Genomic DNA, 228541 nt, shown 5'->3' on the forward strand with positions numbered 1-228541 from the left:
ATCAATTCCGCTTTCAATCAATACTTTCGAATCGAATGAGAGCGCTTCTTCCATTGCAGAAGTAAATGCGCCAATCTCTTTGACCTTTACAGTCCCGCGACTTGAGCCACCTCGAGAAGCTTTTACAAAGAGTGGCATACCGAGATTTGAAATTGATTTCGTAACCGCGCTTGGGTCGCGCTTCCACTCTGCTTCAGCGACGGTAACGCCAAGTGCGATAGCAATTCCTGCCTTTTCAAAGAGCAGCTTTGCATCGGACTTATCCATCGCAAGTTCAGAGGCAACCGCACCGCTTCCGACATATGGAATTCCTAGCTGATCGAGATCGCTTTGAAGTTGTCCATCTTCTCCATATGTACCGTGCAGAACGGAAAAAATCACATCAATTGCAAGATCTTCGCCATCTACAGATAGTCCGTTGGTTCCACGAAGTACTTCAGGAAAATTGCCGCTAACTGCTGGAAGATTCTTATTATTGATTGCTAACGGATAATCAATAGGCAGAGCAATCCATTTACCTTCGCGCGTAATGCCGATAAGGATGGGTTCATATGCAGAGCGATCAATTGCTGAGAGCACGCCACCGGCAGAGAGACATGAAATCTCGTGTTCGCTACCTGGTCCCCCGCATAAAATTGCAACGCGCATCATCGAATGAAGTTTTCTGCCTTAGTGGTGATCTCCATCAATTTCTGAAGTGCGGCCTCAGGCGACAACTGCTCACTCACTATTTCGCCCACTGCCTCAATGACAGGAACTTCAACCCCTACGCGGTGTGCAATTTCAACAACTGCTCCAGCTGAAGCAACACCTTCGACAGTCTTTGCTACTTCCTCACGGGCTTTAGCCATCGAACCAGTGCGCCCCACAACTTCACCAAAGGTACGGTTGCGAGATAGCGGAGAGCCGCAACTTGCGACGAGATCTCCCATGCCAGCAAGACCTGCTGCTGAAAGTGGATCAGAACCGTGGGCTGCGCAGAGTCGAGCAACTTCATTAAGTCCTCGAGTAATCAACATCGCTTGAGTGTTCTCGCCATAACCCATTCCAATCGAGATTCCTACAGCGAGAGCGATAACGCTCTTGATTGCCCCGGATAGCTCGCAACCCATGACATCAACGGATGTGTAGACGCGGTAATACGGAGTACGGAATAAATCGCGAATGGTTTCAGCAAGTTCGGTTGTAGGTGCCGCAGCTACAGCGCCTGCTGGTTGGCGAAGAACGAGTTCGTCAGCAAGGTTCGGACCTGTAATGATGGCAATCTTGTGGCTGCCGAGTACATCTTCAATGACTTCAGTCATGCGCATCTGGGTGCTGATCTCAATACCTTTGAGCGTGCTCACGATTGTTGACGTTGGCTTGAAGAATGGCTTCCACTCTTGCAACGTTGTACGTAGTTGCTGGGCAGGAATAGCTAATACATAAGTCTCAGAAAAGTCGAAAGCCTGCTGAAGATCAGTGGTTGCAGTGAGTGCATGAGGAAGGGTATGAGCCCCGAGGTATTTGGTATTTGTATGCGAGGTATTGATTTCGGCGATGACATCTTCGCTTCTGCCCCACAAGAGAACTTCATTTCCAGCATCACTTAAGACCTGCGCCATAGTTGAACCCCAGGCGCCTGCTCCGAATACCGTTACTTTGCTCATGCTCGCTTCTTCTTGAAGTTTCCCGTACGTGGTAAATCTGATGTGTGTGGGTCAAAGATTACTTCAGGGCGCTTCTCGCCACGAATCTCTTCGAGTAAATCAGTAATTGCGCGCATGATTGCAGCAGTTGCTTCGATAAGCGCCTGAGGGTCATCACCTTTACCTTTCCACTTGGAAAGATCTACTGGCTTGCCTGCGCGGATAATGATGGTCTTGCGAGGGAAGAGGTTGAGTTTCGTTGTGTAGTTGGGAACGACAAGTTGAGAACCCCACTGCGCAATGGGAATAACGGGAGTATCAGTTTGAAGTGCGAGACGAGCACAACCCGTCTTTGCGATCATGGGCCACATATCGGGATCACGAGTAAGTGTTCCTTCAGGATAAACACCCAACATATGGCCTTGTTCGAGAATAATTTTGGCGTGGTCTACAGCTTTCTTCGCATCTGCTGATTCGCGTTCGACCGGAACTTGGCCTGCAGCCAGGATGATTTTGCCAATGATTGGAACTTTAAAGACACCTGCTTTGCCTAAGTATCTCGGTGCACGACCATTGCGGAAGAGAAAGTGCGTAAAGACGAGTACGTCGAGATAAGACATGTGATTGCTTGCCACGATGACGCGACCCTTGGACGGAATATTTTCAGCGCCCTTCCAATCGCGACTCATGAAGAGATTGAAGATCGGAATGATGAGATTTGCGCAGATTTTGAAGGTGAGGTTTGTGCCGAGTGGATACCCGCTAGGCGGCTCGTAGCGAACCTTGAACTGCGACATAGTTGAAATCCTAACCATAAAAAAACTGAGGCCGCACATTGTGCGACCTCAGTTTTATAGAAGTTTGAGAAAGAAGAATTAACGCTTCTTTGCAGCCTTCTTAACTACCTTCTTAGCTGCTGGCTTCTTCTTTGCTGGAGCCTTCTTAGCAACCTTCTTTGCAGCTGTCTTCTTCTTTGCTGGAGCCTTCTTAGCAACCTTCTTAGCAGCTGGCTTTACAGCAGCCTTTGGAGCTGGCTTTACTTCTGGCTTTGGTGCTGGGCCGAGCTTGCGATCGCCAGCGATAACTTCCTTGAGTGCCTTTGCAGGGAGGAAGCGAGCCTTCTTTGAAGCCTTGATCTTGATTGTCTCGCCAGTGAATGGGTTACGTCCCATACGTGCCTTGCGGTCAACCTTCTTGAACTTACCGAAGTCGTTGATCATGACATCGTTTCCAGCTGACATGTTACGAACGATTGTGTCAAAAACGATATCTACAGCGTGAGCTGCTTCTTTCTTGCTGCCGTTGAAGTGTGGGGCCAACGCAGCGATGAACTGGGCCTTATTCATGGATTTCCCCTAAGTTTTACGCGTAAATAATTAAGCTTTTGCTTAACTGCGTAAAACTTAAACCTATTTGTAGGGTGAGAGCGTTATTGACGCGTGCGTGTCGCAAGTAAATATTTTGCGAAAATTCAACTTTTTATGCGTAAAAAACCCTCATTCTGAAGTTGAGACTTTTACACAATCTACTCACCCTAGATAAAAAACCAGCGAATTACGCTCGTTTTCAGTGGCTAGATGCGAATCGGAAGTGTCGTTGGCTTATATGAAGCGCGCTTTGCCTCGAATGCATCGATGGAATCAGTGTGTTTCAACGTTAATCCGATGTCATCAAGACCTTCCATCAAACGCCAACGGGTGTAATCGTCGAGTTCGAATGGGACGGTGACATCGTTATAGGAAACGGTACGTGTATCGAGATCCACAGTGATTTCAGTGCTTGGGGTGGCTTCGATTGCCTGCCAGATAGCTTCGACAGATTCCTGAGGCAAGATCACAGTAAGCAGCCCACCCTTGAGTGAGTTGCCGCGGAAAATGTCTGCAAAGCGGCTTGAGATAACTACCTTGAAGCCGTAGTTCTGCAGCGCCCACACTGCGTGCTCGCGTGATGAACCAGTTCCGAATTCGGGTCCTGCAACAAGAACTGTTCCGTTCTTGTACTCATCCTTATTGAGGACGAATTCAGGATCGTTGCGCCAAGCCGAGAAGAGGCCATCTTCAAAGCCGCTACGAGTAACGCGCTTGAGATAAACGGCAGGAATGATCTGGTCGGTATCAACATTGCTGCGACGAAGAGGGACTCCGGTTCCAGTGTGCTTAATGAATTTTTCCATTGTCATATACCTCTCTTACAAATCTGCCGGTGATGAAAGTGTTCCGCGGATTGCTGTTGCTGCTGCAACGAGCGGGCTGACGAGGTGTGTACGTCCACCCTTTCCTTGGCGACCTTCGAAGTTACGGTTTGAAGTAGATGCAGAACGTTCGCCAACTGCTAGTTGGTCTGGGTTCATTCCAAGACACATAGAGCAGCCAGCATTACGCCATTCTGCGCCGAAATCGATAAAGACCTTATCGAGGCCTTCCTTCATCGCTTGCTGACGAACGCGCTCTGAACCAGGCACTACAAGCATGCGAAGTTTTGGTGCAATCTTCTTGCCTTCAATAACCGAAGCTGCTGCACGAAGATCTTCGATGCGACCGTTGGTGCAGGAGCCCAAGAAAACAGTGTCAATAGCTATCTTCTTCAGCGGTGTTCCAGCAGTTAGTCCCATGTACTCAAGTGCGCGCTCTGCTGCACCACGCTCTTCTGAATCCTTAATATCTGCAGGATTTGGAACAGATGCGTTCAGTGGCAAACCTTGTCCTGGGTTCGTTCCCCATGTAACAAATGGCTCGAGCGTGTTGGCATCAAGGTTGATTTCAACGTCGAACTTGGCATCAGCATCTGTAAAGAGCGTCTCCCAATAGCCTTGCGCTGCTGCGAAATCTTCAGGTGCGTGTGGCTTGCCCTTGATGTAATCAAATGTCTTCTGATCAGGTGCGATAAGTCCTGCACGTGCGCCTGCTTCGATAGACATGTTGCAGACGGTCATGCGACCTTCCATCGAAAGTTCGCGAATTGCTGAACCGCGATATTCAATGATGTAACCCTGCCCCCCGCCTGTACCGATTTGAGCGATGATGGCAAGGATGATGTCCTTTGCGGTAACGCCTGGCTTCAATGAACCTTCGACATTAATTGCCATTGTCTTTGGACGGCGTGAAGGAAGAGTCTGAGTAGCAAGAACATGTTCAACTTCGGATGTTCCGATACCAAATGCGATTGCGCCAAATGCTCCGTGTGTTGATGTATGTGAATCGCCGCAGACGATTGTCATACCTGGCTGCGTAATTCCAAGCTGTGGTCCAACAACGTGTACAACGCCTTGGTCAGCGTCTCCTAATGAGTGGATGCGAACGCCGAACTCCTTTGCATTGTTGCGAAGTGTGTCGATCTGAAGCTTTGAAACAGGATCTGCAATCGGCTTCAAGATATCAAGCGTTGGTGTGTTGTGGTCTTCTGTTGCAATAGTTAAATCAGGGCGACGAACTTTGCGACCTGCAAGACGCAATCCATCGAATGCCTGTGCACTTGTTACTTCGTGTACAAGTTGTAGATCGATGTAAAGAAGATCTGGCTCTCCCTCGGCCTGTCGAACGATGTGGTCATCCCAAATCTTCTCGGCTAGCGTCTTACCCATCAGCTGTTGTGCTCCTTTAGAACTCGTATATTTTGCATCTCAGTAAGTGGGATGCTAATATCAATCCGTGGATAAGAAGAATAGCGGAGTCGGCGTTCTAGACAAAGCCGTAGGTATCTTGGCAACGCTCGAATCAGGGCCTCATTCACTCGCAGAGCTCGTTGCAGCCACTGGTATCGCCCGCCCAACCGCTCACCGCCTAGCGGTAGCGCTCGAATTCCACCGTCTCGTTGCCCGTGATCTCAATGGTCGCTTCATCTTAGGTCCACGTTCTGCCGAACTTGCTGCCGCGGCTGGTGAAGATCGCCTTATTGCAGCTGCTGCCCCAGCGTTAGCAGCGTTACGCGATGCCACTGGTGAATCTGCGCAGTTATATCGCCGCCAAGGAGATATCCGTATCTGTGTAGCTGTTGCTGAACGTCTTTCAGGTCTGCGCGACTCTGTTCCGGTTGGTGCATCGCTCACGATGCAGGCAGGTTCTGCTGCACAAATTTTGATGGCATGGGAAGACTCAGAGAAGATTCATCGCGGCCTTAAGAATGCGCGTTACACCGCAGCTCACTTGGCTGCAGATCGCCGTCGTGGCTGGGCGCAATCAGTTGGCGAACGCGAAGCCGGCGTTGCTTCCGTTTCAGCGCCCGTGCGCGGCCCTAATGGAAAAGTTATCGCCGCAGTTTCAATTAGCGGACCTATCGAGCGTTTAGGACGTCAACCAGGACGTTTACATGCAGCTGCTGTTGTGGCAACTGCAGAGCGCCTCACAGAGCACCTAAAGCAAGGTAAGTAAGAAGCAGGGTAGGTAGTTAGTTACCTGCAAGATCGAGTTCACGAAGAACTCGAGTGATGATTGTGAAGTTAAATCCCTTACGCGCCAATAAAGATTGAATACGGCGAATCTGCACATCCGGTTCAAGGCGTGACATGGTGTTGTACTTCTTGAAACCTAAATCGAATGCAACGCGGTATTCGGATTCATCATCAATCCCATCGAGGGCTTCATCGATCTGCTCTTGAGTAACACCCTTCTGACGAAGTTCGCCGGCGATGATTCGCTTCGATAACTTCTTATGTGAGTGGCGTGATGTTGCCCAAGCGGATGCGAATTCGCGATCATTGACGAGGCCGGTCTCTTGGAGACGGAAGACGACTGCTTGCGCCACATCATCTTCTACGCCACGGGTCTTAAGGTGAGCGAGAAGCTCGCCCTTACTTTTCGCCCTGGCCACAAGTGCATTGAGTGCAATTGTGTGAGCTACTTCGTAAGGGTCGGAGCCCTCACCACGTTCAACCTTTGCAAATTGCAGTGAAATTAGAAATCAACCTCTGCTGCTGCTTCATCGATCTCTGCGATTAACGCTGCATCTACCTCGACAGGTACGAAGCTTGCGCGGATCTTAGATTCGATCTCATTGGCGAGATCGGGATTGTCGATGAGGAATGCGCGTGAATTTTCCTTACCTTGGCCGAGTTGATCAGCTTCGTAGGTGTACCAAGCGCCAGATTTCTTAACGATACCGAGCTCGACGCCCATATCGAGAAGTGAACCTTCGCGAGAGATTCCAACACCGTAGATGATGTCGAACTCTGCCTGCTTAAATGGTGGAGCCATCTTATTTTTGACGACCTTAACGCGGGTGCGGTTACCGACAGATTCGGTGCCATCCTTAAGAGTTTCGATGCGACGGATATCGAGGCGAACAGATGCATAGAACTTGAGCGCCTTTCCACCTGTTGTTGTTTCAGGGGATCCGAAGAAGACGCCAATCTTTTCGCGGAGCTGGTTGATAAAGATTGCTGTTGTCTTTGATTGGTGAAGTGCGCCAGTGATCTTACGAAGTGCTTGAGACATAAGGCGTGCCTGTAGACCCATATGTGAGTCGCCCATCTCGCCTTCAATTTCTGCGCGAGGAACAAGAGCTGCAACTGAGTCAACGACAACGAGATCGAGAGCGCCAGAGCGAATCAACATATCCATGATCTCGAGAGCTTGTTCGCCGGTATCTGGCTGTGAAACAAGGAGCGCATCGATATCGACGCCGAGCTTCTTTGCATACTCTGCATCGAATGCGTGTTCAGCATCGATAAATGCGCAGATACCGCCAGCCTTCTGCGCATTAGCAATTGCGTGAAGTGTAAGAGTTGTCTTACCTGAAGATTCAGGTCCATAAATTTCAATGATGCGGCCACGTGGTAGGCCACCAATTCCGAGAGCGACATCGAGTGCGACAGAACCGGTTGGGATAACCTCGATTACCTGTGCTTGTCGATCAGACATCTTCATTACTGAGCCCTTACCAAACTGTCGTTCGATTTGAGCAAGCGCGGTATCTAACGCCTTTTGGCGATCAGATGTAACTTTTTCTTCAGGCTTTGATTTTTCAGCAGCCATTGTTATCTCCATTTCATCTCGAACGTCTGCGAGCGCAGCCGTTGGTATTCGGCCCAGAAGGTACGGAAGTTCTCTGCTACGGCCCTCGCGTTATAGAGACGCTGTGGGCGGATGCTGAGCACCGCTCTGGTTGATCGGGCCACTTTTGATGGCCTTATTACTTTCGTAATGGCTAAAGGGTATCCGAACATCTGTTCGAAAGGTAGCAGGCGCCACTGACAAGTAGGGTGTGTCGCGTGTTGATCCTCCTGCCGCCCTCCGAGAAGAAGAGCCAGACGGATAAACCCACCCCGGCCATGAGCGTCTATGCGGGGGTTCTCTACCAAGCCCTCGATTGGAGCTCGCTCTCCCCTGCTGCCAAGAAGCGTGGCGAGACCGCCCTTGCGATTATCTCGGCCAAGTACGGCGTAGTTCGCCCAACGCAGCGAATTGAAAGTTATAAAGAGAAGATTGATAACAAGGCCATGCGCGAACCCGTGGCTGCGATCTTAGATCCCATTAAGACGGGGCTGATTGTCGATTGCCGGTCATCGACTTATAAGACTGTGTGGCACTCCCCTGTCGATATCACTGTTGAAGTCCGAGTCTCGACTGTGGTCGATGGTGTGCGCACTGTGGTGACGCATATGTCGAAGAAGACCCGCGGGGAAATTGCCCGTTGGTTGCTGCAGAGCCGTTCGATGCCAAAGACTCCTGAAGATCTCTATGCGATTGTCTCTGAGAAATACCCGTGTGCTCTTACGCCATCTGATGGCGTTGAGCCGTGGATTCTGGAAGTTATTGCAGTTTAGCTAGGCGCGTGAAAAGGCAGTTCGCTTAATAAAGTCAACTGTAAGAGCTGGGTAGTTCCACATAATCACATGCGCGCAATTATCGACGACAATCCATTTTGAATGACGCGGTGCAACTTCACGCTCTTGGGCGCGCGGGTGCGGCAAGGTTAAGTCGTAATCTCCAAAGACGATCGATACTGGAATTTCTTCAGAAATCGTTGAATCAAATTTCTTAAACCGAATTGCTTTCCACATCGGCATATAGCCAATAGAACGTGCCATTGCAATCACGGAATCTTTACAGGATTCAAATGAAAGCTCTCGCCATAAGTGAGTGATCTTCTTATAACCCAACGCTTTCAGTGGCGGTAAGTGATAGGCCAAGCGAAGAAAGTACTGAGAAATCTTTGCAAGGATTCGCGCCAATAAGCTTGGTGGAAGTTTCTGCGTTGGTCCTTCATGCCATAAACCAGCTGGGGCAAGGGCTGTAACGCTCTTTACTCGGTCTGGAAATTGCGCAGCAAGTTCGAGTGCAATCCATCCGCCTAACGAATTGCCCGCCACATGGAATTCACGGACTCCGTGATCTTTCTCCATCGCTGTAACAATTGAGTGCGCAAGTGAGCGCGGATCAAGGGGTTCGTCGTGCAAAGGTGCGCTGCCGTGTCCTGGAAGATCGACTGGATAGATAGTGAATGAATCTTCTAGACCTGCGTGCAGCGTCTTCCAGATATTTCCAGCTGAACCCAATCCATGCACCAATACCAGGGCTGGCAAATCTGGTTTACGTGAAAATACTTCAGAAGTTACAGGCATTATTAATAACGGTATTTCTCGGTCTCGGTGGGACATTGCTTGCACACCGCCCGCCATATTTCATCCGCTTCGCGACCTGCAGTGAGAGCCTCATTGACCGTCATAGAACCCAATTCGCTAATAGCTATATCTTGAGAGAAGGAGGTTGCCCATGCATCACCAAATGAGAGCACGATTCTTTCGCGCAGATCCGAAATACGCATCAGTTTAAAAGAGAGTGCGCTCTACAAGAAGCTCAGCTTGTTCGCGAGACTGCTTTGGGGTGATGGGTTGCATTACTTGCCCCAGCAACCAACGCATTGCAAGTCCTGTGCCAGCTTCTGATTTCGTTGCCTCATAAATACATGTTGCTAGAACTAAGTAGAGCGGGTTTTCTGCATGAGACATAATCGCAATGAGCAGCTGCGCATCATGTTGACGCATGGCTGAAAGTGCAGGGTCTGCTGAGATGACCTTGGAAAGTGTTTCGAGTGCATCTGCCGGTGTTCCTGCACGTTGTGCCAGATCAACTAGCTTTTCAACTTCGAGAGTTATGAGCGCTTCAAGTACAGCGTTCTTATCGCGGTAATGGTTATATAAAGTCGCACGAGAGACTTCGGATGCATCTGCAATATCAATCATCGAAATATTTGAGACTCCGTGAAGAGCAATAAGAGATTTTGTTCCTTCGAGAATTGCGCTCTCGGTGCGACGATGGATTCCGCCTTGCAAGGCGTACTTAGGCTGCGTCGACAACGGAGAGCTTTGCGCTTTCACGAGATTTGATTTCGTGTGCAACGCCTGTCATTACAGATGACAATGTAAGTCCGAGCGCATCGCAGATTGCATTGAGAAGTTCAGAGGATGCTTCTTTTTGACCACGTTCTACTTCAGAGAGATAACCCAAAGAGACGCGGGCTTCGCGAGCAACATCGCGGAGTGTGCGAGATTGTGAGGTGCGAGCATCACGAAGTGTGTGGCCAACTGCTTCACGCAATAACGTCATCGCCCATCCCCTCTTCTCGTGGTGTATTAGCTAAGGATACGGGCAAAGGTGCCCATCGCGCTGGATATAGCGCCTTGTCGCACGCCATCGCGACCGCTATCGAGGGTCAAGTGCAGGGTTTGGCAGATTGGTCCACAGATTGCAATCCAGACCGTGCCTTCTCGAATTCCCATGTAATCGCCTGGGCCAGCAATGCCTGTCGTTGCAATAGCCCATGTGCTTCCCAATTTCTCTATTGCACCTTGCGCCATTTCGATCGCTACTTCTTCGCTGACGACAGTATGTTGATCAATCGTGGACTGCTTGACTCCAAGAACATTTACTTTTACATCAGATGTGTATGCGACTACTCCCCCGATAAAAACGGAGGACGCTCCGGGAACTTGGGTAAGTGCGTGACCAAGACCGCCACCAGTAAGTGATTCGGCAACCGAAACAGTTTCGCCACGAGATTTCAAAATCTCGATGATGGACTTAGCGTGAGCTTTGGAAGGCATACGGTAAATCTACCGCTTGGAATACCACGAGCGTAAGTAGTCGTAGGCAGAAGTTATTGTCAGAATGATTGCCACGCTGATAAATCCATATTTAAACCAATCAAGCCAAGCTGGCAGCGGCAGGATGAAGAACCCCACTCCAAAGTTCTGCATCAGCGTCTTAATCTTTCCGCCTTTGCTTGCAGGTATTACGCCATTCTTAATGACAAGCAGCCTGAAGAGTGTGATTCCGATTTCGCGGGTAAGGATGAGAATCGTGATCCACCAAGGGAAACGATCAAGAATCGAAAGCGAGATCATTGCCGCGCCAATAAGCGCTTTATCTGCCACAGGATCTAGGAATGTTCCGAGTGGCGTAATTTTATTTGAGTGGCGTGCCCAGCGACCATCGACGATATCGGTCATGCCAAGGGTAAAGAAAATGGCATATGAAATTAATTGATAGGTCGAATTACTGCCACCATCGTAAAAAAGGGTATAGACACCAAACGGAATCAGAAGGATTCGAGTAACAGTCAAAGTATTTGGCGTGATGAATCCAGGGACTTTCATTGAACTTCAGCCACCAAATCTGCGCCCATGGAATCAACCACCACGGCATCAATATATTGCCCGACTTCGAAATTTGTACCTATGAAGGTGGTTGTTCCATCTACTTCTGGCCCTTGGTGCGCAGCGCGCCCTTCTTGTAATTCTGCATCTTCGATCAGAACTCGCACGGCTTCACCGATACGTCCTTGGGCTCGCAAGGAAACCATTTCATCAGCCAAAGAAGAAAGCGCCTCAACGCGTTCGCGAATGACTTCATCGGCAACCTTGTCGCTGAGATCAAGAGCCTCGGTGTTATCTTCATCGGAGTACCCGAAAATTCCAACTGCATCTAGCTTTGCAGCAGTAATGAAGTCGGCAAGCTCGTTGTAATCTGCTTCAGTTTCACCGGGGAAGCCAACGATAAAGTTAGAGCGGATTCCTGCTTCAGGTGAGAGTGCGCGGATTTGGGTGATCAGATGCAAGAATTTTTCGGAATCACCAAAGCGGCGCATGCGACGCAAGACGGTCGGGCTGGTGTGCTGGAATGAAAGATCAAAGTAAGGCGCGACCTTATCAGTCTCAATCATTGATTGAAGCAAAGAAGGGCGCATCTCAGCTGGCTGCAAGTATGAAAGTCGCACACGTTCGACGCCAGGGATTTCAGCGAATTCATGGAGGATCTTCTCCATCAACTTAAGATCGCCTAGGTCTTTTCCATACGAAGTCGTATTTTCGCTGACCAAGAAGAGTTCGCTGACGCCATTCTGGGCAAGCCATGTGGCTTCCTGCAGAATTTCAGTAGGACGGCGTGAAATGAATGAGCCACGGAAATATGGGATGGCGCAGAAAGAGCAACGGCGGTCGCAGCCAGATGCAATCTTGAGCGGAGCCCAAGGTGCGCTACCTAAGCGCTTACGAAAGAGTGAACCACCTGCACCAAGTGAAGAGGCATAGCTTTCATCGCGTGCTGCGGCACGTTCGACGGGAGCAATTGGCAGAAGAGCACGACGATCGCGAGGAACATGAGGAGTATGTGATTTTCCGCTGACAATTGATTGCAAACGTTCAGAAATATCTTGGTAATCATCAAAACCTAGAATTGCGTCTGCTTCAGGCAGCGCTTCAGCTAACTCTTTGCCATATCGCTCAGCCATGCATCCAACGGCTACTACAGCTCGTGTAGTTCCGTGGCCCTTGAGCGAGTTTGCTTCGAGAAGTGCGTCAACTGAATCTTTCTTGGCTGATTCAATAAAACCACAAGTATTTACAACGGCGACTTCAGCAGATTCAACATCATCTACAAGTGTCCATCCATCGGCTGCTAATCGGCCGGCAAGTTCTTCAGAATCGACTTCATTGCGTGCGCAGCCCATAGTGACGATGGCAACGGTACGAGACATAGGGGTGATGCTATCGGAAGGTGCGACGAACCTCTTCATTTTGGCCGCCCAATGGTGCAAGTTGCTTACCATTGAGAGTTACATCGAGCCCTGCTGGATTACTGAAGTAGATACTAATTACTTTTTCGCCCTTAAATGATTTGGTTTCGCCTTGGAAGATTGATCCCTTCGCGAGAGTCTCACCATCGGCAATGATGTGAATGTAAGAATTTCCACGAGCGGCCGTAATGCTCAGTTCAACTGGACCTGAGTTGGTTTCTGTAGAAGCCGTAGGCGCAGCGGCCGGAGTCGGAGATGCCGTAGTAGTTTTTGGCTTAGCTGGTGCAACATCTGCACTCTGATTAGAAATAACAATTTGAACAAGTCCCAAAAGGAGCAGAACGGCTACTGATGCAATTGCAGGAACTTTCCATGAGATTTTCTTAGCTTCGGATGGAACTTGCATCACATTATTTTCAACCAATAGATCTTGAATCGCACGATGTTCAGTTGAATGCTCTTCGTTATATAAATTAATGAGAGTCTGTGCATCGAGCCCAATTTTTGGCGCAATATTTCTTAAGTGGCCACGGGCGTAGGTATCTCCCCCACAATGAATGAAATTATTGTTTTCCATCTCGGTAAGAAGACCGATGCGAATACTTGTCGCTTCAGATAATGACGTAATGCTCAGGCGTGCAGCTTCGCGAGCATCGCGAATCGTGCTTCCGAGAGTCATTTTTTGCCGCCTTGCTGTGGGGAACCTAAGTGGTTAATTGTAACTTTAGAGGTATGGGTGATAAATAGATAGTTTCTCTATTTCGTCAAAATCACCCCTAAAACGCACCCAATGTTTGGCGCGAATTAATAATCGCGGAGCGTAGCAAGCACAGAATCGATTTCATCAGGCTTGACCATCACCGTGCGCGCCTTAGAACCTTCTGACGGTCCAACAATTCCACGAGATTCCATCAGATCCATGAGACGACCTGCTTTTGCAAAACCAACCCGAAGTTTGCGTTGCAACATAGAAGTTGAACCAAATTGCGTGCTGACAACAAGTTCGACTGCCTGAATAAGAATTTCGAGATCATCGCCAATCTCTTTATCAATATTCTTATTTGCCTGGGCAACCTGCGTAACATCATCACGATAACGTGGCGCTAATTGCTTCTTTACGTGGCCTACTACGGCTTCGATTTCGCGCTCTGAAACATAGGCGCCTTGGATACGGATTGCGCGGCTGGCTCCCATTGGAATAAAGAGGCCATCGCCCTGACCGATGAGTTTTTCGGCACCTGGGCTATCGAGAATAACTCGTGAGTCAGCAAGAGAAGATGTAGCAAAAGAAAGACGAGAGGGAACGTTTGCCTTGATAAGTCCTGTAACGACGTCAACAGATGGGCGCTGTGTTGCAAGTACCAGGTGAATACCTGCAGAACGTGCCAACTGAGTAATTCGAACAACTGACTCTTCTACTTCTCGCGCTGCAACCATCATGAGATCTGCAAGCTCGTCGATGATGACAAGTAGATATGGATAAGGCTCAACGACGCGATCAGATCCCGGAGGCGCAACAACCTTGCCAGCACGTACAGCCTTATTGAAATCATCGATATGTCTAAATCCAAATGTCGCTAGATCTTCGTAACGCAGATCCATTTCACGAACAACCCAGGTGAGTGCATCGGCTGCCTTCTTTGGGTTGGTGATAATCGGAGTAATCAAATGCGGAATACCTTCATAAGCAGTGAGCTCTACGCGCTTAGGGTCAATCAAGATAAGTCGTACATCATCAGGTGTTGCGCGCATCAAAACTGATGTAATCATCGCGTTAATCATCGAAGATTTACCTGCACCCGTTGCACCAGCAACTAATAAGTGCGGCATCTTGGCAAGGTTTGCACAGACAAAGTTGCCTTCTACATCTTTACCGAGGGCGACCAACATTGGGTGGTGATCTTGTCCCGCCACACTTGAGCGCATGACATCGCCCAAAGCCACGATTTCACGGTCAGCGTTGGGAATCTCGATACCTACAGCGGACTTACCTGGAATTGGAGAGAGAATTCGTACTTCGCTACTTGCAACAGCATACGAAATATTCTTTGAAAGCGCCGTGATGCGTTCGACCTTTACTGCATTTCCAAGTTCAACTTCATAACGAGTAACAGTTGGTCCGCGCATGAAGCCAGTTACTTGGGCATCGATATCAAATTGCTTGAAGACTTCGGTAAGCGATGCCACAACAGTTTCATTTGCCTTGCTCTTAGCTTTCGCTGCTGGGCCAAGCTTGAGAAGATCTTGCGAGGGAAGTTCGTACTTCGTATCGCTGGTGAGCAAGAGTTGCTCTGGGCGCTTCTCTGACTTAGGTGCGCTCACTAATTGCGCATCAAGAGGAGCCTTTGGAATTTCAACAGTAAATTCTTGGTCGAACTCTTCTTCATCAATCTCATCAGGCTCTTGATTCCAGGCGACAACCGGTGACTCAAAAGGAGGCGTATCGGTAATTTCAAAGTCATCTTCTTTACGTGCAGGCTTCTTTGACCATAGCCAGATAGCAATTACCTTGATGCGGATTCCGACTTTAGATATTGGCGTTGCAGTGATGATAAGTACGCCGAAGAAGAAAGTTGCGAAGAGAACTGGGTAAGCAAGAAGTGAAGTCATGAGCGCAACCAACGGTTTGGCGACCCAGTAGCCCAGCTGGCCTCCGCCATCACGAATTGCTGTAGCGCCAGTTGGATTTACCGCGCCAAGAGATCCGTTAAGAAGGTGCGCAATACCCGTTGCGCTGACTAGAAGTGTCAGAGTTCCAACAGTGATGCGACCCGTTGTGTGCTTATCTTCAGGTTTTCTAAAGAGACGAACGGCAAAGTAGAGAAGAACGAGTGGAGCCAAAATTCCGATACGACCAAAGGCGCCATAGAAGAGTGAGTAAAGATTGCGCCCTACAAAATTATCGGCCTTAAACCATGTTCCTGCGAATGCCGATAGCGAGAGCAGAAGGACGAGCAGAGCTGCTCCGTCACGGTGATGTTCGGGATCAAGATCGCGAGCACCGCGCGCTACAAATCGAATTGATGAGCCGAGAGATTTAGCCAGAAGGCGCCAGAGAGAGGACAGCGCAGATCCAACAATCTTTAGGAAAGACTTGTTAGTTGTGCGTTTCTTCTTCTTAGCCACACCTTCAATCTTAGGTGGAGGGTATTTTTCAAGCCCGTAGGCGCGCCGACCTAAACCTCGACGACAACGGGAACGATCATCGGACGTCGGCGGTGTTTCTGGCCGACCCATCCCCCGATAGTTCTGCGCACTACTTGTGAAAGTTGATGTGTTCCGTTAACTCCCTCTGCAACAGCTGCTGTGAGAGCTTTCTCAATCTGTCCACGCACTTCATCAAAGAGCGCTTCATCCTCATTAAATCCACGTGCATGAATATCTGGTCCCGCAACAATCTTTCCTGTTTGGGATTCAATGACGACAATGACAGAGATAAATCCTTCTTCGCCAAGGATTCGACGATCCTTCAATGAGGATTCAGTGATATCTCCAATGCTTTGGCCATCGACATAAACGAACCCGCAAGGAACGGCGCCCACAACTTCTGCCTCGTGGTTAACGAGATCTACAACGATTCCGTTTTCAATAATGAAAGCGTTTTCACGTGGCACACCGGACTGAATTGCAATCTCAGCATTTGCTTTGAGATGGCGCCATTCGCCATGAACAGGTAAGACATACTTCGGCTTCACGATGTTGTAGCAATAGAGAAGTTCGCCGGCAGCAGCGTGACCAGATACGTGCACCATGGCGTTAGCTTTATGTACAACTTTTGCACCAAACCGTGTGAGTTCGTTGATGACTCGGAAAACAGAATTTTCATTACCTGGGATAAGTGATGAAGCCAATATGACAGTGTCGCCATCGCCCACGCGAATCTGGTGGTCTCCATTTGCCATACGTGACAAGGCGGCCATTGGTTCGCCTTGCGAGCCTGTACAGATAAGTACAACACGATCATCGTAGTTATCGAGTTCGCGCGCATCGAAGAGAATTCCGCTTGGAACGTTGAGGTAACCCATATCTTCAGCGATCTTCATATTGCGAATCATGGAGCGGCCAATAAAAGCTACGCGACGATTGTGAAGTGCTGCGGTATCGATTACTTGTTGCACGCGGTGAACATGTGATGAGAACGATGCGACGATGACACGTCGTTTAGTGGATGCAATAACGCGATTGAGCGCAGGCATGATTTCGCGCTCTGAAGGAGTAAAGCCCGGAACATCGGCATTGGTTGAATCAACGAGGAAGAGGTCAACTCCTTCTTCGCCCAAACGAGCGAAGGTGCGCAAATCTGTAATGCGGCCATCAAGTGGAAGTTGATCCATCTTGAAATCGCCTGTGTGTAGAACAGTTCCAGCCTTAGTGTGGATTGCAACGGCAAGCGCATCTGGGATTGAGTGGTTGACTGCAACAAATTCGAGTTCGAATGGGCCGACATCTTCGCGATTGCCTTCGGTGACTTCACGAGTTAAAGGTGAGATGCGATGTTCTTTACATTTTGCTGAAATTAGAGCGATGGTTAGTGGCGATCCATAGACAGGAATATCTCCGCGTTCGCGCAAGAGATAAGGAACTGCACCGATATGGTCTTCGTGGCCGTGGGTAAGGAAGAGACCGACAACATCGTTGAGGCGATCGCGGATATAACTAAAGTCGGGAAGAATCAGATCGATTCCTGGTTGATTATCTTCAGGGAAGAGAACTCCGCAGTCCACAATCAGTAATTTCCCGTTGGTCTCATAGACCGTCATATTGCGACCGATTTCAGAGATTCCACCGAGTGCAACTATGCGCAAGCCGCCATCAACTAGCTTGCTAGGCGTACCGAGATTTGGATGGGGATGTTGTGTCATAAATTAATTCTTCAGCGTGACGCCGCCAGCAATCAGATCTTTACGTAGCTGTTCGATCTGTGCTTCGGTTGCATCAACGAGTGGCAGACGTGTTGTTCCTCCGGGAAGACCCATGAGTGACATCGCTGCCTTGGTCAAAATTGCACCTTGTGTGCGGAATGTGCCGGTAAATACTGGTAAGAGTTGTTGGTGAATCTCAAGAGCCTTTACAGAGTTGCCGGCGAACCAAGCATCAAGCATCGCTTTGAGCTGAAGCCCAACAGTGTGGCCACAGACAGATACGAAACCAACTGCGCCCACTGAAAGGAATGGCAGGTTGAGAATGTCGTCACCTGAGTAAACAGGAATTCCGCAACGCTTGATTACCCAAGAAGTTGCAGCGATATTTCCCTTTGCATCTTTAAGAGCCACGATGTTATCGACAGTTTCAAAGAGTTTAACGATGGTGTCAGATTCAATTTCAACGCCGGTGCGACCTGGAATGTCATACATCATGATTGGTAAATCGGTAGCTGCTGCAACTGCGCGGAAATGTGCTTCGATGCCTGCTTGAGGAGGCTTGTTGTAATACGGAGTTACGACGAGAAGTCCGTCAGCTCCTGCATCCTGTGAACGCTTTGCTTGTTCGACTGTGTAAGAAGTTTCGTTATCGCCTGCGCCTGAGAGAACTTGAATCTTTGAGCCAACAACCTTCTTTACAACTTTGATGATCTCAAGTTTTTCAGATGACTTAGTTGTTGGAGCTTCACCGGTTGTTCCGTTGACAGCGATGCCATCGTGGCCGGTATCAACGAGATGTTGTGCAAGCTTTTCTACGCCAGCCCAGTCGATGGATCCATCTTTATCAAATGGGGTCACCATTGCGGTGAGGAGTCGACCGAAAGGCGCTTGCGTACTCATTTGGGCATCTTATCGCTTAAGGCGCGATACGACCAGATTTTTCAAATGCCCCGTATGTAAGAGGCATTAATTTCGCGAATTCGGCTTCCATTTTTTCGGCAACCATCTCGATTTCGCGTTGTGGGTAGCTTGGGAAGTGTGAACCTTCACGAGCTGTACGAAGTGAAAGGAAGTTCATGAGTGCACGTGCATTCATGGTTACGTACATTGATGAATAGGTAGCAACAGGAAGTACTACGCGCGCAACTTCACGGGCAACGCCAGCTTCGAGCATCTTCTGATATGAATCGTAAGCAATGAGATATGCATCTTTCATCGCCTTGACGCTGATATCAAATTGTTCAGCTGTTCCATCTTCAAATGTATATGCGCCGGTCTTGCCGACTTGAACCAACTTACGTTCCTGAGATGGAATGTAGAAAACTGGCTTGAGTTCGCGGTAGCGACCTGACTCTTCGTTATATGAAGCGATGCGGTGGCGCATGAATTCGCGGAATACAAAGATCGGAGCTGAGACAAAGAAGGTCATAGAGGTATGTTCAAATGGTGAACCATGGCGTTCGCGAGCAAGGTAATTGATCAGTCCCGCAGAACGAGCTGGGTCTTCGCCAATCTCATCCATTGATTGTTCGCCAGCTGTCGATACACGCGCTGCCCAAATAACGTCGGCATCGCTCGCGCTTGCCTTGATGAGTTCAACGGATACATCGTCTCTAAAAATTACGGTCTCAGACATGTCCGCACCTTATCTTTCAACCCCCCTCCACCCTCTGGATATCTAGGGCACAATTGCCGCGTGTCCAGAGTGAACCGCGCCACCGCTACCCAAAGTCTGAGCGTCTCCTTCACTGTTGGCCTATATGGAACCGCTTTTGGGGCGGCCTCAATCGCAGCAGGATTTTCGATTCTACAAACCTGCCTTCTCTCACTTTTGACCTTCTCTGGAGCATCGCAGTTTGCTGTCGTTGGAGTAATGGGTGCAGGAGGAAGTGCAATCTCTGGAATTGCTACTGCTTCACTTCTCGGAATTCGCAATGGTCTCTATGGCTTGCGAATGGCGCCTGTATTAAAGGTTCGCGGGCTGAAGAGAGTGATTGCAGCGCAAGTAACGATTGATGAATCAACCGGTGTATCAATCGGTCAAGAAGATCTTGGTCTCGATGCAATGAAACATGGTTTCTGGCTCACCGGTTTTGGCGTCTACATCTTCTGGAATTTCTTCACGCTTCTTGGCGCACTCGGCGCACAAGCAATGGGAAATCCATCAGCATGGGGTCTTGATGCCGCAGTCCCTGCCGCATTTCTTGGCCTTGTCTGGCCGAGACTTCTAGGAAAATTCGAACGCGTACTTGCTGCATCTGCAGTTGTTCTGGCCATTACGCTCAGTCCAGTAATTTCAGCGGGCTTACCGATTATTGCTACAGCGCTACTTGCCGTTGCATTTGGATGGAAGGTGCGCGCATGAGTGCACTGTGGATAGGAGTTCTCGGAACCAGCGCGATTGCATTTGCCCTTAAATACACAGGTCATTCGATTCCAGAGAAGTACTTAACAAATCCGCGCATGCTGCGAATCAATACTTTGATTCCAATTGCCCTACTGAGCGCGCTCGTTGGCGTTCAGACTCTTACCGAGAAAGGTAAGTGGGTTATTGATCAGCGTTTAGCAGGAGTTGCCGTAGCACTTATTGCCCTCAGCCTGAAAGCTCCATACTTCGTCGTCGTGATTTCAGCTGCCGTTACATCTGCAGTGTTATACAGACTGTAAAGTTAAATAATGCCGAGCGAAGTGAGCTTGGCCTTGAGATCGTTATCTGATGGTTCTGTCAGATGAGTTCCATCTGAGAAAACGATGACAGGAATCGACTTCGCTCCCCCATTGATCTCTTGCACCTTTGCTGCAGCTGATTCATCTACTTCTACATCGATGTGATTGACCTGAACATCTAGCTCTTCAAAGAGGCGCTTTGAGCGACGGCAATCTCCGCACCAATCGGCGCCGTACATTGTGATATCTGCCTGTGCCATCTCTTAACCCTCCATAAAGTTTTCAAGGCCGAATGTCAGCCCTGGATGAGTAACAACCTGACGAACACCAAGAAGAACTCCTGGCATAAAACCAACTCGGTCAATTGAGTCGTGACGAATGGTGAGTGTTTCACCGATTCCGCCGAGCAGAACTTCTTGGTGTGCAACTAATCCACGAAGTCGGACAGAGTGAACTGGAATATCCCCCACAGTTGCACCGCGTGCGCCGTCGAGCGATGTTGATGTTGCATCTGGCATTGGAGCAAGACCTGCCTCTTTACGAGACTTCGCCATGAGTTCTGCTGTACGAGCCGCGGTTCCAGATGGAGCATCGACCTTATTTGGGTGGTGAAGTTCAATAATTTCTGCAGATTCAAAGTACTTAGCTGCCTTAGTCGCGAACTCCATCATCAGAACTGCGCCAATTGCGAAATTAGGGGCAATAAGAACGCCTGACTTAGAAGATGCAAGCAAACTCTTGATCTTTGCGATGCGAGCATCGTCGAAACCAGTTGTTCCAATAACCGCGTTGATGTTGTTGGCAATGAGAAATTCGAGGTTGGCCATTACTGAATCTGGAGTCGTGAAATCTACGACTACCTGCGCGCCATTGGCAACAAGTGCGTCTAATGAATCACCAAGATCAAGGGCGGCAACGAGTTCGAGATCAGTCGCATCAGTAACTGCCTTAACAACTTCTGAACCCATGCGGCCACGTGCACCGAGTACGCCTACTTTGATCATTTCTCGAGCACCTTTTCAAATTTTGATTCGTTCTTAAATGGACCGACGAGAGCAAGGGTAGGCGTTTTCACCAAGAACTCGCTGGCAATTTCGCGGATGTCTTCAGCGCTTACGCGAGAAATCGCTTTGAGAATGTCATCAAAATCCATGACTTGGCCATAAACGATTTCATTCTTGCCGATACGGCTCATGCGTGAGCCGGTATCTTCCTGGCTCAAGACGAGTGAGCCACGGACTGCGCCCTTAGCGCGTTCAATTTCTTCATGAGTCATTCCATTATCTGCAACGTCTGATAAAACGCTGCGGATGATTTCGACAACTTCGATTGCCTTTGTCGGATTGCAACCGGCATAGAAACCAAGAACTCCAGAACCTGCGAACTGCTGTGCATAGGCGTAGACAGAATAGGCAAGGCCACGCTTTTCACGGATTTCCTGGAATAAGCGCGATGACATTCCGCCACCGAGAGCTGCAGAGAGAACGCCCATAGAGAAACGACGATCATCGGCTCGAGCAACGCCTTCCATGCCATAGAACATGTGGGCTTGTTCGCTCTTCTTGTACATCAGCCCAACTGACTGCTGCTTTGAATTCTTCACAGGAATATTGGGGCGAACTACAGGAGCTGCAAGAACATCGAGGAAGTTATCGCGAGAAAGAGCTTCTTCAACCATGGCGACGACGCGCTTATGTTTGATATTTCCTGCAACAGCAACAACGAGATCTTGAGGCAGGTACTTCTTCTTGTAGTAGTTAAACACTGTATTGCGTGACATTCCGTTGATTGAGTCAATCGTGCCCAGAATAGGGCGACCGATTGGGGTGTCTCCGTAATAAGTGTCGCTAAAGAGATCGTGCACGAGATCACTTGGATCGTCATCGCGCATCGCAATTTCTTCTAGGACTACCTTGCGTTCGGCATCGACATCCAGGGCTGTAACGATAGATGAAGTGATGAGATCACTAACAACTTCGATAGCCATCGGAAGATCGGTATCAATAACACGTGCGTAGAAGCAGGTGTACTCCTTCGATGTGAAGGCATTCATCTCGCCGCCAACAGATTCGATAGAAGATGAAATCTCTAGCGCTGTTCGACTTGTCGTTCCTTTAAAGAGAAGGTGCTCTAGAAAGTGAGAAGCACCAGCTGTTGCCGGTGCTTCATCGCGTGAACCTACATTGACCCAGATTCCCACAGCAGCGCTGCGCACTGACGGAACTTCTTCCGTAACAATGCGCAGGCCACTTGAGTGAACTGAGCGTTTGACTGACATCTACTTATTCAGCAGCTGGAGTCGTTCCATCTTCGAGAACTGGAACCAAAGAGAGCTTGCCCTTTGGATCAATCTCGCCGATTTCTACCTGAATCTTGTCGCCAACCTTCATGACATCTTCAAGGTTTTCAATGCGCTTTCCACCATGCATCTTGCGAATCTGAGATACGTGGAGCAAGCCATCTTTGCCTGGCATCAATGACACGAACGCACCGAATGTTGCGAGCTTTACGACTGTACCGAGGTAGCGCTCTCCGACTTCTGGCATCTGTGGGTTAGCAATTGCGTTGATCTGTGCGCGAGCTGCTTCAGCTGAAGGTCCATCGGTTGCACCGATGTAGATGGTTCCATCATCTTCAATTGAGATATCTGCGCCAGTTTCATCTTGAATCTGGTTGATGATCTTGCCCTTAGGCCCGATTACTGCACCGATCTGATCGACAGGAATCTTTACAGAGATGATGCGTGGAGCGTATTGGCTCATCTCATCAGGAGTATCGATTGCTTCGTTCATGACATCGAGAATCGCAAGACGCGCTTCCTTTGCCTGATGAAGTGCGCCAGCAAGAACTGATGCAGGGATTCCATCGAGCTTTGTATCGAGTTGAAGAGCTGTAACGAAGTCCTTTGTTCCTGCGACCTTAAAGTCCATATCTCCGAATGCATCTTCTGCACCGAGAATATCTGTGAGCGCAACGTATTCAACCTTGCCATCGACATCATCAGAGATGAGACCCATTGCAATACCTGCAACAGGGGCCTTGAGAGGCACGCCTGCTTGAAGCATTGAAAGTGTTGATGCACAGACAGATCCCATTGAAGTTGATCCATTTGAACCAAGTGCTTCAGAGACCTGACGGATTGCGTAAGGGAACTCTTCGCGAGTTGGAAGTACTGGGATAAGTGCGCGCTCAGCAAGTGCACCGTGACCGATTTCGCGGCGCTTAGGTGTACCAACACGACCTGTTTCACCAGTTGAATATGGTGGGAAGTTGTAGTTGTGCATGTAGCGCTTTGATGTGTCAGGGCTCATTGTGTCGAGCTGCTGTTCCATCTTGAGCATATTAAGAGTTGTGATTCCGAGAATCTGTGTCTCTCCGCGTTCGAAGATTGCAGAACCGTGAACGCGTGGAATTACTTCTACTTCAGCTGACAAGGCACGGATGTCGCGGAGTCCACGGCCATCGATACGGATCTTGTCACGAAGTACGCGCTGACGTACAAGCTTCTTTGTGAGTGAGCGGAACGCTGCAGGAACTTCCTTTTCACGGCCTTCGAAGGCAGCTGAAACTGATTCCTTTGTTGAAGCTGAGATCTCATCGATCTTAGTTTCGCGCTCTTGCTTACCTGAAATTGTGAGTGCCTTTGCAAGATCATCCTTTGCAGCCTTTTCAACTGCTGCAAATACATCATCCTGGTAATCAAGGAACACTGGGAAGTCAGCTGTTGGCTTTGCAGCAACTGCTGCAAGCTTTGACTGTGCTTCGCAGAGAATGCGAATAAATGGCTTTGCAGCATCAAGACCCTGCGCAACGATCTCTTCTGTAGGAGCCTTAGCGCCTTCAGCAATGAGTCCGATTGTGCGAGTTGTTGCTTCAGCTTCAACCATCATGATTGCAACATCGTCAGCTGTTACGCGACCTGCTACGACCATATCGAATACAGCGTTCTCGACCTGTGAGTGGTTAGGGAATGCAACCCACTGGCCGTCGATTAGTGCAACACGTACACCACCGATTGGACCAGAGAATGGAAGACCTGCGAGCTGTGTAGACATTGAAGCTGCGTTGATCGCAATCACGTCGTACATGTGATCTGGATCGAGCGCCATTACTGTCACAACGATCTGAACTTCGTTACGAAGTCCCTTAATAAATGATGGGCGCAATGGGCGGTCGATCAAACGGCAAGTAAGAATTGCCTCTTCTGATGGACGACCTTCGCGACGGAAGAATGAACCAGGAATCTTGCCGATGGCATACATCTTCTCTTCAACATCCACTGTGAGTGGGAAGAAGTCGAATTGATCCTTAGGTGTCTTTGATGCTGTTGTTGCCGAGAAGATCATTGTCTGATCATCGAGATAAACAGCTGCAGCTCCTGCTGCTTGCTTAGCGAGGCGTCCTGTTTCGAACTTGATCTCGCGCTTTCCGAACTTTCCGTTATCGATAACGGCTACTGCTGATTTTACGTCTTGACCCTCCATAGGGCGCTCCTTTAATTAAGTCAGCGCACCACATAAGGCAAATGAATCTTCGATCGAAGTCCACGAAATTATTTTCTGAATCAGCATTTCGTGAGCCACTACCGAGGACCATTTATCCTCGTGGGCGCTGATGCTCCAGTCAGGCCTCCGTATGAGGCCCAACTTTCCTACCAAGTACTACTTATTAACTTTTAAAAATTAACGGCGAATTCCGAGCTTCTCGATAATTGCGCGATAACGATTGATATCTGTCTTTGCGAGGTACTGAAGAATGCGGCGACGCTGACCTACGAGCAACAAGAGGCCACGACGGTTGTGGTGGTCATGCGGGTTGGTCTTAAGGTGAGTTGTGATGTCTTCGATTCGACGTGACAAAAGTGCGACCTGAGCTTCAGGGCTTCCTGTATCAGTAGCTGATGATCCGTACTTTGCAATGATTTCTTTCTTTACTTCTGGTGTTAACGCCATTTTTATTTCCTTTTCATTCAGTCATTCTGACCAGGAGGCCATCCGGTTGTACTCTCGGATGATCGACAATCTCGTTGGACAAGCTGAAGTTTACCTGCGGGCTGTGGATAAGTGAAATTGAGGCTGGATTACGCCTATTTCTCGGTCAATTCGCGAGCTTTATCGCAATCTTTCTTCATCTGCACCAAGAGCTCATCGAGACCATCGAATTTGAGAGTTGGACGTAAATACCAGCCAAATTCAATCGATGCGTTCTTGTCATAAAGGTCGAGACCTTGTTGATCGAGTGCATATGCCTCTACTTGTCGACCGCGCGCACCTTCAAACGTTGGATTGGTGCCGATTGAAATCGCAGCAGGCCAGAAGTTGATTCCGACAGTGAGCCACCCTGCATAGATTCCATCTGCAGGAATTGTTTGCCCGTCAATATTTCCTAGATTAGCTGTTGGGTATCCAATTTCACGCCCGCGCTTTTCTCCATGAACCACAACCCCATCGAGGCGATGTGGACGGGATAGAAGCTCGCGAGCTTCTTCAACTTTGCCTTCGATGACTAGCTTGCGAATACGTGAAGACGATATAACTTCGGTATCTGCTTTGAGTTCTTGAACATCAACAGTGAAGTTGTGTGTGATCCCAGACTGAATCAGTGAATCTACATTTCCCGCAGCTTTATGGCCGTAGGTGAAGTTCTTGCCCACAATGACCGTGCTGGCATGAAGCTGATTGACCAGAACTGTCTGTACGAAATCTTCGGGTGACATCGCTGCGAATTTCTCGTTGAACTTCATGACGGCAACTTGATCTGCGTTATGGATCTTCAGGAGTTCTACGCGATCAGCCAAGGTTGTGAGCATTGTTGGAGCGCGATCTGGTGCAAAGACTGTGGTGGGGTGCGGGTCAAATGTCAGGGCGATAATTGAGCGACCATCTGCGCTCTCTTTGGCGCGATTGAGCAAAAGTTGGTGGCCCTTGTGGACGCCATCAAAGACGCCAATTACTACGACGCTGGTCTCGCTCATGTTCGAATCTTGCCTTACCTAGTTCGCCGCCGCAAAAACCGCAATGGGTTTCGCCTTGCCGCCTTCATCTTTCAAAAGCGCGATAAGTCGATTATCTGGTGAAAGTGCGGCGTTGATTACAGTATTTCCATTTTCTGCAAGTGGGCGACCGAATGAAAGTTCCTGAACTTCTTCCAAGCTCAATTCGCGTGGGGTAAATGTTGTGCGCGCTACGTCGGCGAGGTTGAGAGCTGTGAACTTCTGCGCCTTGAGGTCTTCGAAGCTGCAGGCATCTTTTTCAGTAAAACCTGCAACGCGGGTACGGCGCAGAGCGCTGAGGTGTCCCCCGACGCCGAGAGATTCGCCGAGGTCGCGAGCAATCGCGCGTATAAATGTGCCTGCAGAGCAGGTGACTTCAATATCAACTTCTGTGGTGACTTCGAGGTGACGTACCGCAAGAATGTCGAGCTGAGTAATGGTGACGTTACGTGCTTCAAGTTCGAATTTTTCACCCGCGCGCACGCGATCGTAGGCACGCTCTCCCCCGACCTTTACGGCAGAGACAGATGAAGGACGTTGTGCGATTGTTCCGATCATTGCCTTAAGAATCTTTTCAATATCTGAATCTAAAACCTTCGATGCATCAGCAGAGGCGATTACTTCGCCTTCTTTATCATCGGTGATTGTTGATGCGCCAAGAACAACAGTTGCGACATAAGACTTATCGCCATCAGTGATGTACTGCAATAACCGAGTTCCATTGCCGAAGCCAAGTACAAGGATTCCGGTGGCCATCGGATCAAGAGTGCCCGCATGTCCTACTTTGCGTGTGCCAAGTGCTTTGCGACCAACGGCCACAACGTCGTGGCTAGTCATTCCGCCAGCTTTATCGACGACTAAGAATCCGTCACTCATTCTTCATCATTATTATTGCGATGACCTTGGTCATGCGCATCAGATGGAATGCGTGGGACTTTATAAGGATCTTCAACAACTGGCTTTGCATTTTCGCGAGCCTTTGCGACCTCTGCATCGAGAAGATGAACTCGTTCAAGGAGTGAATCAAGCGCCTTTGCAGATTCTGGAAGACCATCGAGGATAAATTCGAGTGACGGGGTAATGCGTGTTCCCAAATCCTTGCCTACAGCGCTACGAATAACGCCCTTTGCAGATTCGAGAGCCGCAGCAGTTGCAGCGCGCTCATCTTCATCACCAAGAACGGTGTAGAAGATAGAGGCGTTCTGGAGATCTCCAGTAACGCGCGCATCGGTAACAGTGACAAAGCCAAGACGCGGATCCTTGATTTTTGTCTCGAGCAGCTGTGCCACTACTACCTTGATGCGGTCTGCAACCTTATGGCTGCGGTGTGAAGTTCCCATGGTTATGCGCGCTTCTTCTCGCGCATCTCGAATACCTGAATGATGTCTCCAACTTGAAGATCAGCACCCTTGCCTACGCCGATACCGCACTCAAAGCCTTCCTTGACTTCAGTTGCATCATCCTTAAAGCGCTTGAGGGATTCGATAGTGACATCTTCTGCAAGTACTGCTCCGTGACGCAATACGCGTCCCTTTGCATTACGGCGGATGATTCCGTCCGTAACGATAGATCCAGCAATTGTCCCGACCTTTGAAGATTTGAAGAGATCGCGAACTTCTGCGTTACCGAGAATAACCTCTTCGTACTCAGGCTTAAGGAGACCCTTAAGTGAGAGCTCGATTTCTTCGATTGCGTTATAGATAACAGAGTAGAAGCGAACTTCAACGCCTTCTTGATCGGCGAAGATTGCTGTCTGTGGTTCAGGCTTAACGTTGAAGCCGATCACAACAGCAGTCGATGCTGATGCAAGAGTGATATCGCTCTTGGTAATTGCGCCTACGCCGCGGTGAATAACACGGAGGTCAACTTCTGCTCCGACATCGAGCTGCATAAGTGCGTCTTCGAGGGCTTCAACAGAACCTGAAACGTCACCCTTGAGGATGAGGTTAAGTGTTGAAATCTTGGACTGCTCCATGAAGTCTTCGAGAGAAACCTTCTTGCGAGCCTTAGCCAATTGCGCATTACGTTCTGCAGCCTGACGCTTCTCGGCGATCTGGCGTGCGGTGCGGTCATCTTCTGCGACGAGGAATGTATCTCCAGCGTTTGGAACAGATGTGAAACCGAGAACCTGTACAGGACGTGATGGACCAGCTTCTTCAACATTTGCACCGTGCTCATCGAGCATTGCACGTACGCGACCGAATGAACCACCGGCGACGATTGCATCACCAATCTTCAAAGTTCCGCGTTGTACTAGAACAGTTGCAACTGGACCGCGACCACGATCGAGGTGCGCTTCAATAGCAACACCACGAGCATCATCGGCAGCGATTGCACGAAGATCGATAGCAGCATCTGCGGTCAAGAGAATTGAGTCGATAAGTGCATCGACGCCTTCGCCCTTCTTTGCAGAAACGTTTACGAAGATTGTGTCTCCGCCGTACTCTTCAGCGATCAAGTTGTACTCGGTCAATTGCTGGCGGACCTTATCTGGGTTCGCGCCTTCCTTATCAACCTTGTTGACCGCAACGACGATTGGAACATCAGCAGCTTGAGCGTGGTTAAGCGCTTCAATTGTCTGAGGCATTATGCCGTCGTCGGCAGCAACTACGAGCACTGCAATATCTGTGACCTTTGCACCACGGGCACGCATCGCTGTAAACGCTTCGTGGCCCGGTGTATCGATAAAGGTGATTGCGCGGTTAACGCCATCGTGGTCGTGGTGGATTTGGTAAGCACCGATGTGCTGAGTAATTCCACCCGCTTCGCCCTTAATGACTTCGGTCTTACGGATTGCATCGAGAAGAGATGTCTTACCGTGATCGACGTGACCCATGACAGTAACAACTGGTGGGCGTGCAACGAGATCATCAGGGTTCATATCTTCGAGCTCTTGAGCTAGATCGATATCGAAGTCCTGGAGAAGTTCACGATCTTCATCTTCAGGTGAAACGATTTCAATCTGGTACTTAAGCTGCGCACCGAGAATTTCGAAGGTATCGGCATCCACTGATTGCGTTGCAGTAACCATTTCACCAAGGTGGAATAGCGCTGATACGAGCGCTGCTGGATCTGCACCAATCTTTTCAGCGAAATCTGCAAGGGATGCACCGCGGCGCATACGAATCTTTGTCTTTCCATCACCGTGAGGAATAACTGCTCCACCCAGTTGTGGTGCTTGCATATTGTCGAATTCTTCGCGCAGCGCCTTACGTGACTTCTGCTTACGCTTTGAAGATTTACTTGCATTCTTTCCGAACGCACCCGCAGTACCGCCACGACCTGGGCCACGATTAGGACCGCCACCACCTGGACGTTGTGGACCACCGGCTGTTCCACCTGCACCAGGTGCACCTTGTGAACGGTATGGACCTGATGATGGTGCGCCACCTGTACGTGGTGGGTAATTGCCTGTTCCTGTTCCAGCACCTGCTGGTCGAGGTGCACCAGGACGTGCTGCAAAACCTGGACGCACAGAACCTGGACGCGCTCCTGCCATTCCTGGACGAGGTGCACCTGGGCGTTGTGCTGGTGGGCGTGGAACTGCGCCACCTGCTGAGAAAGGATTATTTCCTGGACGAGGTGGGCGTGGAACTGCGCCACCTGTTGAGAATGGATTGTTACCAGGACGTGGTGCAGCTGGAGTTGCTGGCGTTGCACCTGGCGCTGGAGTTGATTCAGCAGATGTTGCTTCACTTGCTGCAGCCTTTGCTTCTTCTTGCGCAATCTTTTCAGCATCGCGTGATGCCTTAAGAGCTGCAAGATCAACGCCGAGTTCTGCTGCGAGTTCTGCTGCTAATTCTGGATTTACTTCGGCAGTCTTCTTTGAGGCAGCGGTCTTCTTTGCTGCTGCTTTCTTGACTGGCTTCTTATCTTCAGCAGGTTTTGCATCAGGATAGAGCGCAACTAACTTGCGGACTACGGGTGCTTCAACTGTTGATGATGCTGATCGGACGAATTCGCCCATTTCTTGGAGCTTTGCAAGGACTTCCTTGCTCTCCATACCGAGTTGTTTTGCCAACTCATGTACGCGGACCTTTGACACATTTCTCCTGTCTTGGCCCGCATAAATTCTTGTGGGATGCGAGCCCTAGTTGTTCGACCTCATGATGTAAACGAGCTCATTTGAGTTTCATATCTTTCGCATCCATTTCGTTAATTACGCCGCACTTACGTGCCAGCGTGATGGGGTAAGTCTATCGAAAGAGCGGGAAATTCCCTATTTCGTGCGGGGCTTTACGCTGTTGGCGCCGGGGTATCTGGATGAATATCGATGCGCCAGCCAGTAAGGCGTGCAGCAAGACGGGCATTCTGTCCATCTTTTCCGATAGCAAGAGAGAGTTGGTAATCAGGAACAACGACCTTAGCTGAACGAGAAAGTTCATCAACCACGGTCACGCTTGTTACCTTTGCAGGAGCCAGAGCATGCGCAACGTATTTCGCTGGATCTTCATCGTAATCAACGATGTCAATCTTCTCGCCGTTGAGTTCATCCATCACTGCGCGTGAACGTGCACCGAGTGGTCCAATCAATGAACCCTTTGGTGAAACTCCTGCACGCAGTGAACGCACTGCAATCTTGGTGCGATGGCCCGCTTCACGAGATACACCCATAATTTCAACGATTCCATCTTTGATTTCAGGAACTTCGAGTGCAAAGAGTTGCTTCACAAGTCCTGGGTGGCTTCTCGACAACATGATTTCCGGACCTTTAAGCCCCTGCTTTACCTCAACAACAAAACACTTGATGCGTTCGCCGTGGGTATAGACCTCGCCGGGAACTTGTTCCTGTGGCGGAATCTTTCCTTCGATGCGGCCAAGGTTGACGTGAATCATCTTGGGATCGCGACCCTGTTGAATAATTCCCGAAATAACATCGCCCACAGAAGTTGTGAACTCGCCAACAATTTCAGCATCGTTAGTTGCGCGCATCTGCTGCTTGATTGTCTGGCGAGCAGTTGATGTTGCCATGCGATCAAAACCTTCGACCTCGAGTACATCTTCGCTGACGCGTTCGCCGAGTTCATTAAATGTTGGAACGAAGATATGGATATCGCCGGTTTCGCGATCAAGTTGAACGCGGGCATAGCGATTTGGTTCTGGAGTTTCGGTGTAAGCGGTAAGCACTGCAGCCTCGATCATTTGAATCAATTGCTCGAGTGGCATGCCCTTAGCTTCAGTGAGCTGAACGAGCGCTGAAATGTCGACGCCCATTACTTATCTCCATCCTTGCGATTAAATTCAATTTCTACTTGTGCGCGCTTGATATCTGCAAGAGAGATAGTGACTTCCTTGGTCTCTTTCTTCTCTACAACTGTGAGCGTCACATCGGTATCGGTATTAGAAAGAATTCGGCCTGTAACAACAACGCCGTCGGTCTGTGTGACCTTTAGAAGGCGGTCATTGTTCTTTGCAAAGTGACGAGGAAGCGTAAGCGGACGATCAATTCCGGGTGAGGTAACTTCGAGAGTGAATGGGGTCTCTCCCATAAAGGTAGCTTCATCAAGAAGTTCAGACACCAGCTTTGAGGCGACAGTGACTTGATCAAGATTGAGGGCGCTCTCGCCATCGACAATTACAGTGACGATGCGGTGCTGGCCAGGTGAAACGATATTTACATCTTCGAGGAAATATCCAGCTTGCTGTAGCGCTGGCGTAATGTGTTCAGAAACTTGGTCTTTCAAAGCCATGATTATGTCCTATTCGATTGTTATTCAGTTGTTGAGCAGGCGAAATTTTACTCGAAGTAGAGCGAGTATCCAAGTCGCAAGATGAGTAGCGCAGTCACGATGAGATAGAAGATTCGGACGAAACCTGAACCCTTCTTAAGCGCCATATGAGAACCTGCATATCCCCCAGCCAAGTTAGCAATACCCATAACCAAGCCAAGCTTCCACATGACTCCGATGGTTAAACCCACCACAATGATTGAAGCCAAGTTTGTGGTCGCATTTACTACCTTGGCGATTGCAGAAGCTCCGACAAAGGCAAAACCCATGATGGCAACGAGTGCGATCATCAACATTGTGCCCGTACCTGGACCAATCAATCCGTCGTAGAAACCAATAATGAATGCGGCGATTGCACCGATGGACATCAACTTTCGTGGCGCATACTTTTCGACGTGGTTCTTGCCGAGTTCAGGTTTGACCAATGTATAGATAAAGATCGCAATCATGATGAAGAAGATTGAGCTCTTATAACTTTCAGATGAGATTCGTGATGCTAAGTGCGCGCCAATAGCCGCCCCAATGAATGCTGGAAAGACCATTGCAAGAAGTAATCGAGGATCAGTCTTGATGGATTTACGATACTTAATTGCGGCAGTCGTTGTCCCAAAGAACGCTGCAGTCTTTGATGTTGCAACGACCTCAACAGGGTTGCGATCAGGAAATGAGAGCAACATTGCAGGAGTCTGGATAAGCCCTCCCCCGCCTGCGATGGCATCGACAAAGCCGGCGGTAAACATGGCAAGGCCAAGGAGAGCGAGATTAATCGCGGTGAGATTTTCGAGCATTAGCTCAACGTTGGAAGGAGAGCTGCAATCGAATCGACGGCAGAAGCCACAGCAACCTCTGACTTTTCACCGCTCTTGCGAACTCGAACTTCAACATTTCCTTGTTCAAGTGCCTTACCGACAACAACGATTACTGGAATACCGATGAGTTCGGCATCCTTGAATTTTACTCCTGGGCTCGTTCCGCGACGGTCATCAATCATGACGCTGATTCCGCGTGATTCAAGATCGGCTGAAATCTTCTCGGCAGTTTCAAAGACAGCATCGTCTTTTCCGGTTGCGACAACATGAACCTTTGCAGGTGCAACTTCCACTGGCCATGAAAGACCGATTTCGTCATAGCTCTGTTCTGCAATGGCTGCGACAGCGCGTGAAACACCGATGCCATAAGAGCCCATAGTGACAACCTGAGACTTACCGTTCTGATCAAGAACTGTGAGGCCAAGTGCATCTGCATATTTGCGACCAAGTTGGAAGATGTGGCCGATTTCTATTGCGCGATCAATGATGACTGGGGTTGCACACTTTGGACATGCATCGCCTTGTTTGATCTGCGCTGCTTCGATGTAGTGATCGACTTCGAAGTCACGGCCATTAACAACATTGCGAGCATGCTTATCTTTAGCGTTTGCACCTGTTACCCATGAAGTACCTGGTGCAATACGTGGATCTGCATAAACGGTAATGCCATTCTTCTTTGCATCCTGTGGTCCGATGTAACCCTTAGCGAGTCCTGGGAACCTGGCGAAATCTGGTTCTTCAAATACGCGGATGTCATTGACGCCAGCAAGGTTTGCTTGCAGACGCTTGAGATCTACTTCGCGATCGCCGGGCACAAGAACAGAGATTGGAGTTTCATCAGCCATCAACATGACGTTTTTAAGAGTCATTCCACCGTCGTATCCCCCACCGAACTTTGCATTAAGGAGTTCTACGAGAGTGTCGATAGTTGGAGTATTTGGTGAATCAAAGACTTCAAGAGCTGCAACACCTGATGCATCACTTGGTGCAACGACTGTTGTCATGGCTTCAACGTTTGCTGCATAGCCACACTTTTCGCAGAGAACGTAGGTATCTTCTCCTGTTTCACAAGGAGCCAAGAACTCTTCGGAAGCAGATCCACCCATTGCACCTGATACAGCGCTGACGATGTTGTACTTCATGCGAAGGCGATCAAAAGTTTTGATGTATGCAGCGCGGTGGCGCATATAGGACTCAACGAGACCTTCATCGGTAAGGTCGAATGAGTAAGAATCCTTCATGACGAACTCGCGGCCACGGATGATTCCTGAACGTGGGCGCGCTTCATCGCGATACTTTGTCTGGATTTGATAGAGAGCAAGTGGCAGATCTTTATAAGACGAGTACTCGCCCTTCACCATAAGGGTAAACATCTCTTCGTGAGTTGGTCCTAGAAGATAGTCAGCGCCCTTGCGATCTTGGAGGCGGAAAAGGTCTGGGCCGTAATCGTTCCAACGACCGGTTGTTTCGTAAGCATCTTTTGGAAGAAGTGCTGGGAAGTGAACTTCTTGGAATCCTGCCTTATCCATTTCATCGCGAACAATGTTCTCAATATTGCGAAGAGTGATGACACCAAGTGGCAGCCATGAGTACACACCTGCAGCGATACGGCGAATGTATCCAGCGCGAACTAAGAGGCGATGGCTAGGAACTTCAGCATCTGCTGGGTCATCGCGGAGCGTGCGTAAGAAAAGTGTGGACATTCGCAACATATCGCGAACCCTACCTGACTATTACGAAGTTGTGACGGAAGGTTCTCCTGATGGAACGCCTGCGGCTTCCATCTCTTCAGCAAGACGCATAGCTTCTTCGATAAGTGTTTCAACAATCTGCGCTTCAGGCACTGTCTTGATGACTTCACCCTTAACAAAGATCTGACCTTTACCGTTTCCGGATGCAACACCGAGATCAGCCTCGCGCGCTTCTCCAGGACCATTTACAACGCAACCCATTACGGCAACGCGAAGTGGAACTGTCATTCCTTGAAGTCCTGCCTGAACCTTTTCAGCAAGTGTGTAGACATCTACTTGCGCGCGTCCACATGAAGGGCAAGAAACGATTTCGAGTTTACGTTGACGCAAGTTTAGGGATTCAAGAATTGAGATTCCGACCTTCACCTCTTCAACAGGTGGTGCTGAAAGTGAGACGCGGATTGTGTCGCCGATACCTTCTGCAAGAAGAATTCCAAATGCTGTCGCAGATTTGATCGTTCCTTGGAAGATTGGACCAGCTTCAGTGACGCCAAGATGCAATGGGTAATCGCACTTTGCCGCAAGGATGCGGTAGGCGTTCACCATTGTTACTGGGTCGTGATGCTTTACGGAAATCTTGATATTGCTAAAACCGTGCTCTTCAAAGAGGGAAGCTTCCCAGAGAGCAGATTCAGCGAGTGCTTCAGGAGTTGCCTTGCCGTACTTCTTAAGAAGTCGTGGATCGAGTGATCCTGCGTTTACTCCGATACGGATTGGAATTCCCGCATCTCCTGCTGCCTTAGCAACTTCTTTAACCTTGTCATCGAATTGCTTGATGTTGCCTGGGTTTACGCGAACAGCGGCGCATCCGGCATCGATTGCAGCGAAGATGTACTTAGGCTGGAAGTGAATATCTGCAATAACTGGAATCTGTGACTTCTTAGCGATCTGCGCAAGTGCATCAGCATCATCTTGTGAAGGAACAGCCACACGAACGATCTGGCAACCAGAGGCTGTGAGTTCTGCGATCTGTTGCAGAGTTGAGTTCACATCAGATGTGAGTGTTGTACACATTGATTGAACGCTGACCTGTGAATCAGAACCTACGCCGACTCCGCCCACATTGAGCTGCCGTGTCTTGCGACGCGGGTGCAGCGTAGGAGGTGGAGCACTTGGAATTCCGAGATCAACCATGAGCCGTATTCTGCCTTATCTCTACAAATTGAGCGAGACGGGATTGAAAATGTCGGCAATGAGCAGAATTACAGTGAGAACTGCAAGAACTGCGAAGACGCCGATCGTTAGTGGTGTGAGCGCATTGACATCAATTGCAGCTGGTCGTGGGCGACCACGAAGACGGGCAAAGAGCGCGCGAATTTCATCGGCGATTGCAACCGCCATATGACCACCATCCAGAGGTAACAAAGGCAAGAGGTTGAAGAGGCCAACAAAGATATTGAGGCTTGCAACTAGAAGTAAGAATGTTCCAAAACGTTCAGTGCTATCGAGTTTCTGACTTCCGACTGCCTCACCTGATACGCGAGCTGCACCCACAACGCCAACTAATCCATTTGGATCGCGCTCTTCATCACCAAAAGTCTGTCGAATCAGTTGTGGGACTTTGGTAGGAAGAGCGACAAGCGCCTTCGCGGATTCACGGGTTAGTACCCCCGTTGCTCGAACAGAGTCCTTCACCGAAGTGACGAAACCTTCGCGCTTGGTTCCAACCTTTGTAACCACGCCAAGCAAGTAACGCTTTTCAGATTCTAGATATGTAGGAGATGCTTTGAGGGAAATAATCTGGCCATCGCGTTCGACCTTAAATGAGAGTTCGCGACCACCGGATGTAGCAATCACTTTTGCATCTTGATACCAGTCGGTGACTTTCTTGCCTTCTACTTCAACGATCTTGTCCCCTGGTTGAAATCCTGCTGCAGCTGCTGCTGAATTTGGAGAAACCTGAGTGATATCAGAGAGAAGTGCGTTAACGCCCACGCCAAAGAGAATTGAGAAGATCAGTAAGAATCCAATGATGAAGTGAGCAAAGGAACCTGCGCCAAGAACAATAAGTTTTTGAAGAGTTGATGCCCCGTAGAAGGCGCGAGATTCTTCTCCTGCAGGCATCTCATCGCGTGGAGTCATTCCTTCGATGCGGCAGTAGCCACCAGCGGGAATTGCTTTGATACCGAATTCAGTTTCACCGCGAGTGAAAGACCAAATGCGCTTACCGAAGCCCAAGAAGAATTCGGTGACCTTCATTCCGAATCTCTTTGCAGTCAGATAATGGCCGAATTCGTGGACCATAACGGATAAGAGAAGTGCGATAACAAATGCCAGGGTTCCGAGAAGTTTCATTAACCGACCTTCTTCAATAGTTCATGAGCAGTACGTCGCGCATCATTCTCGATGGCGCTGACATCAGCTAGATCCCGAATCTTTCCAGTGTGAGAGCTACGAAGGGCTTCGACTACCAGGCTCACAGTCTTAACAATCTCTGTGAACTTAATCTGTCCATCGACAAATGCCTGAACGGCTACTTCATTCGATGCATTGAAGATTGCGGGCAGCGATCCCCCAGTAGTTCCGCATTCGCGTGCAAGTGCCACAGATGGGAAGCGAGATTCATCAATTGGTGAGAAATTCCAAGTATGTGATGTGGTCCAATCAATCGGAGTCGTCGCACCTGGTACTCGATGTGGATATGAGAGCGCCAAAGAGATTGGCCCCTTCATATTGGGAGGTGAACCTTGAGCAATGGTTGAACCATCTACGAATTCGACCATTGAATGCACAACCGATTGCGGGTGAATAACAGCTTCGATGCGTGAGTAAGGAATACCAAAGAGATAGTGCGCCTCGATTATTTCAAGACCTTTATTCATCAGCGTTGCAGAGTTAATTGTGACCACTGGCCCCATTACCCATGTTGGATGAGCGAGAGCTTCTTGCACTGTTACACCAGATAAATCCGCGCGATCTCTAAATGGTCCACCACTTGCAGTAAGAATCAGCTTCGAGATTTCAGACTTCTTCTCACCAATTAGTGCCTGCCAAATAGCTGAATGTTCAGAGTCAACGGGAAGAAGTTGATCTTCCTTTGCGCGAGCAATAACGAGATCGCCACCAGCGACAAGCGATTCCTTATTTGCTAGCGCAACGCGGTTATTGGCATCGAGCGCGGCAAGGGTTGGAGCTAATCCGATAGAGCCAGTAATTCCATTAAGAACTACATCGCAAGAAATAGCAGCAATTTCTGTTGAAGCATCAGGGCCATCGATAACTTCAACACCAGGCAGAGCTTGTCGAATGACATCTGCGTTCTTGGTAACACCAACTACTTTGACCTTGAACTTCTTTGCTTGCTCAATCAGAAGATCTGGGTTGCTACCTGCTGCAGTAATAGCGACAACAGTAAAGAGTGATGGATTTGCTTCAACTATCTCTAGAGCCTGAACTCCGATGGAACCTGTGGAACCCAGAATGACGAGTTCGCGCGTCATGAAACTTTGCGCTTGCGTCCTACAAATTGTCCGATGATGACAATGGCAAGAGCTAAGAAGAACATCGCAGAACCAATGACGTTGGCCTGTGCGGGAATTCCGCGAGCTGCAGATGTGTAAACAAACTTAGGGAAGGTTGTCATCGTGCCTGAGTTGAAGTTGGTAATAATGAAGTCATCGAATGACAAGCTAAAAGCCAAGAGCGCAGCTGCTGCAATTCCAGGAGCAACGAGAGGCAAAGTCACTCGGCGGAAAGTTTCGCGCTCGTTGGCATAGAGATCCATCGCTGCTTGTTCAAGGCGTGGATCAAGGCTGGCAATACGCGCCTTAACAGTTACAACAACAAATGAGATACAGAAGAGAACGTGTGCAATCACTGTTGGCCAGAAGCCTGGGTTAATCTTGAAGACCAAGAAAAGTGAGAGAAGAGAAGCGCCCAGAACGATTTCAGGTGTTGCCATCGGCAAGAAGATAAGGATGTTAGTTGTTGAACGTCCCTTAAATTTATGGCGACCAAGTGCAAAAGCAATCATGGTGCCGAGAATTGTTGAGAAGAGCGTTGCAAGGAAGCCGATCTTGATTGAATTTCCAAGTGCACTACAGACTTCAGGTGCACCGCATGGGTTCTGCCAATTTGAAAGGGTGAAACCCTTCCAGACTAAGTTGCTCTTACCCGAATCATTAAATGAGAAGGCGAATGTGTATGCAACTGGAATGAAGAGGTACGTGAATGCAACCACTGCATAAACACGGATGAGGTTGCGGCCGAACCAGCGAGAGATTTGCTTCATACGAGCTCCTCGGTTCCGGCCTTACGGACATAGACAGTAACAAGGATAAGAATTGCTGCCATAAGCGTGAATGAGAGCGCTGCAGCTGTTGGGTAATCAACAATCTTGAAGTAACGAGATTCGATGACGTTTCCGAGCATCTTTGTCTGCGGGCTACCCAAGATTGCAGCGTTAACGTAATCGCCCGCTGCAGGGATAAAGGTAAGAAGAGTTCCCGCAACAACACCTGGCATTGAAAGCGGCAGAGTTACTTTGCGGAAAGTAGTGAAACCGTTGGCGTAGAGATCACCCGATGCTTCAAGGGTACGTGGATCAATACGGTCGATAGATGCGTAAAGCGGAAGAGTCATAAATGGAAGGAAGTTGTAAGTCATACCCGCAACAACTGCGAAGGCGCTAGAAGTAAGAGTTGTGCTTTCCGAGATGATTCCGAAGGTTCGCAGTGTTGGGACAACAAACCCTTCTTCGCCAAGAATCTGCTTCCATGCAATGGTGCGGAGCAAGAATGAAGTAAAGAACGGTGCAACGACTAGAACCAACATGAGGTTCTTAAGCTTGCCGCCCTTAAATGCAATCGCGTAGGCAAGTGGGTAAGCAATCGCTAGAGCTAGAACTGTTGCAATCGTTGCATAGAGAAATGAGCGACCGAACTGCTCTTTATTTTCAATAAAGGCATCGAGGTAATTCTGGAAACGAAAAGTCTGTTCGTACTGCCCTGTATCTCCCCCACCGACCGGAGTCTGCGTGGAAGTTTGTGCCAGGTTAAAGAGTGGAAGGAGGAAGAAGGTGAAGAGAAATCCCATACCTGGGATAAGTAAGAGATAAGGAGTGCTTATCTTCTTCATCAGGCCGATGTCATTCTTCGTCGAGATCCTCATCAGGGTTTACTTCAGTACCTGCTTCAGCATCTTCATCTCCGCGAAGACCGAAGGTAAAGATTGGTTCCCAAGAAATGTTGACGGATTCGCCGACGCTAAATGGTGCAACGCCATCATCATTTTGTTCGAAGACCATGAGCTCTTGTCCCCACGGCATCATTACTTGGTACTGAGTTGAAACGCCGATGTAGGAAACATCTTCAACTTTGCCACCTGTAAGAACGTTGCCTGATGTCGCTGTTTCAAGACGCGAAATACGGAACTTTTCAGGGCGGATGCCTGCATATATTGAGTTATCTACTGCATGTGAACGATTCTTCTGCAATGAAATCTTCTGTCCGAAGAGATCAACAATCTGATTTGCGCCATCGTTTCCGGTGACAGTTCCCTTAATGAGGTTTGACTGACCCAAGAAGTTAGCAACGAATGCTGTTTCGGGATTGTCATACAGATCAGCAGGTGAACCCATCTGCTCGATCTCGCCCTCGTTCATAACCGCGATGGTGTCAGCCATAGTCATGGCTTCTTCCTGATCGTGAGTTACGTGAACGAATGTGAGACCAACTTCTTTCTGGATCCACTTGAGTTCAATCTGCATCTGACGACGAAGCTTGAGATCGAGTGCGCCGAGTGGCTCATCGAGAAGCAAGAGCGCTGGACGGTTAACGATTGCGCGAGCAAGTGCGATGCGCTGCTGCTGCCCACCTGAAAGTTGTGTTGGTTTGCGTTGTGCAAGGTGAGGAAGCTCTACAAGATCAAGCGCCTTACTCACTGCACTATCTACATCTTTTATTCCGCGACGGCGAAGGCCGAATGCGATATTTTCAAAGATTGTCAGGTGCGGAAAGAGCGCGTAATTCTGAAAGACAGTATTGATTGGACGCTGATACGGCTTTGTATCCGTAATATCAGTTGCGCCTAATGAGATGCTGCCTTTAGTTGGTTCTTCAAGCCCTGCAATCATTCGTAGCGTTGTTGTCTTGCCGCATCCTGAAGGTCCAAGCAATGCAAAGAATGAACCTTCAGGAATGACAAGCGACAAATCATTTACTGCTGTGAAATCACCGTATGACTTGGTGATATTGCTGAGCTTGAGATCCCCGCGTGCAGAGATAGCCTTTTCTGACACTTAGTTGCCGGCAGCCTTCTGGAAGGCTTCAGTCCAAGTTGTCTCTTCTGTTGGTGTAAGTGAGCGGAAGACAGAGAGGTTTGCCATTGTCTTCGCACTTGGGAAGATGAATTCGCTAGATGCTAGATCTGGATCGATTTTCTCCATCTCAGCCTGTGCACCCTTAACTGGGCAGACGTAGTTAACGTACGCAGCTACTTCAGCAGCAACAGCTGGCTCGTAGTAGTAGTTAATAAGCTTTTCAGCGTTGACCTTAGCTTCAGCAGTAACTGTTGAAGGAATCATCATGTTATCGCCTGAGATTGTTCCGCCTGATTCTGGGATTGCGAAGTCGAACTTACCTTCGTTTTCAGACTTCAAGATGAACATATCGCCTGACCAGCCGATTACAGCAGTCGCGTCTCCTGATGTGAGATCTTCTGCGTATTCGTTGCCCTTAACTCCGCGGATCCATCCGTCAGAGATCTTCTTCGCAAGGAAGTCGACAGCGTTCATGAACTGATCTTCAGTAACAGTTGAAAGGTTTACGCCCTGTGAGCGAAGAATGATTCCGACGGTGTCGCGCATTTCAGAGAGAACAACAATCTTTCCCTTATTTGCTGGAGAGAAGAGATCTTCGAGTGTGCGGATTCCCTTTGGATTCTTTTCAGTGTTCCAACCAAATCCACCCATGATGCCCTGCCATGTAAGTGTGCTTTCGCGCTTTGCATCAAATGATGGGCTAGCAAGTGTGTCGAGAATGTTTACAGCGTTAGGAACATTTGCTGCATCAAACTTCTGTGCGTATCCAAGACGGATCCACCGGGAAGCCATCCAGTCTGTTGGGCAGACTAGGTCGTAACCAATATCTTTTCCAAGCTTGAGTTGCGCCTGAACTTTTCCGAAGAACTCATCGTTATCGTTGTAATCTTCGAAGTACTTAACATCAATGCCTGTCTCTTTTGTAAATGCTTCAAGAGTTGGGTACTTCTTACCTGAGTCATCAACATCGAGGTATAGAGGCCAGTTGCCCCAACGAACTGCATTAGAAGAGTCAGAGCCTCCTCCGATTCCACATGATGCGAGCGCACCAACGCCTGCAACTGCGCCTGCGCCTGCAAGAACTGCACGACGTGAAACGTGTGAATTTAGAATTGAACGTGCTTCTGGAGATAGTGGGTTCTTAGCCATGACGAGGGCTCCTTTTATGTGCCGGAATAAGGGACGGTTGTGCAGGGCTCATTATGTAGCCCTTTTGAGCGTGAGCCAAACCTAAATCGAGGTTAATTTCTTAGATTTAGGTCTAGCCCCTGATGTCAGTTACCCGTTGAGGTTGGTCATGACGTGCTTGATACGGGTGTAATCCTCAAAGCCGTAATTGGAGAGATCCTTGCCGTATCCGCTTCGCTTAAATCCACCGTGTGGCATCTCGGCGACGATTGGGATGTGGGTGTTAATCCAGACGCAGCCGAAGTCAAAGGCCTTAGACATCCGCATCGCGCGGCCATGGTCCTTGGTCCAGACTGAAGATGCCAAGCCGTAGTCGACCCCGTTAGCCATCGCAACTGCCTCGGCTTCATCCTTGAACTTCTGGATGGTGATAACTGGTCCGAAGATTTCAGATTGAATCAATTCATCTGTCTGCTTCAAATCTGCAATCACAGTAGGTGCCACAAAGTAGCCAGGGCGATTAGTTGGCGCTCCCCCAGAGACGATGCGCGCATGTGATGGGGTGCGAGAGATGAATCCTGAAACTCGCTCAAATTGAGAAGCATTGTTGACTGGTCCAACGATGACATCTTCATCTGGCATACCCATTCCGATGTGGTTGGTAGCTTGATCGGCAAGTAACTTCACCATCTCTTCGTAGACACCTTCTTGAACAAGAACGCGAGTAGCTGCTGTGCAATCTTGACCAGAGTTGAAGAATCCAGCGACTGCAATTCCTTCAGCGGCTGCCTGAAGGTCAGCATCATTAAAGACAACCACAGGTGCCTTGCCACCGAGTTCAAGGTGTACGCGCTTGAGTGATTTCGATGCAGCAGATGCAACTTCCATACCTGCGCGCACTGAACCTGTTACTGAAACCATCGCAGGTGTTGCATGATCAACGAGAGCTGCACCAGTTTCACGTTCTCCGGCGATGACGTTGATTACGCCATCAGGAAGAAATTCGCCCATGATCTGTGCCATAAAAAGTGTTGATACAGGTGTTGTATCTGAAGGCTTGAGAACAACTGTGTTTCCTGCAGCGATTGCTGGAGCCCACTTCCATACAGCCATCATCATTGGATAGTTCCACGGTGTTACCTGCGCGCAAACACCAATTGGTTCGCGGCGGATATATGAAGTCATTCCGTGCATATATTCACCAGCTGAGCGACCTTCAAGGTTTCGAGCAGCGCCTGCAAAGAAGCGAATCTGATCAACCATCGGAGGCATTTCTTCAGATGCAGTAAGGCTCTTTGGCTTTCCGCAGTTCTCGGACTCCAAGTTAACGAATTCATCTGCACGAGCTTCGATGGCATCGGCAATCTTCAACAGCGCACGCTGACGTTCGGAAGGAGTTGAGTCGCGCCATCCTGGAAACGCATCACTGGCAGCCTTCATCGCCTTATCAATATCTGCAGCGCTCGACTTAGGAGCAGTGGCAAAAGCTTCGCCCGTTGAAGGGTTAATCAGGGTTGTTGTTTCACCTGATGCTCCATCGACTGATTTACCGTTGATGAAATTCTGTAGCTTCTTCACCTTTTATGCCTGACCCTTCGTAGCGCGAACCATCTGATCACCGTGATCGTATGGGTGTTTTGTATAAGTCTCGAGCCAGCGAGCGATTGTGTACTTGCCCGCCTCTGTATGCATGCCGAACTTTTCAAGATCGCTTTCAGTCAATCGCTTCACTAAATCCAAAGACGCTGCACGGACTGCCGCGTAGACCGCAATCGAATTCGCAACATCGCCATCTGCGTATGCGAGTTTTGGCTCATTTGCCCAAGAGGCCTCGTCATACCCCTGAATGACAGAACCTTCAGGTTCTGCAACCAATCGACGTAAGCGTGCATATGACTGCGCCTCAGAATCTGCCATGTGATGAATACATTGACGCGCAGACCATTCGTTCTCGGCATGTACATCCAATAAATCTGGAGTTACAGCGCGAGCTAAGTTAAGAAAATACTGTGAGGCTGCTTCATATGCTGCAGCTGCTTCCTTCAAATCCACGGATGTCATGGAAGTGATACTAGTTAAATCTTTTCCTTTTCACTAGCAGCCAACTGCCCGCATGCTCCGTCGATTTCACGGCCTCGGGTATCGCGCACAGTTACTGGCACTCCGTAGCCTTCGAGAATTCGAACGAATTCAGCTTCATCTTCTCGACGTGATGCTGTCCACTTAGATCCGGGAGTTGGATTGAGCGGAATCAAGTTGACGTGGGCATTGCGATTTTTGAGCAATCGCCCCAGCAAATCTGAGCGCCAGGATTGATCGTTAATATCGCGAATAAGTGCATACTCGATTGAATATCGACGACCAGTCTTCTTTTCATAGGCATCTGCGGCAGCCAAGACTTCACGGACTTTAAAACGATTATTGATTGGAACTAGGCTGTCGCGGAGTTCGTCATCTGGAGTGTGGAGTGAAACGGCGAGTGTGCAGTTAATGCCTTCATCCATCAATTTCTCAATTCCATTGACGAGTCCAACAGTTGAAACTACAACTGAGCGAGCCGAGATACCAAGACCATCTGGATTTGGATCGGTGATGTTATGAAGTGTTCGAACAACCGCGTTGTAGTTAGCAAGCGGTTCGCCCATTCCCATAAAGACGATGTTAGAAAGTCGTGTAGGTCCGCCAGGCATTTCACCTTCTGCGCAGGCACGAGCTGCCGCAACGATCTGATCGGTGATTTCTGCAGCTGAAAGGTTGCGAGTAAGGCCAGCTTGACCCGTTGCACAGAACGGGCAGTTCATTCCGCAACCTGCTTGAGATGAGATACAAACTGTTGTGCGATCTGAGTAGCGCATAAGGACGGATTCAACGAGAACTCCATCGTGTAACTTCCATAAATCTTTACGTGTCATTCCGCCATCAGTAGTGCGCGTGGTGACTAGCTCAATCATCTTTGGAGTAAGTGCATCAGCGATTGCTTGACGTTCCGCCGCAGGAATATCGGTCCAGTCATCTGGGTTATTTGAAAGATGAGAGAAGTAGTGAGTTGCTACTTGGGCTGCGCGAAAAGGTTGAAAGCCGAGTTCTTTCGCAAATGCCTTACGTTCTGCAGGACCGAAGTCAGCAAGGTGTTTAGGAGCTTTCTTGCGCTGAACAGGTTCATCAAAAACTAATTTGAGTTCGGTTGGACGTTCTGTTGTCATAACAAACCTGAATCCTGTGCGCGACGCACGATTTCGAGAGCGAGCCACAGGGCTGGAGCTGCGAAGAGAACTGAATCAAGGCGATCCATGATGCCGCCGTGGCCAGGAAGTAAGTTGCCCATATCTTTAATTGCCATATCGCGTTTGAGCGCAGATTCGATGAGATCGCCTGCGGTCGCAGTAAAGACAGTGACGAGTCCTGCAATCGCACCCAACCACCAATCAGAATCCATGATGAAGTGGAAGGCAAGGGATCCACCGATGACGGTGAAAACAAGTGAGCCGACTAAGCCTTCGATAGTTTTCTTTGGGCTGATCTTTGGAGCAAGCGGGTGCTTACCGAAGAGAACTCCGGTCAAATACGCAAACGTGTCATTGCATCCAACGAGAACAACAAGTGTCATGACCCGAGCCAAGCCATTAGATGGACGGGCAAGAAGAATCAGGAAGCCTGCAAGAAATGGAAGATAGATAAGAGCAAGGGCAGAAGCGGATGCGGTTCCAACGAAACCTTCGGTTCCGCGAGGAAGAAGAAGGACAAGTAAACAAGGGAAAGCGATTGCTGTTGCAACAGAAAGCCCAGAGACTCCCCCGAACCATGCAGCAGCAGAAAGTGCCACAGCTGCTGTGGTTAAGGACCACTGCGGGATATCGATCTTTGTTGTTGTCAGCGCGTGATGGAGTTCGCGGATTCCTAGAATGACAGCAATTGTTACAAGGCCAGCAAAGATAACTCTGTAGCTTGCCAACGAGAACCAGACCAACGAAATCAGAAAGAGACTGACGCCAATTGAAGGCAGAAGCTTGCGACCTGCGCGCTTATTAATCGCCTCGTTGATCGAATGTAGGTCTGACACAGTGGGTGGAACTTAAAGAAGTCTTTAGACCTCGAGAAGTTCGGCCTCCTTGTGCTTTAAGAGTTCATCAATCTTTGCAACGTGATCTGCGGTGATTTTCTCGAGTTCTTTTTCACCGCGACTGAGATCATCTTTTCCGATCTCGCCATCTTTCTCGAGCTTCTCCATCAATTCCTTAGCGGTACGACGGATATTGCGCATTGAGATCTTGGAATCTTCTGCCTTGGTCTTTGCAACCTTGATGTAATCCTTACGGCGCTCTTCTGTGAGCTGTGGGAAATTAACGCGTATAACTGCGCCATCAGTTGCTGGGTTTACGCCCAAATCTGATTCGCGTATTGCCTTTTCGATGGATGTCATTGCGCCCTTGTCGAAAGGAGAAACAATTGCCATGCGAGATTCAGGAACCTGAATTGATGCAAGCTGTGAAAGCGCGGTCCATGAGCCGTAGTAATCGACCATGATCTTGTTAAACATCGCTGGGTGAGCACGACCTGTGCGGATGGCACCGAAATCATCTTTAGCAACTTCGACAGCCTTATTCATCTTGTCGGTCGCATCTGCGAGTGTGCTTGTTACATCTGCCATGGTCTTTTACTCCTCTAGTAGCTCTCGTTTAAGAAACGAGAGTTCCAATCTTTTCACCGCGAACTGCGCGGCCGATATTTCCGTTGGTCATCAAGTCGAAGACCACGATAGGTAGGTGGTTCTCGCGGCAGAGGCTAAAGGCTGCTGCATCTGCAACGGCGAGTGACTTCTGAAGAACTTCGTTATAAGAAATTGTGTCGAACTTAGTTGCGTTTGGATCCTTGCGCGGATCTGCGTTGTAGACACCATCGACACCGGACTTTGCGAGTAACAATGCGCCTGCTCCGATTTCGAGTGCTCTCTGAGCTGCAACGGTATCTGTTGTGAAGAATGGCATTCCTGCGCCTGCACCAAAAATAACTACTCGACCCTTTTCGAGGTGGCGGATGGCACGGCGTGGGACATATGGCTCGGCAACTTGGCCCATGGTGATTGCAGTTTGGACGCGAGTATCGACGCCTTCTTTTTCAAGAAAATCTTGGAGAGCTAAACAGTTCATCACTGTTCCGAGCATTCCCATGTAGTCAGCGCGTGAACGTTCCATGCCGCGCTCTGAGAGTTCGGCGCCGCGGAAGAAGTTGCCGCCGCCAACAACGATTGCTACTTGAGTGCCGGCGCGAACAACATCGGCGATCTGTTTTGCTACATCTGCTAAAACATCGGGATCAACACCGATGCCTTTATTGCCACCGAAAACTTCTCCGGAAAGCTTAAGGAGCACCCGCTGATACGTTCCTCTTGTACCTGGCATTGGTGCTCCTCTCGCTCTACGAATTCTTACTTTTCTTGAGTCTATTACCCTCTATAGAAAAGCTTATTGACCCACGCGGAAGCGATGGAATGCCTTAACAGCGGTTCCTGCCTCATCGAGAATCTGCTTAACAGTCTTCTTTGCATCCTTAGCGAAAGCCTGCTCGATTAGTGAAACTTCCTTCACAAAACCGGTGACGCGACCTTCGATGATCTTTGAAAGAGATGCTTCTGGCTTACCTTCGGCAATAGCTGTCTCTTCTGCAAGACGACGCTCTGTCTCGATGAGGTCTGCTGGAACATCTTCGCGGTTAACGAAACGTGGTGCGAATGCTGCGATGTGCTGTGCAACATCACGACCGACTTCAGCTGCTTCCTTAGCAAGTGAAACCAAGACGCCAACCTGAGGAGGCAAATCTGGGCTTGTCTTGTGAAGGTAGAGACCGACTGGACCTTCGATAACTGCAACGTTACGAATTTCAATCTTCTCGCCCAATGTTGCGTTTCCTTCATCGATTACAGCCTGAACGGTCTTGCCGTTAGCCATTGTTGATGAAAGGAATGCAGCAACATCTGCTGACTTAGATGAAACGAGGTGCTCTACGAGTTCATCGCCAAGTGCGATAAAACGCTCGCCCTTTGCAACGAAGTCTGTCTCGCAGTTGAGTTCGAGCATGACACCAACTTCGCCCTGAACCTTTGCAACAACCAAACCATTTGAAGTAAGGCGACCTTCGCGCTTTGTAACGCCCTTAAGTCCCTTTACGCGAATGATTTCGACAGCCTTGTCGTAATCACCTTCTGCTTCATCAAGTGCCTTCTTGCAATCGAGCATTCCTGCTGCAGTTGCTTCGCGAAGACGCTTTACATCATCTGCTGAATAGTTAGCCATTTTTACCTCTTCCTACTTCGCTTCAGACACATCGCCAGTAGTCACAGCTTCAGCTGGAACCGCGGACAACATCTCGTTTGCTAATTGTTCGGACACTGCTTCTGCAGTTGCTACAGGTGCTGGAGCTGCTGCAGAACGTGCCTTAAGGCCTTCTGCAATTGCATCTGTGATGACGCGTGTTAGCAATTCGATTGAACGGATTGCATCGTCGTTACCAGGAATCTTGAAATCAACTTCGTCTGGATCGCAGTTTGTATCGAGGATAGCGATAACTGGAATGCCAAGCTTTTTAGCTTCCTGTACTGCGAGGTGCTCCTTCTTGGTATCGACAACCCAGATTGCTGAAGGCAACTTGGTCATGTGACGGATACCGTCGAGGTTCTTGAAAAGCTTTTCGCGCTCACGGCGAAGAACAAGAAGTTCCTTCTTTGTAAGCAAAAGGTCGTTAGCTGTCTCGAGAGCTTCGAGCTCCTTGAGGCGCTGAATACGCTTATAGACAGTTGGGAAGTTTGTAAGCATTCCACCCAACCAGCGCTCTGTAACTGTTGGCATTCCAACGCGAGCTGCTTGATCGATGATTGGCTTGTGAGCCTGCTTCTTTGTTCCTACGAATAGGACGTGGCCACCCTTAGCAACTGTCTCCTTAACGAATGCGTATGCAGAATCGATAAGTGCAAGTGACTGCTGGATGTCGATGATGTAAATGCCATTGCGTTCTGTGAAAATAAAACGCTTCATCTTTGGATTCCAACGACGAGTCTGGTGTCCGAAGTGGACTCCGCTGTCGAGGAGTTCGCGCATTGTTACTACTGCCATGACGGCACGCTCCTTCTTAGGTTTTTGCGCAGAGCGCAATAAACCTGCTCGGTTAATGTCTAAGCAATTTACCTAGACCGTCGCACCTACAACGCCGACCGTTCAATGAAGAGCGGACCGAAGTGGCTTGTAATCATCGCTAGCGAGTCATACATAGGTGCTGAGATGTCACCAATCTTTCGATCGGTGCGAGGCAAATCTTACCTGCCTGAATGGGGTGCAAAATCCACCCGCTTCCTCAAGATTAGGCCCTTGGATGAGCCTGTTTGAAAGCCTTTTGCAATCTTTCGGTCGAAACGTGGGTGTAGATCTGGGTTGTTGCAAGGGATGCGTGGCCCAAGATTTCTTGGACGGTTCGAAGGTCAGCTCCCCCTTCAAGTAAATGTGTTGCCGCCGAATGTCGTAGTGCATGTGGCCCCATTCGTTCAACTCCTTCTAAAGCAGAGAGCGCTTCATACACAATTGTTCGAACAGTGCGCTGATCAATGCGCCCACCACGTGAACCAAGAAAAACGGCGCGGGCAGATTTATTGGTGGCAACAGATGGTCGACCATTCTTCAGCCAGTCGTTGAGTGCCTTGATTGCAGGTGCACCTAAAGGAATTGTGCGCTCTTTATTTCCTTTACCCAATACGCGAATTGTGTTGCGGTTGTAATCGACATCATCGAGGTCAAGGCCACACAGTTCAGAGACGCGAGCACCTGACGCATAGAGAACTTCGAGAATTGCACAGTCGCGCTTTGATAGTGGAGTTTCTTCCTCAGCGACGCGAGTGGCAAGTGAATCCATCGCTATAGAAGCATCAGAAATAGTCAGCACTTCGGGCAGAGTTCTATGACCTTTGGGTGTAGCAAGGGTTGCCCCCACATCTTTGGTGAGGTAACCATTCTTCGTCGCCCACTTAGTAAAGAGGCGTATAGAGACAGCCCTACGCGAAAGCGTTGTGCGCGCTCCCCCTTTTACCTGCTGATTAGCTAACCAAGAGCGAATATGCGCAATGGTGAGTTCTGAGATTTGATTAACTTTCTGCATCTCGAGGTGGCTGAGAAAACTTTCAAGATCTCCCAGATAGGCACGCACTGTATGGGTTGAAAGATTGCGTTCTTTCTCGAGGTAGCGGGTATATCCCTGGCGTATCCCCTCGAAGTCAGACATGAATAAAGAATATATCCACAGGCTGCGAAAACACCTGCGCAAGTGTGATGCGGATACGCATCAGAGACGATACGGTAAAGATATGCGCATTCGAGTCTCTGAATCCACAGTGATTCCTTCACTGACTCGTGAAGCGGGCATGGTTATTCTTAATATCAATACAGATCTCTCATTCGAGAATATTGAAGAATTTATTGGGGATCAATTCTTACCCGGCGAAAGAGATGCAGCATTTTCACTGTGGGCTGATGATGAGAGCAAGCGGACATTTACTCCGATTGCGGGCACCACAGACTTCTATATCGACGCTCGCTAGCTCTTTCTATCAATCGCGCCAAGCGCAATCAGAAGAGTCTCAGGCGATACTTCTAAAACTTCGCACAGTGGTGCGATCACATCAATTGAAGGTCTGCGCTCTTGACGAAAGTAACGAGAAAGAGTTCCGCGATCAATATCCACGAGTGCAGCAAATTCTTCGTACGATGAAATATTGAGTTTAAGCAATCTCTCTGACAGCCACTGCGAAGATTCAGCTTGCGAGAATCTTTTACCTGCAAGTCTCGCTGTCATTTAGACAAGATATAGCAGTTGAGAGCAAAAAGTGAGCCGAACTTATTCGGGTTTGCGACCCTGTCTTAATAGGCCAAATGTCAGCGCATCTTCGAGAGCCATGGCTGAGGCTGCGATGACGTTTTCGTGAACTCCGACGGTATTCCACTCGCCTTTGCCATCAGAGGTTTCAACAAGCACACGGGTTACTGCGCCAGTGCCCAGACGACCTTCGAGGATGCGAACCTTGTAATCGGTGAGTTCGAGTGAAGCCAATTCTGGGTAAAGCTGATTGAGTCCATCACGAAGTGCATTATCGAATGCGTTGACAGGGCCGTTTCCTGCACCTGAGCATGTGATTTCTTTGCCTTGAGCAGTAACTGTTACTTCTGCTTTAGTGATGATTGAGTTCTTTTCATCGCGTTCGGTTGTGGTGAGCCAGTGATCAATAGTGAAGAACGATGGACGCTTTCCAGTTGCTTCTTCGCGAAGAAGAAGTTCGAAGGAAGCATCGGCTGCTTCAAAGGTAAAGCCGCGTGATTCCATCTCTTTTACGCGATCGACAACTCGACCAATGAGTTCGCGGTCTCCACCAAGATCAACGCCGAGTTCCATTGACTTAAGTTCGATAGAAGCACGCCCAGCCATATCTGAAACGAGCATGCGCATATCGTTTCCGACAGATGCTGGATCTTCATGCTGATAAAGCGATGGATCTACCTTGATTGCAGATGCGTGAAGACCTGCCTTGTGAGCAAATGCCGATACACCTGTATATGGCTGACGTGGTGATGGAGAAATATTGGTGACTTCAGCAACGGCGTGTGAGATGCGGAAGGATTCACGGAGTGCGTTCTGAGGAAGTACTTCCTTCTTCTTCTTAAGTTCAAGATTTGCAATGATCGTAACTAAATCGGCGTTGCCTGTACGTTCGCCATAACCATTGAGAGTTCCTTGGATGTGTGTTGCCCCTGCAGCTACTGCAGCCATTGAGTTTGCGACTGCGCAACCGGTGTCGTTGTGGCAGTGAATTCCAAGACGGGCTGAAGTTGCGCCCAGTACATCGTGAACAACATCTGCGATTTCATCAGGAAGCATTCCACCGTTGGTATCGCATAAAGCTGCAACATCGGCTCCTGCTTCCATCGCTACGCGGATAACTTCAAGAGCGTATGCGCGATTAGCGCGGTAGCCATCGAAGAAGTGTTCAGCATCAAGAAATACGCGTTGTCCTTCATCGCGAAGGTGCTTTACTGAGTCGCGGATCATTGCCAGGTTCTCATCGAGAGTTGTCTTGAGAGCTAGATCAACGTGGCGGTCATATGACTTTGCAACGAGAGTTACTGCAGGTGCTCCTGAATCACGGAGTGCGCCAAGAAGAACATCGTCGGCCGCCTTTACGTTTGGGCGACGGGTCGCACCGAAAGCTACGAATGTTGCATTCTTAAGTTTGAGCTCTTTCTTTGCGAGTGCAAAGAATTCTGTGTCCTTTGGATTAGCACCAGGCCATCCGCCTTCGATAAAGCCAACACCTAGATCATCAAGGTGGCGCGCAATCGTGAGCTTGTCATGGACAGAGAGATTTAGACCTTCTTGCTGTGCACCATCGCGAAGAGTGGTGTCATAGATATGGATTGCCTCTTTATCAAATGACATTAGAGCGCGACCTTCTGAACCCAGCCGTGCTTATCTTCTGTTGTTCCATGTTGAATAGCGAGCAGGTGGTTACGAATCTGCATTGTGATTGGACCAGGTTGTCCATCTCCTGTTACCCAAGTACCCATTGCAGATTTTGCTTGTCCTACTGGAGAGACAACTGCGGCAGTACCGCATGCAAAGATTTCAGAGATATCTCCAGATGTAACGCCTTCGCGCCAATCATCGATAGAGAGCATGACTTCTTCGGTCTTGTAGCCAAGATCTTTAGCCACAGACAGGATTGAGTCGCGAGTAATTCCGGGAAGAAGAGTTCCGGTTAGCTTTGGAGTGATGACAGTTGCATCAGCGCCCTTGCCCTTTACGAAGTAAAGGTTCATGCCGCCCATCTCTTCAATCCACTTACGTTCTTTTGCATCAATCCAAACAACTTGATCGCAGCCTTCTTTAGCTGCAGCCTTCTGTGCAACGAGTGAAGCTGCGTAGTTTCCACCGCACTTTGCTTCACCTGTTCCGCCTTGTGCTGCACGGACATACTCAGTAGAAATCCAGACAGAGACAGCCTTTGATGGATCAAAGTAAGCGCCAGCTGGAGTTGCGATTAGAAGGTAGGTCGCCTTATTTGTAGGGCGAACTCCAAGACCAACTTCGGTAGCAATCATGAAGGGGCGAATGTAGAGCGCTTCGCCAACTTTTCCTGGAGTCCAACCTGCATCTTGCTTAACAAGTGCATGAACAGTTTCGAGGAATAACTCTTCTGGCATTTCAGGAAGTGCCAAGCGCTGCGCAGAACGTGCAAAGCGTCGAGCATTTGCTTCGGGACGGAAGAGTGCAATACCGCCATCAGGTTGGCGGTATGCCTTCATTCCTTCGAAGATTTCTTGCCCATAATGAAAAACAGCAGTTGCAGGATCCAAAGTGATTGGGCCGTAAGGCTTTAACTCTGGCTCTTCCCAACCACCAGCTTCAGTCCACTCGCAGACGACCATATGATCGGTGTAATACTTTCCAAAACCACAGTTAGCGACCTTTTCTTCGCGCTCTGCTGTTGGAACTGCATGTGGATTGAGAGTGATCTTCATTTACTTCACCAATTCTGCTAACGCTGAACCGATTTCGGTTGTGCCACGCTTTGAATCACCGCGTGAGAGTAGGTCAGTAGCAACTGCCTTTTCTACATCGCGTGCTGCATCAGCTAGCCCAAGGTGATCCAACATCATCGCAACAGACATTACAGTCGCAGTTGGGTCAGCCAAGTTCTTTCCAGCGATATCTGGAGCTGAGCCGTGTACAGGTTCGAACATAGATGGGAATTTACCTGTTGGATTGATATTGCCTGAAGCTGCAAGTCCGATACCACCACAGATAGCTGCTGCAATATCAGTCAAGATATCTCCGAAAAGGTTATCTGTGACAACGACATCAAAACGCTCTGGGTTAGTTACGAAGAACATTGAAGCTGCATCGACGTGCAAGTAATCAGTAGTGATGCCTGGGTACTCCTTAGCGACTTCGTTAAAGGTACGAGTCCATAGTCCACCTGCACGAGTAAGAACGTTGTTCTTATGTACGAGTGTGAGCTTCTTGCGATCGCGAGCTGATGCGCGAACAAATGCATCACGGATTACGCGCTCAGCACCACGACGAGTGTTGAGTGATTCTTCCGTTGCAATTTCAGCGTCGGTGCCTTCGGCAAGAACTCCGCCTGCGCCAACGTATGGGCCTTCAGTTCCTTCGCGAACTACGACGAAATCGATAGGCGCCTTTGTAGCAAGTGGCCCTGTCACACCAGGCATCAACTTCGCTGGGCGAAGATTGATGTAGTGATCAAAGGCGAAGCGCAGCTTAAGAAGTAACCCACGCTCGAGAACACCGCTAGGAACTGTTGGGTCCCCCACTGCGCCGAGCAAGATGACATCTGACTTGGCGAGCTCTGCAAGAACTGAATCAGGAAGAACTTCACCTGTGCGGTGCCAGTAGCCAGCACCTAGGTCGTAGTGAGTCTTATTGAATGTCACGCCGTACTTAGCGGCAACAACATCAAGAACCTTAAGACCTTCGCCTACAACTTCGGTACCAATACCGTCGCCAGGAATAACTGCAAGATTGATTGTTCGTGACATTAGTTCACCAAAGTCACTGAACGAACGAGATCTGCACCGATTTCCTTCTTAAGCGCTTCAGTCACTGCATCAGTGACAGCTGAATCAACGGTAAGTGCCATGAGAGCGCTTCCGCCTGCTGATTCACGAGCAACCTGCATTCCTGCAATGTTGATCTTTGCGGTTCCTAATGCGTTTCCGACTGCACCTACAACACCTGGCTTATCTGCATAACGCAAGAACAAGAGGTTATCTGTTGGTGGAAGATCGAGATCAAAGTTATCGATCGCAATAATCTTTTCAACCTTACGGATGCCCATTAAAGTTCCATCAACCTTGACTGACTTTCCATTTGAAAGCGCTGCATGCAATGAAATCATGCTGCGGTATTCAGGGCTATCAGGTGTTGTTGTAACTGTTGATGTAAGTCCGCGCTCTGATGCAAGACCAGGTGCGTTGACGTAACTAACAGATTCGATTCCTGCAGCGACGAGTGCGCCCTTAAGCGCGCTGATTGCTAGAACTGATGAATCATGTCCAGAGATATCGCCCTTGACTGTGATCTCCATTGAGACAGGAGTCTCGCCAGCGATTGCAGCGGCAATCTGTGCCATCTTCTCAACAAGTGGAAGTGATGGACGGATCTCATCGTGGATTGCTCCACCCTTAACGTTGACCGCATCTGGTACCAATTCGCCTGCAAGTGCCTTGCGAACTGAAACAGCAACTGCAATACCTGCGCGCTCCTGTGCTTCATCAGTTGAAGCGCCAAGGTGAGGCGTAGCAACAACTTGATCAAGCTGGAACAAAGGTGAATCCGTGCATGGTTCGGTGACATAAACATCAAGTCCAGCGCCTGCAACGCGACCTTCGACGATTGCATCGTAGAGAGCTGCTTCATCAAGTACTCCACCGCGTGCGGCATTGATGATGCGAACTTCCTTCTTAACCTTCTTGAGCGCCTCGACGCCAATGAGGTTTGCAGTCTCTTTAGTCTTTGGAAGGTGAATGGTGATGAAGTCAGAGCGCTTCAAGAGTTCATCGAGCTCAACGAGTTCGACGCCAAGTTGCGCAGCCTTCGCTGGCTGTAGGTAGGGATCGTATGCAACGACGTTCATTCCGAATGCCTGCATGCGATGAGCAACCAACTGACCAATACGACCAAAACCAACTACACCAAGAGTCTTCTCAAAGAGTTCAGCGCCTGTGTACTTAGAGCGCGCCCACTTTCCGTTCTTAAGTGCAGCGTGTGCTGGTGAGATAAAACGTGCTGAAGCAAGAAGCAAAGAGATTGCTAGTTCTGCAGCAGAAACGATATTTGATGTTGGTGCGTTAACAACCATGACGCCTGCTGCAGTTGCAGCTGGAATATCAACGTTGTCGAGACCAACACCTGCGCGAGCAATGACCTTAAGGCCCTTTGCTGCAGCAATCGCTTCCGCATCCATCTTGGTTGCAGAACGAATCAGAACAGCGTCAACGCCTGCACCGAGGGCAGCTAGAAGTTCTGGACGGTTTGCACCATCGCAGTTACGAACTTCAAAGTCAGGACCTAGAGCATCGAGCGTTGCAGCGCTGAGTTCTTCAGCAATCAGAACGACGGGTTTAGCCACGCGCTGCACTTCCTTCTTTGTAATCATCCTTGTTGGTGTTCTTCATCCAGCTAAACATCTTGCGGAGTTCGCGACCAACGGTCTCGATTGGGTGTGATTCACCCTTTGCGCGAAGTGCTGAGAATTCCTTTGCACCGCTCTCGAGATCGTCGACGAAGCGCTTTGCAAATGCACCAGATTGAATATCGGCGAGAACTGCCTTCATATTCTCCTTCACGTGTGGGTCGATAACACGTGGACCTGATACGTAGTCACCGAATTCAGCAGTGTCAGATACTGACCAGCGCTGCTTTGCGATTCCACCTTCGTACATGAGGTCAACGATTAACTTAAGTTCGTGCAAGCACTCGAAGTAAGCAACTTCTGGCTGGTAACCAGCTTCAACCAAAGTTTCGAAGCCGTACATAACCAACTGTGATGCTCCACCACAGAGAACTGACTGCTCACCGAACAAGTCTGTTTCTGTCTCTTCTGTAAATGTTGTGAGGATTCCGCCTGCGCGAAGTCCGCCGATTGCCTTTGCATATGAAAGAGTCAATGGCCACGCGTTATTTGTTGCATCTTGTTCTACTGCAACGATTACTGGAACTCCACGACCTGCTGCGTACTCGCGACGAACCAAGTGTCCTGGACCCTTTGGCGCGACCATACATACATCGACATCAGCAGATGGCTTGATGTAACCGAAACGGATATTGAAACCGTGACCGAAGAAGAGAGCATCGCCCTTTTCAAGGTTAGGCAAGATTGATTCTGTGTAGATGTGGCGCTGCAAGTGATCTGGAGCCAAGATCATGATGACGTTAGCTTCCTTGACTGCATCCGCTACTGAAGTAACGCGGAGACCTTCTGCCTCTGCCTTTGCACGTGAAGGTGAACCTTCCTTAAGACCAACGCGAACATCAACACCTGAGTCGCGGAGGTTCAGTGCATGTGCATGGCCTTGTGAGCCGTAACCGATGATCGCGACCTTGCGACCCTGGATGATTGATAGATCTGCATCCTCTTCGTGATACATCGTTGCCACGGTATTTCTCCTTTTGTAGTTTCTTACTTAGTTTTGATAGTCAGGTTGTGTGTCGTGAACTTCTTTTGCCTTAGCAGTTACATCCTTAATAGAGATAACGCTGACGAGCTTGTCGAGCTGAGCAATTACTTGCTCGAGAGAGTGGCCTTCTACAGCTACTCCAATAATCATCTTTGAGATTGATGAATCTTCAGTGGGTCCAACATTGAGAGTTTCGATGTTGAATGCGCGGCGCGAAAAGAGGCCTGCAACGCGGGCTAGAACGCCTGGTTCGTTTTCAACGAGAACTTCAAGAGTGTGTTGACGGCGATTAGTAGTCATTAGAGCTCCTGTGAATCCCAGTCAGGCGCTGTAGCGCGGGCGATCATGATCTCGTCATTTGATGTTCCGGCAGCGACCATTGGCCACACCATGGCATCGCGATGAACGCGGAAATCAACAACAACTGGTTGGTCGTTGATAGACATCGCTTTTTCGATTGTCTTATCCAAATCTTCTGGGCGATCGCATGAAAGACCAACGCAGCCCATAGATTCTGCAAGCATTGGGAAGTTTGGAACGCGCTTTGATTCGAGTGAAGTATTTGAGTAACGACCTTCGTAGAAGAGTGTCTGCCATTGGCGAACCATTCCGAGTGATTCGTTATTGATGATTGCAACCTTGATAGGAATATTGTTGAGCGCACAAGTAACTAGCTCTTGGTTAGTCATCTGGAAGCAACCATCGCCATCGATAGCCCACACAGTTGTGTCAGGTGCGCCAACTTTTGCACCCATCGCTGCAGGTACGCCGTAACCCATAGTTCCGGCTCCACCTGAGTTGAGCCATGTACGTGGGTGTTCGTATGAAATAAATTGTGAAGCCCACATCTGGTGTTGACCAACGCCTGAAGTAAAGATGGTGTCAGTTCCGGAAATCTTTCCGATGCGCTCGATAACGTGCTGCGGTGAGAGAGAGCCATCATCAGGTAGGTCATAACCCAATGGGTATGTAGATTTCAATGAATTCATCTGACGCAACCATGTTGTGAGATCAGGTTGGTTCTTTGCAAGAGCTGCCTTGAGTGCAGGAATAAGTGCAGAGATCGTTTCCTTTACATCGCCGACAACAGCAACATCTGCAAAGCGGTTCTTACCGATTTCAGCAGGGTCGATATCAGCGTGGAGAACCTTTGCATTAGGTGCAAATGTTGAAAGCTTTCCAGTTACGCGATCGTCGAAACGAGCACCCAAAGTGATTAATAAATCAGCCTTTTGTAGCGCAGTTACAGCAGCAACTGTTCCGTGCATTCCTGGCATGCCCATATGCAATGGATGTGAATCAGGGAAAGCGCCACGTGCCATAAGAGTTGTAACAACTGGCGCGCCGAGAAGTTCGACGAGCTGGCGAAGTTCTGCAGAGGCATTGGCCTTAATGACTCCCCCACCAACATAGAAGACAGGCTTTGATGATTGTGCGATAAGAGCTGCAGCATCAGAGATTGCCTGAGTATCAGGAGTTGTCTTTGGGTTATATCCAGCAAGCTTGATAGAAGTTGGCCAGTTGTATTTGGTCATCCTCTGTAGTGCATCTTTTGCAACGTCAACAAGAACTGGGCCAGGTCGGCCAGTTGTTGCAATGTGGAAAGCTTCAGCGATAACGCCAGGGATTTCAGCCGGATCAGTTACCAAGTAATTGTGCTTAGTAAATGGCATTGTGATTCCTCGAATATCTGCTTCTTGGAATGCATCCGTTCCGATTGCAGCAGATGGAACCTGACCTGTGATTGCAACGAGTGGAACCGAGTCCATCGCTGCATCCATAAGAGGTGTAACAAGGTTGGTGGCACCTGGGCCTGAAGTTGCAATACAAACTCCTGCGCGACCAGTTACTTGCGCATAGCCAGTTGCAGCGTGCCCTGCGCCTTGTTCGTGGCGAACCAAGATGTGGCGGATTGTTGAATCAAAGATTGGATCGTAAGCAGGAAGAATTGCGCCACCTGGAAGTCCAAACATCACATCTACGCCGGCTGCTTCAAGGCTTTTCACCAATGAAGTAGCTCCTGTCATTTCTGTGCCGTTCGCTGTTGGAACGTGTTTCGCCATCTTCTTGCTCCTTTCTATCTCGTATCTGCCGACCTTGCTGTTAATACTTTCTTAAATGAAAAAACCCTCAGATATCTGAGGGCGCGCGTGACTTGGAGGCACGCGCTATCGAATCACCACCACTGAAACTACTGAAGCGCGTGTTGAAGTCATGCCCTTATTCTCCAACGGGGCAGGGCTATGCGTCAAGAGATGAGATGAACGTCTCAATAAGTGAAACTACTAGTCGCAGACAGCGCCCTTAGATGCTGAGCCGACGAGCTTTGAATACTTATTGAGAACGCCACGGGAGTACTTGTGAGGCAGCGGCTTCCAGCCAACCTTGCGGGCTTCGAGTTCTGCTGGGTCTACCAAGAGATCCAATGTGCGATTTGGGATATCGATGCGTACGCGATCGCCATCCTTGACGAATGCAATCGGTCCTCCATCAACAGCTTCAGGTGCAACGTGACCAACACAGAGACCTGTTGAACCACCAGAGAAGCGACCATCGGTAAGAAGAAGAGTTGTCTTTCCAAGACCTGCGCCCTTGATTGCGCCAGTGATCATCAACATCTCGCGCATACCTGGTCCACCCTTCGGACCTTCGTAGCGAATAACAACAACATCTCCAGCTTGGATGGTTCCGTTCTCGAGGGCTTCCATCGCTGCTTGTTCGCGTTCGAAGACTCGTGCTGGACCTTCAAATGATTCGATTCCGATTCCGGCTGTCTTACAGACCGCACCTTCTGTAGCAAGTGTTCCACCAAGAATTGTGATTCCAATATCTGTCGACATCGGTTTATCAACTGGGAAGAGAACGCTTCCATCAGCAAGTGGAGGATTAATGTCAGCCAAGTTTTCAGCCATTGTCTTGCCGGTAACTGTGAGGCAATCGCCATGTAGGTAACCAGCATCGAGAAGAATGCGAAGAACTACAGGAATTCCACCGACGCGATCGACATCTGTCATGACATATTTTCCAAAAGGCTTGAGGTCGCCCAGTAGTGGGACCTTTGAGCCAATGCGATGGAAATCTTCGAGAGTCAGATCTACCTCTGCTTCATGTGCAATTGCAAGCAAGTGCAGAACTGCGTTGGTTGAACCACCGAGTGCCATCAAGATTGTGATGGCATTTTCAAATGCCTTCTTGGTCAAGATATCGCGGGTAGTAATTCCCTTAGCAATGAGATTAACAACAGCCGCTCCTGCTTGTTCAGCATAAGCATCGCGACGACGATCAACAGCAGGAGGGGCGGCAGATCCTGGAAGAGAAAGTCCGATTGCTTCAGCGATACTTGCCATGGTGTTAGCGGTGTACATACCGCCACATGCGCCCTCGCCTGGGCAGATAGCTTTTTCAATCTGATCAACGCGATCTTTTGTAATCAATCCGCGAGCACATGCACCGACTGCTTCAAATGCATCGATGATGGTGACATCTTTGCCATCAACTTGGCCAGGAAGAGTTGAACCTGCATAGACAAATACTGAGGCAACATCGATACGAGCTGCAGCCATCATCATTCCTGGAAGTGATTTATCGCAACCAGCAAATGTGACCATGCCATCGAGGCGTTCTGCCTGCATTACGGTTTCGACAGAGTCTGCAATTACTTCGCGTGAAACGAGCGAGAAGTGCATACCCTCGTGGCCCATTGAAATTCCATCAGAGACAGAGATGGTTCCGAATTGCATTGGAAAACCACCAGCGTCGAGTACGCCCTTCTTTGATGCCTTAGCGAGACGATCAAGAGAGAGGTTGCATGGTGTGATTTCATTCCATGAAGATGCAATACCGATCTGTGGTTTAACCCAATCTTCATCGCCCATACCTACTGCGCGAAGCATTCCGCGTGCTGGTGCGCGCTCTAATCCATCGGTTACGAGTCCAGAACGTGGTTTCATCTTCGACATGAGAGAATTCTATCCTTACATAAGCAATTTATGAGAAGCCCAAAAAACAACCATTTAGGAGATACACCTGTGTCAAAGACAGTCCAAGACCAGACGCTCGACCCAACTCGTTGGCGCACACTTTTTGTTGTGGCCATTTCGCAGTTGATGATTGTGCTCGATAGCTCGATCATGAATATCGCGATTCCAAGCGCCAAGATTGACCTCGGAATCTCAGATGCGAATCAGCAGTGGGTCATTACCGCCTACACCTTGGCATTTGGTTCACTCCTTCTTCTCGGTGGCCGTATCGGCGATTACATGGGCCGCAAGAAGATTTTCCTAGTTGGCCTTATTGGTTTTGCTGCAGCTTCGGCTCTTGGCGGAATCGCTTCGACTCAAGGTCTTCTCTTCGCATCCCGTGCATTACAAGGTGTCTTTGCTGCACTACTTGCACCAGCAGCTCTTGCAATCATCTCAGTGACATTTAGCGTTCCTTCAGAGCGCGCTAAGGCATTTGGCGTTATCGGAGCAATCTCAGGTGGTGGAGCTGCAATTGGTCTCATCCTCGGTGGAACTTTGACTCAGTACGCATCATGGCGCTGGTGCCTCGGAGTAAATACTCCAATCGCAATCCTGGCTGCAATCCTTGCAATTAAGTTTGTTCACGAATCAAAGGCATCTGGAGATAACACCTATGACATCCCTGGTGTAATCACAGCAACAGCTGGTCTCTTCTCGCTCACATACGGATTCAATGAAGCGGCAACAAAGGGTTGGTCATCAACACCAACCATCGCATTCCTTGCTATCGCTGTAGTTCTTCTCATTGTCTTTGTGGCAATTGAGAAGAAGGTTACAAACCCACTCATGCCTCTTCGCGTCATCACAGAGCGCAACCGTGGCGGTTCATACCTTGGCTCACTCGTTGTGGGTGCAGGCCTCTTCTCTATGTTCCTCTTCCTCGGTCTCTACCTTCAGGTCATCCTTGGATTTAGCCCGTTGAAATCTGGCTTTGCATTCTTGCCATTCACAGCAGGAATCATCGTCTTCGCTGGAATTGCATCGCAGTTGCTACCAAAGGTTGGACCTAAGCCGCTGATGGTTCCTGGTCTTATCTTCGCTGGCATCGGTCTCTTGCTTCTTACTCGCATCACGCCAGAAACTGCGTACTTCACACATGTTGTCCCATCACTCTTGATCATGTCGAGCGGTATGGCACTTGTCTTTATTCCATTGACTTCAACTTCACTGCACGGCGTCTCTAATCACGACACTGGTGTGGCAAGTGCGATGCTCAATACATCACAGCAGATCGGTGGATCACTCGGAACTGCGCTCCTTAATACTGTGGCTGCAACAGCAACTACTACTTACGCAGCAGCGAATACCGAGCTCGGAAAGGCAGTAATGCCATTTGCGATGACTCACGGATTCACAGTGGCATTTAAGTTCAGCGCAGCGCTTCTCTTTGCAGGCGCTGTAGTGCTCTTCTTCTTTATCAACATTGGTAAAGAATCACTCGTTGAGACAGAAGGCGCTGGCTTGCACTAATAATTAATACGAAAAAGCCCGCCGAAGATTACTTCGGCGGGCTTTTTCATTTAAGTGTTTATTGACCGAGGAACTTTAAGAGAAGCTCGCGTACCTTGGCAGCATCTGCTTGACCCTTGGTCTCCTTCATTACTGCGCCGATCAACGCGCCAGCTGCAGGAAGGTGTCCCCCACGTACTTTCTCGGCCGTATCTGCTTGTTCAGTACAGACCTTTTCAATGGCAGCCATGAGCGCGCCATCGTCATTAACAACTTTGATTCCGCGCTTTGCGACAACTTCTGAAGGCTTTCCTTCGCCAGCAATTACACCTTCGACAACTTGGCGAGCAAGTTTGTCAGTGAGGTCACCGTTAGCAACGAGAGCTACAAGTTCTGCAACATCAGCAGGCGTGATTGCAAGGTCTGCGATTGCAACGTTCTGATCATTAGCAATACGTGAAATTTCACCAAGCCACCAGGTGCGCGCCTTGGTTGGATCTGCGCCCAAGAGAACAGTTGCTTCAACAATATCGAGAACGTCAGCGTTAATCATCGCTTCCATCTCCTTATCAGGAACGTTCCACTCTTCCTTGATGCGTTTACGACGAAGTGATGGACGCTCGGGAAGCGTTGCACGAAGCTCTTCAATCCAAATTGCCGCAGGTGTTACTGGAACCAAATCTGGATCTGGGAAGTAGCGGTAATCCTCAGCCTGCTCCTTTGAGCGACCTGAACGAGTGAGCCCAGTATCTTCTTGGAAGTGACGAGTCTCTTGCTTAACTTTCTTGCCTTCATTGAGAAGCTCTGCATGGCGAATCATTTCACCGCGGATTGCGCGCTCAACAGATCGAAGAGAGTTAACGTTCTTTGTTTCAGAACGTGTACCCAATACATCAGAGCCGATCGGCTTCAAAGACACGTTGGCATCGCAGCGAAGTGAGCCTTGTTCCATCTTCACATCGGATACCTTGAGGCCGCGCAAAATGTCGCGCAGTTCTGCAACATATGCCTTTGCAACTTCTGGGGCGTACTTGCCTGTGCCAGGAACAATTTTGGTAACGATTTCAACCAGAGGAATACCCGCGCGGTTGTAATCGAGCAGTGAGTAATCGGCGCCATGGATTCGACCAGTTGCTCCACCAACGTGAAGTGACTTTCCGGTGTCTTCTTCCATGTGTACGCGTTCGATTTCAATACGGAACTGCTTTGGACCTTCTTCTGTATCGATCTCAACATCGACATAACCATCAAAGCAGATTGGTTCGTCGTACTGTGAGATCTGGAAGTTCTTTGGCATATCTGGATAGAAGTAATTCTTGCGAGCAAAGCGGCTGTAAGGAGCAATCTTGCAGTTAAGCGCAAGGCCGATGAGGATCGTGGATTCAATCGCCTTCTCGTTAACGACAGGAAGTGCACCAGGAAGAGCCAAGCAGACAGGACATGTCTGAGTGTTAGGAGCTCCACCGAATTCCGTGGCGCAAGAACAGAACATCTTGCTGTTGGTATTGAGTTCGACGTGTACTTCAAGACCTAATACGGGATCCCACTTAGCAATTACCTCGTCATATGTTGGAAGAGCCATTACTTCGCTCCCTTCAACTCTGGTGCCTTGGAAAGAATTGGTGCGCCCCACTTTGAAAGAAGCGCTGCTTCAAGTGCTGCGCCTGCTTGGTACAAACGCTGATCTTGCATGGCTGGAGCCATAATCTGGAAACCAACTGGCAAGTTATCTTCATCGGCAAGACCTGCAGGAAGTGACATTCCGCAGATACCGGCAAGGTTTACAGGAATTGTTGCAACATCGCCTAAGTACATAGCCATTGGGTCATCGACCTTTTCGCCGATCCTGTATGCGGTAGTTGGCGCAGTTGGTGAGACCAGAACATCTGCCTGAGCAAAAGCCTTTGCGTAATCTTGAATAATCAAGGTACGAATCTTCTGCGCGCTTCCGTAGTAAGCATCGTAATAACCTGAAGAGAGAGCGTATGTACCAAGGATGATGCGGCGCTTTACTTCGCGGCCGAAACCAGCATCGCGAGTAGCGCTCATAACTGCTTCAGCAGAAGCGCCATCGACATCGCCGGTACGAAGGCCGTAACGCATCGCATCAAAGCGTGCGAGGTTAGAAGAACATTCTGATGGTGCGATTAAGTAATAAGCAGCAAGTGCATATTCAAAGCTTGGGCAATCTACTTCGACGATTTCTGCGCCAAGGGATGCAAGAACCTGCAGTGATTCATCAAAGCGTGTCTGCACGCCCTTTTGATATCCCTCGCCTTGCAACTGCTTGATAACGCCAATCTTCATTCCCTTTACATCACCGCTCTTTGCAGCGTTTACAACTGCAGGAACAGGAGCGTTGATGCTTGTTGCATCCTTTGCATCATGTCCAGCCATAACTTCGTGAAGAAGTGCTGTATCCAAAACTGTGCGGCCGAAAGGACCTGCTTGATCAAGGCTTGATGAGTATGCAATCAAACCAAAACGTGAAACAGCGCCATACGTCGGACGAACTCCAACAATTCCTGTCAGCGCTGCAGGTTGGCGGATAGATCCACCAGTATCTGAACCAACTGCGAGAGGTGCTTCAAATGCAGAAACAGCTGCAGCTGATCCACCTGATGATCCACCTGGTGTGCGGCTTAGATCCCACGGGTTAAATGTTGGGCCGTACCCTGAATTCTCAGTCGATGAACCCATGGCGAATTCATCCATATTTGTCTTACCCATGATGACAACGCCAGCATCTTTAAGTTTGCTGACAACTGTTGAGTCATACGGTGGACGCCATCCCTGCAGAATCTTTGAACCTGCAGTTGTTGGAACGCCCTTCTGTGCAAGCACATCTTTAAGAGCAAGTGGAACGCCTGCGATTGGAGAAAGTTTTTCTCCCTTGGCGCGACGCGCATCGACATCTTTTGCTTGAGCAAGTGCTCCTTCAGAGTCGACATGCAAGAAAGCTTTTACTTGGCCATCAACTGCGGCAATGCGATCAAGGTGTGCTTGTGTGAGTTCAACCGAAGTTGTCTCGCCCTTCGCAAGGGCGCCAGCCATTTGAGCAGCAGTCTGATTGATCATTCTGCTTCACCCAAAATCTGTGGAACGCGGAAACGTGATTCTTCCTGCGCCGGTGCACCAGAGAGTGCATCTTCAGGAGAAAGACTTGGAAGAACTACGTCGGGACGTGCAATGTTTTCGAGAGGCTGTGGGTGCGAAGTCGCCTTCACGCCAGATAGATCCATCTCTTGAACGCGAGCTACAGCGTCGAGAATCATTCCAAATTGTGAAGAGAGTTCGACTAGTTCTGATTCGGTCATCTCGATGCGGGCTAGGCCTGCAAGCTTTGCGACATCATCGCGGGAGAGGCTGCTCATGGTCGCAGTCTATAAAAAGAGCTCTTTAAGAGCGAATCTGCCCGTCGCCTGTAACAATCCATGTGGTTGTTGTCATCGCCTCAAGGCCCATAGGTCCTCGTGCATGCAACTTCTGATTAGAAATTCCGATCTCAGCGCCAAAGCCCATCTGCTCTCCATCGGTGAAACGAGTAGATGTATTGACCATTACAGCGGCGCAATCTGAGAGCGCGATGAAACGTGCAGCGTTGTCCTTATTTTCGGTAACAATCGCTTCGGTGTGGTTGGTGCCGTATTGGGCGATGTGATCTGCAGCAGCATCAACGGAATCGACAACAGCCACATTCATCTCGAGGACTCCGTATTCGGTAGACCAGTTCTCTTCAGTGGCAATCGTTGATGCAATCTTGAATGTATCCGCGACTTTCTGCGCTGTGGCATCTGAGTGCAAGATAACGCCCGCATCGCTGAGTGCCTTGAGTGCCATAGGCAAAAAAGTTGGCGCAATTGCTTTGTGAACCAACAAAGTTTCAGCTGCATTACAGACGCTTGGACGATGCGTTTTGGAATTAATAAGAATAGGTAACGCCTTTTCAATATCGGCAAATTCGTCTACATAGACATGGCAGACACCAGCGCCAGTTTCGATTGTTGGCACAGTTGCTTCATCAACCACCATCCGAATGAGCGCTGCGCTTCCTCGTGGGATGACAAGGTCTACCTTGCCACGGGCTGTGAGCAAAGCCTTTGTAGTTGCGCGATCTTCGGATGGAATCAATTGCAATACATCAGGTGAAATCTTGGTCTGTGAAAGCGCATCACGCATGACGTTTACAAGAATCTCATTGCTATTTCGTGCCGTTGACGAGCCACGCAACAGGGCAGCATTTCCAGACATCAGGAGAATGACAGCAGCATCTACGGTCACATTTGGACGTGCTTCATAGACCATTCCGATAACTCCGAATGGGACTGAGATTTGTTCAAGCTCTAGGCCATTAGGAAGAGTTGATTTACGAAGTGTTTGACCAAGTGGATCGGCAAGAGCCGCTACTTGGCGCGCTCCCCCAGCAATTCCTTTAATGCGATCGGCAGTAAGTAGTAAGCGATCTTGCATCTGTGGGTGCATTTCTTCTGCGCGAGCGTTATTCATATCAATTTCATTGGCAGCAAGAATTTCAGCGCTGCGAGATTCAATTGCCTGCGCAATAGCCTCGAGTGCTGCCTTGCGTTCAGCACCCGTTGCAGTAGAAAGTGAGCGCGAAGCTTTGCGAGCGTTGAGCGCTAACTCTCCGACAATCTGCACTGCGTCCATGGGAATAAGCCTATCGGGAGTTACGATTTTGCTGTGCTGAAATTAATCCGCAGGGTAATCATCGCTCTACTCGTTATCTATCTCGCCCTCTTTGGTCTGACCAAGGCGATTCGATATCCCGAACCGATTGCGGCTATCAAACTTGGCTTGGCTCCAGCTTCGAAGACCCCAGATTTAATGCCTTTCCACTACATCGTTGCAGCTCCCTCAACATTCGCTCCATGGAAGTCGGGCAACTCTGAAACTGTTCAGAACGTTAAGTATGACGGCAAGAGAATTACCTTTGATGAATTTCTAGCCAAGACAAGCACGAATGCTTTCCTAATTATTCGCGATGGCAAGATCACTTACGAGTCATATCTCAATGGAAAGAAGCAGGAAACAATCTTGCCTTCATATTCTGTGGCAAAGACCATGACTTCGCTTCTTGTTGGCCAATTAATTGATGAAGGCAAAATCCGCGAAAGCGATACCTTTGTCAGTATTCTTCCCGAGTTTAAAGCTGGAACCTCTTTCGACAAAGTCACAATCAAAGACTTGCTCGATATGAATTCAGGAGTTGGGGTTTCCGATAATTATCCATCCGGGCCTTCGGGCTGGGGTGTGGCCATTGCACAGATGTATGCATCAACAGATCTCAATTGGTGGTTGATGCAGAATCGAAAGATGCGTGAGGAGCCAGGAACTTTCCCTGAATACCGAAGTGTGAATACCCAAATGCTCGGTCTTGTAATTCAGAAGGTAACCGGACGCTTGCTTGCAGATGAAATGACAAGTCGCGTCTGGCAGAAGATGGGCGCTGATTACGATGCAACCTGGAATGTGGATGTCTTCAAGGGCCACGAAAAAGCATTCTGTTGTTTCAACGCCACCGCACGAGATTATGCGCGAGTAGGACAGGCGCTTATGTCGGGAGACCCACAGATTGCGAGTGCTGCGTGGAAGAAGCGACTCTCAACATCGGTAGTGACATTGGATTACGGCTGGGGCTACAGCGCACAAATGTGGCATCCATATCCAGGAATCAATTTAATGATGGGACTTCACGGCCAATATATCTACCAAGATAAGGCGAATAAGACTGTCATCGTAAAGCTGAGCGATCTTCCAACTTCGGCGGATGGAATTGCTCCCAAGATTGTTTCTGTCTTAAAACAGATTGCGGAGAAGAACTACTAAAGAAGAACGAGGTCGTCGCGGTGCACGAGTTCGCGCTCGTATTCAGCGCCAAGTGATGCAGCGAGTTCTTTGGTGGAACGTCCGAGCATCTGAGGGATTTCTTCGGAGTCGAATGCAACAAGGCCTCGCGCAATCACTTTGCCAGCCTTAGACGCTAATTCGACAGTATCGCCTGAAATGAAATCACCTTCGACTGCAGTAACGCCTGCAGGAAGTAGTGAGACTCCGCGTTCAAGAATTGCTGTGACTGCGCCATCGTCGAGAATCAAACGCCCACGCGGAGTTGATGCGTGAGCCAGCCATAGAAGTCGTGAATTCGCTTTTGAAGTATGCGCTTCGAAGAAAGTACCGACTTCCTCGCCATCAACAGCGTGGCCAGATTCATGAAGTGAAGTAAGAAGCATTGGAATTCCCGCACTTGTTGCGATGCGTGCAGCTTCAACTTTGGTAACCATTCCCCCGCTGCCGACGCCTGCTGAACCTGCACCGCCAAGAGTGATTGATTCGATATCTGACATATTTGCCACATAGCGAATTGGTTGCGCACCTGCTTGGCTTGGAGGTGCGTCGTAGAGCGCATCAATATCTGAGACCAGAACTAATAAATCAGCATGAATGAGAAGTGCGACAAGAGCAGCAAGGCGATCGTTATCGCCAAAGCGGATCTCTTGAGTTCCGACAGTGTCGTTTTCGTTAATAACTGGAACTACGCCGAGTGAGAGAAGTTTTGTGAGAGTCTGCTGAGCATTGGCGTAATGTGAACGACGCACGACATCTTCAGTTGTGAGCAAGACCTGTGAAGAGATGACGCCATGGGCTTTGAACTTCTCGCTGTATTGCGCGATGAGTAAACCTTGGCCGACAGATGCTGCAGCTTGTTGTGTCGCTAAATCTTTGGGACGAACTTTGAGTCCAAGTGGTGAAAGACCTGCAGCGATGGCACCTGAGGAAACAACGACTACTTCGGCGCCGCGCTTCTTGAGTGAAAAGGCAAGATCAACAATCTTTTGAACTGCATGTGGATCGAGTTCAGAGCCAGCTGAACCTGTGAGCGATGAGGAGCCAATCTTGATAACAACGCGCTTAGCGTTAGTTATGGCCTCGCGGTTCACTTGTCATTGCTTTCTGTTTCGCTCTCTTCAATCTCATCGAGAGTCAGCTTGATCTCAGGGTTATGTGGTTCGGCAACGTTGTATTCCCATTGGCGAGCAACTTCTTCATCTGAAAGACGATCGCGTTCAGTCTCAACGGTGTTCCATGCGCCTTCAAGACGTGAATCTTCTCCGCGACGGTGCAAGAAGCCGGCAAGTTGTTCGGCGCCTGCTTCGATTGTTGGTTCCCACTCGAAGACAACTTCATTATCGCCAGAACCGATACGAACTTCAGAGCCAGCAACTGCGCCCTTCTTAAACAGTTCCTTTTCAACGCCGAGCTGTGCCAGACGATCTGCCAGGTAACCAATTGCTTCAGCGTTCTTAAAGTTTGTCTGACGAACCCAGCGAACAACCTTCTGTCCACGAACGCTAAATGATCCGTCGCCATTCTTCTGAACAGTAAAACCTGAATCATCGACTGCAACCGGGCGCAAGATAATGCGAGTGCGCTCTTCCTTTGCAGCTTCTGCGCGTTCGCGCTGAACAAGGCGAGCCATTGAGTAGAGCAGTTCTTGCAGACCTTCGCGGCTTGCAGCTGAAACCTTGTAGACCTCGTAGCCCTTTTCCTTTAGCTGTTCTTCAACCATATCGGCCATTGCTGAACCGTCAGGTAAATCGATTTTGTTGAGCGCAACAATACGAACGCGATCTTCGAGTCCACCGTAGAGTGCAAGCTCGTTTTCAATTGCTTCAAGATCATCGATTGGGTTGCGATCTGTTTCAAGAGTTCCGCAGTCAAGGACGTGAACGAGCGCAACGCAACGTTCGACGTGGCGAAGGAATTGAAGTCCAAGGCCCTTGCCTTGTGATGCTCCTGGAATAAGTCCTGGAACATCGGCCACAGTAAAGCGAGTATCTCCTGCTTGAACTACGCCAAGGTTTGGAACTAGCGTTGTAAATGGATAATCAGCAATCTTTGGACGTGCTGCAGAAATTGCTGCAATGAGCGAAGACTTTCCGGCACTTGGGAATCCAACGAGAGCAATATCAGCTACTGATTTGAGTTGAAGAGTAAGTCTGCGTTCTTCTCCTGGTTCGCCAAGGAGGGCGAATCCTGGTGCGCGACGCTTTGATGATGAGAGTGCAAGGTTGCCGAGGCCACCATGTCCACCACGTGCTGCAAGAAAAGTTGTTCCGATACCGATGAGATCTGCAATTTGCTCGCCATCTTCATCATAAATAACTGTTCCATTTGGAACAGGAAGGATGAGATCTTCACCTGAAACGCCATCTTTGCGATCGCCATAACCCTGGTGACCAGAAGTTGCTTTGCGATGTGGTGAGTGGTGGAAATCAAGAAGAGTAGTAACTGAAGAATCTACGACAAGAATGACATCGCCACCGCGACCGCCATTTCCACCATCGGGTCCACCAAGTGGCTTAAATTTTTCGCGCTTTACAGAGACGCAACCATCTCCACCTTTTCCAGCAGTTGCAAAGAGAGTGACGCTATCGATAAACGATGTCATTGTTACTCACTCCCCTTCTTCGTTGCTATTTCTGATAGTTGCTTGCTGAAATAAAAAAGCGGACCGCGATAAATGCGGCCCGCTCCTTTAAGAGAAACCTAAATTAAACTGCAGGAACTACGTTCACTACGCGGCGACCGCGAGCGCGACCGAATTCAACTGCTCCTGCTGCGAGAGCGAAGAGAGTGTCATCCTTACCGCGTCCAACGTTCTTGCCTGGGTGGAAGTGTGTTCCACGCTGACGTACGAGAATTTCACCTGCGTTAACTTCTTGGCCACCGAAACGCTTAATACCGAGGTACTGTGGGTTTGAATCGCGACCGTTACGTGTTGAGGAAACACCCTTCTTACTTGCCATTTATTTGCTCCCTTAACCGGTTCGCTTACTTAGCACCGCTGATTGCGGTGATCTTTACTCGTGTGTGCTGTGCACGGAAACCTTGACGACGGCGATGGCCTGTCTTGTTCTTGTAACGAAGGATGTCGATCTTTGGACCCTTGACTGCGTCGATAACTTCGCCAGTTACCTTCACTGCTGAGAGTGCAGCAACATCAGTTGTGACGTTTGCGCCATCAACTACGAGGAGAGCGGGGAATGAAACTGATGCGCCTGCAGCAGCGTCGATGCGATCGACGGTGATGATCTCGCCAACAGTTACCTTCTCCTGGCGTCCGCCAGCTTTAACGATTGCGTACATGCTCATTGCCTCAGTTCTTCGTATTAGTCATCAAGCTCAATTCACGCGTGAGGCGTGCTCGAGCAGACGCTAAGAGTACGGATTTCGTACCCTCAGGGTCAAATTGGCCCTGGTCTTAGGCGGTAATGACCCCTGAGCTAGCGGCCCTGCGGCGGCGCTTTCCCTTGGGTGTTGTGACCGCTTCGGCCTCTTCTGGGGCCTCTTCGTTCAAGGTTTCATGGAATTCGTGGTCAGTTGCTGTCTCTTCATCAACATCTGGGTGATGTGCGCTCTGTGAATTTACCTGAGGCATTGGTGCCTTCATCTTCACTGGATCCATATGGATATGAATTCCGCGCCCATTACATGAATCACATGTTGTTGAGAATGCTTCGATGAGGCCCTGTCCGACGCGCTTACGTGTCATCTGAACAAGTCCGAGTGATGTTACTTCAGCAACCTGGTGCTTGGTGCGATCGCGACCAAGGCATTCAACCAAGCGACGAAGAACGGCATCACGGTTTGATTCAAGGACCATATCGATGAAGTCGATAACAACGATTCCACCTAAGTCGCGAAGGCGAAGTTGGCGTGCAATTTCTTCTGCCGCTTCAAGGTTGTTCTTGGTAACAGTCTCTTCGAGGTTTCCACCCTTACCGATGAACTTACCGGTGTTAACGTCGATAACAACCATTGCTTCGGTGCGGTCGATAACAAGTGAACCACCTGAAGGTAGATAAACCTTGCGATCAAATGCCTTAGCGAGTTGTTCTTCAACGCGGTAATCAGCGAACAAGTCACCGCTACCTGAATACTTTTCAATCTTGGAAACAAGTTCAGGTGCAATCGAACCAAGGTATGAACTGATTTCATCCCATGCTTCGTTACCTTGAATGATGAGCTTGCGGAAATCTTCATTGAAAATATCGCGGATAACGCGCACAGCAAGATCTGGCTCTGAGAGCAGAAGAGCTGGTGCATGGAAGTTTGGATTAACTGACTTCTGATAGATATCTTCCCATTGCGCTTTCAGGCGCTCGACATCGGCAGTCAACTCAGCTTCAGATACACCTTCAGCTGCAGTACGAACAATGACGCCCGCATCTTCTGGAATAAGTGTCTTCAAGATTGCCTTAAGGCGTGAGCGCTCTGATTCAGGAAGTCGCTTAGAGATACCGCTCATTCCGCCACCAGGAACATAAACAACGTAACGTCCTGGAAGTGAAATCTGGCTTGTCAGGCGTGCACCCTTTTGGCCAATTGGATCCTTAGTAACTTGAACGAGAACAGGCTGACCAGTCTTTAAAACCATTTCAATCTTGCGTGGTTCAGATTCTGAAATACCTGCTGCATCCCAGTTAACTTCACCAGCGTACAAAACAGCGTTACGGCCCTTGCCGATATCAACGAATGCAGCTTCCATCGAAGGAAGAACGTTCTGAACGCGACCTAGATAAACGTTTCCAACGTATGAAACGTTGGCGTTACGGTTTACATAGTGCTCAACCATCACGTTATCTTCGATAACTGCAATCTGAATACGGTCTCCAACTTGGCGGACGACCATTTCGCGATCAACGTTTTCGCGACGAGCTAAGAATTCTCCATCAGTAATGATGGTTCCACGACGGCGGTATGGCTCGCGGTATTCGCGAGAATCGCTACGGCCACGATCGCGGTCGCGATCACGGCGGTTACGAGTTCCACGTTCTGAGCGATCACGTGATGGGCGCTCAGTCTTTTCACGGACTTCGCGGACCTTAACAACTGTGACAACGCCATCTTCATCGATGGTTTCACCTGGTGTAACGCCTTCGCCAGTTGCGCGACGGCGACGGCGACGGCGGTGTGTGGTGCCGTCAGCGCTCTCAGTTGAATCTTCAGAAGAATCTTCTGATTCGTTATCGGAATCTTCTTGGGTATCTACACCCTCGCCATTTGGCTTACGGCGACCGCGTCCACCACGACGGCGACGGCGGTTACGGTTTCCACGGCTTTCAGAATCTTCTGTATCCCCCGCTGGTGCTGAAACTTCTTCCTTCTCTTCAGCTTTTGCTGGCTTCTCGGCCTTTGCTGCTTTCTTTGCACGCTTAGGCGCAGCCTCAGTAGGTGCTGCTTGGAAAATTGGAACTGGAATTGCAGCGGCTTTCTTGACTCGCTTTGGAGCGGCCTCGGTAACTTCTGCAGTCGCTTCTGTTGGCTCAGGTGTAGTTCCTGCGCTCAGTGATTTCTTACTTGATTTCTTAACCGCGCGCTTACGCGGTGATTTTGGCTCAATAGCCATGGCACCAAATCCTTTAGCGCGTATTTCCAGATTGTTCTGGAGCTACGCATTCTCGTGGTCCGCAGATGAAATTCATTTACGAACAAAACCTTTGTTGTAGTCCGCCGCAGGCGCGATAAGGATCGCTGGCCGCGCTGAACTGTTGGGGTAATTATGGCAGATAAGGCTGAGGAAAACCTATTTTGAGCGTGATTTAGCTGCGCTGGCTTGCGTGGACGTTCTGCAAAAGGCCAAAGCCAATGAGGTTGGCAAACATGCTCGATCCGCCGTAAGAAAGGAATGGAAGCGGAACGCCCGTCATCGGCATCAGCCCCAGAGTCATTCCAATATTTTCAAAGATCTGAAAAGCAAACCATGCAATTACACCCGTACATACCAAGGTCCCGTAGGGGTCCGTCGCTCTTCGGGCAATTCCAAATGCGCGCATCAAGACAAGGAAAAGAAGGAAGATGATGAATCCGCTTCCGATAAATCCAAGTTCTTCGCCAGCCACAGTAAAAATAAAGTCAGTCTGTTGTTCAGGAACGAAACGACCATTTGTTTGCGGACCGTTAAAAAGTCCCGTTCCAATAAGTCCGCCAGATCCGACAGTGATACGTGCTTGGCGCAGTTGATATCCGGCACCTTGTGAATCTGCATTAGGATCAACGAAAGATTGCAGACGCTTCACCTGATAATCGCTGATGATTCCAGCTTTCGTTGCAACGAAGCCGCCAATGAGTGCAAGGAGAACTAAGCCGACTACCCATCGAGTAGGTGCACCAGAAACAGCGAGAATGGTGACAACGGATGCGCTGATGATAAATACAGTTCCCATATCGGGCTGGGCAAGAATCAGAAGAATTGGGATCGCCGCAACGCCAAGTGCCTTGAGTACATCTTGATTGGTTGGTTCATCGCTGTTGTGCGTGCGTTCAGATAACAACATAGAAATACCGATGATGATGGAGATCTTTGCAATTTCAGCAGGCTGAATCTGGAAACCACCAGGAAGTGGGATCCACGCCTTAGCACCATTGATTTCACTACCAACGCCAGGAATCAGAACCAAGATCAGTCCAAAGACGCCAGCAACCCAGATGAATGGGGTGTACGCACGTAGAAGTCTGTAATCAATAATCGTTGTCCCCCACGCAAGGGCAAGGCCAATCACAATATTGATGACATGGCGCTTGAGGTAATACTGAGGATCAAGGCCGTTTGCCGAATACCACTCGCGAGTTGCTGCATACACCAGCAATGTTCCGATGACCAGAAGGAGAGCAACTGCGCCTGTTAGAACTGGGTCAAACCCTGCTGTTACTGATGCGCGACGAGATCTGCGGTAAGGATTGCGATTAAGGAATGTACTCATCGCTTCGCCTTCACCTTCACCTTAGCAGCGGGAGTTGCAGATGCAACAGCCTTTGGTTTTCCTGGATTGAGAATAGATGGCTTTGGTTTAGTCGCAGGTGAAATTCGCGGAAGTTTTGTCGGTGGCTTTCCTGCGGGAAAGAGTGCCAATTCAGGTTTCACTGTTGAACCTTGTGCGCCAAAGATTGTTTCATAAATCTGACGCACACCGACACCAGATGTTCCTGATCCGTATCCGCCCTGGCTCACCATCATGACAACGGCGTAACGTGGATTCTTCGCGGGCGCGAATGATGCATACCAAGAGGTGTCTGCCTTTGCGCTGCCATTTGCATTTCGACCGAAGACTTGTGCAGTTCCAGTCTTTCCCGCAGTTGCCACAGGGAATCCTGAAAATGCTCCGGCTGCTGTTCCAGAAATCGTTACTTCACGAAGTGCATCTCGAAGGAATACAAGAGTCTCTTGGTCAACACCAAGGTCGCCAAGTTTTTCAGGCTTAAATGTTCGAAGAACAGTTCCATCTGTCTTCACAATTGCCTTCGCAATAGTTGGCTTCCAGATAGTTCCACCATTTGCAATCGCTGCATACATCTGTGCCAATTTAATCGGAGTAACGACAGTATCTCCCTGCCCGATTGAGAAGTTAACAGCGTCACCGGCACGGATCTTGTCGCCATCAATGCAGTTCTCACGAGCTAGCTGTAACAAGAATGGCGTCTGTTGCGCTTTGGTAGCTCGGGTTTTGTAGTTGCAATAGAAATCTTTATTCTGGCTATACCAATCCTTGCGCCACTCGCGATCTGCAAGGCGACCAGCAGATTCTGATGGCAGGTCCACTCCAGTTTTCTCGCCTACCTTGAACTTTGCCGCTGCCTTAAAGAAGTAGTCATTGGGGTTTGATTTTGGCTTCAATCCACCATCACGAAGCCACTCGTCGTAGGCAATGCGATACCAAATCGTGTCGCAAGAAACAGCCAGCGCCTTCTTCATAGAGAGCGTTCCTTGCGCCTTGCTTTCAAAGTTCTGGAATGCGCGAGTACCGACCTGTACTTCAGATGGGCAGGCATAGGAAGCGTTGAGGTCATATCCCGCATCTTTGGCAGCAATAATTGAAACAGATTTAAACGTTGATGCTGGTGCATACAAACCTTGAAGAGCGCGATTAAGTGCTGGCACCCCGTTTGATTCGCTATAAAGATCATTCGCCTCTTGAACGCTCAATCCTTTTTCAAATGCGTTGGGATCAAAGGTTGGATATGAAGCAAGTGCCAACACCTGGCCATTGCGAACATCGAGAACAACGGCAGCTCCACCATCGGCGCGGAATCCAGATCCTCGTGCACGTTTTACTGCACCTGCAAGTGCCGCTTCAGCTGCTGCCTGAAGACGTATATCAAGGCTAGTAACAAGATGGTTTCCAGCAGTTGGCTTAGTGTTCTTACTAGTCGTAGTTACTGCTTCTTTGCGATCAACGATAAAAGTTTTGATGCCCGGAACACCACGCAGATATTCGTCATAGACAGTTTCAAGTCCAGCCTTACCAATTGATTCAGATCTAAAGTAAGAACGTCCATTTGCGCCCGCTAGGTCTGCTTCAGTTAATGGACCGACATACCCAAGAACGTGTCCCCCATTAAGGCCGAGCGTTGTTGGGTAACTCCTGATGGCAAGAGGTGTCGCAGAAATTCCTGGGTAGCGATCAGATCGCTCAACAATGCGCAGAGCAAGTTGCGGATCTGCAGTCTTTGTAATTGGAATCGGTTGGAAGCGTGAACCTGTCCAACATCCCGCTTTCTTGCCTTTAGGAAGTTCACCGCATAGACGCGTACGTTGCCAGACATCATCGAAATTTAAGCCGAGCAAATTAACAAGATCTTGAACTACCGCAACGCCCTTATCTGGCAACTTATCAATTTTGGTACGGTCTACTGTGACGGCGAGCCCCACTTTATTGAGGGCCATCGGGACACCTGAAGAATCAACGATAAATCCACGGTTTGCCGGCGTCACAACATCGCGGCTTTGAATGCTGAGCGCTGCATCGCGATATTTAGGACCTGCGGCTACTTGAAGATAGAAGAGACGGCCGAAGAGAGCGAACATCAGAGATGCGATAAAGATTTGGATAACGAGAAGGTTGAGTCGAGAACGTTGATTCATAGCTGCGAACGCAATCCGAAGATTAAGGCGTGAATGTAAGAAATCACTTTAAGAATTAGAGGAGAAATAATTGCTGTCCAAAAGGCTGATCCGGCAAGAAGATATAAGACATGCTGGATACTTCCGATTTCTTGGCCAAGCATCAGTCCCAAAAGCAAGAAGACTGCTTGCGCTGCAACAACACCAATTGTCGTCAAGAGAACGATATTGATGGGGTTGCCACGAATATTGTCGTCACCGTAACCAAGGAATGCGATTGCATAGCAAGCGATAATCAAAACAAGTGTCCAATGCCCAAGCGGCCCTGGTGCGCTTTGAGATAAATCCATCATGATGCCCGCACCAAATCCGGTGAGCGCTCCAATTTCAGGGGTGCTCAGCGCTGCCCAGATGAGAGCGACGATAAGGAGTAAGTTGAATCCACCTGCAGGAAGTCTTAGCTGTGTAACGAACGCTTCTTGGGCCAAATAGATAAATAGGAAAACGGGAGCTGAGATAAAGAATCTACGTAGCGACATGGTTAGCTCGTTGGAGTTGGCTGAGGTTCGCCCGGAGTCGCGTAGACAGTGACGGTCGGAATCGGTGTTGGTCGCGGCTTAGGTGGAACCAAGGAATCACGAGGATCAACAGACATTCCTGAAACAACAACGGCTACGACTCCGAGAGTTGAAAAGTTTGCATAGAACTTCACATCGGCAGTTTGTGTGACAGCACCTGGTGAGTTATCAACGGAAGTAACTTCGCCGATAGGTGCACCTGGTACGAATGGTCTTCCATTCTGACTTCCACGAGCAAGAAGCACATCACCTTTACGAACCTGGGTGGTGTTATCAAGAAGTTGTAGAACGCCTTTTCGGGTTCCCTGGCCGCTCAAAATCCCAATCTGCTGGCTTCCGGCGATGCGCGCACCAATTCGGAATGCTGGGTCAGATGCCAACTGCACAAGAGCGCTATCTGTATATGCATACTTCACTACGCCAACGAGACCATAACCAGAGAGCACGGTCATGTTGGTATGAATGCCTGAAGAAGTTCCTGCATCGATGGTGATTGTCTGAGTAAATGAAGTACTTGAACCTTGAGAAATTACTCGAGCGTTAACGACTTTGTAACCTGCAGTTCCGGCCAGATTCAGAACGCCCTTGAGCTGCTTGAGTTGAGCATCAGCAATCTTGCGATTAAGTAGTGCTAAGCGAAGCTTGTCGTTCTCACTCTTCAACTTCTCAATCTGATTGCGTGTGCGACCCAAGTGGGTGACGTCAGAGAAGAAGTTTCGAAATGGCGTGACGGCCCATGAACCAACTTTTTGAACTGGTGTGAGGGCTGTCTGAGTTCCTGTGCGCAATCCATCGATGACTTGTACACCGCGCAGATCAAGAGTAATCATGAAGAGCGAAGTAACAATTAAAACGATGATGAGTAAGCGACCGCGGTTGTCGCCGCCGTAGCGCACTTGGGGTTACCTATCGACGAGGCTCGGAGATCAAAACCTTTTCAAGGGCTTCGAACTCTTCAATGCACTTACCTGAACCTTCGACAACTGCATCGAGTGGGCGGTCTGCAATGTGGATTGGCATACCTGTCTCTTTACGAAGACGCTCATCAAGACCCTTAAGAAGTGCGCCTCCACCTGTAAGAACGATTCCACGATCCATAAGATCTGATGAAAGTTCGGGTGGGCACTTATCGAGAGTTGCCTTTACTGCGTTAACAATCTGGTTTACAGGTTCTTCAAGAGCCTTACGGATTTCAGCAGCTGTCACAACGATTGTCTTTGGAAGACCTGTTGCTAGATCGCGACCGCGAATTTCTGCATCGTTCTCGCCCTGTAGTGGGTAAGCAGAACCAATAGCCATCTTGATTTCTTCAGCTGTGCGCTCACCCAAAAGAAGTGAGTATTCGCGCTTAGTCCAGTTAATAATCGACTGATCGAGCTCATCTCCACCAATACGGATTGAGAGCGCAGTAACGATTCCACCGAGTGAAATAACTGCAACTTCTGTAGTTCCGCCACCAATATCAACAACCATGTTTCCTGTTGGTTCGTGGATTGGAAGACCTGCACCGATAGCAGCTGCCATCGGTTCTTCAATGATGTAAACCTTACGTGCGCCAGCTGCGTAACCAGCATCTTTTACAGCACGCTGTTCGACGCCAGTGATACCTGAAGGGACACAAACGACAATACGTGGCTTAGCCAAGTAGCTACGACGGTGAACTTTCTGAATGAAGTAACGGAGCATGCGCTCAGTTGTATCGAAGTCTGCGATAACGCCATCCTTAAGTGGACGGATTGCAACAATGTTGCCAGGGGTGCGGCCGATCATCTTCTTCGCTTCAAGACCAACAGCAAGGATGCCGCCGGTATCTTGGTTAACAGCAACTACTGATGGCTCGTTAAGAACAATGCCACGACCGCGCACATAGACAAGAGTGTTAGCGGTACCTAGGTCAACCGCCATATCGCGGCCGATGAATGACATTCTGTTAGACATTTATTTCCCCTCGAAGAAGATAGCAATTTCACGAGCTGCAGATTCTGGTGAATCTGAACCGTGAACAATATTTTGTACAACTTTTGTTCCTTGATCGCGAGCAAGGTCTCCGCGGATAGTTCCGGGAGCAGCAACAGTTGGATCTGTTACTCCTGCGAGTGAACGGAAGCCTTCGATGACGCGATTGCCTTCAGCGACGAGAGCAACGATTGGACCTGACATCATGAACTCAACAAGTGGTTCGAAGAATGGCTTGCCCTGGTGTTCTGCGTAATGCTTTTCTAGTAACGCGCGATCTGCTTGCAACATACGAAGCGAAACGATCTTGTAACCCTTAGCTTCGATACGAGCGATGACTTCGCCGACCAAACCACGTGCAACGCCATCTGGCTTAACTAGGACGAGTGTCTTTTCTATGCTCACGGGAGCAGTCTATTAGGGGTTGGGAGTGCGCGAAGCCATGAGTTCGGCGCGGATGGCCTCACCCCTGCGCCCGACCACGATGGCTGCAATCCAGAGTCCCCCGAAAAGCAGCCCCACAATGGCCATAGAAGGCACGACAACGGCATAGCCAATCATCAGAAATTGCAAGATAGAACCGAGAATCCAACCTGTGCGCTTCTTGAGAAGTCCTGGGGTGAGAAGCATCAAGATTGCGATAATCGCCCCAGCGATAATTGTTGAAGGTTCGTGGTTATCTTTTGCAAGCAACATCGCAAAACCCATGACAAAGAATTCCATTACGAGAACTGCAGACCCAAGAATGCGCATTACTTCTCTTCCTTTGCGAATTTCTTACGAAGAATAGTGCGAGCCTCGCCAGCTGTCACTACAGAACCAGTTATCAGAATTCCAATAGTGTCTTCGCTCAATGGGCGGATTGAATCCTTGATTGCCTTATCGATTGCCTCGGTAAGTGAATCAGCAGAGAAGACTCGGTCGATTCCAAAAATTTCAGCGGCAATGAGTTCGAGCTCGTTGACCTTCATGGCGCGTGGTGAAGAGTTAGCCGTGACGATAATCGAATCCATGACCTGTTCAAGTTCAAGCAAAATTCCGCGGACATCCTTATCCCCCATGGGAGCAAAGATTCCAATCACATCATCGAAGGTGAATTCGCTTTGAATCGTATCAGCGAGTGCTGATGCGCCATGTGGGTTATGGGCTGCATCCAGAATTATTGTTGGGTCGCGATGCACAACTTCGCAGCGACCGGGTGACGTGACATTTGCAAAGCCGGCACGAACTGCTTCGATATCAAGTTCTTGATCACCGAAGAACGCTTCAACTGCCACTAAAGCTGCGGCTGCATTAGATGCCTGGTGCTTTCCGTGAAGTGGAATGAAAATATCTGTGTACACATCTTTAGCGCCTTGAATTGTGAGTAGCTGACCGCCTACTGCTATCGAACGTGAGATAACTGAGTATTCAATACCTTCGCGCGCAACATCGGCGCCAACAAGTGCTGCTTGCTTGAGAAGTTCGACAGCGCACTCAGGCTCTTGCTGTGCAAGAATTACAAAGCCGCCTTCTTTGATGATTCCAGCCTTGGTCTGGGCAATTTCAGTAAGAGTTTCGCCAAGATATTCAGTGTGATCTAGGCCGATAGGCATGATCACTGAAACATCAGCATCAACAACGTTTGTGGCATCCCACAGCCCGCCCATACCAACTTCGATTACGCCAACATCGATTGGGTGTTCAGCAAAGGCGGCAAATGCAAGTGCGGTGATTGTTTCGAAGAACGAGATTGGATGTTCAAACTTGGTATCCATCAAATCGAGGTATGCCGAAATATCGTTGAAAGAGAAGATAAGCGCTTTGGCATCAATTGGTTGAGTATTAATTGCAATTCGTTCGAGATAGCTTTCAAGATGGGGGCTAGTAAAGCGACCAGTTCGAAGACCCATCTCAAAGAGCAATGAATCAATCATGCGTGATGTCGTGGTCTTACCGTTTGTTCCACCGATATGAATTGTTGGGTAAGTAAGTTGTGGTGAACCCAAAATATCAACGAGAGCTGCAATGCGCTCGAGAGTTGGTTCGATACGCGTTTCTGGCCAGCGCGCGAGTAGCGCCTCTTCGATGGCATCAATGCGTGCCTGATCTTCAGGTGAAATATGTGTCATTTACTTTAACGCTGCAAGTTGTGCGGTGATGCGCTCGATATCTGCAGATGTTGCAGCCATGCGCTCTTTGATTTCTGCAACAACGTTTGCAGGAGCCTTTGCCATAAAGCCTTCGTTGCTCAATTTCACTTCAGCAGTCTTCATATCCTTCTGCGCTGTAGCAAGATCTTTTTCAAGACGAGCACGTTCTGCAACAACATCGACAGTGCCTGATAGATCGAGTTCAACCTTCATGGATCCGATTTCAACAGATGCACTTGGTGTGAATTCTGTAAGTTCGAGCTTGAGCAAGAATGCCATCGCACCTGAATATGCAGTTACATCAGCAGGGGCGATGATGCGGCCAGGAATCTTCTGTGATGGCTTTACGCCTTGATCGTTACGGAAGCGACGAACTTCGGTAATGATCTTCTGGAGTTCACCAACAAGTGCTTCTGACTTCTTATTGATGTGAGATGGATCAGCGACTGGCCAGGCAGCGGTGACAAGGGTTTCTCCCCCAGTCAACGTGGTCCACATAGTTTCAGTAATAAATGGCATCACTGGGTGGAGCAAGCGGAAGAGGGTGTCGAGAACATGGCCCAAGACGCGCTGTGATGCTGCTGCATTTCCTGAAGCAAATGCTTCCTTAGAAAGTTCGAGGTACCAGTCGCAGAGATCGTCCCAAGCAAAGTGGTAGATAGATTCGCAAGCGCGAGCAAATTCATAATTCTCAATCAGCGATGTGTATTCCGCCGTTGTTTCAGCAAGGCGAGAAAGTACCCACTTATCAATATCTGAAAGTGATTCAGTTGCAGGCAGCGGTCCATCGATTGTTGCACCGTTCATCATTGCAAAACGAGTTGCGTTCCAGAGCTTGGTTGCAAAGTTACGAGAACCGGCAATCCAATCTTCAGCCAGCGCCTGATCCTTGCCTGGGTTTGAACCGCGAGCCAAAGTAAAGCGAAGCGCATCAGCGCCGTACTTATCGATAAATTCAAGTGGGTCTACAACGTTGCCGCGAGACTTCGACATCTTCTTACCGAATTGATCGCGTACAAGTCCGTGCAGAACGATGGTGTGGAATGGTGGAACGCCATCCATTGCAAAGAGACCGAAGAGCATCATGCGCGCTACCCAGAAGAACAAGATGTCATAACCGGTTACAAGAACGCTTGTTGGATAGAACTTCTTTACATCTGCTGTGTTGTTAGGCCAACCCAGTGTTGAGAACGGCCAGAGAGCGGATGAGAACCAGGTATCGAGAACATCGGGATCTTGTGTGTATCCAGCTGGTGCAGTTTCTCTAGGGCCAACCACGATGACTTCATCGTTAGGTCCATACCAAACAGGAATGCGGTGACCCCACCACAACTGACGTGAAATACACCAGTCATGCATGTTGTCGACCCACTCGAAGTAACGTGGTGAAAGTTCCGCTGGTTCAATCTTTACGCGACCATCGCGGACAGCATCTCCTGCTGCCTTTGCAAGTGGTGCAACTTTGACGAACCACTGCTTTGAAAGTCGTGGTTCGACAGTTGTATCGCAACGCGAGCAATGCCCAACAGCGTGAATGTATGGACGCTTTTCAGCAACTACGCGACCCATCTCTTTTAGTTTTGCAACCACTGCGGTGCGAGCCTCGAAGCGATCCATGCCATCGAATTCTGTGCCTGTGCCATCCATGATGCCGTGCTCGTTCATGATGACAACAAAAGGAACGTTATGGCGCATAGCCATTTCAAAGTCATTAGGGTCGTGAGCTGCTGTGACCTTTACGGCGCCAGTTCCGAAATCTGGGTCAACAAGTTCATCGGCGATGATTGGAATCATGCGGTTAACAAGAGGCAAGAGAACTTCGGTGCCGATCATGTGCTTGTAGCGAGGATCATCTGGGTGAACAGCAACTGCGCCATCGCCCATCATTGTTTCGGCACGAGTTGTAGCAACCACGATGCTCTGTTCGCCTTCGCCGTAACGGACTGAAACGAATTCGCCGGCATCATCTTGGTGCTCTACTTCAATATCAGAGAGTGCTGTAAGGCAACGTGGGCACCAGTTGATGATGCGCTCTGCGCGATAGATAAGACCCTGATCAAAGAGTTTCTTAAAGATAGTAAGGACTGCTTGCGAAAGATTTTCATCCATCGTGAATGCTTCACGAGACCAGTCGACAGAATCTCCAAGACGCTTCATCTGTCCCAGGATTTGTCCGCCAGATTCCGCTTTCCATTCCCAGACTTTCTTCACGAAATCTTCGCGACCTAAGTCGTGACGTGAAAGACCTTTTGCCGCTAATTGTTTTTCAACAACATTCTGAGTTGCGATACCTGCGTGGTCCATTCCGGGAAGCCAGAGAGCTTCGAAACCTTGCATGCGCTTCATGCGAGTTAGGCAATCTTGCAAAGTCTGATCGAGGGCGTGACCGATGTGAAGGTTTCCGGTTACGTTGGGAGGCGGAATAACAATCGTGAATGGTTCTTTAGATGAATTTGCATCTGCGGTGAAGTAACCAGCATCTAGCCATTTGGAGTACAGAGGGCCTTCGATATCGCCAGGAACAAATGACGACGCGAGTTCGCGCTTTTCGGAGGACATGGTGCGGAGTCTAACTGAACAAGAAGGCGCGAACTAACTAGGCGCTTTTCTCCTCAGAAGACTTGTCGCGACGTGATGCGCGCTTTGGAATATCACCTGTGCGAGGCACCAAAGTTGGAGCTGCATTGGATTCGATGCACTCCTTTTCGATGACGACCTTTGCAATATCGGTACGGCTTGGGACGTCATACATAACGCCAAGAAGTGCTGACTCCATGATGGCACGTAGACCACGTGCACCGGTTCCGCGATTGAGCGCAAGATCTGCAATTGCATCGAGTGCATCTGCTGTGAATTCAAGCTGTACATCATCGAGATCAAAGAGCTTCTGATACTGCTTTACGAGAGCGTTCTTTGGTTCGGTAAGGATCTGCATGAGTGCAGGCTTATCAAGATTTTCAACGCTTGTTAATACTGGAAGACGACCAATGAATTCTGGAATCATTCCAAACTTCAATAGATCTTCTGGCATCACGTCAGCGAAGATATCGCGACGGTTCTTATCTTCTGCAGTCTGAAGTTCTGCACCAAAACCTACGCCTTGTGAACCACTGCGAGCTTCAATGATTTTATCGAGACCAGCGAATGCGCCACCGACAATAAAGAGAACATTGGTTGTATCAATCTGAATAAATTCTTGATGTGGGTGCTTACGTCCGCCCTGTGGTGGAACGGATGCAACTGTTCCTTCAAGAATCTTAAGAAGGGCTTGCTGAACGCCTTCACCTGAAACATCGCGAGTAATTGATGGGTTCTCAGATTTGCGTGCAACCTTATCGATTTCATCGATGTAGATGATTCCTGTTTCAGCTTTCTTAACATCGTAATCTGCTGCCTGTAAAAGCTTGAGAAGAATGTTTTCAACATCTTCTCCGACGTAACCAGCTTCGGTGAGCGCTGTTGCGTCTGCAATAGCAAAAGGAACGTTGAGCATACGGGCAAGAGTTTGAGCCATCAGTGTCTTACCGCAACCAGTTGGACCCAAGAGAAGAATGTTTGACTTTGCTAATTCGATTCCGTCTTCGTTACGTGAGTCGCCAGATTGAACGCGCTTGTAGTGGTTGTAGACGGCGACAGAAAGTGACTTCTTTGCACGGTCTTGACCGATGACGTATTGATCGAGGAATTCGAAGATTGCTTGTGGCTTTGGAAGTTCGCTTAATCCGAGTGAAGTTGCTTCAGAGAGTTCTTCAACGATGATCTCGTTACAGAGTTCGATGCATTCGTCGCAGATATAGACGCCAGGTCCGGCAATCAGTTTCTTAACCTGCTTCTGAGTCTTTCCGCAGAAAGAACATTTGAGGAGGTCGTTTGCTTCGCCGATACGTGTGGACATAGGTAAAGAATAGTTTTCGAGCCTGCTTTATGAGGCCTGAATCAGGCTCAACTTTGTTCGCCCTAAGAAGAAATTGGATTGCGTGGAGAGTACGGCGGACGCGTTGACTTCATCTCTTTAACTCCGGGTACCAAGAGAACTACTGCGCAGATAAATAAGTGGAAGACCGCGACGCCGATAAGGAGTTCGCTCTCACCGAAGAGATTGACCATCGGACCGGCAAGTGCCATTCCAAGAGGCATCAGCCCAAGTGAACCCATGTAATCAATTGCAAAAACGCGCCCTTGATATTCAGGAGGCACTTCGCGTTGAACTTGTGTTGCCCAGAATGCTTCCCAAGGACCGACAGAGAATCCGGCGATGAAATATGCAATAAAGATGATCGTTCTGGAATTTGGAAATGCCAGGACAAGTGGTGCCAGAACGAAAAGCCCCCAGACGACAACAGAGACAAGACCGGGATTCTTCACCTTAGATTTAATACAAATGACAGCAGAGATTGCACCGCCTGCGCTAAATAACGCCGCCGATGTTGCATAAACAGATGCGGTTCCAAAATCTCGCTTTGTAATGACAGGAAGGAGAACATTCTCAACACCGATAACCATCATCAATTGAATCGAAGCCATAAGGATCATGGCAGCAATCCACTTGTAGTACCAGACAACGCTTAGGCCCTCGCGAATCTCTTCAACAAAAGTCGTCTGTGGATTCTCTGAAGCTACTTTCGCGCCTTCATTGATACGAAATAGAAGAGCTGCGCCAACCAAGAAGAAGATTGAGGTCGCGACATATGTTGCATGCGTTCCGAGAGAAACAACGATGATTCCTGCAACGCCAGGACCCGCAATAGTTGAACCTTTAAATGCAATTCCCTTAACAACATTTCCTGCTGGCAATAAATGATCGGGCAAGATGCTTGGCATAATCGCACCAGATGCAGGACCACCGAATGCATCACTTATTCCCATTAAGACAACGATGGCACCGAGGATCCACATTGAAATGTTCTCTGGATCAATAAAGACGACGATGCTTCCAATGACTGCTCGAAAGCCATCGGAGACAATCAGGATTGTCTTTCGAGGCAAGCGATCAACCCAGACTCCCCCAATAGGAGACATCAGTACTCCTGAGAGAACGCGCACCGCGAGGATTAAGCCAAGAGTTGTTGCACTTCCACCTGCATCAAGGACGGTAACTGCCAGTGCCACAGGAAATGCTGACATCGCAATAACTGTAAGAATTCCGGAGATGAGTAGCGCCCGATATGCCGGGAAAGATAAAAGAGCGCCGGGCTCGAAATATTTCTTCAACATTTCTAGACCGACGCTCCTTTAGTAATTATTTACGCGACAGGCTTGGCCTTTCGTGAAGCCATTACCTTATCGATAATTCCGTACTCGACTGCTTCAGCAGCGGTAAGAATCTTGTCGCGCTCGATATCTTTTTCAATCTCTTGAACAGATTTATTAGAGTGCTTTGCAAGCATCGTTTCGAGCAATCCACGCATACGCATGATCTCGCGCGCCTGGATTTCGATATCAGATGCCTGTCCGCCGCCTTCAGAAGATGGCTGGTGGATAAGGATTCTTGAATGTTCGAGTCCGTAACGCTTGCCCTTTGTGCCACCCGCAAGGATGATCGCAGCGGCTGATGCTGCCTGTCCGAGACAGATTGTGGTGATGTCTGGGCGAACAAACTGCATGGTGTCATAAATAGCAGTGAGCGCTGTAAATGATCCACCAGGTGAGTTGATGTAGATCGAGATATCGCGATCTGGATCCATTGATTCGAGAGTCAAGAGCTGTGCCATGACATCGTTTGCAACGGTGTCATCGATTGGTTGACCCAAGAAGATGATGCGCTCTTCAAATAGCTTTGTATAAGGATCGAGGCGCTTGTAGCCGTATGCGGTCTTCTCTTCGATTGTTGGAAGAACGTAGCGGTTTGTAATTTCCTGAATGTGCTTCATTACTTCTTACCTCCCGCAATGCTTGCCTCGTTTGTTGCAATGTGATCGATGAATCCGTAATCGAGAGCATCCTTGGCGTTGAACCAGTTGTCGCGATCAGAATCTGCAATGATTTTTTCAAGTGGCTGACCAGTGTGCTTGGCATTGAGTTCAGACATTGTTTGCTTTGTGATTGCCATCTGTTCTGCCTGGATACGAATATCAGTTGCTGTACCGCCGATGCCACCAAGAGGTTGGTGCATCAAGATGCGTGCATGTGGAGTTGCGTAACGCTTTCCTGGAGCACCAGCTGTGAGCAAGAACTGACCCATTGATGCAGCCATTCCCATTGCAACAGTTGCAACATCGTTCTTGATGTAATGCATGGTGTCGTAGATCGCCATACCTGCAGTGACTGAGCCACCAGGTGAGTTGATGTAAAGGTAGATATCTTTTTCAGGATCTTCGGCAGCTAGAAGAAGCATCTGCGCACAAATAGCGTTTGCCATTTCATCGCGTACTTCGCCTGCAAGAAAGATGATGCGTTCGCGGAGCAAACGGCTATAAATCTGATCACCTAGTCCCATGAGTTCTGAACCAGCTGAGCGGGCAACGGTTGTGTTGTCCTGTGGGTTATTGAAATCCACGTGTCATCCTTCCGATCGTTTTGCTAGTATTGACCTTAACAATGGCGGCAGCAAAATGCTTCCCAAATTGGTCAGATTGCCTCGAAAAGGCCGGATGTTCGCTTACGGCTAAAGATTATTCAGCGTCTGAAGCAACTGCTTCGTCTGCAGCCTTGACCTCTGCAGGTTCGGCTGGGCGAAGAGCTTCGAGTTCGACCTTGTTGCCTGATTTATCGACAACAGAGATGCGAGCAAGAACTGATGCAAGAGCCTTAGCGCGAGTTACTTCAGCAACTACCTGGCTGATCTGTCCTGCCTTCTGAAGTTCTTGTGCAAACTGCTCTGGACCCATTCCGTAGCGCTGTGACATGCGGATGAGGTATTCAGTTAATTCGATTTCGTTTACCTGAACATCTTCAGCCTTCACGATTGAGTCGAAGAGGAAATCAGATTTGATTGATGCACGAACCTGGCCATCTACTTCAGCGCGGTGTTCTGCATCTTCCATTCGTCCTTCACCTTCAAGGTGCTCGTTAACTTCGTCGAGGACGATGTCATCAGGGACTGGAATATCGAGATCTGCAAGAAGCTTTTCAACGAGAAGGTCGCGAGCTTGTGCGCCTTGCTCCATCTTCTTAACGCGGCTTAGACGCTCTGTGAAATCAGCACGGAGTTCTGCAACAGTGTCGAACTCAGATGCAAGCTTTGCAAATGAATCATCGAGTGCTGGGAGTTCGCGCTCCTTAACAACCTTTAGCTTGATTTCTACATCGCCCTTTTCGTCATCCTTCTGGCCGACGAGCTGAGTTGTAAATACCTTTGTATCTCCTGCGCTCATATCGACAAGTGCCTCATCGAGGTTATCGATCATCTTATTTGAGCCAACTTCGTATGAAATGTCATTTGCCTTGCCGCCATCTACTTCAGCGCCATCAATACGTGCTGTGAGATCGACAGTAACAAAGTCGCCTGTCTTAGCTGCGCGCTCGACTGTGTGAAGCGTTCCGAAGCGAGCGCGGAGTTCGTCAATCTGCTCATCGATATCGGCATCAGATACTTCAACGTTATCTACAGTGATTGTGATCTTTGAGAAATCAGGAAGTGTGACATCTGGGCGAACATTTACTTCGACAGAGAAATCAAGCTTCTCGTTATCTACGAAATCAATTGCATCAACAGTTGGGCGACCCACAACAAGAACATCGTTCTCGCGAGCTGCAGCTACATAGAAATCTTGAATCGCAGAGCTGATTGCTTCATCGATTACAGCTTGGCGACCGACGCGCTGATCGATCATTGAGTTAGGAACTTTGCCCTTACGGAATCCTGGAATGTTTACTGTTGCAGCTACACGCTTATATGCAGCATCAACATATTGACCCATCTCTGCATAAGGAACATTCACATCTAAACGAACGCGAGTTGGGGAAAGTGTCTCGAGAGTGCTCTTCACGAAGTGCTCCTTGTTATGTGCATTGAGATAGCTCCAAAATTTTGGCTTTAGAGCTTTGAAGAAATTCTGGTCGGGGCGGGGAGATTCGAACTCCCGATCTCCTGCTCCCAAAGCAGGCGCGCTAGCCACTACGCTACGCCCCGAGGCGCATGCGGAAGTCTAGACGAATTTTTTACTCTCGCTTACACACCCTGTACGCTCAGCCTCCGCACCACTCGCGGGTGTAGCTCAATGGTAGAGCCCCAGCCTTCCAAGCTGGCCATGCCGGTTCGATCCCGGTCACCCGCTCCATATCTTTAATTAATACTGCCGACCTTGGCTATATATGCGGTTCCGCTGAAGACCATAGGACTTCCGCCCGTATCCCCTGTTCTGTCGATAATCCTTATTGAAAAAGTCTGAGCATTTGATGCCGTCTGCAGAGTCCCAATAATTAAGAAACCATAGTTATTGGTCCAACTTGAGTCACCAATTTTCTTGAAATTATTACCAAGAACTTTGAAGCTTGGAGTGACTCCGGTAGTAAGTAAATTTGCTCCAAATTCAAACGCAGAAGCACTTGTTGCAGAAACATAAATTTCAAACCAGTACGAAGAATTTGCGGCAAGTGTTCCGAAATCTGCAGAGATTGCTGATCCATAAAGTGTGCCTGTGGAAACTGTGAAGTTTGCAATTGAGACAACACTTACTTCAGAGACTCCCGCAGGGCCTGCGGAACCAGTTGCACCTGTCGCACCAGCAGATCCTGTTGCGCCCGTTGCTCCTGCACTTCCCGTTGCACCGGTAGAGCCAGTTGGACCAGCAGGTCCTGTTGCACCCGTTGCTCCTTGTGCACCTGTTGCACCTTGCGGTCCAGGTGTTCCTGTACCTGATCCCGATGCACCCGCTGGTCCTTGTGGGCCGGTTGCACCTGCAGCTCCTGAAGGTCCCGCGGGACCGGTTGCACCAGTCGCGCCCTTTTCTCCTTGTGGTCCTGCAGGTCCTGATGTTGCAGTTGTTGTTGATGCATTAGTAATTGTCTTTCCATCAGAACCATTCTTGCCATCACTTCCATTTTTTCCATCGCTTCCGCTGACGCCTGCAGCTCCTGTTGGCCCTTGCAGATTAGAAGGAAGTGGCCACTTACCACTGACTTTAGGTCCGTAAAGCAACAGACTGCGAGTATCAATATAGAAATCGCCATTGATGCCAACCTTGCTAGTTGGCGCACCCTTGCCATTCAAAATTGTGTTTGGAATTGAAGATGCACTTCGCCCTGCAGCAGTTGCGGGTAGCGAATGTAATGATGTGGCAAAAAACGCAAGAACAAATATGGCTGCGAATCGATTTAACTTCACTGGTGACCTCCGGGTCCTTGGTGTGTAACCAGTGTGAAGTTGGGTCTTAAGTCAGGAAATCGGAAAATCCCCCAGTTTTCTCTCAGGAATCTGTAGTGCTCACGCGTAAGCACCCCACAGATTGGGGGTTAAAACTCGCAAGGCTCTCACAGGTAAACGGGATATCTTTTTGAGCATTGAGGGGTTAATTACTCACAAGTCGATACGAGGGTGTCGACACAAAGTACGGGACAGGAGACATGCAGATGTCAACAAAGAAGAAGATAGCAACGATCGTTATTACGACCTTTGCACTAACAGCAGGAACTGTTGGAATCTCATCAGCAGCCTCAAAGTCAACGACAACTCGAGTGTCATCGACTACTGCAGTGAAGGGACCTCGTGGAGTTGATCTCGCAGCAACTCTTACAGCACTCGTTGCAAAGGGAACAATCACTCAGGCACAAGCTGATGCAATTACGGCAGCAGCAAATGCAGCGAAGGCAGCAGCCGAAGCTGCTCGACCTGCAAAGCCAACAAGTGCAGATCATGCAGCACGTCTTGCACTCATTGCGACAACAATCGGAATTGATTCAGCAACAATTCAGACACGTCTCAAGGCTGGAGAAACTCTTGCAGCAATCGCAGGAGCAAAGAAAGATGCACTTATCGCAGCACTTGTTGCTGATGAAACAAAGCGCATCGATGCAGCAGTAACTGCTGGAAAGCTCACAGCAGCGCAGGCAACAGCAATGAAGTCAACGCTGACTGCACATGTCACCGAAGAGGTTAACTCAACACGTCCTATGGGTGGCGGTAAAGGTGGCAAGGGTGGACGTGGACACGGCGGACCAATGGGTGGCGCACTGGGAACAGCACCACTCATACTTCCAGCAACCCCAACTGCGTAATCAACAGCAATAAATAGATTCGACATGTAGTAACTCCGAGGGTAGAAAAGCCCGTCACGTGAAAGCGTGGCGGGTTTTTCCTTGCCCGCAGATAGCGTGCTTAAATTGCGCATGCGCATTCATATCGGCAGCGATCACGCCGGCCTTGATTTCAAGAATGAACTCATCACCCACCTAGTTATGAATGGCCACGACGTCACAGACCACGGCCCTTACGAATACGACGCTCTCGATGATTACCCAGATTTCTGTATTCCTTGCGCCGAATCTGTTGCAAAAGATCCAACGTCAATGGGCATCGTCCTTGGCGGTTCTGGCAATGGCGAACAGATGGCGGCAAATAAGGTCAAGGGAATTCGCGCAGCACTTGTCTGGAGCATCGAAACCGCAAAGCTAGCCCGCGAACATAACAATGCAAATGTCATCGCAGTTGGTGGGCGCATGCACGAGGCAGATCTTGTAAAGCAATTGATTGATACCTTTATCGCAACACCTTTTCCTGGCGATGAGCGCCATGTGCGCCGCATTGAAAAGGTTGGAAATTACGAAGTAACGGGCGATCTCTAAGCCCAACTAATTTAAGACTTGAAGTAACGCAGGTCGTTAACTTGATGATCTTTAGTAATTCCTTGTCCTTCAAATCTCGTAACTGGGCGCCACTCAGGGCGTTCGACCAATCCCCCAGTAAATAGTGGGCTAGCTGCAAATACCTCTTGGATGTATTCGGCATAGGGAACCCAGTCGGTTGCAATATGGAAGAAGCCACCATCTTTAATCTTTGGGTGAATGAGCTTGAGGAACTCTGCATTAATAATGCGACGCTTGTTATGTTTCTTCTTTGGCCAAGGATCTGGAAAGAAAAGATGCACTCCGTGTACCGATTGATCCGGAATCATCGTCTGCAAAATCGGATGCGCATCGCCTTCAATAATTCGAATATTTGAAAGACCGAGTTCTTCAATGCGGGCCATTAATTTGCCGATGCCTGGTTTATGTACTTCCACTGCAAGGAAACCCGTGTCAGGGAAATCGCGACCAATGAGTGCGGTCGCTTCTCCCATTCCAAATCCGATTTCAAGAATTATTTGGTCTGAGTTAGGAAAGAACCCGGCTGGGTCGATAGGGGTGATGGAGTAGTCGATTCCATATATCCCCCAGTACTTATCGAGGGCGCTCTGCTGGGGGCCGGTGATGCGCGTACCGCGTATGCGATAGCTGCGAATCGATGGTTGCTCCATTTCATAATCGTAACGTGTGACGGGAGCGCGAGTTGGTGGTTGGATAAGGCGATCGGAACACCCCAGTCTTCATAAGACCATCAATAAGGAGTCATCGTGCCAGGCACAAATATCAAGCAGGTTGAAGCAGCAGAACGTTCAGCACTCATCAAGGTTTCTCGCTACTCAATCGATCTCGACCTCACAACTGGCGCAGAGAACTTCCGCGTCAAGACAGTCGTTCACTTTGCTGGATTGAAACCTGGTGCAACTACCTATATCGACTGCGTTGGCAGCAAGGTGATTAGCGCAAAGCTCAATGGCGTTGACTTCGATCCTAAATTTGATGGCGAGACAATCTTCCTTCCTGCAATTGCTGCTGAGAACGTTCTTGAAATCGAACACGATGGCGTTTACTCAAACTCAGGTGAAGGTCTTCACCGCTTCGTAGACCCAGCTGATGATGAGGTCTACCTCTATACGCAGTTCGAAACTGGCGATGCTCGCCGTATGTATGCCTGCTTCGATCAACCAGATCAGAAGGCAACATTCAAGATCAGCACAATCACACCAAAGCATTGGGAAGTTATCTCTAACTACGGCATCGAATCTACAAAAGATCTCGATGGAGATCGCAAGTTCACACAATTTGCCGAGTCACAGGTCATCGCAACATATGTCACAGCAATCGTTGCTGGTGCATATAAGTCAGTTCATGATGAATATAAAGGCGAGAAGACAATTCCTCTTGGAATCTATGCTCGTAAATCATTCTTCCAATATGTTGATGCTGAAAATATCTTTGAAGTCACCAAGCAAGGTTTTGCATACTTCGAGAAGACCTTCGGTCTTGCCTATCCATTTGGAAAGTATGACCAGATTGCAGTTGCTGAATACAACTGGGGTGCAATGGAGAACGTCGGCTGCGTGACATTCCACGAAGACGTTTTGATCTTCCGCTCGAAGGTAACTGAGCGCAACTACGTCAGCCGCGCGACAACCATTCACCACGAGATGGCGCATATGTGGTTCGGTGACTTGGTCACTATGAAGTGGTGGGAAGACCTATGGCTCAACGAATCATTCGCTGAATGGGCTTCATATCAATCAGTCTCTGAATCAACTAAGTACACACACGCTTGGACTGAGTTCAACTCACTCCGTAAGAACTGGGCTTACCGCGTTGATCAACTCACAACTACGCACCCAATTGCCACCGAGATGGAAGATCTCGATGCAGTTCGTACCAACTTCGATGGAATTTCTTACGCAAAGGGCGCATCAGTTCTTCAGCAGCTCGTTGCTCACGTCGGTCGCGATAACTTCATCAAGGGACTTCGCCTCTATTTTGCAAAACACCAATATGGAAATACAACTCTTAAAGACCTCATCGATCAGCTAGAAGCTGCATCAGGTCGCGATCTCACTCCATGGGTATCAACTTGGCTTCGCACAGCTGGCGTAAATACTCTTCGCCCAGTTATCGAAATCGATGGCGATTCATACAAGTCAATCTCAATTAAGCAAGAAGCACCTTCCATGCCAGTTGGCTCAAAGGAACTTCGCCCACACCGCTTGCACGTTGGACTCTTCGATATCAAGGGCGACAAGCTCTCACGTCGTACCAGCGTTGAACTTGATGTTGCTGGTGCACTTACTGAAGTAGCAGAACTTGCTGACCAGAAGTTGGCTGACCTCGTTCTCATTAACGATAAGGACCAGACCTACGCAAAGCTTCGCTTTGATGATCGCTCAATCGCCACAATGAAGAGTCACCTCGGTACTTTGGATGATTCCTTGGCTCGCGGTCTTATCTGGGCATCGCTCTGGGATTCATGTCGCGATGGCGAACTATCAACATCTGATTACGTCACAATCGCTTTGAACGCGCTGAAGACAGAGAGCGACATTTCAATTGTTGCTGCTACTTATCTTCAATTCGAAACAGCTATCTGGGCATATGCAAACCCAGCAAAGCGTGACGCGCTCCGTGCACAAGTTGCTGATGCAACAGCAGCAATGCTTGCAACTGCAGCTCCAGCAAGTGACCACCAGATGCAATTTGCTAAGGCATTTGCCAACAATGCAATCACTCCAGCGCATATGGAGAAGCTCAAGGCAATCCTTAATGGATCCGAAAACGGCCTCGTTATCGATGCTGAAATTCGTTGGTACATCTTTATCTGTGGCGTAAAGCGCGGAGTATTTACTGTCGCTGATATCGAAGCCGAGTCAGCAAAGGACAACACAGCTCACGGTAAGCAGTACACCGCTTATGCCCACGCTGCGCTTCCAACAAAGGAGGCAAAAGTTGCTGCCTTTAAGTCAATTACGACAGATAACCTCTCAAACACAATCCACTCATATATGTGCCGTGGGTTTAACGAGAATATCCACCACGAACTTCTTGCTGGATTTGTCGATCAGTACTTCGATGCAATCTTGAAGGTCTGGGAGACCAAGGGCTTTGAGATTGCTGAAACAACTGCAACGTTGTTATTCCCATCATGGGTTATTGGCGAAGAGACTGTGAAGAAGGCTCAGCATTGGCTCGATGTCACGGGCAAGGATGCATCACATGCACTTCGCCGCTCAGTGACCGAAGGTCGCGATGCGATGTCTCGCGCGATTAAAGCTCGCGCTGCAGATAAGTAATTACTCGATAGAGGTGATGACAGAAGAAGAGCCTGTGCTCTTCTTCTTCTCGCCTGTCAGTGCCCAAGCGATAACAGAGATGACAACAAAGAGCGCGATTGGTGCTGCAACAAAGTAGGTAAATGTCTGCAGAGCTGTAAGACCTTCGCCTGGCATAGCACCTGGCTCTTGGTTAATTCCTGGAGAGAGTAAAGCGACCTGTGAAAGTGACTTAATCATGTGCGCAGTCTATGCAGTTGCTGCAGAGACGCCAAATGGTTCTAGGTATGGCAACCAACGAGATTCGGTGCGACCGGTTCCAAGAATTCTCCAAGCAGCTCCAACGGGTTCGCGAGGTAATGAACGTAAACGCCAGCCAAGTTCCTTCAGTGGCTTATCCGCCTTCACATGGTTGCACTTATGGCATGCGCTAACGACATTCTCCCAGTTGTGACCGCCACCACGAGAACGTGGAATGACGTGATCGATAGAAGTTGCTGGTGCATGGCAGTAAACGCAACGACCGCCATCGCGAGCAAAGATTGCACGACGTGAAAGCGGAACTGCATGGCGATAAGGAATCTTGACGAATTTATTGAGGCGAATAACTAGCGGAAGTTCGAGTTGGCCAGTTGCAAAATGTAGAACAGTTCCGGATGACTCAATCATTGTTGCCCGGTTATTGAGAACCAGAATAAGCGCGCGTCGATCAGTCACAACACCTAGTGGTTCATAGGTGGCGTTGAGTACCAATGTGCGGTTCATCATTACCCCGGTTCCAACGCGTGGCTCGCGTTGATTGGGTTATATTGCCTCAAAACCGAGCCTCTTAGGGGTATTTCATGGTGAAATTTAGATAAAGATTTCACTACCCTTAACACCTATGAGCGAACGTACGCAGGCAATTTGGGATTGGTTCAACGGAGCCCCACTTCGAGTACTCGTCATCTTCCTTGTGGCCTTCATAAGCCATCTGGCCGGCCACCGCGCCATCGATCGCGCTATCGCCCGTCTTTCTCAAGCAGATTTGAAACCAGGCCCAGGAACTGCAAAGCGTCAAAGTGAACGTGCCCGCACAATCGGAACAGTCTTTAGTTCAACATTTAATGCAGCTGTCTGGATCATTGCGATTGGAATGATTCTTGGAGAATTCGGATTTAACTTAGGACCTGTCATCGCATCTGCTGGTGTTATCGGTGTTGCACTAGGTCTTGGTGCGCAGACGCTAGTTCGCGATGTGCTCTCTGGAATCTTTATGCTGATTGAAGATCAATATGGCGTTGGCGATGATGTAAAAGTTCAAGATATTGAAGGAAAAGTTGAACGCGTAGGTCTTCGCATTACACAGGTTCGCGATTCAAATAATGTGCTCTGGTATGTCCGCAATGGTGAGATTCTCATTGTCGGCAATAAATCTCAGAAGCGTTAGTCCAGACGATTAACGAGGTGCTCAGCTGCACCTTCCAGATAACGCCATAACTTTGCTTTAGCTTCTGCTTCCATATTCATTCCATCAACTGCAGCCTTCATACATGACATCCATGCATCACGAGCAGCCGGATTGATATGAAAACCTGCATGGCGCATACGTAGGCGAGGGTGGCCACGTTCTTCTTGATAGGTGGTTGGTCCGCCCCAGTATTGCTCGAGGAACATCTGCAATCTGCGCGCAGCGCCCTTCATATCTGATTCTGGATACATGGGACGCAAGATTTCGTTTGTTGCAACATGGGCATAGAACTGCGAAGTCAGATCAGAGAAGAATGCTTCTCCCCCGAATAGTTCGTAGTAATTCGTTGTATCGCGCTCCACATTAACCTCGTAGCTCTGCTGCTGTCTTTCCCTTAGCAATGTGTAGCACCGCAAAGGCAGCGACAAGACACATAGCAGCTGAGATATAGAACGCAAGAGCGTAATCCCCGAGCTTTACGCGAAGAACAGCTGCACCAATTGCAGCGATTGATGCACCGATCTGGTGCCCCACAAATACCCAGCCATAGACGACTGCAGAGCGCTGATTGCCCATCACGATACGACAGAGAACGAGAGTTGGAGGAACTGTCGCTACCCAATCAAGGCCGTAGAAAATAATGAAGACAAGTGTTGAAGGATGCATAGTGCTAAAGAGAATTGATGGAAGCAAGAAGAGTGAAAGTCCACGAAGTCCGTAATAGAAGAAGAGGAGTCTGCGTGGATCCATTCGGTCAGTGAGCCACCCTGAGAAGAGAGTTCCGATGACATCGAAAACTCCAACGAGCGCTAGCAAACCTGCTGCAACAGTTTCGGCCATTCCATGGTCATGCGCGGCAGGAATAAAGTGAGTTCCAATCAGCCCGTTGGTGGAAAGACCACACACCAAGAAAGTTCCAAAGAGGATCCAGAAATCTTTTGACTTCGATGAAACCTTTAATGTGTCGATCGCCATTCGCCCTGCTGATAATTCACTGGGTGCTGGTGGTTGCCAATCAGCAGGTGCACCGTATGGCGTCATTCCAATCGATTCAGGTTTCTCTTTCAGGAAGAAGTAGATAAATGGGATAACGAGCGCTGCCGCTGTACCAACCGTGAGTGAGACGCTCTTCCAGCCATAGGTAACTGCAAATTGCGAAAGCATCGGTAAGAAGATCAATTGGCCGCTTGCAGTAGCTGCAGTTAGTGCACCAATAACGATTCCCTTACGGGCCACAAACCATCTGTTAGCAATTGTTGCGGCGAAAACTAAAGCCATTGAACCTGCACCAACTCCAACTCCAACGCCCCATAACGCCCAGAGATGCCATGGTTGATTCATAAAGATTGTTGAAGTTGCACTGATTGAAACAAGTGCGAGTGCAGACATGACAACTTTTCGAACCGTAAAACGCTCCATGAGAGCAGCTGCAAATGGCGCCACTAACCCAAAGAGAAGTACGTTGATCGATACTGCCGCTGCAACCTGAGAACGCGACCAACCGAAAGCCTCCTCTAGAGGAACGATGAGAACAGAAGGCGCTGATCGATATCCGGCAGAAGCCATCAAGGTAAAGAAGGTAACTGTTGCCGCGATCCAACCTGGGTGGATTTTCTGCCTCTTCATAAATTAAGCCTTGAGGTAAGAGTTAAGAAATTCCCGCTCTGGTTCTGTAAGTGGGCGCGATTTCTTGGTCTCCATTGAAACTGCTACTTGAACAGATTTAACGCGCGCATGCACGACTCCGTTATCACCAACTACTTCATAGCCCATTGAGAAAGATGAATTGCCAATCGATTCAACCCAGAGGTTTACATCGTAGAAACGGCCACCTTCATAGATTGGTACGAGGTAATCAACTTCTGCTCGCGCCACAACCATTTCGACAAGAGTTGGCTTCTCGTTCTTAGCAGCATATTGATAGAAGGACCATTGAAAGCGAGCTTCCTGAATATAGGTCAGGTACTTCGCATTGTTGACGTGCCCGAATGCATCGATGTCATCCCACCGAATAAATTGCTTATCGGTGTAAATCATTAGCGAGTGAGCTTTCGGTATGTGGCGCGATGTGGACGAGCCGCATCAGCACCCAAACGTGCAATCTTATTCTCTTCATAGGATTCAAAGTTTCCTTCAAACCAAAACCACTTTGAGTCACCTTCGTAAGCCAAGATGTGTGTTGCTACACGGTCTAGGAACCAACGATCGTGAGAGATCACAACGGCGCAGCCAGGGAATTCAAGCAACGCATTTTCAAGTGAGCCAAGTGTTTCCACATCGAGGTCGTTTGTAGGTTCGTCGAGAAGCAACAAGTTGCCGCCCTGCTTCAAAGTAAGTGCCAAGTTGAGGCGGTTACGTTCTCCACCTGAAAGGACTCCGGCTGGCTTCTGCTGATCAGGACCCTTGAAACCAAATGCTGCAACGTATGCACGCGATGGCATTTCAACTTGTCCGACCTTCATGAAATCAAGTCCGTCAGAAACAACTTCGAAGAGTGACTTCTTTGGATCAATTCCGCCACGTGACTGATCGACGTAAGAAATCTTTACGGTTTCACCAATCTTGACGTTACCTGAATCAGCTGGTTCTAGCCCAAGAATGGTCTTAAAGAGCGTGGTCTTACCAGCACCGTTAGGTCCGATTACTCCAACGATTCCGTTGCGAGGAAGCGTGAATGACAAATCATCAATCAATACGCGATCGCCAAACCCCTTAACTAAGTTTTCAACTTCAACGACAACGTTTCCAAGACGTGGCCCAGGTGGAATCTGAATTTCATCAAAGTCCAACTTACGCATCTTGTCTGCTTCGGCAGCCATCTCTTCGTAGCGTGCAAGACGAGCCTTCGACTTTGTCTGACGGCCCTTTGCATTCTGGCGCACCCAGTCGAGTTCTTCTGCCAAACGCTTCGCGCGCTTTGCATCTTTCTGGCCCTCGACCTTAAGACGCGCACCCTTTGTTTCAAGATATGTTGAGTAGTTGCCTTCATATGGATATGCACGACCGCGGTCGAGTTCAAGAATCCATTGCGCAACATTGTCCAAGAAGTATCTATCGTGCGTAATCGCTACAACAGTGCCTGGGTACTTGCTCAAGTGTTGTTCAAGCCATAGAACGGATTCAGCATCCAAGTGGTTAGTGGGTTCGTCGAGAAGTAATAGATCTGGTGCCTCAAGGAGCAACTTACATAAAGCAACGCGGCGCTTTTCTCCACCAGAGAGCACGCTTACATCAGCATCAGCTGGTGGGCAACGAAGTGCATCCATTGCTTGTTCGAGTTGTGAATCGAGTTCCCACGCATTGCGGTGATCGAGTTGTTCTTGGAGCTCTCCCATTTCAGCCAACAACTTGTCGTAGTCAGCATCAGGGTTTGCCATCTCTTCAGAAATTTCATTGAAGCGGCGAACCATCTCCATGGTTTCTGCCACACCTTCTTGCACATTTTCAAGAACAGTTTTCTCTTCATTCAGCTTCGGTTCCTGCATCAGGATTCCGACTGTGTATCCAGGAGATAGGTATGCCTCGCCATTAGATGGCTGTTGAAGACCAGCCATGATCTGGAGAACTGTTGATTTACCTGCACCGTTCGGGCCAACAACACCGATCTTTGCGCCAGGCAAGAACATCAAAGTTACGTCGTCGAGAATTACCTTCTCACCATGCGCTTTACGCGCCTTCTTCATCGTGTAAATGAACTCAGCCATAAGGCGAGACTCTACCCGTCAATGCTTCGGTAGACTTAATCCGCAATCACCGATGTTCCTCACACGCGCCCGTAGCTCAGTCGGATAGAGCAACCGCCTTCTAAGCGGTAGGTCGCTGGTTCGATTCCAGCCGGGCGCACACCTCACAAATTTGCCAATAAAAAAACTCGGTAGCCCACCGAAGTGGACTACCGAGTTCTTTACTTTAAAGGGTTACTTATTTGCCTTAGCGATTAGCGCCTTAGCCTTGTCTAGGTATGCTCCTGAAAGAACAACGTATCCAAGCTTTGGATCTACCGCTGAACACGCTGGTGACAAGATGTACTCAGCGAGCTGCTTTACAGCTGCTCCACGAGCCTTGTCCTTGTATTCAGTTTCGAGCAACATGTACGAAACGATACCGAGTGTGTAAGCACCAGCAAGCTTTGTACCGTAATTGTATGAAACGATTCCGTTAGCATCCTGTGTTGCTTCACCAAGGAATGCTGATACAGCGCCTGATTCAGGGTAGATGAAGTTACCTGAAGCGTTACCGATTGAAGCTGCACGGAGACCGTATGCATCTCCCCAGTTCTTCTCAGCGTATGTGATTGAGTACTTTGTCTTCGCTGCGAGTGTTGCTACACCCTGTGAAGCGTTAGCACCGACGATACGGCCGATATTTCCTGTTGAGTTGATGTTTCCTGGGAATGCTGTTGTGAATGCATCGTTAGCTGGCTTTGTCCATACTGATGGAGCTACACCGTTAAGCCACTTTGTGAAGTTATTTGAAGTACCTGATCCGTCTGCACGGTAGATAACCTTGATTGGCTGGTTAGGAAGTGTGTAGATAACTGACTTTGATGTTGAGCGAAGTACAACTGGGTTTCCGCTCTTATCCTTGACAGCGTTTCCTTGTGCATCCTTCTTGTAAACAGTGACTGAAACTGAGCGGTTGTTATCAGCAACAATTGCTGGGTCATTCCACTTTGTGATTTCACCTGAGAAGATCTTTGCAACTGTTGTTGCTGAAAGGTAAACATCCTTCTTAGCTGGAAGGTTTACGAGTACTGCAACTGGTGCAGCGATGATTGGTGCATGGTAAACAGTTGAGCGCTTTGTAGCTGCTGTATGAGCTGAATCTGAGAACCAGAAATCTCCGATATTTGAATCAGAGTTCTTCTTACCTGTACCTGAACCTGTTGATGTGTAAACATATGAGTGGCTAGTTGCCTTAGCGAAGCCTGCCTTGCAAGCCTGGAGAAGTGGATCAACGAATGAAGCTCCAGAACCCTGGAGGTCAGCTGCGTGAGCTGGTGTTGCTGATGAAACTGCAATAAGGCCCGCGATTACGAGCGCCTTTGCCTTCTTTGAAAACGACATGTTTTCCCCTTCGAGATGTTTAAGTAAGTAACCCTTACATCAAGAAAAGTAACGAGAACTGTTTACCAATTAGCCACTTTTAGGTTAACAACCGGGTGTGCCAAAGTGAACAAAAGGTGCTTAGCCGAAGCGGCCGGTTACGTAATCTTCGGTGCGCTTATCCTGTGGTGAAGAGAAGATTCGGCTTGTAGGAGCAGCTTCAATCATCTCGCCTGGGCCACCATCAGATAGGAAGAAGGCTGTGTAGTCAGAGACACGGGCCGCCTGCTGCATATTGTGGGTAACGATGACGATTGTCATGGTCTTTGCGAGCTCGCCGATTGTCTCTTCGATTCTAAATGTTGATCCTGGGTCGAGCGCTGAACATGGTTCGTCCATCAAGAGAACCTGTGGTTCAACTGCAAGTGAGCGAGCGATACAGAGACGTTGCTGCTGGCCACCTGAGAGCGCGCCACCGTGCTCGCCTAGACGGTCCTTTACTTCATTCCATAGACCTGCGCGGGTAAGGCAGGACTCAAGAAGATCATCTGTGTTCTCTTTCTTAAGCTGTGCGAGCTTGAGACCAGAGAGAACGTTTTCCCCGATGGTCATTGATGGGAATGGGTTCGGCTTCTGGAAGACCATACCTACTCGAAGACGAATCTTGGTGACATCTGTTCCTGGTGAGTAAATGTCTTTTCCATCGAGAAGAACTTCTCCAGCCATTGCAGCTGTTGGAATAAATTCGTGCATTCTGTTCAGTGTGCGAAGGAATGTTGACTTACCGCAGCCTGAAGGGCCGATAAGGGCTGTGACAGTTCCTGCAGCAAAATCCAAAGTTACATCTGAGAGAACATGCTTCTTACCGAACCAGGCGTGAACGCTACGAGTCTCAAGACCTGTGCCGAGAAGCGCTGTACCTGGCTGTGACAAGGTGCGCGCTGATGCAACGTTTGCAAGTGATGCTGGCTGTGCGTGGGCTGTTGTCATCTTGTTCTCATCCTTATCTTCGTTATTAACATTTCTTGAATCGGTCATCGTGCTACCCAACCTTTCGTCCGCTTAAGTAGCGTGCTAATCCAAAGAGAATAAAGATGAAGCTAAGGAGCACCAACATACCGCCCCAAGCGCGAGCAAATGCTTCTTCAGTTCCGCCAGTAAGGAATGCCTTCCAGATGTAATAAGGAAGAGATCCCATCGCACCCTGTGTTGGGTTGAGGTTCACAGCATCTCCACCGCCTGAAACTAAGAGAAGGGGTGCTGTTTCACCAATGATGCGGGCGATACCAAGAATGATTGCAGTTACAAGGCCGCTCTTTGCTGCTGGCAGAACTACTCCTGCAACAGTGCGCCATTGGGTTCCGCCCAGTGCAACGCCAGCTTCACGTAATTCATTTGGAATCAGGTGGAGCATTTCTTCTGCGGTACGAGCGATTGTTGGAATCATCAAAATCGTAAGTGCGAGCGATCCCATCAAACCTGATAGCTGCTTTGTTACTGGGTAGATAAGACTTGAAAGAATGAAGAGGCCAGCGACGATTGATGGCACACCAGACATTGCTTGAACTAAGAATTTAATTGGTCGGGCAAGAGGTCCACGAATTTCAGTGAGATAAAGAGCGGTGAGGACTCCGATTGGGAAGCTGATAATTAGCGCGCCACCAACCATGATGATTGTTCCGGCTAGCGCGTGTAGCAATCCACCATTTGCGATTGGGTCGTTAACGGATGCAAGCGCCATATCTTTTGTGAGAATTCCCCAGTGAAGACCTTTATAGCCCTTGCTAAAGACTGTTGCGACGATGCTGACGATTGGAATCAAGGTGATCACAATGGCCATCACAGCAAGAACTTGAAGAAGTGAATCTTTAGCTGCAGCAGTTCCGCGCTTTAAGTAATGGAATCCGAAGTTAAGAATAAGTAGTGAAAAGAAGAGTGAGAAGAAAAATCCGAGCTTGCCATTGAGTCCAGTGAATTTAACTGAAGCACCAGCAAGGCCAAATGCAGCGATGACAATAAGTAAGTCTTCCAACTTATCGAGCGCAGTTGGCTGCCAAGGCTTCCGTGGCGCAGGAATCGCTTTTTTCATCGTCCCTTACCTCCGAAGCGTGTAATGAGTAAATCTGCTGTTGCGTTGACCAAGAGGGTGAGCAGAAAGAGAATCAATCCCGCAGCCATTAGTGCGTCTACTTCGTAAGGACCAGCTTCACCGAACTTAAGAAGAATAAGTGATGCAACGTTTCCACCTGCACCAAATAGCAGTTGCCAGTTCACCTGGTAAACAACGTTTAGAACTGTGTAAACCGCAACGGTTTCTCCCATTGCGCGGCCAAGACCGAGCATTGCTCCGCCGATGATTCCACCGCGACCGTAAGGGATAACTACCGCTTTGATCATTGCAAGTTTTGTTGCACCAAGTGCGTATGCCGCTTGCACACGATCAAGCGGAGTCTGGTCGAAGATTTCACGGGAGATCGAGGTAACGATTGGGATGATCATGATTGCAAGGACAAGTCCTGCAATAAATGGTGAACGTTCAAAGATTGGAGTTGGAACATCAAAAATAGGAATAAATCCAAGGTACTTGTTTATTAATTTTGCCCAGTATTCAGCTGAAGACATAAATACGAAGAAGCCCCAGAAACCGAAGAGCAGCGATGGGAATGCAGCCATCAAATCGATAACAGAGATAAGGAACTTCTTAACTTTTCCGTTTGCGTAGAAAGTTAAATAGAGCGCACTGAGTACAGAGATAGGAACACCTACAGAGATTGCAATAACCGCAGAAAGCATGGTTCCGATGAGCATCGCACCAATTCCGAAGTTGGATTGTGTAACCGCTCCACTTTCGTCGGTGATTACTTCCCATGCAGAGCCGGTGATAAATCCAAACTTCTCTTCAACAAGAATGTGTACGCCTTTAATTGAGAGAAAGAGCGCAATCAATCCGAGAATGACAAGTGATGCCATTCCACCCGCAGTAACAACCATGCGGAAAACTTGATCTGAACGTCGAGGCTTTGTAGTGATCTCGCGGGGTGACGGGGGCGCGGGACGTTCCTTGAGCTCAATTGCCATGGGCAGATAATGGCTGTAATTCGGAGATGAAAATCGGACTTTGGGTGAACTCAAGGTGAACGAATGGTGAAATCAGCCTCGGATTCGTTACGCCCAGATGATAGGTACCCTTCCCCCATGACTGCTGTCTTGCCACACCTGATCTGGATAGATTGCGAAATGACTGGGCTCGATCTCACGACCGATGCCCTCGTTGAAATTGCAGTCCTCGTTACCGACTCTGATTTAAATGTGATTGGTGATGGCGTTGATGTCGTTATTCATGCAACGCAAGGTGAACTCGATTCCATGAATGACTTTGTTCGCGAGATGCATACTTCTTCGGGTCTCATAACTGAAATCCCTAATGGAATTTCGATGTCAGCGGCTGAAGAACAGATACTTACTTATCTGCAATCAGCTGGTACCGAGCCAGGTAAATCTCCCTTGGCAGGAAACTCTGTCTCAGTCGATCGCAACTTCATCGCCCGGGATATGTTGAAGTTAAATGAATACCTTCATTACCGAACCATCGATGTCTCATCGATTAAAGAGCTTGCTCGTCGCTGGTACCCAAAGACCTATTTCGCAGCCCCAGCCAAGACGGGCAATCACCGCGCGTTGGGCGATATTCGTGACTCAATCGCTGAACTGGCCTACTACCGCCAAGCGCTATTTATCGATTCAGGGCGCGAGCAGGTAAAGTAGCCCCTGCACAGCACATGGTGGGCGTAGCTCAGCTGGTAGAGCACTCGGTTGTGGTCCGAGATGTCGCGGGTTCGAGCCCCGTCGTTCACCCCAAGTTTTTCTTCTCAACATTTATGTAAAGAGAGTCGGTTCATATGATCTTCGACGTCGTTGTTGAAATTCCTGCAGGTTCACGCAATAAGTACGAGATCAATCACGATACTCACGAAGTCCGCCTCGACCGCATGCTCTTTACTGCGACTCGTTTCCCTCATGATTACGGTTTCGTAAAGAACACTCTCTCAAATGATGGCGACCCACTTGATGCTTTGATCATGTTGGATGAACCAACATTTCCTGGCTGCGTAGTTTCATGCCGCGTCATCGGAATGTTTCGCATGACCGACGAAAAGGGTGGCGACGACAAGCTTCTCTGTGTAGCTGCCGGAGATATCCGTAAGAACAACCTTAAAGACCTTTCAGATGTTCCTTCATACGAACTCGATGAAATCAAGCACTTCTTCGAGGTGTACAAGACTCTTGAACCAGGTAAAGAGGTACACGGCGGAGACTGGGTTGGCCACGACGCTGCTGAACTAGAAATTAATGCTTCATACGCTCGTTACAAGGAGACTCATTAAGAATGCAGGCGATCAATAGCGGCGATACAGCTTGGGTTTTAGCAAGCGCAGCACTCGTTCTCTTTATGACGCCAGGTTTGGCAATCTTCTACGGCGGTATGGTCCGCGCAAAGTCAGCGCTCAACATGATGATGATGTCATTCGCTGCAATGGGCGTTACAACAATTATCTGGGTTCTCTACGGTTACTCACTCGCCTTCGGTAAGTCACAAGGCGGCTTCATTGGAAACCTCGATCACATCGGGCTTTCATCAACTCTTGATCAAGTAACAGGCGCTGAAGGACATCAAATTCCTGTCCTTGCCTTTGCAATGTTCCAATTAACTTTTGCAATCATCACAGTTGCACTTCTTTCGGGTGCAATCGCTGACCGCGCTAAGTACGGTTCATGGGTCATCTTCGTTGGCGTATGGATCACCCTCGTTTATCTTCCTGTTGCCCACTGGGCATTTGCTGCTCAAAATGGCGAAGGTGGATGGATCATCGACAAGCTCAAGGCGCTCGACTTTGCAGGCGGAACCGTTGTTGAAATTAACTCAGGCGCTGCAGCACTTGCACTCGCTCTTGTTCTTGGAAAGCGCGATGGTTTTAAGCGCGATCCAATGCGCCCACACAATATGCCGCTCGTGCTTCTTGGCGCAGGAATGCTCTGGTTCGGATGGTTTGGATTTAACGCAGGTTCAGCACTCTCTGCAGGTTCCCTTGCTGCAACAGCGATGATTAATACTCAGATTGCAACAGCGGCAGCTGCGATGACATGGGTTGCATACGAGAAGAAGCGCGACGGAAAGGCAACAACGCTTGGTGTTGCATCCGGCGCTGTTGCAGGTGCTGTAGCAATTACACCTGCTTGCGGATACCTCAACCCAATGGGCGCTCTTGCACTCGGGCTCATCGCAGGTGTTGTCTCTGCTTGGGCAGTTACTCGTAAATACAAATTTGGGTACGACGATTCACTCGATGTTGTTGGCGTACACGGAGTCGGCGGAATCCTCGGAATGATCGCTATCGGACTCCTTGCAACTGTGACAGCAAATGAAGCTGGCGCTGATGGACTTTTCTTCAGCGGCGGAACAACTCAGCTCAATCGTCAGCTGATTGCAGTTGTCGCTGTTGCTGCCTTCTCATTTATTGCAACATGGCTTATCGCCACAGTCATTCAAAAGACCATCGGTTTCCGCGTTTACCGCGATGACGAGCTCACTGGTTTGGATACAACTTTCCACGCTGAATCTGCTTACGACATCACTGGAAACTCAAACCGTTACTAGTATTGAATTAACGAAAAGAAAAGAGACAAAATGAAACTCATCACCGCGATCGTAAAGCCAGCGAAGGTTGATGACATCAAGGTTGCGCTACAAGCAGCTGGTGTTGCAGGTATGACCGTCTCTGAAACTCGCGGCTTTGGTCGCCAGAAGGGCCACACCGAGATCTACCGTGGCGCTGAATACACAGTTGATTTCATCCCGAAGGTTCGCATCGAGGTTCTTGTCGAAGATGCTGAAGCTCAATCAATTATCGACACCATCGTCACCACAGCGAATACAGGTTCAATTGGCGACGGAAAGCTATGGGTAACCCCTGTGGAGCAGGTCATACGAATTCGCACTGGTGAACGCGGAGGCGATGCACTTTAATAAAGTGCATGACACAGTCTCTTAAGACCCAAAGTTGGGCAACGCCCGCTTCGCAAGAAATCATCACTCGTATCGCTTCTCAAGTCGATACCAAGTCAGGTGCTGATGTTCAGAAGTGGATCGAAGAGCTAGCGCAAGAGAACCATCGCCTTCACGATATTGAAGGAATCAATCTCAATCCAGCAACAAATATTCTCAACCCTCGCGCCGAAAAGTTGCTTGCATCCGGAATGGGTTCACGTGCATCCCTTGGCCATCCAGGAGATAAGTACGAAACAGGACTTGGCGCAATCGAGCAAATTGAAATCATCACTCAGGAACTTGCCTGCGAAGTATTTGGATCAACGTATGCAGAATTCCGCGTTCCATCAGGTGCTATTGCAAACCTGTATGCATTCATGGCAACAACCGAACCGGGCGACACCATCATCGCTCCCCCAGCAACTATCGGCGGCCACGTCACTCACCACAAGGGTGGATCAGCTGGTCTCTATCGCCTCAACACAATCTCTGCACCTGTCGATGAAACCGGATACACAATCGATATCGACGCGCTTCGCAAACTTGCTCACGAAGTAAAGCCCAAGCTCATCACAGTTGGTGGTTCTCTCAACCTCTTCCACCACCCCATCGCCAAGGTTCGCGAGATTGCTGATGAAGTCGGCGCAAAGGTTTTATTCGATGCAGCGCACTTGTGCGGAATGATTGCTGGAAAAGTTTGGCCACAACCACTCGTTGAAGGCGCTCACCTGATGACTTTTTCAACCTATAAGTCCTTGGGTGGTCCTGCAGGTGGATTAATTGTTACCAACGATGATGCAATCGCACAGAAACTCGATGGCATCGCATATCCAGGACTTACAGCGAATTTCGATGCAGCCAAGACAGCCGCTCTTGGCGTCACTCTTCAGGATTGGAAAGCAGTCGGCTCTGATTACGCGCAGATGATGGTGAAGACTTCACAAGCTCTTGCGCAAAACTTGCAAAACCGCGGCGTCAATATTTATGCAGCCGATAGGGGCTTCACCACGTCGCATCAATTCGCAATCCTTGCAGCACCTTACGGAGGCGGACAGACTGCAGCAAAGCGCATGGGAGAAGCAGGTTTGCTCGCATGCGGAATCGGATTGCCAATCGCTGCAGTTGAAGGCGATCTCAATGGACTTCGTATCGGCACTCCAGAAATCGTGCGCCTTGGCATGAAAGTTGAGCATATGGATCAGCTCGCTGATTTCATAGCGCGTTCACTCGATACTGCAGCTGATTCGAAATCTATTCAGCGCGAAGTTACTGAGTGGCGTAAGCAATTTAGCGGTGTGCATTACACCGTAGATCTTCCTAACTAACAGGAACTTTCTGTGTTGGGCACTTTGCCAAGATTGCAGACATCGCCGCTTTCTCTGGAGCCACAACCCACAGCGAGTACTTTGCCTTCACTGCAATTTGTTGGGCAACATAAGTACATCTAAAACTCTTCAACGGTGGCAGCCATGTTGCAGCATCCCCATCGCCTTTCTGCGAATTCAATCTTCCCTTAACGGCAAATAAATTCATTGGATCATTGGCGAGCGCCTTGCGTTGTTCAGCACTTAACTTGAATGCTCCTGTCTGCCACGCATTCGACAGAGCAACCACATGATCAATCTGGACTTCCATGCTTGTTACATTTCCGCGAACGAAATTGATGGTCTCCCCCGAATATCGGTCGACCAAAGTTCCAGATAGAACGACGCAATTTCGAGTACCCGCCTTGTAGGTAATCGCAGTGAGATCTCGCTTCAACATGTCGTTACGGGTATCGCATCCATTGCGGTCAACATCGGCCCAGGCCTGTCCGAATTGGGCTCGCGTGTAACCGGTCTTTGGTGCGCGACCCTTCACTGCAAGAGTCTCAAGTACGGCTGTAGCCAGCCCTGGTTGCTGCTCTGCCGCGGTAGTAGCTGACGGGGTAAACCCAACAACTATCGCCCCAATAAGTGTGGCTATCCGTATTTCCCAGCGAGACATCTCACTATCTTCGCGCCAGAAAGGTGGTTAGACAAGGGTCGCCGCGCTGGTAAGGTCTGCTCTGCATTTAAGCGTTCCCGCGTTTAAATGGGTTGTTAGCTCAGTTGGTAGAGCAGGTGACTCTTAATCACCGGGTCGGGGGTTCGAGTCCCTCACAACCCACTTAGGAAGTCTTACTGAATTTTGGTAAGTGCAGGTCGAATTGGATCGAAATGATGCGGGTAAGAATTACGACCGCACCACCAGCGATAGCGCAGATGTTATCTCCGAAGCTAAATTGATGAAGTGCAACAAAGGTAATCGCACCCATGAGAGACGATGTGCCAATTGTTTCTCGGTGAAGCAATACCGGCTCTACTTGGCAAAGGACATCTCGAAGTAAGCCGCCCGTTACTGCGGTAATTACGCCTAAAAGAATCGCTGCAAACCAAGTGACATCCATTTCAAAAGCCAACTGAGTTCCAGACATGGTTGCAACCGCTAGCCCGAAAGTATCCATAATTAGCAAAGTCTTACCCACATGGGTCACGCGCCTGAAGACAAGAGTGATTACAACAGCTGCAATCACGCTTGCAACAATCCATGGATCAATAATCCAGATTGGTCGCATTCCTAGAAATACGTTACGAAGTGTTCCCCCAGATACAGATGCAATGCCGGCGATAAAGGCGATGCCACCGTAATCAAGACCCTTATCTGCAGCAACGCGCGCCCCAACGAGTGCGAAGACGAAAGTAGAAAGTAGATCAAGGACGTGGAGCAAAGTCATGGGTACAGGGTACGGAGGTCTGACCCTTTGAGCCTGCACAAAACTGCAAAATAGTTTCATTTCCGTCACATTTTGCGTGTTTGGCTACCGGTATGACGGTGGCTTCCGTAGAGTTCCGCGCATGTCGAAAACAACAAAGAAGACTTCAGGGCTCTCTCAAGATAAGAACTGGTGGCGCCAAGCTGCCATCTACCAGATCTACCCACGCAGCTTCGCTGATTCAAATGGCGACGGCATCGGCGATATCAAGGGAATCACTTCACGCATTCCTTACTTGAAGTCGCTCGCTATCGATGCTGTGTGGTTGAGCCCTTTCTATCCATCAGCACTCGCTGACGGCGGTTACGACGTTGATGATTATCGCGATGTAGATCCAAAGCTTGGAACGCTTGCCGATTTTGATGAAATGCTCGCAGGACTTCATAAAGAGGGAATTCGCGTATTCGTAGATATCGTTCCAAACCACTCTTCAAATTTGCACGAATGGTTTAAAGAAGCACTCGCTGCCAAGCCGGGATCAAAGGCGCGCGAGCGTTACATCTTCCGCGATGGCAAGGGTGCAAATGGCGAACTCCCACCATCAGACTGGGTTTCACACTTCGCCCCATCTTCATGGACACACGAATCAACATTTGGTGGAAAGAACAATCAGTGGTTCCTTCACTGGTTCGCACCCGAACAACCAGACTTCAACTGGGAAAATCGTGAAGTTCAGAAAGATTTCCTTAAGACTCTTAAGTTCTGGTCAGATCGCGGCGTCGACGGATTCCGTATCGACGTTGCACACGGATTGGCGAAAGATCTTTCAGAGCCTTTCCGCAGCATGCCTGTCCACGAAGGACTCGAACAGCGCGGAAATAAGGGCAAGGGCATCTGGGGCGATCGCAATGAAGTCTTTGCAATCTATAAGGAGTGGCGCAAACTCTTCAATCAATACGACCCACCACGCGTTGCAGTAGCTGAAGCATTTGTGCACCCAGAGCGTCTTCCGCTCTACGCAAGCACAAAGACCTTGGGCCAGTGCTTTGATTTCCGCTTTATTGAAACTCCATTTGAAGCTCACGCATATAAAGTTGCGACGAAAGAAGCGATTGAACTTGCGCAGAAGAATAAATCTTCGTGCACCTGGACACTTTCAAACCATGACCAGATTCGCCATGCGACCAAGATGGGCCTCAACCCTGCAGTAAATCGTCGTAGCTGGATGCTTTCAAATGGAACTTCACACCCGCTCGATAAGGAATCCGGTACAGCCAATGCTCTTGCAGCATCTATTTATATCTTGGGTCTTCCAGGCTCTACCTATATGTATCAGGGCGAAGAACTTGGCCTTCATGAAGTAACTGATATTCCTGAAAGTGAAATCCAGGATCCTCAGTACCTTCGTAACCTCAAGGTTGATAAGGGTCGCGATGGATGTCGCGTCCCACTGCCTTGGACTGCATCAGGTTCATCATTTGGTTTCGGTTCTGGTGGAGCTCATTTGCCACAGCCAAAGTGGTTTGCGGATTACGCGGTTGAGGTTGAGGAGAAGGATGAAAGCTCACCGCTAGCGATTTATCGCAAAGCTCTTTCGCTACGCAAGGAACTTCAGACGAAAGAAGAGATTAAGTGGCATAAGACCACGGATATCTCGGTTCTTCACTACTCGCGACCAAATGGTTGGAATGTGATTATCAACTTCCGCGCAGAAAATTACCAAATGCCAAAGGGCGAGCTACTGCTTTCAACTCGCCCCGTGGTTAATGGAAAAATCCCTGCAGGTACAACTGTTTGGTTTAAGAAGAAGTAACTTCTTTATGCAACGCCAATGATGTCGACTGAGAAAATCAAAGTCTCATTCGGTCCAATTGGCCCTGAACCAGATGCGCCGTAACCCATTGATGGAGGCAAGATAAGTAGGCGACGTCCGCCTGCCTTTGCTCCTGGCAAACCTTTCTGCCATCCCTCAACAACTTGTGCCAATGGGAATGTTGCAGGCTGTCCGCTCCAAGAAGATTCAATGATCTGTCCTGTTGACCATGCCATAAGTGTGTAATGAACAGTCAGCGTTGAAGTAGGAAGAACTTCTGCGCCAGTTCCGACGATGACATCTGAGAAGGTGAGCTCTGCTGGAGGAGTTCCTTCAGGCTTTGAAATAGTTGGTGCCTGGCCAGCAACTGCTGAAACTACTGGAAGCACTGTTGAATCTGATCCTGACATTTGTATTCCTCCGAGAATTGTTACTGCGACGAGAGTGATAGCAAAGATTGCTGCAAGAATTTTGCGGGTCATGTTATTAATTTTCTAGCTCCTTGATGAGGTTGAAGTCTCCGCCACCTAGCTGGCCTTGATCGCGGTACATCTCGAGCTTGGCGCGAGTATCTGCGATATCAAGGTTGCGCATCGTCAGCTGTCCGATGCGATCTGTTGGGCCAAATGCAGCGTCTTCTGTGCGCTCCATCGACAATTTATCTGGGTGATAGCTAAGTGCCGGTCCAGTTGTATTGATGATTGAGAAATCATCTCCGCGGCGCAGACGAATGGTGACTTCACCCGTAATTGCAGATGCAACCCAGCGAGTCAATGATTCGCGGAGCATGAGGCTCTGCGGATCTAACCAGCGACCTTCGTAGAGCAAGCGACCAAGGCGACGACCTTCTGCGTGGTAATTCGCGATGGTGTCTTCGTTGTGAATTGCAGAAACTAAACGCTCGTAAGCAATGAAGAGAAGCGCCATTCCTGGTGCTTCATAAATTCCGCGAGACTTTGCTTCGATGATGCGGTTCTCGATCTGATCGGCCATTCCAAGTCCATGGCGACCACCAATCTTGTTGGCTTCATCCATGAGCGCCACAACATCGGTGAAATCTTTACCGTTAATTGCAACAGGGCGACCTTGAACAAACTGAATCTTTACATCTTCTGATGGAATCGAAACGCTGGGATCCCAGAACTTAACGCCCATGATCGGTGTAACAATTTCGATGGAAGCATCGAGGTTTTCAAGGTCCTTAGCTTCGTGTGTTGCGCCCAAGATGTTGGCATCTGTTGAATAAGCCTTCTCGGTGCTATCGCGATACGGAAGCTTGTTAGCAACTAACCACTCAGACATCTCTTTACGTCCACCTAATTCGCGAACGAAATCAGCATCTAGCCATGGCTTGTAAATACGAAGATTTGGGTTGGCAAGAAGTCCGTAGCGATAGAAACGCTCGATGTCATTGCCCTTGTATGTGGAACCGTCGCCCCAGATTTCAACTTTGTCATGCAACATCGCGCGAACAAGAAGAGTTCCGGTGACTGCGCGGCCAAGAGGTGTTGTATTGAAGTACTGCTTACCGCCTGAACGGATATGGAAAGCTCCGCATGCAATTGCTGCGAGGCCTTCTTCAACAAGTGGAGTCTTGCAATCTACAAGTCGAGAAATTTCTGCGCCATATTCTTTTGCGCGGCCTGGAACTGAATCGATATCTGGCTCGTCGTATTGGCCAAGGTCTGCGGTATAGGTGCAAGGAACAGCGCCCTTTGAGCGCATCCAAGCGACTGCAACAGATGTATCGAGACCACCAGAAAAGGCGATACCGACCTTTTCGCCAACAGGAAGGGAAGCTAGAACCTTAGACATGACCTCAGTCTAACGGCTTCAGAAGTGAGGCGAGAACAGGTTTTACTTTCCAGAGACCAATCAACTCTTCGTACTTACGAGTTTCAGCCTGATCGGCGATAGCCCCTGTCTTCACCGCTCGAATCATGAGATTTCGCGGCGTATGTTCTCCCCCAATAAATTCAATTGCTTCAACGCGATATCCGCGCAATTTCATAATCTGCATACGTAGAGCATCTGTGAGCAGATCGCCCAGACGTTCTTTCATAATTCCATTACGTGTGATGAGCGACCAGGGTTCAGGAATCTCATTCATCTGGGCCTGAATATCGTGATGGCAGCATGGAGCAATCAGCGCAAGCTTTGCATCGGAGTTTATCGTCCATGCGATTGCATCATCCGTTGCTGTGTCACAAGCATGCAGGGCGATAGAAATATCAGCGTTTCTAATAGTTGTATCGGCGATCTCCTCTGCGCGGAATTCAATTGTCTTATCAATGCCTAGTTGACGAGCAATCTCGTTATTTCGATCGCGAGCAGCCGTACGGACGTCGATACCGATTACCTTTACCGCCATGCCTTGCGAACGTAGATATTGATGTGCCGCGAAAGTCAGATAAGCATGCCCACAGCCAAGATCGACGATGGTGAGCGGATTATTTTCAGATGGCTGGTGAATCTGTCCTGCAGAAATTGCTGCGGTTAATGTAGGCATCAAAAGGCGCAGGAACTCTTCCACCTGCTTGTACTTATCCATCTTGCTTGGCTTTACATGGCCTTTGGCATCTGAAATTCCAATGGCAACTAAATATGGATCGGATGCATCTAGTAAGCGAGATTTAGTTCGATCGTGCGAAAGATCTTGTTCGCGCTTTGCGCTCTCGCGATGAACGAGTGGCTCGCCCTTCTTAGTAATTCGCAGAGCTAACGAACCTTCGGTGTGCTCAAGCAATATGTTGGCAAAACCAGCGCGAATCAGTTGAGCAAATGGAGCATCGGCGGGCGCATAATTCTTTGAAGTCATTTGTCTGCCATCGCTATGGCTGACTTGAAGAGCAATACCGTCTTTAAGAGCAACAGGGCGGATATCAATGCGCTCATTGGGGGTCTGCATATTGCGGCGACGACCGGAAAGCACAACGCGCACTAATGAATCGGTATGGGAAAAGAGCGCTTCGAATTCAGAGAAGGTCGCTTCTAAATTCTGATCGCTCACATATGTGAGTTTAGTCTTTAACGACAGGTAATTCGACCACGATTGCAAGGCCACCTAAAGAACTCTTGCGTAGGGAGAATCTTCCGCCGAGCTTTTGAATGACTGCAGACATGATGCTCATTCCCAGCCCAGAGCCACCGTTTTCACGAGAGCGAGATTTATCAAATCGATTGAGTGAACGAATATCTTCACGGTAAGCGCTTGCGGGTAGCCCCTTGCCGGCATCTTCGATTATTAGCTCTGCTGTTTTTCCATGTGTGGTGAGTGAAATGTTTACAGCAACATCGTTATCTGTATGACGAACAATATTTGTAAGAGCGTTTTGAATAAACCTCGCCATGTAATCGCGTGAAGCTTCAATGGTAATTCTCTGCGAAATTGCCAGCGTCACTTTACGCTCAGGATTTAAAGTGATGAAATCAGTGCCATGGGAGTTCAGGATCTCGCTCAGGTCAATCTTTTCAATATCTCGAGCCCCGCTCTCCCCCAGTTCTGCAAGGAGCAGTAGATCTTGAACCAGAGTCTCCATACGCTGAATCTCGTTACCTACGCGATTAAATGCACGTTCCTTATCTGAATCTTCCTTTAGCTGATTCTTGCTGAGCATTTCAACATATCCCTTAATCACCGTCAAAGGAGTTCGAAGCTCGTGGGATGCATCTCCTAAGAACTCTTGCATGCGCGCAAGGGAGGCTGTCTCATCGCGACGATTGATTCGCCTGAAATAAAAGAAGAGGAGGAGCGCGGCCAATGTGTCGATGACAAAGGTGAAGGCTGCAAGTGATTGAAGATTTGAGCGGAAGTTCGAATCTAAATCATCAGTTGAGCGCGCAATGATGATGAAATCGCCACCTTCAACGAGAACAGATCTAAATCGATAGGGAGCACTTCCAGGAATTCGAACTGGCACCATCGATGCACGCTCTACAGTTGGAAAATCGGGAGCACCTAAGTAATTAAGAGATGACTCATGAATGAGCGTCTCATCCCCTTCGTGAGTTAAAAAGCTGAGGGTGATATCTAATCCAGATTGCTCAATAGCAAAGAGGGCAGCACCAACAGGTTGTGTGGGATTCTCGAATGCGGATTGAGCAACAAAATTAAGAGTGCGATCGACCTTATCAATCTCAGCTCCTTGCGAATGCAGGACTGAGAAGCCTCCGACTCCGACAGTAATTAAAGTAAGCAGTAGAACGGTGACGATACTGATGCGCGAAGATGAGGAAAATTTCACTTCTTCTCCGCTTGAAGCTGAAAGCCAACTCCTCTGACAGTTCGGATGCCTTCAAAGCCATCTCTATGCAACTTCTTGCGAAGGTAAGAAATATAGGTATCAACCACGGTGCTCTCGGACTCGAAGGTAATTCCCCAGACTTCGTCTAGCAGATAGGTCTTGCTCAATACGCGACCTTTACTTTCGAGAAGAACATGGAGCAATCTAAATTCAGTGGGTGAAAGATCGACAACTTCATCATTGAAAGTGACCTGATGCGAATCGCTATCCAGAGATATTGGACCGCAAGAAAGACTTGCAGAAGTAGCCACAGTGAATTGCGATCGGCGCAGAATCGCTTTGATGCGAAGAACGAGCTCTTCGAGGCCAAATGGTTTGGTCACGTAATCGTCGGCACCTAGCGTCAGCCCGCGAGTGATATCTGCGCGATCGCCACGTGCGCTCAACATCAGCGCTGGAGTGTTATCGCCATTGCTGCGGATTCGCTCAACAAATTCAAATCCATCCATCATCGGCATATTGATATCGACAATGAGCAGATCGGGCTTTGTCGTCCGAAGAAGGGTCTGCGCGACCATTGCATCAGGTGCGGTCACGGTCTCAAAACCAGCCAACTTGAGAGCATCGCCCAATAAATCACGGACTCCTGCTTCATCATCGATCACCATAATTAATTGGCTCATGCCCCAACCTTGCCATGTACAACGCTCAATTGCCACCGTCTTTCAACTTCGCACACGGAGCCACGAGGAGTTTCACAGAATATTCACACGTCATAAGAATTACTATTGGCACATGAGAAGAAGCCACCGACAGGCAACTATTGCCCTTTCAGTCGCGCTCTTTTCTCTCGCTCTCACTCCATCACACGCTGATGTAACTCCTGCTCCGACTCCTTCTCCAACTGCAACTTCTTTTAAGGCACTTCAGGAGCAATACAAGAAAGATCGCGAAGCTTTTATTCAAGCAGTCAAAAACCGCGAACAACGTATTCGTGAAATTAACTCTGCATTTAAAGCGTCAGTAGATAAGGCAACGTACGAGGCAAAGACTTTGATGGCGACTGCAACGACTCCAGATCAGAAGAACGCTATTTCTGCACAACGTCGAAGCGCTGTTGCTGCAGCAATTGTTGCTCGTGAAAGTGCAGTCGCCGCTCTTGGTTCACTGCCAACGCCGCCTACCGAACCTGTTCGACCAACAAAGATGGCTGCACCTGGCATGAGTGATCAGAAGGCAAAGCCAAAGCGTTAATTAGTCGCTTAAATCCACTTTCATAGTTCGCAGAGTCTGTCGATCATGGCTCTTATCTTTCTCATGAATTCGACGAATTTGAAGTTCAATACTCTTTATCGCATCATCGAATGCAGCAACATCATTGAAACCCAATGACTCGGCTCGAAGCAAAGGCCCTGAACCATGCGATGTAATAACGACTTTGTGGGAATTCTTACCTTGTCGAGGATTCGCCTCGTGGGTAACTTCTACTTCAATGCGATCAATAACGACGCTAAAGCGTTCCATTGAATGAAGTTTCTCTTCTGCTATCTCTTTGAAGTCTGATGCGAGTTCTGCATGTCGAGTATGGATTATGATTTTCACATCTCCAACAATGTCACTCGGCAAGTGAAAATGTAAGGGGGAAGAAAAAATTAATTAAGTGGCAAGAGATAAACAATGAGTGTCAGTACTGCGGCCAGAGCCAGCGACTGAACGAGGATGGTGAAAGCGGTTTTGCGGTCAGCTGCCAGAGCGGCCTTATCGGCTACGCGAGAGATTTTTCCTAGGCGCCCAAAGTTAAATGTGCCCATAAAGCCATACGCCAGACAGAAGCGCTTACGTGATTGAACGAAGCCGATGGAGAAGACGGTGAGCGGAAGGAAAATTCCTAAACGAATTGCGGGCGCTGCATCTGTTGTAATAAACCCAGCGAGAGCACTCACGCTGAGAAAGAGTCCGATCAGTGCAACGACTTGGCGTTGGCGAACTTCAGCCTTACCAATATTGCAAGAACCTGCAACGTATTGATCGCTCATTTATGCATCTTCGAATTCATCTTCATCAACCCAAGCATCGGTAGATGTGTCATCTTGCTTCTCAACCCATGAGAGAAAAGAGCCGACAGCACGAAATGCCAGAATCGCAACGGTTACCGCTGCGATGAGTCGTCGAAGTGCCTTCATGAGGATAAAAATACTCCTCTTTAAGGATAAGCGCCTCTTTTACGCCTTAGAAAGAGCGGTGTCGATATCTCGCCACAAATCTTCAACATGTTCGCATCCAACAGAGAGGCGGATGAGATTTTCAGGAACGCTGTCGCTTTCAAGTGCCCAACGGCGACGACGTTCCCATGTGGTCTCAACTCCCCCAAGGCTTGTCGCATTGGTGATGATGGATGCACCATCGCATACGCGTTCAGCTGCAGCAGCATCTCCAGTGATCTCGAAGGAGACGATTGCGCCGAAGCCTGGATAACGAACATTGGTAACAGAGTTATGTCCTGCCAATTTCTTGGCTAATTCTGCGGCGCTCTTCTGTGCCTGTTCAAAGCGAAGTGGGAATGTGCGAATGCCTCGGAGGCCGAGCCATGATTCAAATGGACCAGGGATAGCGCCGTATGAGACTCGTGCATCTTGCAGACGAGCATGCAGCGCTGAGTCCTTCACTGAAAGTGAGCCAAGGATGACATCGCTATGGCCAGCTAAATACTTTGTTACTGAATGCATCACGATATCTGCACCGAAGGTAAGTGGTTTCTGATTAAGCGGGGTAGCGAAAGTGTTATCGAATCCAACGCCCATATTGCGCTTCTTTGCTTCGCCAATAATGACTGAAACTTCAGCGATACCAAGGCCAGGGTTTGTTGGAGATTCAACCCATAAGAAAGCTGCGCCTTGCAATTGCGCAATAACTTCCTTTGTATCGGTGATATCTACGAAGCGAACTTCAAGTCGTCCTTCTGCGTGATAACGCTTGAGCAGAGCCATCGTTCCGCTGTAACCCTCGTGGGATGCAACAACGGGCGCACCGTGAGGCAGAAGTGAGAATGCAGCAGTGATTGCAGCCATTCCAGAAGAGAAGAGCAGGGTTGATGTGGCTTCTTCGAGGGCGCTGATCGCTTCTTCAAGAGGCTGCCAGGTTTCATTGCCTGTACGTCCGTAATTGATTGGGCCACCAGCAACAAATGTTGAATTGAGCGAAATCGGAACATTGATACCTTCACCGGCTTCATGGCCTGGGCGACCCGATGAAATAGCAAGGGTCTCGGGATGAAGGTTCTCGTTGCTCATTGGATAAGAGTAATCGTTAGCGTAGAACTGTGGCGAGGCGATTGAAGGCCTCTTCAAGAATTTCAGGGCTTGTTGCAAAGTTGAGGCGCACAAATTGCGTTGCTTGTGAGCCGAAACGATGGCCAGGAACAAAGGCGACCTTCGCTTTTTCAAGCAAAACACTTGATGGATCTTCTCCTAAATTGAATGAGGTGAGATCAAGCCACGCCAAATATGAGCAATGCGGGATCAGATAACCAACTCCGGGAGTCTTCTCTGCGATCAGTTGGGAAACCAAATTTCTGTTGTGATCTAGTTGAACCATGAGTTCGTTGAGCCACGGCTCGCCTTTTTCGAAGGCGGTCACTGTGGCAAATGCTCCAAGTAGGGAGGCTCTGTAATGGGTTGCCGGCGCGATCCCATTAAGAAGCTCATGCAGCTTCTCATTATCGGTAACGATGATTGCGCACTTAAGGCCGGCAATATTCCAACCCTTGCTCGCTGCGGTGATCGTGATTCCGACTTCGCGCGCATTGTCAGATACAGCCAGGAACGGTGTGAATGTCTGTTCAGCGAATGTCAGTGGTGCATGAATTTCATCGCTCAGGACGAAGACGTTGTGTTTCTTAGCTAAGTCTGCGAGTCGAGATAGTTCTTCCTTCGTATATACGCGGCCGAGAGGATTGTGGGGGTTACTGATCAGGTGCACCTTGATCCCAGATGCGTATGCCTTTTCGATTCCATCCCAGTCAAGAATCCAATGGCTTCCATTAACTTCTGCATCAGATTGAGTCAAAGGCACATCAACTTCTACTAGATGCGTCTCTTGAGACCATGTCCAAAAATTTGGATAGACGGGTTGATTAATTAAAATCTTATCGCCAGGTTTTGTAATTACTCGAAGTGCTTCAACAACACCAACGCCGACATCGGCAGCAATGCGAACTTGAAGCGGATCAACTGTCCAACCCCAGCGACGCTTCGCAAATCCTGCAAATGCTAGGCCCATTTCCGGAATCGATCCAAGATAACCTAAATCAGAATGATCGATCATCTCGCGAAGAGTTTGGCGAATTGGATCCGCTACGGGGAAATCCATTTCAGCAACAGGAAGCGGAAGGATTTCCTTGGGAAAGGCCCGCCATTTCTCGCTGCGATGTGTCTGTAATTCAGCGAGATCAAGGGCCTTGAGGTGATGCATGGACTTAGTATGTCACTGCGAATAAAGTTAATCCATGATCTCCGAGTCGCAAATGAAGAAGATTGTGCGCGACTTAGCAGCACGTGATGCACGACTCGCCAAAGTGATTGAGGCACATCCTTTATGCACGTTAGGCAGAAACCCCAAGCCAGTCACCCACTTTGAATCTCTTGTTGAGTCAGTTATTTCACAACAATTAGCAGTAAAGGCTGCCGACACTATCTATGGCCGAGTAAAGGGTTTAGCTAAAGGTCGCATGGTTCCTGGTCGTATAGCCGAAATATCAGAGATAGATATGCGAGCAGCAGGGGTATCGGGTGCAAAGTTTAAAACTATCCAAGGTCTTGCCGATGCTGCACTTTCAAAGAGAATTAATATCAATAAGTTGCACGAAATTGAAGATGATCAATTCGTCTTTGATCAACTGACTTCGCTTTGGGGTATCGGACCATGGACTGTCGATATGTTTATGATGCATCAACTCAGCCGATTAGATATTTGGCCAACCGGCGACTTAGGCGTGCGTCGCGGCTGGGAGAGGATGTATTCGCTGAAGGAAGAGATTGAACCCAAAGCACTTGAAAAGAAGGGCGAGAAATTCCGCCCCTATCGAAGCGTTGTGGCGTGGTACTGCTGGAGAGCGATTAGTTAGCAAGCGCTGGAAATGCCACACCGGTCGATGAGTGGCAGTCATATCCGTTGGGATTCTTCTGCAGATACTTCTGGTGGTATTCCTCAGCAAGGTAATACGGAACTCCTTCAGCGCTCAAGATTTCGGTGACAATCTGATCAATGCCTTCGCGAGTGAGAGCTGCTTGATAGACATCGCGAGTTACCTCGGCTTGAAGCTTTTGTGATTCAGAGGTCGTGAAGATGGCGCTGCGATATTGAGTTCCGATATCTCCACCTTGGCGATTAAGCGATGTCGGATCGTGCATCACCCAGAACTCTTCAAGCAATCTGCGGTAGCTCACACGAGTTGGATCAAAGGTGACTTCAACCATTTCTGCATGGCCAGTGACGCCGGTGCAGACTTGTTCATATGAAGGATTTGGTCGAACTCCACCCATATAACCAACACTTGTCTCGATTACGCCATCGATATTCCAGAATCGACGTTCTGCGCCCCAGAAGCAACCGGTTGCAAAATATGCTTTCTCTGAACTGTTCATAGTCGGATAACCTACCCTTGTACCTGCGCCCCCGTAGCTCAGGGGATAGAGCACTGCCCTCCGGAGGCAGGTGCACAGGTTCGATTCCTGTCGGGGGCACGCGATATAAATCACCCGTATTTAGAAAATCTCTTTCGCTACCTTCTTGTTTAAATATCTCGATATAGAGAGAATTGTCCCTTGCGCAGAGCACGCGCCGCATAATCAAGAATTACGAAGAGGAGGTAGAGCCATGGACTGGAGACATCAATCTGCATGTCGTGAAGAAGATCCAGAGCTCTTCTTCCCTGTCGGAAATACTGGACCTGCCATTACTCAGATCGAAGAGGCGAAGAAGGTCTGCAATCGCTGCATCGTGAAGGATCCATGTCTTGCATGGGCGCTTGAATCTGGACAAGATGCTGGCGTCTGGGGCGGTCTCTCTGAAGATGAACGTCGCGCATTGAAGCGTCGTGCTGCACGAAATCGTGCACGACTAGCTGAGAGTGGTCAGTAAGAACTTTTTAATTACTTGGGAAGGTAAGTACAGCCCGAGTCTCTTGCTCATCTGTAACCAAAGATAACGTTCCACGTAATTCATTCTCTGTCAGTGTGCGAACAATCTGTAGCCCTAAGTTGGGTGATGTTGAGATATCAAAGCCTTCAGGGAATCCCACGCCATCATCTGAAATAGTTACAGACAACTCTGAACCATTACTTGAGACATGGATGCCAAGTGCGAGGCCTTCCTCTGCCAGTCCGTGCTCAAGTGCATTATGAATTAACTCGGTGATGACAAGAGCAAGCGGTGTGGCAATTCGTGGTTCAAGTGAACCCAATTTTCCAGTTCGCTCAATGTGTAGTTCATTCATTCGTGGGCTGAGTTCGAGTGCGTGTGAAACCAAGCTATCGAGAACTTCATCAAATGCAACGGAAGAATCTCGGCTACTGGAAAGAGTTTCGTGAACAAGTGCAATTGATGCAATGCGACGTACAGCTTCATTGAGTGCAGCACTTGCGCCTGGATCTTCGATGCGACGAGCCTGCAGGCGAAGTAGCGCTGAAACCGTTTGTAAGTTGTTCTTCACACGGTGATGAATTTCGCGAATAGTTGCATCTTTTGTGACCAATTCACGTTCGCGGCGACGAAGTTCGGTGACGTTATTGAGCATCACGATTGCGCCAATTCTGTCACCACTCTTAATCAGTGGAAGTACAGTGAAATCAATCGTTCCACCCGCATTTTCAATCTCAACTCGCTTTAGAGATTTACCTGTAAGTCCAAGTGCGATTGTCTCTTCATGTGCATCAGGGCGGACTCGCGCAAGAGATTGCGCAACTTCACCAAGTAAATGTCCTTCTACTTCACTCATCCAGCCAAGTCGGCTAAATGCAGAACGCGCATTTGGACTTGCATAGGAAACAACGCCATTTACATCAAGGCGGATAAGGCCATCACCTACGCGGGGTGCTGGATCAAAGAGAGAACCTGCATCTGGGTACGGGAAAGTTCCTTCAGAAATCATTCGATAGAGGTTATGCGCAATCTCTCGGTAGTTAAGTTCGAGGCGGCTGGGTTGTCGCATCAGCTCTGAATTTCGGTGACGGGAAATCACTCCGATGACATGTTCATCAAAGATGACTGGAATCGTTTCTTCCTTGACCATGAAATCGCCCATGGGTTCAGGCTGTGTATCGCGGATAATTTCTGCACTAGAAAGTGCTTGATCAATATGAGGGCGGGCGCCGTACGTAATTTCTTCACCAATGACATCGTGAGGAAAAAGCGTGGCTGCAGTTGTTGGGCGAATATGCGCAACTGCCACATAACCTGTTGGCCAGCTCTTCATATCTTTACGCAGCGGCACCCAGAGAATTAAGTCTGCAAAGGAGAGATCAGAAAGTAATTGCCAATCGGCTACAAGCTCGCGAAGACGATGGACTTGATCGGCAGAGAGCGGGCTTCTGCCCTGAACATAATCTTCGATGGATGCCATAGGAAACTACTTCAGCCAGCTATCGAGATTGTTTGCAATCTCTTGTGTTGCAAACCATGTCAGCTCTTCGCCATCATCAGAGACTTCAAAGAGACATTCGAGGTGTTCCCAGAGCAGTGGGGTTAAGAGCGAGATAGACATATCGTGGCTCTCTTTAATGAGCTCCGGCGGTACTTCAAATGCGAGAACACAAGCTTTACCCGATGTTGCTGACTTCATCTCAAGGGCATCTTCGGCTGCAACCATAGATAGCGTGAACTCGATTTCCTCATCATCGAGGTCTTGGTTGTCGACAATAAATTGTGATGTCGGCGCGTAGAGATCTGAAACATCGAATTCGCGGGATTGAGCGAACTCGGCAACCTCTTGAGCTGTCATAGCTAGATATCCGCGCATGAGCCAAGCCTATAAGAAGTTATGAGGTTAATTCACCGGCAATATCTGCGATTACTTTACGCAAGAGCCCTCGTTCATTGGACTCGATAAGAGGAGAAAGGTTCTCTTCAGCAGCGTTGACACTCCGCGGGTCCCACGGGAGTCGAAGTAGACGAGTTGGGCGAAGAGGAGTGACTAGTTGCAGAAATTGCTCGTCGCGCGAAGAGCCTCTCTTCACATGTGCACTTTGCGCATTGATAAATGATGGTGATGGTTTCATGGGATTGCGTTTAAATTCATTGATAAGAGTCTTGAGGCGTTCTAATCCCAAGTGGTTGGTTCGAGTAAGAATCCATATTTCATCTGCGTGCGTGGTCGACCAAATTATTGCCTCGCTCCCCCAACGCCGCCCAGTGAGCGATTTTTCAAAATCACGTAGTACTCCACAATCAACGAGAATGAAGTCGAACTCAGAGAGAGCTCGATCGAGAAGTAACAGGTCTTGAGCAACACTTTCTTGGGTAATTTCTAAAATGTGCAGCCCTGCAGAAAATGCACGGATTTCACCTGAGGTATTAAGTCCTCTCTCTCCTAACAGAGATGCGAATGAAGCTGACTCTGCATGAGCATCAACGATCAGAACTTTTCTGCCCAGCTCGCTTAGCTCTGCTCCGAGATTGATAGTTAACGTTGAAGTCCCAAGTGCTCCCGATGCGGCGCCCAGAGCAATCGTGCGGGCGCGCACCTTTGCGCTATAGCTACTGCGTATGAGTGGGTTGCGCAGCGATCCTCGCAAGAGAGCGACGAGTTCAAGAGTTGTTGCAGGCCGCGCTACTGCCTCAGGGTATTTATCTTGCAGATCGTTTTCTGCGCGAAAGAGCATGTACTTGGCTCCTTGCTTACGCAGAAGATCTAGCCCAGCAGAAGTCAGCCCTTCGCAATCCGTAGAGAGAAGGAGCAAAGGCTTATCGGTTGAACTTGTATCCAAATATGTATTCAGGGATTGAAAATCCAGCGCACGAAAAAGAACGTTCCACCCTTGTTCATAGAGTGCACTAGCTACGAAACCTTCGAACTCTGCATCCCGAATACCTGTGACGGCAATCTGTTGAACGAAATCACCCATGTGATCTCACGATGACAAGTCTTCCGCTTGTGGTTGCCGCTAAGAGATCTGGGACCGCATCTCGATTTACAGAAATCGTGAGCGCTGCTTCTCCGCCAAAATTACTTCCCTTGCGATCTAAACCAACGATAAATACCCCACTAAGAATGTGATCCGGTTCGAGCGCTGCCTCACCATTTGAGGCATCGTGTAATTGAAAGATTGTGACAACCTCGCCTATCTGCAAGGTTGAAGGAATATCAACGCTGCGAAGACTGATTGAGAGCTGTTGGTTGACCAAAGCTGCCGAATTATTAGTCAGGGCGCTGATTTCAAGTAGGTCACCTGGGGCAAATGGACGTTTGGTAATCGAACCTACTGGATTGCTCTGTTCTCCTAAGTAATTGCTGCCTGAATTTCCTAAGGCAACCATCTGATAACCAACGTCGGATTGTTCTAGCTGCGTTCCTACAGCAATAGGTTTGAGCACTACCCAATACTTTTCTCTCTGATTGGCAGCCTTCGACATAGCAAATGAGGCCAGGAGCGCTGCAGCACAGAGTGAGCTGGCAACAATGAGGCGAGTTTGGGAGTTCTTCTTCTGATTCATGGGCGCAAGATACGAGCGGGTTCACGCTATTTTCGATGAGTTCTCCACAGTAGATCTTTAGTGCGATTGAGAATCATTCTTTGGGTCGATTCATTCAGCTCTTTGGTAGCCAAGTATCGGCAGATGACTACTTTTGAAAATCTCACAGCGACATATCGATCTCAAACTCCCATGATGCAGTTGATATCAAGCACCGAAGATCCTGCACTCTGGAGCCATCCTGTTCTCGATCTCTTTGCTCCCCCGGTCATTGAAAGGGTGGAACAGAAAGCAAAGTTGTATCTAGTTCCTTCAACTTTTGGTGAAGAGCTCGAACTGGATGAGATGCCCATTCCAACTTCAGCTTCTGATTTACCTGAACTTCATGCATGGACAATGAAATTTATTGTGAGCGTCGTTGAGGTCTGGGCAGGACGTCGCCAACCGGCACAATTGATCAGATGGTGTCATCGCGTGATTTATATGGAGCTACTGAAGAAATCAGGTAGTCAGAAAGAGATTGGCAAGATCAAAAGCATTCACCAGACCGAACCTCTAGATGGAATCTGCGAATCAACTGTCATCATCAGGTACAACGACCGCTTTCGGGCAGTAGTAATCCGTTTTGAAGGCGTTGATGGACGCTGGTTATGTACGGCGCTACGGATGCTTTAGAGCGTTAGAGATTTAGGAAGCAGCTCCGTGGCAACGCTTGTACTTCTTTCCAGAGCCACAAGGGCAAGGTGCGTTGCGAGTTACATCTCCTGATGAAGTAACTCCATTTTCATCGGCAGCGGTGTACTTCAGTGGCTGTGTTTGCACTGGTTTTTCAGTAACGCCACGCGCCTTTACCTGAGATCCGTCGCCTTCAATGGTTACTTCGACGTTAAATACAAGACTTGCAAGCTCTTCCTTGATGGCATCCATCATCGCCGCGAAGAGTTCGTAACCTTCACGCTGGTATTCAACGAGTGGATCGCGCTGTGCCATCGCACGAAGGCCGATACCTTCTTGTAGATAATCCATCTCGTAAAGGTGTTCACGCCACTTGCGATCAAGGACTGACAACAGAACTTTTCGCTCAAGTTCGCGAAGAACTTCAGTTCCAAGCTCTTCTTCACGCTTCTTATATGCAGCAGCTGCATCATCAAGGATTCTTGCCTCAAGGAAATCAACATCGAGCGCTGATGCAGATCCAACTTCAGCGATGATCTGTTCAGGTGTGAACGAGATTGGATAGATCAACTTGAGCGCAGTCCATAGCTGATCGAGATCCCAATCTTCGCCGAAGCCCTGTTGCGCGGCAGCGCGAACGTAAGCTGAGATTGTTTCTCCCATAAAGTCTGACACTTGCTCGCCGATATCTTTACCTTCAAGAACAAGGCGACGCTCACCGTAGATAACTTCGCGTTGGCGGTTCATGACATCGTCATACTTCAAAACATTCTTACGGATTTCAAAGTTCTGCGCCTCAACTTGAGTCTGGGCAGAGCGAATTGCATTTGAGACCATCTTAGATTCAATTGGTTCATCTTCAGGCAAACCAGCAGCGGCAAGTACGCGCTCGACAATTCCTGAGTTAAAGCGACGCATCAAATCATCTTGAAGTGAGAGATAGAAGCGAGATTCACCAGGATCGCCCTGACGTCCTGAACGTCCGCGGAGCTGGTTATCAATACGACGTGATTCGTGGCGCTCTGTGCCTAGAACATAAAGTCCACCGAGAGCGATTACTTCTTCATGCTCTTTAGCGATGGCAGCTTTCTGCTTTGCAATCTCTTCAGGCCAGGCAGCTTCATACTCTGCTGCGTTATCTACTGGTGAAAGTCCGCGGCGCTGTAATTCAAAATCGGCCATGAATTCTGGGTTTCCACCGAGCATGATGTCTGTTCCGCGGCCTGCCATATTTGTTGCAACGGTTACGGCTCCCTTAACACCAGCGCGGGCAACAATCGCTGCTTCGCGCTCGTGGTGCTTTGCGTTGAGAACTTCGTGGGCAACGCCAGCCTTCTTGAGGAATCCTGAAAGTTCTTCAGACTTTTCAACGCTGACAGTTCCGACAAGAACAGGCTGCCCCTTGCGATGGCGTTCGACGATATCGCGAGTAACTGCTGCAAACTTTCCCACCTCGGATTTGTAGACCAAATCTGGTTGATCGATACGTTGCATATCGCGGTTGGTAGGAATTGGAACTACGCCCAACTTATAAATCTGGTGGAATTCAGATGCTTCTGTCATTGCAGTACCAGTCATACCTGAGATGGTCTGGTAGAGACGGAAGTAATTCTGCAAAGTGATTGTCGCAAGGGTCTGGTTTTCATCCTTGATATCGATGCGCTCTTTCGCTTCAAGAGCCTGGTGCAAACCTTCGCTATAACGACGGCCTGCAAGCATGCGGCCAGTGTGCTCATCGACAATGAGAAGTTCGCCATTCATGACAACGTAATCCTTGTCGCGCTTGAAGAGTTCCTTGGCACGAACTGAGTTGTTGAGATAGCCAATCAAAGTTGTATTTGCAGCTTCGTAAAGGTTTTCAATCTTGAGAAGTTCTTCAACCTTGGTGACACCTTCTTCAAGGATGCCGATGGTCTTCTTCTTCTCATCTACCTCATAGTGGGTATCGCGCTGTAATTTCGTCGCGATATTGGCGAATTCGACATACCACTTGGTTGCCTTATCAGCAGGTCCGCTAATAATCAGAGGCGTACGAGCCTCATCAATCAAAATCGAGTCAACTTCGTCAACGACTGCGAAGAAGTGATCGCGTTGCACGCAATCTTCGAGAGACCAAGCCATGTTGTCGCGAAGATAATCGAAACCAAATTCGTTATTTGTTCCGTAAGTAATATCTGAAAGATATGCAGCGCGACGCTCAGAGGGAGTCATGCTGTTAACAATGACGCCAACACTTAATCCTAAGAAGCGGTGAATACGGCCCATCCACTCGCTATCGCGTTCTGCGAGATAGTCGTTCACGGTGACGACGTGGACGCCGCGTCCTGCCAAAGCATTGAGATAGGAAGGAAGAGTTGCTACGAGAGTCTTTCCTTCACCTGTGCGCATTTCTGCGATGTTTCCTTTGTGAAGCGCTGCGCCACCCATGAGCTGAACGTCGTAGTGACGCTGGCCCAATGTGCGCTTTGCGGCTTCGCGAACAACAGCGAAAGCTTCTGGCATTAGGTCATCAAGAGTTTCGCCTTTTGTAAGGCGAGATTTGAATTCATCAGTCTTCGCACGCAACTGATCATCAGAGAGTGGAGAAATGGATGCTTCAAAGGCGTTGACCTTATCGACGATCTTGCTTAAGTCGCGAAGAATCTTTCCTTCGCCGGCTCGCATAAGTCGATCGAGAATTGAAGCCATCGGCCTACCTTCCACTTGCTTGTTAACCCCCTTATCTTAGGGGTTCGGCTATGCAGGCTGTTACGGCGGCTATGACCTCAATCCCATTTTCACGCAGGGCCCGGGCGCCTTCATAAATAGTTGCCCCCGTTGTGACGAGATCATCAACCAAAATCACCTTTTCACTGAGATATCTCAGGGATTTCATTGAACCCTCAATATTTACCAACCTCTGCTTTGCATCAAGAGAAGATTGATCTCGCACCTTGCGAATATGCGAAAGGCTTTCAACCGTTTCCATTCCGGTGCTTTTGCTTAACTGCAGAGAAAGTTCGGTGATGAATTGGCGACCACGAGAACGTGCCACTGCATGACGTGACGGAATCGGAACGAATAAACCTACTCCCCTCTCCTTTGCGCAGAAGTGGAAAGATTTCTGAAGTGCCTGAACCAATAAATCATCAGCTAACTTGATGTTGTTCTCTTTCGCAGCCAATAAAACTTTGCTTGCAACCGTTGAATATTGGATTGAAGAGAATATTGGGAAGTATGGCGCAGTTCTAGACCAGCTTCGATAGATATGAGGATTCCATTTGCCTCTGCATTCTGAGCAGATCTCTAGGCCTAACGCAGAACAGCCTAAGCATCGAATGGGAAAGATTATTTCTTGTAGCGACTTCAAGCTCTTCATCTCTGCATTCTCTCTGCAGATTAGTTATGAGTTAGAGGTAAAAAGTTTCCTCGTGGAAATCTTTTGGTGCAGCCTTTATTGGACGCCCTTCAATCTCATCCCCTGCTCTACGTGGCAAGGTGAGTACAAAGTGAGCGCCAAGCCCCGGTCTTCCCCACGCATCAAGTTCGCCATTGTGGAGGCGCGCATCTTCAAGTGCGATTGATAGACCAAGCCCTGTGCCACCTCGAACGCGTGCACGTGAAGGATCTGCACGCCAGAATCGGTCGAAAACTCGAATGAGTGCTGACTCATCAAGTCCCGATCCCAAATCACGAACGCCGATGCCAACTTCACTCTCTGTCGCAACGATTGTCACTACAACTTCTTTGCCATCGCAGTGATCGAGCGCATTAGATAAGAGGTTTCGCATAATGCGCTCAACGCGTCTTATATCAGCTTGAATCTGCACGACAGGAAGCTCGGATTCAATGCGGATTCCCGAATCTGTATCAAGTTCTCCCACTTGGAAGTCTTTAACGCAACGGTTAATCAGTGCAACAACATCAAAGTCCACAGGTTCGAGAACAGCTACCTCAGCATCAAATCTACTTACCTCGAGCAGGTCTTCCAGTAGACGTTCAAATCGATCAATCTGCGCAGCCAAGAGCTCTGAGCTACGTGCAACAAGTGGATCAAAGGAGGCTCGCTGGTTGTAGATAACTTCGGATGCCATACGAAGAGTGGTGAGCGGAGTACGGAGTTCATGGGAAACATCAGATACAAATCGCTGCTGGACGCGAGAAAGGTTTTCAAGACGTGAAATCTGCTGCTCAATAGATTGCGCCATCTCGTTGTACGAGTTGGCCAGAGTCGCCATCTCATCTTGAGATTCAATGCGCATGCGCTGACTGAAATCACCTTGGGTAAATTGCGTTGCAATTCGGGCAGCGTCTCGTACCGGGCGTACAACCTGGCGAACTACCAGCCAGGTAATCATTCCGATGAGGAAGATAAGTGCAACGCCTGTAAAGAGAAGTGAGTTTCGAATGAGGTCAAGAGTTTCAGTCTGGCTTGTCAGAATAAAGGCGATATACATTTCATATCGTCCCGCAGTTGGAATGTTGATTCTCTCTCCAACGAAGAGGGTATTGCCTTGGCTCACTTGCGCCGAGCGTAGGTCTCCGTATTCGTACTGGAGATCAGTGCCTTTTTGAATTCGTTCACGCAGCGCTTGTGGGACAGATTCGGCCTTAATCAAACTCGAAGACATCTCGTAAGAAACTTTTGTCTTTCGCTCACCTGGAACTTTAATGAAGATAACTTCACGGCGGCTCTGTTCTGAGCTCTGCGTTGTCGAACTAATGATCAAATCAGCGAGAGCTTTCTTGCGCTCTTCCACTGAATCGCCTTGGGAAAGAAGCATCTGATATTGCGCGTTAAAGAAAGTGAATCGTGCTTCAGCAAGTGCCGAATCAAGGCTTACTTGGCGAATTCCGTCAGAAAGACGTGAGTAGAGCGCAGATCCCGTTAGCGAAATTACGCCAAGAGAAAGCATGACCGTCGAGAGAATAACTTTGGTCGCAAGAGATTGCGAAAGCTTTCTACGAGCACCCATGTTATGTGAGCCCTTTACGCTGGGCCGCCCGCCTTATAACCAACGCCGCGTACCGTCATCACAATCTCTGGATGTTCAGGGTCATGTTCAATCTTTGAACGAAGACGTTGTACGTGAACATTTACAAGTCGTGTATCTGTGCTGTGGCGATATCCCCACACTTCGCTCAAGAGAGAATCGCGAGTAAATACACGACCTGGGTCTTTTGCTAATGCGACCAAGAGATCGAATTCAAGTCGAGTGAGCGCAATCTTCTGTGAACCACGGAGAACTTCGTGGGCTGTGACATCGATAGATAAATCTCCGATAGTCAGTAGCCCAGTGACATCCGCATTTGTGCGACGAAGTCGGGTGCGAATTCGCGCTATGAGTTCGGCTTTGTCGCGGAATGGCTTCTGCATATAGTCATCAGCGCCGGCTTCAAGACCACGAACTATGTCTTGGGTTTCGCCTTTAGCGCTCAGCATCACGATTGGAACCATTGATTCTTGTCGAATCAATCTGCAGACCTCAATGCCATCAATTCCTGGCAACATCACATCGAGCAAGACGAGGTCTGGAGGATTATTTCTAAATACCTCCAGCGCCTCATCTCCTCGACTGACAAGATCTACATCGAAGCCTGAACTTGTGAGAACAATTCCAAGCATTTCTGCAAGGTCTTGATCGTCATCGACGACCATAACCAGAGTCATTTATGAACCGTGCTCCCAAGAGTTGAGGTACATATCTTGTGCAGGTGTAAGTGTGTCGATGTGACCACCCATTGACTTGAGCTTCAGTGAAGCAACTTCCTTATCAATGTAGGTAGGAACTTCGTGAACGCCTGCAGGAAGATTCTTTGCTTCCTTAACGAGGTATTCCGCGGTAAGTGCCTGATCAGAGAATGACATATCCATTACTGATGCTGGGTGACCTTCTGCAGCACCTAGGTTTACCAGGCGACCTTCTGCAAGAAGAAGTAGGCGACGGCCATCCTTCATGACGTATTCGTCAGTCTGGTGACGCATCTTCTCGTTCTTTGTCACTGCATTCTGCTCGAGCCATGCAACATCGATTTCAATATCGAAGTGGCCTGAGTTAGCCATGATTGCGCCATCCTTCATAACAGAGAAGTGTTCGTCGCGAAGTACATCGCGGTTACCTGTAACAGTGATGAATACATCGCCGACCTTTGCAGCATCAACCATTGGCATGACGCGGAATCCCTGCATCATGGCATCGAGTGCCTTAGTTGGGTCAATTTCTGTAACGATGACATCTGCGCCCATGCCCTTGGCACGTTCGGCAACACCCTTACCGCAGTAACCGAATCCTGCGACGACGACGATGCGTCCTGCAAGAAGGAAGTTAGTTGCACGGAAGACAGCATCAAGAGTTGATTGACCTGTTCCGTAACGGTTATCGAACATGTGCTTTGTATCAGTGTCATTGACAGCGATCATTGGGAATGTCAGAGCGCCATCTTTAGCCATCTGGTTAAGACGGATAACGCCTGTAGTTGTCTCTTCGCATCCACCAGCAATATTTGGAAGGAGTTCCTTGCGAGTTGTATGAAGAGTGTTAACGAGGTCGCAACCATCGTCGAATACTTGGTGTGGGTTGATATCGAGCGCTGCGTTGATATGTGAGTAGTAACCATCACGGTCAACTGCATTGCGAGCAAATACTGAAATACCGTATTCGTGCACGAGAGCTGCAGCGGTGTCATCTTGTGTTGAAAGTGGGTTTGAAGCACAGAGAGCAATCTCAGCTCCGCCAGCTTTAAGAACGCGCATCAAGTTTGCTGTCTCAGTTGTGACGTGCATACATGCTGCGATACGTACTCCAGCGAATGGCTGTGACTTTTCGAAACGCTCACGGATTTGAGCGAGAACTGGCATGTTGCGTTCTGCCCATTCAATCTTCTTGCGGCCCTGAGCTGCAAGTGATGCATCCTTAATATCGTGCTTTGGAATAGTTGTAACAGGTGTCATTTAAATATTTCTCCCTAGTGTAAAAACGGCTGTTTTTTTCGCTTGACCTTCGGCGTAGGGCTCTACTGTGCTAGTCGGCTATGGGAATAGCCTACTAGTTAAGGGATTAATAGGAGGAGGTCGAGGCCATCGAGGTCGCCTCGGATCGTGTTAAGTACATCATCTCGAACCTTCTTCATACGGGCTTCCGTTGAAGCCTCAACGTTGAGTCGAAGGAGCGGTTCGGTATTGGAAGCGCGAAGGTTGAACCACCAATTATCTCCGTTAATGGTGAGGCCATCGAGATGGTCGACTTCGACGCCGCTCTTCTTTCCATAAATCTTTTCAATCTTGTTCATCGCAGCTGGTGCATCAGAAACTGTTGAGTTGATTTCGCCACTTGAGTGATAGCGATTAAAGGGGGAAAGTAGTTTTGAAAGTGGGACTTCTATTTCACCGAGCGCTGCAATCGCATGGAGCGCTGCGAGCATTCCTGAATCTGCTTTCCAGAAATCACGGAAGTAGAAGTGGCCCGAGTGTTCGCCACCAAAAACGGCGCTAGTTTCAGCCATGAGCTTCTTAATGTAAGAGTGACCAACGCGAGAACGAACCGCAGTCCCGCCATTCTCTTCTACAACTTCTTTCACCGCGCGCGAAGAAATTAAGTTATAAATAATGTTTGAAGCGGGGTAGCGTTTGAGTTCGCGGGTGGCGATGAGTGCCGTCAATGCTGATGGATTAACCAAATCACCTTTCTCATCTACAAGGAAGCAGCGATCAGCATCTCCATCAAATGCGAGCCCTATGTCTGCTTTATGTTTCTTAACGGCCTTTTGAAGATCTTTGAGGTTTGAAGGTTCGATGGGGTTCGCTTCGTGATTTGGGAAAGTTCCATCTAGTTCGAAGTACATCTCAATAACTTCAGCGTTGAGTCGCTTGAAGACGGCGGGAGCGGTATATCCGCCCATTCCATTTCCAGCATCGATAACAATCTTGAGCGGACGAATCGAGGAGACATCGACGAGAGTAAGTAAATGATCTACATATTCCTCGAGCATCTCTTGGCGCTTTTCAACACCTACATTGCGCATCGCCATAGGAGTTCCCTCTTTGACGAAGTTCTCGATGGTGACTAGACCTGATTCTTTTCCAATAGGGCGTGCACCGCTGAGGCAGAGTTTGATTCCGTTGTACGCGGCTGGATTATGACTTGCAGTAAACATTGCTCCTGGAAGATTGAGCTTTCCGGAAGCGAAATACAACATATCTGTTGAAGCTAAACCGATTCGAATGACATCAAGTCCTTGCGAGGTCACGCCTGCAGCGAACGCGGTAGCCAAGGTGGGTGAGGATGGGCGCATATCTTCACCGATTACGACGGTTCCGGGCTCTCGCTCTTGTTCTAGGAAACGTGCGACTGCAACACCTGTTGCAAATGCGAAATCAGCTGTCAGTTCCTTATCGACTAAACCACGGATGTCGTACGCCTTAAAGATAGAAGAGCTCATGTGGTAATCGTAAAGAGAAAGGAGGGGTTAAGAGAAATTAGGAGGGAACGGCGCGTAAATGTCCGCGTCGGCCGACGTTGGCATGAGATGCCGAGATTTCAGGAGCGCTCTCTTGGCTGCGTGGAGCCTGAGCCACTTCTCTGACCGCATCCGCGATCGCCATCAAATCATCTTCGCTCGGACCTGTTGCATTCGCATCAATTGATTGGCGAATAACTTCCCAGCCATTTGGCACAGTAAGTCGCGCAGAGTGTTTTTCACAGAGGTCGTAAGAATGAGGTTCAGAGAAAGTTGCTAGCGGTCCAAGAACAGCAGTGGAATCTGCATAGATATATGTAAGAGTCATCGATGCAACTGATCGGCAACTGACGCGCGAACAGGCGCGACCAGTGCGAAGTTGTGAACTCATAGCGCTAAGGCTAGTGGGGGCGCTCTGAAAAGTTATGGATTGAGTACCCGAATATTTGATGCCGGGATTGAAGATTTCGTTAAGACGCTACCTGGGTTGAGAGGGATATACCCATATCCACTCTTGGATGTAATGAGGGCAGCACCTGAAGTACCAGTTGAGATTTGAGAGAAGGAAACTGAGCGCACCGAACTAGAGACAACAAAGGTTGCAATATCTTCAGCATCGATTTTTACGGACTTGCTCTTGCCGTTGGTATATGTGAGATCTAGTGTGACCTTGACTCGCTTGCCCGTAAAGACCAATGTAGGTGCAAGCCCAGTAGTTGCCAAAGTGAATTCACTGAGCTGGCTAGCTCCAGTACTCCAGACAAAGTCGCGTTTGCCGCCAGATAGCGTGCGAGAGAAAACGGACCCCAGGATTGGCTGATCGGAAGTAATGTGTAGAGCAAATTTGCCTGACGCCATTGTTATATCCATCGGGATCTCAACAACCTTTTTATGCGCGATCGTGCGCCCATTGATTCCTACAGGTGAAAAAGTGCCATCGGTAGATCGAATCTCTGCAGATATACGTGCATCTACATCACCCGGTACGAGCAATCGCAAAGTATGAGGCGTAGAACTATTTCGGCCAGTCTGCTGTGGGATTGCCGGAATCTGAAGCGTCTTGGTTGCATCCCCAGTTGAATTCACGAGATCTCCACCGAGAGCCTGAAGGCCCTTGCCGCGTTCGTCAATGAGGAAACCATTAACGCGACCCGAACGACTCAGAAGATGAATTGCAATCTCTTTAGATCCGGGTGCAAGTGTCGCCAAGGAAAGTGATGCATATGAATTTGGCTTGAGCGAAATGCTCCGTGGCGCAAGCTCTCCATTTTCATTAAAGAGTGTGATCTCGACAAGTGCGCGACCTAATCCGCTGTTGACGATATTGAGCGAACCCTTCGAAGTGATATCGGCGATTGCACCGACAAACCATTGAGATGCAATAGGTGCGCTACATGGAACAGCGCCAGCCCACACACCCTTACGCACTTGCCACACAACAGGTGTGACAGGTCCTGCTTCAATCACAGCAGATTGCGCAGCAACTGCATATCTTCTAAAACCAACTTCAGCTGTCTTCATCGAAGATGTACCAGTCTTGCGAACCAACGTCTTCGGAGATGTCAGCGATATTGCAGTGGTGAGCCCGGAGATATTTGGAGGGCAGACAACAGCTGGGTAGCTCTCGTTGAATCTGCTAGTTGATGCGGTGAAATTAAGGATATTGCTGAGAAATACTGTGGCGGCAGTAGCTACGGCAAGAATAAGAACTCTTCTATTTTTCATGAGAGCTCCGATTCCGAAATCTCACGACGGCGACGGCCTGCTGGCAAAGCCAGAACAACTGTGGTGACAAGTACGATGAGGAAGAAGGAGATCCAAGCTCGTCGAGCAGTGCCATCATGAATTACTGAAATATCTCCACCTGTTGTTACCTCAAATGTTGGTAAACCATTGGCGTTTTCAATCTTTGCCAATCGATAACCATCTTGGAATACCTGCCAACGCTTGCTGTAGGTCTCAGTTAACGTGATTGTGCCTGGCGTTGGAGCATTGGCACTCACGCCCTTCGATTCAAGTACAAATTCTTTTCCAGAGTAATCAACAAACTTGATTCGGCCAGTACTTTCCAATACTCGCCAGACGATTCCGTCTCGGGTCGCTGAAGTTCTGTTAAAACCGCCCAACCCATCGATCGTCTGAACTACTTCTGGGATGACTGGGTTCTTGAGGAATACGTACTTAATTCCGTAATCTGCAAAGACCTTACTTGATGTCACGCCTGTGTTATCGACGAGACCTTCAATGGCCTTTGAAATGACATCTGTATCGGCAGGTGCCACATCAACTTCACCTAAAGTCGCTGAACTTCCACGCGAAATGTAATAAGAAAGTGTTGGTTCTCCCTTGCTTCGATAAGGTCTTAGCACGACGGTCTTTGCATCATTTTCAATGGCTAAGAATGCTGGCAAGACTTCTTTTGAAGATGTGCGCACAGGTGAATCTGCACCTGCAGTGATGAGCCAGAAAATAGATGTTGTTGAGTAGAAGAGAGTCAGTAATAGCACTGCTGCGACAGAGATATGTCTGTAGTTAATATGTGATTGTTGAAGGCGGGCTCGAATCTTGTCGAACATAACTACTGCTGAAGTGATTGAGAGCAGCGTTGCAATCGAGAGAAGTGTGCCGGCAAATACTCGAGATGATGTTGCAGCACCATAGCCATGAAGAGTAAGTGCGCTCATGAGGGTTGCAGAGAGCAAGAAGACGATGCCAAGGGAAGCAAACTTACGGGCTGCAGTTGTAGAGAAATATGTAACAAAGAGAACGAAGGCAATCGGGCTGATTGCCCACCATGGAAGTGAACCTGGGCCTCCTGGATTTGCCAGGAGCGCGAGGTTGGGTCCCCCACCAGAAACTGTTAATCCGATTTCACCAAGTAAGCGAGATGGGTGAACAAAGTATGCAAATGAACCAGGGGCAGATAAGAGGAAAGGAATAAAGAGCAAAGTCAGACGGCGAATTACTCGCTGGATAAATTGAGAATCACGATAATTCTTTTCGGCAGCTAAGTAATCCCGGTAAATTCTAAAAAGTACAGCTGCAAGAACAATGAGGATTGCAGATGGATTGAAGGCAAAAATCAACCAGATGAAGAGGGAATATGCGTAGATGCTGCGCCACGAGCTCTGATCAATGTCATTCCAATTCTTGAGCTCACCGATAAATATAGGAAGCAGGGCGAGGAAGATGATGACGCCGAGGCGCCCTGCATTGATGGATGCGATTGCTACTGGTGAGAATGCATAGAGAAGAGCGGCGCCGGATGAGAGCCATTCATTATCTGTAAATCGCTTGAGGTAACGATATGAAGTAAGCAGGAGCAGAAATGGTGCTGCAAAGAAGAAGATAGTGATGAGGAGCGGAACATTTCCTAATGTAAATATCGATGCAGTTGAAACGAGTAATACCCAAGCAGGAGTCGATTCACCGCTACCCATTCCGATTCCATGCCAGCTAGCAAGGTAGAGCTTGAAGAGATCAGATAACCCATCTGGTGATGGCGCTAGCGCCCCACCTGAGATTGGACCGATGCGATGTCGAGCCCAGAAAAGTGAGACCACAAATATCAAAGTTGTTACGGCAACAATTGGCTGCGTAAAGAAGAGCTTCCAAGGGCGGTGGGCAACTGGAACCAATAGATCTTCTTCTTCATTAATTGTTAAATCACTCAGCGCAGCAGTTGTATCGCCTGAGTTGTCCGGCAAGAGCTTGCCTCTGATTACTTCAAATCCACGTGAGAATGAACTGCGCAGTTGCGTCCAACGAGATGGAACAAAAGCCTTTACTACTCGACTTGAAACAAAGCGGCTCTTCTTTCTCGCCTTGCGAGCTTCAAAGAGTTCATTGGGATGGATGATGAGAGAGCCGATTGCCAGAATTTCATCACTTGCATATCCAGGTAACTTTGCAAAGAGGTAACCAACTGCACGGAAAAGTGCGCCGGCAAATAATTGAATTGTGAGCCATGGCAGCGACCAGAAACTTGAATTAGCTAAGAGCACGTACGCGGCGTTACGGCGATCGAGCAAGAGTGGACGATGAAGGAATGCGCCCTTTACATCGACATCTCTGCGCTCTGTTGCCGAAGCTTGTGCGTGATAGCCAACGGCATCTGTTACTACAACGACAGAATGGCCAGCTGTACGAACTCTCCAACCGAAATCGACATCGTCGCGGAATAGTTCGAGGTTCTGGTCGAAACCGCCAATCTCTTCAAAGATATCTCGTCTGATGAGTGCACCTGCAGTACTGACTGAAAGTACTTCGTGGATTCCATCTCGTTGACCTTGGTCATATTCAGATGGTTCAAGACCAGTCCATCGCGCACCATTGGAGGCCAAACTAATTCCGACTTCGAGTAAGTGGGTGCGATCATGCCAACCAAGAAGTTTGGGTCCTGCCATGACAACACTTGGTCGTTCGATGAGAACTGCGAGAAGTGATTCAAGAGATGAAGCAGTAAGAGCGCAGTCATCGTGGAGAATCCAAAGCCACTCATCAACGCCTTCGACGGGAGTTGCAAGTTGATCCACGCCATATGCAACTGCTGCACCGAAACCAGTTGTGCGATCCAATGTGGCAACCGGAATGCGAGCGCCTTTAAGAAGTTTCGCTGATGAATCTATTGAGCCAGTATCGACTGCAAGAATTTGATCAACCTGACGAGTTTGTGAAGCGATTGATGCAACAACTTCAGGCAACCACGTTGATCCATCATGGACAACGAGAATTGCTGAAACGCGTTGCGTACTCATAAGGGAAACTTATCGTTTGAAACTGTGAAGTAAATGAAGTGCCCGTGCTTACGCAGGACGACGCTTCAGGCGGCGGCGCTCACGTTCAGAGAGGCCACCCCAAATTCCGAAACGCTCATCATGCGCGAGCGCATATTCGAGACATTCCTGACGGACTTCGCATGAAAGGCAGACACGCTTTGCTTCACGTGTTGATCCGCCCTTCTCAGGGAAAAAAGCTTCTGGGTCGGTCTGGGCGCAGAGTGAGCGCTCCTGCCAGGAGAGTTCAATATTCTCTCCGCTAGCGAGTTGGATAGTTGGTCCAGCAGTGGGGGCTGATGGCTTGCCAGTCGATGTTCCTTCTGGGCGGATCGGCATGCGCGAGTCTCCTCAAGTCATTAGGGCGCACTTCGGTGTGAAGAACGCGCTCTAGGAATGAATTACACCCGTGTAATCCCTCTGAGTCAACCCCGAGGTAGAGACTTTTTTCCATATTTCTCGAGAAATATTCGAAAATCTGGGGTGATTGTCGATTTTTTCTAGAGATTGATGGGTAGATCGAGCTTTTTAGAGAGGTAATGGGCGCTTTTATTCGTCCCAGCTGCAACTTCTGTCCCATGAGCAATGAAAGAGTGAGCGAGTACCGCCCCATCGCCGATAGTGACATCGTCGCCAATAATGCAATCGTCAATCTCAACACCTGAGCCAATTGAACAGCGAGCCCCAATTGAAGTTCCACCTGTAATCCGCGCATCTGAAGCGATAGTTGTATCAGCCATCGCCTGGAAATCTCCATCGACTAAATCGCGAGAGCCCTTAAAGAGCGCAGCAGGAGTTCCCACATCAAGCCAGTATGACTGCTCTTTGTAGCCGAATACAGGTCGGCCACTTGAAACGAGCGCTGGAAAGGTTTCTCGTTCAACACTGACAACTTTGCCCAATGGAATCTGATCTATAACGGATGGGCTAAATACATAACAACCAGCGTTAATTGAATTAGTGACCGGGTTATCCATTTTTTCTAGGAACGCGGTTACGCGACCATCTGAATCTGTAGGAACGCAACCAAAGGCGCGAGCATCTGCAACATCGATCAGATGCAGCGTTACATCTGCCTTATTCTCTAGATGGAAAGCAATCTGATCAGCGATGGAGTGGCGGCTCAGTACATCGCCATTAAAGATAACAACCGGTTCATCGCGTCCAAGTAGTTCTGCCGCATTGCGAATGGCGCCACCGGTGCCCAGAGGCTCTTTCTCAACTGCATAAAGAATCTTCATCCCCCACTGAGCTCCATCGCCAAAGTACGGAGTAAAGACGTCTGCAAGATATGAAGTTGCAAGCACTAACGTGTGAATGCCAGCTTTCTTTGCAGCAAGTATCTGATGTTCAGTAACAGGAAGTCCTGCAACAGGAAGCATTGGCTTCGGTGACTCATCTGTCAGCGGCTTGAGGCGAGTACCAAAGCCACCCACCAGGAGAATGCCTACAGCCATTACTGCGCACTCACTTCACTTGTAATGCGCATTGCTGCTTCAGAAATTTGTTGATCCGTTGCAGTCATCGCGATTCGGATATGGGTTGCATCTCCATAGAAAATTCCGGGGGTTGCCAGGATTCCAAGGGATGCAAGCCAGGCAACGGATTGCCAGCAATCTTCATTACGGGTAGCCCAGAGATAAAGGCCGGCATCGGAGAAATCAATGGAAAACCCTGCAGCTTCAAGAGCGGGGATTAAGAGATCTTTTCGAGAGTTATAGCGTGCTCGTTGTTGAGCGACATGTTCTGAATCTGAAAGCGCAGCAATCATGGCTTTCTGAACCGGAAGTGGAACCATCATTCCTGCATGTTTGCGCACCTCAAGAATCTGCGCGATAAGTTGAGGATCACCGACAACAAATGCTGCGCGATAGCCAGCTAGATTCGAGCGCTTAGAAAGTGAGTGCACGGCAAGGATGTTTTTATTATCTCCGCCAGTGTGAGCGAGAATTGATGTGGGAGTTACTGTCTTTCCAAATTCGAGGTAACACTCATCAGAAACGACTACTCCCCCGGTTCTGCGCGCCCAATCAATTGCAGATTGATATTCAGATGCGGAATGCACACGTCCAGTTGGGTTTGATGGTGAATTAACCCACGCTAAATCAGCTTGCGGCCAGTGCGATGCATCAATTCCTACTGGCGTTGCTCCAGATTTAGCAATCATTGCCCCGACTAAATAGGTTGGGTAAGCAACTTCAGGATAAAGAACGCTCTGCGATGTCAGAAAAGTTGGTAGCCACGCAACAAACTCTTTTGAACCGATGAGTGGAAGAACTCCGAACTCACCAGTGGCTCCAAGGTTTAACCTTGCCCATTCTGTAATTGCAGTACGAAGCTCAGGTGTTCCCATCGTGACGGGATAACTTGGTGAATTTGCAGAGTCTTTTAGCGCTTGTTGAATAAAGTCCGGGGTTGCATCAACAGGGGTGCCAACAGAGAGATCAATAATTCCTGCTGGATGTTCTTTCGCAGTTGCGCCATATGGAGCGAGCGCATCCCACGGGAAATCAGGAAGTTTGTGGCCCAAGAGCAGTTACATCTGCATGGTCGGTATTTGTCTCGCCGACCTTTGATGCTCCCCCAGGTGAACCGAGTTCGATAAAGAATTCTGTATTGATCTTCTTGTAGTTCTGCCACTGTCCTGGAACGTCATCTTCGTAATAGATAGCTTCGACTGGGCATACTGGTTCGCAAGCACCGCAGTCGACACATTCGTCAGGCTGGATGTAGAGCATGCGGGTACCGTCATAGATGCAGTCGACTGGGCACTCTTCACGGCAAGACTTATCTTTAACATCCACGCATGGTTCTGCAATTACATATGTCACGAAAAGTCCTCCGGGAGCTATTAACGGTAGGCGGTAATTCTAACCCTGCGAGAGCGCTCGTGCACGATTAGGGTTGGGCCATGTCCAGCAAAGTCTTGGGTCAGCGATGAATTTGCCCACCCAGATTGCCCAAGCGCTCGGCAAGCGAGTCACCATTCGGCTTCGCGAAAGCGATGGAACTTTCCGTGATGTGGTTGGCGTTCTACAGAGTGAGACAACTCTGATTAATCGACGCGGCGAAAGCGTCTCCTTTGATCCTGAAACGGCAGTCGCTTTTCGAGTAATTCCAGTCTTCAATCGTCGCGATACTTCTGCAGGTTCGCTATCCATGTACGACACGATGTCGCGAGCCCTGAAGACGATTTCTAGTAGCGACGGTGCAGTACGAATTTACTGCTGCGGACCAACTGTCTATCGCGATGCCCACGTCGGAAATCTTCGCACTTTTTTGCTATCTGATCTCATCTCTCGAACGTTGCAGATGACTGGTCTTGAAGTAACTCTCGTTCAGAACATCACCGATGTCGGTCATATGGCAGATGACTTCTCCGAAGAAGACAAGATGCTGGCTGAATCTGAGAAGACGAAGGTTGACCCTTTTGAAATCGCTCGGACATTTGAAGCGCGCTTTCATTTAGATTTACAACGCCTCAATATTCAGGGTGCTGATTCTTATCCGCGAGCATCAGAGAAGATGCCTCAGATGATTGCTGCAATTGAGAAACTCATCGATCTTAACTACGCATATGTTGGCAGCGATGGTTCGGTCTACTTTGATGCAACATCATTTCCAACATATGGCGCTTTAAGTGGCAACAAGCTAGAGGCGCTCAAGCCAGGACATCGTTACGAATTTACCGATGAAGGCGGAAAGAGATTTCACGCTGATTGGGCGCTCTGGAAATTAGCAGGTGCGCGCACACAAATGATTTGGGATTCACCTTGGGGCGCAGGTTTTCCTGGCTGGCATATCGAGTGCAGTGCAATGTCCATCGAGCTTCTTGACGGTCATGTAGATCTTCATATCGGCGGTATTGATCTGCGCTTTCCTCACCACGAAAATGAGCGTGCCCAATCAGATTCACTCACTGGTGATGAAACTGTAGATACCTGGGTGCATGGCGAGCACTTGCTCTTTGAAGGTCGCAAGATGTCAAAAAGTGCTGGCAATGTCGTATTGCTACAGGATGTGATTGATCGAGGACTAGATCCTCTTTCGCTTCGCTTTGCACTCCTCGAGAACCGTTATCGATCTCAAATGGATTTAAGTTGGGCGTCCCTTGAAGCAGCGCATTCAACTCTTAAGCGTTGGCGGCAATTGCTTGCAGATTCAGGCAGTGGCGTTGAATTAAAGTTTGATCAAGAGATTAGCGATGCGTTTACAACTGACCTCGATACTCCCCGCGCCATGCAGCGAATTCGTGCCATTGAAAAAGACTCGACAATTGGCGCACTCGATAAACGCGCTCTCTTCTTATTTGCCGATCAAGTACTTGGCTTAGAGCTCGACCGTGGTGTCGAAAGCAAAGAGCCGAGTGACGAGATCAAAGCCTTGCTTGCTGCTCGAATCACAGCACGAGCTGAAAAGAATTGGTCTTTAAGTGATTCGCTCCGAGATCAGCTTTCTGAAGCAGGACTTGAGATTAAAGATGGAGCAAACGGTCAAGAGTGGAGCTGGCGTTAGCTAAGGACGCCTAGCTACGGCAAAGATTCCTGCAATAAATCCAAGAGCTAAGAGCGCACTACCTGAGTTATCTCCCTGAATAAGTAGCTCGTTTCCTACTCCAAAAGATCCAGCTTTAGCGATGACTGCAAGCCAAGAGATGAGCGCAAAGAATTTATAAAGTCTCTTGCCTGTATAACGACCTACCCACCAAATTGCTAGGTGGCTTGCAAGGATGGCAACAATCGCACCTATTGGTGGAAGCGTTTGATGAATAAGCGTTGCGGAAAGCGCGGTTGCTACGCCGATGAAAATCGCATAAACGAAATTCATCGAGTGATATCTACGCCCGCAAAGAGATCTTGCTCGTAGCCCTTGCTATCAAAAGGTTCGGTTTTCTCGCCCTTCACCAAGGTGTAATACTCATTGCCCCACACCTGTAAACCCAAATTGTTCGAGAGCGCAAAAAATGGGCCATCGACTTCGATCTGTGTTGCATGTGCGCGCATTGCATCCATCTTCTGCTCGACATATGCGTTTCCATCAACCATGGCATGAACGAATGAATCATCTTTAGCAAATGGAAGGTCTTCTGCCTTTTCGGCACCAAAGAAATCAGAACCGACTTCCTTCATCGCATCAATGCCCTCTTGAATAACGGACCTTGGCATGACGTTCCAATAAATCTTCTCAATATCCCAATGTGACTTCTCTGATGCTCGCATGGCAACGCGATGGGCTTGAATGTGATCTGGGTGGCCATATCCGCCAATTTCGTCATACGTGATCATCACATGAGGCTTAACCTCGTCAATGATTGCAACTAAATCATCTGAGGCTCTCTCAAGATCTGCCTGCCAGAAAACATCGGGGCGATTATTTGGTTCTGTACCCATCATTCCGCTGTCTCGATACTTTTTTGTATCGCCGCCAAGGAAACGGTGATCCGAAATTCCGAGCGCTTTCATAGCAACAGCTAGCTCTTGAACGCGATGATCGCCAAGTGAATCAGTTGCATGTGCAGCTAAATGTGCAAGATCGGGAACTAGGACTTCACCTTCTTCACCACGTGTACATGTAACCAGCGTGACTTCAGCGCCAAGAGCTGCATACAACGCCATAGTGCTTCCATTGTTAATAGTTTCGTCGTCGGGATGAGCATGCACGAGCAGCATGCGATAACCCTTGTAACTATTGAGCATTAGTAGACCGGAAGAGATGTATCGATCTGCTTTGCCCATGCGATGACGCCACCAGAAACATGTGAAGCATCAGCAAAACCAGCGCTCTTAAGAATTGCAAGACACTCAGCTGAGCGAACGCCGCTCTTGCAGTGAAGAACGATTGGCTTATCTTGCGGAAGAGATGCGAGCACGCTTCCGTCGATAAATCCTTGCTTAGGAATTAAGTGCGCGGTTGGAATATTGACGATTTCGTACTCACTAGGTTCACGAACATCGATGAGATAGAAATCTTCTTTGCTATCAATCTTTGTCTTGAGCTCTTGAACGGTAATCGTTGAACCCGTGCTTGCTTCCTGTGCTGCATCTGAAAGTGTTCCGCAGAATGCTTCATAGTCAGGAAGAAGTGCGGTTTGAGTCGCATTTTCGCTGCAGAGTGGGCAGTTAGGATCTTTACGAACTTTGATCTTTCGGAATGTCATTTCAAGTGCGTCATAGACCATCAGTGAACCGATAAGTGGTTCGCCAACTCCGGTGAGAACCTTGATCGCTTCTGTTGTTTGGATTGATCCAATAGTTGCGCAGAGAACTCCAAGCACGCCACCTTCGGCGCAGCTTGGAACCATTCCTGGAGGTGGTGGTTCTGGATAGAGGCAGCGGTAGCAAGGACCGTACTCAGCCCAGAAAACGCTCGCCTGTCCATCGAAGCGATAAATCGAACCCCAGACATAAGGCTTCTTCAACAGCACGCATGCATCGTTGACGAGGTAGCGAGTTGCAAAATTATCTGTTCCGTCGACGATGATGTCGTATTGAGAAAAGATCTCCATGACATTTGAATTATCGAGACGAGTTTCGTGCAAGACGACATTTACATATGGGTTAATCTCGGCAATTTTCTCTTTTGCGCTAAGCGCCTTGCTCTTTCCAATATCTGATTGGCCGTGAATGATTTGGCGCTGCAAATTAGATTCATCGACGGTATCGAATTCAACGATTCCGAGAGTTCCGACTCCGGCTGCAGCAAGATACATAAGTGCTGGAGAGCCCAATCCACCTGCTCCAACGCAGAGCACCTTTGCATTCATCAATCGCTGCTGGCCAGCCATTGCGACATCAGGAATGATCAAGTGGCGGCTATAGCGGCGCACTTCATCAACGGTGAGCACTGGGCCTGGCGCGACTAGTGGAGGCGTCTTCATGCTGGCAATTCTGCCTTACTGTGCCTTTCGTGGCGAATTCAGTACGATGCGCGTAATGAGTACTGAAACTGCTTCTGCAAACAATTCGCGTTCAGATAAATCGCGCCTTCCACGCGATGAACGTCGCGCAATTCTGCTCTCTGCCGCTCTCGAAGTTTTCACTGCTGCTGGCTATCACTCTGCTGCAATGGATGAAATCGCAGATCGAGCAAATGTCAGCAAGCCCGTTCTGTATCAGCACTTCCCTTCCAAGCTAGATCTCTATCTCGCTGTTCTCGATCTTCATATCGATTCACTTGTCTATGAAATTCAAAAGGCGATCTCTTCAACTCCTGATAACGAGCAGCGAGTACATGTCACCATCGAGGCATACTTCAACTTTATTGAGAATGAAGGCGAAGCTTTCCGCCTTCTCTTTGAAAGCGATATGAGCGTCGAGCCACAAGTTCGCGAGAGACTCAACCGAATGACGTATGACTGTGCAGCCGCCGTTTCTGGAGTTATCTCAAATGACACAGGTCTTCCTAAGGAAGCGGCAATGATGCTCGGAGTCGGATTGATTGGTTATGTACAAGTAACTGCTCGCCACTGGCTCGAGCGTGATAGCAAACTCACTCGTCAGCAGGCCATGGAGCTCGTTGAGAACCTCATGTGGCGTGGAATTTCTGGATTTCCCCGCACTGACTCTTAGCGAATAAGATAGGCGCATGAGTTCAAAGAAATCAGAAAAAGCATCAAAGGTTCGTATCTCCATCACCAACGTTGGAAGTGAACTCTCTTTTGATTGTCCTTCGACTCCGGCTGAGATCAAGAGCGCAGTAACTGCAGCTCTCACAGCGCAGACCCCACTCTCTCTTCAAGATATTCAGGGACACGAGATCATCGTCCCTGCGGACAAGATCGGTTACGTCGAAATCGGCGAGCCAGCTGAGCGCCGCGTCGGTTTCGGCGTTGTGTAAGTGAGCCTGACTTTCGCAGACCTTCCTCTTCGTAAGGAAACAATTGCAGCTCTCGCAGAGCACGGATTTACTTCACCATTTCCAATTCAAGAGATGGTTATGCCTATCGCACTCGCTGATGGCGATGTCATTGGTCAAGCCAAGACCGGAACCGGCAAGACACTTGCTTTCGGTATTCCTGTTATTGAACGCGTTATCGCACCTAATGATTCTGATTGGGCCGGGCTTCCTAATCAAGGTAAGCCACAAGTATTAATCGTTGTTCCAACTCGCGAACTCTGCGTGCAGGTTACAAAAGATATTGAAGAGCTCTCATTTAATCGCGGTATTCGTACATTGGCTGTCTATGGTGGGCGCGCATTTGAACCTCAGATTGAAGCACTTAATAACGGAGTTGAAATTGTTGTTGGAACTCCAGGTCGCCTCCTAGATCTCTATCGCCAAGGACAGCTCACACTGAAATTTGTATCCCGCGTTGTACTTGATGAAGCAGATGAAATGCTCGATCTCGGCTTCTTGCCAGATGTAGAGAAGATCTTTACAAGCACTCCTGCACGTCAACAGACAATGCTTTTCTCAGCAACCATGCCTGGCGACATAATCGCTCTCGCACGTCGCTTTATGAATCAGCCAGTACATATCCGCACTCAAGATAATGAAGATGAGGGCGCAGTTGTTTCACGCATCGAACAACATGTAGTCCGCGCTCACGCAATGGATAAGATTGAAATGCTTGCTCGTATCTTGCAGGCTAATGGTCGCGGACCAACAATTGTTTTCTGCCGCACAAAGCGCACAGCGCAAAAGACTTCAGATGACCTCATTGAGCGCGGTTTCCGTGCAGCGACAATTCACGGTGATCTCGGTCAATCTGCTCGCGAAAAAGCGCTCAATGACTTTAAGGCAGGAAAATCAGATGTTCTGATTGCAACCGATGTTGCAGCTCGCGGTATCGATATCGATGGAATTACTCACGTTATTAACTACCAATGCCCTGAAGATGAGAAGACTTACGTGCACCGCATCGGTCGTACTGCTCGCGCTGGCGCGCACGGAATTGCAGTCACTTTCGTCGACTGGGATGAACTTGCACGTTGGAAGATGATTGATACAGCGCTCGTTCTCGGACTCCCAGAACCGGTTGAAACGTATTCATCTTCAGAGCACCTCTACGAAATGCTCAACATTCCAGCGGGCTCTAATGGTCGTATGGTCAAAGCGCGCGCTCCTCAGGCAGAGAAGCCCAAGTCTGATAGAACACAGTCTGACCGTTCTGCATCTGATCGCCCAAAGCGCGAGAAGAGTCCAGAAGTTAAGAAGCCTGCAGCAGAACGTGTGAAGCGCGAACGCACTCGCACAAAACGTATCTCTGAATAATTAACTCTACAGATTGAGTTTAGTTAAGCAGCCGCAAAAGCTTTAATTGCATTTGCGAGCATCTGTACAGCAATTGCTGCCAGCAAGAGTCCGGCAATACTTGCAAGAAGCGTGACGCCTGAATCCTTAATTAAACCAACAATCTTTGTTGATGCCATCAATACGGTGCCGATAATCAAGTGAACAGCCAAGATGGCGATTACGAGTCCGATAATCTGAGTTGTTGTATCTGCCTTCTGCACATAAATCATTGTGGCAACAATGGCACCAGGGCCTGCAAGGAGCGGTGTGCCCAGCGGAACCATTCCGATGTTATCGCTCGAATTTTCTGTGCCGGTGTTCTTATTTCCGGTAAGCAGTTGAAGAGCCACATAGAGCAGCAAAAGCCCGCCAGCTGCCTGTAAGGCTTCGATTGATACATTCATATACTCCAAGATCAATTGCCCAAAGAGTGCGAATGTGGCGATAACGAAGAGTGAAACACCTGCTGCCTGCCATGCAAGGCGTACTCGCTCGCGCGGAGTTTTATCTCCGACTAGCCCTAAGAAGATTGGTGTTGCGCCCGGTGGATCCATAATGACAAAAAGGGTGACAAAAGCTTGAGTAGCAAAGGTAACTGCTCCTAGTGAATTCATTTCTTAACAACCCTTCGTGCATTAGCAAGTGACTCTAACTGTTCCCATTGTGCCTGATGTGTGGTGTTTTCCGCTAAACCATTTAATTTTCCAGTGCCGTGATAATCACTTGAGCCAGTAGTAACTAAGGAAAGTTCGCGTGCGATGGCAATCAGGGTTTCTTGCTCTTGCGCGTTCTGATCTCTGTGGTGAACTTCAATTCCATTAAGTCCTGCAGCAACTAAATCTGCAAATGTGGATGCGGTGATGGTTTGGCCACGGCGAGAAGCAAATGGATGAGCGATGACTGCTACTCCCCCAGCTTTACGGATGGTTCGGATCGCATCCTCTGGTGTAGGCGCAGCGTGCGTTACATAGTATTTAGAATCATTGTTGAGTAAATCTAAGAAAGCTTCATCGCGGCTAGCGACAACTCCGTTAGCAACTAAGGCATCGGCTAAATGAGGACGTCCAACTGTGGCGCCCTCAGGTGTTGCGCGATAAACGTCATCGAGTGAGATATTGATTCCGTCTGCGCTCAAGAGCTCTACCATTTTGCGCATGCGAGGCAGGCGGGTATCTCGTGAATCTGCGAGCATCTGTTGCATTTCGCGATCTTCACCATCAAAGAGCAGGCCAAGCATATGAACGCTGATTCCATCTGTTGTGAGGCAGGAAACCTCTGCGCCTAAGACAAGTTCAATCTGAGGTTGAATCGCAGTAACTGCTTCCGCCCACCCTGCAGTCGAATCGTGATCTGTAATAGCTAGCGTTGTAATGCCTGCAGCTAGAGCCTTCTTCACCAGAGAAAAAGGTGAATCTGTTCCATCGCTACAGGTGGTGTGGGTATGGAGATCAATCATTCGTCCACCACCACACTTTCAGGACGAGTGCGCAGGACTACCAAAATACATCCTCCAAGAATGAGAATAACTCCCGGAATAATCATGAGCGTTGGTTGCTTTCCAATATCAAATGCCATGGCAAGAATTGCAGCCACTGGAACTTCAAAGAAGACAATCATTGATACAACTGCGGGTGAGACGCGCTTCAAGGTGATATTAAACATCGTATGTCCAAGAATCTGCGCACCCAGAATGAGCCCAATAAGAACCCACCACTCTTTTGCAACAAAGCCGAATATTGGATATCCAGAAAGTAGTGCCATAGGGAGTGCCGTCATTGCGCAAACAAAGTAGCAAATAGTTGTGTAAGAAGTTGTCGCAAGTGTTTGCTGTGCGCGTGAACCAATCAACATGTACGCAGCGGCAAGAGCACCGGAGATGAGCGCAGCGAGATCTCCCATAAATGAACGACGATCGAGTTGTAGATCAATACCTGTAACGAGAAGTACGCCGCTAAAACTGATCAACATTCCAAACCAAGCTTTAGTCGGAATATGTCCACCCGTGAGCTTTACAAAGAATGCAGCAAAGATTGGTTGAGTAGCAACGATGGCAGTTCCGGCAGTAACGCTTGTCATGCGCATCGAGAGGAAGAACCCAACAAAGTGCACAGCAAGGACGACGCCAGCCAAAACCGCCCACTTCGCGCCAGTGCGATCGAGTTTATGTCGAAGCGCAAAGGGCAGAGTCATTAGCGATCCGCCGAGATTGCGCCAGAAAATTAAGGTCGGGACAGGCATGGTGCTTAGTGCAATGAGCGGTCCTGAAGATCCAATGCCAAATATTCCGATAATGAGGCGGATGAGGTCAGGTCGTGCGGGCAGTTCAGTGTGATTATGAACCGTTGCTCTCTGGACCTCAGACATAAGGCAAACCTAGTCGATACCCCAGCCGTTACTCTTATCCCATGAGCGGAAATAACATCAATCGAATATTTCTCGCCCGTCTTGCCGGAACTGCTGTTTTCGACCCTAATGGGGATCCTGTTGGCAAGGTGCGCGATGCTGTCGCGACCCTTCGTTCCAATAATCAATCTCCACGCATCCTGGGACTTGTCGTTGAAGTACCTCTACGTCGACGTGTTTTTGTTCCCATCACTCGTGTAACTTCGATTGAATCAGGTGGCGTAGTAATTACCGGGCTTCTTAATATGCGCCGATTTGAAACTCGCGCTGGAGAAATGCTGGTTCTTGGCGATCTGCTTGACCGCACAATTACTCTCCTTGAAAACAATGAAGATGTTCTTGTTGAAGATATGGGCATGGAGCAAAATCGCACTGGAGATTGGCTCATCACTCGCGTTCACATCATGCGCAAGGGACGCGGTCTTCGTCGCAAGGGTGCAACTTCAACAGTTGCATGGGAAGAAGTCACTGGGTTTGCTCAACACGAATCTAACCAAGGCGTCTCTAACTTACTTTCAACTCTCTCTAATCTTCGTGCAGCCGACCTTGCAGCGGTAATTCAAGATCTCGCCCCTAAGCGTCGCGTTGAAGTTGCTCGCGCACTCGATGACGAGCGTCTTGCCGATGTTCTTGAAGAGATGGATGAATCAGAACGCGTTGCTCTCCTTGCAGAACTCGAAGGCGAACGCGCAGCTGACGTTCTCGAAGAGATGGATCCTGATGATGCTGCCGACTTGCTCCGCGAAATTGGAGAAGAGCGCGCTCAAGAACTTATTGGTTTGATGGATCCGGAAGATGCTGAAGATGTATTGCGCCTGATGACATATGAGGATTACTCAGCCGGTGGAATGATGACGACCGAACCAATCGTGATGTCCGCTGATTACACAGTTGCTGATGCTCTCGCTGCTGTGCGCCAGAGTGAAATTTCACCAGCGCTAGCTTCGCAGGTATTTATCGCGCGCCAACCGCTCGAAACTCCAACTGGTCGATTTATCGGAATGGTTCATTACCAGCGCTTATTACGCGAACCGCCTTCAACTCTGCTGGGCTCGATTGTTGATACCAATACGCAAGGCGTAAATCCCGACGCATCCCTGCATGCAGTTTCGTCATACTTAGCTAGCTACAACTTACTTTCACTGCCAGTTATCGACGCCAATGACCGCCTCTTGGGCGCAGTTACTGTCGATGACGTGCTCGATCACTTGTTGCCCGAAAACTGGCGTCATGACCACCGAGATTCTGCAGCAACAACTGCAGCCCTTGAAAGTATCGATACAAACTTCGCAGAGAATTTCACCGAGGAGGTGTAACGATGGCACGCAACTTTGGTTTGGATACTCCGCGCGAGACTCGTCGTTCGCTCCGAGGAAATATCGACCCAGAAACTTTTGGCCGTCTCTCTGAGCGCTTCGCACGTTTCTTAGGTACAGCGCGGTTCTTGGTTTATATGACAGCCTTTGTCTTCAGTTGGGTCTTGTGGAATACCTTGGCGCCAAAAGATATTCGCTTCGATACTTATCCATTTATCTTTCTGACTTTGATTCTTTCACTTCAAGCTTCCTATGCAGCGCCGCTCATCTTGCTTGCGCAGAATCGCCAAGCAGACCGTGATCGCATTGCGCTCAATGAAGATCGCGCTCAGAATGCTCGCAGCATTGCAGATACTGAATATCTCACTCGTGAGTTAGCAAGTCTTCGTATTGCTTTGGGTGATGTTGCTACTCGCGATTACATGCGTAATGAATTAGGCGATCTTGCAAAAGAGATTGTTGAAGAGTTACGCAAGCCCGAGTCTGACGCCAAGTAAAGACTTCTCGCGCACAATCAACTGAGAAACAATTGCTTCAATTGCCTTGGCACTTGGGCTTTCAGGAGCTGACACAACTACTGGAGCACCAGCATCTCCACCTTCGCGAAGATCTGGGCTAAATGGAATCTTTCCAAGCAGTGGAACATCTGCGCCAACCAACTGTGAAAGGCGACGAGAAGTTTCTTCTCCGCCGCCTTCGCCGAAGAGCGATGTGAGTTCTCCGCACTTTGCACATGGGTAGGCAGACATATTTTCGATTACGCCAATAACGCGTTGATGAATTTGGTGAGCAATGCGACCGGCACGTTCTGCAACTTCAGCTGCTGCAATTTGCGGGGTTGTTACTACAACGATTTCAGAGGAAGGAACGAGCTGTCCCAATGAGATTGCAAGATCTCCGGTACCTGGTGGAAGGTCGATGTAGAGAAGGTCGAGATCTCCCCAGTAAGCATCGGAGAGCAACTGCTCGAGAACGCGGTGCAGAAGTGGTCCGCGGTATGCGATTGCATCAGAGCGTTCAGGCTTAAACATCTCCATAGAGACTGTCTTCACGCCGAAAGATTCGAGAGGGATAAACATTTGATCGATAGCTGTGGGTCTCTGTCCAATAAGCCCCATCAATCGAGGGATTGAGTGGCCGTAGACATCTGCATCAAGAATGCCGACACGTAAACCCTTTTGCGCAGATGCAACTGCCAAATTGGCAGTCAGTGAAGACTTTCCAACGCCACCTTTACCGGATGCAACACCAATAACGCGAGTAAGTGAATCCTTTTGAGCGAATGAGATAAAGCTTTCGCGTCCATTGCGAAGAAGCTTTTTAATGTTGGCACGTTGCTCTTCATCCATCACGCCAAAGTTGATTTCAACGGCAGTGATTCCATCAACTGCTTTTACTGCAGCATCGATATCTTTCTGAAGTCGATCCTTCATAGGACAGCCTGAGATCGTTAAGAGGATTTCTAGCTTTGCAGTAGTACCTGAAATTTCAACTGCCTTGACCATGCCAAGTTCAGGAAGGGCGCGATGGAGTTCAGGATCTTGGACGGTGGCAAGTGCTGCGTGAACTAATTCAAGAGTTGTCATAGAAGATCGGGATCAATTTTGGAAGATTTTTTTGAGGTCGATGACGTTGGCTCATCATCCATAACGCCAGCGAGTTGCTTCTGGATAAATTTCTTTGGACTTAAATCTGTTGGCTTGAGATCTTCAAAACCAGGGCCAAGGTTGCCTTTGAGTTCATCGGTAGCGTTAGTCGCCATCTGACGTGCACGCTTAATAAATTTAGCGGCATCAACAGCAAAGTTAGGAAGACGTTCTGGTCCCACCAAGATCATTGCGAGAATCGCAAGGCCTATAATTTCGCCGGCTCCGAAGTCAAAGAACATAGTGGCTAAACCCTACTCTGCTACTTCGATGCCGTCAGAACGAGGGTGACCGTCTTAGAAATAGCTCCACGCTTATATGTGACTTTGATGCTATCTCCGACATTTTGCGCCCTGATAGCGACAATCAGCTCTTCCGGCGAAGTGATTGATCTGCCTTCTATTTCAGTAATTATGTCTCCGGATTTCATGCCAGCTTTGGCTGCAGGGCCACCGCGCAAAACAGCGTTTGCAGTCTTTGCAATGAGAGCACCTTCTCCTGAGTAATTCATATCTACGGAGATGCCCATCACCGGATATGTTGCCTTGCCATTCTTAATCAATTGATCTGCAGTCTTTCGCGCTTGATTGATTGGAATTGCAAAGCCAAGTCCGATGGAGCCAGCCTGAGATGAGAAATTTGAACCCAATGAAGCAATCGCTGAGTTCACACCAATTACTGCACCGGTTGCATCAACGAGAGGTCCACCTGAGTTACCTGGATTAATTGCAGCATCAGTTTGTAGGGCATTGATAAATGAATTCTCTTCACTAGATTCTCCTGCAGTCACAGCGCGATCTTTGGCGCTAATGATGCCGAGTGTGACGGTTCCAGAAAGCCCCAATGGTGATCCGATTGCTATCACAGAATCTCCGACAGCAACCTTTTCGCTATCTCCAAATTGAAGAGCTTTGAGAGATGCACCAATAATTTTGAGTACTGCAAGATCATAAGAGCTATCTCGGCCGACAACTTTGGCATCGTAGGCAGAACCGTCGTTGAGGCGAACGGTGATATCTCCGCCACTGGTCACGGAGGAAGCAATCACGTGGTTATTTGTAAGTATGTAACCGCTGCTATCGATGACAAATCCCGAACCTGTAGAGCCGCCATCTGAGGAGCGCGCTTCAATAGATACAACCGATGGAAGTACGCGTTGTGCAATTTCTGCAACAGATCCCACGGGGCGCTCAATCGTTGAAGTAGATTTAACAAGATTAACTGAGTGACCGAAGAGTGAACCAGAAGATGCGGCACCAAATGTTCCGCCGATTACTCCTGTTACAAGTGAAAGAACTACCGCTGATCGCAAGGTGATATTTCTGCCGAGTCCGCTCTTGCTTGGAGCTACCCACCAAGGTCCGCCGTTATTGATGCTCATTCTCTTTACTCTTCTATAACTTTGTGGCGAGGAGTAAGCCATCGCCTGTTGGAATCAGTGTTGTAACCCAAGCTTCGGTATCTAATTTGATTGATTTACCCGCTTCGCGAAGTGCAATCGTCTTTGGGTCGCGTTGTGCAGGATCTTGCACCTTTGAACCACCGAAGAAATTGTCGATGACGAAAACACCACCGCTTCGTAGAATTCGATGCGCTTCTGAGATTGCAAAGCTGAGATCTTCAGGGTTGTGGCGAAATACCACTAAGTCATATGCGCGATCAGTGAGCTTAGTCATGACATCCATAACTGAATTAGTGATAAGTCGAAAACGTGGCTGCGCAATATCAGCCTCCGCTAGAGCCATCTTTGCAATATTTGTATGTTCCATCTCATCATCAATCGAAGTAAGAGTTCCACTTGCCATCATTCCTTCGAGCAACCAAAGCGCACCGACACCTGAACCGGTACCGATTTCTACGACTGATTGTGCGCTGAGTTGATGAGCAAGGTGGCGAAGATAGGCGCCAGTACCTTGAGTGACATCAAGTGCGCCTAGTTCGAGGCCACGTGCTCGAGCTACTGCCTTTATCGCATCTTCTGCAATAAAGGACTCTGCATAAGAATGCGGTGTGATGTTCATGAGAGGGACAATATCCAATCGATGAAGAAACGCACGCCGAAACCGGTGCCGCCCTTAGCGTTTTCTCCTGAATCAGTTTCGCTGCGGCCTGTGCCTGCAATATCAAGGTGCACCCATCGCGCATCGCCAACGAAATGTTCGAGATAGAGAGCGGCGGTTACTGATCCTGCTGAGTAATTTCCTTTATCTGCTGCATGGTTAAGGTCAGCCACATCACTTTCCAGCGAATCTGCATAATCATCAATCAGTGGCATCTGCCAGACGCGTTCACCAGAAGATTCTCCATTGGCAACGAGCTCTTGAGCCAACTTATTGTCGCGCGAATAAAGCGCTGCATATTGGCGGCCAAGTCCAAGTGTTGCTGACCCTGTCAAAGTTGCAATATCAAAGAGGTAATCAGGATCGAGATTAGCGACTGCATATGCCAAGCCATCTGCAAGAACGAGGCGACCTTCTGCATCGGTATTGATGATTTCTACAGTTGTACCGCCGTATTGGGTAATGACATCAGATGGTCGCTGCGCTGTACCTGAAAGTGCATTCTCTGCACACATCATGAGCACAGTGACTTTGACTTGTGGTTGTAAATCAGGGAGTGCGCTAATTGTTGCAAGAGCTGCGGCTGCACCAGCCATATCGCTCTTCATCGCAGTCATAAATTCATAAGGACGCTTGAGTGAGACTCCGCCAGTATCGAAGGTGATTCCTTTTCCGACAATGACAACATGAGGAAGTGCTGCTGCGCTTCGTGCTTTTCCTTTTGGAATATAGGTCAACTCAATGAATCGTGGCCCTGGTTTTGGTGAAGAATTTCCAACTGCGCGTAGCCCACCAAATGGAGCGAGCTCTTTTCCTGAGAGCACTGAAATGGCTAAACCTTTTTCGTCGGCAATCTTCTTAGCCTCTTCAGCCATCCAGAGTGGATTCTTGATATTTGAAGGAGTGTGGATCAAGTCGCGTGCTGTGTAGAGCGCGCGAGCAATGACACCCGCTTCTGTAACGGAGGCTGAATCTTTGGTTGCGATTGCGATGGTTGCAAGCTCTGTTGGTTTACCTGTCTTGAGGTTCCATGAATATGCACCGAGAAGAATCGAGACGCCATGCGCGCGAATTTCGGCTCGGGATTCAGCAAGGAGTGAGATGAGTTCAATTGCTTTTCCGCGAACTTTCTTTCCTAGCGCAGCTCCCGCAGTACGAAGAGCTGGAAGTGAACCATCACCAGCGCCAACTAAATACAATCGATCTACCTGCGCGCCGTCGTGAAGTACGGGGATTTCAAAGAGTTCACCGGCCTTACCTGAAGGCTGGAAGAAGGTGACCTCATCAATGAGGCTAATTTCAAAATACTTTTCAAGCGCTGCGATTAAACGTGAGTTGCCGATGAACTCGACAGGATTATCTCCGCTCTTTGTAAACCCAAGAGCGAGAACATCTGCACTGATTAGTGAGTCTAAATCAGGTGCGACTGTGTGAAGAATTTTCTGTAATCCGCTCTACTTCTTAATGAGAGCAACAGCGGCTTCAAGAGCGGCGCTGAGGTTATTTGCTTCCTGTGGGTTGAGTTCAACCACGAGGCGTCCGCCGCCTTCGAGAGGGATTCGCATCACGAGCGAGCGAGCTTCCTTGGTGACTTCCATTGGCCCATCGCCTGTACGAGGTTTCATAGCTGCCATGGTGGGGACTCCTTGTTTGCTCTTACTTCGGGTGGGGAAACCTTCTTAAGGAAAGTTACAGGGAGAAGTATCTCGCAGATTGAGCCATGGGTGAAATCGGTGAAAGTGGGGGCTAGAGACCTAAAGCCCCTGTGAGGCGGGCCTTTCCAGACTCAATTACAGCGATTACTGAGCGCTCAGGGACAGATAAGAGGGCGGCAATTTCAGAACTGCTTTGTGAACGCAGATAGTGAAGGGTCAAGATAAAACGTTCTTCATCGGGCAGAGCAGCGAGGAGTTCAGCCAAAGATTGTGGATTGCTGGCGCCGCTCATAGGTATAGAGGTTACTCGCTTGATTCTTAAAGAATGCGAGGAAAAGGGTGACTTAGGTAAAAGATCGCGCAAAACGCGCTAGAGATATGCGAACACCTACGTAGAGAAAGGGTGCGATGAGGGCAAATACCACTTTGGGCGCTTGGATGGTTTCAGACCAGTCAAAACGTGTTGCGCTCGAATTCATTTGCGTTAATTGGAAAGTTCCGGATCCTTTCAAAATCTTTCCCACATGTTCGACATCGCAACGATGTGGAGGTTGCCACGTCGTAACAACCATGAGATCTAATAACCCTAAGAATCCGAAGCGTGGATAGATTCGATGCAATGGTCCGGTGAACGCTGCAATGGATGTTCCGACGCCTTCGGTTTCTTGCGAAGTTACCCAGACTTTTGTCTGCAACATCCATTCACCTTGTGATTGCCAATCCGCAATCTTCTTCCAGACTGAATCAACTGGAGCAGGAATTGTGAGACTGATTGAAAGAGTGTTACTTGCCATGAGCAACCGCTACAGCTTCTTCAACAGAAGTTGCCCAGTGCAAGAGATCGCGCATTCCGGGCTTAACAAAATTCTCATTTTCAAGATGTTCTACAAGTGCGTGTAGTGGCTGATAGATGCCATATGGATCAAGGATGATTACCGGCTTATCGTGGAATTTAAGGTAGCGGCCAACCCAAATTTCAAAGAGTTCTTCGAGAGTTCCGAGCCCACCCGGCAAAGTAATAAAGGCGTCAGAGAGATCTTCAATCTTTGCCTTTCGTGTACGCATTGAATCGACCACAATAAGTTCATCGCTCTCGTGGTCAGCAAATTCAATATCAACCAACTTCTGAGGAATGATTCCGATTGTCCGGCCGCCCACACTTCTTGCGCCGCGGGAGATTGCACCCATGGCAGAAATATGGCCTCCGCCAGAAACTAATTCAGCTCCACTGCGTGCAATTCCTGAGCCAAGTTCGAATGCGAGGTCGATAAATTTAGAGTCGATAGTCGGAGAGGAAGAACAGAACACTGCAATGCGCATGAGGCACAGGATAGGGGTTAGGCTTAGAACATGTCTTCTTTAGCTCACGGTCACGGAATAGCAACAATTGCAGGATCAACTGTTCTCGATGTCTGGTTTCCAGCACCTGCTTTAGGTGCTCTCACTGGAACTCCTGATGTATCACTTACTGCAATGGTTGGAAGCGATGATGCTCGAGGTGTAACTCGTGAATTGGTCTCACTCGAAATTGATCTCGCACAAGCTCCAAAGGATGCACGCGATGCATACCTTCGCCTTCATCTTCTTTCGCATCGACTTGTAAAACCTCACGGCCAATCACTCGATGGAATTTTTGGACTTCTTGCAAACGTAGTCTGGACTTCTGCCGGTCCTTGCGCAGTCGAAGGCTTTGAACTCACTCGTGCGCGACTTAAGGCGAAGTTCGGCCATCTCACAGTATTTGCAGTCGATAAATTCCCGCGCATGGTCGATTACGTCATTCCTTCAGGTGTACGAATCGCAGATGCTGATCGCGTTCGATTAGGCGCTCACCTCGCATCAGGAACAACTGTGATGCATGAAGGATTTATCAACTTTAACGCGGGTACTTTGGGCGCTTCTATGGTTGAAGGTCGTATCTCTGCAGGCGTTGTTGTCGGAGATGGCACCGATATCGGTGGTGGAGCTTCCATCATGGGAACGCTCAGCGGCGGCGGAAAAGAAGTTATTTCAATTGGTGAAAAGTGCCTCCTTGGTGCCAACTCAGGTCTTGGTATCTCGCTTGGCGATAACTGCGTCATTGAAGCTGGTACTTACATCACCGCAGCAGCAAAGGTGAAGTTGCCTGATGGTGAAATCGTGAAGGCTGGATCTCTAACAGGCGCAAACAATCTTCTCTTCCGTAGAAATTCACTTACTGGTGGGCTTGAAGCTGTTATGCGCACGGGCACTTGGGGCGGATTAAATTCTGTACTGCACGCTAACTAAGTACTACGGCAAAGCAAGCTGAAAATACGGAGAAGGAATCTTTACTCGACTTCTAAAGGTATCGCCTCGTAATAATTTCGTTGAACCTGAAGATGAAGTTCCCTTGATGTAAGTAACTGCTCCTGCAGAATTTCGAGAGACAATTTCTAGAGTGACTACATCTGGAAGCAGAAATGCTTTCTTCACCAGCTCTTGCGTTGCAGATGCCTTCCACTGTGCAAATCTCGGATTGAGCTTGGGATCTAAACCAGCTGGATCTGGAACCGATTGTGTGTAGGAAGTTGCTTGACCCCACGCATCTAACGTTGTCTGAGTCGCTCCCCCTGAAGATGATGAGTAATAAGCCTGAATAGGCTTTCCTGCAGCGAGGATGGCAAGGCTTGTAGCTGTGTCGATATGTGTGCGGTTAACGGCAGCTTTCCAGAGTTGGCCAATCTTTGGCTCAATCTCTTTCGAATACCCGACAAAGTTCTGATCCGCGATATGTGAATACACATGGCAATCGCATGAAGGCTTAATTGTAGAAATCTTGGAGAGTGCGTACGAACGAGCTGCAATCACTTGAGCTTCAAGAGCTGCAGCTGGCCATGCCGAAGAAATTTCACTGATTCCCCAGAGATACTCATCGTGAAGACTGAGCGAATTCGTTACTTCGATTGCGCCTTTAACTACTTTCATCTGCATCTGCCCATAGCGATACTTCGCAGAACTTCCGGGTTGTGAAAAAGTCATTACTGCATTGGGTCCGGTCCAGCGAATAGTGAAGGCTTTTCCAGTTACTGGGCCAACTATGTTCTGCGCCGCATCTAATCTAAACGATGCTTTCTGTCGTGTTCCGAGTACTGCGATAGGTGCAATATCAGTGAAGCCAGTGACTTCTCCAGCATAAATCTGAATAGCTGATTCGGGAGTTGCGGTAACAAAAGAAACTGAGCGAAGTAAGTGCCCGATATTTACTCGTATCGTGTGGCTATCTACATATGGAGCAACCACAACATCCTTGTAATAGTAATTAAGAATTCCGGTTGCAGATTCGCCAGCGAGAGCAAGTGCGCGAGCTCCCATCTGGCTCATGCCTACTCCATGGCCATAGCCGGATCCAGTAAAGGAAAATGTTTCAGGATTTTCCGCGCGAGAAACAGGTATGACTATAAAAGTTGCAGCAAGGAGTAAAACCCCGGCTCTAAACATCCTCATCTGATGATGCGCTCTTTCTTGCATTCACGAATTCACGATAAGAAGCGATAACTTCTGTTGGATTACCTCGCGCCATTAACTTACCTTTATCAAGCCAGATGACTTCGTTGCAGATATCTTCGATGGTCGCTAACGCGTGGCTTACCAGGATGAGAGCGCGGTCTGCGGTGCGAAGTTCCTTAATGCGATTAAGGCTCTTCTCTTTAAATTTCGCATCTCCAGTGCTGAGAGCTTCATCAATAATCAAAATATCTGGTTCGACAACAGCTGCCACCGAGAAGGCAAGGCGTGCATACATTCCTGATGAATAAGTGCGCATAGGGGCATCGATTGCCTCACCAAGTTCTGAGAATGCAGCGATGGCATCAAAGTTCTTATCAATATCTTCGCGCGACATTCCAGCGGCAAGCCCACCTAGATAGACGTTATCTCGACCCGTCATCGATGGATTAAAGCCAACGCCCAAGGCTAAGAGGGTGCTGACGCTTCCATAGACTTCAACGCGTCCTTGAGTAGGAGGAACAATGCCTGAAATCACGCGCATAAGAGAAGATTTACCAGCCCCATTTGAACCGATGATGCCAAGAACTGTTCCGTAATGAACATCTACTGAGACGTCGTTAAGCGCTTTCACAATACGTGTGTGTTTCTTTCCGCGCCCAAGAGATTTAATGCGCGCCTTAAGAGTTGGCTTCTTATCAATCGATGTTGTGTACGTAAGCCCTAGATCTTTAACAGATACAGCAAGGCTTTGAGGAGTATGTGTGTGGCTAAAGTCGGACAGCGAAATCACGCTCCCTCGATAGGAAGAAGTATGTGCCAACGGTAAAGAGGCTAAGTGCCCACACAGATGCGTGAACCATTCCGAAGACAGTTGGAGCCTGGGCGTGTACCAAGACGCGTGACCATGAATCGAGAAGATAGAAGATTGGGTTGGCAATCTCAAATGTCTTAATTCGGTCAGAGATGCTTGATGCAACGTAGAGAATTGGCGATAAGTAGAGAAGGCTTCGAGTCAGATATGGAAGCATGCTTGAGATATCTCGAAAGTACACATTAATGCAAGAGATAAGAATCGCCATTCCCAAAGCCATCACAAGTGCGATGGCCATGATTGGAATTGCCCACAACATCTGCCATGAATACGGAAGTCCGATTAATACGTGAATGACTCCGAAAACAATGAGAGTGGGAATAAATTTAAAGAGGGCAATGACCGTTGCAGAAATCGGCAACATCACTCTGGGAAATGAAGTATTCATAATCAAACGCTGACCAGAGGTAATTGCTTTGACTCCACCTGTGAGGCTATTTGCAACCAAATAGAAGAGGAAGAGGCTTGCTGTGAGGTGGCCAAAACGAGTGGCATCGCTACTTCCGCCAATGACATAAATCAGAAGGAAGTAAACGGCAGAGAGAAGAAGCGGGTTTAGAACTAGCCACAATTGGCCGAAGACAGATCCGTAATTCTGCTCGCGCAGTTCTGACCGTGAGAACTCGGAGATGAAGGTTCGGCGAGACCAGAGTGAGCGCATGTACTCGCGCATAGGCGGCAAGCCTGCGCGAAATGGCTCGTATACAACTACTGGCTTCTCCACGTGCGAAAGGCTACCGCAGCGAGGCTCACCTTATTCAGATACGGGGACGAGAGTCTTTGGTGAGGAGATAAAACCGGCGCCCCACGCGAAGTGCATGGTCGGAATAACAGCCAAGAGCAAGAAATATTCACGGATGTTTGATGCGATTTTGATTGAAGCAAGTAGAACAAAGAGTGTGTAAATCGCGGCTGGGGTGAAGAGTATTGGTGCGATAAATCCAGCCAATAGCGAAACGGTGAAACCGATGAGAGCAAATGGTGGAGCGAGGTAGCGATAATTAATTGTTCCGCTATGTTTTCTTGAAACTACTCGGCGCCAGCGACCATATTCAAAATATTGTTTCGCAAGAGCTTTTACAGTCGATCGCGGACGATATGTGACATGAAGCCTTGGATCGAAGTAAACAACTCCGCCATTTTCGCGTAAGCGGAAATTAAGTTCCCAATCTTGGGCGCGAGTAAAGCGTTCATCGAAGCCACCAATTGCAATGAGTGCTTCTCGTCTAAAGGCGCCTAGGTACACAGTGTCAACTAAACCGGCTTCTCCCCCAGTGTGGAAACGTGATGCACCAACTCCGAGCGGACTGCGCATTGCGCCTGCAACTGCATTTTCAAAGGCGGTTGTACCAACGGCTGCCATTACGCCACCGACATTTACTGCACCGGTCTTGTTGAGAATTTCAACGACAAGTGAAAGGTAATTACTTGGAATTTGGGCATGCCCATCAACGCGAACTATGACTGGGCTCTGTGATTTTTTCAGCGCAAGATTTAATCCAGCTGCTGTTCGTCCTGTTGGATTTTCGACGATTACTACACGGGAATCTTGCTGAGATATTTGCTGAGCGATTTCAAGGGTGCGATCATGCGAAGGACCGATGGCAAGAATTACTTCTGTCTTTCCTAGATAATCCTGAGAAAGGATTGAGTCGATAGCACCTTTGAGATGTGCTTCTTCATTGAGAATTGGAAGTATGACGCTGATAGATGGATGCGGTGAGCCAATTAACTCGTGAGTTGGTGTCGCCATAACCCCTCCACGCTATCGTCCAAGTACCCTACGGATGTGAAATCTTCTCGTGCAATTCGGATAATTACATCACTCTCTCTGGGTGTTGTCCTTGTTGCATCGCTATCGTGGCTCGGATTAGGCCAGGTGAGCGGACAAATTTCTCGAATAGATGTCTTTGGCTCTATTAAAGATCGTCCTGAAAAGACTTCCTCGGCCCTGAACTATCTTGTTGTTGGTTCTGACACTCGTGAAGGTCTAACGAAAGAGCAGATTAAAGCGCTCCGTGTTGGAAGCACTGCAGTAGCGGCAGGTGGTCGCTCAGACACAATGTTGCTCGTCCATATTTCAAAGGCCCGTGATGCGGCTTATATCGTCTCAATTCCACGAGATACCTTGGTGACTATTCCTGCGCACCGAAGCCAAGATGGCACACGAGATATTCCAGCTCGTCCTGGAAAGATCAATGCCTCCTTTGCATTTGGTGGAGCACCGCTTCTTATTCAAACTCTTGAAGAGAAGACAAATTTAAAGATTGATCATTACGTCGAAGTCAGCTTTGCTGGCTTTACTGGTGTGGTTGATGCTCTTGGTGGCATTGAGGTTTGTTCTAAAGTTGCTATCAATGATCCAAAGAGCCACTTGGTGATGAGCGCAGGCACACACGTGCTTGATGGAATTGAAGCGCTCAAGTATGTACGTACTCGTGACTTTGATGGCCGTGGGGATATTGGACGAATGGAACGTCAACAGCAATTCGTGAGCGCTGTTCTGCGCAAAGCAACAAGCAGCGGAGTGCTTCTCAATCCAATCAAACTAACAAAGTTCTACAACGCAACTATTTCTACTGTGAAGATGGATTCTGGAGTGGATAAGAATGACCTTCTCACTCTTGCCAAGCAGATGCGCAATCTCTCTTCAGGAAATATTCGCACATTGACTGTTCCGCTTTCAGATCCAAATGGTCGCCATCCAACCGTTGGCTCTGTTGTGATTTGGGATGATGTATTGGCAACAGATCTCTGGACCAAGATTCGCAACGATGAAGCCTTGCTTGAGACTGTGAAGCCAACTGCGAAAGCATCTGCAAAGGCGACTGCTGAAGCTGTGACAATCGACAAATTTAAGACGAAAACAGCTGCAGATAATCCTTGCGCGCCCGCAAAATAGCCCTGAATTTTCCAGTTTTTAATTGAGCCTGCAATAGACTCCCGCGTATGACTCTGAAGCTTTCAGTAATTGGTTGCGGCTACCTAGGCGCTACCCACGCAGCATGTATGTCCTCACTCGGTTTTGAAGTAGTCGGTATCGATACCGACCAGGGCAAGGTTGATCTCCTTTCTAAAGGCGAACTCCCTTTCTACGAACCTGGTCTCGATACTCTCCTAGCTGCTGAGATGAAGACTGGGCGTCTCTCATTTACAACCGACTTCTCGGCAGTTGCTGATGCTGATGTTCACTTCATCTGTGTCGGTACACCTCAGAGCAAAGATGGACTTGCTGCAGATCTGACATATGTAAAGTCATCTGTTGCAGCAATTGCTCCACATCTCAAAGAAGGTTCACTCGTTGTCGGAAAGTCGACGGTTCCAGTAGGAACAGCTCAGTTACTTCGCGATCAACTTGCAACGTCTGCTCCACAGGCAGACCTCGCTTGGAACCCTGAGTTCCTTCGCGAAGGTTTCGCAGTCGAAGATACTTTGACTCCAAACCGTCTTGTGGTTGGCGTTGCAAATGATCGCGCAGAAGAAATCCTTAAAGAGGTCTACAAGCCTGTAATTGATCTTGGAACTCCATGGATTCGCGCAGATCTACCAACTGCGGAGCTCGTAAAGGTTGCAGCAAACTCATTCCTTGCAACAAAGATTTCATTTATCAACGCGATGGCTGAAGTCTGCGAAGCAGCAGGTGGAGATGTCACTGTTCTTGCCAAGGCAATCGGTTACGACCCACGAATCGGAAGCCGCTTCCTGCAGGCGGGTATTGGATTCGGCGGAGGCTGTCTTCCCAAAGATATTCGCGCATTTATGGCACGCGCACAAGAACTTGGCGCAGACCAAGCTCTTGAATTCCTTCGCGAGATTGATGCAATCAACCTTCGTGCTCGTCAACGCGTTATTGATGTTGTGCGCGCAGATCTTTCTGAAGATCTCACTCAGTACAAAATCGCAGTTCTCGGTGCAACATTTAAGCCCGACAGCGACGACGTGCGTGACTCCCCAGCACTTGATATCGCCGCTCAACTTCAAGCAGCTGGTGCACAAGTTGTTGTTCACGACCCTAAGGGCATTGAACCTGCACGTAAGCGATTCCCAAATCTTGATTACCAAGAGAAGGTTGTCGATGCAGTTAAAGGCGCAGATGCGATCTTGCACTTAACTGAGTGGAAGGAATATCGCGAACTCGATCCATCAGTGATTGGTCAGCTCGTGAAGTCAAAGTTCCTTATTGACGGTCGTAATATGTTAGATCGCAATATGTGGCGCGCAGCTGGATGGCGCGTTCATGCCTTAGGACGAACTGACTAAAAACCAGTCTTTGCATTGCGACGGGCGCTCAATTGGGCGCCCTTTGCTTTTGCCTCATCCGATAGATCTGAAAGCTGAGATTCGATCTTCTTAGCCACCGCTGCATCGGCCGAACCAATGATGCGCGCAGCAAGGATTCCTGCATTCTTAGCGTTATCAATTCCAACAGTTGCAACAGGAATTCCGCCAGGCATCTGAACGATAGATAGCAATGAATCCATTCCATCTAGGTTCTTCAAAGACACTGGAACGCCGATAACCGGCAGCGTTGTAAGGGATGCAACCATTCCTGGGAGGTGCGCCGCTCCCCCTGCACCAGCAATGATTACCTTGTAACCCTTTGATGCAGCTGTCTTTGCAAAGTCGACCATCTCTTCAGGCATGCGGTGTGCTGAGACAACATCTGCGCTGTAGCTAATTCCAAATGAATCAAGTGCCTTCGCAGCTTCTTCCATGACTGGCCAATCAGAATCTGAGCCCATGATGATTGCTACATCTTTACGATCACTCATCGATAGCTCCACTCATATAGTCACGTGCATGCTGAACATCTGTGGTTAATTGTAGAAGGTCAGAGCCAACTGCTGTGACATGGCCAATCTTGCGCCCCACGCGGACTTCCTTCTTATATTGATGGAACTTAAGCTCTGGATTGCGCGCCATCAGGTGAAGATATGGGCGATACATATCTGTCTTCTCGCCGCCCAAGATATTTCCCATTACAGCGATATCGGCAGTCATTGAAGGATCTCCAAGTGGTAGATCGAGAATCGCGCGCAAGTGTTGTTCGAACTGACTTGTGACAGCTCCATCGATGGTCCAGTGCCCTGAATTATGTGGGCGCATTGCGAGTTCGTTGATGAAGAGCTGATCTGCCTTCACAAACATTTCAACTGCCATAACACCGACCACGCCAACTTCTTGTGCGATATCGAGTGCGAGCTTCTGTGCCTTTTCAGCAATCTCTGAAGAAATATTTTGAGCAGGTGAAATCGTTAAAGTACAGATTCCATCTTCTTGCACCGTTTCAGTTGGTGTCCAAGAAGTTGCTTGTCCATGTGGAGAGCGAGCGACCATCACTGCAATTTCAGTGTCGAAAGAGATGAGTTCTTCAATGAGGAGCTGCGGGGTTGTTTTCAATACTTCGGCAAGCTCATCTTGCGAATTAATCTTCCACACACCACGACCGTCGTAACCACCCGAGATAGCTTTTGCTATCAATGGGTATCGCTCGATATCGGCAGTTGATGTTGCAATCTTCCACTTCGGCGCAGGGAAGGCGCTCAGCTTCTTACGCATCTCAGCTTTATCTTGAGAATAGATAAATGCAGATGATGGCGGATAAACCTTTACGCCTGTGGCTTCCAGCCCCTTAATAACCGAGAGCGGCACGAGCTCGTGTTCAAATGTGATGACATCGCAGTCCGCTGCAAATACTTTGAGAGCTTCAAGGTCTTCGTAATCGCCAACGATGTGATGTGTGATTTGGGCACCTGAATCATCAGGGCTTTGTGCGAAGAGAAGTAGATCGATTCCGAGAGCTGTTGCTGGCGCAACCATCATGCGCGCTAATTGCCCTGCGCCTATAACGCCTACGCGAGGGAATCGTTCATTCACAGCCCTATCGTAGATGAACGATGTCTCCGACTGTTACTCGAGAACCGTCTTCGAGAATGAGTTCGCCTGCAGGCGTCACATCTACAGCTTTTCCATTCTTATGGCTGCCATCTGGATGTTCAATTCGTATGTCGTGGCCAATCGTTGCAGACCTCTCTTTATACAGATGGCGTAGATCTTCACCGTTCTGCCATCTTTGAAAGAGCTCTTCAAAGGTTGCTAGGAATGTCGAGAGAATGAGATTGCGGTCCAGTGTTGAGAAGTTGTGGAGGGCTAGTGAAGTAGCAGTAACAACAGGAAGTTCCTCTTGAGACATTCCAACGTTGATGCCAACACCGATTACAACTCCGTCACCACTTGTTTGCGCGATGATTCCGCCGACTTTTCCATCTCCTATAAGAATGTCATTGGGCCATTTAAGAGTAGGTGAAAGCTCGGGATCCAATGTGGTGAGCGAAAAGATTGCAGAGAGCCCAGTAAGAAGTGGCAGAAATGACCAATCAGATTTATCTCGAATTGGTTCAACATAGAATGAAAACATCAGAGCAGAAGATGCAGGTGCATCAAATTTTCTATCGAGCCGACCTCGTCCTGCACTTTGATATTCCGTAGTGATGACTTCACCGCTTTTTGCTTTTTTATCTGCAACTAATTGCGTTAAGTCATCTTGCGTCGATCCCGTGACTTCAACCACGCTTACTCGCCAGTACTGCGAGATTTTTTCTGAGATGACCGAACTATCTAGCGGTGGTCTTGGCGCAACGGTGCTCACGACTAGTACCTTATGTTCATGAGCCCAGATCTGCACACTACAGCGGGAAAAATCGAAGACCTCCGCGAAAGAATTGATGAAGCTGTCCACGCTGGTTCTGCACGCGCAGAAGAGAGGCAGCATGCCAAGGGCAAGGGCACCGCTCGCGAACGTATTGAGATGCTCGTCGATGCAGATTCATTTACCGAAATTGATGAGTTCGCTCGTCACCGCGCCCAGAACTTCGGCATGGAGAAGAACCGACCTTACGGTGACGGTGTCATTATCGGAACCGCGACAGTAGATGGGCGACCAATCGCACTTTACTCACAGGACTTCACTGTTTTTGGTGGATCGCTTGGCGAGGTACATGCAGAGAAGATTGTAAAGATTGCCGAGTTTGCTCTGAAGTCAGGAATTCCACTGATTGGAATCAATGATTCAGGTGGAGCGCGTATTCAAGAAGGCGTGGCTTCACTCAACGGTTACGGACGAATCTTCCGCCTTAACACGCGTTCATCAGGTGTGATTCCCCAGATTTCTTTGATCCTCGGGCCATGTGCCGGCGGCTCTGCATATTCACCTGCACTAACCGACTTCACCGTCATGGTGAAGGAAACATCCAACATGTTTATTACAGGTCCAGATGTGATCAAGACTGTTACTGGCGAAGATGTTGGTATGGAAGAACTTGGTGGTGCATTCACACATAACACCAAATCTGGAAACGCTCATTACATGGCAGATTCAGAGGCAGATGCGATTGATTATGTGAAGGCGCTGCTGTCATACCTTCCATCTAACAATATGGATGGATCTCCTGTCCTTCCTCCAACAGAGACCCTTGATAAGAGCGCATCTGATACAGCGCTCAACACTTTGATTCCAGATAGCCCTAACCAGCCATACGATATGAAGAACTTGATTCAAGCTCTCGTAGATGAAGGCGAATTCCTTGAAGTTCATGCTCTCTATGCACCGAATATTGTTGTGGGATTTGCGCGCATCGAAGGTCAATCAGTTGGAATTATTGCCAACCAACCTTCACAGCTTGCAGGCACGCTCGATATCAATTCATCTGAGAAAGCAGCGCGATTCTTACGCTTCTGCGATGCATTTAATATTCCAATCCTGACACTCGTTGACGTACCAGGATTTATGCCTGGTACAGAGCAAGAGTGGAACGGAATCATTCGTCGCGGAGCAAAGCTTCTTTACGCATATGCTGAAGCATCAGTTCCACTAGTCACCCTTATTACCCGTAAGGCTTACGGTGGAGCATTTATCGTGATGGGCTCTAAGTACCTTGGCAGCGATATCAACTTTGCTTGGCCTAGCGCTGAAATCGCGGTGATGGGCGCACAGGGTGCAGTCAATATTCTTTATCGTAAGGATTTAGCTGAGGCTAAAGATCAAGATGCGAAGCGCGCAGAATTGATTACTGAGTACACCGAAAAGTTCTCCAATCCTTACCTCGCTGCAGAGCGCGGAACAATCGATAGCGTGATTGAACCTGAAGATTCACGCCAATACATCACGAAGGCATTCCGAACACTCAAGACAAAGCGCGATACCTTGCCAGCACGTAAACATGGAAATATTCCTCTATAACGATGAAATTCTCTGTTACAGCAGGCCATCCAACTCCTGAAGAGCTCGTTGCACTTCAAGCTGTTTTGGCCAACCACAAAGCCGTTGACATCAAGCCGGTAATTAAGCGAAGCGTCTTTGCGCTGCCACAACTGCGCCAACCACTTCCTCACCAAATTACCTTCGGCGCTCGAAAGCATCAGTAAATGCCACGTATCGTCTTAGCATCGCAATCAACTTCTCGTCGTCGCTTACTGACCGATGCTGGCCTGAAGCCAACAATCATCGTAAGCAATGTGGATGAAGAGACAGATTTCTTCAACGCAATGACTCCCGAAGATATGGTGATTGCTCTGGCGATTTCAAAGGCACACACAGTTCGCGAAATGATTGATTACCCAGCAATCATCATCGGCTGCGATTCAACATTTGATGTCGATGGAGTCTCATTCGGTAAACCAGGTACGCCAGAAGTCGCCGTTAAGCGCGCTAAGAAAATTAGTGGCCGTACGGGTTTACTTCATACCGGACATTGCATTATCGATACTGAGCGCGGAATTGAGATTGCAGATCGCGTCACCACGAAAGTCACCTTTACAGATATGACCGATGAAGAGATTACAGATTACGTAGCATCTGAAGAGCCACTTCACGTAGCTGGCGGTTTCACTCTCGATGGCTTTGGAAGCCCTTTTATTCCAGTAATCGAGGGCGATTACACCAATGTTGTGGGAATTTCGATGCCATTTCTTCGTAACGCAATGAAGCAACTTGGATATTCTTGGCCTCAAGTGAAGGAGATGTCATGAAGCGCGTTCTGATTGCTAACCGAGGAGAGATTGCTCTTCGCGTTATTCGCGCATGTAAAGACCATGGCCTCGAATCTATTGCGATGTATTCAGAAGAAGATCGCGATGCACTTCATGCAAAGAGTGCAGACTTTTCTTACTCACTCAACGGAACTGTTGCCAAAGATACCTATCTCAATATTCCAAAGATCATCGCACTCGCTAAAGAATCTGGCGCGGATGCAGTTCACCCTGGTTATGGATTCCTCTCCGAGAACGCAGATTTTGCTCAAGCAGTAGTCGATGCCGGGCTCATCTGGATCGGTCCCCCACCCGCTGCCATTAGCGCGCTCGGCGATAAAGTTTCAGCTCGTCGTATTGCATCGGCTGCAGGCGCACCTCTTGTCGCAGGAACTAAAGACCCTGTTACAGGACATGAAGAAGTTCTCGCCTTTGCCAAAGAACATGGACTACCCGTTGCAATCAAAGCTGCATTCGGCGGTGGAGGTCGCGGCCTCAAGGTTGCCCGCACCATGGAAGAAATTCCAGAACTTTATGCATCGGCTGTCCGTGAAGCGATTGCAGGTTTTGGGCGCGGTGAATGTTTCGTCGAACGTTATCTCGATAAGCCACGCCACGTAGAGACCCAAGTATTGGTCGACAAGCACGGACATGCAGTTGTTGTTTCAACTCGTGACTGCTCATTGCAGCGTCGCCACCAGAAGCTTGTTGAGGAAGCGCCAGCGCCATTCTTAACTGATGCCCAGAACGAAGAGCTCTATCGCTCAAGTAAGGCGATCATGAAAGAAGCTGGCTATGTTGGCGCCGGCACTTGCGAATTTCTTGTCGGCCTCGACGGAACAATTTCGTTCCTTGAAGTAAATACCCGTCTTCAGGTAGAACACCCTGTCTCTGAAGAGGTAACAGGCATTGACCTTGTGCGCGAACAATTCCGCATCGCAATGGGTGAAAGCCTCGGTTTTGATGATCCTGTTGTGCGTGGCCACTCGATTGAATTCCGTATCAACGGTGAAGATCCTGGTCGCTCATTCTTACCTGCACCAGGTCGCATTACTTCGTGGAATATTCCAACCGGTCCGGGAGTCCGCGTAGATGCAGGTTTCCGTAACGGAGATGTCATCGGTGGAAACTTCGATTCACTTCTTGCAAAGCTCATCGTTACAGGTGCAACTCGCGAACAAGCTATCCAACGCGCACGTCGCGCTCTCGCTGAATTTGAAGTAGGTGGACTCGCTACTGCACTCCCCTTCCACCGCGCCATCCTGGAAGATCCTGCTTACACAGATGTGTTCAAGGTCTATACAAGTTATATCGAGAATGAATTTAAGAACGATATTCCTGCCTTTGAATCTGCGGCCGCTGAGATTCAGACTCGCGTCGCTGCTGAAAAGCTTGTCGCTGAAGTCAATGGAAAGCGCTTTGAAATTCTCGTCCATGCACCAGAACCTGTTGTAAAGCGCCATCGCGCAAAGCAATCATCCGGTGGTGGCTCATCTGGAACTGGCCTTGCCAGCCCGATGCAAGGAACTGTTGTAAAGATTGCTGTCGAAGAAGGACAGAGCGTTGAAGCAGGAGATCTCATCATCGTTCTTGAAGCGATGAAGATGGAACAACCTCTCAACGCCCATAAGTCAGGTGTGATTAAGAACCTAAAAGCTGTAATTGGTGAGACCGTGGCCAGCGGAACAGTTCTCTGTGACATTATTGAGGCATGACCTCAACTGAACTTCTCTACTCAGATCCATTAGCTGCCGCTACTAAGGCAGCTGCAGAAATCGCAGAACGCACAGGCGTCGCATCTCACGATGTCGCACTTGTTATGGGTTCAGGGTGGGTAACAGCTGCAGATGCGCTCGGTGCACCTGCCTATGAGTGCGATGCACATGAGATCACCGGCTTCTTTGCACCAGCAGTTGAAGGTCACTCAGGAAAAGTTCGCTCTTACGAAATCGTCGAAAATGGCAAGACAATTCGCGCACTTGTCTTCTTAGGTCGCACCCACCTATATGAAGGTAAGGGCATGGAACCTGTAGTGCACGGAGTCCGTACAGCAGTGAAGGCAGGCTGCAAGGTAGTCATCCTCACCAATGCATGTGGTGGCATCAATACTTCATACAAGGTTGGTCAGCCCGTCATTATTCGTGATCACATCTCACTTACAGCAGCATCACCACTATCAGGTGCAACATTTATCGATCTGACAGATCTTTATAGCAAGCGCATCCGCGAGATTGTGAAGAAGGAAGATTCTTCTCTTGCCGAAGGCGTTTATGTCCACTGGCGCGGGCCAACTTATGAAACTCCAGCTGAAATTCTGATGATGCGCACTATGGGCGCTGATCTGGTTGGCATGTCAACGGTTCCTGAAGCAATTGCAGCGCATGCTCTTGGCGCTGAAGTTCTCGGCATCTCACTTGTTACTAATGCTGCGGCAGGCGTTACAGGAGAAAAGTTAAACCACGAAGAAGTAATTGCTGCCGGCAAGGCTGCTGCTGATCGCATGGGCACTTTGCTCAAGAACACTATTCCTAAACTCGTCTAACGAGATTAGCCTTAAGCCATGAACAGCACTCTGCGCGCCGAAGTTGAAGCTTGGATTGCTGACGACCCAGATCCAAAGACTGCAGCCGAGCTACAAACCCTGCTCGATGCAGGCGATGAAGTAACACTTAAGAAATACTTCAATGGCTTTCTCCAATTTGGAACTGCTGGTCTTCGTGGTCCGATAGGTCCTGGACCTTCTTGTATGAATCGCGCTGTTGTGGGCCGTGCAGCAGCTGGTATCGCTTCTTATATGCAAAAGCGCGGAATGACCAAGGTCGTCATTGGCAGAGATGCTCGTTATGGCTCTGAGGATTACACATTTGAAACGGCTGAAATTATGAGTGGTGCCGGAATGGATGTGTACATACTTCCCCGCCCGCTACCCACTCCGGTACTCGCCTTTGCAACTTCTTATCTTGCTTGCGATATCGGAATTATGGTGACGGCAAGCCATAATCCACCGCAAGATAATGGTTACAAGGTTTATGTAGGACCTGAAGCTGATGGAGTTAAGTACGCATCATCACAGATTATTAATCCAACAGATGGCTTTATTGCAGCTGATATAGATGCAGTGACATCGCTGAGGTCACTCCCCCGTGGCAGCAAGTGGACTATCTTGGATGAAGAAGTATTAAATGAATATGTAAAGCGCACCAGCGCACTTGCTCCACGTCCTGGCGATCTCAAAGTTGTTTATACAGCGATGCACGGAGTTGGCACAGAGACAGCGCAACTTGTCTTTAACAAAGCCGGCTTCTCATCTCTGATAACTGTCGATGAACAGTGCACTCCAGATCCTGATTTTCCTACCGTTGCATTTCCTAACCCCGAAGAACCTGGCGCCATTGACCTTGCTCTCAAAAAGGCTCGCGACTTCAACGCCGAAATAGTAATTGCCAATGACCCTGACGCCGATCGATGCGCAGCTGCCATTAATGACCCTGTAGTCGGCTGGCGCATGCTGCGCGGAGATGAACTTGGCGTTGTGCTGGGTGAATGGATTGCTCGCTCAAAACCTTCTGGAACATTTGGAAACTCAATCGTTTCCTCATCTGCTCTTCGCAAAATCAGCGGCCATTATGGAATCGATTTCCAGGAAGTACTCACCGGCTTTAAATGGTTGGCCAAGATTGAAGAGCTCGCCTTCGGATATGAAGAAGCGATTGGATACGCCGTTGATTCAGATACCGTCAACGATAAAGATGGAATCTCCGCGGCAATATTCTTAGCGCAAGTTGCCATGGACCTGAAGCGAGATGGCTTAACAATTAGCGACTTACTCAATCAAGTGTGGGAACGCCATGGTTTCCACGGCACCGAGCAGATCTCTATTCGAGTCTCAGATATGTCTGCCATTACTCGATTGCTAGCAGGTCTTCGTCAGACTCCGCCTAAAGAAATTGCAGGGCGTGCGGTGGAATCAATCGATGACTTAGCTGCACCGAAGGATGGTTTACCACCCACAGATGGGTTGCGTATCTGGCTCGCTGGCGGCATTCGCATCATTGTTCGCCCATCAGGGACCGAAGCAAAGATGAAGTGCTACATCGAAGTGATTACTAAGACTTCAGGCGATTCCGAAGCGCTATTAAATGAACTGCGCGAACCTTTAAAGAAGTTCTTGGCAGGTTAAGCGCCGAAGCGCTCAACAAATTCATCGAGCATTGCAGCTGTTCCGCTAGCGCCACTGCGCTTTACGCCGGCATCCATAAATGAAAGCAACATATCGAGTGACTTCACGCCGCCCGCACTCTTTACTTCAACCTTTGAAGAAACCGAAGCGCGCATCAGTTGTACATCTTCAAGGATGGCACCTGTTGGAGCAAAACCTGTAGATGTCTTTACGTAATCAGCACCGGCAGCTTCGCAGAGCTGGCAGGCTTTAACAATCTCTTCTTTGGTCAGGTATGCATTCTCGAGGATTACCTTTACTTGGTTGCCACTTGCCGCAGCAACGACCGCAGCAATTTCTTCACGGACTTCGTCATACATCCCTGACTTCATCCAACCAATATTGATTACGACATCGATTTCAGTGGCTCCATCGGCAACTACCTGCTTGGTTTCAAATACCTTGGTAGCAGTTGCCGAATTGCCGTGCGGGAAGCCGACGACAGTTCCGACGTGAACATCGCTTCCGCGCAAAATATCGGCGCAGAAAGCAACATCAGCTGGCTTACAGCAGACAGATGCAACGTCGTACTTCATAGCGACTTCACATCCTGCCTTTACTTCATCGCGTGACATATCTGGACGCAAGAGTGCGTGATCAATTGTCTTAGCGACTTGGTGAAGGGTGTACTTAGGATGTGCCATTACTTACTCCTCTGAAATCTTTGCATAGGCAGGTTTAACAACGCTTTCAATGATTGCTAAGCGCTCTTCAAATGGAATGAAGGCGCTCTTAAGAGCATTAATCGTTACGCGCTGAAGGTCTTGGAAAGTCCAATCGCATTGGTTAACCATCTCGGTCATTTCGCGTGACATTGATGTTGCTGACATTAAGCGGTTATCGGTATTGATGGTGACACGGAAACGAAGCTTGGCCAGGCGAGCAAGAGGGTGGTGGGCAAATGAATCTGCCACTCCTGTCTGAATATTTGATGATGGGCACATCTCAAGTGGAACGCGGCGATCGCGGACATAGGAAGCAAGACGTCCTAAACGCGGTGGCGTGTGGTTGAAATCAATATCGTCAGTGATGCGCACGCCGTGTCCCAAGCGTTCTGCGCCGCAGAGTTGAATTGCTTCCCAGATTGATGGCAGGCCATACGCCTCACCAGCGTGGATCGTGAAATGAGCATTTTCGCGGCGCAGATATTCAAAGGTATCGAGCTGATCGCTTGGTGGGAAACCATCTTCAGGGCCTGCGATATCGAAGCCGACAACGCCTTGGTCGCGATACTTCACCGCAAGCTCTGCTACCTCTTGCGAAAGATTGTTCTGGCGCATTCCACAGAGAAGTGACATCACACGAATTGTGTTGCCCTCTGCCTTTGCTTCAGCTTCACCTGCACGGAAACCTTCGAGGATGGCTTCGATTGCCTGAGAAAGTGACATTCCTTTTTCAGTGATGAGTTCTGGTGCCATACGCACTTCGGCATAGACCACGCCATCGCGAGCAAGATCTACAGCACATTCACGCGCCACACGTACTACATCTTCTTTACGTTGCATGACCGCAACTGTGTGCGCAAATGTTTCGAGATAGAGAACGAGTGAACCTGAATCACATGAACTGCGGAACCATTCAGCGAGTTCAGCTGCGTCAGAGGTTGGAAGTTCGTGGCCAATCTCTTTGGCGATATCGATAATTGTTTGCGGGCGAAGTCCTCCATCAAGGTGATCATGTAAAAGTGCTTTTGGAAGTCGCTTTACTTGATCCGCTGTTGGCTTCTTTGTTAAGTCGCTCATCCTTCAATTCTCTCTAACACTAGAGGTAGACGATTGACCGTTCCACCTTCAACTATTGTGACAGCGCCTTCAAGAATTTCGAGAGCGCGTTCAAATCGTGGGGCTTCATCTGTATGTAAGGTCATCAATGGTGACCCTGCAGTGATGTAATCGCCTGGCTTTGCGTGGAGTTCGATGCCGGCACCTGCTTGAACCTTTTCACCCTGCTTAGAACGTCCTGCACCTAAACGCCATGCGCTGACGCCGACCTTCATCGCATCCATCGTTGTAATGATTCCGCTATTTGCAGCCTTCACAACATGTTGTTCGCGCGCTACAGGAAGTGCAGCATCGGGATCTCCGCCCTGAGCACTGATCATGCGGCGCCAATGGTCCATTGCGCTGCCATCTTTGAGCGCATCTGCTGGATCTTTTCCGACAATGCCGGCTGCATCAATCATTTCGCGAGCAAGAAGAATGGTTAACTCAACAACATCAGAAGGTCCGCCACCTGCAAGGACTTCAACGGATTCACGCACTTCTAGAGCATTACCTGCTGTGAGTCCGAGAGGAACATCCATTGCGGTAACGAGAGCGCGAGTCTTCACGCCTGCATCTCTACCAAGTTGCACCATAGTGCGAGCAAGTTCTGATGCCTTTGCAGGATCTGACATAAATGCACCAGAGCCTGTCTTCACATCAAGAACGAGCGCTGAAGTTCCTTCGGCAATCTTCTTGCTCATGATCGAAGATGCAATCAGTGGAATCGCTTCAACGGTTGCAGTGACATCGCGAAGCGCGTAGAGCTTCTTATCTGCTGGCGCTAGCCCTGCACCCGCTGCGCAAATTACAGCGCCGGTGTCTTGCAAGACTTTGAGCATCTCATCGTTTGTCAGCGATGCGCGCCAACCGGGAATGGATTCAAGTTTGTCGAGAGTTCCACCGGTATGTCCAAGCCCACGGCCAGAAAGTTGAGGAACTGCTCCGCCGCATGCTGCAACAAGTGGAGCAAGTGGAAGAGTGATCTTGTCACCGACACCGCCCGTTGAATGCTTATCTGCTGTTTTGCGATCGAGCTTCGACCAATCCATACGTTCGCCGCTATTGATCATGGCGTTGGTCCAGCGAGAAATTTCTCGTGAATTCATTCCATTAAGAAGAATTGCCATGAGAAGTGCTGACATCTGTTCGTCGGCAACGACGCCACGTGTATAGGCGTCGATAATCCAATCAATTTGCGGATCTGTTAACTCATTGCGATCGCGCTTTGCTGCAATGATTTCTACGGCTGCAAATGGTTCAATCATGAAAGGCGTTCGTTCATCTCTTCGGGACCAAATGCCCATGGAAGAAGGTCGCCCAGAGTTTTAATCCCTTCATTGGTATCCATTTGAAGCTTTGATCCACCGTGTTCTTGCAAGAGCTGGCGACAACGTCCACATGGCATCAAGGGATTTCCAGCAATATCTACGCAAGCAAAGGCGACCAAACGCCCGCCACCTGTAGCGATGAGATTGGAAACTAATCCGCATTCGGCGCAGAGTGTAAGTCCGTAGCTAGCGTTTTCAACATTGCACCCTGTGATGATGCGACCATCATCAACGAGCGCTGCAACACCAACAGGGAACTTTGAATATGGCGCATACGCCTTCTTCATTGCACCGAGCGCTTCACTGCGCAGCAAATCCCAGTTGATCTCCATTAGTGCGAACCGCCTCCGCGTTTATAGGCGATGCCATCGGCTGCGGGTGCTCGTACTTTTCCTACGAAGCCCGATACGGCGATGATGGTTGCAATGTATGGAGCCATCAACATAAATTCTGATGGAATTGGTGTTCCGGTAATTGTGAGAAGTCCTTGCAAGTTATCTGCAAAACCAAAGATAAGAGCAGCAGCTACAGCACCTAGTGGGCTCCAGCGACCGAAGATAAGGGCAGCAAGTGCGATGAAGCCCTTGCCTGCAGTCATCTCCTTGCTAAATGAACCAACTGCGCCCAATGTAAAGAATGCTCCACCAAGCCCAGCAACTGCACCTGCAATAAGAACATTGCGGAATCGAATCTTATTGACGTCGATTCCGACAGATTCAGCAGCCGTTGGGTGCTCGCCCACAGCGCGGGTACGTAGACCCCACTTAGATTTAAAGAGTGCAATATGAATAAGAATGACAGCCGCGTACATCAGATACACAATGATGTTCTGGCTAAAAAAGATTGGTCCTATGACCGGAATCTTGGCGAGGATCGGAATCTCGATAGGTGCAAAGGTTCCGCCAGAGTTCCATGTTGATTGATATGGAATCAGCAGCTTCTTATAGAGGAAGCCGGTGAGACCAATAACAAGAACGTTGAGTACGAAACCAAGAACCACTTGATCGATTCCATACTTGATAGCAAAGACAGCCAGAAGCCAAGCGATTGCAGCGCCTGCGAATGGCGCAACCAATAGCCCTGCAATCTTGTTCTGAGTCAGTGATGCGATAACGCCTGACATGAAAGCACCCGCAAGGAGCTGGCCTTCAATTGCAATATTGATAACGCCCGAGCGTTCGGAGAGGACGCCGGCCATCGCACCAAAAATCAGAGGCACGGAAAGGAAGAGTGCGCCTTGAAGAAGCCCGGTAAATGGAATGAATTTGCCGGCTGCTGCCCAGCATAGGAATGACATCAGGAATGATGCACCGAAGAGACCGCTTGCAAAGCGAATGGTCTTACGCGCTCTAAATTGAAGAACAGAGAGAAGCACTGCAAGGAGTGCAATCACTGCAAATACAAGAGCACCTGACTTTGAATCGACGATGCGTTCGCGTGTAAGTACCCACTCGTTGCCTAAGACAAAGTTAAATGTCACAGGAGCGCTGGTCTTAGGAAGAAGGCCGAAGAGAATCAGTGCAAAGCCTCCGAGTGAGCCCATGGTGATGATTCCGCGCTTGCGGCGACGTTCTGGAGCAGAGAGAGCTCGTACTTCTGTAGTGCTCATTAGCCGTTCCATCCCTTCGAAGCGACTGTTTCTCCAGCGTCAACGTTCTTCAAGCGGAAGAGAGATTTAATCAGCGCTGGCGCTGCAATAAAGAGAACGACAAGTGCTTGAATCACAAGAACGAGATCAAGTGGAGTCTCAGTACTTGCCTGCATGGTGAGGCCACCAGCGCGGAGTGCTCCAAAGAGCAATGCAGCAAAGACTGTTCCGATTGGAGTTGCGCGACCAAGGAGAGCAACGGTGATGGCATCGAAGCCAAAGCTTCCGCCAACGCCAGCAGTCATTGCAGGTTCTGAACCAAGAATCTGAACAGCGCCACCGAGTCCAGCAAGTGCTCCTGCAATAAACATGACAGATGTTGTTACGCGAGCAACTGAAATTCCTGCAGTGCGGGATGCCGCTGCATTTGCACCGACTGCTCGGAATCGGAAGCCCCATGTGCTTCGATTGAGAAGCCACCAGATAGCAGCTGCTGCAATGAGTGCGACGATAAATCCAAAGTTTGCACGTAGATCTGAGCCGAAGAGAAGTGGCAAACGTGCGTTGGGGCCGACTTCAGGAGCAAGTGGGTCTTGACGTCCAGGACGTAAGAAAGCTGTAGTGCTGAGCAACCAGAGCAAGAAATAACCTGCGACGTAGTTGAGCATGATTGTCACGATTACTTCATGTGCCCCGGTGCGTGCTTTAAGGAGCCCCACAAAGCCTCCATAGAGACCAGAGAAGAGCATTGCTGCAGCGATTGCTGCAACTACGTGAATTCCAACTGGAAGATCGAATGTGAAACCAACCCAGCTAGCACCGATTGCACCGGCTATGAATTGACCTTGCGCACCGATATTAAATAGCCCGGCACGAAATGCCAGAGCTACAGAGAGTCCAGTAAGAATAAGAGGAGAAGCAGCTACAAGCGTTTCGGAGAATGGGTAGAAACCTTGAATGAAACTATCTTGCGCAAGTTGTGGATCAAAGATTGAACCGCGAAAGAGCGCCCAGTATGCAGCGCCAGCTGTTGCGAATGCCTTTGAAATCATTTCCAGCGGTTGACCCTTAAGGGCTAGGACGTTGGAATCTGAGAATGCAACCAACAAGCCGCTGACAAAGAGCGCCATGGCAAATGAGAGCGCAGGAAGAATTAATTTCTTTAGATTCATGGTTTTACACCTGCCATCAATAGACCTAGATCCTCACGTGAAGTTGTGGCGGGAACGATGGCGATAAATTCACCGCGATACATCACAGCAATTCGATCTGCCAGTGCTGAAACTTCATCGAGTTCAGTACTGAAAAGAAGTACGGCGCGGCCAGAATCACGTTCAGCGATGATGCGCTCATGTACAAACTCAATGGAACCTACATCGAGGCCGCGAGTAGGTTGTGAAGCAACGACAAGTTTGACGGGACGAGATAGCTCGCGCGCAAGTACTACCTTCTGCTTATTTCCACCTGATAATGAAGATGCAGGATCTTTTGCAGATTGAGCGCGGATATCGAACTCAGCAACGCGCTTCTGCGCTTCCTGAGAGACAATGCTCGGAGAGATAACCGGACCTTTTGCATATGGTGGCAGGTCATGGAGATCGAGAATTAAATTCTCTTCGATGCTAAACGAGGCGATTAGTCCATCTTCTTCGCGAGATTCAGGTACAAATGCGATTCCAGAGTGAAGGGCATCGCGCACAGAAGATTTGGTGATATCTACGCCATCAAGCGAAATTGTTCCGTGAACATGTTCTTGCAGACCAACAATTGCTTCTGCAAGTTCTGATTGGCCATTGCCTTGCACACCTGCAACAGCGAGGACTTCGCCGGTACGTAGTTCGAAGGAGACATTCTTTACAAGATTGCGACCTGTGTGATCGGAGATATTGAGGTTCTTCACATCGAGCATCACCTTGCCGAGCTCGGGTGCTTTCTTATCAACATCGAGTGAGACTGGGCGCCCCACCATGAGAGAGGCCAACTCTTCTTGAGAGGCTGAAGGGGATGCGGTTCCCACAACCTTGCCACGACGAATAATCGTAATCTTGTCCGCGGCCTCTCTTACTTCACGTAATTTATGGGTGATAAAGACGATTGATGTCCCGCCTTCTTTAAGCTTCTTCATATTGCGCAGAAGTTCATCGGTCTCTTGAGGAGTAAGCACTGCAGTTGGTTCGTCGAGGATAAGTACCTTTGCGTCATAAATGAGCGCACGAATGATTTCTACGCGCTGTTGAAGTCCGACCGGCAGGTCTTCGACAAGAGCATCGGGATCAATATCAAAGTTAAATTCAGCTGATACTCGAAGAATTTCTTCACGCGCTGTCGCGAGATCAAGAAGTCCTGGGCCTTTGGTCTTCTCATGGCCCAAGACAATATTTTCTGCAACAGTAAAGACGGGAATCAGCATGAAGTGCTGATGAACCATTCCGATACCTGCAGCAAGTGCATCAAGTGGTGATTGGATATCGACAATTTTTCCGTCAACACTGATAGTTCCTTCATCAGGTGAGAGAAGTCCGTAGACGATATTCATCAGCGTTGATTTTCCAGCACCGTTCTCGCCGAGAATTGCATGGATCTCGCCATCAGCTACTGCAAGGTCGATGGATTCATTTGCAACGAGGGCACCAAAGCGCTTTGTTATTCCGCGCAATTCCAGTGACATGTGCGTAAATCTACTAGTTTTATTGCACTTTAGAAAGTTAAAAGAAAAGAAAGATGGGCTAGCACCGCAGTGCTAGCCCATCTTTGTAAAACTAGTTTTAGCTAATTACTTAGCTGAAACCTTTCCGCTGCGAATATCGTTACCAAGCTTTGTAACTTCAGTACGAAGCTTTGTTGGAACCATACGGATCAAGTCATGGTAAGGAGCAAGGAATGTTCCTGCATTCTTGAGGTTACCGTTGTAGCCAGTTGCTGAGAACTTTCCAGCAGCCTGGTCCTTGATTACAGCCTGTACAGAAGTTCCGACACCCTTAACTACAGATGTAAGAAGAACCTTTTTGTACTGTGGAGCTGCAACATATCCATCAGTATCAACCCAGATAACAACTGACTTCTTTGAAGTAAGTGAGTTACCTGCTGTTGCTCCACCAAGTCCACCAGCAACTGGGAAGATTACATCTGCACCCTGCTGCTCGAAGTTCTTAGAGATCTGAAGTGCCTTAGCTGAATCTGAGAAGCCGCCGACGAATGTTCCGTCCTTCTTAGCTGTATCCCAACCAAGAACTGTTACTGACTTGCCCTTGACCTTGTTGTAGTGAGCTACACCCTTAGCAAAGCCATCCATGAAGATTGTGACTGGTGGAATGTTAAGTCCGCCGTATGTTGCAACCTTTGCTGTCTTTGAAACTCCAGCAGCAACGTAACCAGCCTGGAATGCTGATTCATTTGTTGAGAATTCGATTGGCTTAAGGTTTGCAAACTTTGTACCTGGGTAGACAGAACCGTCTGCACCGTGGTCTTCGCCATCCTGATCAACAATTGCGAAGTTAACTGTTGGGTTTGCCTTAGCTCCTGCAACGATTGCGCTGTTGATAAGGAAGCCAACGCCAATGATGAGGTTGCACTTCTCGTCTACAAGCTTCTTAATGTTTGGTGCGTAATCTGCATCAGTTGTTGCTGAGAGATACTTAACTGTTACGTTCTTATCTGCCTTTGCTGCAGCCTGTGCGCCTGCCCAAGCAGATGCGTTAAATGACTTGTCGTCAACGCCACCTGTATCGAGTGCAAGACATGCCTTTGTTGCGTTAGCTGCTGTTGCTGCTGGTGCTGCACCGAAAGCAAGTGCCGCAGCAGCGAACACTGCTACAAACTTAATTGTCTTCTTCAAGGTTTTCCTCCAAGGAATATTGGTTGTTCTGTATGCGTGAGCCTAGTCTTCCGCGCTGAGATTCAACAAAATGCGAGGCCCTAAAACGCGGTGTGGCTTGTAACAGTTGTGAAAACTCTCAACTAGAACTTTACGTTTTAGGCGGGGATCTTCTCCGCGGTGGCCGCTGCCACATTGATTAAATCGCTGACATTGGCCAATTCTTTAGAACGGACCGTGAATTCAATTCCGCCGCCCGTTATCCCATAGCTGCGTCCATAAATGCCCGCATCGGCATCGAGAATATCTAGGTACTGCTTCTTCGCCACAGAGAGTGCGATGACATCGTAAATGGCTTTATCTACGCGCTTCACAACTGAAGCGATAAGGAATTTCTTAGTTGCGCTGGTGACGGTTATGTATTGATCTGGTTCGATATTGATAAGCCCAAGAACTGAACCTTTTTTCTTGGCATTGCGAGCAACTATTGATTTAAATATTTCAGCATCAGAACCAAAAGTTGTGGCAAAGACAACGTCTGCTCCTGCATCAAGTACTTGAGTCGTTGCAACTGAGTAAGAACCCGAAACATACTTAACGATTGGAACTACCTTCTTCTTAGAAGCAAATACGCCTGCAGAGAATCCATCTTTAAAGAGGTCTGCTTGGTTCGGATTGGCAATCATCGCAACTTTGCCAGTCTTTGAAATTAAGGCTGCGCTATAGCCCGCAAGGTATGCGCCTTGTACATTGGCAAAAACAACAGAGGTCACATTAAGCGCAGCCACGCTGGCATCGTTGATGATGGCAAATTGCGTATTGGGGAATTCAACTGCCAACGCCTGCAGAGTCGGTGCATACCCGCTGCCAATAACGATGATGGGGTTGCAGTTCTTTGAAATCAGCGAGCGAATTCGCTTTTCGCGATCAGCGCTACTGCCATCAGTGACAACTGCATCAAGCTTGAAATCAAATTGACGTTGCGCTTTTTCCAACCCAGCGGCTGCGGCGTCGTTAAAGGACTTATCTCCACGTCCGCCAATGTCATAGGCAACGCCCACGCCGAGATTAGTTGCCGCCTGTGCTGGCGCAGAAAGCAATGACGCGCCAACCAAAAGCGCAATAAAGGCGGCGCGAATTTTCATTAGAGAACCACACCTAGATTCTTGTAGGTCGCATCGATTGTTTGCTGAGCAACAGATCGAGCTTTTTCAGAACCCTGATGCAAAATATCGAGAAGGTGCTCTTCATCCTCAAGAAGTTCGACAGCCTTTGCGCGAATTGGGCGAAGGTATTCGACTACGACTTCAGCAACTGCTGATTTAAAGTCTCCGTATCCCTTGCCCTCAAATTCATTCTCGAGGTCGGCGATGCTCTTGCCTGAAAGCGCTGAGTGAATAGTAAGAAGGTTGCTAATGCCTGGCTTTTCAGCGACGTCATATTTAACTTCGCGGCCCGCATCAGTCATTGCGCTCTTGATCTTCTTAAGGTTTGCCTCTGGAGTATCCATAATTTCAATAACACCAGCGACCGCACCCGATGATTTACTCATCTTCGCAGTTGGCTCTTGAATATCGTTGATCTTCGCCGCAGTCTTAAGGATGTATGCCTCAGGAAGTTGGAAGGTATTTCCGTAGCGTGAATTAAAGCGCCCAGCTAAGTCGCGAGTGAGTTCGATATGTTGGCGCTGATCTTCACCGACAGGCACGTAATGCGCTTGGTAAAGCAAGATATCTGCAGCCTGCAACATCGGATATGTAAAGAGTCCTACGCGAGCAGAATCAGCGCCAGCCTTTGATGATTTATCTTTAAATTGCGTCATGCGGCTTGCTTCGCCGAATCCGGTCATGCACTCCATGATCCAACCCAATTGGTTGTGCTGTGGAACTTGTGATTGAACGAAGAGAGTTGATTTCTCTGGAGAAATACCCAGCGCCAAAAGCTGCGCCGCAGATGCAAGTGTGCGTTTACGCAATAGTGCTGGATCGGTCTCAACTGTTAACGCGTGGAGATCAACGATGCAGTAAAAAGCATCATGGCCATCTTGGAGTTCAACCCACTGCTTTACCGCGCCTAGATAATTGCCCAGGTGGAAAGAGTCACTAGTTGGCTGAATGCCAGAGAGAACGCGCTTCATGGTTGTAATTCTCGCACGCTCTAGTAGTTACGCGAGATCAATAATCGTCCAGCGCGCTTACCTTCCATAGAGAGCACTGTGATTCGGACGCCGTTAACGCCAACAATGTCGCTGGCGACTGGGATTCGCCCTAAATAATGCATCACAAAACCACTTGCAGTCTCGTATGGGCCATCCGGTAATTCAATGCCGGTTTCTTCGAGTAAATCCTCGAGAGAGATGAGTCCATCAACCTCAAAATCACCTGTGCGAGATTCGAGAGAAACTTCAGTCTCATCGCCATCGTATTCATCGCGAATATCGCCAATGAGAGTTTCGACGAGATCTTCAAGGGTGACAATGCCATCGGTGCCACCGTATTCATCGAGGACGATGGCAAGATGCTGGCGCTGACTTCTCATCTCGGTGAGAGCAGGCAAAATTCCCTTAGTACCAGGTAAATACATAATGTTGCGTGAGAGCTCTTGAATCTTTGCATTTGAATTTGCAAGTGATGTATCAAGTAGGTCGCGAACATGGATAAATCCAATTACTTCATCAGATGAACCCCGCACAACGGGATATCGTGAGTGCGCCTTCTCGATGGCGAGCGCAATTGCTTTGCCTACAGTCAGGGACGCGTCCATGAAATCAACTTCGGTGCGTGGCACCATAACCTCATGCACTTGGCGTTCTGATGCGTTAAAGACTTCTTCAACAATGTCGCGCTCTTCATCTGTGAGAGCCGCATGCCCTGCAACTAAGTCCAGCAGCTCTTCTTCGGAGATCTGACTGCGCTGCTCTTTAGGGTCGATACCAAAGAGGCGCACGACAATATTTGTTGAGTGCGAAAGGATCCAGATGATGGGGCGGAAGAGATGCGCCACGAGATCGATAAACCCTGCAGATGCGAGCGCAATCTGTTCAGTGCGAAATAGGGCAAGACGCTTTGGCACTAGCTCGCCGAAGACCAATGAGAAGTAGGCAATGATGAGAGTGACGCCGATAAGGGATGTGGTGTTGGCAGTCCGTGTAGAGATTCCTAAATCTTCAAGCCACGGAATGACATAGACGCCTAACTTTTCAGCACCCAGGGCAGCTGAAAGAAATCCTGTAACAGTGACGCCAACTTGTAGGGCAGCTAAGAGTCTGTTGGGATTACTTGCAACGTGAGCAACTTTGGCGCCTCGCTTGCCTCGGGTTGCCATCTGTTTGATCTGGCTTTCGCGCAGAGAAATCAGCGCAATTTCAGCAGCAACGAAGAGGGCTCCAAGAAGGATGAGCCCAAGGACAAGTCCAATCGAAGGCAGGATTGATCCCGCGGGGTGGCTTTCCATGATGTGAGAAGTCTAGCGACTGCCCTTCCTAAACGCTCCCCCGTGCCATAGCCTTTCCCACGCTGGTCAACCGGCCAGCACCTTCATCCTCGGACCGTCGGGCACGTACCTGCCCGGATAAGGAAATGTAAAAAATGGCATCAGTTGTATTCGAAAATGCATCACGCATCTACCCAGGCACAACAGCTCCTGCAGTAGACAAGCTCAACCTCACCGTCGCAGATGGCGAGTTCCTTGTTCTTGTTGGACCATCAGGTTGCGGTAAGTCAACTTCACTTCGTATGTTGGCAGGCCTTGAAGAGATCGACGGTGGTCGAGTTCTTATCGGTGATCGTGACGTCACAAACGTTGCACCAAAAGATCGCGATATCGCGATGGTCTTCCAGTCATATGCGCTTTACCCACACATGACTGTTGCAGAGAACATGGGCTTCGCTCTTAAGATCGCAGGCGTTGATAAAGCAGAACGCGAGAAGCGTGTCCGCGAAGCAGCAAAGTTGCTCGACCTCGAGCCATACCTAGAGCGCAAGCCAAAGGCTCTTTCAGGTGGTCAGCGTCAGCGCGTTGCAATGGGTCGTGCGATTGTTCGCGAACCACAGGTGTTCTTGATGGACGAACCTCTTTCAAACCTTGATGCGAAGTTGCGCGTTGCAACTCGTACACAGATTGCTGCGTTGCAGCGTCGCCTCGGAATTACAACTGTCTACGTAACACACGACCAGGTTGAAGCTATGACCATGGGTGATCGCGTTGCAGTTCTTAAGGATGGCTTGCTTCAGCAAGTTGATACACCTCGTAATCTTTACGATAAGCCAGCAAATGCATTCGTTGCAGGCTTTATCGGATCTCCTGCAATGAACCTCCTTACCGCTCCTGTTTCAGGCGGAAAGGCTCAGCTCGGAGACCTCAATATCGATGTTCCAGCATCAGCTGGCTCATCTGTAACAGTTGGTATCCGTCCAGAAGGTTGGACAGCTGCTTCAACTGGTTTCCATGTGCTTGTAGAAGTTGTTGAAGAACTCGGTTCTGATGCATTCGTATACGGAAAGCCTGCAGATAACAATGTGAAGTTCGCTAACTCTGTCGATGAAGGCGCTCAAGTAATTGTTCGCTGGGATCCAAAGAATCCACCAAAGCCAGGCGAGACAATCACAGTTGCTAACGTTGCAGGTGCAGTACACCTATTCGATGCAACAACAGGTGCTCGTATTAACTAAGTAATTAACTAAAAACCCCGTCGATTATTCGGCGGGGTTTTTTATTGGGCAATATCTAGCGTGCCGCGGAGAACATGCACATTACCGCGACCGAACTTTCTCCAAGCATCGGTATGAACGAGTGCGGTATTTTCATCAATTCCCAGCAGAGTTGCATCAGAAAAAGTGTGAGCGATAAATGCTGTGACGCGATCTGGTAGCCAGCCCAACATCTTGTCGTAATGGGGAATTACTTCGATGCCGGTAAGTAGACCGAGACCTTCTGAGTGATGAGACTTACGAATTCCCATAATGGTGCCACCAAATGCCATGGCTCCAGCCGAACATCCAGCTAACGAAGTTCCTGTCTTCCACTGGGCAACAATTTCATTCCAAAGCGGTGAACCATTGAAGATCTCAGCAACGCGATGAGGGTCTCCCCCAGAAAAGTAAATGAGTCCAGCACCTTCAATTGCATCAACAAAGTCTGGATTGAAAGCATCTTCGCGTTCGTGAATGGGCAAGTAAATGCATTCGCTGCCGATGCGATCTGATTGCTCTTGCCCTAAACGCTTCCACTTTTCACGGCTTCCATCTCCTTCATGAGAAGAGGCAGTTGGAATCTGTACAAAGGTATTTCGTTTACCTCTAGAAATAGCACGATGCAGGAGCTCGGTTTCAAGCTCCTGCATCTGTACTGAATACTCACCAGAACCAACGAGTGCGATCGCACCTGCGTTCTGGTCCATAGCTGTATTTAAGCCATTGCCTTCTTGAGGTTTTCATCGATTGATGCCAAGAACTGCTGCGTAGTTTGGTATGGCGCATCAGGAGCGATAAGAAGTGCAAGATCCTTAGTCATCTTTCCTTCTTCAACTGTCTGAATACATACCTGCTCGAGAGTCTTTGTGAACTTAGCGAGCTCTGCATTGTTATCAAGTTTTGCGCGGTGAGCAAGACCCTGTGTCCACGCGAAGATAGATGCGATTGGGTTTGTTGAAGTCTCTTTACCTGCCTGGTGATCGCGGTAGTGACGAGTCACTGTTCCGTGAGCAGCCTCTGATTCGCAGACCTTTCCATCTGGTGTCATCAAGACAGATGTCATCAGACCAAGTGAGCCGTAACCCTGTGCGACGGTATCTGACTGAACGTCTCCGTCGTAGTTCTTACATGCCCAGACGTAGCCACCTTCCATACGAAGTGACATTGCAACCATGTCATCGATGAGGCGGTGCTCGTACCAGATGCCTGCAGCTTCGAACTGTGGCTTGAATTCTGCCTGGTAGATCTCTTCGAAAATATCTTTAAAGCGTCCGTCATATGCCTTAAGGATTGTGTTCTTAGTTGAGAGATAGACAGGGAACTTGCGTAGAAGTCCGTAGTTCAAAGATGCGCGTGCAAAGTCGCGGATTGATTCATCGACGTTGTACATAGCCATCGCTACACCTGAAGATTTAAAGTCAAAGACTTCAAATTCCTGTGGCGCTGAACCGTCTTCAGGAACATATGAAAGTGTGAGCTTTCCTGGACCTGGGACCTTGAAATCTGTTGCGCGGTACTGATCACCGAATGCGTGACGACCAATAACGATTGGCTTTGTCCAGTGTGGAACAAGGCGTGGCACGTTACTGATGATGATTGGTTCGCGGAAGATTACGCCGCCAAGGATGTTGCGGATTGTTCCGTTAGGAGACTTCCACATCTTTTTGAGGCCAAATTCTTCAACGCGAGCTTCATCAGGAGTAATAGTTGCGCACTTGATACCGACGCCATGCTTCTGGATTGCCTTAGCTGAGTCGATAGTGACCTGATCATCAGTTGCATCGCGGTGTTCCATACCGAGGTCGTAGTACTCAAGATTGACGTCAAGGTAAGGCAGGATCAACTTATCCTTGATGAACTGCCACATGATGCGGGTCATTTCATCGCCGTCGAGCTCTACAACTGTTCCTTCTACTTTGATCTTTGCCATTATCTTCTCCGGTTTTTGTTGTGATTAATTAAAGAGTCTGTACATCTGCTTGCTTAGCGCGGACTGCTTCGGCAGCTTCTTTGAGTGATGCAACTTCTGAATCGGTCAGCTTGCTTTCGACAACCTTGCGAATACCGGTCTTGCCGATTTCTGCTTCAACACCAAGGTAAACGCCAGAGATTCCGTATTCGCCATCGACCCATGCGCACACTGGCATGACTTCGCCTGAATCTTCGATAACTGCCTTAGCCATACGAGCAGCTGCTGCAGATGGTGCGTAGTAAGCAGAACCTGTCTTAAGGAGGGCGACAACTTCTGCGCCACCATTACGTGTGCGGTCAACGAGTTCGTCGATTTCAGCTTGTGACAACTTATCTGAAAGTGGAACGCCGCCAACTGTGCAACGACTTGGGACTGGAACCATGGTGTCGCCGTGGGAACCAAGGGTTAGAGTCTTTACCGATCCAACTTCAACGCCAAGCTTTTCAGCAACGAAGTTGGTAAAGCGTGCTGTATCGAGCATTCCTGCCTGACCCATGACGCGGTTCTTAGGAAAGTTAGTTGCAATCTGTGCAAGTGCTGTCATTTCATCAAGTGGGTTTGAGACCACGATGATGACCGCATTCGGTGAGTGCTTTGCAATGTTTTCAGCAACGCCACGGACGATGCCAGCATTGACGCCGATCAAATCCATGCGGCTCATGCCAGGCTTACGTGGAAGTCCTGCAGTAATGACAACGACATCAGAGTTAGCTGTCTTTTCGTAGCCAGCACCTTCAGGAGTTGTTGTTGCGCCAGTGATCTTTGTTTCGAATCCTTCGATAGAACGAGATTGGTTCATATCGAGAGCAAGGCCTTCAGGCTTTCCTTCGAGAATATCTGTGAGTACAACCTCATCGAAGATGTTGTATTCAGCTAAACGAAGAGCTGTAGTTGAACCATAGAAACCTGCACCTACAACGGTGACTTTCTTTGCCATGAACGTATCCTTTTTAAGTAGCTATATAAGTATCTTGACGTCGAGAGAACTCTACAACCCCTTCGGAAGGGCGATAGCCAGACCAAAGAGCACAATCGCTATTGCGAGCGGGAGGTAGCGCTCAATTCTGCGCTTATTCCATTGCGAAAGCGAGATCACGCCGGTGCCTGCTGAAATCAGAAGGGCGCCGGTGCGGACAAATCCTGCGATACCGAGAATAACGCCGAGTGAAATCGCGATGTATGCAGCGCGAAGTTGAAGGGCTGTTATCGCTCGCATGCATCAACCACATTCATCAAAAGCATCGCGCGAGTCATTGGTCCAACCCCGCCAGGCATCGGCGCCACGAAAGATGCAACGTTCATAACACCAGGATCAACATCGCCCAATAAACCAGCTTCGGTACGAGAGATTCCAACATCGAGAACTGCAGCCCCTGGCTTAATCATTTCGGCTTTAAGGAAATGCGCCTGACCGATCGCAGCAACGACAATATCTGCGCGCTGTGTGTGAGCAACTAAATCTTTTGTGCCTGTATGCGTCAGTGTCACGGTTGCATTCTCTTGTTTGCGAGTTAACAACAAACCAAGTGGGCGACCAACAGTGAGGCCGCGACCGATAACAACTACTTCTGCTCCGGCCAAAGGAATCTTGTAGTGGTTAATCAATTCAACGATTCCGCGAGGAGTGCAAGGAAGTGGTGCTTCATATCCTGCAACCAGGCGACCTAGATTCATGGGATGCAATCCATCTGCATCTTTATCTGGATCGATTGCTTCAAGAATAACTTGGGTATCAATGCCCTTTGGAAGTGGAAGCTGCACGATATATCCGGTGCACTCTTTTGCTGCATTGAGATCTTTAATTGCAGCAAGAACATCAGCTTGGGTAGCCGATGCCGGAAGATCAATACGGATTGAATTGATTCCGACTTCTTGGCAATCACGATGCTTTCCGCCAACGTAGGAATGCGAACCAGGATCATCGCCAACTAATACGGTGCCAAGACCTGGAGTAATTCCCTTTGCCTTTAGAGCGGCAGTGCGAACAGCAAGATCTTTTTTGATTGAGGCAGCCAGTGCCTTTCCATCAAGTATCTGTGCGCTCATGTGGCAATCCTATTCTCTGGCTTAAGCGTGTGAGAAATGTCGAGTGCCAGTAAAGAACATCGCTACGCCTGCTTTGGTGGCCGCGTCAATAACTTCTTCATCGCGGACGCTTCCACCAGGCTGAACAATCGCTGTAACACCCGCTGCTGTAAGGATTTCAAGGCCATCGGCAAATGGGAAGAAGGCATCAGATGCTGCAACGCTTCCAGCGACGCGATTGCCTGCGCGATCAACTGCCAGCTTTGCTGAATCAACACGATTGACCTGGCCCATACCAATTCCAACTGCAGCGCCATCTTTGGCGAGCAGAATCGCATTGCTCTTTACTGCGCGCACTGAGCGCCATGCAAAAGCCAGATCCTTAAGAACATCGGAAGAAACAGGAGCACCAGTTACTTGCTTCCAATTCTTTGGATCATCACCCTCGGCATTAATTAAATCTGTCTGCTGAACTAGAACTCCACCAGATACAGGGCGAAGTTCAAGCGGTGAAATAGAAGTCGTTGTGCAAGTGAGAATTCGAATGGATGGCTTCTTCATCAGAATTTCAAGCGCTGCTGGTTCATACTCTGGAGCGATGATGACTTCTGTAAAGATTTGCGAAAGAGGTTCAGCCATTGCAACGGTGACTTTGCGGTTTGCTGCGACAACGCCACCGAATGCAGAAACCGGATCGCATGCATGCGCCTTTGCATAGGCATCGGCAATATCTACACCCACTGCTACGCCACATGGATTAGCGTGCTTGATGATGGCAACGCATGGTTCGGAGTGATCGAGCGCGGTACGCCATGCAGCATCGGCATCGGTGTAATTGTTAAATGACATCTCTTTACCGTGCGACTGAACAGCGTTGACGATTCCTGACGGTCCTCCGCGATAGATGGCCGCCTGCTGATGAGGGTTCTCGCCGTAGCGTAATGAGTTTTCGCGCTTCCAGATAAGACCGAGCCAATCTAAATCTTCCATCTTCATACTTACTGTGGAGCCAAGCCAACTTGCGATGGTGAGGTCGAATTCAGCAGTAGTGCGGAAAACTTCAAGAGCTAAGTGCTTGCGTTCTTCATCGGTAAATCCACCAGCCTTAATGGAAGCGACGACATGGTCGTATTGATCTTCATTGCAGACAACTGCAACAGAGCCATGGTTCTTTGCAGCACCACGAAGCATTGAAGGACCGCCGATATCAATTTGTTCGATGCACTCTTCAAATGAAGCGCCAGACATAAGGGTTTTGTAGAAGGGATAAAGGTTGATGACAACGAGGTCAAAAGGTGCGATATCGAGATCTGCGATTGCCTTCAGGTGTTCAGGGTTGTTTTGATCAGCCAAGATTCCTGAATGAATCTTTGGGTGCAGAGTCTTAACGCGACCGTCCATAATTTCTGGGAAACCTGTGTAGCTACTCACTTCTGTGACAGCAAAGCCAGCATCCTGAAGGGTTTTTGCAGTTGAGCCAGTGGAAAGGATTTCTACGCCTGCATCAGCAAGACATTTACCAAGTTCGAGGAGGCGATCTTTATCGTAGACGCTTACTAGTGCACGTCGAATGGGTTTGCGATTAGCCATTGATTTTCTCCAGGGTTGGTAAGAGTTCTGCAATGGTCGCAACTATGAGACCTCGTTCGACAATCTTAATGCGTTCATGAAGTGACTCTTCGGTATCTCCGGGCAAGATCTCTACGCGTTCTTGCGCAATGACTTTCCCGGTATCAACGCCTGCATCGACCCAGTGAATCGTGGCGCCAGTCTCGGTTGCGCCTGCTGCCAGAGCGTCGCGAACTGCATGTGCCCCTGGAAATAGAGGAAGAAGCGCAGGATGGCTATTGATGATTTTGAATTTACTTGTGATGCGCTCAGAGAGAATTCGCATAAAACCTGCGCTGACAACGAGATCTGGCTTAAGCGCAGCGATAAGTGTTTCTAGTTCTCGGTCCCATTCGGTGCGATCAGGCAACATGGGAATTGTAAAAGTTTCAATGCGCGCCTTATGTGCGCGATCAAGAACAGCGGCATCTCTTTGATCTGAAATTACCGCGACGATATCTGCATCCAGTTGGGCATCGAAGATGGCTTGAGCCAAAGTTCCGCTTCCTGATGCCAGGATGACGATGCGCTTCATCGATTACTGCGATTCATGACAACAGTTGTTGCCGCAGCACCTATCCCGATTTCAAGCGCAGTTGATAACGCAAACTTCCAAATAGAGACTCCCATTGCCCCCATTTCAACTGTGATCAGTGAGCCGCTGGCGAGATAACCAAGCCCAATAAGGCAAACGACTGTGAATGCATAGCTTTGAATCAGAGTCGTTATTCCAAGCACTAAAGACCAGCGTGCTAGAAGTACACCAAGAGCTATAAAGAGAAGTACTCCGAGCAGTGCCCATGGATGTTTCTGTGTAGGAAGCACGCCAAGAAGTGGAAGGGCTGGGATTTGTCCAAGGTCATAAGACAGTGGAGAAACGATTGTTCCTGCACCCACTGCTAAACCGGTTCCAGAGAAATAGGCAGCAAGAGCAACTGCTGCATTAGGTAGGTAGAGAATATTGAGGAAGAGAAGAAGAACTCCGCCAAAAAATCCTGGTTCGAGAGAGATTGAAATAGCCTTCACTAACGAGAAGTTGGCAAAAATCAGAATTGAAAGTGCAATAAGTGATGCGCCAAGAATGAGTGCGGTAATTCGAGCTGCAATGCGCAACGGTCGTGATGGGTTTACGCGATAGCCAGCTGTGAGAGTTGCAATCAGCGCGATCAGAAAGGTAATGACAGGAGCCAAATACCACTGCGGCGTTACCGCAGTTGATTTACTTAAGAAAGCTAAGGCAGTAGCAAGTGCCATATAAAAGCTAGAGAAAATAATGCGCACTGCGTTGATGTCATGAAAGTCGCCCTGAAGACGATCAACAGCGCGATTAAATGCTGAGCGGATTGCAATAAATGGAAGTACTACTCCCCCGATAGGTAAGTAGGTGAGATAACCAGCTAGCCCTGTTGGTGGAAGTGAGAGCTGGAATGGAATGTGGTGTGCACCAAGCCAAATCCAGACTGCGCCACGAATGGGATCAGTTGTGCTGCCACTTGCACTTCCTGCTGTCGCCCAAGCAATGAGTGCAATAAATGAAAATGGGAGCAGGAGAAAAGCGACGCTACGAAGTACATGAGACAACGAGACCGAGAGGACGCGTTGCATCGGAGAATTAACGACCTAGGATGTCGCGCATCAACTGCGCTGTTTCACTTGGTGTCTGCCCGACCTTTACTCCAGCTGCTTCAAGCGCATCTTTCTTAGCCTGCGCTGTTCCTGATGAGCCAGAAACGATTGCGCCAGCGTGGCCCATCGTCTTGCCTTCAGGTGCTGTAAATCCTGCAACGTAACCAACAACTGGCTTGGTGACATATTCAGAGATAAATGCAGCTGCACGTTCTTCTGCATCTCCGCCGATTTCACCGATCATGACGATTGCAGTTGTCTCAGGATCATCCTGGAATGCGCGAAGGCAATCGATATGAGTTGTTCCAATAACTGGGTCTCCACCGATACCTACAGCAGTTGAGAATCCAATATCGCGGAGCTCGTACATCATTTGGTAGGTAAGAGTTCCTGACTTTGAAACAAGTCCGATCGGTCCACGCTTAGTGATATCTGCAGGAATGATTCCAACATTTGATTGCTCAGGGCTGATAAGTCCTGGGCAGTTAGGTCCGATGATCTGTGTTGTTCCCTTTTGTAGTGAGTATGCATAGAAGTATGCAGAGTCATGTACAGGAATACCTTCAGTGATCACAACGACGAGTGGCATCTTGGCATCGATTGCATCGATAACAGCTGCCTTTGCAAACTTAGGTGGAACGAATACAACAGAGACATTGGCACCTGTTGCAGCCATTGCTTCAGCAACTGTGTTGAAGACAGGAAGTGTTGTGCCATCGATATCAACGCTCTGGCCACCCTTGCCTGGTGTAACTCCACCAACAACCTTGGTGCCTGATGCCAACATACGACGGGTGTGCTTAGTTCCTTCAGAACCAGTCATTCCCTGAACGATTACCTTGCTTGATTCATTGATAAAGATAGACATTACTTTGCCGCCAATTCTGCAGCGCGTGATGCTGCTCCATCCATAGTTTCAGCTTGCTCAACCAATGGGTGGTTTGCAGCGTTAAGAATTGCGCGTCCTTCCAGGACATTGTTTCCATCGAGACGAACCACAATTGGCTTAGTTGCCTTTGGTCCAAGTAGCTCGAGGGCTTGAACGATTCCATTTGCAACAGCGTCGCATGCGGTGATTCCACCGAATACGTTTACAAATACGCTCTTTACATCAGGATCGCCGAGAATAATTGAAAGCCCATCTGCCATTACCTGAGCCGATGCACCGCCTCCGATATCGAGGAAGTTAGCTGGACGCATTCCGCCGAACTTTTCTCCAGCGTATGCAACAACATCGAGTGTCGACATAACAAGTCCTGCACCGTTTCCGATGATTCCGACCTGACCGTTATCGAGCTTGACGTAGTTAAGGCCCTTTTCCTTTGCAGCTGCTTCGAGAGCATTTGCAGTGTCATGATCAACAAGTGCTTCGTGATCTGGCTGACGGAAATCAGCGTTCTCATCAAGGGTGACCTTGCCATCGAGTGCGACGACGCGACCATCTTCTGTCTTAACGAGTGGGTTTACTTCTACGAGAGTTGCATCTTCTGATTGGAAAGTTTCCCAAAGCTTGACCAATACATCAGCAACTTGATCTGCAACATCTGCAGGGAACTGAGCTTGAGCAACAATCTCTTTCGCCTTAGCAAGTGAAATTCCATCCACAGCACTTACTGGAACCTTCGCAAGTTTTTCTGGAGCTGTATGCGCAACTTCTTCGATATCCATTCCGCCGGCAACAGATGCCATGACGAGGAATGTGCGGTTTGAACGATCAAGAAGAATTGAAACGTAATATTCATCGACGATTGGTGCTGCTTGAGCAATCATCACTTTGTGAACTGTGTGGCCCTTAATATCCATTCCGAGAATGGCGCTTGCCTTTTCAAATGTATCTGCTGGATCTACTGCAAGCTTTACTCCGCCTGCTTTTCCACGTCCACCAACTTTTACCTGCGCCTTAACAACAACTTTGCTACCCATCTTCGCAGCAGCATCACGTGCCTGCTCGGGTGTAGTTGCAACTGCGCCCTGAAGAACAGGGACGGCGTGCTTTTCAAAAAGATCGCGGGCTTGGTATTCGTAGAGATCCACGTAGGCTCCTTAAGAGAGGGGGCGAATAGAGCCCAATCCTAAGTGTTTATTTACAGGGCTGTGACAGGGGCATAGCGCAGCAAGAGGCGCTTATCGCCGTACTGGCCGAAGTTGATGGTCGCCTCAGACTTATCGCCTTCGCCACCAAGGGCTACGACGGTACCTAATCCGAATGTGTCATGTGACACACGCTGTCCGACCTCGAGAACCATCGCAGTTGATTTCTTGCCGGTGGCGCGAGGTGGTGGACCTGATGGAAGTCGAGATTTACGAACTGCAGATGATGTTGTGAAAGTGCTGCGTCCTTCATTCTTCCATTCGATGAGATCGGTTGGGATTTCATCGAGGAAGCGAGAACCTGGGTTGTACTTCGGTGTTCCGAAAGTTAAACGATATTCAGCGCGCGAAATGTAGAGACGCTTTTCTGCGCGAGTTAAACCGACATAAGCCAAGCGACGTTCTTCTTCGATCTCTTTTGGATCATCAAGGGTTCGTGCATGCGGAAAGATTCCGTCTTCCATGCCGGTGAGAAATACCGTTGGAAATTCGAGTCCCTTTGCGGTGTGCAGAGTCATCAAAGTGACGACTCCCCCGTGGTCCTCGCCATCCGGGATCTCGTCGGCATCCGCAACCAATGAAACTTTCTCAAGGAAGCCAGACAGCGAAATTTCTTCATCTTCGCCGAGTTCTTCAAATGGGCGTTCTTCATATTCCATTGATGCTGAGACAAGTTCCTTGAGGTTTTCTACACGAACTTCATCTTGCGGATCTTTACTGGTTTCAAGTTCAGTGAGTAAACCTGATTGCTCGAGAACAGCTTCGATGATGACTGATGGCTTGGTCTTAGCTTCTACAAGAGTTTGAAGTGCTACCAACATGGAAGTGAAGTTCATGATGGATTGGGCGGCCTTGTTGGGTACCGACGTTGCCTCGGAAACTCGCAAGAGCGCATTCCAAAATGAGATGCCTTGGGCTTGCGCAAAGATTTCAACTTCTTCTAAGGCGCGATCGCCGATGCCGCGCTTAGGTAAATTAATAATGCGGCGAATAGAGACTTCATCATCAGGGTTTGCCAGCACGCGAAGGTAGGCAAGTAAATCCTTTACCTCTTTACGTTCGTAGAATCGAAGGCCACCAACGACTTTGTAAGGAATGGCAGCGCGCATAAAGATTTCTTCGAAGATACGAGACTGGGCGTTGGTGCGATAGAAGACCGCTGTATCGCCTGGATTGGAATGGCCCATATCTTGTAGCGAGCGGATCTCAGATTTAATGAATTCAGCTTCGTCATATTCAGATTCGGCTACATATCCAACAAGTGGCGCACCAGAACCAGCATCTGACCAGAGGTTCTTCTCTTTACGAGATTCGTTCTTAGTAATCACTGCGTTAGCTGCGTTAAGGATGTTCTGGGTAGAGCGGTAATTTTGCTCGAGCAAGACTGTTGCAGCGTTAGGGTAATCAACCTCAAATTGCAAAATATTTCGAATGGTTGCGCCGCGGAAACCGTAAATGGATTGATCCGCATCTCCTACAACACAGAGTTCAGCGAGCGGGAAACCGTCGCCTTCAACTCCGGTGAGCTCTTTAACTAATTGATACTGGGCATGGTTGGTGTCCTGATATTCATCGACCAAGATGTGGCGGAATCGAGAACGAAAGCGCGCCTTTGCTTCAGGAAACTTCTGCAAGACCTGAACTGTCTTCATAATCAAATCATCGAAATCCATGGCGTTGGCTTGCTGTAAACGCTTCTCGTACATGGTGTAAACATCGGCGACAATGGTTTCAAATTGATTGGTGGCGTGGCTTAAATACTCGTACGGAGTCTGTAGTTCGTTCTTTGCATTTGAAATCAAGTTTTGAAATTGGCGAGCTGGGTAACGCTTTGGATCGATATTGAGGGTTTCCATTACGCGTGAAATGAGCTTCTGCGAATCAGCTGAATCGTAAATACTAAATGTGCTGCTGTAACCCAAGCGTTCAACTTCTTGGCGAAGCATGCGCACACATGATGAGTGAAATGTTGAGACCCACATCGATTTAGCGATTGGCCCGACTAATTCCGTCACGCGCTCCTTCATCTCGCCAGCAGCCTTATTGGTAAAAGTAATTGCCAAGATTTCGTAGGGGCGGACTTCGCGACGAGCCATGATGTAGGCGATGCGACGCGTGAGAACTCGAGTCTTTCCAGAACCAGCGCCAGCTACGACGAGAAGCGGAGAACCAGCATGAGAAACCGCCTTCTGTTGCTGCGGATTGAGTCCGTCGAGCAATGGGTCGGTCGTGGTCATGGCGGGGAGTCTATTAGGCTTGTACGTCATGGAGCCTTTAGCAGATTCAGAGATCAAGCGCGTTTTAGTTGTGAATGCACATCCCGATGATTCGGATTTTGGCGCTTCAGGAACTATCGCCCAGTGGGTTCAACAAGGTATCCAAGTCTCATATGTGCTCTGCACCAATGGAGACCAAGGCGGCGAAGAATCTGGATTTACCAAGGAAGAGATGCCGGCAGTTCGCCAGCGCGAACAACGCGCAGCATGCGCAGCCCTTGGAATTAGCGATGTCACATTCCTAAATTACGTCGATGGGCATCTCGAGCCAACTATCGCTCTTCGTAAAGATATTGTCAGGCAGATTCGTCGAGTTCAACCAGATCGCATCATCTGCCAATCACCAGAACGCAACTGGGAACGAATTGGTGCAAGCCACCCGGATCACTTAGCTGCCGGTGAAGCGACAATTCAAGCGGTCTACCCTGATGCGCGAAATCCATTTGCATTTACAGATTTGCTCGAACAGGAAAACCTTCAGCCTTGGAAGGTGAAGGAAGTGTGGATGCAGGGCCATGCACATCCTGATCACTTCGTTGATATCACTGACACTTTCCACTTCAAGATTGCAGCGCTAAAAGAACATGCATCACAGACTGGCCATATGGAAAATCTCGAAGAGATGCTCCGCGAATGGGGCCAGCGCAATGCCGGGGTTGGACAGCTACCTGAAGGTCGTATCGCTGAAGCTTTTAAGATCGTAAATACAAACTAATAATTTTATTTTGCTGTTGCTTTTACAATCTCAACCATCTGAATTGGGAAACCATCTGGGGCGTACATCGCTTGTTCTCCACTCATTTGATAAGCACCTACGGCGCCAATTTTCTGAACGAGATCTAAGCCTTTGGTGATCTTTCCCCAGATTGTGTAATTCGGCCCAAGCTGAGTGTCTTGGTAGACCAAGAAGAACTGTGAACCATTTGTCTTTGGCCCTGAATTCGCCATTGCCACTGTGCCTGCTGGGTAATTCTTTGCGCCAACTTTTGGAAGGTTCTCATCGATATAACCCTTCCATCCTGTTGGTGAACCACTTCCGCTTGCAGTTGGGTCGCCACATTGCAGGACGAAAATTCCTTCTGTTGTAAGGCGATGGCAGAGTGACTTGTTGTAGTAACCAGCATTGGCAAGAGCGGCAATTGATGTCACTGTAATTGGTGCTTTGGAACCCAAGAGCGAGATCACAATCGGTCCGCAATTAGTTGTTAAGGTCAAAGTCTTTGCAGGGCTCTTTGCAGCAACAGTTGGTTGCTTCACCTTTGCAGGTGCATGGCCCTTCGCGGTGCTCTTTGCGCATCCTGGAACAGAGACAGGGCGCTCTGCAGATTGTGCAGGTGCAGAAATAATTGATGTCGATACCACTAGCGCAAATGCAAGTGTTACTACCTTCGCGTTTTTAAACATTATCGAGTTCCTATTCCCATTCAATTGTGCCAGGTGGCTTGCTTGTAACGTCGAGGACCACGCGATTAACTTCGCGGACCTCGTTGGTAATACGTGTTGAAATCTTTTCTAGTACTTCATATGGAACGCGCGACCAATCTGCAGTCATTGCATCTTCACTCGATACTGGGCGCAAAACTATGGGGTGCCCATAGGTACGACCATCGCCTTGCACGCCAACGCTACGAACATCGGCGAGCAATACAACTGGGCATTGCCAGATATCGCGATCAAGGCCGGCAGCCTTGAGCTCGTTACGTGCAATCAAATCTGCTTCGCGCAAGATATCGAGGCGTTCGGCTGTTACTTCACCGATGATACGAATGCCAAGACCGGGACCAGGAAATGGTTGGCGCCAGACTATTTCTTCAGGAAGCCCGAGTTCGATGCCGACTTGGCGAACTTCATCTTTAAAGAGAGTGCGCAGTGGTTCGACCAATTTAAATTTCAGATCATCAGGCAAGCCACCCACATTGTGGTGAGACTTGATATTGGCAGTACCTGTTCCGCCGCCAGATTCAACAACATCTGGATACAAGGTGCCCTGAACTAAGAATTCAACATCTCCCCCAGCTGCAATATCGCGAGCTGCCTTTTCGAAGGAACGAATAAATTCGCGACCAATAATCTTGCGCTTTTCTTCAGGGTCTGTGACTCCAGCGAGTGCGTTAAGGAATTGATCAACAGCATCAACGACAACGAGTTCGACGCCAGTGGAAGCCACGAAGTCACGTTGTACTTGTTCTGATTCACCGCTGCGAAGCAGACCGTGGTCTACAAATACACATGTCAGCTGCTTACCAACTGCGCGCTGCACGATTGCTGCAGCTACTGCAGAATCAACGCCGCCCGAAAGACCGCAGATAACGCGCTTATCGCCAATGACAGCCTTCGCCTTTGCGACTTCATCTTCAGCAATGTTCTGGGTTGTCCATGATGGCTTACATCCTGCAATATTAAGAAGCCAATTCTTGAGGATTGCTTGGCCATGTTCTGAGTGAAGAACTTCTGGGTGGAATTGAACTCCGGCTAATTTTCCTGAAGCATCTTCAAAGGCCGCAATCGGTGTATCTGAAGTAGACGCTGTGATACTAAAGCCACAAGGAACTTCGGAGACTGCGTCGCCATGCGACATCCAGACAGACTGCGATGCAGGAAGGCCTGCAAACATCTTTGATCCTGCTTTTACTTCTAACGGCGTGCGACCGAATTCTGATTTACCAGTCTGTGCTACAACGCCGGCAAGTGCTGCAGCCATAGTCTGGAATCCGTAACAGATACCGAAGACAGGAATACCGAGAGCAAAGATTGCAGGATCTACTTTTGGTGCATGGTCTGCATAAACTGATGAAGGTCCACCAGACAAGATAATTGCTTCAGGGTTCTTTGCACTTACTTCTGAAGCAGTAATTGAAGATGGAACAATTTCAGAGAAGACGTTGGCTTCGCGAACGCGACGAGCAATGAGCTGTGCATACTGTGCGCCGAAATCGACGACGAGAACGCCGTGCTTATCGGCCATGCTGCATAATGATTTCTACGCGCTGGAATGACTTCACATCTGAGTATCCGCAGGTAGCCATTGCACGACGTAGTGCGCCAAATAAGTTCATTGAGCCATCAGATGTATGTGATGGGCCGTTGAGTACTTCTTCAAGAGTGCCCACAGTTCCCACATTCACGCGCTGACCACGTGGAACATCTTGGTGATAGGCCTCTGAACCCCAGTGCCATCCGAGTCCTGGGGATTCAACTGCCTTTGCAAGAGCTGATCCCATCATGACAGCGTCGGCGCCACATGCAATTGCCTTTGCAATATCGCCAGACTTTCCGATGGATCCATCTGCAATCACGTGAACATAACGTCCACCTGATTCATCGAGGTATTCACGGCGAGCTGCTGCAACATCTGCAACAGCTGTTGCCATTGGTACCTGAATTCCAAGAACTGTCTGTGTGGTGTGCGCTGCTCCGCCACCGAATCCGACGAGAACACCGGCAGCACCTGCGCGCATCAAGTGAAGTGCACCAGTTGTTGTGGCTACTCCACCAACGATTACAGGGACATCGAGTTCGTAGATAAATTTCTTCAAGTTGAGTGCTTCGTTTTCCGCAGCAACGTGTTCGGCAGAAACTGTTGTTCCGCGAATAACGAAGATATCTACACCTGCATCAATAACTGCCTTGTGAAGCTGAGCAGTGCGCTGTGGTGACAGTGATGCTGCAACTGTGACGCCAGAATCGCGAATCTGCTTGATGCGCTCTTTGATGAGTTCTGGGCGAATTGGCGCTGCATAAATTTCTTGCATACGACGAGTTGCATGCTTATCTGGCATCGATGCGATTTCACCCAGCGGAATACGAGGATCGTCATAGCGAGTCCATAGGCCCTCGAGGTTTAGAACGCCGAGTCCGCCGAGCTTTCCGATTGCGATTGCCGTCTCAGGAGAAACGACTGAGTCCATAGGAGCTGCTAGAAGCGGTAAATCAAACTTGTATGCATCGATCTGCCATGCGGTGCTTACATCTTCAGGTGTGCGAGTACGGCGGCTTGGGACGATAGCGATATCGTCGAATGAGTAAGCCTGGCGGGCGCGTTTTCCGGGAGCGATTTCGTAATCCATAGTTATTTCTTCTTGCTGTAGTTAGGGGCATCGGCCACATGCAGAACATCATGTGGGTGGCTCTCCTGTAAGCCAGCTGCAGTAATTTGAATCAAGCGACCTTCGTGGCGCAGAGTTTCGATATCAGGTGCTCCGGCATAACCCATTCCGCTACGGAGTCCGCCAACAAGTTGGTGAATAACATCAGCAACAGGTCCGCGGTAAGCAACCTTGCCTTCAATTCCTTCAGGTACAAGTTTGTCTTCGGAAAGTACATCGTCTTGCATGTAACGATCCTTGGAGTATGACTTCTTTTCTCCGCGAGATTGCATCGCACCGAGTGAACCCATTCCGCGATATGCCTTGTACTTGCGGCCATCGATTTCAACGAGTTCGCCAGGAGATTCTTCGCAACCTGCAAGAAGTGAACCGAGCATCACTGAATGTGCACCAGCAACAATTGCTTTAACGATGTCGCCTGAATATTGAAGTCCACCATCTGCGATAAGTGGAATGCCTGCCTTGTTACATGCCTTAGCAGCTTCCATGATTGCAGTTACCTGTGGAACTCCGACACCGGCAACAACGCGAGTAGTGCAGATTGACCCTGGACCAACGCCAACCTTGACGGCATCTGCTCCTGCATTGATGAGTGCTTGTGCACCTGCGCGAGTTGCAACGTTTCCACCAATGATTTCGATGGTGGAAGAAAACTTCTTAATTCGCTCGATAGCTTCAAGAACTGCGCGGTGATGTCCGTGGGCAGTATCTACGACAACAACATCGACGCCTGCTTCAATCAACTTCTGTGCGCGAGCAAAACCATCTTCGCCCACACCTACTGCTGCTCCTGCAAGGCCAACGTTCTTTACAAGTTTGACGTGAGTTACTTGCTCATCGACCGGCAAGTTGCGGTGGATGATTCCGATTCCGCCAGCCTTTGCCATGGCGATAGCCATCGTTGATTCAGTGACGGTATCCATTGCAGATGAGACGACCGGAACGGCCAAAGTGATATTACGTGTGAGGCGAGTAGATGTGTCGACCTCGGAAGGGACTACATCGGATGCGTCAGGAAGAAGAAGGACATCGTCATATGTCAGGCCAAGGAGCGCGACCTTCTCAGAATCGATCATGGCGGCCCCCTTGTATAGCTACGAGAGCGCAGTCTACCTGCTCAATTAAGCGCCTAAAGCCTGCGTAATTTCCTCACATGCATGCTCAAGGCCCTCGGCCTTGGTGACATCGTCACAGTTAATGGAGTCCCAACCGGGTCCCCCAATGACAACTCGTGGGGCAGGGCGGATTGCAGGTAACTCGTTCCAATATTTCTGTTCGGCATTCTTTGGCAATTGCGCCCAGAGGAAGATTGCAGGTGGCGCGCTTCGAGTGACCATCGCAGATAAAGCTTCAAGTGGTGTGCGAGCGCCAAGGACAGTGGCCTGAATATTACGTTCGCAGAGAGCTGCCGCAAGGGCATATAAAGGGATTGAGTGAAGTTCTTCACCGACTGCTGCGATTAAAACAGGGCGCGGATTAATTGGCTTCTTTAATTCAACAACTCGGTTATGCATTGTGCGTGTAAGAATTTCAGAGAAGAGATGTTCAACCTCGATGCCCTTCTGATTGTTCTCCCATTCTTCACCAATTAAAAAGAGGGTTGGAACAATGACATCAGACCATGCACCTTCAACGCCATACGTTTCAATCTCATGGGCCAAAGTGGTTTCAACAAAGGCGCGATCAAAACCTTGTAGGGCTTTATAGAGTGCATCGACAACTTCTTCACGGACTTCAAATTCTTTAACGATCTTCTTTAGCGGGACGGCTGTCTTACAAGCCTTGGCTTGTTCAGCAGCGTCGGCAGGAGTAACGCCGGCAACGATAAGTCGGCGCATCATGGTGAGCTTGGCTAAATCATTTGGGCAGTAACGGCGGTGTTCGCCTTCTTCATGCTCTGATGGTCCGAGGCCATAGCGGCGATCCCATGTGCGCAAAGTGGCAGGAGCTACGCCAATGCGGCGGGCAACTGCTGCCACCGTCAGTTTCTCTTCAGTGTCTCCTGAAGCGCTCTTCGCCATGACGATATCGTGGCGTGAAGTGGGGTAACTCACCACTTGAAAATCGGACATTTCGACCACTGAACAAGATATGGCGCGTTAGGTACTTGAACAACCTATGAAACGATTGTATTGTGCACTTATCAACGACAAAGGAGAACCACATGGCTGAACTATCACGTCTACCGCAACCTATTGCTGAGCAATGGGAATGGCAGTACGAAGGATCATGCCGATCAATGGATTCAGAGATGTTCTTCCATCCAGATGGAGAACGTGGTCCCCGTCGTCGCAATCGCGAGAACGCTGCGAAGGCTGTCTGTGCTTCATGCCCAGTCATTCAAGCCTGCCGCACACATGCACTTGCAGTTCAGGAGCCATACGGCATCTGGGGAGGTCTCTCAGAAGATGACCGCGCAGTGATCTTAGAACGCCGCGGCATTCCTCTTATTTCGCACGCATCTTAATTTTTCCTCCTAAGGGAAATAGAAAATCCCCCGCACTCAAAAGAGTGACGGGGGATTTTTCTTTACTAATTACTTAGTGGCTATGCCCACCAGGACCGTGTGAGTGGCCGTGGCCGCTTGATGCTGGCTCTTCATTTGCTGGACGCTCGAATACAACAGCTTCTGTTGTAATGAACATTGCAGCAATTGATGCAGCATTAGCGAGTGCTGAACGAGTCACCTTTACTGGGTCGATGACGCCATCTTTTGCAAGATCGCCATAGACATCAGTTGCAGCGTTGAAGCCTTCGTTATGCTTCATTGCGCGGACCTTTGCAACTACTACGTAGCCTTCGAGTCCAGCGTTCTCTGCAATCCAGCGAAGTGGTTCATCACATGCCTTGCGGACAAGTGCAACACCGACAGCCTTATCACCTGTGAAGCCGAGGTTGTCATTAAGAGCATCTGCAGCATGCACGAGTGCAGCGCCTCCGCCGATAACGATTCCTTCTTCAACAGCTGCGCGAGTTGCAGAGATTGCATCTTCAAGACGGTGCTTCTTCTCCTTCAACTCAACTTCAGTATGTGCGCCGACCTTGATTACGCAAACTCCACCAGAGAGCTTTGCAACTCGCTCCTGAAGCTTTTCGCGATCCCAGTCAGAATCAGATTGTGAAATCTCTGCACGAAGTTCGCCAATACGTCCTGATACTGATGACTTGTCGCCAGCGCCATCAACGATTGTGGTTGTCTCTTTTGTGACCACGATGCGACGAGCGCGACCGAGATCTTCAAGAGTTGCAGCCTCGAGCTTCATACCAACTTCTTCAGAGATAACAGTTGCACCTGTAAGGATTGCAATGTCCTGCAAGATTGACTTGCGACGATCTCCGAATGCAGGTGCCTTAACGGCAACGGAAGTAAATACTCCGCGCATGCGGTTTACAACGAGAGTTGAAAGCGCTTCACCTTCAACGTCTTCAGCGATGATAAGAAGTGGCTTTCCTGCCTGAGAAACCTTCTCAAGAAGTGGAAGAAGTTCAGCAAGAGCTGAGACCTTGTTGCTGACGAGAAGGATGTAAGCATCTTCAAGTACAGATTCCATGCGATCTTGATCGGTGACGAAGTATGGAGAGATGTAGCCCTTATCGAACTGCATTCCTTCTGTGAATTCGAGTTCGAGAGCTGTTGTTGATGCTTCTTCAACAGTGATGACGCCATCTTTGCCGACCTTATCCATCGCTTCTGCGATGAGATCTCCGATTGCGCGATCTTGTGCTGAAATCGTTGCAACATCTGCGATCTGCGCCTTGTCTTTTACGACAGTTGCGTTCTCGCGAAGACGAGCTGAGATTGCCTCAACAGCTGCTTCGATTCCCTGCTTGAGATCCATTGGCTGTGCGCCGGCAGCAAGGTTACGAAGACCTTCCTTAACCATTGCCTGAGCAAGCACTGTTGCAGTTGTTGTTCCATCGCCAGCGACATCGTTGGTCTTTGTAGCAACTTCCTTAACGAGCTGTGCGCCCATGTTTTCTACTGGATCTGAAAGTTCGATCTCCTTGGCAATTGTCACACCATCGTTTGTGATTGTTGGTGCGCCAAATGACTTAGCGATGACGACGTTACGGCCCTTAGGTCCGAGTGTTACCTTGACGGTATCCGCGAGTTGGTTAACTCCACGTTCCATTGCGCGACGAGCATGCTCGTCGAATTCCAACATTTTGCCCATGGATTACTTCTCGATTACTGCGAGGATGTCGCGAGCAGAAAGTACGAGGTACTCCTCGTTGTTGTAGCGAACTTCAGTTCCGCCGTACTTGCTGTAGAGAACGACATCGCCGACCTTTACATCCATCGGTACGCGAACGCCATCATCGAAGCGGCCTGGGCCGACTGCAACAACTGTGCCTTCCTGTGGCTTCTCTTTCGCTGTATCTGGGATAACGAGACCTGATGCAGTTGTTGTTTCAGCTTCAGTTGCCTTAACAACGATGCGATCTTCGAGCGGCTTAATGGCTACTGCCATGGTTGTACTCCTTTTTATCGAGGTTTAACTTCGAGATATTCACTATCTTCGGGGCTCACCTGCTTTAGCAGTGTCGACCCTAGAGTGCTAACGCCAAGCCTATGGGCGCTTATTCCCCGGGGCAAATTGAGAGTTAGAGGCTGACTTGCTCGACCTTCAGGCTCGAATCTGCGTCAAAGGCGCCCTGGGTGGCCGGTCTGCCGGCGCTGACCATGAGGCTGCCCAGTGAGGCAACCATCGCCCCGTTATCGGTGCACAGGGCCGGGCTGGGAATACGGAGCTGGATGCCGGCCTTCTCGCAGCGCTCGGCAGCAACGGCGCGAAGACGTGAGTTGGCCGCGACTCCCCCTGCGATCACCAGCGAATCAATCCCTGACGATTTACAAGCAGCCAAGGCTTTCAGAAGTAGGACATCGACAACCGCTTCTTGGAATGAAGCTGCAACATCTGCGCGAACATATGACGGAGTGCTTTCAAGGTAACGAGCCAGTGCTGTCTTAAGTCCTGAGAATGAGAAATCGTATGGACGAGTGGCCCAGTCATTAGTTGTTGTGAGTCCACGCGGGAAATCGATGGCGCTCGCAGATCCGTTTACCGCTTCGCGATCGATTGCAGGTCCACCAGGAAAACCTAATTCGAGAATACGAGCGATCTTGTCGAAAGCTTCACCTGCTGCATCATCCATCGTTGCGCCAAGTTTTGTAATTGAACCTGTGATGTCATCAACTTGAAGAAGCGATGAGTGTCCACCGCTGACAAGAAGTGCGATTGTCGGATCAGTTGGTTGATCATGGGTTAAGTAATCAACAGATACGTGAGCAGCTAAGTGGTTGACTCCGTAAAGCGGACGACCAAGTCCTTGTGCCAGCCCGTTAGCCGAAGCTACTCCCACAAGAAGTGCACCGACTAAACCAGGACCAGCAGTTACAGCAACTGCATCAATATCTGAAAGTGAAACTTGAGATTCTTTCAGTGCGAGTTCGATACTTGGGAGCATTGCTTCTAAGTGCGCGCGCGATGCGATTTCAGGAACTACTCCCCCAAAGCGTGCATGTTCATCAACACTGGATGCAATGACATTTGCCAGCAAGGTACGCCCGCGAACAATGCCAATGGCGGTTTCATCACACGAAGTTTCAATACCAAGGACTACAGGCTGCATTAGGCAAAGTCCTTTCGCATTACGAAGGCGTCTTTACCTGGACCGTAGTAATCCATGCGTACAGAGATCTTCATGTAACCAAGAGATTTGTAGAGCTCTATGGCTGACTCATTGGTCTGCTCTACTTCAAGCATCATGGCGCTAGCTCCGCGCTCCTTAGACCACTCTTCGATCTGGCGCATAAACTCTTTGGCAATGCCCTGTCTGCGATATTCAGGCAGAACAGCCACAGTCAGAATGTCTGCCTCAACGCCAGGGGCTGGGACAAATACTCCGCAATATCCAATAATTTTATTGTCAGCTTCTGCAACTGACATGTAACGGGTGGTTGGAATGCCCGCAAACTCTTCTTTAAATTGTGCTGTATTCCAAGGCGAATAAGGAAAGAGCTGCTTCTCGTAGGAAGCAAGGACTGGAATGTCTAAAGCAATAGGTTGACGATAGGTAATCATGATCGCTCCGCCGTCGGAACAGCATCGGGCCGACGCAGGTACATCGGTTCGGTCACGTTCTGTGAACTGCTCAACGCAACGAGCTTCTTCATATCCGGATATTGATCAATGATGAATCCATCAACTTCGGCAGGCTTGCTCACTGAAGGTCCTTCGATGCGCACGCCATCTTTATAGTGAGCCCAGTAAATCTCCTTACGTCGCGCATCAATCGCAACTATGTATTCATTCTCATCGATTGCAATTGCATCTAATGAACAGACACCAATCACGGGAATATTGCGTGCTAATCCAAAGGCATGAGCAAATGAAATTCCAACCCGCAAACCAGTGAAAGGACCTGGGCCCATTCCCACGACCACTTGCTTAGGCGGATGTGAAACCTTGAGGGCTTCTGCAACTAATTGAGAAAGTGCGCGACCGTGATCGGTTGCACCTTCATGAAACTTTTCGAAGAGAACGTTGTCGCCATCGATGATTCCAACGATGGTTCGCGAAGTAGATGTATCTATCGCAAGAGCAAGAGTCATGAGCTAAACCCCTGCCAACGTGCACCAACAGGAGTCATGGTGACTTCACGAACGTCATCGGTCCGATCAATAACAATTTCCAAACGCTCTTCGCTCAATCGAGCCGACTCTTCCCCGCCCCATTCGATAACAGTGACAGCGTTCTCGCGAGGTGAATCCAAATCAAGATCATCTAGATATAGCGCGGCATTTCCGCCCTCAAGCAATCGATAAGCATCGACATGGATCAATGGCAGCGGCGCTTTATGGATACGAGAGATGACAAAGGTTGGAGAAGTGACATCGCTGATTCCAAGAGCTTCACCGATCCCCTGAACCAGAACGGTCTTACCTGCGCCAAGTGGACCATTGAGAAGGATGAGATCGCCAGCTACGCACTTTGCGCCAATGCGCTTACCAAGGTCGTGCATATCGGTGGCTGTAGCAATCTTCACTGGTTGAGGATAGTTGAGAAAAGAAGAAGGGCCCCAGGTTTCCCTGAGGCCCTTCCTTGCTTAATTATTCGTTACGAGAGTGACTTGAAAGTCGGAACTCGGAACTTGTTGTCATATGACAAGCCAACCTTCTTAGCGGCTGTCACGATTGGTCCCTGGTTAGGGAACTTGCCCGTGTTAACTGCTGCCGCAGCCATCTTTGCAGCGGCTAACCACTGATCTGATGTGTAGAGGCAGTGACCTGTTCCAGCGCCTACTGCAGCGGTGAGATCAGGTGAACCAGCAGCAGTGAACTTGGAGTACTTAGGAGCAGTCTTTGCCCAAAGTGTTACCAACTTATTTACTGGAGCTTGGTAGCTACGTGATTTCTTTGCAGCTGCAATAGCAGCATCCTTAGCTGCAGCGAATTGCTCGCCGTAACCATCGATATACCACTGCGCAACAGATGCAGGAGTGTATTCATCTGATTCCGTTGCAATCATCACAGTTGGCTTCGTGATTGTTCCCTTGAGGCCAATAAGTGATGGAATCTTTGCAACTGCTGACGCATCTGCGGTTTCACGTGGAGTTGCAGCAAGCGCTGCAAGGATTGCATCGGTTGCTGTATTGCCACTGAGTGCCATTGAGAAGATGTCGCGTTCTGCTGAGATACGAGCTGCGTAATCGGTCTTTGTGTTATCGAAGACCTTTCCACCTGCAAGTAATTCTCCATCTGCGATGAGCAAGCTTCCAGCTACGCCAACAGTTCCCATGTTTTCAAGGATTGCAACTGCTGGTGCGATAGCCAATGGATAGAGCTCTTCAGAACCCTTAGGACCTGAAGTTCCATCAACGTGCTTGCTTCGTGTAGGAATTCCTGCCATCAAACCAACTGCAAGAAGTGCAGAGCGTGATGGTATTCCTGCTGCCTGAAGAGCTTTACCTGCAGGGCTTGCTGTATCAGGCCATGCGCCTGATGAAAGTCCAGCTGATAACTTACCGAGAACAGTAAGTACCTTGCCAATGTTTGCAAGCTGCTCTTGCTGACGAACAACAGGATCAGTTGAGTAGCCACCAACCTTGATGCTTGGATCGAAGTAAGCCTTGAATCCGTAAAGCGCATCACCGAAGTAATTAACAAGTGCATCACTTGGATTTGCAGCCGGGCAAGCTAAGACAAGTCCATCTACGAGATCTGGATTTGTCTCAACGAGCTTCTGTGAGTGAATAGTTCCAAGTGACTGACCCCAAGCGATTACCTTCTTGGTTGTTGGGAACTTCTTCTTAAATGCACCGATGAGTTCAACGTTTGCATTAAGCGCCTCAGTAACATTCAAGCTCTGGCGAGAATAGCCAGAACCAGCAACACCGTAACCAGCTGCAACAAGTGCATTGATGACGGTCATATTTCCTTCAGATGCACCAGGACCTGGTTCAGCCGCATTGGTGATTGTGTATGGACCTACTGGAGCAAGAGTTGCTGGGATATTGATTGCTGGACGAATTCCGTGGGACCAGATGAATACTGTTCCGTTGAAGTTCGCTGCTGCGATCATGAGGTATGGAGCGCCATCAGCACCCGCACCTGCGCACTGAGTTACAAACTTAGCAGTGGCGCACTGTGGATCAGCTGCTTGAGCAGTTGATGGAATTGCAACGACCGCTGTCGCTACAAGAGCTGCAGCGGCAACTGTTGTAAAGAAGCGTGACTTACGAGTTGAGATTTTCATTAGTTAGGTAATCCCTTCGCAGGCATTGCTGGGCGCTTGAATGAAGATTCAACAACCGGTCCGCTACCTGAGTCTGTTGTGTAGACGGTGTACTTGCCACCATCTGGCTTAAGTGCACCAGTCTGGTCATATGTACCAATCCAGTACCCAGTTGCACCTACGTGAGATGTCGCTGAATATCCGAGTGGAGTGAGGAATGGGCTCGCGAGTGACGCGCCCTTAGTCTCAATAGTCTTAATCAATCCTGCACGTGTGAGGTTTGAACCAGTTGCCTTGATTGCCTGTACTGCAAGGAAGGCGTTAGACATACCTGCAACAACGTTGTTGTCGAAAGTCTGTGTTGGCTGAGCTGATGCATAGATTGACTGGAATAGCTTGATGTATTCATCAGATGAATCACTTGGTGCTGGAGCGAATGAGAAGCCCTTTGCGCCGAAGAGAAGTGGTACATAGGCCTTATTGCTTGCAGCGATAGTTGTTGCATCGCCACCAACTGAACCTAGAACCCATTGAGTCTTGTAACCGGCAGCGTATGCGTTAGCAAGTGCTGCAGTTGATGCTGATGAAACACCGAAGAGAACTGTTACTTCAGTGCCCGCCGCCTTGAGCTTTGAGATCCAGCCAGCACCTGTTGCAGGTAGTGACTGTGAACCTGATGCGTAAGGTATTGCAGTTGTGAATGTGACGCCTGCCTGCTTGAAGCCAGCTAGCGCATCGCGACCAAAGTCATCGTCCTGGAAGATAAGTGCAATTTTCTTATCTGCATACTTATCCTTGAGGAACTTGCCCATGATCTTTGCTTCCATGTAATAGGAAGGAAGAACTGAGAATGTTGTTGGGTAAGCCTTCTTGTCAGCAAATCCGCTGAATCCTGTATTTACAAAGAGTGAAGGAATTCCGCGCTTAGCGAGCTGTGTTGAAGCTGAAATCGCCTTTGTGCTTGCGGTTCCAAGAGTTCCAACAAGTGCAAAAACTTTATCCTTGAGGATGAGCTCGTTCGCCTTCGCGACAGCAGTTGTTGGGATGTACTGATCGTCCTTGATTACCAAAGTAATCTTGCGACCATTTACTCCACCGTTGGCGTTGACGTAATCAAAGTACGCCTTCATTGCGCCTGGAATCTTGTTATAGCCAGGAGCTGCAATACCAGTCATTGGGACGGTAATACCCAATTTGATTGATGTTGAAGTTACACCTGGATCAGATGCTGCTTGTGCAGGTAACGAGCTAGCTGTCATTGCTACAACTGCTAGCACCGCAGAAGTTAGAGCTAACTTCCGACGATTTGTACGGATCATGTCATTCCTTCCATCGAGGGCCTTTAGGTATTTCCCTAAAGGGATGTTCTAACGCTTTGCTCGCTTTTCATGGCGCGCACGCATTTGTTCGACTGGGCCATTTGGGACAAATAGCACTGTCAAAATTAGTAACGTACTAACCAAGAGACCGGGCAAGTTATTGGCAACTGCCTCTGAGCTCTCGAAACGGTGTACGACCGTATCGACGATTTCAGGTATCGCTACCAATGTCACTGCCCCAATCATTACGCCTCCGAGGGTAGTTACGCCAGATAGCACCGCGCCTGTCGCCAGGGAAAACGAGAGCGCTAGCGGGAAGGCTCCGGGTGAGACAGTGCTGATAGTCATGGCTAAAAGGGCTCCGGCAAGACCAGCTACGCCTGCGCTCACGGTAAATGCGAGGACTTTATTGCGGCCTACATTGATTCCTGCAAGTTCGGCGGCAACATCGTTGCTGCGGACCGCTTTCCAACTTCTGCCGTATCGAGAATTCATAACATTTCGTAACCAATAAATTGTTACGAGAGCTGCCAAAGCTGAGATCCAGAAGTACCACTTGTATTGAGTGAAATCAGCGCCGAGTGATGTTGGTGGTAGACCGATGTCATAGAGAAGACCTTGTTCGCCACCAAGAATCGAAAATTGATTTGCAATAGAAGGAAGACCAATTGCAAGAGCAAGTGTTGTTCCTGCTAAGTACGGGCCGCTTAATCGCGCTGCAGCAAGGCCAAGTAGATAACCACCAAGAGCTGCAGCAAGGACGGCGATACAGAAAGTTAACCAGACTGGAGCTCCCCAGTAATTACGTGAAAGCGCTGCTGCATATCCTCCGATTGCAAGGAGTGCTCCATGTCCTAATGAAACCTGACCTGAATAACCTGTAAGTAAAATAATTGATGCGATAGCAATGACATAGATTGCAACTGTTGCACCTTGGAAGACTCGAAGTTCATCAACTCGATTACTGAGGAGGAAGAGAATTACTCCAAAGAGGATGAAGCCGAATAGAGGGTGTTTCTTAAGCACGGCGACCTGCCTTCGCTCCGATAAATCCTTGTGGGCGAATTAGAAGAACTAGAAGAAGTAGCGCGAAGGCCACGATAAAGACCAACGTTCCGCTGATGTAGATCTGAACAACCGCTAGGACAAGTCCAAGAACAACGGCTCCGAGTACCGCACCCGGCAATGATTCAAGTCCACCGATAACTGCTGCGATAAATCCAAATGTAAGTAAGAGACTGAATTCGAGTGAATCTGGAGATACGGCGCCAGTTCCGTTAACTGTTTGAAGTAGCCCAGCTGCCGCGCCAGCTGCACCTGCGATCGCCCATCCAATTGTGCGAATGGCTCCAACGCGAATTCCTGCAAGCTGTGCGATCTCAGGTGAATAAGCAGATGCGCGAAGTGAAAGTCCCAAGCTGGTCTTCTGGAAAATAAATCCGAGAATAAGAACCATCCCAATGACAGTAAGCAGTACAAGTAAATTCATTGGAGACAGAGCGATGGTGTCTTCGCCAATCTTGAACCCAACCTTAGAAAGCGGAGGCTGGATTTGAATATCTTGGTTGCCCCAAATGAAACCAATTGTTGCTCGAATAAAACCGAGCAATCCAAGAGTTGCGATGATGGGAACGATGCCCGCAACCGGACCGGTGGTGCTGTGTTTAATCAAAGTGCGGATCAAAAGGATCTCGACCAGTGCGCTAAATAGAGCTCCGAGAATCATCGCGAGAGGAAGTGCAATCCAAAAGTTGCCTGTGCGCTGCACAAGTTCGAAACCAATGTATGTAGAAAGAAGCGCCATGCCTGCTTGAGCGAAGTTGATGACTCGGGTTGAACGCCATACTAAAACCATTGCGATTGCCATTAGCGCATAAATTGAACCGGCACCGATTCCGATGAGAAGCATGTCAATAAATTGAGTCATTAGTACCCCAAGTAAGCAGTACGCACTGCTGGGTCGGCGATGAGATCTGCTGCGCTTCCTGAAATTGCGACTCGGCCAAGGTTGAGAACTACCGCAGAATCTGCAATTTTGAGAGCGCCCATTGCATTCTGTTCTACGAGAACAACGGTGAGATTCATAGCGTCGACGATTCCGCGAATTGTTTGAAAGATTTGTTCGATAACAAGTGGAGCAAGACCGAGTGAGGGCTCGTCAAGAAGAAGTAACTTTGGCTTAGACATCAGCGCGCGACCGATAGCGAGCATCTGACGTTCTCCCCCAGATAACGTATCTGCGCGTTGTTCAAGACGTTCACCGAGTCGAGGGAAAAGATCGATTACTTGCTGTTTTGTTTCAGCCGCCTCTTTCTTATTACGGCGCCAGAGCGCACCTAAATCTAAGTTCTCTTCAACGGTAAGTTCGGCAACAACTGACTTTCCTTCTGATACATGTGAAACACCTTGGCGAACATGGGATTCAGGCTTGCCATGCAAGAGGTTGTGATCGCCCCAATGCGCAGTGCCTTCTGTTGCCTTATTAAGTCCCGAAAGAGTGCGAAGTAGCGTTGATTTACCAGCGCCATTTGCACCAATAACGGCTGAGAGCTTTCCGGTTTCGACGGTAAATGAAACCCCGCTGATGGCACGGATTGCACCGTGGTCGACAATCAAATCTTTTACTACGAGGCTCACTTATGCCCCCGTTCCGAGATAGGCAGCAATCACTGCAGGATCGCGACGAACGACTTCGGCTGAGCCACTTGAAATTACTTCACCGAAGTTAAGAACATAGAGACGATCGCACACCGACATCACAACATCCATATGGTGTTCAACGATGAGCACTGACATGTGCGCTGTGAGGTTACGGATAAGGCCGTTCATCCACTCAATATCTTGCGGTCCAAGTCCACCTGCTGGTTCATCGAGCATCAAGACTTTAGGTTCGCTGACAAGTGCGCGAGCGATAGCAACGCGCTTCGTGTCAGGATAAGCAAGAGTGCTGGCACGGCGATCTGCGAGGGCGCCGGCATACACGCGTTCGAGCGCTGCCATAGAGCGCTCTGCAAGCTCTGCTTCATCGCGAGTGTTCTTTCCAAAACTTGCTGAGATCAATCCAGTCTTTGCGAACTTCTGCGCACCAATCATCACATTTTCTAGAACTGTGAGATCAGGAAATAATCCAACACCTTGAAGAGTGCGCGCGATTCCTAGGTCTGCTAATTGATCTGTCCGTGGCCAAGAACGTTCTTCGCCTTCGAAAGAGAATGTTCCTGAATCGGGAGTTACTAATCCGCAGATAGCGTTAAAGAGAGTTGTCTTACCAGCGCCGTTGGGCCCGATGACTCCGACGACCTCATTCTTATGAAGATCGAGATAGACATCATGGAGAGCGCGTAGCCCACCAAAGGAGACAGAGACGCCTTTGGCTTGCAGGAGCGGTGAATTAGTAGACATGGGCTGCGTAGATTCTAGGCACACGAGGACCGATTCGTGTAACTATCTCGTAGTTAATTGTCTGTGAAGCTGCGCCCCAATCATCAGCTGTGAACTCACCATGCGAGCCATTGCCAAAAATCACAACCCAATCACCGGATTGCGCCTTTGATTGCGCACCTAAATCAACGACAAATTGATCCATAGAAACTCGGCCAATGCTGAACGCTTTCTTACCTGCTGACCAGACCCCTGCTCCATGAGCTATACGAGGAATTCCATCTGCATAACCCATAGCAATCACACCAAGTTTGGTATCAGCTGTTGTGCTTTCAGATGCGCCATAACCCACCGGTGTATCTGCAGGAACATCTTTAACAAGATACATCGCGGCGCGAAGTTGCATCGCTGGTCTTAATGCAAGGCTCTGAGAATTACCGAGTGTCTTCACATCGGGAGAAAGTCCATACATCGCAATTCCGGTACGGACCATATCGAAGGCTGCTGCGTGATTTTTTATTGTTGCAGCCGAATTTGATAAGTGGCGAATAACGTTGGTGAATCCAAATGAGCGAACTCGTTCAACCATATCGTTAAATCGAGCAAGTTGTTCATCGTTCTGCGCTTCGCCGGGTTCGTCGGCGCGAGCAAAGTGAGAGAAGATTCCAACAACTTCTACGTTCTTTAAATGTTCTGCAGTGAGCTGGTCCCATTCAGAAAGGAATCCCCCACGAGTCATACCAGTGTCGACTTCGAGATGAACACGCGCTTTCTTGCTTTCAGATGCATCTGATATCTCTTGCAGGGCTTTCAGTGAAGCTGCCGCTACATCAATATCGAGTTCGATCGCCTTCTTGAAATCTGAACCAGGTTGAACCAACCACGCAAGAATCGGCGCTTCAATACCGGCCTCTCGAAGAGCAATCGCTTCTTCAAGAAGAGCAACACCTAGATAATCAGCGCCAGCAGAAATTGCCGCCTTCGCAACGGGAACAAGTCCATGTCCATATGCATCGGCTTTTACGACAGCGAGAAGCTTTGTTCCGGCAGTCTTCTTCAATAGCTCAACATTGTGCTTAATTGCGCTGAGATCAACGATTACTTCTGCTCTCATCGCTCAACCACCACCATGGCGGATGCGATTCCGCCATCATGTGAAAGAGATAGGTGTACGTGCGCACCATCTACGAGATCTGCGATTTCGCCGCGGAATAAGAACTCAGGCTTTCCGTTGGGAGCGCTGATGACTTCTGCTTCATGCCATTGCAGGCCATGGCTTGGGCTTAACGCCTTATAGAGAGCTTCCTTTGCAGCAAAGCGAGCAGCAAGTGATTGAGAATTTAACGTGCGCTCAGATTCGGTAAATAACTTTTCGCGCAGGCTTGGGGTGCGTTCAAGGGATTCGAGGAATCGGGCAATATCCACGACATCGATGCCGATTCCATCAATCATGGGAGCGAGTGTATTAGGCGCTAGTGAAGTTGGCTATCAGATGGAAAGAAGCGATCTATCGCAATGATGAGGACTAGAAGCGCTCCACCTAGAAGTAATCCGCCGAATAAATCAAGGAACCAATGCGTATTTCGAAGAAGAGAGACGACGCAGACTGTCAGTGAAAGTAGGCCTACGCCAGCACTTGCTAGGCGACCGTTGTAGCGATCGACATGTGCGTAGCGATAGATGAGATAGGCGACAACGCCCCAGATAAAGATTGCATTTGAGGCATGGCCACTTGGATAAGACATTCCACCTGCGTGCAAAATATCGAGACCGTCGCGCGGCTTTGTACGACCTAAACCATATTTAAATGCGCCCACAACAACATTAAGAGAGATGAATGACAATAGACCGAGGTTGATTGGTCTCCAGGTTTTAAAGCGCTTTGAAATATAGAGAGCGACAATCAGTAAGGAAATTCCAGAGACGCTGCGAAGACCTAAATCATCGAGTCGGCGAACGATGAATCCGACTGTGCCGGTAAAGCGTGGGTGTTCAAGATTATTAAGTTCGCGGTCGATGCGAATGAGAAAGCCATTAGTAAGTACTTGGTAGGTGATGTAGAGATATCCAGCAAATAAGCCTGCTGACCACTTCAGTGCGCGACGCATCTGTCGCTGGCGCTGATCTAGAACTGTTGGCATCTCTTACTCGACTGTTACAGATTTAGCTAAGTTTCGTGGCTGATCGACATCTGTTCCGCGAGCAACCGCAATCTCATATGCAAATACCTGCAGTGGAACTGTTGCGAGAACTGGCTGGAAGAGAGGAGAAGCAACCGGGATACGAATGATGTGCTCGGCGCCAATTACTTCAGCACCTTCTGGCGCAATAACCACAACGCGAGCACCGCGCGCCTTTACTTCCTGAATGTTGCTGAGCATTTTCTCATCGAGTGCGTGCTCATCCTTGGTTGGAAGAATTGCAATCACTGCAGTGCCTTCTTCAATCAGAGCGATAGGACCATGCTTAAGTTCGCCACCTGCAAAACCTTCGGCGTGAATATAGGCAAGCTCTTTGAGCTTGAGTGCGCCTTCAAGTGCAACTGGATATTCGATGCCACGACCTAAGAAGAGGACGGTGTTGTTCTTTACAAATTTACGAGTAAGTTCGCGAAGCGGTTCGATGGTTTCGAGGATTTGTTCAACTTGTCCAGGAAGTTCGAGCATCTCGTTATAGAGGCTCTTTACCTGCGCATCGGTAAGCGTTCCGCGCACTTGTCCAAGTTTGAGGCCAATCAAATAGACAGCAACAATCTGAGTAAGAAATGCCTTCGTTGATGCAACAGCAATTTCTGGTCCTGCATGTGTGTACAGCACTGCATCTGATTCGCGAGGAATAGTTGAAGAGTTTGTATTGCAGACTGCGAGTACTCGAGCACCCGCGGCTTTCGCATGGCGCACAGCCATGAGTAGATCCATGGTTTCACCAGATTGTGAAATAGCGATAACAAGAGAATCTTTATCAACGATTGGATCGCGGTAACGGTATTCGGATGCGATTTCTACATCGACTGGAACCTTTGCCCACTTTTCAATTGCATACTTTGCGACCATGCCTGCGTGATAAGCAGTTCCGCAGGCAATGACTGAGATGCGCTTAATCTTCTTGATTTCATCATCGCTCATATGAAGTTCATCGAGCAGAACTTGATCGTTATCGCTCAAGCGACCAATCAAGGTGTCAGCGATTGCCTTTGGTTGATCAAAGATTTCTTTGAGCATGAAGTGCGCGAAACCACCCTTTTGAGCAGCTGCTGCATCCCACGTGATTTCGTACTCTTTCAGTGGAAGCGCTTTGCCATCAAGGTCGCAGATTGCGATGCCTTCAGGGCTAATTGTGACAACTTCATCTTGGCCGAGTTCGACAGCTCGCTTGGTGTAATCGATAAAGGCTGCAACATCGGATGCGAGGAAGTTCTCGCCTTTACCTAAGCCTGCAACAAGTGGTGAATTACGGCGAACGCCCACAATTGTTTGGGGTGCATCAGCATGGATTGCGAGAAGGGTAAAAGAACCGCGAAGGCGGCGAACTGCAGCGCGCATTGCGGCTGTGAGATCACCACCGTGTTCTTTGCGGAGTTCAGATAGAAGGTGCGCTACAGATTCAGTATCTGTCTCAGATTCAAACTTATGGCCGCGCTTTTCAAGTTCTGCTTTGAGTTCTGAGTAATTTTCGATGATTCCGTTGTGAATGACAGCGAGCTTGCCCTCGTTATCTAAATGAGGATGCGCGTTGCGATCTGTTGGCCCACCGTGGGTTGCCCAACGAGTGTGGCCGATTCCTGAATGAACAGTTGGGAGATTGGCAGGAAGTGCACCTTCAAGGTTGGCGAGCTTTCCTGCACGCTTTTCTACAAAGAGAGATGTTCCGGTTCCGAGTGCAATACCTGCTGAGTCATACCCGCGGTATTCGAGGCGACGCAGACCTTCAACGATGGGAGTGAATGCAGATTGTGGTCCTGTGTAACCCACGATTCCGCACACGAATTAATTCCCCAGTTCTGCCTTAACTACTGCAGCAAGTGATGCTGCGATTTCTTGTGCAAGGTTATCACTCGCGGCTTCGACCATGACTCTAATGAGTGGTTCGGTACCTGAGGCACGAAGTAATACTCGGCCATCATCGCCCAATGTGGATTCTGCCTTTGCAACAGCATCCGCAATTGCCTTCGAAGTGCTGAGCTTCTCTTTAGCAACGTTAGGAACGTTGATCAAAACCTGTGGGAAGCGCTTCATCGTTGCCGCAAGTTCGGCGAGTGACTTCTTGGTGCGAACTACTTCTTGAGCTAATTGAAGAGCGGTGAGGATTCCATCTCCGGTATTTGCGAATTCGCGCATGATGAGGTGGCCTGATTGTTCGCCGCCCAATGAGAAATCGCCTTCCAGCATCTTCTCGAGAACGTAACGATCACCCACTGCTGTTGTGACAACGTCGATTCCCGATTCCTTCATCGCGTGCATAAATCCAAGGTTGCTCATCACTGTTCCAACGATTGTGTTGGACTTAAGTGCTCCACGTTCTTTAAATCCGCGACCCAGAATTGTCATGATCGCATCGCCATCAATGACGTTGCCTTGTGCATCTACTGCCAGGCAGCGATCGGCATCGCCATCGTGTGCGATTCCAAAGTCAGCGCCTTCGGCAACAACGCGTGCCTGTAAATCTTCGAGGTGAGTCGATCCGCAATTCTCGTTGATATTCCAACCATCTGGCGCGTGATGAATTGCAATAACGGTTGCTCCGGCCTTTTCATAAGCTTGAGGTCCGACAACAGATGAGGCGCCATTTGCACAGTCGACAACAATCTTTAAACCCTTAAGAGGAGTTGAAACCGATGCGAGCAAGTGGTTGAGGTAGCGATCACTTGCTGTCTCATCAAAATTAATGCGACCAACGCCGCGACCAGTGGGACGTGTCCATGGCTCGCCCATACGCTTTTCAATCGCTGCTTCAATTGCGTCATCGAGCTTTCCGCCGCCGCGTGAGAACAACTTAATTCCGTTATCGGGCATTGGGTTGTGAGAAGCAGAGATCATGACACCAAGGTCGGCACCGGATTCTCCGACGAGGTAAGCAATGGCTGGAGTCGGTAGAACACCTACGCGATAGACATCGATACCTGCACTTGCAAGACCTGCAGCAACGGCTGCTTCCAGGAATTCACCAGATGCGCGTGAATCTTGACCAACGATTGCGCGTGGGCGCTTGCCCTTATTCGATGATGATTCAACGAGGATATGAGCTGCAGCTACTGCGACATCGAGAGCTACTTCAGCTGTGAGGGTTTCGCTATTTGCTAAAGCACGAATCCCGTCTGTTCCAAAGAGAGCCATAACAACTCCTTTACTGCAGGAACAAACGGGATATCGAGATAAAAAAGAATTAACGCTTTGAGTACTGTGAACGCTTACGCGCCTTCTTAAGGCCGTACTTCTTACGTTCGATAACGCGTGCATCGCGCTTGAGGAAGCCAGCCTTCTTAAGTGCTGGACGGTTTGCCTCTGTATCAATCTCGTTCAATGAACGAGCAACACCGAGACGAAGTGCGCCAGCCTGACCTGAAACTCCACCACCGTTGATGCGTGCAAATACATCGTATGTATTTTCAGCGCCTACTGTGCGGAATGGCTCAGAGACGAGCTGCTGGTGAACCTTGTTTGGGAAATACGCTTCAAGTGTCTTGCCGTTAACAACCCAACGACCTGTACCTGGTACGAGACGAACGCGAGCAACTGCTTCCTTACGGCGACCTGTACCAGCACCTGGTGCTGTGATTGCCTTGCGGTTAGTTGCAGCTGCAGGAGTTGAAGAAGAGTAAGAAGTTGGTGTCTCTGTCTCGTCTAGCTCGTTGAAAGTTGTATCTGACATATCTTCTTTATCCCTTACTTAGCGATCTGTGAAACTTGAGTGAATACATATGGTGTTGGTGCCTGTGCAGCATGTGGATGCTCTGGACCTGCGTAAACCTTGAGCTTTGATGCAACCTGTGCGCCAAGACGGTTCTTAGGAAGCATTCCCTTGATTGCCTTTTCTACTGCACGTGTTGGGTGCTTCTCGATGAGTTCGCCGTAAACAGTCGATGTAAGACCGCCTGGGAAACCTGAGTGGTGGTGTGCAAACTTTGTAAGCGCCTTGTTGCCAGAGAGTGCGATCTTCTCTGCGTTGATGATGATGACGAAGTCACCCATATCCATGTGTGGCGCGAATGTTGCCTTGTGCTTTCCGCGAAGAAGAACTGCAGCGTGAGTTGCAAGACGACCGAGCACAACATCTTGTGCATCGATGACGTGCCACTTACGGACGACGTCTCCTGCCTTAGGGCTATATGTACGCATGCTTTATTACCTTCTTCTTTTAAGTTGAGCTTAGGACTTACGTGTAGCGCCTCGCTGGCGCAGGAGGGGAACTTTACCTTTCATGCGGGGGGTGGGTCAAAATGGCCCAAAAGCCCGCGTGAACCTGGGCTCAGAAATCCTTAGAAATCGAAGACTGGCTCAGGGCTCTCGTAGACCTGGCCATCGGCCCCAAAGACCAAGAATCTGTTAAATCCACGGGTGAACCAGCGGTCGTGGGTTACCGATAAGACGGTGCCTTCATATTGATCGAGTGCGTGCTCTAGAGATTCGGCGCTCGCTAAATCTAAGTTATCTGTTGGCTCATCAAGAAGTAGCAGAGTTGAACCAGAAAGTTCGAGCAGCAAGATCTGGAAGCGCGCTTGCTGTCCCCCAGAAAGGGATGTGAACTTCTGTTCTGCCTGCTTATCAATTTCATATTTACGAAGCACGCTCTTTGCTGGCCCAAGCTGCAACGAATAGGTCTCCCAGAGAATTTCAAGAAGAGTCTTGCCTTCAAACTCAGGGTGCGAATGTGTCTGTGCGAAGTAACCAATTTCAACACGTGCACCAACTTTAAAGTTGCCTGCGTACTTCACCGTTTCATCACCAGAGATCATGCGGAAGAAGTGCGACTTACCTGTGCCGTTCTTGCCGAGAACTGCAATGCGATCACCGAAGAAGACTTCAAAGTTAAATGGTTCGGTTAGGTTTGCAATTGCCACGTTTTCAAAGGTGAGCACACGTAAACCCGTGCGTCCTCCACGCAAACCGACCTTTACATCTTGCTCGACAGGAGGTGCTTCTGGCGCGCCAGCTTCTTCAAATTTACGAAGACGTGTCTGCATCGCATGATATTTATTTGCCATATCAGGAGAGCTTGCAGCTTGCACCTGAAGGGTGCGAACCAAATCAATCAGACGCTGATGTTCTTGCTCCCAGCGAAGTAGTAACTCGGCAAATCTTTCATTGCGAGCTTTGCGAGCTTCATGCCAAGTATCAAACTTTGCGCCATGAACCCAAGCAGTATTTCCATTGACGCCTTGTTCGAGCGCCACAATTCGAGTCGCTGTGTTCTGCAAAAGCTCACGATCGTGGCTGACGAAAAGAACCGATTTCTTCGTCTCTCCAATTACTTTTTCAAGCCATCGCTTTGATGGAACATCAAGGTAGTTATCTGGCTCATCGAGAAGCAGCACTTCTTCGGGACCTTCAAGCAATGCGCGCAGAACTAACTTCTTCTGCTCTCCCCCAGACAGAGTATTCACTTTGCGCTCGGCAACTTCATCAAATGATTTACCGAGCATTTCGGTGCAGCATTTATCCCAGATGACTTCGAAGTCATAGCCACCGCAATCGCCCCAATCGATAATTGCTTGGGCATAGGCCATCTGGCTCTTCTCAGAACCATCTTCATTCATAACCTTTTCGGTCTCAATAATCTTTGCCGCAGCATCGCGAATACGAGCCGGGGCCACAGAGATAAGAATTTCGCGCACCGTTGTTTCATCGCGCACAGAACCGATGAACTGACGCATAACTCCGAGGCCGCCTGTAATTGCAACGCTTCCTTGATCCGGTGAAATATCTCCGCAGATCATGCGAATAAGAGTTGTCTTTCCTGATCCGTTGGGACCAATCAGCGCAACTTTTGCGCCATCGCCTACGCGGAATGAGACATCGTTCAGTAAGACGCGTCCATCAGATAGCGAATATTCAACAGCTGAAACATCAATATGTCCCACTAGTCGCTGCCATCTCTCTTGCCGATGGTGACCTTTGCGCGTTCAAGAAGTTGATCATTAGTTGGGTAATCCACGCGATAGAGGCTTAAGCCGCGCGCAGGAAAGACAAGTGAGTCCGACACTCGCTCTTTATTGGCCAGTAGTTCAGCCATCCAACTTGGATCTTTGCGACCATCGGCAACGCAGACAACTGCGCCCACAAGGTTTCGAACCATGGAATAACAGAAGGCATCGGCGACAACATCTGCAACGAGCAAACCATCTTCAGTGCGCTTCCACTCATACTTTTCGAGAGAGCGAATAGTTGTTCCACCTTGGCGGAACTTACAGAAGGCAGCAAAGTCATGGTGGCCGATAACGAGCTTGCTCGCTTCATTCATTCGATTAACGTCGAGTGGGCGATACCAAGATGCAACGTCATATCGAGAAAGCGGTGGAATCACATCGTTGTTGTCGATGATCTTGTAAACGTAGTATCGGCGTAGGGCGGAAAAACGTGCGTGGAATCCTTCGGGGGCATCGGTGATATTCATGATGCGAACATCTTCATCGAGGATGCGGTTGAGTTTGTATCTGAAATCTATGTAGTTGAGATCTCCGGCAAACATCGCATCAGGCAGATCAACGTGGATTACCTGCCCAGTTGCGTGAACGCCTGCATCGGTTCGTCCGGCCACAATTGAGTTGGTATCTGTTCGCGAGATACGTGAAATTGCCTCTTCAACAAGATCCTGAATTGTGCGACGGTCAGGTTGTGCGCCCCAGCCAAAGAAGTTGGTGCCGTCGTAGGCGATATCGATCCTTAAACGACGAAACCCACTCTCAGGAAAGAGAGTGGGCTGCGCCATCGTAAGAGTTACTTAGTTTTACTTATCTGTTACGAGTTCGATCACTGCCATAGGAGCGTTGTCGCCCTTACGTGGACCGATCTTTGTAATACGTGTGTATCCACCTTCGCGGTTAGCGAATGTAGGTGCAATCACTGTGAAGAGCTGGTGTACAACGCTCTTGTTAGCGATACGCGCCATTACTTCACGACGAGCAGGTAGGTCGCCCTTCTTACCGAAGGTGATCAACTTTTCAGCAAGTGGACGAAGACGCTTCGCCTTTGCTTCTGTAGTTGTGATCTTTCCGTGCTCGAACAATTGCTCAGCAAGAGTACGAAGAATCAAGCGCTCGTGTGATGGGCCTGAACCCAAACGT

General features: G+C 48.9%; 231 protein-coding genes, 6 tRNA genes and 2 pseudogenes (2 of these 239 running past the window's edge). 44 read left to right on the plus strand and 195 right to left on the minus strand.

From position 1 onward, the window contains the following. From A1sIA56_RS04285 to leuC, 6 genes are all read right to left on the minus strand, one after another. Positions 1-651: the 5' portion of a D-alanine--D-alanine ligase family protein gene (locus A1sIA56_RS04285; RefSeq protein ID WP_095673707.1), read on the minus strand. It extends 393 nt beyond the left edge of the window; the window shows 651 of its 1044 coding nt (coding positions 1-651); its start codon is at positions 649-651; its stop codon lies off the left edge, out of view. After that, on the minus strand, positions 648-1649 hold the full coding sequence (locus A1sIA56_RS04290) for an NAD(P)H-dependent glycerol-3-phosphate dehydrogenase (protein WP_095673708.1): 1002 nt from the start codon (positions 1647-1649) through the stop codon (positions 648-650). The genes A1sIA56_RS04285 and A1sIA56_RS04290 overlap by 4 nt, the downstream gene beginning before the upstream one ends. Continuing rightward, on the minus strand, positions 1646-2425 hold the full coding sequence (locus tag A1sIA56_RS04295) for a lysophospholipid acyltransferase family protein (RefSeq protein ID WP_095673709.1): 780 nt from the start codon (positions 2423-2425) through the stop codon (positions 1646-1648). The genes A1sIA56_RS04290 and A1sIA56_RS04295 overlap by 4 nt, the downstream gene beginning before the upstream one ends. Positions 2426-2503: 78 nt before the next feature. After that, on the minus strand, positions 2504-2974 hold the full coding sequence (locus A1sIA56_RS04300) for an HU family DNA-binding protein (RefSeq protein ID WP_095673710.1): 471 nt from the start codon (positions 2972-2974) through the stop codon (positions 2504-2506). A 227-nt stretch (positions 2975-3201) separates the two neighbouring features. Continuing rightward, positions 3202-3801: a 3-isopropylmalate dehydratase small subunit gene (leuD, locus tag A1sIA56_RS04305; protein ID WP_095674184.1), complete on the minus strand. Its 600-nt coding sequence runs from the start codon at positions 3799-3801 to the stop codon at positions 3202-3204. 15 nt (positions 3802-3816) lie between these two features. Beyond that, entirely contained in the window at positions 3817-5208 is a 1392-nt protein-coding gene (gene leuC / locus A1sIA56_RS04310; RefSeq protein WP_095673711.1) for a 3-isopropylmalate dehydratase large subunit, read from the minus strand. 67 nt (positions 5209-5275) lie between these two features. Between leuC and A1sIA56_RS04315 the strand changes: the two genes are divergently transcribed. Further along, positions 5276-5995: an IclR family transcriptional regulator gene (locus tag A1sIA56_RS04315; protein WP_095531261.1), complete on the plus strand. Its 720-nt coding sequence runs from the start codon at positions 5276-5278 to the stop codon at positions 5993-5995. 16 nt (positions 5996-6011) lie between these two features. Here A1sIA56_RS04315 and A1sIA56_RS04320 read toward each other — a convergent pair whose 3' ends face one another. Together A1sIA56_RS04320 and recA are read right to left on the minus strand one after the other, a co-directional pair. Continuing rightward, the gene (locus A1sIA56_RS04320; protein WP_420021863.1) at positions 6012-6512 is read right to left on the minus strand and encodes a regulatory protein RecX; all 501 of its coding nucleotides are present in this window, start codon (positions 6510-6512) and stop codon (positions 6012-6014) included. Positions 6513-6517: 5 nt separating this feature from the next. Further along, positions 6518-7597: a recombinase RecA gene (gene recA, locus A1sIA56_RS04325; RefSeq protein ID WP_095673713.1), complete on the minus strand. Its 1080-nt coding sequence runs from the start codon at positions 7595-7597 to the stop codon at positions 6518-6520. A gap of 236 nt (positions 7598-7833) precedes the next feature. Between recA and yaaA the strand changes: the two genes are divergently transcribed. Then, positions 7834-8388: a peroxide stress protein YaaA gene (gene yaaA, locus A1sIA56_RS04330; protein WP_095673714.1), complete on the plus strand. Its 555-nt coding sequence runs from the start codon at positions 7834-7836 to the stop codon at positions 8386-8388. Here yaaA and A1sIA56_RS04335 read toward each other — a convergent pair whose 3' ends face one another. The 12 genes from A1sIA56_RS04335 to thyX form a co-directional block, all read right to left on the minus strand. After that, positions 8389-9186, minus strand: a complete 798-nt coding sequence (locus A1sIA56_RS04335; RefSeq protein WP_190276986.1) for an alpha/beta fold hydrolase — start codon at positions 9184-9186, stop codon at positions 8389-8391. A 2-nt stretch (positions 9187-9188) separates the two neighbouring features. Next, on the minus strand, positions 9189-9389 hold the full coding sequence (locus A1sIA56_RS04340; protein WP_095673716.1) for a DUF3046 domain-containing protein: 201 nt from the start codon (positions 9387-9389) through the stop codon (positions 9189-9191). 4 nt (positions 9390-9393) lie between these two features. Continuing rightward, positions 9394-9921 (minus strand): TetR/AcrR family transcriptional regulator, encoded by a 528-nt coding sequence (locus A1sIA56_RS04345; RefSeq protein WP_223298407.1) that lies wholly within the window; start codon positions 9919-9921, stop codon positions 9394-9396. After that, complete coding sequence (locus tag A1sIA56_RS04350; protein WP_095673718.1) at positions 9905-10171, minus strand: helix-turn-helix domain-containing protein; 267 nt, start codon at positions 10169-10171, stop codon at positions 9905-9907. The genes A1sIA56_RS04345 and A1sIA56_RS04350 overlap by 17 nt, the downstream gene beginning before the upstream one ends. 26 nt (positions 10172-10197) lie before the next feature. After that, positions 10198-10668, minus strand: a complete 471-nt coding sequence (locus A1sIA56_RS04355) for a CinA family protein (RefSeq protein ID WP_095673719.1) — start codon at positions 10666-10668, stop codon at positions 10198-10200. 9 nt (positions 10669-10677) lie between these two features. Next, positions 10678-11220 (minus strand): CDP-diacylglycerol--glycerol-3-phosphate 3-phosphatidyltransferase, encoded by a 543-nt coding sequence (gene pgsA, locus A1sIA56_RS04360; RefSeq protein WP_095673720.1) that lies wholly within the window; start codon positions 11218-11220, stop codon positions 10678-10680. After that, positions 11217-12599, minus strand: a complete 1383-nt coding sequence (gene rimO / locus A1sIA56_RS04365) for a 30S ribosomal protein S12 methylthiotransferase RimO (RefSeq protein WP_095673721.1) — start codon at positions 12597-12599, stop codon at positions 11217-11219. Before rimO ends, pgsA begins: the two co-directional genes overlap by 4 nt. Before the next feature lie 10 nt (positions 12600-12609). Further along, a complete protein-coding gene (locus A1sIA56_RS04370; protein WP_095673722.1) occupies positions 12610-13317 on the minus strand; it encodes a helix-turn-helix domain-containing protein in 708 nt (235 codons plus the stop codon). A 125-nt stretch (positions 13318-13442) separates the two neighbouring features. Beyond that, complete coding sequence (locus A1sIA56_RS04375; protein WP_190276987.1) at positions 13443-15764, minus strand: FtsK/SpoIIIE family DNA translocase; 2322 nt, start codon at positions 15762-15764, stop codon at positions 13443-13445. A gap of 50 nt (positions 15765-15814) precedes the next feature. After that, positions 15815-17500, minus strand: coding sequence for a ribonuclease J (locus A1sIA56_RS04380; protein ID WP_095673723.1), 1686 nt, complete (start codon positions 17498-17500; stop codon positions 15815-15817). A gap of 3 nt (positions 17501-17503) precedes the next feature. Then, positions 17504-18400 carry a 4-hydroxy-tetrahydrodipicolinate synthase gene (gene dapA / locus A1sIA56_RS04385; protein WP_095673724.1) on the minus strand — a complete coding sequence of 299 codons (897 nt, stop codon included), beginning with the start codon at positions 18398-18400 and terminating at the stop codon, positions 17504-17506. A 16-nt stretch (positions 18401-18416) separates the two neighbouring features. Next, entirely contained in the window at positions 18417-19136 is a 720-nt protein-coding gene (gene thyX, locus A1sIA56_RS04390) for an FAD-dependent thymidylate synthase (protein ID WP_095673725.1), read from the minus strand. Between the two features lie 60 nt (positions 19137-19196). On the opposite strand from thyX, the gene A1sIA56_RS04395 reads away from it, so the two are divergent. After that, a complete protein-coding gene (locus tag A1sIA56_RS04395) occupies positions 19197-19865 on the plus strand; it encodes an AzlC family ABC transporter permease (RefSeq protein WP_223298408.1) in 669 nt (222 codons plus the stop codon). Next, positions 19862-20167: an AzlD domain-containing protein gene (locus A1sIA56_RS04400; protein WP_095673727.1), complete on the plus strand. Its 306-nt coding sequence runs from the start codon at positions 19862-19864 to the stop codon at positions 20165-20167. The genes A1sIA56_RS04395 and A1sIA56_RS04400 overlap by 4 nt, the downstream gene beginning before the upstream one ends. A 2-nt stretch (positions 20168-20169) precedes the next feature. Here A1sIA56_RS04400 and A1sIA56_RS04405 read toward each other — a convergent pair whose 3' ends face one another. The 29 genes from A1sIA56_RS04405 to A1sIA56_RS04545 all read right to left on the minus strand — a co-directional run bounded on the left by A1sIA56_RS04405 (position 20170) and on the right by A1sIA56_RS04545 (position 50097). Next, on the minus strand, positions 20170-20427 hold the full coding sequence (locus A1sIA56_RS04405; RefSeq protein ID WP_095673728.1) for a glutaredoxin domain-containing protein: 258 nt from the start codon (positions 20425-20427) through the stop codon (positions 20170-20172). Positions 20428-20430: 3 nt separating this feature from the next. Further along, positions 20431-21171, minus strand: a complete 741-nt coding sequence (dapB, locus tag A1sIA56_RS04410) for a 4-hydroxy-tetrahydrodipicolinate reductase (protein ID WP_095673729.1) — start codon at positions 21169-21171, stop codon at positions 20431-20433. Continuing rightward, positions 21168-22445, minus strand: a complete 1278-nt coding sequence (locus A1sIA56_RS04415) for a M16 family metallopeptidase (RefSeq protein ID WP_095673730.1) — start codon at positions 22443-22445, stop codon at positions 21168-21170. Before A1sIA56_RS04415 ends, dapB begins: the two co-directional genes overlap by 4 nt. A gap of 4 nt (positions 22446-22449) precedes the next feature. Next, positions 22450-24651: a polyribonucleotide nucleotidyltransferase gene (locus A1sIA56_RS04420; RefSeq protein ID WP_095673731.1), complete on the minus strand. Its 2202-nt coding sequence runs from the start codon at positions 24649-24651 to the stop codon at positions 22450-22452. Between the two features lie 198 nt (positions 24652-24849). Continuing rightward, positions 24850-25119 carry a 30S ribosomal protein S15 gene (gene rpsO / locus A1sIA56_RS04425; protein ID WP_095673732.1) on the minus strand — a complete coding sequence of 90 codons (270 nt, stop codon included), beginning with the start codon at positions 25117-25119 and terminating at the stop codon, positions 24850-24852. 134 nt (positions 25120-25253) lie between these two features. Next, on the minus strand, positions 25254-26141 hold the full coding sequence (locus tag A1sIA56_RS04430; protein WP_095673733.1) for a bifunctional riboflavin kinase/FAD synthetase: 888 nt from the start codon (positions 26139-26141) through the stop codon (positions 25254-25256). 18 nt (positions 26142-26159) lie between these two features. Further along, the gene (gene truB / locus A1sIA56_RS04435) at positions 26160-27035 is read right to left on the minus strand and encodes a tRNA pseudouridine(55) synthase TruB (RefSeq protein WP_095673734.1); all 876 of its coding nucleotides are present in this window, start codon (positions 27033-27035) and stop codon (positions 26160-26162) included. After that, complete coding sequence (gene rbfA / locus A1sIA56_RS04440; RefSeq protein WP_095673735.1) at positions 27032-27499, minus strand: 30S ribosome-binding factor RbfA; 468 nt, start codon at positions 27497-27499, stop codon at positions 27032-27034. Before rbfA ends, truB begins: the two co-directional genes overlap by 4 nt. A gap of 2 nt (positions 27500-27501) precedes the next feature. Beyond that, on the minus strand, positions 27502-30204 hold the full coding sequence (gene infB, locus A1sIA56_RS04445; RefSeq protein WP_095673736.1) for a translation initiation factor IF-2: 2703 nt from the start codon (positions 30202-30204) through the stop codon (positions 27502-27504). Between the two features lie 191 nt (positions 30205-30395). Next, complete coding sequence (nusA, locus tag A1sIA56_RS04450) at positions 30396-31373, minus strand: transcription termination factor NusA (RefSeq protein WP_095673737.1); 978 nt, start codon at positions 31371-31373, stop codon at positions 30396-30398. After that, positions 31373-31849 carry a ribosome maturation factor RimP gene (rimP, locus tag A1sIA56_RS04455; protein ID WP_095673738.1) on the minus strand — a complete coding sequence of 159 codons (477 nt, stop codon included), beginning with the start codon at positions 31847-31849 and terminating at the stop codon, positions 31373-31375. The genes nusA and rimP overlap by 1 nt, the downstream gene beginning before the upstream one ends. A gap of 47 nt (positions 31850-31896) precedes the next feature. Next, positions 31897-32676 (minus strand): sulfite exporter TauE/SafE family protein, encoded by a 780-nt coding sequence (locus A1sIA56_RS04460; RefSeq protein ID WP_095673739.1) that lies wholly within the window; start codon positions 32674-32676, stop codon positions 31897-31899. Then, positions 32676-34409 carry a proline--tRNA ligase gene (locus tag A1sIA56_RS04465; RefSeq protein WP_095673740.1) on the minus strand — a complete coding sequence of 578 codons (1734 nt, stop codon included), beginning with the start codon at positions 34407-34409 and terminating at the stop codon, positions 32676-32678. Before A1sIA56_RS04465 ends, A1sIA56_RS04460 begins: the two co-directional genes overlap by 1 nt. Positions 34410-34430: 21 nt before the next feature. Then, a complete protein-coding gene (ispG, locus tag A1sIA56_RS04470) occupies positions 34431-35582 on the minus strand; it encodes a flavodoxin-dependent (E)-4-hydroxy-3-methylbut-2-enyl-diphosphate synthase (protein WP_095673741.1) in 1152 nt (383 codons plus the stop codon). 21 nt (positions 35583-35603) lie between these two features. Beyond that, positions 35604-36743, minus strand: coding sequence for a M50 family metallopeptidase (locus A1sIA56_RS04475; protein ID WP_095673742.1), 1140 nt, complete (start codon positions 36741-36743; stop codon positions 35604-35606). Further along, positions 36743-37888 (minus strand): 1-deoxy-D-xylulose-5-phosphate reductoisomerase, encoded by a 1146-nt coding sequence (gene dxr, locus A1sIA56_RS04480; protein WP_095673743.1) that lies wholly within the window; start codon positions 37886-37888, stop codon positions 36743-36745. Before dxr ends, A1sIA56_RS04475 begins: the two co-directional genes overlap by 1 nt. Beyond that, positions 37885-38679 carry an ABC transporter permease gene (locus tag A1sIA56_RS04485; RefSeq protein ID WP_095673744.1) on the minus strand — a complete coding sequence of 265 codons (795 nt, stop codon included), beginning with the start codon at positions 38677-38679 and terminating at the stop codon, positions 37885-37887. Before A1sIA56_RS04485 ends, dxr begins: the two co-directional genes overlap by 4 nt. Further along, on the minus strand, positions 38676-39524 hold the full coding sequence (locus A1sIA56_RS04490; protein ID WP_095673745.1) for an ABC transporter permease: 849 nt from the start codon (positions 39522-39524) through the stop codon (positions 38676-38678). The genes A1sIA56_RS04485 and A1sIA56_RS04490 overlap by 4 nt, the downstream gene beginning before the upstream one ends. 10 nt (positions 39525-39534) lie before the next feature. Then, positions 39535-40686: an ABC transporter ATP-binding protein gene (locus tag A1sIA56_RS04495; protein ID WP_095673746.1), complete on the minus strand. Its 1152-nt coding sequence runs from the start codon at positions 40684-40686 to the stop codon at positions 39535-39537. Next, complete coding sequence (locus A1sIA56_RS04500; protein ID WP_095673747.1) at positions 40687-41856, minus strand: ABC transporter substrate-binding protein; 1170 nt, start codon at positions 41854-41856, stop codon at positions 40687-40689. It lies immediately after the preceding gene. 129 nt (positions 41857-41985) lie between these two features. Further along, entirely contained in the window at positions 41986-43413 is a 1428-nt protein-coding gene (locus A1sIA56_RS04505; RefSeq protein ID WP_095673748.1) for a gamma-aminobutyraldehyde dehydrogenase, read from the minus strand. A 3-nt stretch (positions 43414-43416) separates the two neighbouring features. Further along, the gene (locus A1sIA56_RS04510; RefSeq protein WP_223298409.1) at positions 43417-43896 is read right to left on the minus strand and encodes a DinB family protein; all 480 of its coding nucleotides are present in this window, start codon (positions 43894-43896) and stop codon (positions 43417-43419) included. 14 nt (positions 43897-43910) lie between these two features. Further along, a complete protein-coding gene (gene rlmN, locus A1sIA56_RS04515) occupies positions 43911-45038 on the minus strand; it encodes a dual-specificity RNA methyltransferase RlmN (protein ID WP_095673750.1) in 1128 nt (375 codons plus the stop codon). After that, positions 45035-45895 (minus strand): phosphatidate cytidylyltransferase, encoded by an 861-nt coding sequence (locus tag A1sIA56_RS04520; RefSeq protein ID WP_095673751.1) that lies wholly within the window; start codon positions 45893-45895, stop codon positions 45035-45037. The genes rlmN and A1sIA56_RS04520 overlap by 4 nt, the downstream gene beginning before the upstream one ends. 24 nt (positions 45896-45919) lie before the next feature. Further along, the gene (frr, locus tag A1sIA56_RS04525) at positions 45920-46483 is read right to left on the minus strand and encodes a ribosome recycling factor (protein ID WP_095673752.1); all 564 of its coding nucleotides are present in this window, start codon (positions 46481-46483) and stop codon (positions 45920-45922) included. A gap of 28 nt (positions 46484-46511) precedes the next feature. Beyond that, entirely contained in the window at positions 46512-47234 is a 723-nt protein-coding gene (gene pyrH, locus A1sIA56_RS04530) for a UMP kinase (protein WP_095673753.1), read from the minus strand. A 63-nt stretch (positions 47235-47297) separates the two neighbouring features. Beyond that, complete coding sequence (tsf, locus tag A1sIA56_RS04535) at positions 47298-48125, minus strand: translation elongation factor Ts (protein ID WP_095673754.1); 828 nt, start codon at positions 48123-48125, stop codon at positions 47298-47300. Positions 48126-48137: 12 nt separating this feature from the next. Continuing rightward, complete coding sequence (rpsB, locus tag A1sIA56_RS04540) at positions 48138-48941, minus strand: 30S ribosomal protein S2 (protein ID WP_095673755.1); 804 nt, start codon at positions 48939-48941, stop codon at positions 48138-48140. Between the two features lie 244 nt (positions 48942-49185). Further along, positions 49186-50097 (minus strand): tyrosine recombinase XerC, encoded by a 912-nt coding sequence (locus A1sIA56_RS04545; protein ID WP_095673756.1) that lies wholly within the window; start codon positions 50095-50097, stop codon positions 49186-49188. Positions 50098-50179: 82 nt separating this feature from the next. Between A1sIA56_RS04545 and A1sIA56_RS04550 the strand changes: the two genes are divergently transcribed. Further along, positions 50180-50413, plus strand: coding sequence for a hypothetical protein (locus A1sIA56_RS04550; RefSeq protein WP_095673757.1), 234 nt, complete (start codon positions 50180-50182; stop codon positions 50411-50413). On the opposite strand, the gene A1sIA56_RS04555 is transcribed toward A1sIA56_RS04550, so the two are convergent. The 9 genes and pseudogenes from A1sIA56_RS04555 to ilvD form a co-directional block, all read right to left on the minus strand. After that, on the minus strand, positions 50410-50667 hold the full coding sequence (locus tag A1sIA56_RS04555; protein ID WP_095673758.1) for a helix-turn-helix domain-containing protein: 258 nt from the start codon (positions 50665-50667) through the stop codon (positions 50410-50412). The two genes, A1sIA56_RS04550 and A1sIA56_RS04555, sit on opposite strands and share 4 nt — an antisense overlap. A 42-nt stretch (positions 50668-50709) precedes the next feature. Further along, positions 50710-52302, minus strand: a complete 1593-nt coding sequence (gene cimA / locus A1sIA56_RS04560; protein WP_095673759.1) for a citramalate synthase — start codon at positions 52300-52302, stop codon at positions 50710-50712. Further along, positions 52302-53384, minus strand: coding sequence for a branched-chain amino acid aminotransferase (locus tag A1sIA56_RS04565; protein ID WP_095673760.1), 1083 nt, complete (start codon positions 53382-53384; stop codon positions 52302-52304). The genes cimA and A1sIA56_RS04565 overlap by 1 nt, the downstream gene beginning before the upstream one ends. Further along, complete coding sequence (locus tag A1sIA56_RS04570) at positions 53385-54425, minus strand: 3-isopropylmalate dehydrogenase (RefSeq protein WP_095673761.1); 1041 nt, start codon at positions 54423-54425, stop codon at positions 53385-53387. Then, positions 54425-56044 (minus strand): phosphoglycerate dehydrogenase, encoded by a 1620-nt coding sequence (gene serA, locus A1sIA56_RS04575; RefSeq protein WP_190276988.1) that lies wholly within the window; start codon positions 56042-56044, stop codon positions 54425-54427. The genes A1sIA56_RS04570 and serA overlap by 1 nt, the downstream gene beginning before the upstream one ends. After that, a complete protein-coding gene (ilvC, locus tag A1sIA56_RS04580) occupies positions 56010-57035 on the minus strand; it encodes a ketol-acid reductoisomerase (protein ID WP_223298484.1) in 1026 nt (341 codons plus the stop codon). Before ilvC ends, serA begins: the two co-directional genes overlap by 35 nt. Before the next feature lie 87 nt (positions 57036-57122). Continuing rightward, positions 57123-57365, minus strand: a pseudogene (gene ilvN / locus A1sIA56_RS04585) (acetolactate synthase small subunit); the annotation flags it as partial. Then, positions 57365-59146, minus strand: coding sequence for an acetolactate synthase large subunit (locus A1sIA56_RS04590; protein WP_474116972.1), 1782 nt, complete (start codon positions 59144-59146; stop codon positions 57365-57367). The gene A1sIA56_RS04590 and the pseudogene ilvN, both read right to left, overlap by 1 nt. A 204-nt stretch (positions 59147-59350) precedes the next feature. Beyond that, positions 59351-61024: a dihydroxy-acid dehydratase gene (ilvD, locus tag A1sIA56_RS04595; protein WP_095673765.1), complete on the minus strand. Its 1674-nt coding sequence runs from the start codon at positions 61022-61024 to the stop codon at positions 59351-59353. 30 nt (positions 61025-61054) lie between these two features. Here ilvD and A1sIA56_RS04600 point away from each other — a divergent pair, with 30 nt between their 5' ends. After that, entirely contained in the window at positions 61055-62557 is a 1503-nt protein-coding gene (locus A1sIA56_RS04600; RefSeq protein WP_474116970.1) for an MFS transporter, read from the plus strand. Positions 62558-62615: 58 nt separating this feature from the next. Here the strand turns inward: A1sIA56_RS04600 and gatB are convergent, their stop codons facing one another. From gatB to A1sIA56_RS04620, 4 genes are read right to left on the minus strand one after another with little or no spacing between them, the layout of a single operon-like run. Further along, complete coding sequence (gatB, locus tag A1sIA56_RS04605; protein ID WP_095673767.1) at positions 62616-64118, minus strand: Asp-tRNA(Asn)/Glu-tRNA(Gln) amidotransferase subunit GatB; 1503 nt, start codon at positions 64116-64118, stop codon at positions 62616-62618. After that, on the minus strand, positions 64118-65614 hold the full coding sequence (gene gatA, locus A1sIA56_RS04610; RefSeq protein ID WP_095673768.1) for an Asp-tRNA(Asn)/Glu-tRNA(Gln) amidotransferase subunit GatA: 1497 nt from the start codon (positions 65612-65614) through the stop codon (positions 64118-64120). Before gatA ends, gatB begins: the two co-directional genes overlap by 1 nt. Continuing rightward, positions 65611-65910 carry an Asp-tRNA(Asn)/Glu-tRNA(Gln) amidotransferase subunit GatC gene (gene gatC, locus A1sIA56_RS04615; RefSeq protein WP_095531205.1) on the minus strand — a complete coding sequence of 100 codons (300 nt, stop codon included), beginning with the start codon at positions 65908-65910 and terminating at the stop codon, positions 65611-65613. The genes gatA and gatC overlap by 4 nt, the downstream gene beginning before the upstream one ends. Before the next feature lie 25 nt (positions 65911-65935). Then, positions 65936-67204, minus strand: a complete 1269-nt coding sequence (locus tag A1sIA56_RS04620; protein WP_095673769.1) for a glutamate-5-semialdehyde dehydrogenase — start codon at positions 67202-67204, stop codon at positions 65936-65938. Positions 67205-67237: 33 nt separating this feature from the next. Here A1sIA56_RS04620 and A1sIA56_RS04625 point away from each other — a divergent pair, with 33 nt between their 5' ends. Continuing rightward, complete coding sequence (locus tag A1sIA56_RS04625; protein WP_095673770.1) at positions 67238-68383, plus strand: serine hydrolase domain-containing protein; 1146 nt, start codon at positions 67238-67240, stop codon at positions 68381-68383. On the opposite strand, the gene proB is transcribed toward A1sIA56_RS04625, so the two are convergent. From proB to A1sIA56_RS04725, 20 genes are all read right to left on the minus strand, one after another. Further along, positions 68380-69495, minus strand: coding sequence for a glutamate 5-kinase (gene proB, locus A1sIA56_RS04630; RefSeq protein WP_095673771.1), 1116 nt, complete (start codon positions 69493-69495; stop codon positions 68380-68382). The genes A1sIA56_RS04625 and proB overlap by 4 nt on opposite strands. After that, on the minus strand, positions 69492-71006 hold the full coding sequence (gene obgE, locus A1sIA56_RS04635) for a GTPase ObgE (RefSeq protein WP_095673772.1): 1515 nt from the start codon (positions 71004-71006) through the stop codon (positions 69492-69494). Before obgE ends, proB begins: the two co-directional genes overlap by 4 nt. A gap of 103 nt (positions 71007-71109) precedes the next feature. Continuing rightward, positions 71110-71364 (minus strand): 50S ribosomal protein L27, encoded by a 255-nt coding sequence (gene rpmA, locus A1sIA56_RS04640; RefSeq protein ID WP_017954955.1) that lies wholly within the window; start codon positions 71362-71364, stop codon positions 71110-71112. Between the two features lie 25 nt (positions 71365-71389). Beyond that, entirely contained in the window at positions 71390-71704 is a 315-nt protein-coding gene (gene rplU / locus A1sIA56_RS04645) for a 50S ribosomal protein L21 (protein ID WP_095531201.1), read from the minus strand. Positions 71705-71819: 115 nt separating this feature from the next. After that, on the minus strand, positions 71820-73967 hold the full coding sequence (locus A1sIA56_RS04650) for an Rne/Rng family ribonuclease (RefSeq protein WP_095673773.1): 2148 nt from the start codon (positions 73965-73967) through the stop codon (positions 71820-71822). Between the two features lie 193 nt (positions 73968-74160). Beyond that, the gene (gene rodA / locus A1sIA56_RS04655; RefSeq protein WP_095673774.1) at positions 74161-75321 is read right to left on the minus strand and encodes a rod shape-determining protein RodA; all 1161 of its coding nucleotides are present in this window, start codon (positions 75319-75321) and stop codon (positions 74161-74163) included. Next, positions 75318-77480 carry a penicillin-binding protein 2 gene (gene mrdA / locus A1sIA56_RS04660; RefSeq protein WP_095673775.1) on the minus strand — a complete coding sequence of 721 codons (2163 nt, stop codon included), beginning with the start codon at positions 77478-77480 and terminating at the stop codon, positions 75318-75320. The genes rodA and mrdA overlap by 4 nt, the downstream gene beginning before the upstream one ends. Beyond that, entirely contained in the window at positions 77477-77998 is a 522-nt protein-coding gene (mreD, locus tag A1sIA56_RS04665) for a rod shape-determining protein MreD (RefSeq protein ID WP_095673776.1), read from the minus strand. The genes mrdA and mreD overlap by 4 nt, the downstream gene beginning before the upstream one ends. A gap of 2 nt (positions 77999-78000) precedes the next feature. Further along, positions 78001-78933 carry a rod shape-determining protein MreC gene (mreC, locus tag A1sIA56_RS04670; protein WP_095673777.1) on the minus strand — a complete coding sequence of 311 codons (933 nt, stop codon included), beginning with the start codon at positions 78931-78933 and terminating at the stop codon, positions 78001-78003. A gap of 10 nt (positions 78934-78943) precedes the next feature. Next, positions 78944-79975 carry a rod shape-determining protein gene (locus A1sIA56_RS04675; RefSeq protein ID WP_095531195.1) on the minus strand — a complete coding sequence of 344 codons (1032 nt, stop codon included), beginning with the start codon at positions 79973-79975 and terminating at the stop codon, positions 78944-78946. Further along, on the minus strand, positions 79976-80398 hold the full coding sequence (gene ndk, locus A1sIA56_RS04680; protein WP_095673778.1) for a nucleoside-diphosphate kinase: 423 nt from the start codon (positions 80396-80398) through the stop codon (positions 79976-79978). It abuts the gene before it with no gap. Between the two features lie 12 nt (positions 80399-80410). Next, positions 80411-80746, minus strand: a complete 336-nt coding sequence (locus A1sIA56_RS04685) for a DUF4233 domain-containing protein (RefSeq protein WP_095673779.1) — start codon at positions 80744-80746, stop codon at positions 80411-80413. Then, positions 80746-82104, minus strand: coding sequence for a bifunctional folylpolyglutamate synthase/dihydrofolate synthase (locus A1sIA56_RS04690; protein WP_095673780.1), 1359 nt, complete (start codon positions 82102-82104; stop codon positions 80746-80748). Before A1sIA56_RS04690 ends, A1sIA56_RS04685 begins: the two co-directional genes overlap by 1 nt. Then, entirely contained in the window at positions 82105-84684 is a 2580-nt protein-coding gene (locus A1sIA56_RS04695; RefSeq protein ID WP_095673781.1) for a valine--tRNA ligase, read from the minus strand. Positions 84685-84721: 37 nt separating this feature from the next. Further along, a complete protein-coding gene (clpX, locus tag A1sIA56_RS04700) occupies positions 84722-86020 on the minus strand; it encodes an ATP-dependent Clp protease ATP-binding subunit ClpX (protein ID WP_095673782.1) in 1299 nt (432 codons plus the stop codon). A 62-nt stretch (positions 86021-86082) separates the two neighbouring features. Next, complete coding sequence (locus tag A1sIA56_RS04705) at positions 86083-87339, minus strand: MFS transporter (protein WP_095673783.1); 1257 nt, start codon at positions 87337-87339, stop codon at positions 86083-86085. Between the two features lie 29 nt (positions 87340-87368). Continuing rightward, positions 87369-87995, minus strand: coding sequence for an ATP-dependent Clp protease proteolytic subunit (locus A1sIA56_RS04710; protein WP_095673784.1), 627 nt, complete (start codon positions 87993-87995; stop codon positions 87369-87371). Then, a complete protein-coding gene (locus tag A1sIA56_RS04715) occupies positions 87995-88561 on the minus strand; it encodes an ATP-dependent Clp protease proteolytic subunit (protein WP_095674187.1) in 567 nt (188 codons plus the stop codon). Before A1sIA56_RS04715 ends, A1sIA56_RS04710 begins: the two co-directional genes overlap by 1 nt. A 175-nt stretch (positions 88562-88736) precedes the next feature. Further along, positions 88737-90053 (minus strand): trigger factor, encoded by a 1317-nt coding sequence (gene tig / locus A1sIA56_RS04720; protein WP_190276989.1) that lies wholly within the window; start codon positions 90051-90053, stop codon positions 88737-88739. Between the two features lie 67 nt (positions 90054-90120). Further along, positions 90121-90196 (minus strand) — tRNA-Pro (locus A1sIA56_RS04725). Positions 90197-90270: 74 nt separating this feature from the next. Between A1sIA56_RS04725 and A1sIA56_RS04730 the strand changes: the two genes are divergently transcribed. Then, positions 90271-90344: transfer RNA gene (locus A1sIA56_RS04730), tRNA-Gly, on the plus strand. Positions 90345-90349: 5 nt separating this feature from the next. Here the strand turns inward: A1sIA56_RS04730 and A1sIA56_RS07000 are convergent. Then, positions 90350-91390: a collagen-like domain-containing protein gene (locus A1sIA56_RS07000; RefSeq protein ID WP_095673786.1), complete on the minus strand. Its 1041-nt coding sequence runs from the start codon at positions 91388-91390 to the stop codon at positions 90350-90352. A 245-nt stretch (positions 91391-91635) separates the two neighbouring features. Between A1sIA56_RS07000 and A1sIA56_RS04740 the strand changes: the two genes are divergently transcribed. Both A1sIA56_RS04740 and A1sIA56_RS04745 read left to right on the plus strand, forming a co-directional pair. After that, positions 91636-92280, plus strand: a complete 645-nt coding sequence (locus A1sIA56_RS04740; RefSeq protein WP_190276990.1) for a hypothetical protein — start codon at positions 91636-91638, stop codon at positions 92278-92280. A 111-nt stretch (positions 92281-92391) separates the two neighbouring features. After that, positions 92392-92847, plus strand: coding sequence for a ribose-5-phosphate isomerase (locus tag A1sIA56_RS04745; protein WP_095673787.1), 456 nt, complete (start codon positions 92392-92394; stop codon positions 92845-92847). Positions 92848-92858: 11 nt separating this feature from the next. Here A1sIA56_RS04745 and trmB read toward each other — a convergent pair whose 3' ends face one another. Continuing rightward, positions 92859-93518: a tRNA (guanosine(46)-N7)-methyltransferase TrmB gene (gene trmB, locus A1sIA56_RS04750; protein ID WP_095673788.1), complete on the minus strand. Its 660-nt coding sequence runs from the start codon at positions 93516-93518 to the stop codon at positions 92859-92861. Positions 93519-93614: 96 nt separating this feature from the next. On the opposite strand from trmB, the gene pepN reads away from it, so the two are divergent. After that, positions 93615-96152: an aminopeptidase N gene (gene pepN, locus A1sIA56_RS04755; protein ID WP_095673789.1), complete on the plus strand. Its 2538-nt coding sequence runs from the start codon at positions 93615-93617 to the stop codon at positions 96150-96152. On the opposite strand, the gene A1sIA56_RS04760 is transcribed toward pepN, so the two are convergent. Both A1sIA56_RS04760 and A1sIA56_RS04765 read right to left on the minus strand, forming a co-directional pair. Further along, the gene (locus A1sIA56_RS04760; RefSeq protein WP_095673790.1) at positions 96153-96371 is read right to left on the minus strand and encodes a hypothetical protein; all 219 of its coding nucleotides are present in this window, start codon (positions 96369-96371) and stop codon (positions 96153-96155) included. 9 nt (positions 96372-96380) lie between these two features. Beyond that, positions 96381-96896: an HNH endonuclease gene (locus A1sIA56_RS04765; RefSeq protein ID WP_095674188.1), complete on the minus strand. Its 516-nt coding sequence runs from the start codon at positions 96894-96896 to the stop codon at positions 96381-96383. A gap of 118 nt (positions 96897-97014) precedes the next feature. Between A1sIA56_RS04765 and A1sIA56_RS04770 the strand changes: the two genes are divergently transcribed. Beyond that, entirely contained in the window at positions 97015-97560 is a 546-nt protein-coding gene (locus tag A1sIA56_RS04770; RefSeq protein WP_095673791.1) for a mechanosensitive ion channel family protein, read from the plus strand. On the opposite strand, the gene A1sIA56_RS04775 is transcribed toward A1sIA56_RS04770, so the two are convergent. Genes A1sIA56_RS04775 through ettA form a run of 4 tightly spaced genes read right to left on the minus strand, consistent with a single transcriptional unit; the run spans position 97557 to position 101285 of the window. Then, on the minus strand, positions 97557-97943 hold the full coding sequence (locus A1sIA56_RS04775) for a globin (RefSeq protein ID WP_095673792.1): 387 nt from the start codon (positions 97941-97943) through the stop codon (positions 97557-97559). The two genes, A1sIA56_RS04770 and A1sIA56_RS04775, sit on opposite strands and share 4 nt — an antisense overlap. A 1-nt stretch (position 97944) precedes the next feature. After that, positions 97945-99207: an MFS transporter gene (locus A1sIA56_RS04780; RefSeq protein ID WP_095673793.1), complete on the minus strand. Its 1263-nt coding sequence runs from the start codon at positions 99205-99207 to the stop codon at positions 97945-97947. 3 nt (positions 99208-99210) lie between these two features. Beyond that, positions 99211-99618 carry an acyl-CoA thioesterase gene (locus tag A1sIA56_RS04785; protein ID WP_095673794.1) on the minus strand — a complete coding sequence of 136 codons (408 nt, stop codon included), beginning with the start codon at positions 99616-99618 and terminating at the stop codon, positions 99211-99213. Further along, positions 99618-101285, minus strand: coding sequence for an energy-dependent translational throttle protein EttA (gene ettA / locus A1sIA56_RS04790; RefSeq protein ID WP_095673795.1), 1668 nt, complete (start codon positions 101283-101285; stop codon positions 99618-99620). Before ettA ends, A1sIA56_RS04785 begins: the two co-directional genes overlap by 1 nt. Positions 101286-101350: 65 nt before the next feature. Here ettA and A1sIA56_RS04795 point away from each other — a divergent pair. Further along, positions 101351-101424: transfer RNA gene (locus A1sIA56_RS04795), tRNA-Arg, on the plus strand. A 74-nt stretch (positions 101425-101498) separates the two neighbouring features. Here A1sIA56_RS04795 and A1sIA56_RS04800 read toward each other — a convergent pair. The 4 genes from A1sIA56_RS04800 to pstC form a co-directional block, all read right to left on the minus strand. Further along, complete coding sequence (locus tag A1sIA56_RS04800) at positions 101499-102647, minus strand: substrate-binding domain-containing protein (RefSeq protein WP_095673796.1); 1149 nt, start codon at positions 102645-102647, stop codon at positions 101499-101501. A gap of 120 nt (positions 102648-102767) precedes the next feature. Then, the gene (pstB, locus tag A1sIA56_RS04805) at positions 102768-103616 is read right to left on the minus strand and encodes a phosphate ABC transporter ATP-binding protein PstB (protein ID WP_095674189.1); all 849 of its coding nucleotides are present in this window, start codon (positions 103614-103616) and stop codon (positions 102768-102770) included. Positions 103617-103668: 52 nt separating this feature from the next. After that, entirely contained in the window at positions 103669-104715 is a 1047-nt protein-coding gene (gene pstA, locus A1sIA56_RS04810; RefSeq protein WP_095673797.1) for a phosphate ABC transporter permease PstA, read from the minus strand. Further along, positions 104712-105704 carry a phosphate ABC transporter permease subunit PstC gene (gene pstC / locus A1sIA56_RS04815; protein WP_095673798.1) on the minus strand — a complete coding sequence of 331 codons (993 nt, stop codon included), beginning with the start codon at positions 105702-105704 and terminating at the stop codon, positions 104712-104714. Before pstC ends, pstA begins: the two co-directional genes overlap by 4 nt. Positions 105705-105821: 117 nt before the next feature. On the opposite strand from pstC, the gene orn reads away from it, so the two are divergent. From orn to A1sIA56_RS04845, 6 genes are all read left to right on the plus strand, one after another. Beyond that, positions 105822-106391: an oligoribonuclease gene (orn, locus tag A1sIA56_RS04820; RefSeq protein ID WP_095673799.1), complete on the plus strand. Its 570-nt coding sequence runs from the start codon at positions 105822-105824 to the stop codon at positions 106389-106391. Between the two features lie 17 nt (positions 106392-106408). Then, positions 106409-106484, plus strand: a tRNA-His gene (locus A1sIA56_RS04825). Between the two features lie 41 nt (positions 106485-106525). Next, complete coding sequence (locus tag A1sIA56_RS04830) at positions 106526-107011, plus strand: inorganic diphosphatase (protein ID WP_095673800.1); 486 nt, start codon at positions 106526-106528, stop codon at positions 107009-107011. A gap of 2 nt (positions 107012-107013) precedes the next feature. After that, on the plus strand, positions 107014-108282 hold the full coding sequence (locus tag A1sIA56_RS04835; protein WP_095673801.1) for an ammonium transporter: 1269 nt from the start codon (positions 107014-107016) through the stop codon (positions 108280-108282). 30 nt (positions 108283-108312) lie between these two features. Then, on the plus strand, positions 108313-108651 hold the full coding sequence (locus tag A1sIA56_RS04840; protein ID WP_095673802.1) for a P-II family nitrogen regulator: 339 nt from the start codon (positions 108313-108315) through the stop codon (positions 108649-108651). Between the two features lie 8 nt (positions 108652-108659). Continuing rightward, the gene (locus tag A1sIA56_RS04845; protein WP_095673803.1) at positions 108660-109997 is read left to right on the plus strand and encodes a serine hydroxymethyltransferase; all 1338 of its coding nucleotides are present in this window, start codon (positions 108660-108662) and stop codon (positions 109995-109997) included. A gap of 1 nt (position 109998) precedes the next feature. Here A1sIA56_RS04845 and A1sIA56_RS04850 read toward each other — a convergent pair. After that, positions 109999-110658: pseudogene (locus tag A1sIA56_RS04850) on the minus strand (HNH endonuclease family protein); the annotation flags it as partial. Between the two features lie 89 nt (positions 110659-110747). Here A1sIA56_RS04850 and A1sIA56_RS04855 point away from each other — a divergent pair. Next, positions 110748-110820, plus strand: a tRNA-Lys gene (locus A1sIA56_RS04855). Position 110821: 1 nt separating this feature from the next. On the opposite strand, the gene A1sIA56_RS04860 is transcribed toward A1sIA56_RS04855, so the two are convergent. Next, the gene (locus A1sIA56_RS04860; RefSeq protein WP_095673805.1) at positions 110822-111427 is read right to left on the minus strand and encodes a trimeric intracellular cation channel family protein; all 606 of its coding nucleotides are present in this window, start codon (positions 111425-111427) and stop codon (positions 110822-110824) included. A gap of 121 nt (positions 111428-111548) precedes the next feature. On the opposite strand from A1sIA56_RS04860, the gene A1sIA56_RS04865 reads away from it, so the two are divergent. Then, on the plus strand, positions 111549-113219 hold the full coding sequence (locus tag A1sIA56_RS04865; RefSeq protein ID WP_095673806.1) for a glycoside hydrolase family 13 protein: 1671 nt from the start codon (positions 111549-111551) through the stop codon (positions 113217-113219). A gap of 5 nt (positions 113220-113224) precedes the next feature. Here A1sIA56_RS04865 and A1sIA56_RS04870 read toward each other — a convergent pair whose 3' ends face one another. From A1sIA56_RS04870 to A1sIA56_RS04890, 5 genes are all read right to left on the minus strand, one after another. Further along, positions 113225-113629, minus strand: coding sequence for an FKBP-type peptidyl-prolyl cis-trans isomerase (locus A1sIA56_RS04870; protein ID WP_095674190.1), 405 nt, complete (start codon positions 113627-113629; stop codon positions 113225-113227). Between the two features lie 76 nt (positions 113630-113705). Next, positions 113706-115034, minus strand: coding sequence for an argininosuccinate synthase (gene argG, locus A1sIA56_RS04875; RefSeq protein ID WP_095673807.1), 1329 nt, complete (start codon positions 115032-115034; stop codon positions 113706-113708). Between the two features lie 4 nt (positions 115035-115038). Next, a complete protein-coding gene (locus A1sIA56_RS04880) occupies positions 115039-116229 on the minus strand; it encodes a class I SAM-dependent methyltransferase (RefSeq protein ID WP_223298413.1) in 1191 nt (396 codons plus the stop codon). A gap of 10 nt (positions 116230-116239) precedes the next feature. Beyond that, a complete protein-coding gene (locus A1sIA56_RS04885) occupies positions 116240-117463 on the minus strand; it encodes a sensor histidine kinase (protein ID WP_095673808.1) in 1224 nt (407 codons plus the stop codon). Continuing rightward, the gene (locus A1sIA56_RS04890) at positions 117460-118146 is read right to left on the minus strand and encodes a response regulator transcription factor (RefSeq protein ID WP_095673809.1); all 687 of its coding nucleotides are present in this window, start codon (positions 118144-118146) and stop codon (positions 117460-117462) included. The genes A1sIA56_RS04885 and A1sIA56_RS04890 overlap by 4 nt, the downstream gene beginning before the upstream one ends. A 112-nt stretch (positions 118147-118258) precedes the next feature. On the opposite strand from A1sIA56_RS04890, the gene A1sIA56_RS04895 reads away from it, so the two are divergent. Next, on the plus strand, positions 118259-118717 hold the full coding sequence (locus A1sIA56_RS04895; RefSeq protein WP_095673810.1) for a hypothetical protein: 459 nt from the start codon (positions 118259-118261) through the stop codon (positions 118715-118717). Here the strand turns inward: A1sIA56_RS04895 and hpf are convergent, their stop codons facing one another. From hpf to A1sIA56_RS04915, 5 genes are read right to left on the minus strand one after another with little or no spacing between them, the layout of a single operon-like run. Beyond that, complete coding sequence (gene hpf / locus A1sIA56_RS04900; protein WP_095673811.1) at positions 118718-119065, minus strand: ribosome hibernation-promoting factor, HPF/YfiA family; 348 nt, start codon at positions 119063-119065, stop codon at positions 118718-118720. A 50-nt stretch (positions 119066-119115) separates the two neighbouring features. Then, a complete protein-coding gene (locus A1sIA56_RS04905) occupies positions 119116-119499 on the minus strand; it encodes a hypothetical protein (protein WP_095673812.1) in 384 nt (127 codons plus the stop codon). Beyond that, positions 119500-119646 carry a hypothetical protein gene (locus A1sIA56_RS06960; RefSeq protein ID WP_190276991.1) on the minus strand — a complete coding sequence of 49 codons (147 nt, stop codon included), beginning with the start codon at positions 119644-119646 and terminating at the stop codon, positions 119500-119502. A gap of 39 nt (positions 119647-119685) precedes the next feature. Then, positions 119686-120753 (minus strand): trans-sulfuration enzyme family protein, encoded by a 1068-nt coding sequence (locus A1sIA56_RS04910; RefSeq protein WP_095673813.1) that lies wholly within the window; start codon positions 120751-120753, stop codon positions 119686-119688. Between the two features lie 16 nt (positions 120754-120769). Continuing rightward, positions 120770-121933, minus strand: coding sequence for a MalY/PatB family protein (locus tag A1sIA56_RS04915; protein WP_095673814.1), 1164 nt, complete (start codon positions 121931-121933; stop codon positions 120770-120772). A gap of 34 nt (positions 121934-121967) precedes the next feature. On the opposite strand from A1sIA56_RS04915, the gene A1sIA56_RS04920 reads away from it, so the two are divergent. Next, the gene (locus tag A1sIA56_RS04920; RefSeq protein WP_095673815.1) at positions 121968-122585 is read left to right on the plus strand and encodes a DNA-3-methyladenine glycosylase family protein; all 618 of its coding nucleotides are present in this window, start codon (positions 121968-121970) and stop codon (positions 122583-122585) included. Here A1sIA56_RS04920 and msrA read toward each other — a convergent pair. Beyond that, the gene (gene msrA / locus A1sIA56_RS04925) at positions 122578-123105 is read right to left on the minus strand and encodes a peptide-methionine (S)-S-oxide reductase MsrA (RefSeq protein WP_095673816.1); all 528 of its coding nucleotides are present in this window, start codon (positions 123103-123105) and stop codon (positions 122578-122580) included. The two genes, A1sIA56_RS04920 and msrA, sit on opposite strands and share 8 nt — an antisense overlap. Before the next feature lie 27 nt (positions 123106-123132). Between msrA and A1sIA56_RS04930 the strand changes: the two genes are divergently transcribed. After that, positions 123133-123204: transfer RNA gene (locus A1sIA56_RS04930), tRNA-Arg, on the plus strand. A 133-nt stretch (positions 123205-123337) separates the two neighbouring features. Further along, entirely contained in the window at positions 123338-123601 is a 264-nt protein-coding gene (locus A1sIA56_RS04935; RefSeq protein ID WP_095673817.1) for a WhiB family transcriptional regulator, read from the plus strand. 7 nt (positions 123602-123608) lie between these two features. Here the strand turns inward: A1sIA56_RS04935 and A1sIA56_RS04940 are convergent, their stop codons facing one another. From A1sIA56_RS04940 to A1sIA56_RS04955, 4 genes are read right to left on the minus strand one after another with little or no spacing between them, the layout of a single operon-like run. Further along, positions 123609-125081 carry a sensor histidine kinase gene (locus A1sIA56_RS04940; RefSeq protein WP_095673818.1) on the minus strand — a complete coding sequence of 491 codons (1473 nt, stop codon included), beginning with the start codon at positions 125079-125081 and terminating at the stop codon, positions 123609-123611. 6 nt (positions 125082-125087) lie between these two features. Further along, positions 125088-125477, minus strand: a complete 390-nt coding sequence (locus tag A1sIA56_RS04945; protein ID WP_095673819.1) for a DUF6912 family protein — start codon at positions 125475-125477, stop codon at positions 125088-125090. Positions 125478-125496: 19 nt separating this feature from the next. Then, on the minus strand, positions 125497-126582 hold the full coding sequence (locus A1sIA56_RS04950) for a CpaE/TadZ family protein (RefSeq protein WP_095673820.1): 1086 nt from the start codon (positions 126580-126582) through the stop codon (positions 125497-125499). After that, a complete protein-coding gene (locus tag A1sIA56_RS04955; protein ID WP_095673821.1) occupies positions 126575-127171 on the minus strand; it encodes an SAF domain-containing protein in 597 nt (198 codons plus the stop codon). The genes A1sIA56_RS04950 and A1sIA56_RS04955 overlap by 8 nt, the downstream gene beginning before the upstream one ends. A 123-nt stretch (positions 127172-127294) precedes the next feature. On the opposite strand from A1sIA56_RS04955, the gene A1sIA56_RS04960 reads away from it, so the two are divergent. Beyond that, positions 127295-127825 (plus strand): Rv3235 family protein, encoded by a 531-nt coding sequence (locus tag A1sIA56_RS04960; RefSeq protein WP_150121996.1) that lies wholly within the window; start codon positions 127295-127297, stop codon positions 127823-127825. Between the two features lie 12 nt (positions 127826-127837). Here the strand turns inward: A1sIA56_RS04960 and secA are convergent, their stop codons facing one another. The 13 genes from secA to fdxA form a co-directional block, all read right to left on the minus strand. Beyond that, positions 127838-130513, minus strand: coding sequence for a preprotein translocase subunit SecA (gene secA, locus A1sIA56_RS04965; protein WP_095673823.1), 2676 nt, complete (start codon positions 130511-130513; stop codon positions 127838-127840). Positions 130514-130544: 31 nt separating this feature from the next. Continuing rightward, entirely contained in the window at positions 130545-130988 is a 444-nt protein-coding gene (locus tag A1sIA56_RS04970) for a ComF family protein (RefSeq protein ID WP_190276992.1), read from the minus strand. A 226-nt stretch (positions 130989-131214) separates the two neighbouring features. Continuing rightward, the gene (gene mtrB, locus A1sIA56_RS04975) at positions 131215-132780 is read right to left on the minus strand and encodes an MtrAB system histidine kinase MtrB (protein WP_095673825.1); all 1566 of its coding nucleotides are present in this window, start codon (positions 132778-132780) and stop codon (positions 131215-131217) included. 14 nt (positions 132781-132794) lie between these two features. Beyond that, on the minus strand, positions 132795-133475 hold the full coding sequence (mtrA, locus tag A1sIA56_RS04980; RefSeq protein ID WP_095673826.1) for an MtrAB system response regulator MtrA: 681 nt from the start codon (positions 133473-133475) through the stop codon (positions 132795-132797). Continuing rightward, a complete protein-coding gene (ahcY, locus tag A1sIA56_RS04985) occupies positions 133476-134756 on the minus strand; it encodes an adenosylhomocysteinase (RefSeq protein WP_095673827.1) in 1281 nt (426 codons plus the stop codon). A gap of 98 nt (positions 134757-134854) precedes the next feature. Further along, positions 134855-136243, minus strand: a complete 1389-nt coding sequence (locus tag A1sIA56_RS04990) for a phosphomannomutase/phosphoglucomutase (protein ID WP_095673828.1) — start codon at positions 136241-136243, stop codon at positions 134855-134857. Positions 136244-136280: 37 nt separating this feature from the next. Then, positions 136281-136652: a DUF3499 domain-containing protein gene (locus tag A1sIA56_RS04995; RefSeq protein ID WP_095673829.1), complete on the minus strand. Its 372-nt coding sequence runs from the start codon at positions 136650-136652 to the stop codon at positions 136281-136283. 32 nt (positions 136653-136684) lie between these two features. After that, positions 136685-137986, minus strand: a complete 1302-nt coding sequence (locus A1sIA56_RS05000; protein WP_095673830.1) for a DUF5719 family protein — start codon at positions 137984-137986, stop codon at positions 136685-136687. Next, positions 137983-141018 carry a glycosyltransferase gene (locus tag A1sIA56_RS05005; protein WP_095673831.1) on the minus strand — a complete coding sequence of 1012 codons (3036 nt, stop codon included), beginning with the start codon at positions 141016-141018 and terminating at the stop codon, positions 137983-137985. The genes A1sIA56_RS05000 and A1sIA56_RS05005 overlap by 4 nt, the downstream gene beginning before the upstream one ends. Before the next feature lie 48 nt (positions 141019-141066). After that, entirely contained in the window at positions 141067-141375 is a 309-nt protein-coding gene (locus A1sIA56_RS05010; RefSeq protein WP_223298414.1) for a WhiB family transcriptional regulator, read from the minus strand. A gap of 161 nt (positions 141376-141536) precedes the next feature. Further along, positions 141537-142493, minus strand: coding sequence for a nucleotidyltransferase family protein (locus tag A1sIA56_RS05015; protein WP_095673832.1), 957 nt, complete (start codon positions 142491-142493; stop codon positions 141537-141539). After that, positions 142493-143566, minus strand: a complete 1074-nt coding sequence (gene dapC, locus A1sIA56_RS05020) for a succinyldiaminopimelate transaminase (protein ID WP_095673833.1) — start codon at positions 143564-143566, stop codon at positions 142493-142495. Before dapC ends, A1sIA56_RS05015 begins: the two co-directional genes overlap by 1 nt. Further along, positions 143547-143867: a ferredoxin gene (fdxA, locus tag A1sIA56_RS05025; protein WP_095673834.1), complete on the minus strand. Its 321-nt coding sequence runs from the start codon at positions 143865-143867 to the stop codon at positions 143547-143549. The genes dapC and fdxA overlap by 20 nt, the downstream gene beginning before the upstream one ends. Positions 143868-143973: 106 nt before the next feature. On the opposite strand from fdxA, the gene cysS reads away from it, so the two are divergent. Then, the gene (gene cysS / locus A1sIA56_RS05030; protein WP_095673835.1) at positions 143974-145551 is read left to right on the plus strand and encodes a cysteine--tRNA ligase; all 1578 of its coding nucleotides are present in this window, start codon (positions 143974-143976) and stop codon (positions 145549-145551) included. On the opposite strand, the gene A1sIA56_RS05035 is transcribed toward cysS, so the two are convergent. Genes A1sIA56_RS05035 through moeZ form a run of 3 tightly spaced genes read right to left on the minus strand, consistent with a single transcriptional unit; the run spans position 145552 to position 147913 of the window. Then, complete coding sequence (locus A1sIA56_RS05035) at positions 145552-145863, minus strand: hypothetical protein (protein ID WP_095673836.1); 312 nt, start codon at positions 145861-145863, stop codon at positions 145552-145554. It abuts the gene before it with no gap. Continuing rightward, on the minus strand, positions 145860-146732 hold the full coding sequence (gene mshB, locus A1sIA56_RS05040) for an N-acetyl-1-D-myo-inositol-2-amino-2-deoxy-alpha-D-glucopyranoside deacetylase (RefSeq protein WP_095673837.1): 873 nt from the start codon (positions 146730-146732) through the stop codon (positions 145860-145862). The genes A1sIA56_RS05035 and mshB overlap by 4 nt, the downstream gene beginning before the upstream one ends. After that, positions 146732-147913: an adenylyltransferase/sulfurtransferase MoeZ gene (gene moeZ, locus A1sIA56_RS05045; RefSeq protein WP_095673838.1), complete on the minus strand. Its 1182-nt coding sequence runs from the start codon at positions 147911-147913 to the stop codon at positions 146732-146734. The genes mshB and moeZ overlap by 1 nt, the downstream gene beginning before the upstream one ends. Before the next feature lie 46 nt (positions 147914-147959). On the opposite strand from moeZ, the gene A1sIA56_RS05050 reads away from it, so the two are divergent. Genes A1sIA56_RS05050 through A1sIA56_RS05060 form a run of 3 tightly spaced genes read left to right on the plus strand, consistent with a single transcriptional unit; the run spans position 147960 to position 150249 of the window. Then, positions 147960-148604 carry a TetR/AcrR family transcriptional regulator gene (locus tag A1sIA56_RS05050; RefSeq protein ID WP_095674193.1) on the plus strand — a complete coding sequence of 215 codons (645 nt, stop codon included), beginning with the start codon at positions 147960-147962 and terminating at the stop codon, positions 148602-148604. Positions 148605-148620: 16 nt separating this feature from the next. Further along, a complete protein-coding gene (locus A1sIA56_RS05055) occupies positions 148621-148872 on the plus strand; it encodes a DUF3107 domain-containing protein (RefSeq protein WP_095673839.1) in 252 nt (83 codons plus the stop codon). Next, positions 148873-150249 (plus strand): DEAD/DEAH box helicase, encoded by a 1377-nt coding sequence (locus tag A1sIA56_RS05060; RefSeq protein WP_095673840.1) that lies wholly within the window; start codon positions 148873-148875, stop codon positions 150247-150249. It begins immediately after the preceding gene. Between the two features lie 23 nt (positions 150250-150272). Here the strand turns inward: A1sIA56_RS05060 and A1sIA56_RS05065 are convergent, their stop codons facing one another. Genes A1sIA56_RS05065 through A1sIA56_RS05075 form a run of 3 tightly spaced genes read right to left on the minus strand, consistent with a single transcriptional unit; the run spans position 150273 to position 152634 of the window. Then, positions 150273-150884, minus strand: a complete 612-nt coding sequence (locus A1sIA56_RS05065; protein ID WP_095673841.1) for a MarC family protein — start codon at positions 150882-150884, stop codon at positions 150273-150275. Next, positions 150881-151726 carry a PHP domain-containing protein gene (locus A1sIA56_RS05070; protein WP_095673842.1) on the minus strand — a complete coding sequence of 282 codons (846 nt, stop codon included), beginning with the start codon at positions 151724-151726 and terminating at the stop codon, positions 150881-150883. Before A1sIA56_RS05070 ends, A1sIA56_RS05065 begins: the two co-directional genes overlap by 4 nt. Beyond that, the gene (locus A1sIA56_RS05075) at positions 151723-152634 is read right to left on the minus strand and encodes a DMT family transporter (protein WP_095673843.1); all 912 of its coding nucleotides are present in this window, start codon (positions 152632-152634) and stop codon (positions 151723-151725) included. Before A1sIA56_RS05075 ends, A1sIA56_RS05070 begins: the two co-directional genes overlap by 4 nt. Positions 152635-152675: 41 nt before the next feature. On the opposite strand from A1sIA56_RS05075, the gene A1sIA56_RS05080 reads away from it, so the two are divergent. Together A1sIA56_RS05080 and A1sIA56_RS05085 are read left to right on the plus strand one after the other, a co-directional pair. Then, on the plus strand, positions 152676-153989 hold the full coding sequence (locus tag A1sIA56_RS05080) for a magnesium transporter MgtE N-terminal domain-containing protein (protein ID WP_095673844.1): 1314 nt from the start codon (positions 152676-152678) through the stop codon (positions 153987-153989). A gap of 2 nt (positions 153990-153991) precedes the next feature. Further along, complete coding sequence (locus tag A1sIA56_RS05085; RefSeq protein WP_095673845.1) at positions 153992-154486, plus strand: DUF1003 domain-containing protein; 495 nt, start codon at positions 153992-153994, stop codon at positions 154484-154486. Here the strand turns inward: A1sIA56_RS05085 and A1sIA56_RS05090 are convergent. The 9 genes from A1sIA56_RS05090 to A1sIA56_RS05130 form a co-directional block, all read right to left on the minus strand. Continuing rightward, positions 154457-155575: an Mrp/NBP35 family ATP-binding protein gene (locus A1sIA56_RS05090; protein ID WP_095673846.1), complete on the minus strand. Its 1119-nt coding sequence runs from the start codon at positions 155573-155575 to the stop codon at positions 154457-154459. The genes A1sIA56_RS05085 and A1sIA56_RS05090 overlap by 30 nt on opposite strands. Next, complete coding sequence (locus tag A1sIA56_RS05095; protein WP_095673847.1) at positions 155572-155877, minus strand: sec-independent translocase; 306 nt, start codon at positions 155875-155877, stop codon at positions 155572-155574. Before A1sIA56_RS05095 ends, A1sIA56_RS05090 begins: the two co-directional genes overlap by 4 nt. Before the next feature lie 20 nt (positions 155878-155897). After that, positions 155898-157016, minus strand: a complete 1119-nt coding sequence (locus A1sIA56_RS05100) for a S1C family serine protease (protein ID WP_095673848.1) — start codon at positions 157014-157016, stop codon at positions 155898-155900. A gap of 13 nt (positions 157017-157029) precedes the next feature. Continuing rightward, positions 157030-157656 carry an O-methyltransferase gene (locus A1sIA56_RS05105; protein ID WP_095673849.1) on the minus strand — a complete coding sequence of 209 codons (627 nt, stop codon included), beginning with the start codon at positions 157654-157656 and terminating at the stop codon, positions 157030-157032. Further along, positions 157653-158894 carry a leucyl aminopeptidase family protein gene (locus A1sIA56_RS05110; protein WP_223298417.1) on the minus strand — a complete coding sequence of 414 codons (1242 nt, stop codon included), beginning with the start codon at positions 158892-158894 and terminating at the stop codon, positions 157653-157655. Before A1sIA56_RS05110 ends, A1sIA56_RS05105 begins: the two co-directional genes overlap by 4 nt. Before the next feature lie 255 nt (positions 158895-159149). Further along, entirely contained in the window at positions 159150-159329 is a 180-nt protein-coding gene (locus A1sIA56_RS05115) for a DUF3117 domain-containing protein (RefSeq protein ID WP_020045748.1), read from the minus strand. Positions 159330-159441: 112 nt separating this feature from the next. Then, positions 159442-159642, minus strand: coding sequence for a sigma factor-like helix-turn-helix DNA-binding protein (locus A1sIA56_RS05120; RefSeq protein WP_190276993.1), 201 nt, complete (start codon positions 159640-159642; stop codon positions 159442-159444). A 52-nt stretch (positions 159643-159694) separates the two neighbouring features. Then, positions 159695-160144: an SRPBCC family protein gene (locus A1sIA56_RS05125; RefSeq protein ID WP_095673851.1), complete on the minus strand. Its 450-nt coding sequence runs from the start codon at positions 160142-160144 to the stop codon at positions 159695-159697. Next, a complete protein-coding gene (locus A1sIA56_RS05130; RefSeq protein WP_095673852.1) occupies positions 160134-160670 on the minus strand; it encodes an LOG family protein in 537 nt (178 codons plus the stop codon). The genes A1sIA56_RS05125 and A1sIA56_RS05130 overlap by 11 nt, the downstream gene beginning before the upstream one ends. A gap of 30 nt (positions 160671-160700) precedes the next feature. Between A1sIA56_RS05130 and dapD the strand changes: the two genes are divergently transcribed. Then, positions 160701-161618, plus strand: coding sequence for a 2,3,4,5-tetrahydropyridine-2,6-dicarboxylate N-succinyltransferase (dapD, locus tag A1sIA56_RS05135; protein ID WP_095673853.1), 918 nt, complete (start codon positions 160701-160703; stop codon positions 161616-161618). Positions 161619-161621: 3 nt separating this feature from the next. On the opposite strand, the gene A1sIA56_RS05140 is transcribed toward dapD, so the two are convergent. From A1sIA56_RS05140 to A1sIA56_RS05155, 4 genes are all read right to left on the minus strand, one after another. Next, positions 161622-162692 carry a SpoIID/LytB domain-containing protein gene (locus A1sIA56_RS05140; protein WP_223298418.1) on the minus strand — a complete coding sequence of 357 codons (1071 nt, stop codon included), beginning with the start codon at positions 162690-162692 and terminating at the stop codon, positions 161622-161624. 109 nt (positions 162693-162801) lie between these two features. Beyond that, positions 162802-163608, minus strand: a complete 807-nt coding sequence (locus A1sIA56_RS05145) for an ABC transporter ATP-binding protein (RefSeq protein WP_223298419.1) — start codon at positions 163606-163608, stop codon at positions 162802-162804. Next, positions 163586-164413 carry an ABC transporter permease gene (locus A1sIA56_RS05150; RefSeq protein ID WP_095673855.1) on the minus strand — a complete coding sequence of 276 codons (828 nt, stop codon included), beginning with the start codon at positions 164411-164413 and terminating at the stop codon, positions 163586-163588. The genes A1sIA56_RS05145 and A1sIA56_RS05150 overlap by 23 nt, the downstream gene beginning before the upstream one ends. Positions 164414-164443: 30 nt before the next feature. Beyond that, on the minus strand, positions 164444-165442 hold the full coding sequence (locus A1sIA56_RS05155) for a glycosyltransferase family 2 protein (protein ID WP_095673856.1): 999 nt from the start codon (positions 165440-165442) through the stop codon (positions 164444-164446). 36 nt (positions 165443-165478) lie between these two features. Between A1sIA56_RS05155 and A1sIA56_RS05160 the strand changes: the two genes are divergently transcribed. Beyond that, on the plus strand, positions 165479-166591 hold the full coding sequence (locus A1sIA56_RS05160) for an LCP family protein (protein ID WP_095673857.1): 1113 nt from the start codon (positions 165479-165481) through the stop codon (positions 166589-166591). A 47-nt stretch (positions 166592-166638) separates the two neighbouring features. Further along, complete coding sequence (locus tag A1sIA56_RS05165; RefSeq protein ID WP_095673858.1) at positions 166639-167949, plus strand: UDP-glucose dehydrogenase family protein; 1311 nt, start codon at positions 166639-166641, stop codon at positions 167947-167949. Here A1sIA56_RS05165 and purE read toward each other — a convergent pair. From purE to A1sIA56_RS05180, 3 genes are read right to left on the minus strand one after another with little or no spacing between them, the layout of a single operon-like run. Continuing rightward, positions 167946-168461 (minus strand): 5-(carboxyamino)imidazole ribonucleotide mutase, encoded by a 516-nt coding sequence (gene purE / locus A1sIA56_RS05170; protein ID WP_095673859.1) that lies wholly within the window; start codon positions 168459-168461, stop codon positions 167946-167948. The two genes, A1sIA56_RS05165 and purE, sit on opposite strands and share 4 nt — an antisense overlap. Continuing rightward, the gene (locus A1sIA56_RS05175; protein WP_095673860.1) at positions 168454-169566 is read right to left on the minus strand and encodes a 5-(carboxyamino)imidazole ribonucleotide synthase; all 1113 of its coding nucleotides are present in this window, start codon (positions 169564-169566) and stop codon (positions 168454-168456) included. Before A1sIA56_RS05175 ends, purE begins: the two co-directional genes overlap by 8 nt. 4 nt (positions 169567-169570) lie before the next feature. After that, on the minus strand, positions 169571-170338 hold the full coding sequence (locus A1sIA56_RS05180) for a biotin--[acetyl-CoA-carboxylase] ligase (RefSeq protein ID WP_190276994.1): 768 nt from the start codon (positions 170336-170338) through the stop codon (positions 169571-169573). A 12-nt stretch (positions 170339-170350) separates the two neighbouring features. On the opposite strand from A1sIA56_RS05180, the gene A1sIA56_RS05185 reads away from it, so the two are divergent. Genes A1sIA56_RS05185 through A1sIA56_RS05210 form a run of 6 tightly spaced genes read left to right on the plus strand, consistent with a single transcriptional unit; the run spans position 170351 to position 176896 of the window. Next, a complete protein-coding gene (locus A1sIA56_RS05185) occupies positions 170351-171928 on the plus strand; it encodes an acyl-CoA carboxylase subunit beta (protein WP_095673861.1) in 1578 nt (525 codons plus the stop codon). A gap of 2 nt (positions 171929-171930) precedes the next feature. Continuing rightward, the gene (locus A1sIA56_RS05190; RefSeq protein WP_095673862.1) at positions 171931-172113 is read left to right on the plus strand and encodes an acyl-CoA carboxylase subunit epsilon; all 183 of its coding nucleotides are present in this window, start codon (positions 171931-171933) and stop codon (positions 172111-172113) included. Beyond that, positions 172114-172716 carry a Maf family protein gene (locus A1sIA56_RS05195; RefSeq protein ID WP_095673863.1) on the plus strand — a complete coding sequence of 201 codons (603 nt, stop codon included), beginning with the start codon at positions 172114-172116 and terminating at the stop codon, positions 172714-172716. Next, complete coding sequence (locus tag A1sIA56_RS05200; protein ID WP_095673864.1) at positions 172713-174431, plus strand: acetyl/propionyl/methylcrotonyl-CoA carboxylase subunit alpha; 1719 nt, start codon at positions 172713-172715, stop codon at positions 174429-174431. Before A1sIA56_RS05195 ends, A1sIA56_RS05200 begins: the two co-directional genes overlap by 4 nt. Continuing rightward, positions 174428-175258 (plus strand): purine-nucleoside phosphorylase, encoded by an 831-nt coding sequence (locus tag A1sIA56_RS05205; RefSeq protein ID WP_095673865.1) that lies wholly within the window; start codon positions 174428-174430, stop codon positions 175256-175258. The genes A1sIA56_RS05200 and A1sIA56_RS05205 overlap by 4 nt, the downstream gene beginning before the upstream one ends. An 18-nt stretch (positions 175259-175276) precedes the next feature. Next, positions 175277-176896 (plus strand): phospho-sugar mutase, encoded by a 1620-nt coding sequence (locus A1sIA56_RS05210; protein ID WP_095673866.1) that lies wholly within the window; start codon positions 175277-175279, stop codon positions 176894-176896. On the opposite strand, the gene deoC is transcribed toward A1sIA56_RS05210, so the two are convergent. The 11 genes from deoC to A1sIA56_RS05265 all read right to left on the minus strand — a co-directional run bounded on the left by deoC (position 176893) and on the right by A1sIA56_RS05265 (position 188881). Continuing rightward, the gene (deoC, locus tag A1sIA56_RS05215; protein ID WP_095673867.1) at positions 176893-177579 is read right to left on the minus strand and encodes a deoxyribose-phosphate aldolase; all 687 of its coding nucleotides are present in this window, start codon (positions 177577-177579) and stop codon (positions 176893-176895) included. The genes A1sIA56_RS05210 and deoC overlap by 4 nt on opposite strands. A gap of 3 nt (positions 177580-177582) precedes the next feature. After that, complete coding sequence (locus tag A1sIA56_RS05220; protein WP_095673868.1) at positions 177583-178677, minus strand: adenosine deaminase; 1095 nt, start codon at positions 178675-178677, stop codon at positions 177583-177585. Beyond that, positions 178674-179963, minus strand: a complete 1290-nt coding sequence (locus A1sIA56_RS05225) for a thymidine phosphorylase (protein ID WP_095673869.1) — start codon at positions 179961-179963, stop codon at positions 178674-178676. The genes A1sIA56_RS05220 and A1sIA56_RS05225 overlap by 4 nt, the downstream gene beginning before the upstream one ends. Next, complete coding sequence (locus tag A1sIA56_RS05230) at positions 179960-180358, minus strand: cytidine deaminase (protein ID WP_095673870.1); 399 nt, start codon at positions 180356-180358, stop codon at positions 179960-179962. Before A1sIA56_RS05230 ends, A1sIA56_RS05225 begins: the two co-directional genes overlap by 4 nt. Then, positions 180358-181635, minus strand: a complete 1278-nt coding sequence (locus A1sIA56_RS05235) for an ABC transporter permease (RefSeq protein ID WP_223298421.1) — start codon at positions 181633-181635, stop codon at positions 180358-180360. Before A1sIA56_RS05235 ends, A1sIA56_RS05230 begins: the two co-directional genes overlap by 1 nt. Continuing rightward, positions 181635-182786: an ABC transporter permease gene (locus A1sIA56_RS05240; RefSeq protein ID WP_095673872.1), complete on the minus strand. Its 1152-nt coding sequence runs from the start codon at positions 182784-182786 to the stop codon at positions 181635-181637. The genes A1sIA56_RS05235 and A1sIA56_RS05240 overlap by 1 nt, the downstream gene beginning before the upstream one ends. Continuing rightward, complete coding sequence (locus A1sIA56_RS05245; protein WP_095673873.1) at positions 182783-184282, minus strand: ABC transporter ATP-binding protein; 1500 nt, start codon at positions 184280-184282, stop codon at positions 182783-182785. The genes A1sIA56_RS05240 and A1sIA56_RS05245 overlap by 4 nt, the downstream gene beginning before the upstream one ends. 105 nt (positions 184283-184387) lie before the next feature. Beyond that, positions 184388-185449 (minus strand): BMP family lipoprotein, encoded by a 1062-nt coding sequence (locus A1sIA56_RS05250; RefSeq protein ID WP_095673874.1) that lies wholly within the window; start codon positions 185447-185449, stop codon positions 184388-184390. Between the two features lie 137 nt (positions 185450-185586). Then, positions 185587-186573 (minus strand): BMP family lipoprotein, encoded by a 987-nt coding sequence (locus A1sIA56_RS05255; RefSeq protein ID WP_095673875.1) that lies wholly within the window; start codon positions 186571-186573, stop codon positions 185587-185589. Then, positions 186573-187565, minus strand: coding sequence for a tryptophan--tRNA ligase (gene trpS / locus A1sIA56_RS05260; RefSeq protein WP_095673876.1), 993 nt, complete (start codon positions 187563-187565; stop codon positions 186573-186575). Before trpS ends, A1sIA56_RS05255 begins: the two co-directional genes overlap by 1 nt. A gap of 20 nt (positions 187566-187585) precedes the next feature. Further along, positions 187586-188881: a hemolysin family protein gene (locus A1sIA56_RS05265; protein ID WP_095673877.1), complete on the minus strand. Its 1296-nt coding sequence runs from the start codon at positions 188879-188881 to the stop codon at positions 187586-187588. A 134-nt stretch (positions 188882-189015) separates the two neighbouring features. Here A1sIA56_RS05265 and A1sIA56_RS05270 point away from each other — a divergent pair, with 134 nt between their 5' ends. Then, positions 189016-190098: an ABC transporter ATP-binding protein gene (locus A1sIA56_RS05270; RefSeq protein ID WP_095673878.1), complete on the plus strand. Its 1083-nt coding sequence runs from the start codon at positions 189016-189018 to the stop codon at positions 190096-190098. A 41-nt stretch (positions 190099-190139) separates the two neighbouring features. Here A1sIA56_RS05270 and A1sIA56_RS05275 read toward each other — a convergent pair whose 3' ends face one another. Genes A1sIA56_RS05275 through pcrA form a run of 11 tightly spaced genes read right to left on the minus strand, consistent with a single transcriptional unit; the run spans position 190140 to position 201678 of the window. Further along, positions 190140-190826 (minus strand): Type 1 glutamine amidotransferase-like domain-containing protein, encoded by a 687-nt coding sequence (locus tag A1sIA56_RS05275; protein WP_095673879.1) that lies wholly within the window; start codon positions 190824-190826, stop codon positions 190140-190142. Between the two features lie 8 nt (positions 190827-190834). After that, complete coding sequence (locus tag A1sIA56_RS05280) at positions 190835-192049, minus strand: NADP-dependent isocitrate dehydrogenase (RefSeq protein WP_095673880.1); 1215 nt, start codon at positions 192047-192049, stop codon at positions 190835-190837. A 28-nt stretch (positions 192050-192077) separates the two neighbouring features. After that, the gene (mdh, locus tag A1sIA56_RS05285; RefSeq protein WP_095673881.1) at positions 192078-193028 is read right to left on the minus strand and encodes a malate dehydrogenase; all 951 of its coding nucleotides are present in this window, start codon (positions 193026-193028) and stop codon (positions 192078-192080) included. 51 nt (positions 193029-193079) lie between these two features. Beyond that, a complete protein-coding gene (locus A1sIA56_RS05290) occupies positions 193080-193307 on the minus strand; it encodes a hypothetical protein (RefSeq protein ID WP_095673882.1) in 228 nt (75 codons plus the stop codon). Then, entirely contained in the window at positions 193295-194137 is an 843-nt protein-coding gene (locus A1sIA56_RS05295; protein WP_095673883.1) for a bifunctional methylenetetrahydrofolate dehydrogenase/methenyltetrahydrofolate cyclohydrolase, read from the minus strand. The genes A1sIA56_RS05290 and A1sIA56_RS05295 overlap by 13 nt, the downstream gene beginning before the upstream one ends. A gap of 21 nt (positions 194138-194158) precedes the next feature. Beyond that, positions 194159-195706, minus strand: coding sequence for a bifunctional phosphoribosylaminoimidazolecarboxamide formyltransferase/IMP cyclohydrolase (gene purH / locus A1sIA56_RS05300; protein WP_095673884.1), 1548 nt, complete (start codon positions 195704-195706; stop codon positions 194159-194161). Then, the gene (purN, locus tag A1sIA56_RS05305) at positions 195699-196259 is read right to left on the minus strand and encodes a phosphoribosylglycinamide formyltransferase (protein WP_095673885.1); all 561 of its coding nucleotides are present in this window, start codon (positions 196257-196259) and stop codon (positions 195699-195701) included. The genes purH and purN overlap by 8 nt, the downstream gene beginning before the upstream one ends. Beyond that, positions 196256-197329, minus strand: coding sequence for a cell division protein PerM (locus tag A1sIA56_RS05310; RefSeq protein ID WP_095673886.1), 1074 nt, complete (start codon positions 197327-197329; stop codon positions 196256-196258). The genes purN and A1sIA56_RS05310 overlap by 4 nt, the downstream gene beginning before the upstream one ends. Positions 197330-197336: 7 nt before the next feature. Further along, the gene (sucD, locus tag A1sIA56_RS05315; protein WP_095673887.1) at positions 197337-198218 is read right to left on the minus strand and encodes a succinate--CoA ligase subunit alpha; all 882 of its coding nucleotides are present in this window, start codon (positions 198216-198218) and stop codon (positions 197337-197339) included. Beyond that, complete coding sequence (gene sucC / locus A1sIA56_RS05320; protein WP_095673888.1) at positions 198218-199384, minus strand: ADP-forming succinate--CoA ligase subunit beta; 1167 nt, start codon at positions 199382-199384, stop codon at positions 198218-198220. Before sucC ends, sucD begins: the two co-directional genes overlap by 1 nt. 50 nt (positions 199385-199434) lie before the next feature. Beyond that, positions 199435-201678: a DNA helicase PcrA gene (gene pcrA / locus A1sIA56_RS05325; RefSeq protein ID WP_095673889.1), complete on the minus strand. Its 2244-nt coding sequence runs from the start codon at positions 201676-201678 to the stop codon at positions 199435-199437. Between the two features lie 28 nt (positions 201679-201706). Here pcrA and A1sIA56_RS05330 point away from each other — a divergent pair, with 28 nt between their 5' ends. Next, positions 201707-202432, plus strand: coding sequence for a PIG-L deacetylase family protein (locus A1sIA56_RS05330; RefSeq protein ID WP_095673890.1), 726 nt, complete (start codon positions 201707-201709; stop codon positions 202430-202432). A gap of 5 nt (positions 202433-202437) precedes the next feature. On the opposite strand, the gene A1sIA56_RS05335 is transcribed toward A1sIA56_RS05330, so the two are convergent. From A1sIA56_RS05335 to A1sIA56_RS05355, 5 genes are read right to left on the minus strand one after another with little or no spacing between them, the layout of a single operon-like run. Further along, on the minus strand, positions 202438-203121 hold the full coding sequence (locus tag A1sIA56_RS05335) for a peptidylprolyl isomerase (protein ID WP_095673891.1): 684 nt from the start codon (positions 203119-203121) through the stop codon (positions 202438-202440). 10 nt (positions 203122-203131) lie between these two features. Next, a complete protein-coding gene (gene guaA, locus A1sIA56_RS05340; RefSeq protein WP_095673892.1) occupies positions 203132-204682 on the minus strand; it encodes a glutamine-hydrolyzing GMP synthase in 1551 nt (516 codons plus the stop codon). Beyond that, positions 204672-205784, minus strand: a complete 1113-nt coding sequence (locus A1sIA56_RS05345; RefSeq protein ID WP_095673893.1) for a GuaB3 family IMP dehydrogenase-related protein — start codon at positions 205782-205784, stop codon at positions 204672-204674. The genes guaA and A1sIA56_RS05345 overlap by 11 nt, the downstream gene beginning before the upstream one ends. Before the next feature lie 2 nt (positions 205785-205786). After that, entirely contained in the window at positions 205787-206899 is a 1113-nt protein-coding gene (guaB, locus tag A1sIA56_RS05350) for an IMP dehydrogenase (protein ID WP_095673894.1), read from the minus strand. A gap of 45 nt (positions 206900-206944) precedes the next feature. Next, complete coding sequence (locus A1sIA56_RS05355; protein WP_223298422.1) at positions 206945-207895, minus strand: MerR family transcriptional regulator; 951 nt, start codon at positions 207893-207895, stop codon at positions 206945-206947. 92 nt (positions 207896-207987) lie between these two features. On the opposite strand from A1sIA56_RS05355, the gene A1sIA56_RS05360 reads away from it, so the two are divergent. Further along, positions 207988-208290, plus strand: coding sequence for a WhiB family transcriptional regulator (locus A1sIA56_RS05360; RefSeq protein WP_095673896.1), 303 nt, complete (start codon positions 207988-207990; stop codon positions 208288-208290). A 73-nt stretch (positions 208291-208363) separates the two neighbouring features. Here the strand turns inward: A1sIA56_RS05360 and groL are convergent, their stop codons facing one another. The 22 genes from groL to rplQ form a co-directional block, all read right to left on the minus strand. Further along, positions 208364-209998 (minus strand): chaperonin GroEL, encoded by a 1635-nt coding sequence (gene groL, locus A1sIA56_RS05365; protein WP_095673897.1) that lies wholly within the window; start codon positions 209996-209998, stop codon positions 208364-208366. A gap of 3 nt (positions 209999-210001) precedes the next feature. Next, positions 210002-210295, minus strand: a complete 294-nt coding sequence (gene groES / locus A1sIA56_RS05370; protein ID WP_095673898.1) for a co-chaperone GroES — start codon at positions 210293-210295, stop codon at positions 210002-210004. A gap of 133 nt (positions 210296-210428) precedes the next feature. Then, positions 210429-211457 carry a tRNA (adenosine(37)-N6)-threonylcarbamoyltransferase complex transferase subunit TsaD gene (gene tsaD, locus A1sIA56_RS05375; protein ID WP_095673899.1) on the minus strand — a complete coding sequence of 343 codons (1029 nt, stop codon included), beginning with the start codon at positions 211455-211457 and terminating at the stop codon, positions 210429-210431. Then, positions 211457-211909 carry a ribosomal protein S18-alanine N-acetyltransferase gene (rimI, locus tag A1sIA56_RS05380; protein WP_223298423.1) on the minus strand — a complete coding sequence of 151 codons (453 nt, stop codon included), beginning with the start codon at positions 211907-211909 and terminating at the stop codon, positions 211457-211459. The genes tsaD and rimI overlap by 1 nt, the downstream gene beginning before the upstream one ends. After that, positions 211906-212439 (minus strand): tRNA (adenosine(37)-N6)-threonylcarbamoyltransferase complex dimerization subunit type 1 TsaB, encoded by a 534-nt coding sequence (gene tsaB / locus A1sIA56_RS05385; protein WP_095673901.1) that lies wholly within the window; start codon positions 212437-212439, stop codon positions 211906-211908. The genes rimI and tsaB overlap by 4 nt, the downstream gene beginning before the upstream one ends. Further along, the gene (tsaE, locus tag A1sIA56_RS05390) at positions 212436-212849 is read right to left on the minus strand and encodes a tRNA (adenosine(37)-N6)-threonylcarbamoyltransferase complex ATPase subunit type 1 TsaE (protein ID WP_095674197.1); all 414 of its coding nucleotides are present in this window, start codon (positions 212847-212849) and stop codon (positions 212436-212438) included. The genes tsaB and tsaE overlap by 4 nt, the downstream gene beginning before the upstream one ends. A 95-nt stretch (positions 212850-212944) precedes the next feature. Then, on the minus strand, positions 212945-214582 hold the full coding sequence (locus A1sIA56_RS05395; RefSeq protein ID WP_095673902.1) for a serine aminopeptidase domain-containing protein: 1638 nt from the start codon (positions 214580-214582) through the stop codon (positions 212945-212947). Further along, on the minus strand, positions 214582-215880 hold the full coding sequence (locus A1sIA56_RS05400) for an ABC transporter substrate-binding protein (protein WP_095673903.1): 1299 nt from the start codon (positions 215878-215880) through the stop codon (positions 214582-214584). Before A1sIA56_RS05400 ends, A1sIA56_RS05395 begins: the two co-directional genes overlap by 1 nt. Before the next feature lie 48 nt (positions 215881-215928). Further along, positions 215929-216906, minus strand: coding sequence for a branched-chain amino acid ABC transporter permease (locus A1sIA56_RS05405; RefSeq protein WP_095673904.1), 978 nt, complete (start codon positions 216904-216906; stop codon positions 215929-215931). After that, positions 216899-217807, minus strand: coding sequence for a branched-chain amino acid ABC transporter permease (locus A1sIA56_RS05410; protein ID WP_095673905.1), 909 nt, complete (start codon positions 217805-217807; stop codon positions 216899-216901). Before A1sIA56_RS05410 ends, A1sIA56_RS05405 begins: the two co-directional genes overlap by 8 nt. Next, a complete protein-coding gene (locus A1sIA56_RS05415; RefSeq protein WP_095673906.1) occupies positions 217807-218517 on the minus strand; it encodes an ABC transporter ATP-binding protein in 711 nt (236 codons plus the stop codon). Before A1sIA56_RS05415 ends, A1sIA56_RS05410 begins: the two co-directional genes overlap by 1 nt. Then, the gene (locus A1sIA56_RS05420; RefSeq protein ID WP_095673907.1) at positions 218518-219282 is read right to left on the minus strand and encodes an ABC transporter ATP-binding protein; all 765 of its coding nucleotides are present in this window, start codon (positions 219280-219282) and stop codon (positions 218518-218520) included. It lies immediately after the preceding gene. After that, entirely contained in the window at positions 219272-220375 is a 1104-nt protein-coding gene (gene alr, locus A1sIA56_RS05425) for an alanine racemase (protein WP_095673908.1), read from the minus strand. Before alr ends, A1sIA56_RS05420 begins: the two co-directional genes overlap by 11 nt. Further along, entirely contained in the window at positions 220372-220713 is a 342-nt protein-coding gene (locus tag A1sIA56_RS05430; RefSeq protein ID WP_095673909.1) for a holo-ACP synthase, read from the minus strand. The genes alr and A1sIA56_RS05430 overlap by 4 nt, the downstream gene beginning before the upstream one ends. A 20-nt stretch (positions 220714-220733) precedes the next feature. Continuing rightward, on the minus strand, positions 220734-221402 hold the full coding sequence (locus A1sIA56_RS05435; RefSeq protein WP_223298425.1) for a phosphatase PAP2 family protein: 669 nt from the start codon (positions 221400-221402) through the stop codon (positions 220734-220736). Between the two features lie 3 nt (positions 221403-221405). Beyond that, positions 221406-223244: a glutamine--fructose-6-phosphate transaminase (isomerizing) gene (glmS, locus tag A1sIA56_RS05440; protein ID WP_095673910.1), complete on the minus strand. Its 1839-nt coding sequence runs from the start codon at positions 223242-223244 to the stop codon at positions 221406-221408. Between the two features lie 3 nt (positions 223245-223247). Then, entirely contained in the window at positions 223248-224594 is a 1347-nt protein-coding gene (gene glmM / locus A1sIA56_RS05445; protein ID WP_095673911.1) for a phosphoglucosamine mutase, read from the minus strand. 49 nt (positions 224595-224643) lie between these two features. Continuing rightward, complete coding sequence (gene rpsI, locus A1sIA56_RS05450; protein ID WP_095531057.1) at positions 224644-225129, minus strand: 30S ribosomal protein S9; 486 nt, start codon at positions 225127-225129, stop codon at positions 224644-224646. A gap of 14 nt (positions 225130-225143) precedes the next feature. Beyond that, complete coding sequence (gene rplM, locus A1sIA56_RS05455) at positions 225144-225596, minus strand: 50S ribosomal protein L13 (protein WP_095673912.1); 453 nt, start codon at positions 225594-225596, stop codon at positions 225144-225146. Positions 225597-225736: 140 nt separating this feature from the next. Next, positions 225737-227338 carry an ABC-F family ATP-binding cassette domain-containing protein gene (locus A1sIA56_RS05460; RefSeq protein WP_095673913.1) on the minus strand — a complete coding sequence of 534 codons (1602 nt, stop codon included), beginning with the start codon at positions 227336-227338 and terminating at the stop codon, positions 225737-225739. Beyond that, complete coding sequence (gene truA / locus A1sIA56_RS05465; protein ID WP_095673914.1) at positions 227338-228186, minus strand: tRNA pseudouridine(38-40) synthase TruA; 849 nt, start codon at positions 228184-228186, stop codon at positions 227338-227340. Before truA ends, A1sIA56_RS05460 begins: the two co-directional genes overlap by 1 nt. A gap of 18 nt (positions 228187-228204) precedes the next feature. Next, a protein-coding gene (gene rplQ, locus A1sIA56_RS05470) for a 50S ribosomal protein L17 (protein ID WP_095531053.1) crosses the window boundary here: on the minus strand, positions 228205-228541 show its 3' portion. Its footprint extends 23 nt past the window's final position; the window shows 337 of its 360 coding nt (coding positions 24-360); its start codon lies off the right edge, out of view; the stop codon is at positions 228205-228207.

The organism is Candidatus Planktophila sulfonica (assembly GCF_002288065.1).
Lineage (GTDB): Bacteria > Actinomycetota > Actinomycetes > Nanopelagicales > Nanopelagicaceae > Planktophila > Planktophila sulfonica.

Excerpts from the sequence above, each read along its gene's own strand:
- A1sIA56_RS04335 (WP_190276986.1), bottom strand. The coding sequence starts at position 9,186 with ATGCCTGTAACTTCTGAAGTATTTTCACGTAAACCAGATTTGCCAGCC.
- A1sIA56_RS05065 (WP_095673841.1), bottom strand. The coding sequence starts at position 150,884 with ATGAATTCACTAGGAGCAGTTACCTTTGCTACTCAAGCTTTTGTCACC.
- dapD (WP_095673853.1), top strand. The coding sequence starts at position 160,701 with ATGTCTTCTTTAGCTCACGGTCACGGAATAGCAACAATTGCAGGATCA.
- A1sIA56_RS04510 (WP_223298409.1), bottom strand. The coding sequence starts at position 43,896 with ATGACATCCGTGGATTTGAAGGAAGCAGCTGCAGCATATGAAGCAGCC.
- A1sIA56_RS05105 (WP_095673849.1), bottom strand. The coding sequence starts at position 157,656 with ATGAACATCACACCGCATTCTTATGCAGAGTCCTTTATTGCAGAAGAT.
- A1sIA56_RS05395 (WP_095673902.1), bottom strand. The coding sequence starts at position 214,582 with ATGAAAATCTCAACTCGTAAGTCACGCTTCTTTACAACAGTTGCCGCT.
- A1sIA56_RS04845 (WP_095673803.1), top strand. The coding sequence starts at position 108,660 with ATGACACAGTCTCTTAAGACCCAAAGTTGGGCAACGCCCGCTTCGCAA.
- glmM (WP_095673911.1), bottom strand. The coding sequence starts at position 224,594 with ATGGCTCTCTTTGGAACAGACGGGATTCGTGCTTTAGCAAATAGCGAA.
- serA (WP_190276988.1), bottom strand. The coding sequence starts at position 56,044 with ATGATTACAAAGAAGGAAGTGCAGCGCGTGGCTAAACCCGTCGTTCTG.
- mrdA (WP_095673775.1), bottom strand. The coding sequence starts at position 77,480 with ATGAATCAACGTTCTCGACTCAACCTTCTCGTTATCCAAATCTTTATC.
- pgsA (WP_095673720.1), bottom strand. The coding sequence starts at position 11,220 with ATGAAAGTCCCTGGATTCATCACGCCAAATACTTTGACTGTTACTCGA.
- mshB (WP_095673837.1), bottom strand. The coding sequence starts at position 146,732 with ATGCTCAATAGTTACAAGGGTTATCGCATGCTGCTCGTGCATGCTCAT.
- A1sIA56_RS05270 (WP_095673878.1), top strand. The coding sequence starts at position 189,016 with ATGGCATCAGTTGTATTCGAAAATGCATCACGCATCTACCCAGGCACA.
- A1sIA56_RS05085 (WP_095673845.1), top strand. The coding sequence starts at position 153,992 with ATGGCACGCAACTTTGGTTTGGATACTCCGCGCGAGACTCGTCGTTCG.
- rplU (WP_095531201.1), bottom strand. The coding sequence starts at position 71,704 with ATGTACGCAATCGTTAAAGCTGGCGGACGCCAGGAGAAGGTAACTGTT.
- purE (WP_095673859.1), bottom strand. The coding sequence starts at position 168,461 with ATGAGTGATCGTAAAGATGTAGCAATCATCATGGGCTCAGATTCTGAT.
- cimA (WP_095673759.1), bottom strand. The coding sequence starts at position 52,302 with ATGTCATTTGATAAAGAGGCAATCCATATCTATGACACCACTCTTCGC.
- recA (WP_095673713.1), bottom strand. The coding sequence starts at position 7,597 with ATGGCTGCTGAAAAATCAAAGCCTGAAGAAAAAGTTACATCTGATCGC.
- obgE (WP_095673772.1), bottom strand. The coding sequence starts at position 71,006 with ATGACATCGTTTATCGATAGCGTCACTCTCTTTGCAACTGCTGGAAAA.
- rimO (WP_095673721.1), bottom strand. The coding sequence starts at position 12,599 with ATGTCTCGTACCGTTGCCATCGTCACTATGGGCTGCGCACGCAATGAA.
- rplM (WP_095673912.1), bottom strand. The coding sequence starts at position 225,596 with ATGCGTACATATAGCCCTAAGGCAGGAGACGTCGTCCGTAAGTGGCAC.
- A1sIA56_RS05200 (WP_095673864.1), top strand. The coding sequence starts at position 172,713 with ATGAAGCGCGTTCTGATTGCTAACCGAGGAGAGATTGCTCTTCGCGTT.
- A1sIA56_RS04370 (WP_095673722.1), bottom strand. The coding sequence starts at position 13,317 with ATGACTCTCGGAAGCACGATTCGCGATGCTCGCGAAGCTGCACGCCTG.
- A1sIA56_RS04745 (WP_095673787.1), top strand. The coding sequence starts at position 92,392 with ATGCGCATTCATATCGGCAGCGATCACGCCGGCCTTGATTTCAAGAAT.
- rpsO (WP_095673732.1), bottom strand. The coding sequence starts at position 25,119 with ATGGCGTTAACACCAGAAGTAAAGAAAGAAATCATTGCAAAGTACGGA.
- A1sIA56_RS04545 (WP_095673756.1), bottom strand. The coding sequence starts at position 50,097 with ATGTCTGACTTCGAGGGGATACGCCAGGGATATACCCGCTACCTCGAG.
- pyrH (WP_095673753.1), bottom strand. The coding sequence starts at position 47,234 with ATGCCAGGTACAAGAGGAACGTATCAGCGGGTGCTCCTTAAGCTTTCC.
- A1sIA56_RS04295 (WP_095673709.1), bottom strand. The coding sequence starts at position 2,425 with ATGTCGCAGTTCAAGGTTCGCTACGAGCCGCCTAGCGGGTATCCACTC.
- A1sIA56_RS04550 (WP_095673757.1), top strand. The coding sequence starts at position 50,180 with ATGCGCATTCGAGTCTCTGAATCCACAGTGATTCCTTCACTGACTCGT.
- A1sIA56_RS05140 (WP_223298418.1), bottom strand. The coding sequence starts at position 162,692 with ATGAGCCAGATGGGAGCTCGCGCACTTGCTCTCGCTGGCGAATCTGCA.
- orn (WP_095673799.1), top strand. The coding sequence starts at position 105,822 with ATGACTGCTGTCTTGCCACACCTGATCTGGATAGATTGCGAAATGACT.
- A1sIA56_RS05430 (WP_095673909.1), bottom strand. The coding sequence starts at position 220,713 with ATGATTGATGGAATCGGCATCGATGTCGTGGATATTGCCCGATTCCTC.
- A1sIA56_RS04950 (WP_095673820.1), bottom strand. The coding sequence starts at position 126,582 with ATGGGTGATTTCGTTCAACAGATTGCCGTCACAGGTATTCGGGATGCA.
- A1sIA56_RS04785 (WP_095673794.1), bottom strand. The coding sequence starts at position 99,618 with ATGATTTACACCGATAAGCAATTTATTCGGTGGGATGACATCGATGCA.
- A1sIA56_RS05220 (WP_095673868.1), bottom strand. The coding sequence starts at position 178,677 with ATGAGCGACTTAACAAAGAAGCCAACAGCGGATCAAGTAAAGCGACTT.
- trpS (WP_095673876.1), bottom strand. The coding sequence starts at position 187,565 with ATGAAGCGCGTTCTCTCTGGCATTCAGCCAACTAGTGACTCTTTCCAC.
- A1sIA56_RS04765 (WP_095674188.1), bottom strand. The coding sequence starts at position 96,896 with ATGAACCGCACATTGGTACTCAACGCCACCTATGAACCACTAGGTGTT.
- A1sIA56_RS05410 (WP_095673905.1), bottom strand. The coding sequence starts at position 217,807 with ATGACTCAATTTATTGACATGCTTCTCATCGGAATCGGTGCCGGTTCA.
- A1sIA56_RS05055 (WP_095673839.1), top strand. The coding sequence starts at position 148,621 with ATGAGTTCAAAGAAATCAGAAAAAGCATCAAAGGTTCGTATCTCCATC.
- A1sIA56_RS05130 (WP_095673852.1), bottom strand. The coding sequence starts at position 160,670 with ATGCGCATTGCAGTGTTCTGTTCTTCCTCTCCGACTATCGACTCTAAA.
- gatC (WP_095531205.1), bottom strand. The coding sequence starts at position 65,910 with ATGAGCAGCCTCTCCCGCGATGATGTCGCAAAGCTTGCAGGCCTAGCC.
- A1sIA56_RS04350 (WP_095673718.1), bottom strand. The coding sequence starts at position 10,171 with ATGACGTTATTGCGTGAAGCAGTTGGCCACACACTTCGTGATGCTCGC.
- A1sIA56_RS04565 (WP_095673760.1), bottom strand. The coding sequence starts at position 53,384 with ATGAAGATCACTCTCAATCCACATGCAGTTCCAACAGCAGAGCGCGAA.
- A1sIA56_RS04555 (WP_095673758.1), bottom strand. The coding sequence starts at position 50,667 with ATGACAGCGAGACTTGCAGGTAAAAGATTCTCGCAAGCTGAATCTTCG.
- A1sIA56_RS04780 (WP_095673793.1), bottom strand. The coding sequence starts at position 99,207 with ATGAAGAGGCAGAAAATCCACCCAGGTTGGATCGCGGCAACAGTTACC.
- dapA (WP_095673724.1), bottom strand. The coding sequence starts at position 18,400 with ATGAGTACGCAAGCGCCTTTCGGTCGACTCCTCACCGCAATGGTGACC.
- A1sIA56_RS04465 (WP_095673740.1), bottom strand. The coding sequence starts at position 34,409 with ATGTTGCGAATGTCCACACTTTTCTTACGCACGCTCCGCGATGACCCA.
- dxr (WP_095673743.1), bottom strand. The coding sequence starts at position 37,888 with ATGACGCGCGAACTCGTCATTCTGGGTTCCACAGGTTCCATCGGAGTT.
- rimI (WP_223298423.1), bottom strand. The coding sequence starts at position 211,909 with ATGATTACCTATCGTCAACCTATTGCTTTAGACATTCCAGTCCTTGCT.
- groES (WP_095673898.1), bottom strand. The coding sequence starts at position 210,295 with ATGGCAGTAGCCATTAAGCCGCTCGAAGATCGCATCGTTGTTAAGGCA.
- rodA (WP_095673774.1), bottom strand. The coding sequence starts at position 75,321 with ATGAGTACATTCCTTAATCGCAATCCTTACCGCAGATCTCGTCGCGCA.
- A1sIA56_RS05000 (WP_095673830.1), bottom strand. The coding sequence starts at position 137,986 with ATGAAAAATAGAAGAGTTCTTATTCTTGCCGTAGCTACTGCCGCCACA.
- A1sIA56_RS04705 (WP_095673783.1), bottom strand. The coding sequence starts at position 87,339 with ATGTTGAAGAAATATTTCGAGCCCGGCGCTCTTTTATCTTTCCCGGCA.
- A1sIA56_RS05115 (WP_020045748.1), bottom strand. The coding sequence starts at position 159,329 with ATGGCAGCTATGAAACCTCGTACAGGCGATGGGCCAATGGAAGTCACC.
- A1sIA56_RS04485 (WP_095673744.1), bottom strand. The coding sequence starts at position 38,679 with ATGAAGCAAATCTCTCGCTGGTTCGGCCGCAACCTCATCCGTGTTTAT.
- A1sIA56_RS05225 (WP_095673869.1), bottom strand. The coding sequence starts at position 179,963 with ATGATTGAACCATTTGCAGCCGTAGAAATCATTGCAGCAAAGCGCGAT.
- A1sIA56_RS05255 (WP_095673875.1), bottom strand. The coding sequence starts at position 186,573 with ATGAAAATTCGCGCCGCCTTTATTGCGCTTTTGGTTGGCGCGTCATTG.
- A1sIA56_RS04940 (WP_095673818.1), bottom strand. The coding sequence starts at position 125,081 with ATGGCATCCATCGAAGATTATGTTCAGGGCAGAAGCCCGCTCTCTGCC.
- A1sIA56_RS04800 (WP_095673796.1), bottom strand. The coding sequence starts at position 102,647 with ATGTCGTTTTCAAAGAAGGCAAAGGCGCTCGTAATCGCGGGCCTTATT.
- A1sIA56_RS04995 (WP_095673829.1), bottom strand. The coding sequence starts at position 136,652 with ATGAGTTCACAACTTCGCACTGGTCGCGCCTGTTCGCGCGTCAGTTGC.
- A1sIA56_RS04870 (WP_095674190.1), bottom strand. The coding sequence starts at position 113,629 with ATGTCAGGATCAGATTCAACAGTGCTTCCAGTAGTTTCAGCAGTTGCT.
- A1sIA56_RS04830 (WP_095673800.1), top strand. The coding sequence starts at position 106,526 with ATGATCTTCGACGTCGTTGTTGAAATTCCTGCAGGTTCACGCAATAAG.
- tsaD (WP_095673899.1), bottom strand. The coding sequence starts at position 211,457 with ATGCAGCCTGTAGTCCTTGGTATTGAAACTTCGTGTGATGAAACCGCC.
- A1sIA56_RS05090 (WP_095673846.1), bottom strand. The coding sequence starts at position 155,575 with ATGACAACTCTTGAATTAGTTCACGCAGCACTTGCCACCGTCCAAGAT.
- A1sIA56_RS05265 (WP_095673877.1), bottom strand. The coding sequence starts at position 188,881 with ATGGAAAGCCACCCCGCGGGATCAATCCTGCCTTCGATTGGACTTGTC.
- tsf (WP_095673754.1), bottom strand. The coding sequence starts at position 48,125 with ATGGCTAACTATTCAGCAGATGATGTAAAGCGTCTTCGCGAAGCAACT.
- rpsB (WP_095673755.1), bottom strand. The coding sequence starts at position 48,941 with ATGGCAGTAGTAACAATGCGCGAACTCCTCGACAGCGGAGTCCACTTC.
- rbfA (WP_095673735.1), bottom strand. The coding sequence starts at position 27,499 with ATGGGAACTTCACACCGCAGCCATAAGGTTGCAGACCGCATCAAGGTA.
- A1sIA56_RS04475 (WP_095673742.1), bottom strand. The coding sequence starts at position 36,743 with ATGAAACTTCTCGGAACCCTGGCATTTGTTATCGCACTTCTCTTATCC.
- rimP (WP_095673738.1), bottom strand. The coding sequence starts at position 31,849 with ATGGCTTTGAAAGACCAAGTTTCTGAACACATTACGCCAGCGCTACAG.
- A1sIA56_RS04715 (WP_095674187.1), bottom strand. The coding sequence starts at position 88,561 with ATGGGACTAGGTGATCAGATTTATAGCCGTTTGCTCCGCGAACGCATC.
- A1sIA56_RS04905 (WP_095673812.1), bottom strand. The coding sequence starts at position 119,499 with ATGAGCGATCAATACGTTGCAGGTTCTTGCAATATTGGTAAGGCTGAA.
- A1sIA56_RS04300 (WP_095673710.1), bottom strand. The coding sequence starts at position 2,974 with ATGAATAAGGCCCAGTTCATCGCTGCGTTGGCCCCACACTTCAACGGC.
- A1sIA56_RS04840 (WP_095673802.1), top strand. The coding sequence starts at position 108,313 with ATGAAACTCATCACCGCGATCGTAAAGCCAGCGAAGGTTGATGACATC.
- msrA (WP_095673816.1), bottom strand. The coding sequence starts at position 123,105 with ATGAACAGTTCAGAGAAAGCATATTTTGCAACCGGTTGCTTCTGGGGC.
- rlmN (WP_095673750.1), bottom strand. The coding sequence starts at position 45,038 with ATGACAACAGAACGTCCAACCGAACTCAAATTAGTTTTTGATGAACCT.
- A1sIA56_RS04460 (WP_095673739.1), bottom strand. The coding sequence starts at position 32,676 with ATGCTCGAAAATCTCACCGCGATTAATCTCGCTCTCCTTGGCCTTGCC.
- rpsI (WP_095531057.1), bottom strand. The coding sequence starts at position 225,129 with ATGTCAGATACAACTTTCAACGAGCTAGACGAGACAGAGACACCAACT.
- A1sIA56_RS04620 (WP_095673769.1), bottom strand. The coding sequence starts at position 67,204 with ATGGACGCAGTGCAGATTGTCGGAGAGTTAGCGCTCAACGCTCGCAAA.
- argG (WP_095673807.1), bottom strand. The coding sequence starts at position 115,034 with ATGTCTAAGGTTCTAGCTTCCCTTCCTGTTGGCGAAAAGGTCGGTATC.
- dapB (WP_095673729.1), bottom strand. The coding sequence starts at position 21,171 with ATGATCAAAGTAGGCGTACTCGGTGCACGTGGCCGCATGGGTTCAGAA.
- A1sIA56_RS05005 (WP_095673831.1), bottom strand. The coding sequence starts at position 141,018 with ATGAGTACGCAACGCGTTTCAGCAATTCTCGTTGTCCATGATGGATCA.
- A1sIA56_RS04340 (WP_095673716.1), bottom strand. The coding sequence starts at position 9,389 with ATGCGTATTTCGGATCTGCGCGAAAGAATCGTGCTCTCATTTGGTGAT.
- A1sIA56_RS05280 (WP_095673880.1), bottom strand. The coding sequence starts at position 192,049 with ATGGCAAAGATCAAAGTAGAAGGAACAGTTGTAGAGCTCGACGGCGAT.
- leuD (WP_095674184.1), bottom strand. The coding sequence starts at position 3,801 with ATGGAAAAATTCATTAAGCACACTGGAACCGGAGTCCCTCTTCGTCGC.
- A1sIA56_RS05010 (WP_223298414.1), bottom strand. The coding sequence starts at position 141,375 with ATGCCGATCCGCCCAGAAGGAACATCGACTGGCAAGCCATCAGCCCCC.
- A1sIA56_RS04860 (WP_095673805.1), bottom strand. The coding sequence starts at position 111,427 with ATGACTTTGCTCCACGTCCTTGATCTACTTTCTACTTTCGTCTTCGCA.
- A1sIA56_RS04920 (WP_095673815.1), top strand. The coding sequence starts at position 121,968 with ATGATCTCCGAGTCGCAAATGAAGAAGATTGTGCGCGACTTAGCAGCA.
- A1sIA56_RS05125 (WP_095673851.1), bottom strand. The coding sequence starts at position 160,144 with ATGGCAAGTAACACTCTTTCAATCAGTCTCACAATTCCTGCTCCAGTT.
- mdh (WP_095673881.1), bottom strand. The coding sequence starts at position 193,028 with ATGGCAAAGAAAGTCACCGTTGTAGGTGCAGGTTTCTATGGTTCAACT.
- A1sIA56_RS05035 (WP_095673836.1), bottom strand. The coding sequence starts at position 145,863 with ATGAATTTCGTTTATGCGATTTTCATCGGCGTAGCAACCGCGCTTTCC.
- A1sIA56_RS05290 (WP_095673882.1), bottom strand. The coding sequence starts at position 193,307 with ATGCGAGCGATAACAGCCCTTCAACTTCGCGCTGCATACATCGCGATT.
- A1sIA56_RS04500 (WP_095673747.1), bottom strand. The coding sequence starts at position 41,856 with ATGGCTAAGAACCCACTATCTCCAGAAGCACGTTCAATTCTAAATTCA.
- mreD (WP_095673776.1), bottom strand. The coding sequence starts at position 77,998 with ATGTCGCTACGTAGATTCTTTATCTCAGCTCCCGTTTTCCTATTTATC.
- A1sIA56_RS05070 (WP_095673842.1), bottom strand. The coding sequence starts at position 151,726 with ATGATTGATCTCCATACCCACACCACCTGTAGCGATGGAACAGATTCA.
- A1sIA56_RS05245 (WP_095673873.1), bottom strand. The coding sequence starts at position 184,282 with ATGTCACTGGAATTGCGCGGAATAACAAAGCGCTTTGGTGCCCTCGTT.
- A1sIA56_RS04945 (WP_095673819.1), bottom strand. The coding sequence starts at position 125,477 with ATGCGCGGATATCTAGCTATGACAGCTCAAGAGGTTGCCGAGTTCGCT.
- nusA (WP_095673737.1), bottom strand. The coding sequence starts at position 31,373 with ATGGGCGTCGACATTTCAGCGCTCGTTCAGCTCACTGAAGCTAAGGGC.
- frr (WP_095673752.1), bottom strand. The coding sequence starts at position 46,483 with ATGGCAGATGTAACAAGCACACTCGCAGATGCGACCGACAAGATGAAT.
- trmB (WP_095673788.1), bottom strand. The coding sequence starts at position 93,518 with ATGGAGCAACCATCGATTCGCAGCTATCGCATACGCGGTACGCGCATC.
- A1sIA56_RS04400 (WP_095673727.1), top strand. The coding sequence starts at position 19,862 with ATGAGTGCACTGTGGATAGGAGTTCTCGGAACCAGCGCGATTGCATTT.
- secA (WP_095673823.1), bottom strand. The coding sequence starts at position 130,513 with ATGGCTTCAATTCTCGATCGACTTATGCGAGCCGGCGAAGGAAAGATT.
- A1sIA56_RS05400 (WP_095673903.1), bottom strand. The coding sequence starts at position 215,880 with ATGATCCGTACAAATCGTCGGAAGTTAGCTCTAACTTCTGCGGTGCTA.
- A1sIA56_RS05345 (WP_095673893.1), bottom strand. The coding sequence starts at position 205,784 with ATGGATTACGAAATCGCTCCCGGAAAACGCGCCCGCCAGGCTTACTCA.
- tsaE (WP_095674197.1), bottom strand. The coding sequence starts at position 212,849 with ATGCACGACCTTGGTAAGCGCATTGGCGCAAAGTGCGTAGCTGGCGAT.
- A1sIA56_RS05185 (WP_095673861.1), top strand. The coding sequence starts at position 170,351 with ATGTTCATGAGCCCAGATCTGCACACTACAGCGGGAAAAATCGAAGAC.
- alr (WP_095673908.1), bottom strand. The coding sequence starts at position 220,375 with ATGAGAGCAGAAGTAATCGTTGATCTCAGCGCAATTAAGCACAATGTT.
- A1sIA56_RS04570 (WP_095673761.1), bottom strand. The coding sequence starts at position 54,425 with ATGTCACGAACAATCAATCTTGCAGTTATTCCTGGCGACGGTATTGGT.
- A1sIA56_RS05155 (WP_095673856.1), bottom strand. The coding sequence starts at position 165,442 with ATGGCGACACCAACTCACGAGTTAATTGGCTCACCGCATCCATCTATC.
- A1sIA56_RS04690 (WP_095673780.1), bottom strand. The coding sequence starts at position 82,104 with ATGACACATATTTCACCTGAAGATCAGGCACGCATTGATGCCATCGAA.
- A1sIA56_RS04675 (WP_095531195.1), bottom strand. The coding sequence starts at position 79,975 with ATGTCTAACAGAATGTCATTCATCGGCCGCGATATGGCGGTTGACCTA.
- A1sIA56_RS04915 (WP_095673814.1), bottom strand. The coding sequence starts at position 121,933 with ATGCATCACCTCAAGGCCCTTGATCTCGCTGAATTACAGACACATCGC.
- ispG (WP_095673741.1), bottom strand. The coding sequence starts at position 35,582 with ATGGTTGATCTCGGAATTCCAAGTGCTCCACCTCCTACGCTGCACCCG.
- A1sIA56_RS05235 (WP_223298421.1), bottom strand. The coding sequence starts at position 181,635 with ATGAGCACTACAGAAGTACGAGCTCTCTCTGCTCCAGAACGTCGCCGC.
- A1sIA56_RS05015 (WP_095673832.1), bottom strand. The coding sequence starts at position 142,493 with ATGGCTGTAGGCATTCTCCTGGTGGGTGGCTTTGGTACTCGCCTCAAG.
- A1sIA56_RS04695 (WP_095673781.1), bottom strand. The coding sequence starts at position 84,684 with ATGTCCTCCGAAAAGCGCGAACTCGCGTCGTCATTTGTTCCTGGCGAT.
- guaA (WP_095673892.1), bottom strand. The coding sequence starts at position 204,682 with ATGGCCGATAAGCACGGCGTTCTCGTCGTCGATTTCGGCGCACAGTAT.
- A1sIA56_RS04770 (WP_095673791.1), top strand. The coding sequence starts at position 97,015 with ATGAGCGAACGTACGCAGGCAATTTGGGATTGGTTCAACGGAGCCCCA.
- A1sIA56_RS05230 (WP_095673870.1), bottom strand. The coding sequence starts at position 180,358 with ATGGAGATCAACTGGGATTTGCTGCGCAGTGAAGCGCTCGGTGCAATG.
- mtrA (WP_095673826.1), bottom strand. The coding sequence starts at position 133,475 with ATGACTCTGGTTATGGTCGTCGATGACGATCAAGACCTTGCAGAAATG.
- A1sIA56_RS05335 (WP_095673891.1), bottom strand. The coding sequence starts at position 203,121 with ATGTTTAAAAACGCGAAGGTAGTAACACTTGCATTTGCGCTAGTGGTA.
- A1sIA56_RS05120 (WP_190276993.1), bottom strand. The coding sequence starts at position 159,642 with ATGAGCGGCGCCAGCAATCCACAATCTTTGGCTGAACTCCTCGCTGCT.
- moeZ (WP_095673838.1), bottom strand. The coding sequence starts at position 147,913 with ATGAAGACGCCTCCACTAGTCGCGCCAGGCCCAGTGCTCACCGTTGAT.
- A1sIA56_RS04835 (WP_095673801.1), top strand. The coding sequence starts at position 107,014 with ATGCAGGCGATCAATAGCGGCGATACAGCTTGGGTTTTAGCAAGCGCA.
- A1sIA56_RS05210 (WP_095673866.1), top strand. The coding sequence starts at position 175,277 with ATGAACAGCACTCTGCGCGCCGAAGTTGAAGCTTGGATTGCTGACGAC.
- pstC (WP_095673798.1), bottom strand. The coding sequence starts at position 105,704 with ATGGCAATTGAGCTCAAGGAACGTCCCGCGCCCCCGTCACCCCGCGAG.
- A1sIA56_RS04910 (WP_095673813.1), bottom strand. The coding sequence starts at position 120,753 with ATGAGCAACGAGAACCTTCATCCCGAGACCCTTGCTATTTCATCGGGT.
- A1sIA56_RS04760 (WP_095673790.1), bottom strand. The coding sequence starts at position 96,371 with ATGATTAAGTCACTTTCACAGGTCGCTTTACTCTCTCCAGGAATTAAC.
- A1sIA56_RS06960 (WP_190276991.1), bottom strand. The coding sequence starts at position 119,646 with ATGAAGGCACTTCGACGACTCATCGCAGCGGTAACCGTTGCGATTCTG.
- A1sIA56_RS04685 (WP_095673779.1), bottom strand. The coding sequence starts at position 80,746 with ATGCGCATTCTTGGGTCTGCAGTTCTCGTAATGGAATTCTTTGTCATG.
- A1sIA56_RS04600 (WP_474116970.1), top strand. The coding sequence starts at position 61,055 with ATGAGAAGCCCAAAAAACAACCATTTAGGAGATACACCTGTGTCAAAG.
- A1sIA56_RS04430 (WP_095673733.1), bottom strand. The coding sequence starts at position 26,141 with ATGAGCGAGACCAGCGTCGTAGTAATTGGCGTCTTTGATGGCGTCCAC.
- tsaB (WP_095673901.1), bottom strand. The coding sequence starts at position 212,439 with ATGACTCTTGCTCTTGCGATAGATACATCTACTTCGCGAACCATCGTT.
- gatA (WP_095673768.1), bottom strand. The coding sequence starts at position 65,614 with ATGATCAATCAGACTGCTGCTCAAATGGCTGGCGCCCTTGCGAAGGGC.
- A1sIA56_RS05435 (WP_223298425.1), bottom strand. The coding sequence starts at position 221,402 with ATGCCAACAGTTCTAGATCAGCGCCAGCGACAGATGCGTCGCGCACTG.
- A1sIA56_RS04740 (WP_190276990.1), top strand. The coding sequence starts at position 91,636 with ATGTCAACAAAGAAGAAGATAGCAACGATCGTTATTACGACCTTTGCA.
- cysS (WP_095673835.1), top strand. The coding sequence starts at position 143,974 with ATGAATTTGCCCACCCAGATTGCCCAAGCGCTCGGCAAGCGAGTCACC.
- A1sIA56_RS05360 (WP_095673896.1), top strand. The coding sequence starts at position 207,988 with ATGGCTGAACTATCACGTCTACCGCAACCTATTGCTGAGCAATGGGAA.
- sucD (WP_095673887.1), bottom strand. The coding sequence starts at position 198,218 with ATGTCTATCTTTATCAATGAATCAAGCAAGGTAATCGTTCAGGGAATG.
- rpmA (WP_017954955.1), bottom strand. The coding sequence starts at position 71,364 with ATGGCAAGTAAGAAGGGTGTTTCCTCAACACGTAACGGTCGCGATTCA.
- A1sIA56_RS05240 (WP_095673872.1), bottom strand. The coding sequence starts at position 182,786 with ATGAATCTAAAGAAATTAATTCTTCCTGCGCTCTCATTTGCCATGGCG.
- A1sIA56_RS05100 (WP_095673848.1), bottom strand. The coding sequence starts at position 157,016 with ATGAGCATCAATAACGGCGGACCTTGGTGGGTAGCTCCAAGCAAGAGC.
- ahcY (WP_095673827.1), bottom strand. The coding sequence starts at position 134,756 with ATGACACCTGTTACAACTATTCCAAAGCACGATATTAAGGATGCATCA.
- A1sIA56_RS05355 (WP_223298422.1), bottom strand. The coding sequence starts at position 207,895 with ATGTCCGATTTTCAAGTGGTGAGTTACCCCACTTCACGCCACGATATC.
- A1sIA56_RS05310 (WP_095673886.1), bottom strand. The coding sequence starts at position 197,329 with ATGCAACGCGTCCTCTCGGTCTCGTTGTCTCATGTACTTCGTAGCGTC.
- truB (WP_095673734.1), bottom strand. The coding sequence starts at position 27,035 with ATGAGTGACGGATTCTTAGTCGTCGATAAAGCTGGCGGAATGACTAGC.
- A1sIA56_RS05275 (WP_095673879.1), bottom strand. The coding sequence starts at position 190,826 with ATGGACCAGAACGCAGGTGCGATCGCACTCGTTGGTTCTGGTGAGTAT.
- A1sIA56_RS05330 (WP_095673890.1), top strand. The coding sequence starts at position 201,707 with ATGGAGCCTTTAGCAGATTCAGAGATCAAGCGCGTTTTAGTTGTGAAT.
- ilvD (WP_095673765.1), bottom strand. The coding sequence starts at position 61,024 with ATGTCGAAGATGAAACCACGTTCTGGACTCGTAACCGATGGATTAGAG.
- A1sIA56_RS05190 (WP_095673862.1), top strand. The coding sequence starts at position 171,931 with ATGAAATTCTCTGTTACAGCAGGCCATCCAACTCCTGAAGAGCTCGTT.
- A1sIA56_RS05050 (WP_095674193.1), top strand. The coding sequence starts at position 147,960 with ATGCGCGTAATGAGTACTGAAACTGCTTCTGCAAACAATTCGCGTTCA.
- ilvC (WP_223298484.1), bottom strand. The coding sequence starts at position 57,035 with ATGTATCACGAAGAGGATGCAGATCTATCAATCATCCAGGGTCGCAAG.
- A1sIA56_RS05075 (WP_095673843.1), bottom strand. The coding sequence starts at position 152,634 with ATGTCTGAGGTCCAGAGAGCAACGGTTCATAATCACACTGAACTGCCC.
- A1sIA56_RS04865 (WP_095673806.1), top strand. The coding sequence starts at position 111,549 with ATGTCGAAAACAACAAAGAAGACTTCAGGGCTCTCTCAAGATAAGAAC.
- purN (WP_095673885.1), bottom strand. The coding sequence starts at position 196,259 with ATGAAGCGCATCGTCATCCTGGCATCAGGAAGCGGAACTTTGGCTCAA.
- A1sIA56_RS05205 (WP_095673865.1), top strand. The coding sequence starts at position 174,428 with ATGACCTCAACTGAACTTCTCTACTCAGATCCATTAGCTGCCGCTACT.
- A1sIA56_RS05295 (WP_095673883.1), bottom strand. The coding sequence starts at position 194,137 with ATGAGCGCACAGATACTTGATGGAAAGGCACTGGCTGCCTCAATCAAA.
- pstA (WP_095673797.1), bottom strand. The coding sequence starts at position 104,715 with ATGAAAAAAGCGATTCCTGCGCCACGGAAGCCTTGGCAGCCAACTGCG.
- purH (WP_095673884.1), bottom strand. The coding sequence starts at position 195,706 with ATGGCTAATCGCAAACCCATTCGACGTGCACTAGTAAGCGTCTACGAT.
- groL (WP_095673897.1), bottom strand. The coding sequence starts at position 209,998 with ATGGGCAAAATGTTGGAATTCGACGAGCATGCTCGTCGCGCAATGGAA.
- A1sIA56_RS04895 (WP_095673810.1), top strand. The coding sequence starts at position 118,259 with ATGAGAAGAAGCCACCGACAGGCAACTATTGCCCTTTCAGTCGCGCTC.
- A1sIA56_RS04355 (WP_095673719.1), bottom strand. The coding sequence starts at position 10,668 with ATGCCTTCCAAAGCTCACGCTAAGTCCATCATCGAGATTTTGAAATCT.
- A1sIA56_RS04415 (WP_095673730.1), bottom strand. The coding sequence starts at position 22,445 with ATGTCAGTCAAACGCTCAGTTCACTCAAGTGGCCTGCGCATTGTTACG.
- pstB (WP_095674189.1), bottom strand. The coding sequence starts at position 103,616 with ATGACAACAGCCCACGCACAGCCAGCATCACTTGCAAACGTTGCATCA.
- A1sIA56_RS04380 (WP_095673723.1), bottom strand. The coding sequence starts at position 17,500 with ATGACACAACATCCCCATCCAAATCTCGGTACGCCTAGCAAGCTAGTT.
- A1sIA56_RS04990 (WP_095673828.1), bottom strand. The coding sequence starts at position 136,243 with ATGAGCTCTTCTATCTTTAAGGCGTACGACATCCGTGGTTTAGTCGAT.
- thyX (WP_095673725.1), bottom strand. The coding sequence starts at position 19,136 with ATGTCTGAGACCGTAATTTTTAGAGACGATGTATCCGTTGAACTCATC.
- A1sIA56_RS04420 (WP_095673731.1), bottom strand. The coding sequence starts at position 24,651 with ATGGAGGGTCAAGACGTAAAATCAGCAGTAGCCGTTATCGATAACGGA.
- A1sIA56_RS05080 (WP_095673844.1), top strand. The coding sequence starts at position 152,676 with ATGAGCGGAAATAACATCAATCGAATATTTCTCGCCCGTCTTGCCGGA.
- A1sIA56_RS05095 (WP_095673847.1), bottom strand. The coding sequence starts at position 155,877 with ATGTTCTTTGACTTCGGAGCCGGCGAAATTATAGGCCTTGCGATTCTC.
- A1sIA56_RS04710 (WP_095673784.1), bottom strand. The coding sequence starts at position 87,995 with ATGAAGCACATTCAGGAAATTACAAACCGCTACGTTCTTCCAACAATC.
- leuC (WP_095673711.1), bottom strand. The coding sequence starts at position 5,208 with ATGGGTAAGACGCTAGCCGAGAAGATTTGGGATGACCACATCGTTCGA.
- ettA (WP_095673795.1), bottom strand. The coding sequence starts at position 101,285 with ATGGCTGAGTTCATTTACACGATGAAGAAGGCGCGTAAAGCGCATGGT.
- A1sIA56_RS04935 (WP_095673817.1), top strand. The coding sequence starts at position 123,338 with ATGGACTGGAGACATCAATCTGCATGTCGTGAAGAAGATCCAGAGCTC.
- A1sIA56_RS05195 (WP_095673863.1), top strand. The coding sequence starts at position 172,114 with ATGCCACGTATCGTCTTAGCATCGCAATCAACTTCTCGTCGTCGCTTA.
- A1sIA56_RS04490 (WP_095673745.1), bottom strand. The coding sequence starts at position 39,524 with ATGAAGAAGATAAGCACTCCTTATCTCTTACTTATCCCAGGTATGGGA.
- A1sIA56_RS04960 (WP_150121996.1), top strand. The coding sequence starts at position 127,295 with ATGACTACTTTTGAAAATCTCACAGCGACATATCGATCTCAAACTCCC.
- A1sIA56_RS04890 (WP_095673809.1), bottom strand. The coding sequence starts at position 118,146 with ATGAGCCAATTAATTATGGTGATCGATGATGAAGCAGGAGTCCGTGAT.
- A1sIA56_RS05165 (WP_095673858.1), top strand. The coding sequence starts at position 166,639 with ATGACTCTGAAGCTTTCAGTAATTGGTTGCGGCTACCTAGGCGCTACC.
- gatB (WP_095673767.1), bottom strand. The coding sequence starts at position 64,118 with ATGGCTCTTCCAACATATGACGAGGTAATTGCTAAGTGGGATCCCGTA.
- A1sIA56_RS04955 (WP_095673821.1), bottom strand. The coding sequence starts at position 127,171 with ATGAATCAGAAGAAGAACTCCCAAACTCGCCTCATTGTTGCCAGCTCA.
- A1sIA56_RS04650 (WP_095673773.1), bottom strand. The coding sequence starts at position 73,967 with ATGGCTATTGAGCCAAAATCACCGCGTAAGCGCGCGGTTAAGAAATCA.
- clpX (WP_095673782.1), bottom strand. The coding sequence starts at position 86,020 with ATGTCCACACGTATCGGCGAAGCAAACGACCTCCTCAAATGTTCTTTC.
- A1sIA56_RS05420 (WP_095673907.1), bottom strand. The coding sequence starts at position 219,282 with ATGTCTACTAATTCACCGCTCCTGCAAGCCAAAGGCGTCTCTGTCTCC.
- guaB (WP_095673894.1), bottom strand. The coding sequence starts at position 206,899 with ATGATCGATTCTGAGAAGGTCGCGCTCCTTGGCCTGACATATGACGAT.
- truA (WP_095673914.1), bottom strand. The coding sequence starts at position 228,186 with ATGGCGCAGCCCACTCTCTTTCCTGAGAGTGGGTTTCGTCGTTTAAGG.
- mtrB (WP_095673825.1), bottom strand. The coding sequence starts at position 132,780 with ATGGGTGCTCGTAGAAAGCTTTCGCAATCTCTTGCGACCAAAGTTATT.
- A1sIA56_RS04405 (WP_095673728.1), bottom strand. The coding sequence starts at position 20,427 with ATGGCACAGGCAGATATCACAATGTACGGCGCCGATTGGTGCGGAGAT.
- deoC (WP_095673867.1), bottom strand. The coding sequence starts at position 177,579 with ATGGCACATCCTAAGTACACCCTTCACCAAGTCGCTAAGACAATTGAT.
- A1sIA56_RS04290 (WP_095673708.1), bottom strand. The coding sequence starts at position 1,649 with ATGAGCAAAGTAACGGTATTCGGAGCAGGCGCCTGGGGTTCAACTATG.
- pcrA (WP_095673889.1), bottom strand. The coding sequence starts at position 201,678 with ATGACCACGACCGACCCATTGCTCGACGGACTCAATCCGCAGCAACAG.